This is a genomic window from Streptomyces sp. 3N207 (genome assembly GCF_052246355.1).
GTDB lineage: Bacteria > Actinomycetota > Actinomycetes > Streptomycetales > Streptomycetaceae > Streptomyces.
Map to the genome: position 1 here is coordinate 338021 of NZ_JBQQBV010000001.1, position 226709 is coordinate 564729.

General features: G+C 70.6%; 210 protein-coding genes, 1 tRNA gene and 1 pseudogene (1 of these 212 cut by a window edge). 58 read left to right on the forward strand and 154 right to left on the reverse strand.

Going from position 1 to position 226709, the window contains the following annotated elements:
* Nucleotides 1-82 precede the first annotated feature (82 nt).
* The 9 genes from ACTWP9_RS01555 to ACTWP9_RS01595 all read right to left on the reverse strand — a co-directional run bounded on the left by ACTWP9_RS01555 (nt 83) and on the right by ACTWP9_RS01595 (nt 9949).
* On the reverse strand, nt 83-388 hold the full coding sequence (locus ACTWP9_RS01555; protein ID WP_443244087.1) for a Smr/MutS family protein: 306 nt from the start codon (nt 386-388) through the stop codon (nt 83-85).
* Between the two features lie 169 nt (nt 389-557).
* Nucleotides 558-1838: a thymidine phosphorylase gene (locus tag ACTWP9_RS01560; RefSeq protein ID WP_443244088.1), complete on the reverse strand. Its 1281-nt coding sequence runs from the start codon at nt 1836-1838 to the stop codon at nt 558-560.
* Nucleotides 1839-1880: 42 nt separating this feature from the next.
* Nucleotides 1881-2294 carry a cytidine deaminase gene (locus tag ACTWP9_RS01565; RefSeq protein ID WP_443244089.1) on the reverse strand — a complete coding sequence of 138 codons (414 nt, stop codon included), beginning with the start codon at nt 2292-2294 and terminating at the stop codon, nt 1881-1883.
* 4 nt (nt 2295-2298) lie between these two features.
* Nucleotides 2299-3612 carry an ABC transporter permease gene (locus ACTWP9_RS01570; RefSeq protein ID WP_443244090.1) on the reverse strand — a complete coding sequence of 438 codons (1314 nt, stop codon included), beginning with the start codon at nt 3610-3612 and terminating at the stop codon, nt 2299-2301.
* Nucleotides 3609-4763 carry an ABC transporter permease gene (locus ACTWP9_RS01575; protein ID WP_443244091.1) on the reverse strand — a complete coding sequence of 385 codons (1155 nt, stop codon included), beginning with the start codon at nt 4761-4763 and terminating at the stop codon, nt 3609-3611. Before ACTWP9_RS01575 ends, ACTWP9_RS01570 begins: the two co-directional genes overlap by 4 nt.
* Complete coding sequence (locus ACTWP9_RS01580) at nt 4760-6499, reverse strand: ABC transporter ATP-binding protein (protein WP_443244092.1); 1740 nt, start codon at nt 6497-6499, stop codon at nt 4760-4762. The genes ACTWP9_RS01575 and ACTWP9_RS01580 overlap by 4 nt, the downstream gene beginning before the upstream one ends.
* A gap of 157 nt (nt 6500-6656) precedes the next feature.
* On the reverse strand, nt 6657-7688 hold the full coding sequence (locus tag ACTWP9_RS01585; RefSeq protein ID WP_443244093.1) for a BMP family lipoprotein: 1032 nt from the start codon (nt 7686-7688) through the stop codon (nt 6657-6659).
* Nucleotides 7689-8014: 326 nt separating this feature from the next.
* Nucleotides 8015-9436: an amidohydrolase gene (locus ACTWP9_RS01590; protein WP_443244094.1), complete on the reverse strand. Its 1422-nt coding sequence runs from the start codon at nt 9434-9436 to the stop codon at nt 8015-8017.
* A 156-nt stretch (nt 9437-9592) separates the two neighbouring features.
* Nucleotides 9593-9949, reverse strand: a complete 357-nt coding sequence (locus ACTWP9_RS01595; protein WP_443244095.1) for a winged helix-turn-helix transcriptional regulator — start codon at nt 9947-9949, stop codon at nt 9593-9595.
* Nucleotides 9950-10022: 73 nt separating this feature from the next.
* Here ACTWP9_RS01595 and ACTWP9_RS01600 point away from each other — a divergent pair, with 73 nt between their 5' ends.
* Nucleotides 10023-10697 carry an NADPH-dependent F420 reductase gene (locus tag ACTWP9_RS01600; protein ID WP_443244096.1) on the forward strand — a complete coding sequence of 225 codons (675 nt, stop codon included), beginning with the start codon at nt 10023-10025 and terminating at the stop codon, nt 10695-10697.
* Nucleotides 10698-10940: 243 nt separating this feature from the next.
* Here ACTWP9_RS01600 and ACTWP9_RS01605 read toward each other — a convergent pair whose 3' ends face one another.
* The 4 genes from ACTWP9_RS01605 to ACTWP9_RS01620 form a co-directional block, all read right to left on the reverse strand.
* Complete coding sequence (locus tag ACTWP9_RS01605) at nt 10941-11474, reverse strand: HAD domain-containing protein (protein ID WP_443244097.1); 534 nt, start codon at nt 11472-11474, stop codon at nt 10941-10943.
* 20 nt (nt 11475-11494) lie between these two features.
* Nucleotides 11495-12190 (reverse strand): SAM-dependent methyltransferase, encoded by a 696-nt coding sequence (locus tag ACTWP9_RS01610; protein WP_443244098.1) that lies wholly within the window; start codon nt 12188-12190, stop codon nt 11495-11497.
* Nucleotides 12191-12192: 2 nt separating this feature from the next.
* Nucleotides 12193-13107, reverse strand: coding sequence for an aminoglycoside phosphotransferase family protein (locus ACTWP9_RS01615; RefSeq protein ID WP_443244099.1), 915 nt, complete (start codon nt 13105-13107; stop codon nt 12193-12195).
* Between the two features lie 86 nt (nt 13108-13193).
* A complete protein-coding gene (locus tag ACTWP9_RS01620) occupies nt 13194-13952 on the reverse strand; it encodes a hypothetical protein (RefSeq protein WP_443244100.1) in 759 nt (252 codons plus the stop codon).
* Between the two features lie 173 nt (nt 13953-14125).
* On the opposite strand from ACTWP9_RS01620, the gene ACTWP9_RS01625 reads away from it, so the two are divergent.
* Entirely contained in the window at nt 14126-15478 is a 1353-nt protein-coding gene (locus ACTWP9_RS01625) for a tetratricopeptide repeat protein (protein WP_443244101.1), read from the forward strand.
* A 92-nt stretch (nt 15479-15570) separates the two neighbouring features.
* A complete protein-coding gene (locus ACTWP9_RS01630; RefSeq protein WP_443244374.1) occupies nt 15571-16017 on the forward strand; it encodes an NUDIX domain-containing protein in 447 nt (148 codons plus the stop codon).
* A 32-nt stretch (nt 16018-16049) separates the two neighbouring features.
* On the opposite strand, the gene ACTWP9_RS01635 is transcribed toward ACTWP9_RS01630, so the two are convergent.
* From ACTWP9_RS01635 to ACTWP9_RS01650, 4 genes are all read right to left on the reverse strand, one after another.
* The gene (locus ACTWP9_RS01635) at nt 16050-17168 is read right to left on the reverse strand and encodes a hypothetical protein (RefSeq protein WP_443244102.1); all 1119 of its coding nucleotides are present in this window, start codon (nt 17166-17168) and stop codon (nt 16050-16052) included.
* Nucleotides 17169-17281: 113 nt separating this feature from the next.
* A complete protein-coding gene (locus tag ACTWP9_RS01640) occupies nt 17282-18259 on the reverse strand; it encodes an N-acetylneuraminate synthase family protein (protein WP_443244103.1) in 978 nt (325 codons plus the stop codon).
* A gap of 361 nt (nt 18260-18620) precedes the next feature.
* Entirely contained in the window at nt 18621-19832 is a 1212-nt protein-coding gene (locus ACTWP9_RS01645; protein WP_443244104.1) for a cytidylyltransferase domain-containing protein, read from the reverse strand.
* Between the two features lie 101 nt (nt 19833-19933).
* Nucleotides 19934-21292, reverse strand: a complete 1359-nt coding sequence (locus ACTWP9_RS01650; RefSeq protein ID WP_443244375.1) for a DUF6716 putative glycosyltransferase — start codon at nt 21290-21292, stop codon at nt 19934-19936.
* 280 nt (nt 21293-21572) lie between these two features.
* Here ACTWP9_RS01650 and ACTWP9_RS01655 point away from each other — a divergent pair, with 280 nt between their 5' ends.
* Nucleotides 21573-22631: a glycosyltransferase family 2 protein gene (locus tag ACTWP9_RS01655; RefSeq protein WP_443244105.1), complete on the forward strand. Its 1059-nt coding sequence runs from the start codon at nt 21573-21575 to the stop codon at nt 22629-22631.
* The gene (locus ACTWP9_RS01660; RefSeq protein ID WP_443244106.1) at nt 22631-23977 is read left to right on the forward strand and encodes a polysialyltransferase family glycosyltransferase; all 1347 of its coding nucleotides are present in this window, start codon (nt 22631-22633) and stop codon (nt 23975-23977) included. The genes ACTWP9_RS01655 and ACTWP9_RS01660 overlap by 1 nt, the downstream gene beginning before the upstream one ends.
* Before the next feature lie 66 nt (nt 23978-24043).
* On the opposite strand, the gene ACTWP9_RS01665 is transcribed toward ACTWP9_RS01660, so the two are convergent.
* The 4 genes from ACTWP9_RS01665 to ACTWP9_RS01680 form a co-directional block, all read right to left on the reverse strand.
* Nucleotides 24044-24415 (reverse strand): VOC family protein, encoded by a 372-nt coding sequence (locus ACTWP9_RS01665; protein WP_443244107.1) that lies wholly within the window; start codon nt 24413-24415, stop codon nt 24044-24046.
* 48 nt (nt 24416-24463) lie between these two features.
* Nucleotides 24464-25159, reverse strand: a complete 696-nt coding sequence (locus ACTWP9_RS01670) for a hypothetical protein (protein ID WP_443244108.1) — start codon at nt 25157-25159, stop codon at nt 24464-24466.
* Nucleotides 25160-25196: 37 nt separating this feature from the next.
* Nucleotides 25197-26687, reverse strand: a complete 1491-nt coding sequence (locus ACTWP9_RS01675; protein WP_443244109.1) for an amidase — start codon at nt 26685-26687, stop codon at nt 25197-25199.
* A 120-nt stretch (nt 26688-26807) separates the two neighbouring features.
* On the reverse strand, nt 26808-28415 hold the full coding sequence (locus ACTWP9_RS01680) for an acyl-CoA mutase large subunit family protein (RefSeq protein ID WP_443244110.1): 1608 nt from the start codon (nt 28413-28415) through the stop codon (nt 26808-26810).
* Between the two features lie 163 nt (nt 28416-28578).
* Between ACTWP9_RS01680 and ACTWP9_RS01685 the strand changes: the two genes are divergently transcribed.
* Nucleotides 28579-29469 carry a L,D-transpeptidase family protein gene (locus ACTWP9_RS01685; RefSeq protein WP_443244111.1) on the forward strand — a complete coding sequence of 297 codons (891 nt, stop codon included), beginning with the start codon at nt 28579-28581 and terminating at the stop codon, nt 29467-29469.
* Nucleotides 29470-29710: 241 nt separating this feature from the next.
* Here the strand turns inward: ACTWP9_RS01685 and ACTWP9_RS01690 are convergent, their stop codons facing one another.
* On the reverse strand, nt 29711-31129 hold the full coding sequence (locus ACTWP9_RS01690) for a hypothetical protein (RefSeq protein ID WP_443244112.1): 1419 nt from the start codon (nt 31127-31129) through the stop codon (nt 29711-29713).
* The gene (locus tag ACTWP9_RS01695) at nt 31129-31827 is read right to left on the reverse strand and encodes an RNA polymerase sigma factor (protein ID WP_443244376.1); all 699 of its coding nucleotides are present in this window, start codon (nt 31825-31827) and stop codon (nt 31129-31131) included. The genes ACTWP9_RS01690 and ACTWP9_RS01695 overlap by 1 nt, the downstream gene beginning before the upstream one ends.
* A gap of 658 nt (nt 31828-32485) precedes the next feature.
* Between ACTWP9_RS01695 and ACTWP9_RS01700 the strand changes: the two genes are divergently transcribed.
* Nucleotides 32486-33799 carry an SMI1/KNR4 family protein gene (locus ACTWP9_RS01700; RefSeq protein WP_443244113.1) on the forward strand — a complete coding sequence of 438 codons (1314 nt, stop codon included), beginning with the start codon at nt 32486-32488 and terminating at the stop codon, nt 33797-33799.
* 31 nt (nt 33800-33830) lie between these two features.
* On the opposite strand, the gene ACTWP9_RS01705 is transcribed toward ACTWP9_RS01700, so the two are convergent.
* Together ACTWP9_RS01705 and ACTWP9_RS01710 are read right to left on the reverse strand one after the other, a co-directional pair.
* Nucleotides 33831-34079 (reverse strand): SCO4226 family nickel-binding protein, encoded by a 249-nt coding sequence (locus ACTWP9_RS01705; RefSeq protein WP_443244114.1) that lies wholly within the window; start codon nt 34077-34079, stop codon nt 33831-33833.
* Between the two features lie 131 nt (nt 34080-34210).
* Entirely contained in the window at nt 34211-35905 is a 1695-nt protein-coding gene (locus ACTWP9_RS01710; RefSeq protein ID WP_443244115.1) for a beta-N-acetylhexosaminidase, read from the reverse strand.
* Between the two features lie 162 nt (nt 35906-36067).
* Here ACTWP9_RS01710 and ACTWP9_RS01715 point away from each other — a divergent pair, with 162 nt between their 5' ends.
* The 5 genes from ACTWP9_RS01715 to ACTWP9_RS01735 all read left to right on the forward strand — a co-directional run bounded on the left by ACTWP9_RS01715 (nt 36068) and on the right by ACTWP9_RS01735 (nt 40251).
* Nucleotides 36068-36580 (forward strand): 2-oxo-4-hydroxy-4-carboxy-5-ureidoimidazoline decarboxylase, encoded by a 513-nt coding sequence (locus ACTWP9_RS01715; RefSeq protein WP_443244116.1) that lies wholly within the window; start codon nt 36068-36070, stop codon nt 36578-36580.
* Between the two features lie 215 nt (nt 36581-36795).
* Nucleotides 36796-37176, forward strand: coding sequence for a succinate dehydrogenase, cytochrome b556 subunit (sdhC, locus tag ACTWP9_RS01720; RefSeq protein WP_443244117.1), 381 nt, complete (start codon nt 36796-36798; stop codon nt 37174-37176).
* A 6-nt stretch (nt 37177-37182) separates the two neighbouring features.
* The gene (locus tag ACTWP9_RS01725) at nt 37183-37680 is read left to right on the forward strand and encodes a succinate dehydrogenase hydrophobic membrane anchor subunit (RefSeq protein WP_443244118.1); all 498 of its coding nucleotides are present in this window, start codon (nt 37183-37185) and stop codon (nt 37678-37680) included.
* Between the two features lie 31 nt (nt 37681-37711).
* Complete coding sequence (sdhA, locus tag ACTWP9_RS01730) at nt 37712-39475, forward strand: succinate dehydrogenase flavoprotein subunit (protein ID WP_443244119.1); 1764 nt, start codon at nt 37712-37714, stop codon at nt 39473-39475.
* The gene (locus ACTWP9_RS01735; protein ID WP_443244120.1) at nt 39475-40251 is read left to right on the forward strand and encodes a succinate dehydrogenase iron-sulfur subunit; all 777 of its coding nucleotides are present in this window, start codon (nt 39475-39477) and stop codon (nt 40249-40251) included. The genes sdhA and ACTWP9_RS01735 overlap by 1 nt, the downstream gene beginning before the upstream one ends.
* Before the next feature lie 63 nt (nt 40252-40314).
* Here ACTWP9_RS01735 and ACTWP9_RS01740 read toward each other — a convergent pair whose 3' ends face one another.
* On the reverse strand, nt 40315-42171 hold the full coding sequence (locus ACTWP9_RS01740) for a glycoside hydrolase family 35 protein (RefSeq protein WP_443244121.1): 1857 nt from the start codon (nt 42169-42171) through the stop codon (nt 40315-40317).
* A gap of 146 nt (nt 42172-42317) precedes the next feature.
* Nucleotides 42318-43187: an alpha/beta hydrolase fold domain-containing protein gene (locus ACTWP9_RS01745; protein ID WP_443244122.1), complete on the reverse strand. Its 870-nt coding sequence runs from the start codon at nt 43185-43187 to the stop codon at nt 42318-42320.
* Between the two features lie 212 nt (nt 43188-43399).
* Here ACTWP9_RS01745 and ACTWP9_RS01750 point away from each other — a divergent pair, with 212 nt between their 5' ends.
* Nucleotides 43400-44659 (forward strand): alpha/beta hydrolase family protein, encoded by a 1260-nt coding sequence (locus ACTWP9_RS01750; protein ID WP_443244123.1) that lies wholly within the window; start codon nt 43400-43402, stop codon nt 44657-44659.
* Between the two features lie 122 nt (nt 44660-44781).
* Here ACTWP9_RS01750 and ACTWP9_RS01755 read toward each other — a convergent pair whose 3' ends face one another.
* Nucleotides 44782-46143 carry a metallophosphoesterase gene (locus ACTWP9_RS01755; protein WP_443244124.1) on the reverse strand — a complete coding sequence of 454 codons (1362 nt, stop codon included), beginning with the start codon at nt 46141-46143 and terminating at the stop codon, nt 44782-44784.
* 55 nt (nt 46144-46198) lie between these two features.
* Nucleotides 46199-46438 carry an SCO4848 family membrane protein gene (locus ACTWP9_RS01760; RefSeq protein WP_443244377.1) on the reverse strand — a complete coding sequence of 80 codons (240 nt, stop codon included), beginning with the start codon at nt 46436-46438 and terminating at the stop codon, nt 46199-46201.
* Between the two features lie 340 nt (nt 46439-46778).
* On the opposite strand from ACTWP9_RS01760, the gene ACTWP9_RS01765 reads away from it, so the two are divergent.
* Nucleotides 46779-48113, forward strand: coding sequence for a D-alanyl-D-alanine carboxypeptidase family protein (locus ACTWP9_RS01765; protein ID WP_443244125.1), 1335 nt, complete (start codon nt 46779-46781; stop codon nt 48111-48113).
* Here the strand turns inward: ACTWP9_RS01765 and ACTWP9_RS01770 are convergent.
* The 3 genes from ACTWP9_RS01770 to trpS all read right to left on the reverse strand — a co-directional run bounded on the left by ACTWP9_RS01770 (nt 48019) and on the right by trpS (nt 50844).
* Nucleotides 48019-49032: a YihY/virulence factor BrkB family protein gene (locus ACTWP9_RS01770; protein ID WP_443244126.1), complete on the reverse strand. Its 1014-nt coding sequence runs from the start codon at nt 49030-49032 to the stop codon at nt 48019-48021. The genes ACTWP9_RS01765 and ACTWP9_RS01770 overlap by 95 nt on opposite strands.
* Nucleotides 49033-49126: 94 nt before the next feature.
* Nucleotides 49127-49819, reverse strand: a complete 693-nt coding sequence (locus ACTWP9_RS01775; protein WP_443244127.1) for a 2'-5' RNA ligase family protein — start codon at nt 49817-49819, stop codon at nt 49127-49129.
* Nucleotides 49820-49830: 11 nt separating this feature from the next.
* A complete protein-coding gene (trpS, locus tag ACTWP9_RS01780; RefSeq protein ID WP_443244128.1) occupies nt 49831-50844 on the reverse strand; it encodes a tryptophan--tRNA ligase in 1014 nt (337 codons plus the stop codon).
* A 227-nt stretch (nt 50845-51071) separates the two neighbouring features.
* Here trpS and rocD point away from each other — a divergent pair, with 227 nt between their 5' ends.
* Complete coding sequence (gene rocD / locus ACTWP9_RS01785) at nt 51072-52289, forward strand: ornithine--oxo-acid transaminase (protein WP_443244129.1); 1218 nt, start codon at nt 51072-51074, stop codon at nt 52287-52289.
* A 248-nt stretch (nt 52290-52537) separates the two neighbouring features.
* Here rocD and ACTWP9_RS01790 read toward each other — a convergent pair whose 3' ends face one another.
* On the reverse strand, nt 52538-52852 hold the full coding sequence (locus tag ACTWP9_RS01790; protein WP_443244130.1) for a hypothetical protein: 315 nt from the start codon (nt 52850-52852) through the stop codon (nt 52538-52540).
* Between the two features lie 142 nt (nt 52853-52994).
* Here ACTWP9_RS01790 and ACTWP9_RS01795 point away from each other — a divergent pair, with 142 nt between their 5' ends.
* Entirely contained in the window at nt 52995-53768 is a 774-nt protein-coding gene (locus ACTWP9_RS01795; RefSeq protein ID WP_443244131.1) for a helix-turn-helix domain-containing protein, read from the forward strand.
* Here ACTWP9_RS01795 and ACTWP9_RS01800 read toward each other — a convergent pair.
* Nucleotides 53747-55189 carry a purine-cytosine permease family protein gene (locus tag ACTWP9_RS01800; RefSeq protein ID WP_443244132.1) on the reverse strand — a complete coding sequence of 481 codons (1443 nt, stop codon included), beginning with the start codon at nt 55187-55189 and terminating at the stop codon, nt 53747-53749. The genes ACTWP9_RS01795 and ACTWP9_RS01800 overlap by 22 nt on opposite strands.
* Before the next feature lie 80 nt (nt 55190-55269).
* The gene (pdxR, locus tag ACTWP9_RS01805; protein ID WP_443244133.1) at nt 55270-56793 is read right to left on the reverse strand and encodes a MocR-like pyridoxine biosynthesis transcription factor PdxR; all 1524 of its coding nucleotides are present in this window, start codon (nt 56791-56793) and stop codon (nt 55270-55272) included.
* A 46-nt stretch (nt 56794-56839) separates the two neighbouring features.
* On the opposite strand from pdxR, the gene ACTWP9_RS01810 reads away from it, so the two are divergent.
* The gene (locus ACTWP9_RS01810; protein ID WP_443244134.1) at nt 56840-57322 is read left to right on the forward strand and encodes a carboxymuconolactone decarboxylase family protein; all 483 of its coding nucleotides are present in this window, start codon (nt 56840-56842) and stop codon (nt 57320-57322) included.
* Nucleotides 57319-58092, forward strand: a complete 774-nt coding sequence (locus tag ACTWP9_RS01815) for an isocitrate lyase/PEP mutase family protein (protein ID WP_443244135.1) — start codon at nt 57319-57321, stop codon at nt 58090-58092. Before ACTWP9_RS01810 ends, ACTWP9_RS01815 begins: the two co-directional genes overlap by 4 nt.
* 184 nt (nt 58093-58276) lie before the next feature.
* Here the strand turns inward: ACTWP9_RS01815 and ACTWP9_RS01820 are convergent, their stop codons facing one another.
* From ACTWP9_RS01820 to ACTWP9_RS01840, 5 genes are all read right to left on the reverse strand, one after another.
* Nucleotides 58277-59239: a glycine betaine ABC transporter substrate-binding protein gene (locus tag ACTWP9_RS01820; RefSeq protein ID WP_443244136.1), complete on the reverse strand. Its 963-nt coding sequence runs from the start codon at nt 59237-59239 to the stop codon at nt 58277-58279.
* A gap of 70 nt (nt 59240-59309) precedes the next feature.
* Nucleotides 59310-61349 carry an ABC transporter permease gene (locus ACTWP9_RS01825; protein ID WP_443244137.1) on the reverse strand — a complete coding sequence of 680 codons (2040 nt, stop codon included), beginning with the start codon at nt 61347-61349 and terminating at the stop codon, nt 59310-59312.
* Between the two features lie 73 nt (nt 61350-61422).
* Nucleotides 61423-62559 (reverse strand): quaternary amine ABC transporter ATP-binding protein, encoded by a 1137-nt coding sequence (locus ACTWP9_RS01830; protein ID WP_443244138.1) that lies wholly within the window; start codon nt 62557-62559, stop codon nt 61423-61425.
* Nucleotides 62559-64130, reverse strand: a complete 1572-nt coding sequence (locus ACTWP9_RS01835) for a GMC family oxidoreductase (RefSeq protein ID WP_443244139.1) — start codon at nt 64128-64130, stop codon at nt 62559-62561. Before ACTWP9_RS01835 ends, ACTWP9_RS01830 begins: the two co-directional genes overlap by 1 nt.
* A 119-nt stretch (nt 64131-64249) precedes the next feature.
* Complete coding sequence (locus ACTWP9_RS01840; RefSeq protein WP_443244140.1) at nt 64250-65752, reverse strand: aldehyde dehydrogenase family protein; 1503 nt, start codon at nt 65750-65752, stop codon at nt 64250-64252.
* A 277-nt stretch (nt 65753-66029) separates the two neighbouring features.
* Between ACTWP9_RS01840 and ACTWP9_RS01845 the strand changes: the two genes are divergently transcribed.
* Nucleotides 66030-66830: a hypothetical protein gene (locus ACTWP9_RS01845; protein WP_443244141.1), complete on the forward strand. Its 801-nt coding sequence runs from the start codon at nt 66030-66032 to the stop codon at nt 66828-66830.
* Nucleotides 66831-66999: 169 nt separating this feature from the next.
* Here the strand turns inward: ACTWP9_RS01845 and ACTWP9_RS01850 are convergent, their stop codons facing one another.
* Nucleotides 67000-67938 carry a LysR family transcriptional regulator gene (locus ACTWP9_RS01850; protein ID WP_443244142.1) on the reverse strand — a complete coding sequence of 313 codons (939 nt, stop codon included), beginning with the start codon at nt 67936-67938 and terminating at the stop codon, nt 67000-67002.
* A gap of 387 nt (nt 67939-68325) precedes the next feature.
* Here ACTWP9_RS01850 and ACTWP9_RS01855 point away from each other — a divergent pair, with 387 nt between their 5' ends.
* The gene (locus ACTWP9_RS01855; RefSeq protein ID WP_443244143.1) at nt 68326-69732 is read left to right on the forward strand and encodes an MFS transporter; all 1407 of its coding nucleotides are present in this window, start codon (nt 68326-68328) and stop codon (nt 69730-69732) included.
* Here ACTWP9_RS01855 and ACTWP9_RS01860 read toward each other — a convergent pair.
* Both ACTWP9_RS01860 and ACTWP9_RS01865 read right to left on the reverse strand, forming a co-directional pair.
* Nucleotides 69684-70148, reverse strand: a complete 465-nt coding sequence (locus ACTWP9_RS01860; RefSeq protein ID WP_443244144.1) for a nuclear transport factor 2 family protein — start codon at nt 70146-70148, stop codon at nt 69684-69686. The genes ACTWP9_RS01855 and ACTWP9_RS01860 overlap by 49 nt on opposite strands.
* A gap of 674 nt (nt 70149-70822) precedes the next feature.
* Nucleotides 70823-71866, reverse strand: coding sequence for an ArsR/SmtB family transcription factor (locus ACTWP9_RS01865; RefSeq protein ID WP_443244145.1), 1044 nt, complete (start codon nt 71864-71866; stop codon nt 70823-70825).
* A 611-nt stretch (nt 71867-72477) separates the two neighbouring features.
* Here ACTWP9_RS01865 and ACTWP9_RS01870 point away from each other — a divergent pair.
* Nucleotides 72478-73785: an MFS transporter gene (locus tag ACTWP9_RS01870; RefSeq protein WP_443244146.1), complete on the forward strand. Its 1308-nt coding sequence runs from the start codon at nt 72478-72480 to the stop codon at nt 73783-73785.
* Here the strand turns inward: ACTWP9_RS01870 and ACTWP9_RS01875 are convergent.
* The gene (locus tag ACTWP9_RS01875; protein ID WP_443244147.1) at nt 73676-74068 is read right to left on the reverse strand and encodes a tautomerase family protein; all 393 of its coding nucleotides are present in this window, start codon (nt 74066-74068) and stop codon (nt 73676-73678) included. The genes ACTWP9_RS01870 and ACTWP9_RS01875 overlap by 110 nt on opposite strands.
* A gap of 241 nt (nt 74069-74309) precedes the next feature.
* Here ACTWP9_RS01875 and ACTWP9_RS01880 point away from each other — a divergent pair, with 241 nt between their 5' ends.
* Nucleotides 74310-74726 carry a MarR family winged helix-turn-helix transcriptional regulator gene (locus ACTWP9_RS01880; RefSeq protein WP_443244378.1) on the forward strand — a complete coding sequence of 139 codons (417 nt, stop codon included), beginning with the start codon at nt 74310-74312 and terminating at the stop codon, nt 74724-74726.
* 278 nt (nt 74727-75004) lie between these two features.
* Here the strand turns inward: ACTWP9_RS01880 and ACTWP9_RS01885 are convergent, their stop codons facing one another.
* From ACTWP9_RS01885 to ACTWP9_RS01900, 4 genes are all read right to left on the reverse strand, one after another.
* Nucleotides 75005-76003 (reverse strand): malate dehydrogenase, encoded by a 999-nt coding sequence (locus ACTWP9_RS01885; protein ID WP_443244148.1) that lies wholly within the window; start codon nt 76001-76003, stop codon nt 75005-75007.
* 112 nt (nt 76004-76115) lie between these two features.
* Entirely contained in the window at nt 76116-77579 is a 1464-nt protein-coding gene (locus tag ACTWP9_RS01890) for a helix-turn-helix domain-containing protein (protein ID WP_443244149.1), read from the reverse strand.
* Between the two features lie 454 nt (nt 77580-78033).
* Nucleotides 78034-78552, reverse strand: a complete 519-nt coding sequence (locus ACTWP9_RS01895) for a DUF3017 domain-containing protein (RefSeq protein ID WP_443244150.1) — start codon at nt 78550-78552, stop codon at nt 78034-78036.
* Between the two features lie 23 nt (nt 78553-78575).
* A complete protein-coding gene (locus ACTWP9_RS01900) occupies nt 78576-79430 on the reverse strand; it encodes a bifunctional methylenetetrahydrofolate dehydrogenase/methenyltetrahydrofolate cyclohydrolase (RefSeq protein ID WP_443244151.1) in 855 nt (284 codons plus the stop codon).
* A 298-nt stretch (nt 79431-79728) separates the two neighbouring features.
* Here ACTWP9_RS01900 and ACTWP9_RS01905 point away from each other — a divergent pair, with 298 nt between their 5' ends.
* Together ACTWP9_RS01905 and ACTWP9_RS01910 are read left to right on the forward strand one after the other, a co-directional pair.
* A complete protein-coding gene (locus ACTWP9_RS01905; protein WP_443244152.1) occupies nt 79729-80538 on the forward strand; it encodes a hypothetical protein in 810 nt (269 codons plus the stop codon).
* A 256-nt stretch (nt 80539-80794) separates the two neighbouring features.
* Nucleotides 80795-81421, forward strand: a complete 627-nt coding sequence (locus ACTWP9_RS01910) for a hypothetical protein (RefSeq protein ID WP_443244153.1) — start codon at nt 80795-80797, stop codon at nt 81419-81421.
* A gap of 97 nt (nt 81422-81518) precedes the next feature.
* Here ACTWP9_RS01910 and purH read toward each other — a convergent pair whose 3' ends face one another.
* Together purH and purN are read right to left on the reverse strand one after the other, a co-directional pair.
* The gene (gene purH, locus ACTWP9_RS01915) at nt 81519-83132 is read right to left on the reverse strand and encodes a bifunctional phosphoribosylaminoimidazolecarboxamide formyltransferase/IMP cyclohydrolase (protein WP_443244154.1); all 1614 of its coding nucleotides are present in this window, start codon (nt 83130-83132) and stop codon (nt 81519-81521) included.
* Nucleotides 83125-83787 (reverse strand): phosphoribosylglycinamide formyltransferase, encoded by a 663-nt coding sequence (purN, locus tag ACTWP9_RS01920; RefSeq protein ID WP_443244155.1) that lies wholly within the window; start codon nt 83785-83787, stop codon nt 83125-83127. Before purN ends, purH begins: the two co-directional genes overlap by 8 nt.
* A 730-nt stretch (nt 83788-84517) precedes the next feature.
* Between purN and ACTWP9_RS01925 the strand changes: the two genes are divergently transcribed.
* Entirely contained in the window at nt 84518-85081 is a 564-nt protein-coding gene (locus ACTWP9_RS01925) for a hypothetical protein (protein WP_443244156.1), read from the forward strand.
* A 28-nt stretch (nt 85082-85109) separates the two neighbouring features.
* Here the strand turns inward: ACTWP9_RS01925 and ACTWP9_RS01930 are convergent, their stop codons facing one another.
* Entirely contained in the window at nt 85110-86795 is a 1686-nt protein-coding gene (locus ACTWP9_RS01930) for a cell division protein PerM (RefSeq protein ID WP_443244157.1), read from the reverse strand.
* 1018 nt (nt 86796-87813) lie between these two features.
* On the opposite strand from ACTWP9_RS01930, the gene ACTWP9_RS01935 reads away from it, so the two are divergent.
* Nucleotides 87814-88977 (forward strand): RNA polymerase sigma factor, encoded by a 1164-nt coding sequence (locus ACTWP9_RS01935; protein ID WP_443244158.1) that lies wholly within the window; start codon nt 87814-87816, stop codon nt 88975-88977.
* 74 nt (nt 88978-89051) lie between these two features.
* Here ACTWP9_RS01935 and sucD read toward each other — a convergent pair whose 3' ends face one another.
* The 5 genes from sucD to ACTWP9_RS01960 form a co-directional block, all read right to left on the reverse strand.
* A complete protein-coding gene (sucD, locus tag ACTWP9_RS01940) occupies nt 89052-89936 on the reverse strand; it encodes a succinate--CoA ligase subunit alpha (RefSeq protein ID WP_443244159.1) in 885 nt (294 codons plus the stop codon).
* Between the two features lie 35 nt (nt 89937-89971).
* On the reverse strand, nt 89972-91144 hold the full coding sequence (gene sucC / locus ACTWP9_RS01945) for an ADP-forming succinate--CoA ligase subunit beta (RefSeq protein WP_443244160.1): 1173 nt from the start codon (nt 91142-91144) through the stop codon (nt 89972-89974).
* 331 nt (nt 91145-91475) lie between these two features.
* Nucleotides 91476-92735: a VWA domain-containing protein gene (locus ACTWP9_RS01950; RefSeq protein ID WP_443244161.1), complete on the reverse strand. Its 1260-nt coding sequence runs from the start codon at nt 92733-92735 to the stop codon at nt 91476-91478.
* Nucleotides 92732-95338: a DUF5682 family protein gene (locus tag ACTWP9_RS01955; protein ID WP_443244162.1), complete on the reverse strand. Its 2607-nt coding sequence runs from the start codon at nt 95336-95338 to the stop codon at nt 92732-92734. Before ACTWP9_RS01955 ends, ACTWP9_RS01950 begins: the two co-directional genes overlap by 4 nt.
* Nucleotides 95335-96444, reverse strand: coding sequence for an ATP-binding protein (locus tag ACTWP9_RS01960; RefSeq protein WP_443244379.1), 1110 nt, complete (start codon nt 96442-96444; stop codon nt 95335-95337). The genes ACTWP9_RS01955 and ACTWP9_RS01960 overlap by 4 nt, the downstream gene beginning before the upstream one ends.
* Before the next feature lie 238 nt (nt 96445-96682).
* Here ACTWP9_RS01960 and ACTWP9_RS01965 point away from each other — a divergent pair, with 238 nt between their 5' ends.
* Both ACTWP9_RS01965 and ACTWP9_RS01970 read left to right on the forward strand, forming a co-directional pair.
* Complete coding sequence (locus ACTWP9_RS01965; protein WP_443244163.1) at nt 96683-98209, forward strand: SWIM zinc finger family protein; 1527 nt, start codon at nt 96683-96685, stop codon at nt 98207-98209.
* Nucleotides 98210-98329: 120 nt separating this feature from the next.
* The gene (locus ACTWP9_RS01970) at nt 98330-100105 is read left to right on the forward strand and encodes a DUF5691 domain-containing protein (RefSeq protein WP_443244164.1); all 1776 of its coding nucleotides are present in this window, start codon (nt 98330-98332) and stop codon (nt 100103-100105) included.
* Between the two features lie 90 nt (nt 100106-100195).
* Here the strand turns inward: ACTWP9_RS01970 and ACTWP9_RS01975 are convergent, their stop codons facing one another.
* Nucleotides 100196-100606 (reverse strand): cobalamin B12-binding domain-containing protein, encoded by a 411-nt coding sequence (locus ACTWP9_RS01975; protein ID WP_443244165.1) that lies wholly within the window; start codon nt 100604-100606, stop codon nt 100196-100198.
* A gap of 968 nt (nt 100607-101574) precedes the next feature.
* Here ACTWP9_RS01975 and ACTWP9_RS01980 point away from each other — a divergent pair.
* Nucleotides 101575-103419 carry a M23 family metallopeptidase gene (locus ACTWP9_RS01980; protein ID WP_443244166.1) on the forward strand — a complete coding sequence of 615 codons (1845 nt, stop codon included), beginning with the start codon at nt 101575-101577 and terminating at the stop codon, nt 103417-103419.
* A gap of 93 nt (nt 103420-103512) precedes the next feature.
* Here ACTWP9_RS01980 and pcrA read toward each other — a convergent pair whose 3' ends face one another.
* Both pcrA and ACTWP9_RS01990 read right to left on the reverse strand, forming a co-directional pair.
* Nucleotides 103513-106023, reverse strand: coding sequence for a DNA helicase PcrA (pcrA, locus tag ACTWP9_RS01985; protein ID WP_443244167.1), 2511 nt, complete (start codon nt 106021-106023; stop codon nt 103513-103515).
* Between the two features lie 91 nt (nt 106024-106114).
* A complete protein-coding gene (locus tag ACTWP9_RS01990) occupies nt 106115-106468 on the reverse strand; it encodes a hypothetical protein (protein WP_443244168.1) in 354 nt (117 codons plus the stop codon).
* A gap of 384 nt (nt 106469-106852) precedes the next feature.
* Between ACTWP9_RS01990 and ACTWP9_RS01995 the strand changes: the two are divergent.
* From ACTWP9_RS01995 to ACTWP9_RS02010, 4 genes and pseudogenes are all read left to right on the forward strand, one after another.
* Nucleotides 106853-106939: pseudogene (locus ACTWP9_RS01995) on the forward strand (class II aldolase/adducin family protein); the annotation flags it as partial.
* Nucleotides 106940-107003: 64 nt separating this feature from the next.
* The gene (locus tag ACTWP9_RS02000) at nt 107004-107312 is read left to right on the forward strand and encodes a class II aldolase/adducin family protein (RefSeq protein WP_443244169.1); all 309 of its coding nucleotides are present in this window, start codon (nt 107004-107006) and stop codon (nt 107310-107312) included.
* 549 nt (nt 107313-107861) lie between these two features.
* Complete coding sequence (locus tag ACTWP9_RS02005; protein WP_443244380.1) at nt 107862-109034, forward strand: hypothetical protein; 1173 nt, start codon at nt 107862-107864, stop codon at nt 109032-109034.
* 113 nt (nt 109035-109147) lie between these two features.
* The gene (locus ACTWP9_RS02010; RefSeq protein WP_443244170.1) at nt 109148-109717 is read left to right on the forward strand and encodes a DoxX family protein; all 570 of its coding nucleotides are present in this window, start codon (nt 109148-109150) and stop codon (nt 109715-109717) included.
* A 15-nt stretch (nt 109718-109732) separates the two neighbouring features.
* Here ACTWP9_RS02010 and ACTWP9_RS02015 read toward each other — a convergent pair whose 3' ends face one another.
* Nucleotides 109733-109948, reverse strand: coding sequence for a hypothetical protein (locus ACTWP9_RS02015; protein ID WP_443244171.1), 216 nt, complete (start codon nt 109946-109948; stop codon nt 109733-109735).
* Complete coding sequence (locus ACTWP9_RS02020; protein WP_443244172.1) at nt 109945-111732, reverse strand: PspC domain-containing protein; 1788 nt, start codon at nt 111730-111732, stop codon at nt 109945-109947. Before ACTWP9_RS02020 ends, ACTWP9_RS02015 begins: the two co-directional genes overlap by 4 nt.
* 151 nt (nt 111733-111883) lie before the next feature.
* Between ACTWP9_RS02020 and ACTWP9_RS02025 the strand changes: the two genes are divergently transcribed.
* Nucleotides 111884-113239 (forward strand): PspC domain-containing protein, encoded by a 1356-nt coding sequence (locus tag ACTWP9_RS02025; protein ID WP_443244173.1) that lies wholly within the window; start codon nt 111884-111886, stop codon nt 113237-113239.
* Nucleotides 113236-113991, forward strand: a complete 756-nt coding sequence (locus ACTWP9_RS02030; RefSeq protein ID WP_443244174.1) for a LuxR C-terminal-related transcriptional regulator — start codon at nt 113236-113238, stop codon at nt 113989-113991. Before ACTWP9_RS02025 ends, ACTWP9_RS02030 begins: the two co-directional genes overlap by 4 nt.
* A gap of 156 nt (nt 113992-114147) precedes the next feature.
* Here the strand turns inward: ACTWP9_RS02030 and ACTWP9_RS02035 are convergent, their stop codons facing one another.
* From ACTWP9_RS02035 to ACTWP9_RS02050, 4 genes are all read right to left on the reverse strand, one after another.
* Nucleotides 114148-114777, reverse strand: a complete 630-nt coding sequence (locus tag ACTWP9_RS02035; RefSeq protein ID WP_443244175.1) for a polysaccharide deacetylase family protein — start codon at nt 114775-114777, stop codon at nt 114148-114150.
* Between the two features lie 420 nt (nt 114778-115197).
* A complete protein-coding gene (locus ACTWP9_RS02040; protein WP_443244176.1) occupies nt 115198-115749 on the reverse strand; it encodes a hypothetical protein in 552 nt (183 codons plus the stop codon).
* Nucleotides 115746-116042: a helix-turn-helix transcriptional regulator gene (locus ACTWP9_RS02045; protein WP_443244177.1), complete on the reverse strand. Its 297-nt coding sequence runs from the start codon at nt 116040-116042 to the stop codon at nt 115746-115748. Before ACTWP9_RS02045 ends, ACTWP9_RS02040 begins: the two co-directional genes overlap by 4 nt.
* Nucleotides 116043-116122: 80 nt before the next feature.
* Nucleotides 116123-117058, reverse strand: a complete 936-nt coding sequence (locus ACTWP9_RS02050) for an NADP-dependent oxidoreductase (RefSeq protein WP_443244178.1) — start codon at nt 117056-117058, stop codon at nt 116123-116125.
* 163 nt (nt 117059-117221) lie between these two features.
* Between ACTWP9_RS02050 and ACTWP9_RS02055 the strand changes: the two genes are divergently transcribed.
* Both ACTWP9_RS02055 and ACTWP9_RS02060 read left to right on the forward strand, forming a co-directional pair.
* The gene (locus ACTWP9_RS02055; protein ID WP_443244179.1) at nt 117222-118520 is read left to right on the forward strand and encodes a LuxR C-terminal-related transcriptional regulator; all 1299 of its coding nucleotides are present in this window, start codon (nt 117222-117224) and stop codon (nt 118518-118520) included.
* 104 nt (nt 118521-118624) lie between these two features.
* The gene (locus ACTWP9_RS02060; protein WP_443244180.1) at nt 118625-119803 is read left to right on the forward strand and encodes a hypothetical protein; all 1179 of its coding nucleotides are present in this window, start codon (nt 118625-118627) and stop codon (nt 119801-119803) included.
* 12 nt (nt 119804-119815) lie between these two features.
* On the opposite strand, the gene ACTWP9_RS02065 is transcribed toward ACTWP9_RS02060, so the two are convergent.
* Nucleotides 119816-121009, reverse strand: coding sequence for a hypothetical protein (locus tag ACTWP9_RS02065; RefSeq protein ID WP_443244181.1), 1194 nt, complete (start codon nt 121007-121009; stop codon nt 119816-119818).
* 120 nt (nt 121010-121129) lie between these two features.
* The gene (gene guaA / locus ACTWP9_RS02070) at nt 121130-122716 is read right to left on the reverse strand and encodes a glutamine-hydrolyzing GMP synthase (protein WP_443244182.1); all 1587 of its coding nucleotides are present in this window, start codon (nt 122714-122716) and stop codon (nt 121130-121132) included.
* 234 nt (nt 122717-122950) lie between these two features.
* Here guaA and ACTWP9_RS02075 point away from each other — a divergent pair, with 234 nt between their 5' ends.
* A complete protein-coding gene (locus ACTWP9_RS02075) occupies nt 122951-123292 on the forward strand; it encodes a chorismate mutase (protein ID WP_443244183.1) in 342 nt (113 codons plus the stop codon).
* Nucleotides 123293-123966: 674 nt separating this feature from the next.
* On the opposite strand, the gene ACTWP9_RS02080 is transcribed toward ACTWP9_RS02075, so the two are convergent.
* The 6 genes from ACTWP9_RS02080 to ACTWP9_RS02105 form a co-directional block, all read right to left on the reverse strand.
* Entirely contained in the window at nt 123967-125832 is a 1866-nt protein-coding gene (locus ACTWP9_RS02080) for a GMC oxidoreductase (protein ID WP_443244184.1), read from the reverse strand.
* A gap of 124 nt (nt 125833-125956) precedes the next feature.
* On the reverse strand, nt 125957-127558 hold the full coding sequence (locus ACTWP9_RS02085) for a succinic semialdehyde dehydrogenase (protein WP_443244185.1): 1602 nt from the start codon (nt 127556-127558) through the stop codon (nt 125957-125959).
* Nucleotides 127559-127663: 105 nt separating this feature from the next.
* On the reverse strand, nt 127664-129313 hold the full coding sequence (locus ACTWP9_RS02090; protein WP_443244186.1) for a serine/threonine-protein kinase: 1650 nt from the start codon (nt 129311-129313) through the stop codon (nt 127664-127666).
* A gap of 58 nt (nt 129314-129371) precedes the next feature.
* Nucleotides 129372-132389 carry a protein kinase gene (locus ACTWP9_RS02095; protein ID WP_443244187.1) on the reverse strand — a complete coding sequence of 1006 codons (3018 nt, stop codon included), beginning with the start codon at nt 132387-132389 and terminating at the stop codon, nt 129372-129374.
* Between the two features lie 224 nt (nt 132390-132613).
* Nucleotides 132614-135010, reverse strand: coding sequence for a serine/threonine-protein kinase (locus tag ACTWP9_RS02100; RefSeq protein WP_443244188.1), 2397 nt, complete (start codon nt 135008-135010; stop codon nt 132614-132616).
* Between the two features lie 233 nt (nt 135011-135243).
* Nucleotides 135244-136950 carry a glycerol-3-phosphate dehydrogenase/oxidase gene (locus ACTWP9_RS02105; protein WP_443244189.1) on the reverse strand — a complete coding sequence of 569 codons (1707 nt, stop codon included), beginning with the start codon at nt 136948-136950 and terminating at the stop codon, nt 135244-135246.
* A 270-nt stretch (nt 136951-137220) separates the two neighbouring features.
* On the opposite strand from ACTWP9_RS02105, the gene ACTWP9_RS02110 reads away from it, so the two are divergent.
* Nucleotides 137221-138480: a nucleotide sugar dehydrogenase gene (locus ACTWP9_RS02110; RefSeq protein ID WP_443244190.1), complete on the forward strand. Its 1260-nt coding sequence runs from the start codon at nt 137221-137223 to the stop codon at nt 138478-138480.
* 18 nt (nt 138481-138498) lie between these two features.
* On the opposite strand, the gene ACTWP9_RS02115 is transcribed toward ACTWP9_RS02110, so the two are convergent.
* The 4 genes from ACTWP9_RS02115 to ACTWP9_RS02130 all read right to left on the reverse strand — a co-directional run bounded on the left by ACTWP9_RS02115 (nt 138499) and on the right by ACTWP9_RS02130 (nt 142908).
* Nucleotides 138499-139614, reverse strand: coding sequence for a GuaB3 family IMP dehydrogenase-related protein (locus ACTWP9_RS02115; protein WP_443244191.1), 1116 nt, complete (start codon nt 139612-139614; stop codon nt 138499-138501).
* Between the two features lie 70 nt (nt 139615-139684).
* Nucleotides 139685-141190 carry an IMP dehydrogenase gene (guaB, locus tag ACTWP9_RS02120; protein WP_443244192.1) on the reverse strand — a complete coding sequence of 502 codons (1506 nt, stop codon included), beginning with the start codon at nt 141188-141190 and terminating at the stop codon, nt 139685-139687.
* A gap of 139 nt (nt 141191-141329) precedes the next feature.
* On the reverse strand, nt 141330-141944 hold the full coding sequence (locus ACTWP9_RS02125) for a sigma-70 family RNA polymerase sigma factor (RefSeq protein ID WP_443244193.1): 615 nt from the start codon (nt 141942-141944) through the stop codon (nt 141330-141332).
* Between the two features lie 352 nt (nt 141945-142296).
* Nucleotides 142297-142908 carry a response regulator transcription factor gene (locus ACTWP9_RS02130; protein ID WP_003948568.1) on the reverse strand — a complete coding sequence of 204 codons (612 nt, stop codon included), beginning with the start codon at nt 142906-142908 and terminating at the stop codon, nt 142297-142299.
* 368 nt (nt 142909-143276) lie between these two features.
* On the opposite strand from ACTWP9_RS02130, the gene ACTWP9_RS02135 reads away from it, so the two are divergent.
* Nucleotides 143277-143645, forward strand: coding sequence for a WhiB family transcriptional regulator (locus ACTWP9_RS02135; RefSeq protein ID WP_443244194.1), 369 nt, complete (start codon nt 143277-143279; stop codon nt 143643-143645).
* Between the two features lie 25 nt (nt 143646-143670).
* On the opposite strand, the gene ACTWP9_RS02140 is transcribed toward ACTWP9_RS02135, so the two are convergent.
* On the reverse strand, nt 143671-144558 hold the full coding sequence (locus ACTWP9_RS02140; protein WP_443244195.1) for a LysR family transcriptional regulator: 888 nt from the start codon (nt 144556-144558) through the stop codon (nt 143671-143673).
* Between the two features lie 92 nt (nt 144559-144650).
* Between ACTWP9_RS02140 and ACTWP9_RS02145 the strand changes: the two genes are divergently transcribed.
* Complete coding sequence (locus tag ACTWP9_RS02145) at nt 144651-145319, forward strand: MOSC domain-containing protein (protein ID WP_443244196.1); 669 nt, start codon at nt 144651-144653, stop codon at nt 145317-145319.
* Nucleotides 145320-145413: 94 nt separating this feature from the next.
* Nucleotides 145414-146187, forward strand: coding sequence for an SDR family NAD(P)-dependent oxidoreductase (locus tag ACTWP9_RS02150; protein ID WP_443244197.1), 774 nt, complete (start codon nt 145414-145416; stop codon nt 146185-146187).
* 153 nt (nt 146188-146340) lie between these two features.
* Here ACTWP9_RS02150 and groL read toward each other — a convergent pair whose 3' ends face one another.
* Nucleotides 146341-147969 (reverse strand): chaperonin GroEL, encoded by a 1629-nt coding sequence (groL, locus tag ACTWP9_RS02155; protein ID WP_443244198.1) that lies wholly within the window; start codon nt 147967-147969, stop codon nt 146341-146343.
* Between the two features lie 181 nt (nt 147970-148150).
* Nucleotides 148151-148459 (reverse strand): co-chaperone GroES, encoded by a 309-nt coding sequence (gene groES, locus ACTWP9_RS02160; RefSeq protein ID WP_443244199.1) that lies wholly within the window; start codon nt 148457-148459, stop codon nt 148151-148153.
* Between the two features lie 378 nt (nt 148460-148837).
* Here groES and ACTWP9_RS02165 point away from each other — a divergent pair, with 378 nt between their 5' ends.
* Entirely contained in the window at nt 148838-150019 is a 1182-nt protein-coding gene (locus tag ACTWP9_RS02165; RefSeq protein ID WP_443244200.1) for a class I SAM-dependent methyltransferase, read from the forward strand.
* 118 nt (nt 150020-150137) lie between these two features.
* On the opposite strand, the gene ACTWP9_RS02170 is transcribed toward ACTWP9_RS02165, so the two are convergent.
* The 7 genes from ACTWP9_RS02170 to ACTWP9_RS02200 form a co-directional block, all read right to left on the reverse strand.
* Nucleotides 150138-151490, reverse strand: a complete 1353-nt coding sequence (locus ACTWP9_RS02170) for a hypothetical protein (protein WP_443244201.1) — start codon at nt 151488-151490, stop codon at nt 150138-150140.
* Nucleotides 151480-153627, reverse strand: a complete 2148-nt coding sequence (locus ACTWP9_RS02175; RefSeq protein ID WP_443244202.1) for a hypothetical protein — start codon at nt 153625-153627, stop codon at nt 151480-151482. Before ACTWP9_RS02175 ends, ACTWP9_RS02170 begins: the two co-directional genes overlap by 11 nt.
* Before the next feature lie 81 nt (nt 153628-153708).
* Nucleotides 153709-153969: a hypothetical protein gene (locus ACTWP9_RS02180; protein WP_443244203.1), complete on the reverse strand. Its 261-nt coding sequence runs from the start codon at nt 153967-153969 to the stop codon at nt 153709-153711.
* Nucleotides 153969-155111, reverse strand: coding sequence for a tRNA (adenosine(37)-N6)-threonylcarbamoyltransferase complex transferase subunit TsaD (tsaD, locus tag ACTWP9_RS02185; RefSeq protein ID WP_443244204.1), 1143 nt, complete (start codon nt 155109-155111; stop codon nt 153969-153971). The genes ACTWP9_RS02180 and tsaD overlap by 1 nt, the downstream gene beginning before the upstream one ends.
* The gene (gene rimI, locus ACTWP9_RS02190) at nt 155104-155628 is read right to left on the reverse strand and encodes a ribosomal protein S18-alanine N-acetyltransferase (protein ID WP_443244381.1); all 525 of its coding nucleotides are present in this window, start codon (nt 155626-155628) and stop codon (nt 155104-155106) included. Before rimI ends, tsaD begins: the two co-directional genes overlap by 8 nt.
* Nucleotides 155629-155696: 68 nt before the next feature.
* Nucleotides 155697-156371 carry a tRNA (adenosine(37)-N6)-threonylcarbamoyltransferase complex dimerization subunit type 1 TsaB gene (tsaB, locus tag ACTWP9_RS02195; protein ID WP_443244205.1) on the reverse strand — a complete coding sequence of 225 codons (675 nt, stop codon included), beginning with the start codon at nt 156369-156371 and terminating at the stop codon, nt 155697-155699.
* 102 nt (nt 156372-156473) lie between these two features.
* On the reverse strand, nt 156474-157868 hold the full coding sequence (locus ACTWP9_RS02200) for an LmeA family phospholipid-binding protein (RefSeq protein ID WP_443244206.1): 1395 nt from the start codon (nt 157866-157868) through the stop codon (nt 156474-156476).
* A 192-nt stretch (nt 157869-158060) separates the two neighbouring features.
* Here ACTWP9_RS02200 and ACTWP9_RS02205 point away from each other — a divergent pair, with 192 nt between their 5' ends.
* A complete protein-coding gene (locus tag ACTWP9_RS02205) occupies nt 158061-158636 on the forward strand; it encodes a L,D-transpeptidase (RefSeq protein WP_443244207.1) in 576 nt (191 codons plus the stop codon).
* 188 nt (nt 158637-158824) lie between these two features.
* On the opposite strand, the gene ACTWP9_RS02210 is transcribed toward ACTWP9_RS02205, so the two are convergent.
* The 5 genes from ACTWP9_RS02210 to ACTWP9_RS02230 all read right to left on the reverse strand — a co-directional run bounded on the left by ACTWP9_RS02210 (nt 158825) and on the right by ACTWP9_RS02230 (nt 163145).
* Complete coding sequence (locus tag ACTWP9_RS02210; RefSeq protein ID WP_443244208.1) at nt 158825-159028, reverse strand: hypothetical protein; 204 nt, start codon at nt 159026-159028, stop codon at nt 158825-158827.
* 153 nt (nt 159029-159181) lie between these two features.
* Nucleotides 159182-159793 (reverse strand): tRNA (adenosine(37)-N6)-threonylcarbamoyltransferase complex ATPase subunit type 1 TsaE, encoded by a 612-nt coding sequence (gene tsaE, locus ACTWP9_RS02215; RefSeq protein WP_443244209.1) that lies wholly within the window; start codon nt 159791-159793, stop codon nt 159182-159184.
* Nucleotides 159723-161291, reverse strand: a complete 1569-nt coding sequence (locus ACTWP9_RS02220; protein WP_443244210.1) for an alpha/beta fold hydrolase — start codon at nt 161289-161291, stop codon at nt 159723-159725. The genes tsaE and ACTWP9_RS02220 overlap by 71 nt, the downstream gene beginning before the upstream one ends.
* Before the next feature lie 53 nt (nt 161292-161344).
* Entirely contained in the window at nt 161345-162529 is a 1185-nt protein-coding gene (gene alr, locus ACTWP9_RS02225) for an alanine racemase (RefSeq protein WP_443244211.1), read from the reverse strand.
* Between the two features lie 58 nt (nt 162530-162587).
* Nucleotides 162588-163145 carry a DinB family protein gene (locus ACTWP9_RS02230; RefSeq protein WP_443244212.1) on the reverse strand — a complete coding sequence of 186 codons (558 nt, stop codon included), beginning with the start codon at nt 163143-163145 and terminating at the stop codon, nt 162588-162590.
* A 69-nt stretch (nt 163146-163214) separates the two neighbouring features.
* Between ACTWP9_RS02230 and ACTWP9_RS02235 the strand changes: the two genes are divergently transcribed.
* Nucleotides 163215-163742, forward strand: coding sequence for a GNAT family N-acetyltransferase (locus ACTWP9_RS02235; RefSeq protein WP_443244213.1), 528 nt, complete (start codon nt 163215-163217; stop codon nt 163740-163742).
* Nucleotides 163743-163831: 89 nt separating this feature from the next.
* On the opposite strand, the gene ACTWP9_RS02240 is transcribed toward ACTWP9_RS02235, so the two are convergent.
* The 3 genes from ACTWP9_RS02240 to ACTWP9_RS02250 all read right to left on the reverse strand — a co-directional run bounded on the left by ACTWP9_RS02240 (nt 163832) and on the right by ACTWP9_RS02250 (nt 166097).
* On the reverse strand, nt 163832-165319 hold the full coding sequence (locus ACTWP9_RS02240) for an NAD(P)H-hydrate dehydratase (RefSeq protein WP_443244214.1): 1488 nt from the start codon (nt 165317-165319) through the stop codon (nt 163832-163834).
* Between the two features lie 58 nt (nt 165320-165377).
* Nucleotides 165378-165746, reverse strand: a complete 369-nt coding sequence (locus ACTWP9_RS02245; protein WP_443244215.1) for a holo-ACP synthase — start codon at nt 165744-165746, stop codon at nt 165378-165380.
* Nucleotides 165747-165851: 105 nt separating this feature from the next.
* Complete coding sequence (locus ACTWP9_RS02250; RefSeq protein ID WP_443244216.1) at nt 165852-166097, reverse strand: hypothetical protein; 246 nt, start codon at nt 166095-166097, stop codon at nt 165852-165854.
* 170 nt (nt 166098-166267) lie between these two features.
* On the opposite strand from ACTWP9_RS02250, the gene coaA reads away from it, so the two are divergent.
* Nucleotides 166268-167227, forward strand: a complete 960-nt coding sequence (gene coaA / locus ACTWP9_RS02255; protein ID WP_443244217.1) for a type I pantothenate kinase — start codon at nt 166268-166270, stop codon at nt 167225-167227.
* 68 nt (nt 167228-167295) lie between these two features.
* Here the strand turns inward: coaA and glmM are convergent, their stop codons facing one another.
* From glmM to ACTWP9_RS02275, 4 genes are all read right to left on the reverse strand, one after another.
* The gene (glmM, locus tag ACTWP9_RS02260; protein ID WP_443244218.1) at nt 167296-168684 is read right to left on the reverse strand and encodes a phosphoglucosamine mutase; all 1389 of its coding nucleotides are present in this window, start codon (nt 168682-168684) and stop codon (nt 167296-167298) included.
* 239 nt (nt 168685-168923) lie between these two features.
* Nucleotides 168924-169427 carry a 30S ribosomal protein S9 gene (gene rpsI / locus ACTWP9_RS02265; RefSeq protein ID WP_099883495.1) on the reverse strand — a complete coding sequence of 168 codons (504 nt, stop codon included), beginning with the start codon at nt 169425-169427 and terminating at the stop codon, nt 168924-168926.
* 42 nt (nt 169428-169469) lie between these two features.
* A complete protein-coding gene (rplM, locus tag ACTWP9_RS02270; RefSeq protein ID WP_209243302.1) occupies nt 169470-169913 on the reverse strand; it encodes a 50S ribosomal protein L13 in 444 nt (147 codons plus the stop codon).
* A 221-nt stretch (nt 169914-170134) separates the two neighbouring features.
* Nucleotides 170135-171754, reverse strand: coding sequence for an ABC-F family ATP-binding cassette domain-containing protein (locus tag ACTWP9_RS02275; RefSeq protein WP_443244219.1), 1620 nt, complete (start codon nt 171752-171754; stop codon nt 170135-170137).
* A 66-nt stretch (nt 171755-171820) separates the two neighbouring features.
* Between ACTWP9_RS02275 and ACTWP9_RS02280 the strand changes: the two genes are divergently transcribed.
* Nucleotides 171821-172711: a hypothetical protein gene (locus ACTWP9_RS02280; protein WP_443244220.1), complete on the forward strand. Its 891-nt coding sequence runs from the start codon at nt 171821-171823 to the stop codon at nt 172709-172711.
* 36 nt (nt 172712-172747) lie between these two features.
* Here the strand turns inward: ACTWP9_RS02280 and truA are convergent, their stop codons facing one another.
* The 32 genes from truA to rpsJ all read right to left on the reverse strand — a co-directional run bounded on the left by truA (nt 172748) and on the right by rpsJ (nt 190758).
* Nucleotides 172748-173578 (reverse strand): tRNA pseudouridine(38-40) synthase TruA, encoded by an 831-nt coding sequence (gene truA, locus ACTWP9_RS02285; RefSeq protein ID WP_443244221.1) that lies wholly within the window; start codon nt 173576-173578, stop codon nt 172748-172750.
* A gap of 78 nt (nt 173579-173656) precedes the next feature.
* Entirely contained in the window at nt 173657-174163 is a 507-nt protein-coding gene (rplQ, locus tag ACTWP9_RS02290) for a 50S ribosomal protein L17 (RefSeq protein WP_443244222.1), read from the reverse strand.
* Between the two features lie 119 nt (nt 174164-174282).
* Nucleotides 174283-175305, reverse strand: a complete 1023-nt coding sequence (locus tag ACTWP9_RS02295; protein ID WP_443244223.1) for a DNA-directed RNA polymerase subunit alpha — start codon at nt 175303-175305, stop codon at nt 174283-174285.
* A 115-nt stretch (nt 175306-175420) separates the two neighbouring features.
* Nucleotides 175421-176047 (reverse strand): 30S ribosomal protein S4, encoded by a 627-nt coding sequence (gene rpsD, locus ACTWP9_RS02300; protein WP_443244224.1) that lies wholly within the window; start codon nt 176045-176047, stop codon nt 175421-175423.
* Between the two features lie 25 nt (nt 176048-176072).
* On the reverse strand, nt 176073-176477 hold the full coding sequence (gene rpsK, locus ACTWP9_RS02305) for a 30S ribosomal protein S11 (protein WP_016473404.1): 405 nt from the start codon (nt 176475-176477) through the stop codon (nt 176073-176075).
* Nucleotides 176478-176544: 67 nt separating this feature from the next.
* Entirely contained in the window at nt 176545-176925 is a 381-nt protein-coding gene (rpsM, locus tag ACTWP9_RS02310) for a 30S ribosomal protein S13 (RefSeq protein ID WP_443244225.1), read from the reverse strand.
* Nucleotides 176926-177127: 202 nt separating this feature from the next.
* Entirely contained in the window at nt 177128-177241 is a 114-nt protein-coding gene (rpmJ, locus tag ACTWP9_RS02315; RefSeq protein WP_009740505.1) for a 50S ribosomal protein L36, read from the reverse strand.
* 65 nt (nt 177242-177306) lie between these two features.
* On the reverse strand, nt 177307-177528 hold the full coding sequence (gene infA, locus ACTWP9_RS02320; protein ID WP_003948620.1) for a translation initiation factor IF-1: 222 nt from the start codon (nt 177526-177528) through the stop codon (nt 177307-177309).
* Between the two features lie 176 nt (nt 177529-177704).
* Nucleotides 177705-178541 (reverse strand): type I methionyl aminopeptidase, encoded by an 837-nt coding sequence (gene map, locus ACTWP9_RS02325; RefSeq protein WP_443244382.1) that lies wholly within the window; start codon nt 178539-178541, stop codon nt 177705-177707.
* A 277-nt stretch (nt 178542-178818) separates the two neighbouring features.
* On the reverse strand, nt 178819-179469 hold the full coding sequence (locus ACTWP9_RS02330) for an adenylate kinase (protein WP_443244226.1): 651 nt from the start codon (nt 179467-179469) through the stop codon (nt 178819-178821).
* A complete protein-coding gene (gene secY, locus ACTWP9_RS02335) occupies nt 179469-180782 on the reverse strand; it encodes a preprotein translocase subunit SecY (RefSeq protein WP_443244227.1) in 1314 nt (437 codons plus the stop codon). Before secY ends, ACTWP9_RS02330 begins: the two co-directional genes overlap by 1 nt.
* Nucleotides 180783-180966: 184 nt before the next feature.
* Nucleotides 180967-181431: a 50S ribosomal protein L15 gene (gene rplO / locus ACTWP9_RS02340; RefSeq protein WP_209239894.1), complete on the reverse strand. Its 465-nt coding sequence runs from the start codon at nt 181429-181431 to the stop codon at nt 180967-180969.
* A 1-nt stretch (nt 181432) separates the two neighbouring features.
* A complete protein-coding gene (gene rpmD, locus ACTWP9_RS02345; RefSeq protein WP_433100616.1) occupies nt 181433-181615 on the reverse strand; it encodes a 50S ribosomal protein L30 in 183 nt (60 codons plus the stop codon).
* On the reverse strand, nt 181615-182217 hold the full coding sequence (gene rpsE, locus ACTWP9_RS02350; protein WP_055485893.1) for a 30S ribosomal protein S5: 603 nt from the start codon (nt 182215-182217) through the stop codon (nt 181615-181617). Before rpsE ends, rpmD begins: the two co-directional genes overlap by 1 nt.
* A gap of 44 nt (nt 182218-182261) precedes the next feature.
* Nucleotides 182262-182645 carry a 50S ribosomal protein L18 gene (rplR, locus tag ACTWP9_RS02355; protein WP_443244228.1) on the reverse strand — a complete coding sequence of 128 codons (384 nt, stop codon included), beginning with the start codon at nt 182643-182645 and terminating at the stop codon, nt 182262-182264.
* Nucleotides 182646-182648: 3 nt separating this feature from the next.
* Nucleotides 182649-183188 (reverse strand): 50S ribosomal protein L6, encoded by a 540-nt coding sequence (rplF, locus tag ACTWP9_RS02360; RefSeq protein WP_443244229.1) that lies wholly within the window; start codon nt 183186-183188, stop codon nt 182649-182651.
* 23 nt (nt 183189-183211) lie between these two features.
* Nucleotides 183212-183610, reverse strand: coding sequence for a 30S ribosomal protein S8 (rpsH, locus tag ACTWP9_RS02365; protein WP_209239898.1), 399 nt, complete (start codon nt 183608-183610; stop codon nt 183212-183214).
* A 164-nt stretch (nt 183611-183774) separates the two neighbouring features.
* Nucleotides 183775-183960: a type Z 30S ribosomal protein S14 gene (locus ACTWP9_RS02370; protein ID WP_027738922.1), complete on the reverse strand. Its 186-nt coding sequence runs from the start codon at nt 183958-183960 to the stop codon at nt 183775-183777.
* 2 nt (nt 183961-183962) lie between these two features.
* Entirely contained in the window at nt 183963-184526 is a 564-nt protein-coding gene (gene rplE, locus ACTWP9_RS02375) for a 50S ribosomal protein L5 (protein WP_443244230.1), read from the reverse strand.
* A complete protein-coding gene (rplX, locus tag ACTWP9_RS02380; RefSeq protein WP_443244231.1) occupies nt 184526-184849 on the reverse strand; it encodes a 50S ribosomal protein L24 in 324 nt (107 codons plus the stop codon). Before rplX ends, rplE begins: the two co-directional genes overlap by 1 nt.
* 2 nt (nt 184850-184851) lie before the next feature.
* On the reverse strand, nt 184852-185220 hold the full coding sequence (gene rplN, locus ACTWP9_RS02385) for a 50S ribosomal protein L14 (RefSeq protein ID WP_019354942.1): 369 nt from the start codon (nt 185218-185220) through the stop codon (nt 184852-184854).
* Nucleotides 185221-185349: 129 nt separating this feature from the next.
* Nucleotides 185350-185658, reverse strand: a complete 309-nt coding sequence (gene rpsQ / locus ACTWP9_RS02390) for a 30S ribosomal protein S17 (RefSeq protein ID WP_443244232.1) — start codon at nt 185656-185658, stop codon at nt 185350-185352.
* A complete protein-coding gene (gene rpmC / locus ACTWP9_RS02395; protein WP_016473420.1) occupies nt 185658-185882 on the reverse strand; it encodes a 50S ribosomal protein L29 in 225 nt (74 codons plus the stop codon). The genes rpsQ and rpmC overlap by 1 nt, the downstream gene beginning before the upstream one ends.
* On the reverse strand, nt 185882-186301 hold the full coding sequence (gene rplP, locus ACTWP9_RS02400; RefSeq protein ID WP_019354945.1) for a 50S ribosomal protein L16: 420 nt from the start codon (nt 186299-186301) through the stop codon (nt 185882-185884). The genes rpmC and rplP overlap by 1 nt, the downstream gene beginning before the upstream one ends.
* 3 nt (nt 186302-186304) lie before the next feature.
* Nucleotides 186305-187144 (reverse strand): 30S ribosomal protein S3, encoded by an 840-nt coding sequence (gene rpsC, locus ACTWP9_RS02405; RefSeq protein WP_443244233.1) that lies wholly within the window; start codon nt 187142-187144, stop codon nt 186305-186307.
* Nucleotides 187144-187491: a 50S ribosomal protein L22 gene (gene rplV / locus ACTWP9_RS02410; RefSeq protein ID WP_443244383.1), complete on the reverse strand. Its 348-nt coding sequence runs from the start codon at nt 187489-187491 to the stop codon at nt 187144-187146. The genes rpsC and rplV overlap by 1 nt, the downstream gene beginning before the upstream one ends.
* Nucleotides 187492-187534: 43 nt before the next feature.
* On the reverse strand, nt 187535-187816 hold the full coding sequence (gene rpsS / locus ACTWP9_RS02415) for a 30S ribosomal protein S19 (RefSeq protein WP_027738915.1): 282 nt from the start codon (nt 187814-187816) through the stop codon (nt 187535-187537).
* A gap of 13 nt (nt 187817-187829) precedes the next feature.
* Nucleotides 187830-188666 carry a 50S ribosomal protein L2 gene (gene rplB / locus ACTWP9_RS02420; protein ID WP_443244234.1) on the reverse strand — a complete coding sequence of 279 codons (837 nt, stop codon included), beginning with the start codon at nt 188664-188666 and terminating at the stop codon, nt 187830-187832.
* A 47-nt stretch (nt 188667-188713) separates the two neighbouring features.
* The gene (gene rplW / locus ACTWP9_RS02425; RefSeq protein ID WP_443244235.1) at nt 188714-189136 is read right to left on the reverse strand and encodes a 50S ribosomal protein L23; all 423 of its coding nucleotides are present in this window, start codon (nt 189134-189136) and stop codon (nt 188714-188716) included.
* The gene (rplD, locus tag ACTWP9_RS02430; protein WP_443244236.1) at nt 189136-189783 is read right to left on the reverse strand and encodes a 50S ribosomal protein L4; all 648 of its coding nucleotides are present in this window, start codon (nt 189781-189783) and stop codon (nt 189136-189138) included. The genes rplW and rplD overlap by 1 nt, the downstream gene beginning before the upstream one ends.
* Before the next feature lie 7 nt (nt 189784-189790).
* Nucleotides 189791-190435, reverse strand: coding sequence for a 50S ribosomal protein L3 (rplC, locus tag ACTWP9_RS02435; RefSeq protein WP_443244237.1), 645 nt, complete (start codon nt 190433-190435; stop codon nt 189791-189793).
* A gap of 14 nt (nt 190436-190449) precedes the next feature.
* Nucleotides 190450-190758, reverse strand: a complete 309-nt coding sequence (rpsJ, locus tag ACTWP9_RS02440; RefSeq protein ID WP_016473429.1) for a 30S ribosomal protein S10 — start codon at nt 190756-190758, stop codon at nt 190450-190452.
* A 559-nt stretch (nt 190759-191317) separates the two neighbouring features.
* Between rpsJ and ACTWP9_RS02445 the strand changes: the two genes are divergently transcribed.
* From ACTWP9_RS02445 to ACTWP9_RS02465, 5 genes are all read left to right on the forward strand, one after another.
* Complete coding sequence (locus tag ACTWP9_RS02445) at nt 191318-191728, forward strand: hypothetical protein (protein ID WP_443244238.1); 411 nt, start codon at nt 191318-191320, stop codon at nt 191726-191728.
* Nucleotides 191728-192384 (forward strand): hypothetical protein, encoded by a 657-nt coding sequence (locus ACTWP9_RS02450; protein WP_443244239.1) that lies wholly within the window; start codon nt 191728-191730, stop codon nt 192382-192384. Before ACTWP9_RS02445 ends, ACTWP9_RS02450 begins: the two co-directional genes overlap by 1 nt.
* Complete coding sequence (locus ACTWP9_RS02455) at nt 192384-196940, forward strand: putative T7SS-secreted protein (protein ID WP_443244240.1); 4557 nt, start codon at nt 192384-192386, stop codon at nt 196938-196940. Before ACTWP9_RS02450 ends, ACTWP9_RS02455 begins: the two co-directional genes overlap by 1 nt.
* A 2-nt stretch (nt 196941-196942) precedes the next feature.
* Nucleotides 196943-197353, forward strand: coding sequence for a hypothetical protein (locus ACTWP9_RS02460; protein WP_443244241.1), 411 nt, complete (start codon nt 196943-196945; stop codon nt 197351-197353).
* Nucleotides 197354-197557: 204 nt separating this feature from the next.
* Complete coding sequence (locus ACTWP9_RS02465) at nt 197558-197812, forward strand: hypothetical protein (RefSeq protein WP_443244242.1); 255 nt, start codon at nt 197558-197560, stop codon at nt 197810-197812.
* Nucleotides 197813-197894: 82 nt separating this feature from the next.
* On the opposite strand, the gene ACTWP9_RS02470 is transcribed toward ACTWP9_RS02465, so the two are convergent.
* A complete protein-coding gene (locus ACTWP9_RS02470; protein ID WP_443244243.1) occupies nt 197895-198101 on the reverse strand; it encodes a DUF397 domain-containing protein in 207 nt (68 codons plus the stop codon).
* Nucleotides 198098-198937, reverse strand: a complete 840-nt coding sequence (locus tag ACTWP9_RS02475; RefSeq protein WP_443244244.1) for a helix-turn-helix domain-containing protein — start codon at nt 198935-198937, stop codon at nt 198098-198100. Before ACTWP9_RS02475 ends, ACTWP9_RS02470 begins: the two co-directional genes overlap by 4 nt.
* Nucleotides 198938-199127: 190 nt before the next feature.
* Here ACTWP9_RS02475 and ACTWP9_RS02480 point away from each other — a divergent pair, with 190 nt between their 5' ends.
* The 3 genes from ACTWP9_RS02480 to ACTWP9_RS02490 all read left to right on the forward strand — a co-directional run bounded on the left by ACTWP9_RS02480 (nt 199128) and on the right by ACTWP9_RS02490 (nt 200873).
* Entirely contained in the window at nt 199128-199634 is a 507-nt protein-coding gene (locus ACTWP9_RS02480) for an ATP-binding protein (RefSeq protein ID WP_443244245.1), read from the forward strand.
* 154 nt (nt 199635-199788) lie between these two features.
* Entirely contained in the window at nt 199789-200379 is a 591-nt protein-coding gene (locus ACTWP9_RS02485) for a Uma2 family endonuclease (RefSeq protein WP_443244246.1), read from the forward strand.
* A gap of 65 nt (nt 200380-200444) precedes the next feature.
* Nucleotides 200445-200873 (forward strand): hypothetical protein, encoded by a 429-nt coding sequence (locus ACTWP9_RS02490; RefSeq protein ID WP_443244247.1) that lies wholly within the window; start codon nt 200445-200447, stop codon nt 200871-200873.
* Here ACTWP9_RS02490 and panD read toward each other — a convergent pair whose 3' ends face one another.
* From panD to ACTWP9_RS02570, 16 genes are all read right to left on the reverse strand, one after another.
* Entirely contained in the window at nt 200874-201296 is a 423-nt protein-coding gene (gene panD / locus ACTWP9_RS02495; protein ID WP_443244248.1) for an aspartate 1-decarboxylase, read from the reverse strand.
* A gap of 166 nt (nt 201297-201462) precedes the next feature.
* The gene (tuf, locus tag ACTWP9_RS02500; protein WP_443244249.1) at nt 201463-202656 is read right to left on the reverse strand and encodes an elongation factor Tu; all 1194 of its coding nucleotides are present in this window, start codon (nt 202654-202656) and stop codon (nt 201463-201465) included.
* Nucleotides 202657-202929: 273 nt separating this feature from the next.
* Nucleotides 202930-205053: an elongation factor G gene (gene fusA, locus ACTWP9_RS02505; RefSeq protein ID WP_443244250.1), complete on the reverse strand. Its 2124-nt coding sequence runs from the start codon at nt 205051-205053 to the stop codon at nt 202930-202932.
* 39 nt (nt 205054-205092) lie between these two features.
* Nucleotides 205093-205563, reverse strand: coding sequence for a 30S ribosomal protein S7 (gene rpsG, locus ACTWP9_RS02510; RefSeq protein WP_019354980.1), 471 nt, complete (start codon nt 205561-205563; stop codon nt 205093-205095).
* 2 nt (nt 205564-205565) lie between these two features.
* Nucleotides 205566-205937 (reverse strand): 30S ribosomal protein S12, encoded by a 372-nt coding sequence (gene rpsL, locus ACTWP9_RS02515; protein ID WP_003948652.1) that lies wholly within the window; start codon nt 205935-205937, stop codon nt 205566-205568.
* Between the two features lie 341 nt (nt 205938-206278).
* The gene (locus ACTWP9_RS02520) at nt 206279-206740 is read right to left on the reverse strand and encodes a DUF1707 and DUF4190 domain-containing protein (RefSeq protein ID WP_443244251.1); all 462 of its coding nucleotides are present in this window, start codon (nt 206738-206740) and stop codon (nt 206279-206281) included.
* Between the two features lie 286 nt (nt 206741-207026).
* Nucleotides 207027-210926, reverse strand: a complete 3900-nt coding sequence (locus tag ACTWP9_RS02525) for a DNA-directed RNA polymerase subunit beta' (RefSeq protein ID WP_443244252.1) — start codon at nt 210924-210926, stop codon at nt 207027-207029.
* Nucleotides 210927-211017: 91 nt separating this feature from the next.
* Entirely contained in the window at nt 211018-214500 is a 3483-nt protein-coding gene (rpoB, locus tag ACTWP9_RS02530; RefSeq protein ID WP_443244253.1) for a DNA-directed RNA polymerase subunit beta, read from the reverse strand.
* Nucleotides 214501-215030: 530 nt separating this feature from the next.
* Nucleotides 215031-215417, reverse strand: a complete 387-nt coding sequence (rplL, locus tag ACTWP9_RS02535) for a 50S ribosomal protein L7/L12 (protein WP_443244254.1) — start codon at nt 215415-215417, stop codon at nt 215031-215033.
* Nucleotides 215418-215551: 134 nt separating this feature from the next.
* The gene (gene rplJ / locus ACTWP9_RS02540) at nt 215552-216124 is read right to left on the reverse strand and encodes a 50S ribosomal protein L10 (protein WP_443244255.1); all 573 of its coding nucleotides are present in this window, start codon (nt 216122-216124) and stop codon (nt 215552-215554) included.
* A 289-nt stretch (nt 216125-216413) separates the two neighbouring features.
* A complete protein-coding gene (locus ACTWP9_RS02545; protein ID WP_443244256.1) occupies nt 216414-217292 on the reverse strand; it encodes a hypothetical protein in 879 nt (292 codons plus the stop codon).
* A 236-nt stretch (nt 217293-217528) separates the two neighbouring features.
* A complete protein-coding gene (rplA, locus tag ACTWP9_RS02550) occupies nt 217529-218251 on the reverse strand; it encodes a 50S ribosomal protein L1 (RefSeq protein WP_443244257.1) in 723 nt (240 codons plus the stop codon).
* An 83-nt stretch (nt 218252-218334) separates the two neighbouring features.
* The gene (gene rplK / locus ACTWP9_RS02555) at nt 218335-218769 is read right to left on the reverse strand and encodes a 50S ribosomal protein L11 (RefSeq protein WP_433100669.1); all 435 of its coding nucleotides are present in this window, start codon (nt 218767-218769) and stop codon (nt 218335-218337) included.
* 179 nt (nt 218770-218948) lie between these two features.
* Nucleotides 218949-219824, reverse strand: a complete 876-nt coding sequence (gene nusG / locus ACTWP9_RS02560; RefSeq protein ID WP_443244258.1) for a transcription termination/antitermination protein NusG — start codon at nt 219822-219824, stop codon at nt 218949-218951.
* A gap of 73 nt (nt 219825-219897) precedes the next feature.
* Entirely contained in the window at nt 219898-220179 is a 282-nt protein-coding gene (gene secE, locus ACTWP9_RS02565; protein WP_443244259.1) for a preprotein translocase subunit SecE, read from the reverse strand.
* Between the two features lie 112 nt (nt 220180-220291).
* Nucleotides 220292-220364 (reverse strand) — tRNA-Trp (locus tag ACTWP9_RS02570).
* Nucleotides 220365-220578: 214 nt separating this feature from the next.
* Between ACTWP9_RS02570 and ACTWP9_RS02575 the strand changes: the two genes are divergently transcribed.
* A complete protein-coding gene (locus tag ACTWP9_RS02575; RefSeq protein ID WP_443244260.1) occupies nt 220579-221817 on the forward strand; it encodes a pyridoxal phosphate-dependent aminotransferase in 1239 nt (412 codons plus the stop codon).
* Nucleotides 221818-221942: 125 nt separating this feature from the next.
* Complete coding sequence (locus ACTWP9_RS02580; RefSeq protein ID WP_443244261.1) at nt 221943-222998, forward strand: adenosine deaminase; 1056 nt, start codon at nt 221943-221945, stop codon at nt 222996-222998.
* Here the strand turns inward: ACTWP9_RS02580 and ACTWP9_RS02585 are convergent.
* Nucleotides 222995-223642 (reverse strand): TetR/AcrR family transcriptional regulator, encoded by a 648-nt coding sequence (locus ACTWP9_RS02585; protein ID WP_443244262.1) that lies wholly within the window; start codon nt 223640-223642, stop codon nt 222995-222997. The genes ACTWP9_RS02580 and ACTWP9_RS02585 overlap by 4 nt on opposite strands.
* A gap of 76 nt (nt 223643-223718) precedes the next feature.
* On the opposite strand from ACTWP9_RS02585, the gene ACTWP9_RS02590 reads away from it, so the two are divergent.
* Nucleotides 223719-224354 carry an NAD(P)-dependent oxidoreductase gene (locus ACTWP9_RS02590; RefSeq protein WP_443244263.1) on the forward strand — a complete coding sequence of 212 codons (636 nt, stop codon included), beginning with the start codon at nt 223719-223721 and terminating at the stop codon, nt 224352-224354.
* A gap of 38 nt (nt 224355-224392) precedes the next feature.
* Here ACTWP9_RS02590 and ACTWP9_RS02595 read toward each other — a convergent pair whose 3' ends face one another.
* The 4 genes from ACTWP9_RS02595 to rpmG all read right to left on the reverse strand — a co-directional run.
* Nucleotides 224393-225466 (reverse strand): UDP-N-acetylmuramate dehydrogenase, encoded by a 1074-nt coding sequence (locus ACTWP9_RS02595; protein WP_443244264.1) that lies wholly within the window; start codon nt 225464-225466, stop codon nt 224393-224395.
* Between the two features lie 127 nt (nt 225467-225593).
* Nucleotides 225594-226028 (reverse strand): MaoC family dehydratase, encoded by a 435-nt coding sequence (locus ACTWP9_RS02600; RefSeq protein WP_443244265.1) that lies wholly within the window; start codon nt 226026-226028, stop codon nt 225594-225596.
* 5 nt (nt 226029-226033) lie between these two features.
* Nucleotides 226034-226495: an FAS1-like dehydratase domain-containing protein gene (locus tag ACTWP9_RS02605; protein WP_443244266.1), complete on the reverse strand. Its 462-nt coding sequence runs from the start codon at nt 226493-226495 to the stop codon at nt 226034-226036.
* 192 nt (nt 226496-226687) lie between these two features.
* On the reverse strand, nt 226688-226709 hold the final stretch of the coding sequence (rpmG, locus tag ACTWP9_RS02610) for a 50S ribosomal protein L33 (protein ID WP_019354206.1). Its footprint extends 143 nt past the window's final position; 22 of the gene's 165 nt are visible here — the last part of the coding sequence; its start codon lies beyond the right edge, outside the window; its stop codon occupies nt 226688-226690.

Below are 226709 nucleotides of genomic sequence, written 5' to 3' on the forward strand. Positions count from 1 at the left end.
GCGCGGGCCCGCTGACAGCCCTGGGTGAGGCCGCAGCCCCGATGCAGGGGCTGCGTGGCCTCACTGTTTGCCAGCTCCCCTATTACATGCCCCAGTCATGGTCTTCCTCGTCGTCCACAGGGGCAGCGGAGCGTGACCCGGGAGGAGCTATGCGAACGATGACCCGGCCGCTGTTGCCTGGAAGGGTTTCAACAGCGTGGTACAGCTTCTTGATGTGCTTCTGCGCGAGGAACGTCAGTACCCGCTGCTTAAGCTGCCCCGATCCTTTACCCGGAATGAACTGAACGGCATCCTCGCCCGTATGCACCGCTTTGAAGATTGTCTGTCGCAGCGTCAGCTCGATATCACGGTTGTTCTTGAAAATCGGATGCAGATCTACGGTGATCACTCTTATCTGTCTCCCTGGACCAGGTTTGAGGGCCCATCATCCACCGCCAGGGAAGACGGGACGATCGCGGCCGCGGTTCGAACCACCGCACGCCAACTTACCGTGACCAGCAACCCTTTGTGCCGCTCACCAGCGGCCGAACTCTCCTCACGGATTCCTGGCTCCGCGACTATCCGATACGGTCCAGGATCAGCGGAGTCGGTGCGAACGAGACCGAGTCCGCCGGGCTGATGTCGATGGCTCCCTCCAGTGCCGCCTCCGCGTAGGCGAACGCTTCCGGGGTGTCCGTGTGGAGGGTGAGGAGGGGGGCGCCCGCCGTTACGGGGTCGCCCGGGCGGGCGTGCAACTCGACGCCCGCTCCCGCCTGGACGGAGTCCTCCTTGCGGGCGCGGCCCGCGCCGAGGCGCCAGGCGGCGAGGCCGATGGCGTAGGCGTCCAGGCGGGTCAGGACGCCGGACACCGGCGCCGTCAGCACATGGCGCTCCCTCGCCGTGGGCAGCTCCGCGTCAGCGTCACCGCCTTGGGCGGTGACCATGCGGCGCCAGACGTCCATGGCGGAGCCGTCGGCGAGGGCCTTGGCCGGGTCGGCGTCCGGCAGGCCCGCCGCGTCGAGCATTTCGCGGGCCAGGGCGACGGTGAGTTCCACGACATCCGCGGGGCCGCCGCCCGCCAGGACCTCGATCGACTCGCGGACTTCGAGCGCGTTGCCCGCCGTCAGGCCCAGCGGGGTGTTCATGTCGGTGAGGAGGGCGACTGTCCGTACGCCGTGGTCATGGCCCAGTTCGACCATCGTGGCGGCCAGTTCGCGGGCGTCGTCGACGTTCTTCATGAACGCGCCGGAGCCCGCCTTGACGTCCAGGACAAGGGCGCCGGTCCCCTCGGCGATCTTCTTGGACATGATGGACGAGGCGATCAGGGGGAGGGATTCCACCGTGCCCGTCACATCGCGCAGGGCGTACAACCGCTTGTCGGCGGGGGCCAGTCCGTCGCCCGCCGCGCAGATGACGGAGCCGACGTCCTGGAGGACGTTCATCATCTCGGCGTTGGTCAGCGAGGCCCGCCAGCCGGGGATGGACTCCAGTTTGTCGAGGGTGCCGCCGGTGTGGCCGAGGCCGCGGCCGGAGAGCTGGGGGACGGCCGCGCCGCAGGCGGCCACCAAGGGGGCGAGCGGCAGGGTGATTTTGTCGCCGACGCCGCCCGTGGAGTGCTTGTCCGCGGTGGGGCGGTCCAGGGCGCCGAAGTCCATCCGCTCACCGGAGGCGATCATCGCCGCCGTCCAGCGGGAGATTTCCGTACGGGTCATGCCGTTGAGGTAGACGGCCATGGCGAGGGCCGACATCTGTTCGTCGGCCACCACTGAGCGCGTATAGGCGTCGATGACCCAGTCGATCTGCTCGCCGGTCAGCTCCTGGCGGTCGCGCTTCGCGCGGATGACGGAGATGGCGTCCATGGCCATGAATGTCTACCTGTTCCTTTCGACGACCGGTGCCGGTCAGTGGGCCAGATCGTCCGGCCCGAAGGCGTCCACCAGCAGTTCGGAGAGTGGCCGCACCCCCGAGGGTGCCTCGACGAGCAGGGCGCCGCCGCCGTGCTCCCACAGCAGCTGGCGGCAGCGTCCGCAGGGCGCGACGACCCTGCCGTCGGCACCGCCCACGCAGGCGAACGCCACCAGGCGGCCCCCGCCCGTGGCGAACAGCTCGCTCACCAGGCCGCATTCCGCGCACAGTCCGACACCGTACGAGGCGTTCTCGACGTTGCAGCCGGTGACGGTGCGGCCGTCGTCCACCAGGGCTGCGGCGCCCACGGGGAAGCCCGAGTAGGGGGCGTAGGCCCGGGCCATCGCTGCCCGGGCCCGCTCCCGCAGGGCTTCCCAGTCGACCTTGTGGATGTCGGGCGCATCGTGCACGGCTCTACGTTCCCTCGCCTCGGCGGTACGACTTGCCGATCGCGCGTGGCGCACGTAGCCGCTGGGCCGCGAGGGAGAGCACCAGCAGCGTCGTGACGTATGGGGTCATCTCGACGAACTCCAGTGCCACGGTGTCGGTCAGCGCGTACCACAGCACGAGCAGCACGGCGATAACGAGGCTGACGGCGGCCTGGATACGGGCGCCGCGCAGGCCCGAGCGCAGCTTCCAGACGGCGAGTCCCACCAGCAGGACGGCCATCAGCAGCAGCATGGCGTGCACCGTGGTGCCGCCGCCGACGACGCGCAGCGCGTCCATGAAGCCGAACAGTCCGGCTCCCATGGCAACGCCGCCGGGGCGCCAGTTGCCGAAGATCATGGTGGCGAGGCCGATGTAGCCGCGGCCACCGGTCTGGTTCTCCTGGTAGATGTGCACGCCGACGGCGAGGAACGCGCCGCCGAGCCCGGCCAGCGCGCCGGAGATGGCCAGCGCCGCGTACTTGTAGGTGTAGACGTTCACACCCAGCGACTCGGCGGCCACCGGGTTCTCACCGCAGGAGCGCAGCCGCAGTCCGAAGGAGGAGCGCCACAGGACGTAGAAGCTGCCGACGAACAGCAGCACGGTCAGCACCGTCACCCAGGAGACGTCGTCGACCAGGGCGCGCAGGATGCCCGCCAGGTCGGAGACGAGGAACCAGTGGTGCTTCTCGATGCTGCCCAACCCGTCGGCCAGCCCGGGGACGGTGAAGTCGGGCATGCTGTCCATCGGCGGGGACTGCTTGTCGTTGCCGCCCGCCTGGGCGGCCTCGCTGCCGGGCGCTCCGAACCACAGCTTGGCCAGATAGCGGACGAGGCCGAGCGCGAGGATGTTGAGGGCGACACCGGAGACGATGTGGTCGACGCCGAAGGTGACGGTGGCCAGCGCGTGCAGCAGTCCGCCCAGGGCGCCGCCGACGATCCCGGCGAGGATCGCCATCCACGGCCCGTGCTGCCAGCCGATCCAGCCGGCGGCGAAGGTGCCGAGCATCATCATGCCTTCGAGGCCGATGTTGATGACGCCGGCGCGTTCGGCCCACAGCCCGCCGAGTCCGGCCAGTCCGATGGGCACGGCGGCGCTCAGCGCGGAGGAGAACTGGTCGCTGTTGCTGAGCTGCTCGTCGCCGGTGACGACACGGATCAGGGAGAGCAGCAGCAGTCCGCCCGCGATGAGCAGCAGGACGAGCGGGTAGGAGAGCTTGCGCTTGCCGCTCGGGGCCGCGGGCCCCGCGGACGCGTTCTTCGGTGCGGAGGACGCGGACGAGGAGGGCGTGGTGGTGCTCATGCGGTGGTCCCCGCCTTCTTAGCCTGGGTGCTCTCTGCGCTCTCGGGGTCTGCTGCGCCCTGAGCGCTGCGGGCGCTCAGCTCGGCGCCGACCTCGCTCTGCTGCCTGCGCAGCACGACGCGGCGGACGATCTCGTACGCGATGACCACACACAGCACGATGATCCCCTGCATGACGCCGACGATCTCCTGGGCGTATCCCTCGAACTCCAGCTGGAGGCCGGTGCGTTCGAGAAAGCCCCACAGCAGCGCGGCCAGTGCCATGCCGATGGGGTGGTTGCGGCCCAGCAGGGCGATGGCGATGCCGGTGAAGCCGACGCCGGTGGGGAAGTCGGTGCCGTAGCTGAAGGACTTGTTCAGCAGCGTCGGGATGCCGACCAGGCCCGCGACGGCGCCGGAGAGCACCATGCTGGTGACGACCATCCGGCGGACGCTGACGCCGCTGGCGGAGGCCGCCGACTCGCTGCGTCCCACCGCGCGCAGGTCGAAGCCGAAGCGGGTGCGGCCCAGCACGAACCAGTAGGCGAGCCCGATGAGGACGGCGATGATCACGGTGCCGTAGATCGGGTCGGGCGTGGTCGGGATGAGGAAGAAGTGACTGGAGGCGGGGATGTCCGGCGTATGGAAGAGGTTGCCGTCCTTGACCGCCAGCTTGTCCTCGGCGAGGAAGTAGCCGATCAGCGAACCCGCGATGGAGTTCAGCATGATCGTGGTGATGACCTCGCTGACCCCGCGGGTCGTCTTGAGCACGCCTGCGATGCCGGCCCACAGCGCCCCGACGGCCATCGCGACGAGGATGATCAGCGGGATCTGGAGCGCGCCGGGCAGCGCGAGCGCCCCGCCGACCACCGCGGCGAAGAACGCGGCCACCCGGTACTGCCCGTCCACCCCGATGTTGAAGAGGTTCATCCGGAAGCCGATGGCCACGGCCGCCGCCGAGAGGTAGTACGGGATCGCCTTGTTGATGATCCAGACCTGGCTGTCGCTCTTCGAGCCGAAGTCGATCATGACGAAGAAGGCGTGGAACGGGTCCTTGCCGGTCACCGCGATGACGGCGGAGGAGAGCACGAACGCTGCGAGGAGGGCGAGCGCCGGCGCGGCCAGTGCCTGTAGGACGGCCTGGGCGCTGAACTTGTCCTTGAGACGGCTCACTTGTCGCCTCCCCTCTCGGAGTCGGTGCTGTCGGCATCCTGCGGTGCGTCCGCGTCCTGCGGATCGTCCGCGCCGTCCGGCTCTGCGTCCTGCGGATCGTCCGCGCCGTCCGGCTCCGCGTCGTCCTCCCGGTGCTCCAGGTGGCCGGTGGCCGCGCCGGTCATCGCCGAGCCCAGCTCCTCCGGGGTGACGGTCGCCGGGTCGGCGTCCGCCACCAGCCGGCCCCGGTACATCACCCGCAGGGTGTCCGAGAGGCCGATCAGTTCGTCCAGGTCGGCGGAGATCAGCAGCACGGCCAGGCCCTCGCGGCGGGCCGTGCGTATCTGGTCCCAGATCTGCGCCTGTGCGCCGACGTCCACACCCCGGGTGGGGTGCGCGGCGATCAGGAGCTTGGGTTCATGGCTCATCTCGCGGCCGACGATGAACTTCTGCTGGTTGCCGCCGGAGAGGCTGGCGGCGGTCACCTCGATGCCGGGGGTGCGTACGTCGTACTCGGCGACGATCCGCTCCGCGTCGGCCCGCGCCTCCTTGAGGGCCAGCAGCTGGGGCGCGCCGGGGATACCGAGCGCCGGGCCCTTGGCGTTGGGCTTCTCGGTGACGTGCCCCAGAATGCGGTTCTCCCACAGCGGGGCCTCCAGCAGCAGCCCGTGCCGGTGGCGGTCCTCGGGGATGTAGCCGATGCCGCTCTCGCGCCGGATGCGGGTGGAGGCGTGCGAGATGTCCCGGCCGTCGAGGGTGACGGTGCCGTCGTCCGGGTCGCTCATGCCCATGATGGCCTCGACCAGTTCGGCCTGCCCGTTGCCCTCCACACCGGCGACGCCGAGCACTTCGCCCTTGTGGATGGTGAGGGAGATCCCGTCCAGCACGGTGCGCCGGCCGCCGTCGGGGTCGGTCGCCGACAGGTGCAGGCCCTTCACGCACAGCATCGGCTCGTCGGTGACCGTCGACTCGCGGGTCTCGGCCGACGGCAGCTCGCTGCCCACCATCAGCTCCGCGAGTTGCTTGGGTGTCGTCTCCTCGGGCCGTACGGACGCCACCGTCGTACCGCGCCGGATGACGGTGATCGCGTCGGCGACGGACAGCACCTCGCCCAGCTTGTGCGAGATGAACAGCACCGTCAGGCCCTCGGCCTTGAGTTCGCGCAGGTTGGCGAAGAGCGCGTCGACCTCCTGCGGGACCAGTACGGCGGTCGGCTCGTCGAGGATGAGGATGCGGGCGCCGCGGTAGAGGGCCTTGAGGATCTCCACCCGCTGCCGGTCGGCCACGCCGAGCTCCTCGACGAGGACGTCCGGGCGGATGCCGAGCTGATAGGCGTCGGACAGCTCTCTGACCTTCTTACGGGCACGGGAGCCGATGCCGTGCAGCTTCTCCGCGCCCAGAACGGTGTTCTCCAGCACGGTGAGGTTGTCGGCCAGCATGAAGTGCTGGTGCACCATGCCGATACCGCGGGCGATGGCGTCCGCCGGACTGTGCAGGCTGACGTACTCGCCATCGACGCTGATGGTGCCCTCGTCCGGCCGCTGCATGCCGTAGAGGATCTTCATCAGGGTGGACTTGCCCGCGCCGTTCTCGCCCACGAGGGCGTGCACGGTGCCAGGGTCGACCCGGATGTCGATATCGCGGTTGGCGACGACGCCGGGGAACCTTTTGGTGATGCCGCGCAGTTCGACGGCCGCCGCGGGCCCCTGGCCCGCCCCGGACGGCGCGCCGCTGCTGCCGCTGGACTCGCTGGACACTTGACTGACGCGCTCCCTTGCTGGCGCTGGGGCCACACCGGGCTACCTGGGGGACTAACAGGGACTACGAGGGCCTACGGGACGACGGGGGACCAAGGGCGGCACCGTACGCGCCGCGGTGGTGCGCCGCGCAGCGTACGGTGCCGTCCCCGCCAGGTCACGGCTTGGCCGGGACCTTGACCTTGCCGGAGGTGATGTCCTCGCCGGCCTTGTCGATGTCGCCCTTGATGTCGTCGATGAAGCCGCCGGACGTGGCGACGGAGACACCCTTCTCCTTGAGGGAGAAGGTCTGGTTGCCGGTGAGCGGCTTCTTGTCCTTGACGCTCTTGATCAGTTCGTAGACGGCGACGTCGACGTTCTTGACCGACGAGGTCAGGATGGCGTCCTTGTACTTCTCCAGGCCCTTCTGCCGGTACTGGTCGGAGTCGACCCCGATGGCCCAGGCGCCCTTCTTCTTGCTGACCTCTTCGATGGATCCCGCGCCGGACTGGCCGGCCGCCGTGTAGATCACGTCGTTGCCGCGGGCGAGCATGCCCTTGGCCATGCTCTTGGCGCGCGCGGGGTCGTTGAAGCCCTTGTCCGACTCCTTGTAGAGGTAGTCGACCTCGACCTTGATCTTGGGGTTGGTGTCCTTGACGCCCTTGACGTAGCCCGCCTCGAACTTCTGGATGAGCGCGTTGTCCACACCGCCGATGAAGGAGACCTTGTTGCTCTTGGTCTTCTTGGCCGCGGCCACGCCGACCAGGTAGGAGGCTTCGTTCTCGGCGAAGGTCATCCCGACGACGTTCTTGGCGTGGGACTGCTCGTCCACCACGCCGAACGTGGTGTCGGGGAAGTCCTTGGCCACCTTGTTGACGGACTTGCCGTAGTTGAAGCCGACGCCGATGACCGGGTTGTAGCCCGCCTTCGCGAGGGAGGAGAGGCGCTGCTCGCGGGTCTCCTCCGTCTCGTTGTTGCCGGCGGTCATCTCCTTGGTCTTGACGCCGAGTTCCTTCTCGGCCTTGTCGGTACCGCGGGCCGCCGCCTCGTTGAACGAGTGGTCGTCCCGGCCGCCGACGTCGAAAGCGAGTCCGACGCCCTTGTTCTTCTTGCCACCCGACTCCGTAGAGCTCTCACCGCACGCGGTGGCCGTCAGTGCGAGAGCCGCAGCGGCGGTGACCGCGGCAGCCAGCTTTGTTACCCGACGCAACAGAGTCCCCTTCGAGTCGTGGAGCACAGGTTCCGGCACCGCAGGAGGGTTCCGGCCCTTGAGACGGCCACAGATTAACGCGCGTAGATTTCCAGCAGAAGAAAACGGGAACCGCTGTTATCGGATCGTCGCGAACGGCGGCGACTTCCACGGAGCTGCCCCTTTTATCCCCGTCTTGTTATCCCCGCTTACCCCCGTCTTGTCGCCGCCGGGGGGCTTTCTCGTCGACGCGGGCACAGGGAGTGGAGGAAAAGGAGCTACCGCGGAGGGGGCCCAGTTCGGCCGGGCCCTCCCCAAAGGTCCGCGGGGCGCGGGGGTGCGCACCGTCAGGAACGGTGCAGCAGCGCGGCGGCCGTGAAAAGTTCGACGCCGGTGGTGATCGCGGCCTCGTCCGCGTCGAAATCGCCCTGGTGCAGATCGCGGGTCCGGCGGTCGCCCACGGGCCGCACCCCCAGCCGGGCCATCGCCCCCGGCACATGCTCCAGATACCAGGAGAAGTCCTCGCCGCCCAGGCTCTGCTCCGTCGTCTCCACGGAGGCCGCACCGGAACGCGCTGCCATCGCCTCGCGCAGCAGCGCCGTCGCCGACGGCTCGTTGACCACGGGCGGCACCCCGCGTACGTAGGTCAGCTCGCACTTGGCCCGGTGCAGCGTCGCCAGCTCGTCGATGGCCGCGTGCACCAGGTCGGGGGCCTCGCGCCAGGTCGGCAGGTCCAGGCAGCGCAGCGTGCCGGACAGCTCGGCGCGCTGCGGGATCACGTTCGGCGCGTGCCCGGACTCGATCCGGCCCCAGGTCAGCGACAGCCCGGAGCGCGCGTCCACCCGGCGGGCCAGCAGCGCAGGCGCCTCGGTGACCAGCTTTGCGGCGGCCGTGACCAGGTCGGTCGTCAGATGCGGCCGCGCGGTGTGCCCGCCGGCACCGCTGAGCACGACCTCCAGCCGGTCGCAGGCCGAGGTGATCGGCCCCGCGCGCAGCCCGATGCGGCCCACGTCCACCCGCGGATCACAGTGCACGGCGAGGATCGCGCCCACTCCGTCCAGCACCCCGCAGTCCACCGCGTCGGCAGCGCCGCCCGGCAGCACCTCCTCGGCGGGCTGGAACAGCAGCCGTACGGGACGGTGCAGCGCACCCGCGCGCGCCAGCTCGGCCAGCACCAGGCCGGCACCGAGCACGACGGTGGTGTGTACGTCGTGCCCGCACGCGTGCGCCCGGCCCGGGACCGTCGAGCGGTACGGCACGTCCTTGGTGTCCGGGATGGGCAGCGCGTCGATGTCGGCGCGGAGAGCCAGCATCGGCGGCGGGGCGGTGTGCGGGGTCGGGGGCTGAGGGGGGACGGAGCCCTCCGGGGCACCCTGGGCGACGGTGCGGTGGTCGGCGGCGCCTGGGGCGACGGTGCGGTGGTCGGCGGCGCCCTGATCGGCGGCGCCCTGATCGACGGCGCCCTGGTGGGCGGCGCCCGATTCGTCCCCTGCCCCCTCCCCCGCCACCGTCGGGTGGATGTCGCAGATGAGCCCGGTGCCCATGGCCAGCACCCGGGGACGCAGCCCCGCCCGCTCCAGCCTGGTCTTGAGGGCGGTGGTCGTGCGGAACTCCTGGTTACCCAGCTCTGGGTGCATATGGAGGTCGCGACGGAAAGCGATGAGCTCGCGGCGGAGGGATTCGGTCAGCCGGCCGGGCAGCTCGGGAAGTACGCCGGCGGCCCCGCGTGCGTCTACCTCCGGTGCTGCAGGGGACAGGAGTTCGTTCATGGTCCGAAGAGTAGGCCCCTTGACACCGCAACTCACTAGAGATCCACCAAAGTTCAATCCTCCAGGGGAAGAAAATTTCGGTGGCGCGGCGGTTATGTCCAGATGCGGCTGGGTATACCTACGCGCTTTGCGCGCGGCCCGTGGACAGCCGCGGGGTCACTGGAGCCCGGTTGCCCGGTCCTGGGCTGCCATCACCTCGTCGCCGTGTGCGAAGGCCCAGGCACCGATGGTGTCGATGGGGGCGAGCAGGGTGCGGCCGAGGGGCGTGAGTTCGTATTCCACGCGGGGCGGGGCTTCCGCGTAGGCGTGCCGTTCCACCAGGCCGTTGAACTCCAGGCGCCGCACCGTTTCGGTGAGGACCTTCGAGCTGATGCCGCCGATCCGTTCGCGCAGCTCCCCATGGCGGCAGGGGCCGTCGCGCAGCGCCCAGAGGACCACGGCGTTCCAGGTGTTGGAGAGCAGATCGAAGGCGAGGCGGGCCCGGCAGTCGGCGAGGAAGGCATCGGTCGTCACGTACCGAATGGTGCCTGACCGGCTCCCTAGTGTCCTTCCGAAAGCACTTGAACCGCGCAGAGAGGAGCCTTTGATGCGGATCGGCGTACTGGGAACGGGCAATATGGCGGACGCGCTCGCGACGCACTGGGTGCGGGCCGGGCACGAGGTGATCGTCGGAGGACGGGACGAGGCGAAGGCGCGGCGGCTCGCGGCGCGTATCGGCGATGCTGGCGACGTTGCCGACGGAGGCGGCGTGCGGCACGGGAGCCTGCCCGCGGCGGCCGGGTTCGGCGAGGTGGTGCTGGCCGCGTTGCCGTACGGCGTGGGGCAGGAGGTGGCGGGTGAGCTGCGAGAACTCCTGGACGGGAAGGTGCTGGTCGACTGCTCCAACCCGGTGGGGCCCGGTTTTCGGCTGCTGACCGGAGACGGCCCCTCGGCAGCGCAGCAGCTGGCCGCGGCGGCCCCCGGCGCGCGGGTCGTCAAGGCGTTCAACCTCTGCCATGAGGACGTGTGGCGCATGAACCCGCCGGTCTTCGACGACCGTCCACTGGCGGTCCCGGTCTGCGGCGACGACACGGCGGCCCTCGCGCTCGTCGGTGAGCTGGTGCGGGATGCCGGCTGCGAGCCGGTGGCCGGAGGCGGACTCGAACGTGCCGGGCTGCTGGAGGCGACCGCCGCGCTCTTCATCGGGCTGTGGGTCGGAGAGGGGGCGGATGCGCAGGCGATAGCACCGCCGCTGGCGTATGCGGCGGGGGCGGGGTTGTGAGCGAGGGCCGGCCCCCAGGCTGGAACAGGCCGTGGCCACACCTATGGCCGAAGGTCCCCACCCTCCTCACACGCCAACTGATCGGCCTGATCCAGCAAACGACAGGCAGCGGCAGCCATGTGCAGGCGTAGTACCCCGGACGCTGCAGGCACGCGTGAACACTGCGTCAGTAGACACGACCGCTGCCGCCTCGCCCATGGCTGTCCAGGGAGAGCGACATCGCCGGCGCAGCCGGTGGGGGCCTTACGCCGCCAAGCGCGGGAAAGCGACCCATTCACGAACAGCGGCCAAGTGGTCGGCCTCCAGGCCACGATATGGGTCGGGCTGCACGAGGAGCGTCGGAATTCGACGCTGCTCTCGCTGCTCGCCCCATTCGTGGTCCGAGTCGGTGAAGTCATCATCGATCCAGATGACAGGCGCTTCCCCGAGCCACTCCGAAACGTAGTCGCGCTTCCACAGGTAGCCGTTGGGGTGGCTAGTGGTGATGTTGGGACGGGGCAACTCTAAATGTGGGAGCTCAGGCAGGCCGAGGATCGGCGCGATCAATGCCGAGGCGTCGGCTCGCCAACTGGTGCACCAGTGAATGGCGACGATTTCTTCGGCTAGCAGCGCTTTGATCATCCTGCCGTGGGCCGGGTCGAGCCATACGTCAACTGGGGCGGCACGACCTGTCGGGGTGACGCTGTGACGGGTGTGCGAGGACGGAACCGACCCGTCGGCGTCCGGAAAAGGGATGAGTACGCCGTCGATGTCAAGGAGCAGGTAAGGCTTGCGCATGAGGGCCTCCGAGAGGGGCGTCAGAACCTGCGTGCTGTGATGAGGAGCGTCGTGGGACTGCCGCTCTCTGTGGGATGGGCGAATTCCAATGCGCCCGTCAGGGTGAGACCAGCCCGGTGAAGTTGCTGGGCCCACCGGTCTACGTCGAACTCCCATCGCGCGATGGGCAGTCGATTGTGGTCAGGCAGGAGCACGAAGTCGTGCGCTGGGCCGTCATGTATCGCGGGAGGCCATCCACTGCGGCGGGGATGGGGCACGGAGAAGGCCAGCAGGCCGTGCGGAAGGAGACGCTCGTGAATCGCGGGGAGGAGCAGGCCCGGCGAAACGATGCCCACGGCACCAAAGACGGAGTAGACGACATCGAAGCGCTCTTGGGTGGCCTGGAGATAGTGCAGTGCGTGGCCGGCCGCGAAAGTGAGCTTGTCGATATGGCCGTAGTGACTGCGGGCACGGCGGATCTGAAGGCCGACGAGGTCCACGCCAGTGCCCTTGACGCACTGGTGGGCTGCCAGGTGAGCGATGTTGTGTCCAGGTCCGCATCCCAGCTCTACAACCCGACGCCCGGGGGTCCCAGGCCCCAGAATTTCGGAGCCCGGTCCATGGCCAGGATGTGGGGTCCACTCCATCCGAGGGGGCGGTAACAGCGCCCTTGCAGGTCCCTCTGCCAGCCGCTGAACAGCATGTGCGTGCCAAGGGGAGGGATGCGCAAGCCGCATCGCTAGACCTCCAGCAACTCGACAGCATCCGCGAGATGGCGGCGTACGACGGAGAGGTAGGCCGGATCGGTGGCCGGATCGTTGATCCATCGGATGGCCTGCTCCATGAACCACTCCACAGCCCACACCCGATGCCAGCCCAGCGCCCACCGCTCGGCGGCCAGACCACCCCGCTCGGCGAGTGCATCCGAGGTTCCGCCCGCGGCAACGTATGTGTCCATGAGCGCGCGGAGCCGCTGCGGGTCGGGCGCCTCGACCGTGCCGTGCCAGGAGGCCAGGTCGAGCAATCCGGGGCCGGTGAATGCCCGCGCGAAGTCCAGCAGGCGCCAACCATTTGCGTTGATGTGGAGGCTGGTCGGGTGGAACTCGGAGTGCACCCAGCCGAACGGTGCGAGAGTGGCTCCCTGCGCCCTCAGCCGGGCGGCCTGGGCAAGACGGTCCAGCAGATGTTCCACATCTTCGGCATCGGCCCAGCGTTCGGCCTTCCGCAGCTCGCCGAGGTGATCGAGCGCACGGGTCGGCAGGGCAGCAAGGCGTGACTCGTCCAGGAGCGACAGGACCGTGGCCGGCCGGGCGGCGTGCAGGACCACTGCGGCGGCAGCACCGTCGAGGTCATCGGCCTCACGCTCGGGGGCGCCGAGGTCGTCCATGAACATGCCCAGCCAGCCCTCCCGCACAGCGGACGTGTGAAGCCGGGGCACTGGGACGCCACGCGTGCGCGCCATGCGAAGCGCCTGATCCTCGCCATCGAAGGGCCTTCGCGCGTACTTGAAGATGCATGTCGTGTCGTCGGGGAAGGTCAGCCGCTCGACGCCCGACATCGACCACACGCGCATCTCCTCACGTTGCGGGATCGGACGGCTGGCAAGCGTGCACAGGTCCGAGATGAGTTCGTCCGCGGCGTGTTGCTGGTCCATCGGTAGTGCTCCTGAAGTGAGGGGTGGTGCTGTGGGGCGAGCGCCAAGGGCCTCCGCTCGCCCCACAGCGGTACGGGGGGCGCTGGTCAGGCTGCCGTAGTCGGCTGCGGCTGGCGGTAGGCGTAAACCTGGGCGATCCAGTCGGCCTTCAGCGCGGAGAGCTCCTCGCGGAAGGTGGACAAGGATGCGCCGTAGGGAGCGACGACGCCGCCGGTCTGGTCGGGCACCGACTGGCAGCCGTGCACCAGGCGACCGCCAAGGGCGGCGTGCGCCTTGACCGACTCGATGCGGCGGTACTCGTTGAACCAGCCGCCGTGGTACACCTCGTCCAGCAGTCCGCCCATTTCGTTGTCCAGGTCGAAGACCACAGAGGTGGCGGCGGGGAAGAACCAGCACGGGCCGACGTTGGAGATGTGGCCGTCCAGCTCGACTTTGTTGAGTGCCATCAGCGTCGCCGCCTGGCGGAGCATTCGCAGGTGGTCCTCCGTGATCTGGGGCAGGCCGAGGCTCGGCAAGTGTTCCGCGCGGAACAGATAGGCGTACACCTCGTACGCAGTCGCGAGGACCCGGGCCGCGTCCGTGGTCGGTGAGGCATGGGCTTTCACGAACTCCAGCGCCATCTGCTCCACCGATTGCTCTGTGCTCTCCTGCGCTGGCAGCAGTTCGACCTTGACCTGCTCCCAGTCGGCAAGCAGCCAGCTGTGGGATTCGAAGCGGAAGAAGTACTCGGCCGGGTCCAGGCTGAGGCGGTGCCCGTCTACGCTGACGCCGGGCAGGCGGTTCCAGCTTGGATCGAACGCCTCGGGGAGTTCGACCGAGATGGTCGTGGTGTCGAGGGTGGTCATGGATGGCCTCCGTCTCTCGCACGGTTAGGAGGGCCGCCCGGGCTCGGGGAGCGGATGGGTGCCGCTTCCCGGGCGGCCTGCACTCAGTGAACCCACAAGTGCTCACAGCCGGTACGGTGTTGTGCACGCAAGGTGGTATACGCGGTTTACAGCCCGGCTCCGGGGAGAAGCCTGTGGCACCCAGACACCAGCCCAATGAACGTCTCCGCGACGTCATCGCTGAGGCGCAGTACACGTATGACGCTCTAGCCCGCGCCGTGCGACAGGTGGCGGCAGAGAACGGCGAACTGCTTCAGACCAACAAGTCGGCTGTCTCACACTGGGCCAACGGCACGAGACGGCCAACCGGGCGTGTACCGCGATACCTCGCGGAGGTGCTGTCCCGCCGGCTCGGCCGTACGGTCACCGCCCGCGAGCTCGGGTACGAGGACACGTCCGAGCCGCCGACCAGCGAAGATCCCGTGGCAACCGCCACTGACTTGGGCCGCGCGGACGTTGAACGCCGCCGCTTCCTGGCAGTCGCCGCGTTCACCACAGCCGGGGTGGCAATGCCGCTGGGCTACGACCACGAAGCCACCTCCCGCCTGCTTCAGGCCCGCTCCGGACAGATGCTGGTGGGCGAGGACGACGTGGAGGTCGTACGGCACATCACCACCGCCTTCAGCGATGCCGACGAACGCCTCGGCGGCGGCCACGGCCTCACTACCGTCACTGCCTATCTCGCTGACACGGCCGCGCCGATGCTCCGGGCCAGCTTTCCCAGCGAACACGTCCGCCGCCAAGCGTTCGGCGCGGTTGCCGAACTCGCATACCTGGCAGGCTGGAAACAGCACGACCTCGGCCAAGAAGGCGCCGCCCAGCGGTACTACCAGGTTGGGTACCAGCTCGCCTGCGAGGCCGATCCGAACGCACACGCCGCATGGATGATGCGCGCCCTCGCCCACCAGGCCCTCAGCCTCAAGCAGCCCCACCACTGCGTCGATCTCGTAGAAGGCGCTCTTGCCCGAGGTCTCGGCCACGTCGATGGCCAGACCGAAGCCATGCTCCACATCACTCACGCCCGCGCCTACGCGGCCGTCGGCGAGAAGCCCGCCGCTGCCCGCGCTCTACTCGCCGCCGAAGATGCGCTGCTACGCGACGACCGGCCGCAACCCAGCTACTCGCTCGTCTCCGGACCGGCCGCCGGCACCGTAGCCAGCCACACCGCCCGAACTCTTACGGACCTCGCCGACCACCCCGGCACCGAGATCCAGCACCGCGCGGCCCTCACCCGCTGGGACCGGGCCAAGTACAAACGCGTCCACGCCCTCACCCACGCAGACCTCGGCGACAGCCTCGCCGCCCAGGCCCGTGCCGACGAGGCCGTAGCGGCCTGGACCTCAGCCCTCGACCTCATGGACGGCATGACCTCGGACCGCACCCGCAAGGCAATCACCAGCATCCGGCCGACCCTGGCCATCTACCAACGGCGAGGCGTTCCCGGTGCCGCCGAACTCGCCCGCCGCGCCCGCGAGGCTCTCCTCTAGCATCACGACCACCACCGGCGAACGAAGGGAACCACCCCGTGGCTCACCCGCGGACCGACCAGCCCGCCGCTCTCCCGCCCGCCCTGGACTCCATGACGCTGCTCGTCGCCGCCGTCATCGTCCACGACAAAGCCACGGACCGCGTCCTGCTCCTCCAGCGCGGGCCCAACGCGAAGTTCGCTCAGGGTCAGTGGGATCTCCCGGTCGGCAAGAGCGATCCCGGCGAGCCCATCACCGCCACGGCGGTCCGCGAGCTGTACGAGGAGACCGGCGTCACTGTGCGGCCGGAAGACCTCCGTGTCGCCCATATCATCCACAGCGCCTGGGGCGTCGAGGCCCCCAACGGCTTTCTGACCGTGGTCTTCGTCGCCCACGAATGGTCCGGCGAACCGGAGAACCGCGAGCCCCGCAAGCATGCCCAGGTCCGTTGGGTCGGGGCTGACGCGATCCCCAAGGAATTCGTCAACACGACTGCCAACGCTCTGCACGGTTATCTCGCGGAGGGGCCACAGGTTTCCCTCGATGGCTGGGCCGACTGAGACCGCGACGGTCCGTCCTTTGTGAGATACGGCTAGGCGCTCTGGCCCGGTGGGGAGGGGAGGGCTGAGGGGAGGCGGCGGGCGCCGCGGGCTGTGCCGGTGACGCCGGCGAGGAAGCCCTGGGCGCGGGGTGAGGCGTTGCGGGTCAGCCAGGCGGGGTCGACGTCGCATACGGCCACGGTCACGGCGGTGCCCGCGAGGGCCAGCGGCAGGGTGTGGACGACGGTGGAGGGGAAGCTGAGGATCGTGCGGCCGACGGGGCCACGGCGCGCGACCAGTTCGAGCGGCAGGTCCGGGCGGACGATCTCCAGCCCGGTGGCGGCACTGACCTGCTGGAGCTTCTCGTTGCTCTCGCGGCGGTGGGCGAAATAGCGGGTGGCGCCGTAGTCGCGGGCCAGCGAGGCGACCGCCTCCAGATAGCGCTCGGTGTCCACCACGCCCGTCTCCACGAGAGAAGTGCCCACCAGGTCGGCACCCTTGGTGAGGCGGGGCGGTCCGAACCTGGAGCGGGTCCAGGCGAATTCGTTGGCCGTCACGATCACGTTCTCGGGCGGCTCCACCGGCATGGAGCTGAAGACCTCCACGGGACGCCTGCCGTCCGGGCGGGGGGTGAGGCAGTGGCGTGCGCGGCGGGAGATCGGCGCGAAGAGCAGTCCGCGCGCTCCTCCCCGTACGCCGCGCCGGTGCCAGCGTACGAACCGTTCGCCACTGGCGAGTTGGGCGACGAACTCCATGGTGGCGGTGCCGTCGTCCACCACGGTGATCCGCCGTTCGGCGCGGGCGGGGGTGAGGGCGAGCAGCAACTGGACGTAGCGCGAGAAGGGATCGCCGATCACCAGAGTGCGGGCCCGGCGCAGCCTGCGCGCGAGGGCCAGCACGCCCGTCACGGCACCCCCGATCCCGTCGCGGGCCTCCTGCCAGCGCACGGTGATCCCCTCGTCGCGGGCCAGCTCCGCCATCCGGCGCAACTGGCCGCGGGTCATGGGGTCGTGCGGGGGCAGCACGACGAGTGTGAGGGGGGTCGCGGTGTCGGGCGCGGGGTGGTTGTGCGCCCATTCGAGGACGTTGAGGAGCTGGACGGGGCTCTCGACAAATGCGAGAGCCCCGTCCCGCGCTCCCGTCCCGGGGTCGGCCCCGCCCTCTCGACTCATCGCTCCTTGTGCGGAGCGGCTACGGGACATGTGCGCATACGCTCCGTTCCGCTGTGGGGGGTTGTGCGCGGTGTTGTGGTGCGGGTGGTACTGGACGGTGGGCAGTGCCCCCGTCAGACCGTGACCGGCTCGCGGGTCTCGGTGGCGTCGGCCTCCTCGGCCACGACGCCCTTGACGCGGCGCAGCTTGCGCATGGGCGCCAGCTCGCTGTCGTACACCTTCTTGACGCCGTCGCCGAGGGACTCCTCGATGGTGCGGATGTCCCGCACCAGGCGCTGCAGGCCCTGCGGCTCGACGGAGGCGGCCTGGTCCGAGCCCCACATGGCGCGGTCGAGGGTGATGTGCCGCTCCACGAAGACGGCGCCGAGCGCGACGGCGGCCAGGGTGGTCTGGAGGCCGGTCTCGTGGCCGCTGTAGCCGATCGGAACGTTGGGGAACTCGTCCTGGAGGGTGTGGATCATCCGCAGGTTCAGTTCCTCGGCCTTGGCCGGGTAGGTGGAGGTCGCGTGGCAGAGCACGATGTTCTCGCTGCCCAGCACCTCGACCGCATGCCGGATCTGCTTGGGGGTGGACATGCCGGTGGAGAGGATGATCGTGCGGCCGGTGGCGCGCAGGGCACGCAGCAGGTCGTCGTCGGTGAGCGAGGCGGAGGCCACCTTGTGCGCGGGCACGTCGAACTTCTCCAGGAAGGCGACGGCTTCCTCGTCCCACGGGGAGGCGAACCAGTCTATGCCGCGCTTGGCGCAGTGCTCGCTGATGGCGCGGTAGTCGTCCTCGCCGAACTCGACGCGGTGCCGGTAGTCGATGTAGGTCATACGGCCCCAGGGAGTGTCGCGCTCCAGGTCCCACTGGTCGCGCGGGGTGCAGATCTCGGGGGTCCGCTTCTGGAACTTGACCGCGTCGCAGCCGGCCTCGGCGGCGGCGTCGATGAGGGCGAACGCGTTGTCGAGGTCACCGTTGTGGTTGATGCCGATCTCGCCGGTGACGTAGACGGGGTGGCCAGGGCCGACGGTCTTGGCGCCGAGGGTGCGGACGCGGGGGGTGGCGTGGGCGATGCCGTGGCCGTTGGTGTGCTGGGCGTTGCTGGACATGTTCACCATTTCCGGGGGTTTCGTTCTTGCGTGGGTGCAGAAGGTCAGTGGGTGGTTTTGGGGGCGGTTTTCGGGGTGGTGGGTAGTGCGGGCGGGGTAGGTTTTGTGCTGGTCAGGAGGCGGCGGCGGGTGGGGGCGTCGGGGGGCTCCGGCGGGCTTCCTTTGTGGGTGGGCCCAACCAAAGCGCTGAGCCTGCGCCCCTCCAGTTGCCGCCCCACCCCCTCCCACCGCGACCCCGCCCCACCGCGCCCCGGGGCTCCCCCCTCCGGGGCCCCGAAGCTCCGGCCCTCCGGGGCCCCGACGCTCCACCCCTCCAAGGCCCCGAAGCTCCGCCCCTCCCGCGGGCCGACGCGCCGCCCCCTCACAGCTCCGCCCCCACCAGCCACCCCGCGATCTCGCGGACGGCCCCCGCTCCGCCGCCCCGCGTGGTGACCGCCCGGGCGGCGGCCCGCACCACGTCGTGGGCGTCGGCGACGGCGACGGGCCAGCCCGCCAGCGCGAAGCACGGCAGGTCGTTCGCGTCGTTGCCGGCGTAGAGCACGCGCTCCGGCGCGATGCCCTTCTCCTCGCACCACTGCTTGAGCGCGAGGTCCTTACGGTCGATGCCGTGCAGCACCGGCAGCTTCAACTTCGCCGCGCGGGCCGCCACGACCGGGTTGGTCTCCGTGGAGAGGATCAGCACCTCCAGGCCGGAGCGGCGCAGCGCGGCGATGCCGAGTCCGTCACCGCGGTGCACGGAGACGATCTCCCGCCCCTCCGAGTCGATGTAGACCCGGTCGTCGGTCTGGGTGCCGTCGAAGTCCAGTACGACCGCGTCCACGTCCTCCCGCGTCGGCAGAGCGCCCGGACCGTCGCGTCGGGCGTCCAGCAGGGGCGCCAGCGCGCGGGCGCGGGCGAGGTCGTGCGGGTCGTCGATCTCCAGTACGCGGGCGGGGTCGGTACGGACGACAGCCGTGCGCCCGAAGAACCGGTGCCCCGACTCCCGGAATCCCATGGCGTCCATGGCATAGGCGGCGCCGGTCTCCAGCAGGTCCTCGGGCCGGTCCTGCCGCCGGGGGCGTACGGCACGGTCGTGATTGACGCCGTACGCACTGTGCGCCGCGTCCGAACCGTCCTCAGAGGCACCGTCCCGCCATACGAAGCCGTGGAACGGGGCCACCGTCAGCGCGCTGTCCGCATCGTCCTCGATGACGGCCGCCGCCACCTGCTCGACGTCCTCCCGTACGAGGAAGGGGCTGGTGCACTGCACGAGCAGCACGGTTTGCAGCGGTCGGCGGTGCCGCTTCTCGTACACGTCCATGGCGTGCAGCACGGCAGCCTCGCTGGTGGCCAGGTCACCGGCGATGTCGGCGGGCCGTTCGACCACTTCGGCGCCGGCGGAGCGGGCTGCCTCGGCGATGGCCGTGTCGTCGGTGGAGACGACCACGTCGGTGACGTTCCGCGCGGCCAGGCACTCGCGTGCGGCGCGGGCGACGAGCGGAACGCCCGCGACCGGGGCGAGGTTCTTGGCGGCCACGCCCTTCGACCCGCCCCGGGCCGGTATCACCGCGAGCACGGCGGGGGTTGGGGACATGCTGGCTCCTGAGTGAGACAAGGACTCGGACAGAGCAGAGGAACGAAGCTTGGGCGCGGCCGACGAGGCCGACGGGGACGGGAGGGCGTCCGGGTGTGGCATCACAGTTCGCCCGCCTTCCGGATCAGCGGTGCGACCCGCTGGACGCCGTGCCGGTAGGCGCCCCGCGCGGCTTCGCGGACGACGCGCCGTACGACACCGCGCCCGGCCGCACCGAGACCGTCGGCGGATTCGTCGCTCACGCCGCCCGCCGGCGATCCGTCCGGTTCGAGCCCGTAGCGGCGCAGGATGCCGGGCAGATAGCCGGGCGCTGTCCGGACGGTGTAGTACGGCGCGAGGGGCGGCAGTCCGTCACCGGTCGAGCAGGTGACGAGTTCGGCGACCCGTTCGCGGGCGGCTGCGAAGCCGTCGCCGCCGCGCACGCCCTGCCGCAGCACCCACTTCTCGTCGGCTTCCGGCAGCAGGCCGTCGTCGAGCTCGTCCCAGGAGGCGAGGCAGCCCGAACCGGTGAAGTAGTGGTTGCCCAGGGCCTCGCGGACGCCGAGGTCGGTGAGGACGGCGGTGGGGATGGACCGGTGCAGGGACTCCAGGGCCGCGGTCGAGCTGACCGTCACCAGCAGCCCGCCGGTGTGCTGCGCCCGGTCGAGGATCTCCCCCATGTTCCCGTAGACGAGGCGGCAGTTGGGCGGCAGTCCACCGCTCGCGCCGTCCCGTCCGCCGGGCAGCTTGCGGACCAGTTTCTGGTACGGGAGTTCCTCGATGTGCGTGGTGTGCTCGCCGGGCTTGCTGCGCAGTTTGATCAGTACGTCGCGCTCGGGGTGCCGCAGCGCGTGGCCGACGGCCCGGCGCAGCAGATAGGCACGGTCGGCGCGGCCGGCGGGCACGGAGGGCTGTACGGCGAAGACGACGGTGAACGGACCGCCCGGCGCCTCCTCCGCGGTGGCCTCACCCGTTCCCTCCAGGAACGGCAGCGCGCACTCCACCACGCTTCCGCCATCGGCGCCCACGCCCTCGTACACGGCGCGGAACCGGTCGGCGTCGTAGCGGGAGTTGGCGAGGACGACATCGGCGCCGTGCCGCAGCAGCAGCCCGTCGGCGAGCTTCTCGTAGACGACACCGACGTACCCGGTGACGACCACCGGACGGCGCGCATGCCCGCTCTCGCCGGCTTCCCCGGCAACGGCTCGTCCCAGCCCGTGCAGCATGGCCTGTACGGCGCCGCCTACGCAGCCGAGGACGATCACGTCGTAGGCGCCGGGCGCGGTGGCCGCGCGGAGGAACTCGGCGGTGGTGACCTCACGCAGCGTGTCGACGCTGACGCCGACCTCGGCGAGCTGGCGCGGTGTGGGCGTGGCGCGACCGCGCAGCAGGAGTCCGTCGATGGCGGCCTCGGGCGCCAGCCTGCGAGCGGTCAGTACACCCCATTTCCAGCGGGTGTCGGAATCCGCCAGGACGGCCACCCGGCGCGGTGCCGGCCGCTCGTTCGGGACGAGTTCGGTCGCGGCAGCCGGCGCATTCGCGGCAGAAGCTGAGAGGATTTCTCGGGAGGGCACGTCGTCGACGCTAGAAAGGGATTCCGGAAGGCGGCCCAACGTAAAGGCAACAGCCGGTTAACAGCACACCGACGAATACCCAACCCGCCCGCGCCGCCGCCCCGTTCACCATCCCGCCACGCGCCGTTCACCCCTGGGCCCGCCGCAGGTCAAGACGGGGCGGGGCATGGACCCTAAGGTCCCTCGGGTGGTCAAGCTCTCCGTCATCGTGCCGTTTTACAACGTGCAGTCATACGCCCCGGAAACGCTTCGCAGTCTCCGAGCGAACGCCCGCCAGGATTTCGAGTTCATTCTGGTGGACGACGCTTCCAAGGACGAGACGCCGGAGATTCTGGAACGCGCCGAAAACGATCTTAAGGACGTTGCGCAGGTGATCCGGACCCGGCATGCGCGCAACGGCGGTCTGGCGACCGCGCGCAACACCGGACTGGACCGGGCGAACGGCGAATACGTCACGTTCCTGGACGGTGACGACTGGCTGGCGCCCGGGTACTACGAGCAGCTGGTCGCCTGCATCGAGCGGCTGGGCTGCGATTTCGTCCGTACCGATCACGTCCAGTGCACGGCGCGCTCCCGCACCCTGGCGCGGGTGCCGCACGGCCGGCGAGGCGCGGTGGACGACCCGCGCGCGGCGATCCTGCCCGCCACCCGCAGTACGTCCGTGGACTACGCCTACGCCTGGGCGGGGATCTACCACCGCAGACTGCTGGACGAGGGGCTGCTGCACTTCACCGACGGGCTGCGCACCGCGGAGGACCGGCCGTGGATCTGGCGGCTGCACCGTGAGGCCCGCTCGTTCGCCGCCGTCGGCCTGCTGGGCGTCTTCTACCGGCGCGGGGTGGCCTCCTCGCTCACCCAGATCGGTGACGTACGGCAGCTGGACTTCATCCGCGCCTTCGACCAGGTCATCGACGAGACCGCGCGGGACCGGGATGCGCAGCAGCTGCTGCCCAAGGCGATCCGCACATACTGCGCGATCATCTCGCATCACCTCACCAGCGGCAGGTTCGAGCCGCAGGTGGCCCGCAAGCTGCGGGCGATGAGCGCGGCGGCGCTCAAGCGGCTCCCGGCGGATCTGCTCTCCGAGGCACTGGACTCGATGGACAGCGAACGGGCCTCCCGGCTCCGTCGGCTCCGCAGGCGTCCGGGCCATAACGAACCCGCGGCCGGTACGGCGGGCAGCGCCCCCGGCGACGCCGCGGCCGGCGCCACCGCAGGTGCGCGTGACACGGAGGTGGCGGCCTGATGCGTACGCAGCTGTTCTTCGCTTCCACCCTCTACGGTGCCGCCACCCTCGCGGCGGCCATCGACGCGGACCACTTCGAACCCGCCGACCAGCGGCTGCTGTTGGTGAGCAACAACGCCGCCAACCCGGAGACCGCGCCCTCGCTCGATGTCATGCCGGGCTTCGAACGGCTGCGTGGCCGCTTCGACCGGGTGCTGTCGTGGAACGAGACGATCCGCCCCTTCCACCCGGGCGGCTGGTCGCCGCGCACGGACGACGCCCCGCTGTGGGAACGCCATCTGCGGCTGCTGTGGGGCCTGGGGGACGGCCCGGATGACGAGGTCGCGCTCGTCCTGGAGTCGATCCAGGTCGATCCCGCGCTGGCGGTGGCGCGGCTGTTCCCGGACGCGCCGATCGAGGTGTATGCGGACGGGCTGATGAGCTACGGCCCCACCCGCAACAAGCTGGACCCGCTGGTGGGCGCCCGGGTGCGGCGGCTGCTCCATCTGGACCTGGTGCCCGGACTGACACCGCTGCTGCTCTCGGAGTTCGGGGTCGAGCCCGAGGTCGTCCCCACGGACGCGTTCCGCGCAGTGCTGGCCGAGGTGGCGCAGGACGTGCCGCCGTCGGTGACGGAAGCACCGCTCGGCGGGGCGCTGCTGCTGGGCCAGTATCTGTCCGCGCTGGACATCCTCTCCACCGACGAGGAGGAGCGGCTGCATCTGCGCATGCTGCGCGGCGCCGCGGCGCGCGGCCACCGTGAGGTGGTCTTCAAACCGCACCCGGTGGCTCCGGCCCGCCACTCCCGAGCCTTGGAGAAGGAGGCGGGCGAGCTGGGCATCAGCCTGACGGTGCTGGACGCACCGGTGCTGGCGGAGGTGCTGTACGAGCGGATGCGCCCGGCGCTGGTGGTGGGCTGCTTCTCGACGGCGCTGCTGACGGCGTCCGCGTTCTACGGACTGCCGGTGGCCCGTACCGGCACCGAGCTGCTGCTGGAGCGGGTGACGCCGTACCAGAACAGCAACCGGGTGCCCGTGACGCTGGTGGACTCCTTGCTGCCCGACCTGGACGACGCTGCCGCGGGCGACGGCTTCACCCCGCCGACGGGCCGCGAGCTGACAGGGCTGATCCGCGCCGTCGGCTTCTGCATGCAGTCGCAGATCTATCCGGAGCTGCGTCCCGAGGCGGAGCACTATCTGGCCACCCGGCTGTCCCCCAAGACCCGCCGCTACTTCAAGCGCCGCCGGCTGACCGCGCTGGGCCTCCCCGGCGCCGTGCCCCGCCAGTTCGCGTTCGTCCCCCGCAACCGCACGGTGCGCCGCGTCGCCCGCCGCGCCCGCGCCCTCAAGCGCGCGGCCCTGGGCTGAACCTCCTTACCGGCTCCCCGCGCACGTGCGGACCCACGCGATCCGCCCGGCCGACGGCGCTCCCGTTCAGACCTTGGCGACGTAGGTGCCGAAGGACCACAGATTGCCTTCCGGGTCCTTGGCGGCGTACTCACGGGAGCCGTAGTCCTGGTCCGTGAGGGGCAGCACGATCTCGGCGCCCGCCTCCGCGGCCCGGGCGTGGTGGGCGTCCGGGTCCTGCACGGCCACATAGACGGCGCCGGGGCCCAGGCCGCCCATCACGCCGCTGTTCCGGGCGGTGCCGAGCATGACGATCCCGTCACCGAACCGCAGCTCCGCATGGGCGACCGAGCCGTCGTCGGCCTCGTAGACGTGGACGGGCTCGAAGCCGAAAGCCTTCTGCAGGAAGTCGAGGGCGGCACGGGGATCGCGGTAGGTGAGTACGGGGTTGAGCGGCATGGTGACCTCCTTGGGCTCTGTGCGTCTTGCCGTAACGCGTCCTCGACGTTAGGCACCGGCCAGGTCCGCGTCTTGGACGAATGGGAAGGCCCCCGGCTCCCCCTCGGCGAGGGCGGCCAGATAGCCGGTCGCCAGCTCCCCCACGGTCGTACGGCCGCCGGTACGGGTCAGCAGTTCGGCGGCGTGGGCCACCTGGGGGGACATGGCCGGTCCGTCGGCTGTCAGCCGGCCCAGCGTCCGGTCGACCAGGTCGAACCGGGCCTCCCATGAGGGGGCCTCGGCCAGCTGCTCCGGCAGCCCCGCAAGGGTGCGGGCCACGCTGCTGCCGTGCCGTGTCGAGCGGGCCAACTCCTCGACGGGCACCACTTGGTTCGCATACTCACCGGTCGGTATGCCGAAGACGGTGCAGGCACCGGCCGGGCTGAGCTGGGCCTCCAGCCCGTGCTGCGTCCCGGCGTGCTCCGTGGTGACGGGTCTGTCGAACAGTCCGGCGACAAAGCTCTCGTACGGCACGGGCGGTGCGGGCGTGCCCCCGTCCACCCGTGGGGTGACGGAGATCCGGTCGCCGAAGCTGAGGATCAGCGTCACGCCGCACCAGGGCAGCTCGGCCCGGCGCAGCGCCGCGTCCCGCTGCTCCCGGTAGCCCTGATAGGGAGCGGCCACCGCGTGCCCGAGCGGCGGCGCAGGGTCACGCGCCCACATCTGCCAGCCGTCGCCACCGGCCGTGCGCACCGTGCCGTCCATCTCTCCACCGTGGCAGAGGCCACTGACATCGGCGCGTTCACACCAGCGGCGGCCACCGCTCGTGCCAGCGCCGGTCGGCCTCCAGCTGGGCCGCGAGGGAGATCAGCAGGGGTTCGCTGCAGGCGGGGCCGAGGAGTTGCGCGCCCAGGGGCAGATGATCCGGCTCGGTGATCGCGGCGGGGACGTTGATGCCGGGCCAGCCGAGCACGTTCCACGGCCAGGCGTACGGGCAGTGGGCGATCATCCTGCGGTCCGTCTGCCAGCCGGAGAGCCGTGCCAGGTCACCGATCCGGGGCGGCGGGGTGGCGGTGGTGGGGGTGAGAACGACGTCGTAGCGGCGGAAGATCCGGCCGACGTGGCGGCGCAGCGGTCCCTCGGCGGCCCGCGCGGCACGCAGTACCGGGCCGCCCAGCAGCCGCCCGGTGCGGGCAGCGGCCCGGGTACGCGGATCCAGCAGCCCGGGCTCGGGAGTGCGCTGCGCCCAGGTGCGGATACCGGCGGTGGCGCGGGGGACGAACGTCAGGCCGATGGGACCGTAGTGCGGGTCCGCCTCCTCCACCTCGTGCCCCAGCGCGGCAAGCCGCTCGGCGAGGGCGCGCACGGCAGCGTCCACGCGCGGGTCCAGCCGTTTCGGTGTGGCCGTGAACGCCCACCGGGTGGACAGCGCGATCCGCAGCCTCCCGGGGTCCCGGCCCACGGCAGCCCGCACGTCCACCGGCGGCGGCCGGTGCAGATCGCCCTCCCGGTTGCCCGCGGCGACATCGAGCAACAGCGCCGCGTCCTCGACGGTGCGCGCCAGCGGCCCGAAAACCGTTATGCCGTTGAACGCCTCCGGGTCCGGCCAGGTCGAGATCCGCCCGCGCTGCGGCTTGATGCCGACCAGATGCGTCCACGCCGCGGGGATGCGCACCGACCCTGCCCCGTCCGAGCCCAGCGCGGCGGGCACCAGCCCGGCCGCGACGGCCGCGGCGGCGCCACCGGAGGAGCCGCCGGGAGTGTGCGCCGTGTCCCAGGGGTTGCGGGTGTCACCGAAGGCGCTGCCCTCGGTGAACGGCCACTGTCCCAGCTCCGGGCTGTTGGTCTTGCCGACGATGACCGCACCGGCGGCCCGCAGCCTGCGCACCACCTCGGCGTCGGCCGTCTTGAGCGGGAAGGTTCCGGCGCAGCCGAACGCGGTGGGCTCCCCGCACACATCGGTGTCGTCCTTGACCGCCACCGGCACGCCCAGCAGCGGCAGCCGCTCGCCACGGGCCAGCGCCCGGTCCGCGGCGTCCGCCTCGGCCGTCGCCGCCTCGGTACGCAGCAGGCGGAACGCGTTCAGCGTGGGCTGCGTCGCCTCGATCCGGGCCAGCGCCCGCTCGGTCAGCGCCCGGGAGGTCGTCTCACCGGCCGCCAGCGCCGCTGCTGCGCGGGCGAGACCCGGCAGCGGCTCCGACTCCCTGTGACCGCCTGCCCGGGGCTGTCGCGCAGGGCGGCGGGGCCCAGGCTGCGGCTGTTCGGCGGACCCGGTCCCGGTACCGGTCGACATGGACACCTCGCAGGCTGCTCGTCGGTCGTCGGTCACGCCTGCGCCTACTGTCCCCGATCCCCGCCCTCTTTGAAACCCGTCAGTAACAACTCTGCTCGTGCGAGCTCCACCCGGAGGGCGTCACAGCGCGTCCCGCGGTTCGTAGGCGCCCCACACCTCGCGCAGCGCGTCGCACACCTCGCCCAGCGTCGCGCGGGCGCGCAGCGCCTCCCTCATCGGGTACAGCACGTTCTCCTCGTCCCGCCCGGCCGCCGTACGCAGGACATCCAGCGCGGACCGTACGGCAGCGGCGTCGCGCCCGGCGCGCAGCCGCTCCAGCCGCTCCGCCTGGGCCCCCTCCAGACCGGGGTCGACGGTGAGCGGGACATACGGCTTCTCGTCCTGGCCCTCGGTGCGGAAGCGGTTGACGCCGACGACGACGCGGTCCCCGCTCTCGATCTCCTGCGCGACGGTGTAGGCGCTGCGCTCGATCTCGCTCTTCTGGAAGCCCTGTTCGACGGCGGCCACCGCGCCGCCCCGGTCCTCGATCCGCCGCATCAGGTCGAGCGCCGCCTCCTCCACGCCGTCGGTCAGCGACTCGACGGCGTAGGAACCGGCGAACGGATCCACCGTCGCGGTCACGTCCGTCTCGTGTGCCAGCACCTGCTGGGTTCGCAGCGCCAGCCGGGCCGCCGATTCCGAGGGCAGGGCCAGCGCCTCGTCGTAGGAGTTGGTGTGCAGCGACTGCGTACCGCCCAGCACCGCGGCCAGCGCCTGCACGGTGACGCGCGCGACGTTCACCTCGGGCTGCTGTGCGGTCAGTTGGACCCCGGCCGTCTGGGTGTGGAAGCGCAGCATCTGCGACTTGGGGTTGCGTGCGCCGAACTCCTCGCGCATCACCCGCGCCCAGATCCGGCGCGCCGCCCGGAACTTGGCGACCTCCTCCAGCAGCGTCGTACGCGCCACGAAGAAGAACGACAGCCGGGGCGCGAACGCGTCCACGTCCATGCCGGCCGCGACGGCCGCCCGTACGTACGCGATCCCGTTGGCCAGCGTGAACGCGATCTCCTGCACGGGCGTCGCCCCCGCTTCGGCCATGTGGTAGCCGGAGATGGAGATGGTGTTCCAGCGGGGCAGTTCGGCGCCGCAGTAGCGGAAGATGTCCGCGGTCAGCCGCAGCGAGGGCTGCGGCGGGAAGATGTAGGTGCCGCGGGCGATGTACTCCTTGAGCACGTCGTTCTGCACGGTGCCGGTCAGCGCCGCGGGAGCCACCCCCTGTTCCTCGGCGACGAGCTGATAGAGCAACAGCAGCAGTGCGGCGGGCGCGTTGATGGTCATGGAGGTGGAGACCTCGCCCAGCGGGATGCCGTCGAAGAGGGCCCGCATGTCCTCCACGGAGTCGATCGCCACCCCCACCTTGCCGACCTCGCCGGCGGCCTGCGGGGCGTCGCTGTCGTAGCCCATCTGGGTCGGCAGGTCGAAGGCGACGGACAGGCCCGTGGTGCCGTGCTCGATCAACTGCCGGTAACGCGCGTTGGACTCCGCCGCCGTCCCGAAACCCGCGTACTGCCGCACCGTCCACGGCCGCCCGGTGTACATCGTCGGGTAGACGCCCCGCGTGAACGGATAGCCGCCCGGTTCCCCCAGCCGAACGGCGGGATCCCAGTCCGCCGGCGCATCCGGTCCGTAGACCGGCTCCACGGGCAGTCCCGACTCGGACAGCCGGCCGGAATCGGTGGGACGTGTCATCGCAATGCCTCCTGGAAAACCCCGCACCCAGGGGCGCGCGGGCGCTCGGCGGGCGTCGTCCCACCCAGCATCACCCGGGGCGCCGCAGGTTCGCGAGGACGGCGCGCTGGGCAGTGATGGACCCGTACATCCGTTGAACCGTCCGGGGGTGGGGATGCTCGGGATGCACAGGAGGGGAGAGGCGGCCTGGCGCGGTGTCGCGGCCTCGGCGGCGGTGCTGCTGTCGGCGGGCGCACTCGCCGGATGCCAGGTCAAGGACGGGGCGGCCGGTCCGGCTGTACGCGTCTCCAAGGCGCCGCAGCAGGTACCGCAGAAGCCACCGTCCGAACCGTCCACGGCGCCCGCACGCGCGAACGCGGCGCCGAGACCGGTGAAGCCCGCTCAGCCGCCGCCCAAGCCCGAGGCGGCGCAACCGATCGCACAGACCGTACGGATGGCACCGGGCGCACGCGGCGCCCACGTACGCGAACTCCAGGCGCGGCTGCGGCAGCTGGGGCTCTTCCACCGGAACCCGACCGGCTACTACGGGCCGATCACGGCCGGATCGGTCACCGCGTTCCAGAAGCAGCGCGATATGTCACGCACCGGCAAGGTCACCGACGCGGTGCTGAGCGCCCTGCGTGCCCGTACCCACGAGCCCACCCGCAGCGAGCTGTACCCGCCCACCAGCCGCCCGCCGGCCAAGCCCGATCCGCGCTGTCTGACGGGACGCGTGCTGTGCGTCAGCAAGGCGAGCCGCACAGCGTTGTGGATGGTCGACGGGAAGGTGCGCACGGCCATGGACGTACGGTTCGGGTCGGCCTACACACCGACCCGGGAAGGCCAGTTCAAGGTCAACTTCAAGAGCCGGCACCACCATTCGACCCTCTACGACACCCCGATGCCGTACGCGATGTTCTTCAGCCGCGGCCAAGCAATGCACTACTCGGCCGACTTCGCCGCCCGCGGCTACGCCGGAGCCTCCCACGGATGCGTCAACGTCCGCGACAAGCGGAAGATCGCCAAGGTCTTCACCGAGATCCGCCCAGGCGACAAGGTCATCGTCTACAGGTGAGCCGGGTCGCGCCCCGAAGGGGGCGGGACTCCAACCTTCCGGGGGACAACCCCCGAACCCCCGGCCGGAGAGGAGACCCCCGAAAAAAAGGGGGCGCGGGTGGGACCGGGGGAACGTGTCCCACCCGCGCCATCGCGCGAACCCAGAGGTACGGGGGGAACCTCGGGCTTACCGCGCCGCCGATGACCAGTCGGCTCACTCTCTTCAGCGCCGTACGCGGCGAAAGTGTCACACCACCGGTTCAAGCCGCTGGTGTGGTGCCTGTCACCGTCGCGCTCGGCGCAGGCTGCGCCGAGGTGGACGGCGTGCTGCCACCCGTCGCACCGGAGCCGCCGGTGGCCGAGCCGCCCGGGTCACCCGGGGCCGGGGGGTCGCCCTCACCGCCCGTCGAGCCGCCGTCTCCCCCGCCGCTGCCGTTTCCCCCGTCGGCCCCCTCGCTCCCGCCGTCGCTCCCGCCGCCGCTCTGGCCGGAGCCGGAAGAATCGCCGCCGGAGCCACCGTTGCCGTGCTCCGCGCAGAACTTCGACACCACGGACCGGCCGCCCGCCGCGCGCTCCAGCTTTCTGCGGTCGTCGGCTTCGATCTTGTTCGTCGCGTACCCCTTGCACAGGGCCGCGGCGATGGCTTCCTTCTGGGAGTCGTCGAGCTGCTTGCCGGTGCCGGGGAGCTTGCCGTCCGGCGTGCCGTTGCCCTTGTCCTTGTCCTCGCCGTTCTTGTCGCCTCCGGCACCTCCGGAGTCGGCGAGGTCCCGGGATTCTTTCCCGTTCCCCTTGTCGCCGTCCGTGGCCCCGGGGCCGTCGGACCGGCCGCGGCCGCCGTGCCGGCCGTCCGCGGTGTCGCGGCCCGGAGTCTCCTCGGCGCTGCTGCCGTCCTCGGAGCCGCCGTCACTGGGGCTGACGGCCGGGGAGACGGTGGGCGCGGGGGCCTCGCCGCTGTGGAAGGGAGTGGGCAGCACACCTGTTCCGGCCGCGACCGCGACGCCGCCGAGCGCGCAGCCCGCGAGGGCTACAGCGAATCCGGCGCGCAGGGGCCTGCCCGTCAGCAGGTGGCGGGCACGGCTGCGGGCACCGCCCGGTGCTCCGCCGCCGCCGGGCGCGGCCGAGGCGGCACCGGGCGCGCCACCGCGCGCCGCACCGACCCGGGCGGCACGGAAGGCGTCCAGCGCCGCGGCCTCGCCGGGAAGTTCGACCGGGGTGGTGCCGGGGGTGGTGGGAGGGGGCGTGCTGTAGGTGGCGGACAGCTCGTCCAGCGCGGCGGCAAGCCGGGCGACCGTACGGCGGTCGGCTTCACGGAACCAGGCGTGGGAGGGCACGTCGAGACGGCCCTCGGCTCTTCGTCCTGGTCGTCCGGCCTGTTCGCGCCGTCCGGGCTGTTCGGAACGTCCCGGCTGTTCGGGCCGTCCCGGCGGTTCGGAATGTCCCGGCTGTTCCGGCCGTACGGACCGGCCGGCCACGGCTGCCTCCGGATGCTCCTCCGGCGCGGGGCCGTTCGACGCGGGGCCGTTCGACGCGGCGGCGTCCGATGTGGTGGCGGATTCGTGCGAGGGCTCGTGCTCCGAGCCCGCACCGGGGTCGTCGCCGTTGCAGGCGTCGACCGGCAGCCCGCGCAGCAAACGCTCCGCAGTCTCTTCATCCAGCCAGTTGTACCGGTCGTCCGCCATCACGTTTCCCTCAGCGTTCGTGTGGCTTTATGCGTCACACCGCGGGCCATGCCGCGTGCCCTGCCCTTGGCCACACCCCCGCCCGGCCTGGGCCCGTCGGTCACCGGCCCGCCCACGCCGTCGGCCGCGCCGCCGGAAGGTCCCGGCGCTCCCTCTTCCAGCAACTCCGCGAGTTTACGCAGTCCGCGGTGGGCCGCCGTCCGTACGGCACCCGACCGCTTGCCGAGCACCTGTGCGGCGCTCTTGGCGTCCAGCCCGACCACCACCCGCAGCACCACGGCCTCGGCCTGGTCGCGCGGGAGTTGGGATATCAGCGCCATCGTGTCGCTCGTCCCCAGCGCCTCCAGCGCCTCGTCCGCCGTATCGGCGCCCGCGGGCAGGCTGGTCAGTTCGCTCTCGTCGCCGCCCACGGCCGGGCGGCGGCCCCGCATCCGCAGATGGTCCAGTGCCCGATTGCGGGCTATCCGCGCCGCCCAGCCACGGAACCGGTCCGCGTCGCCCTTGAAGCGCGGCAGATCGCGAGCGATCTGCAGCCACGCCTCGGAAGCCACGTCCTCGGCATCCGCGTCCGCCACCAATGTGCGGACGTAGCCGAGCAGGCGCGGATGCACGGAGCGGTAGACGGTGCGGAAGGCGGGCTCGTCCCCCTCCTGCGCCGCGGCTACCGCAGCGGTCAGCTCCGCGTCGTCCCCCTGCACGCTCGTGTCTCGCCCCACTCCGCGAAGGTGTCTGTGCCACGCGCCGCTGCCGGGAGTCGGCGTCCCGACTACCAGGTTCGCGTCCCGACTGCCAGGAACGGTCAACCTGGCGCGGCGCGAGGAGCACGCTAAGGCCAAGTGTGCACGCTCGTCCATGCCGGAGGGAGGGGCGGGGCGACACTGCGCTGTGTGTGAGGGCGTCGTCGCCCCCCGTCAGCAACCTGTACGCGGGTGACAAGTCCGCACCTGTTGCGGGCCTGAGACACGGGCGCGTACGGGCACAAGCGCGCGGGGCCGTGACACCTGTGCGCGGTGATGCGGCGTGACGGCGTAACACATTGCGCGGCAGTGACGCTGAGGGGAGTACGGGCAAGCCGCTGGCGTAGTGAGCCCGTGTCCGACGGCGACCGGGGTCTCTCCTGTGGGGGGTGGCGACCCCGGTCGTCTTCGGCTTTTTCGGATCGGGGGCATGCGGCGCTCGCCCGCTCGCACGCGCCCCTCGCACGCCTCCGGCAGTGCTGCCCGTCCGGTCGTACGCGTCCGGCAGTGCCCGTCGGGCCTGCCCGTCCGGTCGTTCGCCTCCGACCGCGCTCGTCCGGCTAACGCGGTGCGGCCCTGGCGTCCCTGCCCGCGGGTGGCCGTGCCACGATGCGTCGGCATGAACCGTCCCACGCCGTCCCGGCCCTCCCGCCTCGACGGGTTGACCCGGCACTTCGCGCTGCCCGACGCCGAAGCGGGCACCACCCCGCCGTCGGCTCCCGCACCCGTCCCGGTGGACTGGCCCGCCGTCGAGTCCTGGCTCGGGGTGGCCCTGCCCAGCGACTACAAGGAACTGGTCACCGGCTACGGGCCGCTCGACATCGGCGAGTACGTCTGGGTGCATGCGCCGTGCGTGCAGCAGGGCAGGTTCGACTACGGCGACTGGCTGCGCGACACCCACCGGCAGACTCGTATCAACTCCCGGGATGCCGCCCCCGAGGGACCGCCGCCCTTCCACCCCGCGCCCGGCGGACTGCTGGCCTGGGGCGAGACGCGGGGCAGCGCGGTGCTCTTCTGGGACACCTCGGCCTCCGACGATCCGGACGAATGGCCCGTCGTCCTCTTCGACTGGGGCCCCTTCCCCAGCTCCGACCCGGACGCCACCTCCGAAACCCGCCCCTGGTACCCCCTCGGCGGCACCGCCACCGAAACCCTCACCGCTCTGCTGACCACCGGCATCCCGATGGACGGCGGCGGGCAGTTCGGGCCCCTCCCGGGCACCGCGCGGCGCACCGCTTTCCTTCCCGATGCCGCCCCCTGGACCCCGCCACCGCCCGCGCCCGAGCACGACCCGGCACGCCGCGCCGCGCTGAGCGAGGGCAGCGGGCCGGCAGCCCTGACGACTCTCGTCCCGCCCCCGTCGCAGCCGTATCTGGGCGCCGCGGCGGCGGACGGCTGGGAGCCCCTCTTCGCCGAGCTCGGCACCCGGCTGCCGCACGAGTACGTCACGCTGCTGGAAACGTACGGGGCGGGCTGCTGGTCGGAGTGGCTGCGCTTCCACACGCCGCTGCGCCCGGCTGAGGGCACCCCGCGGTCGCAGTCGCCCAGCGATCGCCGGGAGGGGCCAGGCGGAGGGTTCGTCTGGCACGCGCAGCAGGTCAACGACGCCTACCGGTCGCTGCGCGGCAACTGGGCCGAGGAGTACCAGCTGGCGGTCTGGCCCGAACCTGGTGGCTTCCTGCCGTTCGCCAACTCGATCGACGGCGATGTGCTCGGCTGGCTGACGGAGGACGCCGATCCCGACCGCTGGCCGCTGCTCGTCTGGCCCCGCCACGCCAAGCAGGGACCCCCGCTGGAGGACTCCCTCACGGAGGTCCTTCTCGCGTGGCTGCGGGGTCGCTTCGCCGCGCCGGGCTTCGCCGAGCTCGACGAGGACGACGACCCGCTGGACTTCATCGGCTTCGAGCCGTGGTCGGACCGCGCCTACTGGTAACGGGCTCGACAGCGGGGCCCCGGTGGTGGGCTCACACCATCAGGGGCACCGGGTGGATCTCGTCCGCCGGGTGTCCGGCGCGGTCGTGCACGCGCTGGACGGCCTCGGCCGAGGGTGCCTCGGAGAGGCAGTAGACGATCCCCGACTCGGGATCCGCCCACGCCCGCTCGAAGCGCACGCCTTCCTCGCCCTCGATCTCCTGGTCCGCCCGGTGGGCGGCCATGAGCTGACCGGCCGTGATCCCGGTCATTCCGTGATGTACGTCCATGAACCGTGTCATCGTGCTCTCCTCGGGTGGACGCTCCTTACCTCCATGGTCCTCCTGCCACCTTCGTGCCGCATGTCGCGGCCCGCGCGGCGGACCGGGCCCGCCGCTGGGAAACCGCGGGCCCGGGGAATCGGCGCGCCGGGTCAGTCCACCTGGTCCGCCAGCTTCACGAAGTCGCTCCAGGAGCGCTTGGGCTGCCGGGGGTCCCACAGCTTCTGGGCCGTCGCGGCGAGCGGCAACCGGACACCTTGCGCCACCTGCTCGGTGGTCTGCGCGCCCGCGAGGTCTCCCCAGACGGCGAACCGGCCACCGAGGATGTGCTCCCGCCCGGCCCACTTCGCGGGCACCGGCTCGGTACCGCGCACCACTGCCGGGGTCCAGTGCTCGTAGATGCGGCGGCCCGTCGGGTAGATGAAGTTGTTGGGCTGGCCGAGGACGTAGTACAGGTACTCGTCGTTGAGGTTGACGACCTGCCAGCCCTCCTTCAGATACTCCGCGGGCTGCCGCTCGCCCTCCTCCCGCCCGGTCCAGTAGGCGACCTCGCGGGGTTTGTCCGGCTTGACGACCCCGCCGCGGTGCATGCCGTCGTTCCACACCTGCGGGGTCTTGTCATGTTTGCGGAGCGTCGCTGCGCGGTCGTTGAGCCAGGCGGTCGCCAGGTCCTGGACCTTTGCCTGGTCCCCGAACTTCTCCCGCGCCTTTTCCGCGAGGCCCGGATAGGTCAGCTCGGGGCTCTGCGTCATCAGCGCCTGGTACTCGTCGCCGCCCGCGTGTGCGTACTTGCCGGGGAACAGATCGGCGAACTCGGCCAGCAGGTCGTCCACGAGCTTCGCCGCCGCGGGCTTGCCGATGTCGATGGCGCCGCGCGGCGTACGGCCGGTGACGCTGCGCAGCTGGAGCTCGGGGTGGGCCCTCAGCACGGCGCCGAGGTGGCCGGGTGAGTCGATCTCGGGGATGACGGTGATGTGCCGGGACGCAGCGAGCTCGATGATGTCGCGGACCTGCGCCTTGGTCAGATGCGGGTCGGAGACGATCTCGGGGTGGGTGTCGCTCTCGACGCGGAACGCCTGGTCGTCGGAGAGGTGCAGCTGGAGCTGGTTGAGCTTCAGATCGCCCATCTCCCGGATCCGGGCCTTGATCCAGTCGGCGCTGAAGTGCTTGCGCGCGATGTCGAGGGAGAAGCCGCGCTGCGGGCGGTCCGGCGCGTCCCGGGCGGTGCCCTCGGCGAACCGGCCCTGCACACGGTGGGTCTGGAGCAGGGTGCGGGTGCCGTAGAAGACCCCGGCGTCGTCGTCGCCGGTGATGGTGACCTTGCCGTCGCGGCTGACCAGCCGATAGCTCTCCGGCCCGCTGCCCGGCTCACCGCTCTTGCCGCCCTTGCTGCTCTTGCTGCTCTTGCTGCTCTTGCTGCTCTTGTCGCGCTTGAGCTCGATGTCGCCCGTACGGGCCGGACCCTTGGCCACGTCCACCTTCAACTCGTCGGCGAGCAGCTTCGCCTCGTCGCGGAGCGAGTCCGTGCCGGTGACGACGCGGGTGTGCTCCGTGCGCTGCCAGCCGGGGCCGCGCACGGCTTTCCATTCGCGTACGGAGGGAACGGCGGAGGGAGCCGGACCGAGCCGGTCGGGGCCCTTGGGCGGCTGCTGGGACCCGCGGTGGCGCTCGGCGGCGGAGGACGTGGGCGAGTCGCGGTCGACGCCTCCTTCGCCGTTGCCGGAGCAGCCGGTCAGGCCCGTCAGCCCCGCCAGACCGGCGGCGAGGGTGAGTGCCAGCACCGCGCCGGGGCGGCCGGCTGCCCAGACGGCAGCCCCCTCGGACTTCTTCCACCAGTTTCGTCCCATGCAGATACGGTATTTCCCCTTTCCAACCCTTCCCTGTCAGCTATGCGCTCCAGCGCGTTCCCTTCCGGGTGAAAAACAGGGTCAGGTCGGCCGATCTTTCCTGCTCCCGGCTACGGTGACGACTCCTGCCGACATCGGGATCCTTCGGACTTTACGGAGCGCATGAGCCTTCCCACCCCTTCGCAGTCGCAGACGCGGATGCCTCTGGACCGGCTCAACACCGCGGCCGTGGACACGGTCGAATCCCTCCTTCTGCGCTGCTGCGGCAGCCGCCGCTGGGCACGGCGGATCGTGGCACACCGGCCGTACCCCGACGTGGAGGCGCTGCTGGCGGCGGCCGACGAGGCGAGCTACGACCTGACCTCCGCGGACCTGCGGGAGGCGCTGGTCTGCGAGTCGGCCGCACACCCGCTGGAAGGGGAGCCGCAGCTGGGCGTGCTCGCCGCGCACACCGCCCTGCGGGCGGCCCACGGCGCATACGAGCGCAAGTTCGGACACGCGTTCCTGTGCTGTCTGGACGGTTTCGCGGTGGCGGAGCGGCTGGACCAGGTGCTGGCGGGGATTCGGTTGCGGTTGGAGAACGATGCGGACGAGGAATGGGCCGTGACGGCGGAGGAGCTGCGGCGGCTTGCTCGGGGCCGGCTGGGGCGGCTGGCGGCGTCGGGGACCATGTGAAGCCCGTGCCCGAAGGGGCGCGGGGCACATCGATGTGGCGGCCCTCACACGCAGGTAGGCCGTCCGTGCCTGATTGATCACACCTGCATACCCCTGCGCGAACGTGCCGACAGCCCGTCGCTACGATGACCGAGGCCGGTGGACCGTACCCGGCCGGGCCCGCCCGACCTACCGAAGCCGGCAGGCCCCAATATCCGCTCCCGGAGGGTTTTTCCGTGCCGGCTGGAACGCTGTACCGCGGCCGGGAAGGAATGTGGTCCTGGGTGGCTCATCGAGTCACCGGCGTCCTCATCTTCTTCTTCCTGTTCGTGCACGTCCTCGACACCGCGCTCGTGCGCGTCTCGCCCGAGGCGTACGACGACACTGTCGCGATCTACAAGACTCCGCTCGTCAACCTGATGGAGTACGGCCTGGTGGCCGCCATCCTGTTCCACGCGCTGAACGGCCTGCGGGTCATCCTCGTGGACTTCTGGTCGAAGGGCGCGAAGTACCAGAAGCAGATGCTCTGGACCGTGCTGGGCGTGTGGACCGTCCTCATGGCGGGTGCCTTCTACCCGGTGCTCCAGCACACGCTGCGCGAACTGTTCGGGAGCTGATGCGTGATGTCGACGACCGAGACGACTGAGCAGCCGAAGAACGACGGCGCCGGTGAGCCCACCGACGAGGTCACGCTGTTCGACGTGGACCACCCCGCCCCCGTGATCGAGCCGCCGCGCAAGCGGACCGGGAAGACGCCGAAGGCGTCCCGCGGCAACTTCGAGATGCAGGCGTGGCTGTTCATGCGGCTGTCGGGCATCGTGCTGGTGGTGCTCGTCCTGGGCCATCTGCTGATCCAGCTGGTGCTGGACGGCGGCGTGAGCAAGATCGGGTTCGCGTTCGTCGCGGGCCGCTGGGCCTCGCCGTTCTGGCAGACGTGGGACCTGCTGATGCTGTGGCTGGCGATGCTGCACGGCGCCAACGGGCTGCGCACGGTGATCAACGACTACGCCGAGCGCGACAACACCCGCTTCTGGCTGAAGATGCTGCTGTACACGGCCACCGTCTTCACCGTCCTGCTGGGCACGCTGGTGATCTTCACCTTCGACCCGAACATCCGCTGACGTACCGGGGCTGAAGGCTGAGGTTTTCCCGATGAACAACGTCAAGATCCACAAGTACGACACCGTCATCGTCGGCGCGGGCGGCGCCGGTATGCGCGCGGCCATCGAGGCCACCAAGCGCAGCCGCACCGCGGTGCTGACCAAGCTCTACCCCACCCGCTCCCACACCGGCGCTGCGCAGGGCGGAATGGCCGCGGCCCTCGCCAACGTCGAGGAGGACAACTGGGAGTGGCACACCTTCGACACGATCAAGGGCGGCGACTACCTGGTCGACCAGGACGCCGCCGAGATCCTGGCGAAGGAGGCCATCGACTCCGTCCTCGACCTGGAGAAGATGGGCCTGCCCTTCAACCGCACCCCGAACGGCACCATCGACCAGCGGCGGTTCGGCGGGCACTCGCGCAACCACGGCGAGGCCCCGGTGCGCCGCTCCTGCTACGCGGCGGACCGCACAGGCCACATGATCCTCCAGACGCTGTACCAGAACTGCGTCAAGGAGGGTGTGGAGTTCTTCAACGAGTTCTACGTCCTGGACCTGCTGCTCAACGAGGACGAGGGCGTCAAGAAGACCTCCGGCGTCGTCGCCTACGAGCTGGCCACCGGTGACGTGCATGTCTTCCAGGCCAAGGCCGTGGTCTTCGCCTCGGGCGGCAACGGCAAGTTCTTCAAGGTGACCTCCAACGCGCACACCCTCACCGGCGACGGCCAGGCCGCCGCGTTCCGGCGCGGGCTGCCGCTGGAGGACATGGAGTTCTTCCAGTTCCACCCGACCGGCATCTGGAAGATGGGCATCCTGCTCACGGAGGGCGCCCGCGGTGAGGGCGGCATCCTGCGCAACAAGGACGGCGAGCGCTTCATGGAGAAGTACGCGCCCGTCATGAAGGACCTGGCCTCCCGTGACGTCGTCTCCCGCGCGATCTACACCGAGATCCGCGAGGGCCGTGGCTGCGGCCCCGAGGGCGACCACGTCTTCCTGGACCTCACCCACCTGCCGCCGGAGCAGCTGGACGCCAAGCTGCCGGACATCACCGAGTTCGCCCGTACGTACCTGGGCATCGAGCCGTACACCGACCCGGTGCCGATCCAGCCGACCGCGCACTACGCGATGGGCGGCATCCCCACCAACGTGCGGGGCGAGGTGCTGGCCGACAACTCCACGCCGGTCCCCGGTCTGTACGCGGCGGGCGAGGTGGCCTGCGTCTCCGTGCACGGCGCCAACCGGCTGGGCACCAACTCGCTGCTGGACATCAACGTCTTCGGCCGCCGGGCCGGGATCGCCGCCGCCGAGTACTCGGCGACCGCCGACTACGTCGAACTGCCCGAGGAGCCCGCGAAGTTCGTTCTCGACGAGATCGGGAACCTGCGGGACGCCACCGGCAGCGAGCGCGTGGTCGAGATCCGCAAGGCGCTCCAGGAGTGCATGGACAAGAACGTCATGGTCTTCCGTACGGAGCAGACGCTGAAGGAGGCCGTCGAGGAGATCGGCGCCCTGCGCAAGCGCTTCCGTGACATCAGCGTCCAGGACAAGGGCAAGCGCTTCAACACCGACCTGCTGGAGGCTCTCGAGCTGGGCAACCTGCTCGATCTGGCCGAGGTCACGGCGGTCTCCGCGCTCGCCCGCAAGGAGTCGCGCGGCGGCCACTACCGCGAGGACTTCCCCAACCGCGACGACGTCAACTTCATGCGGCACACCATGGCGTACCGCGAGGTGGGCGACGACGGCACCGAGTCGATCCGGCTGGACTACAAGCCGGTCGTGCAGACCCGCTACCAGCCGATGGAGCGTAAGTACTGATGAGCACCGCAACGCTGGACAAGAACGACTCCGCGGGGCCCGATGACTCCGCGGGTGCCGCTGCGCATCTGATCACCGTCACGCTGCGGATCCGCCGGTTCAACCCGGAGGTCTCCGACGAGCCGCAGTGGCAGGACTTCACGCTGGAGATCGACCCGAAGGAGCGCGTCCTGGACGCGCTGCACAAGATCAAGTGGGAGCTGGACGGGACGCTGACGTTCCGCCGGTCCTGCGCGCACGGCATCTGCGGTTCGGACGCCATGCGGATCAACGGGCGTAACCGGCTTGCCTGCAAGACGCTGCTGAAGGACATTTCGCCGGAGAAGCCGATCACCGTTGAGGCCATCAAGGGGCTGACGGTGCTGAAGGATCTCGTCGTGGACATGGATCCGTTCTTCCAGGCTTACCGCGATGTGATGCCGTTCTTGGTGACGACGGGCAACGAGCCGACCCGTGAGCGGTATCAGTCCGCGGAGGACCGGGAGCGGTTCGACGACACCACCAAGTGCATTCTTTGCGCGGCGTGCACGTCGTCGTGTCCTGTCTTCTGGAACGACGGGCAGTATTTCGGTCCGGCCGCCATTGTCAATGCGCACCGGTTCATCTTCGACTCGCGGGACGAGGCCGGGGAGCAGCGGTTGGAGATCCTCAACGACCGGGACGGGGTCTGGCGCTGCCGGACGACGTTCAACTGCACCGATGCTTGCCCGCGGGGTATCGAGGTGACGAAGGCGATTCAGGAAGTCAAGCGGGCGCTTATTACTCGTCGCTTCTGAGGGCCCGCGCCCTCCCCCGCCCATCCGCCTCCGCCAAGGGACGGGTGGGCGGGGTCTTTCGTCTCAGCCCAGATCCGGTTCGGAGCGCAGCTCGATGCGGTCCCCCGCCCGCTCCATCTCCAGGGCGACGATCTCGTTGCTTCCCTCGCGCCACAGGTGGCCGGGGGCGTACAGGGTGACCTGGGGCCCCAGGGACCAGTAGCGGCCCAGCGCGAAGCCGTTGAGCCAGACCATGCCCTTGTCCCAGCCGGGGAAGGCGAGGAACCCGTCGGCGGGGGTGTCCACCCGCATCGTCGCCCGGTGGAAGGCGGGGCGTCCGGCGGGGGCGGCACCCGGACGGAAGCGGCAGCCGTTCAGGTCGTCGAGGGGCAGCGAGCGGATCTCCCAGTCCCGTAGCTCCTCGTCCCCGAGCAGGGCCTTGCCGCTGATGCCCTTGGGGTCGTTGATGCCGTGGCCGAAGTTGATCCGGCCCGTGGGGTCGACCAGCAGGTCCAGGGTGCCGGCGGCGCCGTCGACGGTGAGATCCACGGTGGCCCCGGGCTGGTTGCGGTCGAAGGTGCCCACCCGCTCGCCGTCGAGGAAGACCAGGGCACGGTCGCCGAGCCCACTGACGCTGAGCTTCGCCGTCCCGCGTGGCCCCGGCACCTTCGTGCGGTAGTGGATGAGGCCGTACGCCTGCCCGAGCGCTTCCATGTGGACGGGGCCGGGGCTGCGGTGTACGGGGCTGCTCAGCGCGTCGAGGCAGTCGAGCAGGTCCGCCGAGGAGGTGGGGGCCACCGTCTGCGCGGGCATCCGGCGTGGGGTGGCGGGCAGCGGCTCATCGGGCAGCTCGGCGTACTGGCCGATCACCTCGCGGATCTTGTGGAACTTCGCGGTGAGTTCGCCCGCCTCGCCGATCGGGGCGTCGTAGTCGTAGCTGGTGATGGTGGGCTGGTAGTGGTCGCCGTCCAGATTGGCGCCCGCGTACCAGCCGAAGTTGGTGCCGCCCACCGCCATGTAGAAGTTGACGGACGCGCCCGCCTTGAGCATCTTCGCCACATTGCCGGCCGTCTCCGCCGGGTCGGTGGTGTGGTGGGTCTCGCCCCAGTGGTCGAACCATCCGTCCCAGAACTCGGTGCAGAACAGCGGCCCTTCGGGCTGGTACTTCCGCAGCTCGGCGAACGGCCCGATGGGGTCGCCCGCGAAGTTGACGGTGGCCAGCAGGTCGGGGAGGTTGCCCGCCTCCAGCATCTCCTGGGAGGCGCCGTTGGAGCAGAACAGCAGGCTGTCGACGCCGCGGGAGCGCATGCTGTTCTTCAGGTGCTCCAGGTGGGCGTGGTCGTCGTCGTAGCTGCCGTACTCGTTCTCGACCTGCATCGCGATGACGGGCCCGCCCCGGGTGGCCTGCAGGTCGACGAGCTGGGGCAGGAGGTCGTCGAACCAGCCGTCGACCGCGCGCTCGTAGGCGGGGTCGGAGCGGCGCAGCGGCATGTCCTTGTCCTTGAGGAGCCAGGCAGGCAGGCCGCCGAAGTCCCATTCGGCGCAGATGTAGGGGCCGGGCCGCACGATCACCTTGAGCCCCGCCTTGTCGGCCTGCCGGACGAAGGCGGCGATGTCCCGCCAGCCGGTGAAGTCCGTCTCGCCCTTGTGGGGTTCGTGGAAGTTCCAGGCGATGTAGGTCTCCACCGTGTTGAGGCCCATGCCCCGCAGCCGGGTCAGCCGGTCGCGCCAGTCGTCGGGGTGGGTCCGGTAGTAGTGGAAGGCGCCGGACAGGATCTGGAACGGCTTCCCGTCCAGCAGGAACTCGTCGCCCCGCACGGTCAGTCCGGAGGGGTGTGCCGACTGGGCGAGGACCGTACGGCTGCCGCCGAGGACCGTGCCCAGGGACGCCGCTGACACGGTGGCCGCGCCGAGAAACCTTCGCCGACTGAACTCCGCCATGCGCACTCCCGGTTGGACTGGCATCACTGATCGGTCGCGTTCGGTGTTGTTTCTTCGTGCGCGTCCGAGTCTGCGGCACTCCACAAAAGAGAACAAGAGGGCCGACGACGCGGCACCGCCGATGGCTTGGTCCGTCCGCCGTCAGCTCACGAGGTCACGAGGCACCTGGCGAAATCCAGGGACGCGGTGAACACATCGTGCACCTCCTGTTCCGCCGCCCCGTACCAGCCGTGGTCGGCGCCGGGGACGAGCCTCAGTTCCGCCGCCGCGCCCGCGTCCCGCAACGCCGCCGCCAAGTCCGCGCTGTGCGTACGGCAGACCATCGTGTCCTCCTCCCCGTGGGCGAGGAAGAACGGCGGGGCCGCGGCGTGCACTTGGGCGAGCGGGCTGGCGGCTCGGGCCCGGTCGGGGACCTCGGCCGGGGCAGCACCCAGGAGCAGGGCCTCGGGGGTACGGGGATCGTGCGGACGGAAGCCGCCCCGAGGGGCCGTCAGATCGCTGGGCGCGTACCAGAGGACGGCGCCCGCGAGGTGCGGCTCGGACAGCGCGAGGAGCGCGGCCAGCTGCCCGCCGGCCGACTCGCCCCACACCACCGTCCGCCGGGGATCGATGCCCAGCTCACCGGAGCGCCGCGTCAGCCACCGCAGGGCGGTACGCACATCGTCCAGCGGGGCCGGGAAGAGCGCCTCGCCGCTGAGGCGGTAGTCGACGCAGGCGACCGCGAGGCCCGCGGCGGCGAGCCGGTGGAAGGGGCCGGGGTCCCAGTCGCGGGTGCGCATCCCCAGGTCGTCGCGGCGTCCGCGCCGCCACGCGCCGCCGTGGACGTACAGCACCAGGGGAGCCGGTCCTTCGGGGAGCCACAGGTCCAGTTCGAGCGGACGGCTGCCGTCGGGAACCGCGTAGGGCACTCCGCGCAGCAGCCGGATGCCGCCAAGTGACGCCGCGGGTGGGAGGGGTGCCTCGTCCGGGTGCGGGGCGGGGATCTGTTTCAGCAGGTCCGGGTCCGGAACGGTCACCGCTTCCTCCTCTGGTGGTCGGGCAGAAAGCGTACGTCGTACCGCGCGGGCACGGTGCCGAACTGTGAGGGCGCTCCGTCCGGTTGGCGTGCCGCAGTCCTTGGGGACAGAGCCGAAGTCACCAGGGGTGAGGGGCGGTCCGGAGTGCTCCCCCTCGGTGGGCACCGGCCCCTCTTGGAGGGCGGTGCGATGCGGTGCGTATCGTGCGGCCGATGGGACGGATGCGGATCGTAGGGACGGTGACGGCGGCCCTCGCCCTGACGCTCGCTGCGGGCTGCGCGGGCGGCGACGGCGCGGAGCAGGGCGGCCCCGCCAAGCCCTCGGGGCAGCACGGGGTGCGCTTCGAGGCGGACCGCCCGGTCGCACGTGCGGATGCGCCCGTGAACGTACGGCTCAAGGGGCCGGCGCCCCGTACCCGGGTGAAGATCACCGCCCAGGCCGAGGACCGCCGCGGCGGGCGCTGGGCGGCCACCGTGACGCGCACGGCCGACAGCAAGGGCACCGTTCAGCTGGGCGAGAAGGGCACCGCGCGGCTGCTGGAGAGCATGCTGCCGACCGGCGGACCGGCCGCGAAGCTGATCGGCAGCGGCAAGGCGTTCTCGTACCACCCGGGTCCGCCCGGAAAGCAGCGCTCGTACACGGTGCGGTTCGATGCGACGGCCCTGTCGGGCAAGGACAAGGGCGAGCGGGTCGCCCGCCGGGACCTGGTCCGCCAGTGGCTGACCAAGGGCACGACGCACCGCAGGCTCACCGTCGCCGAGGACAAGGTCGCGGGCGATCTGTATCTGCCGGCGAAGGGCGGCGGCAAGAAGGCACCCGTGCTGGTGTTCGGCGGCTCGGAAGGCGGCAACGCCGGTACGTACGCAGCGGCGCTGCTCGCCTCGCACGGGCACCCCGCGATGTCGGTGTGCTACTTCCGGTGCGGCTCCGGCTCCGGACGTCCCGACGGCATCGACGACATCGATCTGGACTACTTCACCAGGGCCGGGGAGCTGCTGCGTAAGCAGGAGGGTGCCGATCCGGACCGGCTGGCCGTCATGGGCAACTCGCGCGGCAGCGAGGCGGCGCAGTTGCTGGGGCAGCGCCGCCCGGACGTCTTCCGCGACGTCATCGCGTACGCGCCCTCGTCCAATGTCAACGGTCCCTATCCGAGCGGTACCACCGCCTGGGCCGACCGCGGCAAGCCGGTCCCGACCGGCCCCATCCCCCTCGACCACGTACGCGGCACAGTGCTCGCCGTCGCGGGCGGCAACGACAGGATGTGGGGCTCGGCGGACTCGGCTGCCGCCATGGCCCGACAGGGGGCGAAGAAGTTGGTGTACCCGGATGCCGGGCACCATGTGAACTGGTTCCCGCTCGGGCAGCCGGGCCAGGAGGGCGGCCGCAATGGTGCCGTGACCAGCACTTCGCGGGCCGACCAGGCCGCCCGGGCCGACTCCTGGCGAAGGGCCTTGCGACTACTGGAGGGCTGACAGCTTCTGGGTGGGGGGTGCCCCTTCCTGAGGGCCGCAGGCTGCGGGTGCGTGGTGGCTTGGCGCGCCCACGCGGCGGAGCCGCCTATGTCTCTGTCCCGCGCCCCTTCGGGGCACGTCCCTCAGGCGTTCTTCGCGGCCAGCTTGACGATGGTGACGTCCGAGTCGGCGCCCACCCTCACGGGCGGGCCCCAGGCGCCGGCGCCGCGGGTGACGTACAGCTGGGTGTCGCCGTAGCGCTCCAGCCCGGCGACGGTCGGGTTGGCCAGCGCCGCGAGGTGGTTGCCGGGCCACAGCTGGCCGCCGTGGGTGTGGCCGGAGAGCTGGAGGTCGACGTCGTGGTCGACGGCCTCGTGGATCTGCACCGGCTGATGCGCCATCAGTACGCAGGCACGTGAGGTGTCCCGGTCACGGAGCGCCTTGCCGTAGTCGGGCCCCTCACCCTGCTCCTCACCGGCGAGGTCGTTGACGCCGGCGAGGTCGAAGCCCGGCAGCTCGCGCCGGGCGTTCTCCAGCGGGTGGACGTCCAGCTCGCGCAGGTGGTCGATCCACTCGCGGGCGTTGCCGAAGTACTCGTGGTTTCCCGTCACGAAGTACGACCCGTGCCGGGACCGCAGCTCGCGCAGCGGCTCCGCCGCGGGGCCGAGATCGGCGACGGTGCCGTCGACCAGGTCGCCGACTATCGTCACCAGGTCCGGCTGCGCCCTGTTGATGGTGTCGACGATCCGCCGGGTGTGGGCACGGCCGAGGATCGGCCCGAGGTGGATGTCGCTGACCACCGCGACCCGGTAGCCGTGCGCACGCCGGCCCAGCTTGGCCAGCGGGACGGTGACGTGCTTGAGCGTCGGCCCGTTCAGCACGCTGTAGCCCCCGGCCGCCGTCGTGCCGAGGCCGGCCACTGCGGCTGTGCCGGCGAGGGTGCGGGCGAGGAAGACCCGACGGGTGGGGACGGGGGCGGTGAGGGGGACGGTGTGTGGGCTGGTGCGCGAGGGGGCGCCGGGCTCGGTGGCGACGCCGCCGCCGGTACCGCCCGCCGCCTCCGCCGCCACAGCTGCGGGCTCCGCCACGACTGCGGGTTCCGCCACAGCTGCCGGTTCCGCCGCAGCTGCGGGCTCTGCCGTGACGGGGGCCGGTTCCGTCGCGAGGGTCCCGGCCGCCCGCTCCCTCCCCCATGCCGTGCGCCGCAGTACGAACCGCACCAGTTCCCCGGCGAGCAGCGCCAGCGTCAAATACAGCAGGCAGGCCAGCCACAGATAGCCGGGCCAGGCCAGTACCCGCTCCAGCGCGAAGGGCGCGCCCGCACGGCCTGAGACAAGCCCGCCGAACGTGGTGACGGGCAGCACCACCGCCAGCACCGTGCCCAGCCGGCGCCACCAGCTCCGTGGCGCGGACACATCGCGTACGAAGCGCCGCCACAGATAGACGTGCGTGCCGGCCAGCAGGCTCAGCACGACGAGTCCGATCAGTACGCCTACGACCACCATGAAGGCCGCTCCTCCCCCTCGCTCTCCCCCGCTCCCGGACCTGCCCCGGGCGGCATCAGGTGCGCCGGGCCGCCCGCAGTCCGCGAAGACCGATCAGACCGATCGCCGTTCCCAGCAGGAACGAGGTGATCGCCAGCAGCAGATGGACCCAAAAATAACCCGTCGGATCGCCGGCGTCGTCGAAAGCCAGCCCGCTGCTGTCCTTCCAGAGGTTCTTGACGAACGTGATCCAGACGAACCAGGACCAGACCCCGAAGGCCAGCAGGAACCAGGAGACCCGCCGGGAGAGCACCAGCCCCGTCCGCCGCATTGCCGAGGGCTCCGCCGCCGGCTGCGGCTCGGGCTCCGTGGCGGGGGGTGTGGTGGAGGTGTCGCGCATGATGTCCAGTATGGCCGCCACGCCCTCCTCCGCCGCCCGGCGGGGTACCGGACCGTCAGCCGGCGGGGCCCCGGGCCGTCGCCCGGAGGGGGTCCGGGACCGTCGCCCGGAGGGGGTCCGGGGCCGTCGTCCGGCGGGGGCGTGCTGCGGCACCCGCCCCCATTGGCCTACGGAACTGCGCGAGTTGGGCGATCCGAATCCGCCCATGGAGGGGCTCGACGTCCCCAACGCGCCTATGGGCCTGTACGTTCGCAGGGTGCCCATTTCTTCGCATTATTCAGACCGCGCCGCGCGCCCGCACCCGCGCGGCGGCTCGCGCAAACGCCGCACGACCACGTTCGCCGGCCTTGCCTCCACCGGCCTCGTCCTCTCTGTGCTCTCCCTGCTGACCGCCACGGGAGCCCAGCCCTCTTACGCCGACGAGAACGAGCCGGCCGGCAAGAAGGCCGAGCCCAAGCCGCCCGCGCAGATGTCGACCATCGGCGGCGAGCGGCTCGGCCGCCCCGGTACCCAGGTGAACCTGAAGAAGGGCGCCCCCAAGGTGCCCACCAAGCTCTCGGCGCGCTCCTGGATCGTCACGGACGCCGAGTCGGGCAAGGTGCTGGCCTCCCACAACGCGCACTGGCGGCTGCCTCCGGCCAGCACGCTGAAGATGCTCTTCGCCGACACGGTGCTGCCCAAGCTGCCGAAGAACCGCAGCCACAAGGTCGTCCGCTCCGACCTGGCGGGGATGGGCGAGGGCAGCAGCCTCGTCGGCGTCAAGGAGGGCGAGTCCTACACCGTGCACGACCTGTGGCTCGGTGTCTTCCTGCGCTCCGGCAACGACGCGGTGCATGTGCTGGCGGCCATGAACGGCGGCAAGGCGAAGACGGTCAAGGAGATGAACGAGCGGGCCCGGACCCTGCACGCCAACGACACCAAGGTGGTCAGCCCGGACGGCTACGACCACAAGGGCCAGGTCTCCTCGGCGTACGACCTGACGCTGTTCGCCCGCTCCGGCCTCCAGAACAAGGACTTCCGCGAGTACGCGGCCACCGCCGACGCGAAGTTCCCCGGTGAGACGAAGAAGGACAAGAAGACCGGCAAGAAGAAGCGCGAGAGCTTCCAGATCCAGAACACCAACCGGCTGCTGACCGGTGACGTCGGCATCAAGCCCTACCCGGGCATCGCCGGCGTCAAGAACGGCTCGACGACCAACGCGGGCAACACCTTCACCGGCGTGGCCCAGCGCGGAAACCGGGTGCTGCTGGTGACGGTGATGCATCCGGAGGCGACCGAGGCACACGGCGTCTACAAGGAGACCGCCAAGCTGCTGGACTGGGGCTTCGCCGCCGACGGCAAGGTCGAGCCGGTGGGCGAGCTGGCGGCACCGGGCGGCGGCGCCAGCGGCGGGGGTGCACCGGCGGGCAAGGGCGGCGAGGCGGGCGGCTCGGACGCCCGCGCGGCGGCGCACACCGATGGCAAGCCCTCGGGCGGCGCCGGGACGGCGCTCGGAATCACGGGCGGTGTTCTGGTCGCCCTGGCTCTGGTGGCGTACGTGGTGCACCGTCGCTGGCCGCTTCCGGAGCTGGCGCGTCGCCGTCGCCGGTGAGGTCCTTGACGGGCTGCTGGGCGTCGGGGCCCTCGCCGGGGGCGGGGGCCGTGGCCGTCCAGGCGGCGCAGTAGAGCAGCAGCTTGGTCATGAAGCTGATCCACAGCAGCAGTGCGATGGGTACGCCGAAGGCGCCGTAGATGTTCTTCGCGGCCACCTGCTGGAGGTAGCCGCCGAGCAGCAGCTTCAGCAGTTCGAAGCCGACCGCGCCCTGGAGGGCCGCCGCCAGGGTCGCGCGGCGCGGCGGCTGCACGCGGGGCAGCAGGGTGAGCACGTACCACAGCAGTACGAAGTCGGCGGCGACGGCGGCGGTGTAGCCCGCGGCGCGCAGCAGCACCGTCCCCGCCCCGCCCTCGGCCAGTCCGAGCTGCTCGGCGACCCATCTGGCGGCGGTCACGGCGAACGCGGAGCCGCCGAAGGAGACCAGCCCGACGACGCCGAGGCCCAGCAGGATGCCCACGTCCACGGCGCGGCGGACGACGAGGTTGCCGGGGTCCTCCTCCAGGTCCCACACGGCGCGCAGGCTCTCGCGCAGGGTGCCGACCCAGCGCCCGCCGGTGAGCAGCAGCGCTACGCCCGCGATACCGCCGACGGTGCCCGCGTTGTCCACCAGCGACTGGAGTTCGAGCTGGTCGGAGATGCCGGGCACCTGGTCGGTGAGGGTCTCCTGGAGCCGGTTCGTCTGCTCGTGGGAGAGCAGCGCGGCGGCGACGGCGACGCCGACGGCGAGCATCGGGAACAGCGCCAGGAAGCTGATGAAGGTGATGGCGGCGGCCAGCCGCGTCCACTTCCGGTCTTCCAGGTGCTGGTAGATCCGCCAGATCCGCGTGGCGCGCAGCCGGGCGAGCACGGTGCGGAACCATGCCGACAGCGGTCCGAGGAGCGGGCCCACGAGCGGCAGCTTCTTCAGTCTCTCCACACCAGCCACCTGCCCAGCTCAGCGGTCTCCAACGGTCTCCGGCCGCTACTGGACGTTACCGTCCGTTACGGAGCCTTGCCGGTTCCGTCGCCGTTCAGAGCGTCGCGGGCGGGCGCAGCGCCGAGCGGCGCTGGTGCGGCGGGCGGCAGGACGCGGCCGGGACGGTGACCTCGAACGGCGACGCGGCAGCCGGCCCCGGACCCTGCGGATAGCCGGGGCCTGTGGCAGGGGCCGGGCCGGTGTCCGGGCTGGGTGCCTGCGCGAAGGGAAACTCCTGCTTCAGCCGCCACACCTGGTCGGCGCCCTGCTCGTAGAGGGCGAACCCGCCGGCCGTCCAGGCGCACTCGAAGTCGGACAGCTCCTCGTAGGCCCGGTCCATGGCCGGCTCCGCGATGCCGTGCGCGACCGTCACATGCGGGTGGTACGGGAAATACAGCTCGCGGGCGAGCGGGCCCTCCGGGTCGCGGACCCGCTCCTGGAGCCGGGAGCAGGCCGTGGCACCCTCCACGACCTGGACGAACACCACCGGCGACAGCGGCCGGAACGTGCCCGTACCCGCCAGCCGCACCGGGAAGGCGCGCCCGGCCAGGGCCACGCCCGCCAGATGCGCCTCGATAGCCGGCCGCGCCGAGGCCGGGACCTCGGTGGGCGGCAGCAGCGTGATGTGGGTGGGGATGCCATGGGCGGCGGCGTCGCCGAAGGAGGCCCGCCGCTCCTGGAGCAGTGTGCCGTACGGCTCCGGGACGGCGAGCGATACGCCGAGGGTGACGGTCGCTCCCGCGCCCATAGGTTCTCCCTTCACCGCCTGCCGGGCACGAGGCCCACCTTGTCGTACACGGTCCGCAGCGTCTCGCTCGCCACGGCCCTGGCCTTCTCCGCACCGTCGAACAGGATCTTGTCCAGCGCAGCCGGGTCGTCCATGAACTCCCGGGTCCGGTCACGGAACGGCGTCACCCAGTCCGTGACGATCTCCGCGAGATCCGTCTTCAGCGCACCGTAGCCCTTGCCCGCGTACTTATCTTCCAGTTCCTCGATTCCCGCACCGGTGAGCGTCGAGTAGATCGTCAGCAGATTGCTGATCCCGGGCTTCTTGTCCCGGTCGAAGCGGATGACGGTGTCGGTGTCGGTGACCGCGCTCTTGATCTTCTTGGCGGTGGTCTTCGGCTCGTCCAGCAGCTCGATGATCCCCTTGGGTGCCGAGGCGGACTTGCTCATCTTGACCGCCGGGTCCTGGAGATCGTAGATCTTCGCCGTCTCCTTGGGGATGTACGCGTCCGGGACGGGGAACGTGGCGCCGTACCGCCCGTTGAACCGCTCGGCGATGGTGCGGGTCAGCTCCAGGTGCTGGCGCTGGTCCTCGCCGACCGGGACCTGGTGCGCCTGGTAGACGAGGATGTCGGCGACCATCAGCGCGGGGTAGGTGAACAGCCCGACGCTGGTGTGGTCGGTGCCCTGCTTGGCGGACTTGTCCTTGAACTGCGTCATGCGCGCTGCCTCGCCGAAACCGGTGAGGCACTCCACGATCCAGCTCAGCTGGGTGTGCTCGGGCACATGGCTCTGGAGGAAGAGCGTGCAGCGCTCCGGGTCCAGCCCGGCGGCCAGCAGCTGGGCAGCGGCCATCCGCGAGTTGTCGCGCAGGTCGGCCGGGTCCTTGGGGATCGTCATGGCGTGCAGGTCGACGACCATGTAGTACGCGTCGTGGGTCTCCTGGAGCGCCACCCACTGGCGCACGGCACCGAGGTAGTTGCCGAGGTGGAACGAACCGGCAGTGGGCTGGATTCCGGACAGCACACGAGGACGATCATTGACCATGCGGCCATTCTCTCAGGTGTCCGGACCCGCCTGCGCCCGAGTTCCGGGTGAGCTGGGGCACGGGGCCCGGCCCGTGGGAGCACGCGGACCGGGCCGGGGGCGCAGGGAAACGAGCCGGGCTCCCTCGCACACGCCGGGCAGGGGAGACGGACGGCGCCGACAGAAGATAGAAAGGTGCGGCCCCACCGGGCAGGCACGCCGGTATGTACAGAGGAACGGAGACGACGATGTCCACCCTCTCGAGCCCTTCGAGCGCGCAGAGCATCGCTACAGCGGAAGCTCACAGTGCGCACAACTACCACCCGCTCCCCGTCGTCATCGCCACCGCGGACGGCGCGTGGGTGACCGACGTCGAGGGGCGCCGCTATCTCGACATGCTGGCCGGTTACTCGGCCCTGAACTTCGGCCACCGCAACCCGCGCCTCATCGAGGCGGCCAAGGCCCAGCTCGACCGGGTCACCCTCACCTCCCGCGCCTTCCACCACGACCGCTTCGCCGACTTCGCCGCGCAGCTCGCCGAACTGTGCGGGATGGAGATGGTGCTGCCGATGAACACCGGCGCGGAGGCGGTGGAGACGGCCGTCAAGACGGCGCGCAAGTGGGGCTACCGGGTCAAGGGGGTGCCCGACGGGCAGGCGAAGATCATCGTCGCGGACAACAACTTCCACGGCCGTACGACGACGATCATCAGCTTCTCCACCGACGAGGAGGCCCGGGCCGATCACGGTCCGTACACGCCGGGTTTCGAGGTCGTCCCGTACGGCGACCTCGCGGCGCTGGAGGCGGCCGTCGACGAGCACACCGTCGCCGTCCTGCTGGAACCCGTGCAGGGTGAGGCGGGCGTCCTGGTGCCCCCGCCCGGCTATCTGGCCGGTGTCCGGGAGCTGACCCGCTCGCGCGGGGTGCTGTTCATCGCCGATGAGATCCAGTCGGGGCTGGGCCGTACCGGAGCCACGTTCGCCTGCGAGCAGGAGGGCGTCGTCCCCGACATGTACGTCCTGGGCAAGGCGCTGGGCGGCGGTGTGGTGCCCGTCTCCGCGGTCGTCTCCTCCCGCGAGGTGCTGGGCGTCCACCGCCCCGGCGAGCACGGCTCCACCTTCGGCGGCAACCCGCTGGCCTGCGCGGTCGCCCTCGAAGTCCTCGACATGCTGCGCGGCGGGGAATTTCAGCAGCGGGCCAAGGAGCTCGGCGAGCATCTGCACCGGGAGCTGAATCTGCTGCCGGACTCGGCCGTCCGCGAGGTGCGGGGGCGGGGGCTGTGGGCCGGCGTCGACATCGCGCCCTCCCACGGCACGGGACGCGAGATCTCGGAACAGCTGCTGTCCCGCGGGGTGCTGGTCAAGGACACCCATGGCTCCACGATCCGGCTCGCGCCGCCGCTGTGCATTTCCAAGGAGGACCTGGACTGGGGGCTGGAGCAGTTGCGGTCGGTGCTGGCGGGTTAGCCGGTGTCTGTGGGCGCCCCCTCCCTCGTGCGGGTGAGGGGGTGCCCCTGCTGGGCGTTCGCAGACTGCGGGTGCGTCTTGGCTGAGCGCGCAGTTCCCCGCGTCCCTGACGGGGCGCGTTCATCCCGCTGCATCGCGGGTGAGGTTCTGACTCCGGGCCACCTCCTCCATGCCGAAGGCGGAGCGGCGAGGGGGCGGTCTCCGATCTGTCTTCCGTACACCGGCCCCCGGAACATCCCGGACAACTGCTAGTCGTCGTCGCAGGCGCCGAGCCGCAAGCCCCGACTGTGCGCGACTCGCAGCACGTCGCCGAGGGCACGGACGGCCGCTGTTAAAGCCAGCCGCAATGCGAGGGCGCCTGCGGCGGGCTGCGCCAGCACCGCCTCGCACTCCCCCAACACCCGTGCCGCGTCCGTGATCTGCCGGTCCTCGGTCGCGTCCGCCAACGCGGAGATCATCCCGCCCTCGGCGCCGGGCGCCAGGTAGCAGGGCTTGCCGGTGTCGGAGGTCCAGGGCAGTAGCCGGAGGTCTTCGTCGAAGAGGGGTTCGTGCTTCTCGGTCACGCTGAGCTCCTTTCCACGGGCACGGCTGATGGTCACTGGTGGCGGGGAGTCAGCGCGACGACGCTGACGGCGTCCGATCGAGGTCACCGAAAGGCGTCAAACCGGTGTCATAGACAGGGGAGTTGGTTCTAGCGTGTCCGGTATGACGACAGCGGAGCAGGTACCGAACGACACGCTGCGAGCCGTCCGCATCGGGCTGCGGCTCAGTCAGGACGACCTGGCTAGGGCGCTACGACGGGCTGGCGAGGAGTCCGGAGAGCCGAACGACGCGAACAAGCGGTTGGTGCAGCGCTGGGAGTCCGGCATCAGCCGCACACCCCGGCCGGTGTATGCGCGGGCGCTCGAGCGGGTCACCGGCCGTCCGGTGGAGTCGCTCGGATTCGCCCTTCCGGTCCCCCGGCTACGGGTCAGCGATGACGGACACGGCGGCCACGATGTGGAGGCCGAGACGATGAGCACGGACGTCCACGCCCAGCAGCAGCCGTCTCCCTCGCCTTCGCCCCACTACGGCGGTATCTGGCTGAGCCGTTACGAGTACTACAGCTCCGGACGCGGCGACACCTTCACGGGGTCCCACTACCTCGTGCTCGTCCAGCACGGCGACCGCCTGACCGGGCAGTCGCTGCCGGGCGCCTCCACCGACCCGGACTCGCCACTCACCCTCGACCTGACCGTGGACCGCAACGTGGTCACCGGCACCTGGACCGAACAGACGGCGTCCGATGGCTACTACGCGGGCGCCCGCTACCACGGCGCTCTCCAACTCCTCGTCGAGCCGACCGGCCGCCGCATGACCGGCAAGTGGATCGGCTTCGGCAAGGACTTCGACATCAACTCCGGCCCCTGGGAGCTGGTCTTCCAGGACAGCTCCACCAGCAAGGCAGCGTTGGAGCGCTACAGCCGGCCCCCCGAGTGAGGGGCGGCCTCCTGCGCGCGTACCCTCCCCCGTTGCGTTACCAGCGTCACAGCGAAGGACAAAGCCAGCGCGGCGAGGAGGCCCAGGTTGGCGGTGGACCAGGGGCCGGTGGGGCCGCCCAGGGCTAGGGGGGAGAGCAGGTAGCCCTGCCAGTTGAGCCAGTCGGCGCCGGTGTTGGTGACCAGGCCCCAGCCGAGCGCGGTGGCCCCCGCCAGGACAGCGAGCGGCAGGAGGCGGATGTCGCCGTAGCGGCCCCGGGGGCGGAAGAGGTCGGCGTCGTCGAAGGGGCGGCTGCGCAGTGCCGTGTCGGCCAGCATGATGCCGCACCAGGCGGCGACGGGTACGCCCAGCGTCGTCAGGAAGGCCATGAACGTGCCGAGGAAGTCGTCGGCGAAGAAGACGAGTGCGATCGTGCCCGCGACCATCAGGGCGCCGTCCACGGCGGCGGCCGCATAGCGCGGCACCCGCACGCCCGCGGCCAGCAGCGCCAGGCCGGAGGAGTAGATGTCGAGGACGGCCCCGCCGACCAGCCCCAGCACGGCGACGAGGGTGAACGGGACGAGGAACCACAGCGGGAGGAGGGTGGTGAGCGCGCCGATCGGGTCGGCGGCCACCGCCTCGTTCAGCCGCGGGGAGGAACCGGCCAGCAGCAGGCCGAAGACGAACAGCAGGAGAGGGGCGAGGGAGGCGCCGAACGTGGTCCAGCCCGCCACCGCCGCGCCCCGCGTTCTCCTGGGCAGGTAGCGGGAGTAGTCGGCTGCCGCGTTCACCCAGCCCAGGCCGAACCCGGTCATCACGAACACCAGGGCGCCCAGCATCTGCTGCGCCGAGCCGTCCGGCAGCGCCGACACCCGCTCCCAGCGGATCTCGTCCGCCACCAGCACCATGTAGCCGACCGTCAGTGCTCCCGTCACCACGGTGATGGCCGTCTGAAGGCGCATGATGAGGTCGAAGCCGGCGATGCCCGCGGCGACCGTCAGCGCGGAGACCACCACCAGGGCTGTCACCTTCGTACCCGTACCGCCGCCCCATCCCAGCCGGTCGAGGACGGTGGCCGTCGCCAGTGTCGCGAGGGTCACCAGGACGGTCTCCCAGCCGACCGTCAGCACCCAGGAGACCGCGGACGGCAGCCGGTTGCCGCGTACTCCGAAGGCGGCCCGGCTCAGCACCATCGTCGGCGCGGAGCCGCGCTTGCCCGCCACCGCCACCAGGCCGCACAGCAGGAACGAGGCGACGATGCCCAGCACGCCCGCGATCAGCGCCTGCCGGAACGACAGGCCGAAGCCCAGCGCGAACGAGCCGTAACTGAGCCCGAGAACCGAGACGTTCGAGCCGAACCACGGCCAGAACAGTTGCGCGGGCCGTCCCTTGCGCTCGGCTTCGGCTATGACGTTGAGGCCGTTCTCCTCGACTGCCGGCATGGCGCCGCACCCCCCGTTTCCGTTTCGCGGACGTTGCTCGGCCCGCGCCGACTCAAGATCAGGGCGACCGGGCCGAATCGTCAAGAGCCGCCCGAACCGCAGCGCGCCAGCGCCCCGCACAACGCGTCCAGTGCTGCCGCGTAGGCGTGTTCGGCGGGGGTGCCGTAGCCGACGACCAGGGACGGGTCCGGCGGCGGGTCATGGGGGGCCGACGGGTGGTGGAAGGCGGAGAGGGGGTCGAGGGCGACGCCGGTGTGGTGCAGGGCACGGAGGGCGGTGGCTTCCGTGACGCCGGGTGGAAGGCGGAGGACGGCGTGCAGGCCGGCGGCGATGCCGGTGGCGCGCGCGGCGGGGACGCGGGCAGCAAGCCGTTCGACCAGGCGGTCGCGGCGCGTACGGTAGCGGTGCCGCATGGCCCGTACGTGCCGGTCGTAGGCGCCGCACTCCAGGAAGTCCGCGAGGGTGAGCTGGTCGAGGGTGCCGGTCGTCCACTCGGCGGGCGTCTTCGCGGCGAGGACCGGCTCCACCAGGTGATCGGGAAGCACCATCCATGCCAGCCGCAGTGCGGGGGCGAGGGCTTTGCTGGCGGTGCCGAGGTAGACGACGCGCTCGGGGTCGAGTCCCTGGAGGGCTCCCACCGGGTTTCTGTCGTAACGGAACTCGCCGTCGTAGTCGTCCTCCAGGACCAGACCGCCGGTCCGGCCCGCCCAGTCGACCACGGCTGCGCGGCGGTCGGGGTGCAGCGGGGTGCCGAGCGGGTACTGGTGTGCGGGGGTGAGCAGCACCGCGCGTACGTCAGCGAAGTGCGGGTCGCTGTCGAGAAGTTGCGTACGGGCGCCCCGCGTATCCACCGGGAGGGGGCGGGTGCGGGCCACCGGCTCCAGCAGCTCGCGGTGGAAGGGCAGACCGTACTCCTCGACGGCGATGTCCCCCGGCACCGCACGCGCCAGCAGCGCGACGCCCTGTGCGAACCCGGCGCAGACCACGATGCGGTCGGGGTCCGCGCGCACGCCGCGCGCCCGGGCCAGATAGCCGGCCAGCGCCTGCCGCAGTTGGACGGCGCCCAGCAGATCACCGTGCGAGAAGGCGTGCGCGGGGGCTGCGGTGAGTGCGCGCCGGGCCGAGGTCAGCCACGCCGAGCGGGGGAACGCCGAGACATCGGGCGTGCCGGTGCGCAGATCGTGGGTGGGGCGCTGCTGCCAGCGCGGGCCGCGGCTGAACGACACCCGGGACGGCCGCACGGCGCCGGCCGGTGACGGGGAGCGCGGGCGGCCCGGGGGCGCCGGTTCGGCGCGGTCCGCCACCCGGGTGCCGGAGCCCTGCCGCGCCGACAGCCACCCTTCCGCGACGAGTTCGGCGTAGGCCCCGGCCACCGTGTTGCGGGCCAGGCCCAGGTCGGCGGCGAGGGTACGGGACGAGGGGAGGCGGGTGCCCGGGGCGAGGCGGCCGGTGCGGATGGCGTCGCGCAGCGCGGCGAGGAGGGCGGCGCGGGGACGGGGCGCGCCGGGACCTGCGGACGGCGGGAGGTCGAGGTGGAGGTCACTGCCGGTGCGGCGCTCCTGGCGGTGCCCTGGCGGACCGGAATTGGCCCATGAATCTGCCATGAAAGTGGACCATACGCGTGGCCCACTCCCGCATAGGCTCGGGGGCATGACGACGACACCGCGTATGGACATCTGGAAGACCGCACCCGCACTGATGAAGGGCATGTACGCCTTCCAGCAGGCCGCCTCGGCGGCAGGGCTCGACCCGGTCGTCGGCGAGCTGGTCAAGATCCGCGCCTCGCAGATCAACCGCTGCGCCTACTGCCTGGACATGCACTTCGCCGACGCCCGCAAGAACGGCGAATCGCAGCTGCGGCTGGACCTGCTCCCGGCCTGGGAGGAGGCCGGCGACCTGTTCACCGAGCGGGAGCGGGCCGCGCTCGCACTGACGGAGGCCGTCACCGAGCTGACGGACGGCTTCGTGCCCGACGAGGTGTACGAGCGGGCCGCCAAGCACTTCGACGCGAGCGAACTCGCAGCGCTGATCGGCCAGATCGTGGCCATCAACGCCTGGAACAGGTTCAACGTGACGGTGCGCGGCCTCCCGCAGAGCCTGCTGGACGGCGCCGCGCAGGACGGCTCTCGATGAGCGGTACCGATCCCGCCGCCCGGCTCCGGGAACTGCACCGCGACCGGGAGCCGGGCGAGGCGCTCGTGCTGCCCGGCGCCTGGGACGCGGCGGGCGCCCGGATCTTCGCCGAGGCGGGGTTCACCGCGCTGGCGACGCCGAGCGCGGGCGTCTCGGCGTCGCTCGGATACGCCGACGGGGAGTGCCCCGCGGAGGAGATGTTCGCCGCCGTCGCCCGGATCGTCCGCGCGGTCGAGGTGCCGGTGAGCGCCGACATCGAGCGGGGGTACGGGCTGCCGCCGCGGGAGATCGCCGAGCGGCTGCGGGACGCGGGAGCCGTCGGCTGCAACCTGGAGGACTCGGTCGCCGACGAGCTGGTCGCCACCGGGGAACAGGCCGCGTTCCTGGCGTCCGTACGCGAGGCACTGGGGCCCGGTCCCTTTGTGAACGCCCGGGTGGACGTCTATCTCCGGGGCGCCGAAAAGCCGTTGGAGGAGGCGCTGGCTCGGGGCCGCGAGTACGTCGAGGCCGGTGCGGACGGGGTGTATCCCATCGGCGCGCCCCTTGATGACCTCACCGTGCTGGCCCGCGAGTTGTCGGTGCCGGTCAATGGGTTGGCCCGCGAGTTGAAGTTGCCCCTCGATGGGCCGGCCCGCACTTCCGGCGGGCCCTCCGTCGCCGAGCTGGCGGCGGCCGGCTGCGCGCGGGTCACCTTCGGCGGTGGGCTCGCGGCCCGCGCATACGAGGGCGTACGCGAGATGGCGGCTCAGCTGCGTGCCGGGTTCCGGTAAGGGGGTGCCCCTGCCTGTCGTCCGCGGACTGCGAGTGTGTTGGGGCTGAGCGCGCCCACGCGGCGGAGCCGCACATCAACACAGCCCCGCGCCCCTTCGGGGCGCATGCCCGCGCCCCCGCGACGGCGGTGTCGCGGGGGCGGGCGGTGGGGGTGGTGGCTTTCTCAGGAAGGAAGGCGCAGCCTTACTTCTTGGGGATCCACTTCTCCCACTTGGACTTGTTCTCCTTGATCCACTTGGCGGCGGCGTCCTCCGGGTCCATCTTCTGCCCGGCGATCATTCCGGCGACCTCGTTCTGGTCCTTGGTGGACCAGTGGAACTTCTTGATGAACTGCGCGGCCTTGCTGTTGCCCTTCGCGAAGTCCGCGTTCATGAACTTCTCGAGCTGGTTGGTCTCATAGCCGCACTTCGCCTTGGAAGCGGGCTCCTCGCAACCCGGGGTGTGCTTGGGCAGCTTCACCTCGACCATGTCGATCTTCTCGTTCATCCACTGCGGCTCCCACCAGTAGGTGAGGAACGGCTTCTTGGCGTCGTACAGCCGCTTCAGCTCCTTGAGCTGAGCCGCCTCCGCGCCGGACGGGATGTGCTTGAACTTCATGCCGAAGTTCTTGATGAGTTCCTTGTCATGCTGCGAGTACGACGGCGCGGCACCGATGAAGTGCCCCAGGTCGCCGCTCTCGGAGGTCTTGAAGTCCTTGTAGTACTTGTTGAGCTTCTTGAAATCCTTGACGGCGTCCGGGTGCTTGTCGGCCCAGTACTTCGGCACGAACCAGCCGATGTGGCCGACCACGCCCAGGTCGCCGCCGGAGACCACGGTCTTCTTCTTGTCGACGTACAGCTTCTGCTTCTTCGGAACGCCGTGCCAGTCCTCAAGAATGGCGTCGGCCTTGCCGCTGTTGAGCGCGTCGAAGGCGACGGGCTCGTCCATCTGCTTGGCCTCGACCTTCACGTCGAGCTCGTCCTCGAGAAGCTTCTTGACAACAGCCGCGTTGGCGGTGGCGCCGACCCACGACGGCTCGGCCAGAACGACCTTGTCGTCGCCGCCGCCGCTCGCCTTGGTGTCGGCGGCGCAGCCGGTCGTGAGGGCGAGGACGCCCAGAATTCCGACGCCGGCGACGCCGATAGTGCTTGCACGCTTGATTCTCATGCGAATTTCTCTTTCGTGAGGGACGGGGTGGGGGGACCCGTCGGGCGGGGGTTTTTCCTCGGGGGGAGCCTCAGTCGCGGACGCGCTTCACGGCCGGCTGGGACAGGCGGTCGAGCATGATGCCGAGGCAGACGATGGCGATACCGGCCGGGAAGCCCTGCGAAAGGTCGCCCTTCGACAGACCCTGCACAACCATGTAGCCGAGCGCGCCGCCGCCGATGAGCCCGGCGATGACGACCATCGAGAGAACCAGCACAACACCCTGGTTGAGCGCGACCAGGATGGACTTCCGCGCCAGCGGCAGCTGCACACCGAACAACTGCTGCTTGCCGGTGGCCCCGAGAGAGGTCGACGCCTCCATCGCGGCCGGGTCGACGTGGCGCAGCCCCTGCGCGGTGATGCGGATGACCGCCGGAGCCGCGTAGATGACCGCGGCGAGGATGCCGCCCGTACGGTTCTGGCCGACCAGCGCGATCACGGGGATCAGGTACACGAACTGCGGCATGGTCTGCATGGTGTCCAGCACCGGCCGCAGCATCCTGTCCACCCGTTCCACGCGGGCGCACAGCACGCCGACCAGCACGCCGACGACGATCGTCAGCACGAGGCCCGCGAGCACCTGCGAGAGCGTGTCCATGGCGACGTCCCACAGCCGCATCCAGCCGACCAGCCCCAGGCAGATCACACCGGTCAGCGCGGCGCGCCAGGTGCCGACGATCCATCCGACGACGGCGACGAGCAGCGCCAGCGCCCACCAGGGGGTGGCCAGCAGACCGTCACGCAGCGGGTTGAGGACGTACTCGGTGAAGCCCTCGGCCCAGGTGATGGTGCCGCCGAGGACGGGGATGCCGGAGCCCAGATGGTCGGTGAACCAGTCGACGGCCGTATCGACGGAGTTGGAGAAGTCGACGACCCAGCCCTCGGGCCACTCGTCTCCGGCGATCGCCGTGCCGACGAACGCGAACACGGCGGTCAGCGCGGCGATCAGGCCCCAGAGGAGCAGCCGCAGCTGTGCCGTCGCGCGGGAGATGCCCGTCTTGACGACGTCGTCGAGCCGCTCGCCGGCCGCGGCCGTCGTCCGGTCCAGCAGCACGGCCAGCAGGACGACCGCGATGCCCGCGACCAGCGCGTCACCGATCTTCAGCGCGCCGAGCGCCTCGTAGACCTCGGACCCCAGGCCGCCGGAGCCGATGAGCGAGGCCAGGACGACCATGGACAGACACATCATGATCGTCTGGTTGAGGCCCAGCATCATCTGTTTACGGGCCAGCGGCAGCCGGGCGGTCAGCAGCCGCTGCCGGGCGTCGGCGCCCAGCGAGGTGGCCGCCTCCAGCGCGGTCGGATCGGCCTGGCGCAGACCGAGCGAGGTGAGCCGGGCCATCGGCGGCGCCGCGTAGATCACCGTCGCGATGAGCGCCGACGGGACGCCGATGTCGAACATCAGCACAAGCGGCAGCAGGTATGCGAAGGCCGGCATGACCTGCATGGTGTCGAAGACGGGCCGCAGGACCTTCTCGAAGCGGTCCGAGAGCCCGGAGGCCAGGCCCAGCAGGGCGCCGAGGAGCGCGGAGAAGACGACCGCGACGATCATCAGCGCCAGCGTCTCCATCGTCGGTTCCCACACGTCCAGCACGCCGCACACCACGAAGACCGCGAGTGCCGTGCCGCCGGTGCGCAGCGCACGCCGGGACAGATCGGCCCCGCCCGCGGCCCAGGCGGTCAGGGTGCCGACGACGATGACGCCGACGTAGCTCATCGACTCCAGCAGGCTCAGCAACATGTCATAGGCGGCCTGCGCGAAGTTGCTGATGTGCAGCAGGAAGTACAGGAAGATCCAGTGCGTGTCGCGGTTGTCGACCAGCCAGTTGTCCAGGTCGTTCAGCGGCGACTTCACGTCGGCGGTCAGCGCGTGCGGCCAGGCGCCCGAGCCGGTGACCAGCGAGCTGACGACGACCACCAGTGCCGCGACGAGCAGCGCGAGGGCCTTCGGGTTCGCCAGGAAGCGGGCGAGCGCCGAGGGCGGGCCCGGCGTCGGCCGCGGCTCGGACGGTCCGCCGGCCGGGGGCGCGGACTTGTCGGCCGCGTCCTTGGTGAGGGTCGGGGAACTCATATCAGCCCCCCGCCGGTATGGGCCGCCTCCGCGGCGCCGTGATGTGCGGTGCTCGTACCGCAGTGTGTGGTGCTCATACCGCGGCCACCTCCCGTCCCTTGCCGCCTTCGTCCGTGGCGTCCTTGTCGAGACCGGCCACGACGGTCAGCAGGCTCGCGTGGTCGACGATGCCGAGCATCCGGCCGTTCTCGACGACGCGGCAGTGTTCGCCGCTGCGCGCGACGGTCGCGATCGCTTCCGAGACGAGCGTGTCGGGGGCGACCTCGGTGCCGGTCTTCGCCTCGGCGGCGTCCGCCGGGCGCATCGCGCGGCGCACCGAGATGACCTGCTCGCGGGGGACATCGCGGACGAAGTCCCGTACGTAGTCGTCGGCCGGGTTGGCGACGATCTCCTCCGGGGTGCCCAGCTGGACGATCTCGCCGTCGCGCATCAGCGCGATGCGGTCGCCCAGGCGCAGTGCCTCGGACAGGTCGTGGGTGATGAAGATCATCGTCCGGCCCTCCTCGTGGTGCAGCCGGATGACCTCCTCCTGCATGTCGCGGCGGATCAGCGGGTCCAGGGCGCTGAACGGCTCGTCGAACAGCATCACTTCCGGGTCGACGGCGAGCGCGCGGGCCAGGCCGACGCGCTGCTGCTGGCCACCGGAGAGCTGTCCCGGGCGGCGCTCCTCCAGGCCCTCGAGGCCGACCTTGGCGACCATCTCGGCGGCGCGTTCGCGGCGTACGGCCTTGGCGAGGCCCTGGATCTCCAGGCCGTAGGCGACGTTGTCCAGCACGGAGCGGTGCGGCAGCAGTCCGAAGTTCTGGAACACCATGGAGGCACGGTGCCTGCGCAGCTGGCGCAGCGCCTCCTTGCCCATGGAGATGACGTCCTCGCCGTTGAACTCCAGCGTGCCCGCGGTGGGTTCGATCAGCCGGGTCAGACAGCGCACCAGGGTGGACTTGCCGGAGCCGGACAGGCCCATGACGACGAAGACCTCGCCCTTGTGCACGTCGAAGGAGACATCGCGGACGGCGGCGGTGCAGCCCGTCCGCTCGCGCAGCTCGCTCTGCGAGAGCTCGGTGACCGACGCGTCGCCCGGTACCCGGTCCGCCTTGGGCCCGAAGACCTTCCACAGGTTGCGTACGGAGAAGACGGGACCCGACCCGCCGTCCTGCACGTTCGCGTTCTCGGTCTCGGTGGTGGCTGTGGCTTCAGCGGTCTCGGACATCACGCAACACCTCCCGGTGCCGTAGTCGCTCGTTGGTCGGTCACAGTGGGTCGGATGAGATCGACCGCCTTCTCGCCGAGCATCAGGACACCGATCATCGGGTTGACGGCGGGCATGGTCGGGAAGACGGAGGCGTCCGCGATGCGGATGCCCGACAGGCCGCGCACGCGCAGCCGTGGGTCGACGACGGCGAGCGCGTCGTCCTCGGCGCCCATCCGGCAGGTGCCCGCCGGGTGGTAGACGGTGTGCGCGGCCTTGCGCACCAGCTCGCTGATCTCCGCGTCGTCCGTCACCTCGGGCCCGGGGAAGACCTCCCGCTTTAGCCACTTGGCGAACGGTTCGGCCTGGGCGACCTTGCGGGCGAGCTTGATGCCGTCCACCAGGGTCCGGCCGTCGTAATCCCCCTCGTCCTCGAAGTACCTGAAGTCGAGCGCGGGCTTGACCTCGGGATCGGCGGAGGTCAGATAGACCCGGCCGCGGCTGCGGGACTTGGGGATGTTGGGGGTCATCGACACGCCGTGCTCGGGGCGCTCGTAGCCCAGTCGCTCGGGGTTGTCGGTGAAGGGGATCTGGTAGAAGTGGAACATCAGGTCGGGGCCCTTGTGGTCCGGGTCCCGCTTGACGAACAGGCCCGCGTCGGAGTCCATCGCGGAGTTGTCCGGGATCGGTCCGTTCGTCTCCCACACGATCACCGACTCCGGGTGGTCGATGAGGTTCTCGCCGACGCCCGGCAGATCGTGCACGACGGGGATGCCCAGCGCCTCCAGGTCCTCCCGCTTGCCGATGCCCGAGTGCAGCAGCAGCCGCGGCGTATCCACGGCACCCGCGCACACCAGCACCTCCCGGCCGGCGGTCAGCAGCTGCTCCTCGCCGACCTTGGTGCGTACGTGGACGCCGGTGACGGTCCTGCCGTCCTCGCCGCCGATTTCCAGCCTGTACGCCCACGTCTCCAGCAGGATGTGCAGGTTGGGGCGGTCGCCGGCCTCGATGTGCGGGTGCAGATAGGCGACGGAGGCAGAGGAGCGCTTGTTGTTCTCCGGGTGGTAGGAGAGGTCGAAGAAGCCGACGCCCTCCTCGAAGGGCCGGTCGTTGAAGCCGACCACCTCGGGGAGGTCGAGGGCTTCCTTGGCGGCGTCGATCCAGTCCTGTGCGATGGCGTTCTGGTCCTTCTTGGCCACGCGCACGATGTTGTTGCGCAGCTTGCCGAAGTACGGCTCCATCTCCTCGGCGCCCCAGCCGGTGGCACCGGCTGCCTCCCACTCGTCCCAGTCGGAGGGCAGCGGCTTGAAGGAGATCAGGGTGTTGTGCGACGAGCAGCCGCCGAGCACCTTGGCGCGGCTGTGCAGGATGTGCGAGTTCCCGCGGGGCTGCTCGGTGGTCGTGTACTCGTAGTCGAGCTCACCACCCAGCAGGCCCAGCCACTTACGGAGGGTGAGCACCTCGGGCCGGTCGATGTCCGAGGGGCCGCCTTCGATGAGGGCGACGGTGACGTCCGGGTCCTCGGCGAGCCGTGAGGCGATCACCGAGCCGGCCGTCCCACCTCCGACGATCACGTAGTCATAGCGGGACATAGAGGTACTGCTCCTTGGGGACATCCGGGAGGGGACTTGCGGTTGGTACGGGTGCGCCCCGGCGGCCCGTGAGGGCGAGCCGCCGTCGCGCTCTGTTCGGGTGTGGGGGTGCGGTGACCTCAGCCGGCGAACCAACGGACCGGGGCGGGGCGCAGGTTTTCGTACACGTGCTTGGTCTCGCGGTATTCGGCCAGACCGTGGGGGCCCAGTTCCCGGCCGACGCCGGACTTGCCGAAGCCTCCCCACTCGGCCTGCGGCAGGTACGGGTGGAAGTCGTTGATCCACACCGTGCCGTGGCGCAGTCGTGCGGCAACCCTGCGCGCACGGGCGGTGTCGCCGGAGAAGACGGCGCCCGCCAGGCCGTACTCGGTGTCGTTGGCAAGCGTTACAGCTTCGTCCTCGGTGCTGAAGCCCTCTACCGTCACGATTGGGCCAAAGGTTTCCTCGCGGACCACCCGCATCGCACGGTGACAGTTGTCCAGCACCGTCGGTGAGTAGAAGTAGCCGCCCTCGGGCCGCACCTCGGACGGCTTCGGGCGCTCTCCGCCGCACCGCAGCTCGGCGCCCTCCTCCAGCGCGGAGGCGACATAGGCTTCGGTCTTCTCCAGCTGCTGCCGGGAGACGAGCGGGCCGCACTCGACGCCCTCCTCGGTGCCGCGGCCGAGCCTGATGCGCTGGGCGCGGGAGGCGAGCTCCGTCACGAAGCGGTCCTTGACGGACTCCTCGATGATCAGCCGGGCTCCGGCGGAGCAGACCTGGCCGCTGTGGATGAACGCGGCGTTCAGGGCCTGGTCGACGGCGGTGTCGAAGCCCTCTTCGGTGGCGCAGGCGTCGGCGAAGACCACGTTGGGGTTCTTGCCGCCGAGCTCCAGCGCGACCTTCTTGACGGAGGGCGCCGCGGCTTGCGCCACCTTGGTGCCGCTGGCCAGCCCGCCGGTGAAGGAGATCAGATCCACGTCGGGGTGCTCGGACAGCCGGGCACCCACCGGGAGCCCGGCGCCGGTGACGAGGTTGGCCACCCCCGCCGGAAGCCCGGCCTCCACCAGCAGCTTCACCAGGTGCACGGTGGACAGCGGGGTGACCTCGCTGGGCTTGATCACAAAAGTGTTGCCCGCGGCCAGTGCCGGGGCAACCTTCCAGCTCGCCTGGAGAAGGGGATAGTTCCAGGGCGTGATCATGGCGCAGACACCGACCGGCTCGTGCACGACGACGCTGTGCACATCCGCGCTGCCCGCGTCCACGACCCGGCCGCCGGACTCGTTCATCACCAGGTCGGCGAAGTAGCGGAACGCGCCTGTGACGTCGTCCACGTCAACCCGGCCCTCTTCGAGGGTCTTGCCGGTGTCGCGGGACTCGATCAGTGCGATCTCCTCGCGGTCGCGCTGGAGGAGGTCGGCGACGCGCCGCAGCAGCGCGGCCCGCTCGGCGGTGGGGGTGTGCGGCCAGGGGCCCTCGTCGAATGCGCGGCGGGCCGCGGCGACGGCCGCGTCGGTGTCCGCTGTGTCGCCCTCGGCGACGACGGCGAGCGTGGTGGCGTCCGCGGGGTCCAGCACCTCCCGCGTACCGCCGGCTGCGGCCGTTCGCCACACGCCGTCACTATGAATGCTCTCCAGAACGGACACCTTCGGTACTGCCTTCCGTTTTCTTACTGCTTTCCCCGGGTGGAGCCCGGTGCCCCGTTGGGGGCTTTTGCCACAGCCTTGGGCAGATGGCAGTCGGGAACCCTGCCCCGATCTCCCGGTCTCATGTCCAAAAACTGATGGCAAGTGGGCTTCATCACTGGCCGAAGTGCGCCACCCCTCGGTGGAACGTACGGTAAGTAGGTCTTTGTCCGTATTTGGCAGTTCGGTGCGCCTCCGCGTAACCGCTGCCTCCCCCACGGCGGATCGGAGCCGTCCCATGCGAAAGCAGCACCGAGTCTCACTGGTCGTAGCCGTATGCGCTGCCGCGACGGCCTCTTCCGGCGGACTCCTGGCCCCGGCTCATGCCACCCCCACGGCCACCCAGCGTGACGGGCCGGATATCGAAGAGTTGTCGGGAGAGGAAATAGCGGCAAAAGCGTCCGCCGAGCTGAATTCCGCGCACTCGGTGCGGGTCAGAATGAAGGCGCCCGACCTCCGGCTCGATCTCGCCCTCGATGAAAAGGCGAACTGTTCCGGAAAAGTAGGGGTTCCCGGCAAAGGTTCCGTACAGCTGGTCAAGCACGGCGACACCATCTGGATCAAGCCAAACGCCGCCTTCTGGAAGGCGCAGCTCGGCCCCGAGCAGGGCGCTGCGGCTGCCGAGAAGTTCAAGGGCCGCTACATCAAGGGCAGCGCCGAGAACGACGACCTCGGCGGCAAGGGCCTGGCCACCGCCTGCGACCTGGACGCCTTCCGCGCCGCCTCCGGGGTGCGCGACACACCAGGACCGCGCTGGAAACGGGGCGACGAGGGGAGCGTGCAGGGCCACCGCTCCATCCCCGTCACCCGCGCCCAGAAGAAGGCCCGCGTCACCATGCACGTCTCCACCGAGGGCAAGCCGTATCCGCTGCGCCTGGAGCGCAAGGCGGGCCGCAACCACGACGAGATCAACCTCGGCCGCTTCGACCGCCCCGTCCCCCGGGCCACCCCGCCCAAGGACCGCACCATCACCGTCGACCAGCTCCGCCGCCACTTCGGGGGCTCCCAGCGGGAGGAACCGCCGTCGGAGTCGGTGTAGCCGACGCGTCGGTGAGGGCGACGGCGAGTACGACGGTGAGCGCGTCGGTGAGGGCGCCGGCGAGCGGGACGGTAGGTGTGTCGGTGAGCTGAGGGCGCGGATCGTGCGGGCGGCGTCAGGGCGCGGATCGCGGGGGCGGCGTCAGGGCGCGCGATCCGCGCCGGCGGTCTCAGGGGGTGGATCGCGCGGGGCCGAGGTCCCGCGCGATCTCCCGTACGCAGCGGCGCAGCCAGCAGTGCGCCGGGTCCTTCTCGTAACGGGGGTGCCACGCCTGGGCGATGGGGAGGGACGGCAGGTCCAGCGGAATCGCGAAGGTGGCCAGCCCCAGCCGCGCCACATGGCCCGCACCCAGCCGCAGCCCGGTACGGCCCACCAGATCGGTCTGCGCCACCATCAGCAGCGTGCTGGTCAGCGTCGGTACGGAGGCCACCACCCGGCGGCGCAGCCCGTGCGCGGCGAGCAACTCGTCGATCGGACCGTGCAGCCTGCCACGGCGCGAGCCCGTCACATGGTCGGCCGCCGCGAACCGTTCCAGGGTGATCTCCCCCTCCAGCAGCGGGTGCCCCTGGCGGACGACGCCGACGTTGGTGTCGGTGAAGAGCTGCTCGACCCGCGTCTCCGGCGCCGGCGCGCTCACCACGCCCAGCTCCAGATCGGCGCTGCCCTCCCGCAGCGCCGTGGACTCCCCGGGCCCCTCCGGGATCAGCCGCAATGAGACGCCCGGCGCCTCCGTACGTACCCGCTCCAGCAGCTGCATCCCGATACCGGTCAGCAGCGCGTCGTCGGCGAGCAGCGTGAACGTACGCTCCAGCGCGCCCGGTTCGAAGGTCCCGTCCGCGCCCGCTCCCGGGGTGAAGACGGCCTCGGCACGCTCCACGATCTCCCGCACCTCCCCGGCCAGCTCCAGCGCGCGGGGCGTCGGCACCATGTGCCGCCCGGCGCGCACCAGCACCGGATCGTCCAGCGCGCGCCGGATCCGGGTCAGGGTCCGGCTCATGGCGGGCGCGGACAGATGCAACCGCTGCGCGGCACCGGTGACGCTGCCCTCGGTGAGCAGGGCGTCGAGCGCTACGAGCAGGTTGAGGTCCAACGACGAGGTGGATTGCATGCAGGGCAACTTTCCCTTGCGAAGGTTGCAATTGAAGTAATCCGGGTGAGCTGCCTACCGTACTGGTGGCTGCGGGACGCCGGGATGGCGGGACTCCGGGGTGGCGGGATTCCGGGACGCCCGGAAGCCTGGATGCCGATGCCGGATGCCGGGACGCCCGGACGCCGGGATGCGGCACCGACGACGCGGAAGCGACCCGCAGACCGGGTGCGTGCGCCCGCACCCGCAGCCGGCCCCGCCCCCACAGCCGCAGCCGCAGCCGCAGCCGCAGAGCCCAACTCTCCTTCTCCTACGCCTTCTCGGGGTACACCCATGCCTGAAAACGCCCTGTCCGCATCCTCTGTCGCTCATTCCGCCCGGGCCCCGCGCCACGGCACCGTGCTCGGTGTGACATCGGCGTGCGTCATGCTCGCCGTCGCGCTGGTGGCCGCCGTCAACCTTGCGTTGCCCAAACTCAGCGCCGGCAGCCTGCATCCCACCCCGGCACAACTGCTGTGGATCGTCGACTCCTACGTCCTCGTCTTCGCCGGACTCCTCATCCCCGCGGGGGCGCTGGGCGACCGGCGCGGTCCCAAGGGCGCCCTGCTGGCCGGTCTCGCCGTCTTCGCCACCGGCTGCCTGCTGGCGGCGCTCGCCCCGAACGTGGCGGTCCTCATCGCCGCCCGGGCGCTCTCCGGTGCGGGCGCTGCGCTGGTGATGCCCGCGACGCTGTCGATCGCCGTACGCTCCGCACCGCCCGAGCGCCGGGCCCACGCCGTCGCCGTCTGGACCGGCGCGACCGGGGCCGCGGGGATGCTGGGGAACCTCGGCGGCGGTCTCATACTCCAATATCTGCCCTGGCAGGGGCTGTTCTGGGCCTCGGCCCCCGCGACGCTGCTCCTGCTGGCGCTGACTGCACGGATGACCCCGCGTACCGCCGGAGCCCCCGCGGGCCCGGCCGACCCCGTGGGCACTGCGCTGCTGGTGCTCGGCTCGTTCGCGCTGCTCACCGCCCTCATCGAGGGCCCCGGCCACGGCTGGGGTTCGCCGCTGGTGCTGGTCTCCTTCGCGCTGGCCGCCCTCCTGCTGGGCGCCTTCGTCGGACACGGGCTGCGTGCGGCACGCCCGCTGGTGGACCCGCGGCTCTTCCGGTCCCGGCCGCTGCGGGCAGGAGTACTGGGGGTGACGGCCACCTTCTTCGGGCTCTTCGCCCTGTTCTTCGTCAACGCCCAGTACCTGCAGTACGCCAAGGGCTACTCCCCCGCCGTCGCCGGGCTCGCCATCGGGCCCCTCGCCATCGGGATGCTGGTCTTCTCCCGCCTCAGCCCCCGGCTCGTGCACCGGTTCGGCCCCCGCTCGATGGTGGCCACCGGACTGGTCTGCCTCACGGCCGGGCTGGGCGCGCTCTCCCTGATCGACGCCGAGACGCCCTACCTCCCCTACGCCGCCGTCCTGATGGTGATGGCCGTCGGCATGGGGCTGTCGATGCCGCCGCTCTCCATGACCGTCCTCAGCTCACTGCCCGCCGACCGCGCGGGCCTGGGCTCCGGACTCAACGGTGCGGCCCGGGAGTTCGGCAGCGCCCTCGGCGTCGCCGCGATGGGCACCGTGATGGCCTCCCACACCGGCGGTTTCACCGACGGAACGGCCGCCGGATTCCGCGTCGCGGCAGGCGTCCTCGCCGTACTCGGCGCGGTGACGGTGCTGTGGCTGCGCCCCGGCCCCCGGCGGAACGGCGGTGAGGCCGACGTCTCCGAGCCGCGCGCTCAGTCCTCCGGGGCGCAGGCAGCCGCCACGGCCAAGCTGTCCTCGTAGAGGTGGTAGCGCGTCACCTCGCCGTTCTCCACCGTGAGCCGCATGGCGAATGGTGAGGTGAGCTCCTTACCCGTCGCCCGTACCCGGCCCGCGATGTTGCCGGTGAGCATCGCCTCGTTCCCCTCGACGACGAGCGCCTCCACCGCCCGCCCGCTGCCCGCCATCGGCTCCACGCCCACAGACAGCTCCCGGAAGTGCGCGGCCACGTCCGCCCGCGTCGAACGGGGCCGCATCCAGAGCGCCGTCGGGTTGGCAGCAATCATCCAGTCGACCTCCTCGGCGAACAGCTCCGCAATCCGCTCGGCATCCCCTTTTCCCACCCGCCCCAGAAACTCCTCCACCCCAGCCCGCGTTGCCCCAGAAGCGGATGCGGGCACAGGGCCTGAATGGCTTCCCTCAACCTCCCTACGAGTCACAATCCTCTCCCTCTCAAGGTCCCAGCCGTCTCGGCCGTCCCAGCCGTCTTAGCCATTTCGGCCGTCTCGGCCGCCCGGCCGTCTCACCAGCCATCCCCGGGCATCCCCCATGCCTGGGGCAGGTCGATCACCAGCGGGGTAAGTGCCCGGGATCCTGGGGGAGTCGGGGATCGTCCGAGCAGGGGGCCGGAGTGGCCAAGGCAGGGGCAGAGCCGACCGGGGAGAGTCGGAGCGGGCAGGACAGGGTGCGGACACAGACGACGCGGGACAGGCCGGGGACGGGACGGGCTCAAGCGGGACAGGCCCGAGCGGGGTCGGCCCGGGCGGGGTCGGCCTGGGCGGGGTCGGCCCGGGCGGGGTCGGCCGGCCCGGGCAGGGAAGGCCGGCCCGGGCAGGGAAGGCCGGCCCGGGCAGGGAAGGCCGGCCCGGGCAGGGAAGGCCGGCCCGGGCAGGGAAGGCCGGCCCGGGCAGGGCAGGACAGGCCCGGGCAGGGCAGGACAGGCCCGGACGGGGCAGGACAGGCCCGGACGGGGCACAGTGGTGGGACTGCGGGCAGGTCCCGGGCCATGGGAAGGTGCTGGGCCATGGGAAGGTCCCGGGCCATGGACAGGCGGAAGGTCGTTCCCAGGCGGAGGCGCGGGTGGTGCGGCTGTTGGAATCGGTGTTCGGTGTGCTCAGGATTGGGCCTGGAGGAGGCAGTCGCCCGCCGCGGTGCGGTAGTAGAGCACCGAGCGTCCTGCCCGTCGCCGTTGGATCAGCCGCGCGTCACGCAGCACCCGCAGATGGCGGCCCACCGAGCCCAGTCCCTGCCCGGTCAGCGCGACGAGTTGGCTGGTGCTCTTCGGGGAGTCGAGCAGCACCAGAACCGTCGCCCGCGCATGTCCGAGCAGGGCCCCCAACGCCTCGGGTACAGGCGCCCCTTCGGCGTCGGCGAGTGCCCCGGAGCACGGATACACCACGGCATAGCGCGGCCCGGCCCGCCCGGCGGGAGATCCAGGTGTACGTGCGGGCCCGTCCTGGGGGCAGTCCGGGGCCGCCTCCCAGGACACCCATCCCGTACGCGGCGTCACTGGCACGAACATCAACCGTGCGCCCGCCAGTTCGCGCGGCGGATAGTCCCGGGAATTGATCTGGAGTCGGCTCCCGCCGAGCCAGCGCATGCCGGGCCGCATGTCGTCGAGCGCCTCGGCCCAGCCGCCCCGGCTCAACTGTGCGGTACGCGCCACCACATCGGCCTCGATGATCCGGCGCCGCCGCGGCCAGTACGGCAGCACCGTCTCCCGCCACACCCACTCCAGGGTGTCCGCCGTACGCTGCGGCAAGTCGTCACGGCGCAGCAGCGCGGGCAGCGGTCCCTTGCTCCCCAACGACACCAGCAGGTCGGCACGCGCCGCGTGCGGAGGTGTCTCCCGCACCCGCGCGACTTCCTGCTCGAAGGTCTCCCCCGCGGGGGCGCCTGAGTCGGGGTCCGGTGTCGGGGTGAGGAAGTCGGCGTTCCAGGTGGGACCGAGCGCAGCGCGTATCAGTTTTTCGGTGACCGGGTCGGCCGCCTGGCGGGCACGGTAGGCGGGCTGATGCGCGTCGAGCCAAGCGCGCTCGCCGGGGTGTGCGGGGCTCCCCCGCTCCAGCACCTTGAGGCTCGCTATCGCCTCCGCGAGCGGCGACACCACGAACCGGCTACCCGCCAACGTGTCGGCGTTGACCTGCCACCACCCCACGGCTCACTCCCCCCGTCGATCCGTCTCCCTGTCGGCGACCGCTCACCCCGCCGCCGAAACCTGTTCGCCCGGCGCCGGCCCGCCGCCGACCGGTCGCCCCGCCGCCTGCCCGCCGGTGACCTGTTAGCCCACCGCCGACCCGCCGTTGGCCCGCCGCCGACCCACCGGCGATCGATCCCCCACCGCTCACCTGTCGCCCCGACCCGCTGGCGTCTGACGCCCCGACCCGCCGGCCTCTGACGCGCCGACGACCCGCCAGCCCGTCGGCGACTCGCCATCCCGTCGGCGGCCTGCCAGCCCGCTGCTCACCGTCGGCCTGCAGCTGACCCGTCAGCCCACTGACCGTCGCCCTTGACCCGCCGCTGACTGACGCCCGGACATCGAGCGGTCTCGCAGCGAACTCGCCGTCAGCCAACGCCGCCCACTCCCCGGCTCGCCCCTGCCACGGCCCACCCATCCGGCATCCCGCCATCCGCGAACCGCGAACCGCAACCGCCAACCGCCAACCGCCAACCCAACGCCCAACGCCCGGGCCCCAACTTCAGCGGCGGACGTTTCGCTCTTCCGCGAAACAGTAACCGGCTGTTCCGATCCGTCCGAGACTCCCGGCCATGCGCACCTACCGCGAGCTCTTCCGGGCGCCCGAGTTCACCCCTCTCTTCCTTGCCAGCACCTTCCAGGTGGCGGGGCACACGGTGAGCGGCCTGGCGCTGGGCACGCTCATCTATGCCGCCACCGGATCCCCGCTGCTGTCCTCCCTCGCCATGTTCGGTCCCTCGCTGGCGCAGCTCATCGGAGCGACGACGCTGCTGTCGGCCGCCGACCGGCTGCGGCCGCGTGCCGCGATGACTGCGCTGCCCCTGGGATTCGCGTTCGGTACCGCTGTCCAGGCCGTGCCAGGGCTGCCCGTCGCGGCGTCGTTCTCCGTACTGCTGGTTCTCGGTGTGCTGGCCTCGTTGGGAGGTGGAGTGCGCTATGGGCTCCTCAACGAGATCCTCTCCAAAGACGGCTACCTCCTCGGTCGCTCGGTGCTCAACATGTCCAACGGCGTCATGCAGATCTGCGGCTACGCGCTCGGCGGTGTGCTTGTCGCTGTTCTCTCCCCGCGCGGCACGCTGCTGGCCGGTGCCGCGCTGTATTTGACGGGTGCCGGCGTTGCCCGGCTCGGTCTGGGGCAGCGCCCGCCCCGCGCCACGGGCCGACCCTCCGTGGCCCAGACCTGGCGGACCAACTCCCTGCTGTGGTCGTCCCCTTCTCGTCGCTTCGTCTACCTGGGGCTGTGGGTGCCCAACGGTCTGGTGGTCGGTTGCGAGTCCCTCTTCGTGCCGTTCGCCCCACGGGAGGCCGGGCTCCTCTTCGCGTGCGCAGCGGTGGGCATGCTGGCCGGGGACACCACCGTCGGCCGCTTTGTGCCCCCTCACCGGCGGAAACGGCTGGCCGTGCCGATGCTTGTGCTGCTGGCCTCCCCCTATCTCCTCTTCGTACTGCACCCTTCGCTGTCCTCGGCGGCGGGGCTGGTGGCGCTGGCTTCCATCGGTTTCGGCGCCAGCCTGCTGCTCCAGGAGCGGTTGATGGAGCTGACGCCGGAGGAGCTGAGCGGTCATGCGCTGGGACTGCACGCGTCCGGGATGCTGGCCATGCAGGGTGTGGGCGCCGCGCTCGCGGGCGCCGTCGCGGAACGCACCTCCCCCGCCACTGCCATGACCGTGATCGCCGGGCTCTCCCTGTTGGTGACTCTCAGCCTCGCCCCTGGCCTCCACCGTGGGGAGCGACCGGGCCTCAACTCCGAGAAGCGCCGGGGCCGCCTGCTCAGGCCAGCTCGCCGCCCACGCCCGAGCGCCCAGCCGGAATCCCCACCAACCGCACCGTCACGCGTTCCTGCACGCTCTCTCCGAGCACAGCGACGACGGCATCGGTGATTGCGGATATCAGCCGGGTGGGCGCTTCCACGAGGTCAGGGTGGTGGAAGAGCCCTTCTCGGGAGCGCAAGGTGACGATCGGCGACAGCTCGTCCGTCACCTTGCCGCCCACGCCCCATCTCCCGCGCGGGACGCCGAAGATCTCGACGCCGACCAGCTCCCGGAACGACTCGGGATACACCGTCAGCGCCGCCTCCGTCAGCTCCTTGACGAGCTGTCCGCTTACGGCGGATTCCTCCCCACCCAGGGCTTCCTCGTGAATCTGCACCTCGAAGTGCGGCATGGCGACTCCCCGATCGGCAAGGTGAACAGCCGGATCGCTACTATCGCGATAGATTCACCTTTGACTACAAAGCATCTTTGACAACAAAGCTAAGGGGAGGCCCGCCGCCATGTCAATGGACGGTCACAGAGAGAGACGGGAGAAAGAGAAGGGGCACTTGGGGACAAAGGAACTGCAGGGAGCCAGGAGTCAGCAGGGGGAGCTGGCCGAGGACGACGCCATACGCGCACTCCTGCTGCTCATGCCGCGCATCGTCGGCCGGGTCAAACGCATCCCCGTACCCGAGGAACTGCAAGCCCTCGCGCTGGCTCCGCGCCATCTGTCCCTGCTCTCGTACCTCCTCTTCGACGGCCCGATGACCGTCAACGATCTGGCCACCCGGCTGGAGGTCGCCCCCACCACGGTCAGCCTGCTGGTGGGCGAGCTGAGCCGGAAGGGCGTGCTGGAGCGGCAGGAGGACGAGAACGACCGGCGCCGCCGCATCGTGAGCATCACCGAGGCGCACCGCCCCACCATCTCGCGCTGGCTGGCCCGCGGCGCCGGCGCCTGGCGCCAGGTGCTGACCGAGCTCTCCCCCGCGGAGCGCGCCCTGATCGTCGCCACCCTGCGCGCATACGAGGACGCGATGGCCGAGGAGGACGGCGGCGACGAGGACTGACGCACCCGACGCCGGCTCCCTGCCGGACCACGCCGGCCCCCGCCGACCCACGGCGCAGCTCCCGGAGCACCCCGAGCATCCGGAGCACCACAGACACCACAGGCACCACGCACCACCGGCACCGGCACCGGCACCGGCACCGGCACCGGCACCGGCACCGGCACCGGCACCGGCAATCCGAAAACACCAACAGCACCGGAAAGCCGAGGGCCCGTACGGATCACCGGATCCGTACGGGCCCTCGGGGCGGAGTGGCTGTGGGGCGGGGCGGGGCGGGCTCAGACCAGGCCGAGACCGCGGACCGCGTCACGCTCGTCGGTCAGCTCCTTGACGGAGGCGTCGATGCGGGTCCGGGAGAACTCGTTGATCTCCAGGCCCTGGACGATCTCGTACTTGCCGTCCTTCGTGGTCACCGGGAAGGAGGAGATGATGCCCTCCGGCACGCCGTAGGACCCGTCCGAGGGAATGCCCATGGAGGTCCAGTCGCCCTCGGGGGTGCCGTTGACCCAGGTGTGCACGTGGTCGATGGCGGCGTTCGCGGCGGAGGCGGCCGAGGAGGCGCCGCGCGCCTCGATGATGGCCGCACCGCGCTTGGCGACGGTCGGGATGAAGTCGTCGGCCAGCCACTTCTCGTCGCCGACGAGCTGCGCGGCGTTCTTGCCGGCGATCTCCGCGTGGAAGATGTCCGGGTACTGCGTGGCGGAGTGGTTGCCCCAGATCGTCAGCTTCTTGATGTCGGCGACGGAGGAGCCGGTCTTCTTCGCGAGCTGGCTGAGCGCGCGGTTATGGTCGAGGCGGGTCATGGCGGTGAACCGCTCGGCCGGTACGTCCGGCGCCGCCGACTGGGCGATCAGGGCGTTGGTGTTGGCCGGGTTGCCGACGACGAGGACCTTGATGTCGTCCGCCGCGTGGTCGTTGATGGCCTTGCCCTGCGGCTTGAAGATGCCGCCGTTGGCCTCCAGCAGGTCGCCGCGCTCCATGCCCTTGGTCCGGGGCCGGGCGCCGACGAGCAGCGCCACGTTGGTGCCGTCGAAGGCGACGTTCGGGTCGTCGGTGATGTCGATGCCCTGGAGCAGCGGGAAGGCGCAGTCGTCCAGCTCCATGGCGGTGCCCTCGGCGGCCTGCAGTGCCGGGGTGATCTCCAGCAGGCGGAGCCTGACCGGTACGTCGGCGCCCAGCAGCTGGCCGGAGGCGATACGGAACAGCAGCGCGTAGCCGATCTGGCCTGCGGCGCCGGTGACGGTGACGTTGACGGGGCTGACGGGAGTGCGGGTCATGGCGTTCTCCGTAGTACCTGACGTGGCTGGCGGGTGGCCGGAAGTCTCTCTACGTCAAGAGACCCATCGGTCAGGCTATCCGACCCCGTGCCCGCCCTACCCCCGGGTCCGCTCACCGCGCCTTCTTCCCCGGAACGGTGCAGCCCTTGCCGCCCGCCGCCAGCGTCGCGCAGGCACGCGCCTCGTTCTGCGTCCCTACGGAGACCATTTCGGTGTAGGCGTCGTTCGTCGTCCGCACCTTGTCGCTCTCCGCCTGGCCGCCCGGTCCGGTGATGCGCAGCGCGTCGCCCGTCCTGGCCCTGGTGATCCGGGCCCAGGACGCCTTGCAGACCTTGCTGTAGCGGACCTCGACGAAGCTGGTGCCGACCCATGCGGAGCTGTTGGTGCCCGCGTGCTTGCCGCCGCAGCCCATGTCCTCCGGGTCCTTGCCCGAACAGCCCTTGCCCGAACACTTCACCCCTGCGGGGAGCTGTGGTGAGCTCTTGCGGCTGGGGCTGGGCTCCGGTCCGGCGGAATCGTCGTTGCCGCCACTGAGGTTGAAGAAGAGAACAGCGCCTGCTGCGACGACCAGCACGGCCACGAGGGACGCCAACAGCACGGTGACCTTGCGACGGCCGCCTGGAGCCTTCGCCGTACGGTCGCTGTCGGAACCTCCGGGGGGCGGCGGTACGGGGACGCCATGCGGGGCTGCGCCGCTGCCCGGAGCAGGTGGAGCAGCCGGGGTCTGCCCGGGGGCGCCCGGTGCACTTGCCACGCCTTGGCCGACTGCTGTACCGGGGTTGCCGGAGGTGGCGGTGCCGTTCGTAGTGGCATCCGTAGTGGCACGGGCGGACGCTCCCCAGTCGGTGGAATCGGACCGGTGGCGTCGTTCGCGCAAGCTCGCGCTGTTGCCCACCGCACGGGAGGCGTCGTTGCCCGCCGCGTCGTTGCCCGCCGTACGGGAGGCGTCCTTGCCCGCCGCACGGATGGCGTCCTTACGCAGGATGGCCGTCCCCACATCCCCGCTCTCCGGGGCGCCTTGGTGCGATGTGCCGCCCTGTGGGGGCACGCCACCGTCGGGGATGCCGGCATCGGGCACACGGGCATCGGGTGCGCCGGAATCGGCGCCGGGCTCGGTTGCACCATCAGCGGGGCCATCAGCGAGCGCACCGCCGACGGGCGTGCCCCCATCGGGTGCGGCACCATCCAGGGCGCTCTTGCTCCTGCGTCGTCTGCGCCCCTTCTCGCGGGCCTCCCCGGGCTCGTTCAGTGCGGCCCGCGCCTGGGCGATCTGAATGGCCTCCAGAGTGGTGTCGTGCCGCATCTCGCTACGGCTCCACGCCCGTTCGGCCAGCTCCCACATGGTGCCGAGGTGACGCACATCGGTACCGGTCACCTCGGCGAGCGCCTGGGTCGCACCGCGCGGCGGCAACAGGCGGCCGTTCAGATAGCGCTCCCAGGACGACTTGCTGTATCCGGTCCGGTCGGCGATGGTGGCGACGCTCAGCCCGCTGCGGTCGACGAGCCGCCGTAGCTGGCTCGCGAACTCCCGGATCTGCGGGTCCAGATCCTCCGGTAGCGACCTCCAACGAGGCATTGCTTCCCCCTTGTCCGCGAGTGCGCTCTCAGCTTTTTTCCTTCCCCCGTGTCGCGCCACGGCCCCGGGTGCTCGTCCGCGCAAACGCCCCCTAGTGTGCCAGCCCGTCCGGACGCCAACCGTTACGTCCCCCATGTAACTGCTCGTCACATGGCAGCCATGCGGCCGTCGCCTCCCCCGAGCCCGCAACGCAGCGCATCCGCACCGGCTCCTCGCTCGTGCAGTGCGCCCCATTCCGTCCCCCTGAGGCGGAAGGAACTGGCCACCCAGCGCCGGGGCTTCGACGACTGCAGCCCTGTCTGCAAACACTGACCCCCGGAAAGCGAAGGCGGCCCGCCCCGGCAAGGGCGGGCCACCGTCAGTTTTCGCAGCACTGTCGCAACGGCGCAGCAGGAGAATGTCAGCAGCGCGGCAACGGCGCGACAGTGGACCTCAGCGCAGGCAGAAGCGCAGGTCAACGAACTGCAAAGTGCACAATGGCGTCCAGGATCGGGATCGAGATCTTCGGGTCGGGCTGGGCCATCAGGGCCAGCAGCACGATGGCGAGGCCGAGTACGCCATAGGTGATCATGTCGGTGAAGCGCGAGCGCACCGCCAGCATGCCGACCGACGGCCTCCACCAGCGCAGCACGGCACCACCCAGCAGCGACAGGCCGACGATGATGGTCCCGGCCCGGAACTCGGCGACCGTCACCAGCAGACCCAGCAGTACCCCGGCACACACGGCCAGCAGCGGCCACTGCCGGTACGGGGCCGGGCGGTGCCCTCCTATGGCGCGTCCGCCGCCCTCGGGCCGTGCGGTGTCCCGGGTGAGAACCGGGAAGCGCCGCGACGCCTTGCGCGGCGGGGCCGTCTCCTCCGCAGCCGTCGCGGAGTCCCCTTTCACGTCACCGCCTCCGTCTCCGTCACCGCCCTTGGCACCGTTCCGGTTGCCGGCGCCGCTGTCCGGGACGGTCCGGTCACCCTCGTCCATGACGGCAGTCCCCCTGACCGCGCTCAGTGGGCCGCCGCCTCGGCTGCCTCCACCACGTTCACCAGCAGCTGCGCCCGGGTCATCGGACCGACGCCGCCCGGGTTGGGCGAGATCCAGCCCGCGACCTCCGCCACGCCCGGGTGCACATCGCCCACGATCTTGCCGTTCTCGTCCCGGCTGACGCCCACGTCCAGCACTGCGGCACCCGGACGTACGTCCTCCGGCTTGATCAGGTGCGGCACCCCGGCAGCCGCGACGACGATGTCCGCCTGCCGCAGCACTCCCGGCAGATCACGGGTGCCGGTGTGGCACTGCGTGACCGTCGCGTTCTCGCTGCGCCGGGTCAGCAGCAGCGGCAGCGGGCGGCCCGCGGTCACGCCGCGTCCGACCACCGCCACATGTGCGCCGTTCAGTTCGACGCCGTAGCGGCGCAGCAGTACGACCATGCCCTGCGGGGTGCACGGCAGCGGTGCGGGCTTGTTGAGGACCAGGCGGCCCAGGTTGGTCGGGTGGAGCCCGTCGGCGTCCTTGGACGGGTCCATCAGCTCCAGCACCCGGTTGACGTCGATGCCCTTAGGGAGCGGCAGCTGGACGATGTAGCCGGTGCAGGCCGGGTCCTCGTTCAGCTCGCGGACGACCGCCTCGATCTCCTCCTGCGTCGCCGTGGCGGGCAGCTCCCGTTGGATGGAGTTGATACCGATCTGCTGGCTGTCGCGGTGCTTGCCGGCGACGTACTTCTGGGAGCCGACGTCCTCGCCGACGAGCAGTGTGCCCAGGCCGGGCGTGACGCCCTTCGCCTTGAGCGCCTCGACTCGCGCGGTGAGGTCGGACTTGATCGCGGCTGCGGTGGCCTTGCCATCGAGAATCTGGGCGGTCATACGCCCATCCTCGCGGATCGGGGCCCTTGCTCTCCACTCAGGTCCGTTCAGGTCCGCCCAGCCGGCCCTCGGTGCTACGGGGCGCTACCGCGCGGCACTGCCCCGGGCGCTGCCACGCGGTGTGGTGCGCAGTGTGCTGCGCGGTGCTGCTGTGCGAGCGTCTCAGCCTGCTGTGCGAGCCCGGGTCACCCGCGTGGCGCCGCCTTGGCAACGGGACGGCAAAGGTCGGTTCATGTGCCTCTCTGCTACCCCTACGCTCCGTTGTGCACAGGCACGGAGAGTCAGTACCGTGCCGGGCGTGTTCAGCGTGATCATCGTCCCGGACGGGTGCCGGGGACCCGAGGAGCAGTACCGGCTGGAGCCGGGCCACACACTGCGCTTCGGCCGCACGGCACCGGCAGGCAACGGCCTGACCATCTCCCACCCCGCCGTCGCATGTGCGGCCGGAGAGATCACGGCGACCGGTGCCTTCTGGATACTGACCAACTTCAGCAGCGACCAGACCTACATCGTCGAGAATCCCGAGGGCGCGGGAGAGCACATCAGGGTCGCGCCCGGGCGGGCCGACGCGCCGGTCCCCTTCGAGTTCGCCCGTGTACGCCTGTGCGCCGGTGAGTCCAGACCCGGCTGCGGCTTCGACGTACTGGCGCCGCGCCATGACTACCTCGCGCCGGGCGCCTCGTCGGCCGGTGGGGCGCTCCTCCACGGGGGCGGTACGGACGAGGCCGCCGTCGAAGGGACGCTCGCCGACGGGGCGCGCGGGGCGGAGGAGTGGAGCTTCGACCCGTTCCCGCGGCCCTACCCCCTCGACCACACCTGTCACTACTTCCTCGTCCTGACAGCGCTGTGCGAGGCGAGTCTGCGCACCGGCGACGCGGCGGCGGCCCCGGTCCCTGGCGTCACGGAGCTGACGGAGAGGCTCCGCCCCGTATGGCCCGATGCCACCCCGGCTGCCGTCGCCTGGAACATCGACTATTTGCGGGTGAAGCTGCGGCTGCGCGCCCCGGACGATCCGGAGAAGGTGCGGGAAGCACTGGTGCGGTTCGCGCTCCGGTTCGACCTCGTACAGGAGGAACATCTCGCCGTGCTGGAGGGCCAGTTGGTGTGAAGGGGTGCGCAACCGCTGGGCCGGAACGGGAGCACAGCAGGCGCTGACCTGGCATTGCGAGTTCGCCACAGCCGGGAAACCTGGCTGGACAGGCCGACAGTCGGACCATCACCATTGGGGAACGGCGTCGGGCAGTGCAGGGAGGGCCGACGGTGCGGCGCCGTACCGGGGGAAGCGACATTGCTGAGGGCAGGCCGTGATTCTCCGGAGTCACTCGGCCCCGTCCGCTCCTCAACACCGTCGGAGGAAACAGCCCATGAGTTACCCCCCGCCCCCCGGCCAGAACCCGAACAACCCGTACTCCACGCCCCAGCAGGGCGCCCCCGGGAGCCCGTACGGCTACCCGCAGCAGGGCGCAGGACAGCCCGGCTACGGCGGCTACCCGGGCGGGATGCCGGCCTACCCGGGCGGTCCCGGCGGCCCCATGCAGCCGGCTGTCAGCATGCCCGGGGTGCTCGTCACCGCGCGCGTACTGCTGTTCGTGGCAGGGGTGCTGTGGGCGCTGTTCGCCTTCACCATGCTCCTCGCCGGTGCGGCGTTCAACGACGCCCTCAACGACGTGCCTGTCGCGGACTCGGTGGGAGGCGCGGCGCTCGGCGGAGCGCTGCTGGGCCTCCTGATCTTCGGCGGCCTGGCAGCACTGCACATCGTGCCCGCCTGCATGTTCGGCAGGGGACGCATCGGCACCCGCGTCACCGCCATCATCGCCGGCTCGCTCAACACGCTGATTCCGCTGCTGGCCGTGTTCGCCGCACTCGGCAACGGCAACTTCGCCGCCGGTTCGCTCTTCATGTGCCTGCTGTGGCTGGCGACCGCCGTACTGACCATCGTCTTCTGCTCGATGGGCGCCGCCGGTCAGTGGTTCAACCGGCCGCAGCACTGAGCACAGACCCCAAGCACACGGGTGCCCCAAGCCATACGGGTCGGGCCCCTCTCCGCGGAGAGGGGCCCGACCCGTACGCGTGTGCCACGCAGCGGAATCAGTGGAAGAAGTGCCGCGTCCCCGTGAGGTACATCGTCATGCCCGCCTTGGTGGCGGCCTCGACGGTCAGCTCGTCGCGGACCGAGCCGCCCGGCTGGACGACGGCGCGCACGCCCGCCTCGGCCAGTACCTCCAGGCCGTCGGGGAAGGGGAAGAACGCGTCGGAGGCCGCGTACGACCCGCGCGCCCGCTCCGCACCGGCCCGCTGGACCGCGAGACGGGCCGAGTCGACGCGGTTGACCTGGCCCATGCCGACGCCCACGGTCGCACGGTCCTTGCCTAGCAGGATCGCGTTGGACTTCACCGCGCGGCAGGCCCGCCAGGCGAAGGCCAGTTCGGCCAGCTCGTCGGCGGAGAGCGGCTCCCCGGCGGCCAGGGTCCAGTTCGCCGGATCGTCGCCCGCCGCCTGGAAGGCGTCCTTGACCTGGGCGAGGCCGCCGCCGTCGATGGGACGGAACTCGGCCGGCGTGGTCGGCGCCTCGGGGCAGCGCAGCACGCGGATGTTCTTCTTGCGGGAGAGGGCCTCCAGCGCCCCGTCCTCGTAGTCGGGGGCGACGATGACCTCGGTGAAGATCTCCGCGACCTGCTCGGCCATCGCCAGGGACACCGGCCGGTTCACGGCGATCACGCCGCCGTACGCGGACTGCGGGTCACAGGCGTGTGCCTTGCGGTGTGTCTCGGCGACGTCCGCGCCGACCGCGACACCGCAGGGGTTGGTGTGCTTGATCACGGCGACGCACGGCTCGGTGTGGTCGTAGGCGGCACGGCGCGCGGCATCGGTGTCGACGTAGTTGTTGTACGACATCTCCTTGCCGTGCAGCTGCTCGGCCTCGGCCAGACCACCGCAGCCGCCTGTGTAGAGCGCGGCGGGCTGGTGCGGGTTCTCGCCGTACCGCAGCACGCTCTTGCGCTCATAGGTGACGCCGAGGAAGGCGGAGAACTGCGACGAGGCGGCCTCTTCCGCGGCCGGGACCTCGGCGTTCTCGGCACTCGCGGCGTTCTCGGCGTAGGTGGCGAACCAGCCCGCCACTGCCACGTCGTAGGAGGCCGTGTGCTGGAACGCCTCGCCTGCCAGCCGCTTGCGCGCCGCCAGGTCGAAGCCGCCCTCCTCGACCGCCTTGAGAACCTCGCCGTAGCGGTCCGGGTTGACGACAACCGCCACGGACGGGTGGTTCTTGGCGGCGGCACGCACCATCGAGGGGCCGCCGATGTCGATCTGCTCCACGCACTCGTCGTCGGAGGCACCGGAGGCGACGGTCTCCGCGAACGGGTAGAGATTGACGACGACCAGCTCGAACGGCTCGACGCCGAGCTCACCCAGTTGTTCGCGGTGCGTCTCCAGTCGCTGGTCGGCGAGGATGCCCGCGTGTACGCGCGGGTGCAGCGTCTTGACCCGCCCGTCCAGGCACTCGGGGAAGCCGGTCAGCTCTTCGACGGGGGTGACCGGAACCCCGGCGTCCGCGATCCGCTTCGCCGTCGAACCGGTCGAGACGAGCTGCACCCCGGCGGCGTGCAGCCCCCGCGCCAGCTCCTCGAGCCCTGTCTTGTCGAACACACTGACCAGCGCGCGGCGGATCGGCCGCTTGGCGCCCAGCGCAGCACTCTCACTCATGACCCAGTCGTACCCTTCTCATGTTCGGCCCCTCGAGGGCGTAGCCGTGGCGGGCGATGCGCACCACGACCTCGACGAGCAGCCGTCGCTCGACTTCCTTGATCCGCTCGTGCAGAGCGGCACCCTCGTCGGTGTAGTCCTCGTCCAGGACCTCGACGGCGCGCTGTGCGATGACGGGTCCGGTGTCGACGCCGTCGTCGACGAAGTGGACGGTGCACCCGGTCACCTTCGCGCCGTACGCGAGCGCGTCACGTACGCCGTGGGCGCCGGGAAAACTGGGGAGCAGTGCGGGGTGGGTGTTGAGGAACCGCCCGCCGAAACGTGCCAGGAAGCGACTGCCGACCACCTTCATGAAACCCGCGGAGACCACCAGGTCCGGTGCGTGCGCCGCGGTGGCCTCGGCGAGCGCGGCATCCCACTCCTCGCGGCTGTCGTGGTCCTTGACCCGGCACACGAACGTCGGGATCCCGGCCCGCTCGGCCCGCGCCAGCCCCTCGATGCCGCTCCGGTCGGCCCCGACGGCGACGATCTCGTACGGGGTGTCGACGGCGGGGTCGGCCGCGGCGTCGATCAGCGCCTGCAGGTTCGTACCGGAACCGGACACCAGGACGACGAGACGCACGGGGGCGACGGGACGGAAGGACTGCGCGTCCACGACGGGGCTCTCTCTCGCAGGGAGACGGAATTGTGTGGTCGTACAAGTACGTGGACCCGATGATTCCGGGGAACTCTACGAAGCGTCCGACCGTCGGCAACGATACCGGCACTCGGAACGGCCCCCACGGGACGGGGGCGCATGCGGAAGGTAGCGTCAGGGACACGGTCTCCTTGGGTTCCCGCGGGGGCTCGGGGCCGTATGGCCGTGGAAGCGACGCGGAAGCGACGAGGAAGACACACACCAGATGACCGACCGACGCCGCCGTGCGGCCGCATCCGACAGCACCTCCCGCGAGGACAACCCCTTCGCGCCGCCGCCGGAGGGGCAGCCGGACCAGCCGTGGGAGCCACGGATGTCCGGGGCGTCGGGATCATCCGGTCCGTCCGGATCCTCCGGCCCGGGAGCCCGGGGTGGAGCCGACGGGGACGGCAACGGTTCGGGAAGCGGGAGTGGTAGCGGGAGCGGGAGCGGCAACGGGTCGGGCGACGGGGAAGGCGCTGATTCCGGTTCCTCGGACGGAGAGCAGCAGCCGTCGGCCTGGGGCAGCCAGTGGAGCAGCCGCCAACCGGGGCGGCAGGGCGGCGGATTCGGTGGCGGACCAGGAGACGCGGGCGGCGGCAACGGAGATGGCGGCCCGAGCGGCGGAGGCCGGCGGACCGGTGGTCCGGGTGGTCCCGGCGGCCCGGGAGGAATGGGCGGTCCGGCCGGTCCCGGTGGCACCCGTGGCATGCGTTGGGACCCCACCGACCCGCTCCAACGGCACGCCCGCTACTCGCTCCACGCCGGTATCTGGGGCCTCTTCTTCGCCCTGTTGAGCGTGCCCCAGGTCGCCCTGCTGCTGGGAGCGCTCTCGATGTACTGGGGCATCAGCGCGCTGCGCGGCAAGTTGCCCAAGTCCGCGAGGGAGAAGCCGGGCAAAGGCGGCAAACGCGGACGCCGTGGAGTGGGCGCGACCGCGGAGGACGTGGCGGGTACGTCGCGCAGCACGGAGCCGGACGAGGCGGATGCCGGGCCTGCCGGTACACGCGGTGCCGGTGGCGGCGCGGGTGGCCGGCCGCCGATCCCTCTCGCCGTGACCCCGGCGCAGGCGGACAAGGCCAAGCGGACAGCGGCGGTGAGTGGCCTGGTCACCGCGAGCCTGACGCTGGCGATCGTGGCCGCGACGTTCGCCTTCCAATTCGTGTACAGCGACTTCTTCGCCTGCCAGAACGACGCCCTCACCCAGTCCTCCCGCGACGAATGCACGCGGCACCTGCCCGAGGAACTGCGGCCGTTCCTGGGGGACCGCTGACCTCCGCTCACTTCTCGCTGTTGCACAGCTAGGTGCCGGCACCGGAGGGATCGGGCTCCGGCTCGGAATCGGGCACGGGTTCCGGGAGGGGTCCGGATCCGGGGGCAGGTCCGGATCCGGGGGCGGCTTCCGGTCCATGTACGGGGCGGGGCCCGGGTGCGGGGTCCCGCAAGTTCGGCCCGGATCGGTCGGAATATGCGCAGTGCGCGTGCTCTCTCGGGTCGCCGGGTTCGAAGTCGGGCATCAGCCCGCCGGAGGCGGCTTTCATCGCGGACCAGCGCTCGCGGCGGGCCTCGTCCGTATGCCAGGCGGCGTCCGGACCGTGCCCCCGGGCGGCCAGCGCCGCCGCCTCAGCCGCCTGTTGCGCGGCGGCTGCCGCCCGGCGCGCGCTGTACCGCGTCCACCACCGCATCCACAGCCCGGTCGGCAGGCCGACGACGATCATCCAGCCGCACGCCGCACCACCTGTCTGCCACCAGTAGGGGCCCAGATGCGCGAGGGCTCGGTTGCCGAGCGGGCCGCTCGCGCATGCCGCCAGCAGCGCCAGGACGGTGCCGGACAGGACCGCGGCAAGGGGCACGGCCACAAGGATGGCCCGCCAGCCGGCGGTCTCACCGTGAGCCCTTCGCGGTGCAGGGCCGACGGCCACATGGGAGCGGCCGACCCACCAGCCGCACATCAGGCCGCCCAGCAGCGGGACGGCGCCCGCCAGACACCACTCCACAAAGCTGCCCGTCCCCTCCCCCGGAACGGCGGACAGCAGCGGGAACGGTGGCAACTCGGGCGGCCCTGTCGTCGCGATCGGGCCGGCGACACTGTCGGCACCCAGCGTGAAGCCGGGCCCCAGGCCGTACGACGTCGCCCACAGCACCCCGTTGGGCAGCAGCGCGACTGTGAGCAACAGCACTGCGAACTGGCCGGAGAAGTCGTCGGTGAGCTGCGAAAAGGCGCCGAAAACGGACTGTACGTTCCAGACGAGGGCGCCCGCGAGCAGCGCCGCGCCTCCGGCGCACACCACCACTGTGGCCGCGCCGCCGGCCTGTACGGCGACCGCTGCGCGCTCGCCGGTGATGTGCCGCAGGAGTCGCTGCATCCGCACCCGGTGGGCTTCCGGCAGCCGGCGGGCGAGGGCCTGCCAGGCCGTCGCGACAGAGGGGCCCTGCGCGAAGTAGGCAGCGCACAGGCCGCTCACCACCACGGCGAACAGGGGCAGCCGCCAGACGGTGCTGACGGGTTCCGCCTCGATCGGACTGCCGGACACGTAGGCGACTGCGGCGGCGGTGACGAGGAGATAGCCCCCCGAGACCCAGCCCGCGACAGCGAGCGCCCCGTACTCGTCGCCGCCGTCGCCGGCCGACAGCCGTGCGTCCAGCCCCTCACGCGTGGCACGCCACAGCAGCCACGCGGGTACCGCCGTCAGCAGCAACGGCGTCACCCCCACGGGTACGGGCAGGCCGGACAGCGTTTCGTGCCGTACGAGATGCGCCCCGTGCGCCAGCAACCACAGGTCGGCCGCCGTACGCAGGGCTCCGTCGGCCCCGCTGTCGGGGAACGGCGAGACGGTCCACAGCAGCAGGACGACGACGGCGAACGCGCCGAGCCCGAGCCCGGCGGCCACGGCGCCGCCCAGCAGCCAGCCGCTGGTGAGGGGCAGGGGGCGGGGGTGGCCACGGCCCGAGGACAACGAGGGACCGCGGTGCGTCACTTGGCTCACAGCGCCATGCTGCCAAGAACACCCGTTTTGCCCTAGTAGCAGGCATTTTGTCGCTGTGTCGCACAAGCTATGGGTTATGCATCCTTCTTCCGCCTCTGCCGATGCGGCCGCGAACACGGCGCAGCGCCGTTCCCCAGGAGCACCTGACGCTCCCTCCACCGAGGCCGCCTCCACCACTGCGGGCGCTGCCGCCACTGCCGCCGCTGCCGCCGCCCCTGCGGCGAAGGCACCGGCAGAGAGCGCGACAGGGAAGAAGAGCGCGAAGCAGGCAACGAGAGGGAAGAAGGGAAAGCCGGGACCGCACGGGAGGCAGGGAAGACAAGCGACGCAGGGAAAGAAGGGGGCATCGGGAGCGCAGGGGAAACAGGCGAAGCAGGGGAAGCAGGGGAAACGCTCCGCCGCGAACCGGGCGAAGGACCGCACCGATTCACCGCCCTCTCACCCGCCGAAGAAGCAGGCCGCCACCGCGAAGCAGTCGTCTCACAAGGCGGCCAAGCCGGCTCTGGTGGAGCCGGTGGAGCGGGTGGAGCCGGGCACCCTCGAAGAGCCTGGTCCTCCCGGGGAAGCTGGAGAGACCGAGGAGCTGGGGTCGGGAGAGGCACCGGAGGCGTCAGAGGCGCCGAAGTCGCCAGAGGTACAAGCGGGCCCGGCGGTTCCAGCGGAGTCAGAGGCGTCAGAGGCGTCAGAGGCGTCAGAGGCGTCAGAAGCGTCAGAAGCGTCAGGGGCGTCAGGGGCGTCAGAAGCACCGGACACGTCAGCACCACCGGCCGCACCAAGGGAACCGGACACGCAGACGGCACCGATCGCACAGACGGCACCGGACGAACAGGCAGCACCGAACGCGCCATCGGCACCGGACGCACAGACGGCACCAGATACCCAAGGGGCACCGGACACACAAGGGACACCAGACGCCCAAACCCCACCGGCCGCACCGGCGGCAACATCGACCCCACCCCCAACTCCCCCGGCGCGAGAAGCACCCCTGGCACCGGAAGAGACCGGGCCCGAGCCCGAGGTGTCGAACGAGTGGGGCGGTGACAGCCGGGCGCTCCTCACGCCGACTCCGCGGAGCGAGCCGCGGCCGGATGAGGTCTCGCCGCCGCGGGTGTCGGCGCCGCGGAGCGAGCCGGAGCCGCGGGTCGAGGTGGTGGCGACGGTGCCCGGCCCGGTGGCGGAGTTCGTACGGTCGGCCAGGCAGCCCCAGGAGTTGCCGGACGATCCGGTGGCGGCGTTCGACGAGCTGTATCTGTGGCAGGCACGGGCACTGACCCGGCAGGCGTTCCTGCTGTGCGGGCACCGCCGGGTAGCCGAACGGGCCGTGCGCTGGGCGTTCCACCAGGCGTGGCAGCACTGGCCGAAGGTGCTGGCAGCGGGCGAACCGACGCGCACGGTGCGGGCGAAGGCGTACGAGTACGCACTCTCCCCCTGGCACCGGCTCCATCCGGGGCGCCGTACGCCCCGGGCGTATCCGGGACCCCCAGCGGACCGGGCGGTGCTGGGGGCGTTTCTGGGGCTGCCGCGCAGCTACCGTGCCGCGCTGTTGCTGCACTACGGGCTCGGACTGACGCTGCCCGAAACGGCTGCCGAGGCCGAGTGCAGCACGGAGGCGGCGGCCGGACGGGTCACGCACGGCCGGGCGGCGCTCGAAGAGGGCTGGCCGCTGCTGGCGCAGACGCCGCGGCGGCAGCGCGGCGCCGTTCTGGCGCGCAGGCTGCGCGAGCTGGCCGCCGCGCAGCCGGTACGCCCTCTGCCGCCCCGACTGGTGCGGCACGACAGTCTCCGTACGACCCGGCTGTGGACCCGCGCCTCGATCGGTCTGACGGCGGCGGTGACGGCGGCGACGGCGTTCACCCTGCTGACGACGGAGACCGGTAGCGGGCCAGCGGAGAAGCCGGTCGTCCGTACACCGCCGCGGACGTTCGCGCCGGTGGCGCTCCCGGGCGGACCGGGCGCGGGTACGGGCCTGGGGGCGGAAACGGGGGCGAGCGCGGGCACGGGCACCACTCGTACGAGTGATGTGCACAAGGCCGAACGCGCTCATCAGGAGCCGGCCGGCGGGGCCGGTCACGCGTACCTTCCGCAGCTCCGCTCCACCAACGAGCGCGTACATCCGCATGACGTCCGACAGCAGGACGCCGACGGGGCCGGGAGAGCCGTCGTGCCAGAGCCGAACAGCTGACGGGCCCGCACCTCGGAAGGTGCGGGCCCGTCGAGCAGCCGGTCGAGCGACCAGCCGAGCGATCAGTTGCGCAGTCAGGCGCTGAGGCGCTCCCGCGCGAGCCGGGCGGTCTCGGACGGGGTCTTGCCGACCTTCACGCCCGCGGCCTCGAGGGCCTCCTGCTTCGCCTGCGCCGTACCGGAGGAGCCGGAGACGATGGCGCCCGCGTGGCCCATGGTCTTGCCCTCCGGAGCGGTGAAGCCCGCGACGTAACCGACGACCGGCTTGGTCACGTTCTCCTTGATGAAGTCGGCCGCGCGCTCCTCCGCGTCACCGCCGATCTCACCGATCATGACGATCAGGTCGGTGTCCGGGTCGGCCTCGAACGCCTTGAGGGCGTCGATGTGGGTGGTGCCGATGACCGGGTCACCGCCGATCCCGACGCAGGTCGAGAAGCCGATGTCCCGCAGCTCGTACATCATCTGGTACGTCAGCGTGCCCGACTTGGAGACCAGACCGATGCGGCCCGGCTTGGTGATGTCGGCCGGGATGATGCCGGCGTTGGACTGACCGGGGGTGATCAGACCCGGGCAGTTCGGGCCGACGATCCGCGTCTTGTTGCCCTTCTGGGTGGCGTAGTCCCAGAAGTAGGCGGTGTCGTGGACGGCGATGCCCTCGGTGATCACGACGGCGAGGCCGATGCCCGCGTCGATCGCCTCGATGACGGCGTCCTTGGTGAACTTCGGCGGGACGAAGATCACGGTGACGTCGGCGCCGGTGGCCTCCATGGCCTCCTTGACGCCGCCGAAGACGGGCACCTCGGTGCCGTCGAAGTCAACGGTCGTGCCCGCCTTGCGGGGGTTCACACCGCCGACGATGTTGGTGCCGGAGGCAAGCATTCGCTTGGTGTGCTTCTGGCCCTCCGAGCCGGTCATCCCCTGGACGATGACCTTGCTCTCCTTGGTGAGGAAGATAGCCATGGTGTGTCGGTGTCCTCGTTCGGTCTCGTCCGGGCTTACTTGGCGGCCAGCTCGGCGGCCTTGTCGGCCGCGCCGTCCATGGTGTCCACCTGCTGCACGAGCGGGTGCGCTGCGTCGGTCAGGATCTTGCGGCCCAGCTCGGCGTTGTTGCCGTCGAGGCGGACGACCAGCGGCTTGTTGACGTCCTCGCCCTTGGACTTGAGCAGCTCCAGCGCCTGCACAATGCCGTTGGCGACCGCGTCGCAGGCGGTGATGCCGCCGAAGACGTTCACGAAGACCGACTTGACGTCGGGGTCACCGAGGATGATCTCCAGGCCGTTGGCCATCACCTCGGCGGAGGCGCCGCCACCGATGTCGAGGAAGTTGGCGGGCTTGACGTTGTTGTGCGCCTCACCCGCGTACGCGACGACGTCGAGCGTGGACATGACCAGGCCCGCGCCGTTGCCGATGATGCCGACCTGGCCGTCCAGCTTCACGTAGTTGAGGTTCTTGGCCTTGGCCGCGGCCTCCAGCGGGTTGGCCGCCGCCTTGTCCTCCAGCGCCTCGTGCTCGGGCTGCCGGAAGTCGGCGTTGGCGTCCAGCGACACCTTGCCGTCCAGCGCGATGACCGTGCCGTCGGCGGTCTTGACCAGCGGGTTGACCTCGACGAGGAGGGCGTCCTCCTTGACGAACACATCCCACAGCTTGACCAGCACATTGCTGATCTGGTCGACCAGCTCGGCCGGGAACTTCGCGGCCTCGGCGATCTCGCGGGCCTTCGCCTCGGTCACACCCTCGATGGCGTCCACCGGGATCTTGGCCAGCGCCTCGGGCTTGGTGGCCGCGACCTCCTCGATCTCCACGCCGCCCTCGACGGAGGCCATGGCCAGGAAGGTGCGGTTGGTGCGGTCGAGGAGGAAGGAGACGTAGTACTCCTCCTGGATGTCCGCGGTCTGGGCGAGCATCACCTTGTGGACCGTGTGGCCCTTGATGTCCATGCCCAGGATCTGGCCGGCCTTCTCCACCGCGTCCGCCGGGTCGGAGGCCAGCTTGACGCCACCGGCCTTGCCGCGGCCGCCGGTCTTGACCTGCGCCTTGACGACCGCCCGGCCGCCGAGCCGCTCGGTCACCTCGCGCGCCGCCTCGGGCGTCTCGATGACTTCACCGGCCAGCACCGGTACGTCATGCTTGGCGAAGATGTCCCTCGCCTGGTACTCGAACAGGTCCACGCGCGTCCGTCCCCTTAATCAGTGGTCTCGCGGTCGTTGTCAGCGTGGGCGTGCCGCAGGGCCGCGGCGTCCACGGGTCGCGCGGCATGTCCGCCTTGCAGGTTAGCCCTGCGTGCGTGCGCTGCCTAAATCGCACCTCACACATAGGCGGTGACAACGGTCACAGCGCGACCGGCCATCTTGTGCGGGTCCCGTCCCCTGTCGCCCGCGCTGGTTCCGGGGAGGCGGTGCCCCTGCCCGGCGTCCGCGGGCTGCGGGTGCTTTGTGGCTGGTCGCGCAGTTCCCCGCGCCCCTGACGGGGCTCGCCTCCCCTGCGCTGTGCTGCCGTGTCCTAGTCCGGGACCGGCAAGGGCCGCCTCTCGATCGCCGCCGCCATCACCTCCGGGAAGTGGTCGGGTGTGCAGGCGAACGCGGGAGCGCCCAGTGCTCCGAGCGCGGCTGCGTGATCGCGGTCGTAGGAGGGCGCGCCCTCGTCGGACAGGGCGAGGAGAGTGACGAACTGAACACCGGCGGCCTTCATGGCGGCGACCCGCTTCAGCATCTCCTGCCGTATCCCGCCCTCGTACAGGTCGCTGATCAGTACGACGACCGTCTCGGCCGGGCGGCTGATCCGGGACTGGCAGTAGGCGAGCGCCCGGTTGATGTCGGTGCCCCCGCCCAGCTGCGTACCGAAGAGCACGTCGACGGGGTCGTCCAGGTCGTCCGTCAGGTCCACCACGCTGGTGTCGAAGACGACGAGCCGGGTGTTCAGCGTCCGCATCGACGCCAGCACCGCGCCGAAGACGGAGGCGTAGACGACGGAGGACGCCATCGAGCCGGACTGGTCGATGCAGAGGATGACGTCCTTCTTGACGGCCTGCGCCGCCCGCCCGTATCCGATCAGCCGCTCGGGAACGATCGTGCCGTGCTCGGGCAGATAGTTCTTGAGGTTGGCGCGGATGGTGCGGTCCCAGTCGATGTCGCGGTGCCGGGGTCGGTTGACCTTCGCCGAGCGGTCGAGCGCACCGGTGAGGGTCGAGCGGGTCCGGGAGGCGAGCCGCTTCTCCAGCTCCGCGACGACTTTGCGCACCACAGCCCGTGCGGTCTCCCTGCTGGTCTCCGGCATCGCCTTGTTGAGCGACAGCAGCGTGCCGACCAGGTGCACGTCCGGCTCGACGGCCTCCAGCATCTCCGGCTCCAGCAGCAGGGCGGAGAGCCCGAGCCGGTCGATGGCGTCGCGCTGCATGACCTGCACCACGGAGCTGGGGAAGTAGGTGCGGATGTCCCCCAGCCAGCGCGACACATGCGGGGCCGAGGCGCCGAGCCCGCCCGAGGCGCCGCCGCCGCTGCCGCCACCGCCCGGTCCGCTGCCGGTGCCACTGCCGCCCGGCCCGCCGCCTGGGCCGTAGACCGCTTCCAGGGTGCGGTCCATGCCGCTGTCGGTGGCGCCCAGCACGCAGCCGGTGCCGTCCGCAGCACCGCCGCCCAGCACCAGCCGCCAGCGCCGCAACCGTTCGGACTCCTCGGCGCCGATGGCGTCGGCGGCGCCGGCCTCCTCGGCGCCGGTGGCCGCCGCGCCGGTGGCCGCCGTATCTTCCGCCTGGACCGTCATACGCGTACCTCCTCCCTCTCGCCGCTCTCGTCTCTCACCGCGCTGCCGTCTCCCCCGTGGGCACCGCCCAGCAGCAGCCGCACCGTCTCCAGCACGGCATCGGCCCGCGCCGCATCCAGCCCGGCTCCGAACCCGGGCAGTCCCTCCGCGGCCCCGTCCGCCCGCCGGTCACCGTCGCCCACCGGGCCGCGCCGTACCAGCTCCCCGAGGGTGCGGCGCACTCCCGCCTCGTACTCCGCGAACGTCCGCCGCAGCAGCGGCAGCACATCCGTGAACGCGTCGCCGGGGACGCCCGTCAGCCAGCGGTCGACGAGCGCGAGCAGCCGTTCGTCGTGGATCAGCAGCATCCCGCCGCCCGAGAGAAAGCCCTCGACCCACGCTGCGGCCTCCGCGGGCGGCGTGCCCGGTGACAGCGCCAGGCTCATCAGCCGCTGCGCCTCCTCGTCCGCCAACTGGCCGTCGTCCAGCAGCAGTCGGGTGCAACGGCCACGCAGCAGACCAGGTATCCGCTCCCGCCCGGCGAGCGTGCGCAACACCCCGCGCCATCTGCCCAGCAGTCCCCCGACGGTCCGGCCCTCCGTATCCGGGGACGGCTCGGTGCCGGTGGCGTCCGGCCCCTCGCGGGCGAGCAGGTTCACCGCCTGGTGCGCGGCGTCCAGGTGGCCGCGCATGTCGCGGGCACCCTCGTCGTCGAGCCCTGCGCAGGCGGGCGGGAGGCCGACGCAGACCCGCTCGGCCATGCCCCCGGCGACCTTTTCCAGCGCGCCCGCGTCGGTGCCCCGCACATCGCCGTAGCGCAGCGTGCGCACCAGCGCGGGGAGGGCCTGCGCCAGGTGCCCGACATCCGACTCCAGTGCCGCCCGGTCGGCCAGCACCCGCATCACGACCGGCAGCGCGTCCGGCAGCTGGGCCAGCAGACACAGCTCGGCCAGCGCCGTGACGTCGGCGAGCGTGCTGCCGCCCTCCTCCGTCGCCTGGGACCGTGCCTTGGCGGTGGCCGCCTCGTAAACGGTTGTGCCCCAGATACCGGCCTCGGCCACCCGTACGGACAGCTCGGGCTCCCAGCGCAGCCGCCAGCTCTCGCGGAAGGTGCCGGTGCTGCCACTCCGGGAGCGGGCGGGCTCGCCCCAGCCGATGCCGAGTAGCCGCAGCCGGTGCAGCAGGCGGCTGCGTGCCGCGTCGGTCTCCTTGCGCAGGTCCAGATCCAGCTCGCGTTCGGCAGCGGCCGGCTTCAGCCGCACGGCACGCTGCTGACGTGCCAGGTCGCGCTGGAGGGGGACGGCCGGAGCCCCCTCGGGCACCTCGCCCAGCACATCGCCGACCACGAGTTGGTCCCGGATCAGCTCCAGCGGCACATCCGAGCCTTCGCACAGCACGGCCCGTACCGCGTCGGTGGTCTCGGTCAGCCCGGCCAGCGGGCGTCCGCGCATCGCGGCCAGCGTCTCGGCCAGCCGCACGGCCTCGATGAGATGAGCGGACGAGACCGAGTGGTCCTGCTCCCGCAGCAGGCCCGCCACCTTGGTCATCCACCGCTCCACGGGCCGGTCCGGGGCGGAGAAGAGGTGGCCGTACCACCCGGGGGAGGCGATGCCCGCCCCGTATCCGGACTGGCGCGCCAGGCGCCGGTGCGTCCAGGGCACCCAGGTGATCTCGGCCTTCACCTTGGGCAGCCCTTTGAGCGCCTGCCGGTCGGCGGTGACCGTGGTGGCCTCGGTGAGCGCGGGTACGTGCCAGGCACCGCAGATCACCGCCGTCGCCGCGTCCCCGAACTCCTTGCGGGCCTCGCGCAGCCGCAGCCGCATATGGGCCTCCCGGACGAGGTCCCGCTCATGGCCGCCCTCCCCGTGCACAGCGCGCAGCTCGGCCATGGCCTCGCCGAGCGCAGCGAACGGCTCGTAGGGGTCGGCGGCCTGGGTGCCGCGCCCGCCGCCCCGGTGTTCGACCGCGTCCTCCCACCAGCGCTCCGGATCGTCGTATCCGGCGGCCTCCGCGAGCGCCGCCAGCGGGTCCAGCCGTACGCCGTCCGCGCGCTCCGGCGCCGATGTGGTGCCGGTGTCGGGGCCGGGGTTGGCGCCATTGCCGGTGTTCGCGTCGGACTTGGCGTCAGTGTCGGCGTCGGCTTCGGTGTCCCCGGCAGCACCACCCCCGTCGGTGCCGCCGGGGACGGTCTTGTCCCCCTCTTTCCCCGGCTTGTCCTCCCCGTCGCTCATCGCGAGCGTGTGCGCTGCGGGGAGGTCGATGAAGCGGACCGGGACGCCGCGCCGTACCGCCCAGCGGATCGCCACCCACTCCGGCGAGAACTCCGCCAGCGGCCAGAACGCCGCCTTGCCCGGCTCGTTGACGGCGTGCGCCAGCAGCGCTACCGGTGGGACCATGCCCTCGTCCCCGGCCAGCTCGGCCACCGCGTCGCCCTCGGGCGGGCCCTCGATCAGGACGACACGCGGCTCGTACGCCTCCAGCACGGCACCTACCGCGCGGGCCGAGCCGGGACCGTGATGCCGCACCCCCATCAGCAACGGTCCTGGCGCGCCCTCTCGGGCGCCGGAGTCCCCCGTGTCCTCTCGGAAGCGGGGATCCGCCGAGCCCTCGTGAACAGCCGTCATGCGGACACCTCTCGGCAGGCGCGGTAGAAGTCCTTCCAGCCCTCGCGCTCGCGCACGACCGCCTCGAGATACTCCTGCCACACCACCTGGTCCGAGGACGGGTCGCGGACGACGGCACCGAGGATCCCTGCGGCCACGTCGCCCGCGCGCAGCATCCCGTCCCCGAAGTGCGCCGCCAGCGCGAGGCCGCCGGTGACGACCGAGATGGCCTCGGCCGTCGAGAGTGTGCCGGACGGCGACTTGAGCTTGGTGCGGCCGTCGTCGGTGACGCCCTCCCGCAGCTCGCGGAAGACGGTGACGACCCTGCGGATCTCGTCGAACCCCTCGGGCGCGGGCGGCAGATCGAGGGAGCGGCCGAGCTGCCCGACCCGGCGTGCCACGATCTCCACCTCCGCCTCCGCCGTCTCGGGCAGCGGCAGCACCACGGTGTTGAAGCGGCGGCGCAGCGCGCTGGACAGCTCGTTGACCCCCCGGTCCCGGTCGTTGGCCGTCGCGATCAGGTTGAAGCCGCTGACCGCCTGCACCTCCTCGCCCAGTTCGGGGATCGGCAGGGTCTTCTCCGACAGCACGGTGATCAGCGTGTCCTGCACATCGGCGGGGATACGGGTCAGCTCCTCGACCCGGGCCGTCATCCCCTCGGCCATCGCGCGCATCACCGGGCTCGGCACCAGGGCCTCGCGGCTCGGGCCCTGGGCGAGCAGCTGTGCGTAGTTCCACCCGTAGCGGATCGCCTCCTCCGCAGTGCCGGCCGTGCCCTGGACCAGCAGCGTCGAGTCCCCGCTGACGGCCGCGGCCAGATGCTCCGACACCCAGGTCTTGGCCGTGCCGGGCACGCCGAGCAGCAGCAGCGCCCGGTCCGTGGCCAGCGTGCTGATCGCGACCTCCACGATGCGGCGCGGACCCACGTACTTGGGCGTGATGACCTTGCCCCCCGGCAGCTCACCGCCGAGCAGATACGTCGCCACCGCCCACGGCGACAGCCGCCAGCGCGCGGGCCGCGGCCGGTCGTCCGCCTCGGCGAGGGCCGTCAGCTCGTCGGCGAAGGCGTCCTCGGCATGCGGGCGCAGCGCGGTGGCAGGAGCGGCCGCGGCGGCCGGGCCTGGCACCGGCTGTGCTGCGGACTCGGCGGCCCGGTCTGCGACATGGCTCTCGGTCACAACTCCCCCTCAACGCAGGGCTCTCGTACGGAAAAAGACAAGGGGATGGCCAAGGAAGGAACCCCCGCGCCGCAGCGCCTCGGCCGATCCGACAACCACTCTGCACCCCGCCACTGACAATCGCTCTGACCTGCGACGTTGGGCGGTCGGAGCGCGGTTGTCAGTGGCACCGCCTACCGTTTTCGGCATGGGTGGACAGGCGGTCCGCTGGACGGCGGAGCAGGTAATGGCGCTGGCGCCTGACGATGCGTCGCGCCGCGCGGGAAGCAAGCTGTCGGCGCCCGGCCCGTGGACGGAGGCCGGGTCGGGCGGCGGAGCGATCTGGGGGCTGTGCAAGGGCAGCGGAAGCAAGCCGTATCAGACGGTGGTGGACCTGAACGGGGGCCAGGGTCCTGGGTACAAGTGCTCGTGCCCCAGCAGGAAGTTCCCGTGCAAGCACGCGGTCGGACTGCTGCTGCTCTGGGCGGGCGACGAGTCGGCCATCACGGAGGGGGGCGAACCTCCGGAGTGGGCGAACGGCTGGCTGAGCGGCCGCAGACAGCGCGCGGAGAAGAAGGCTGCGGCCAACGGCGGCAAGGCCACAGGCGGGACGAACAGTGCATCCGGTGCGGCGCAGGCCGCCGGGGAGGGGGTGACCTCCGGGGAAGCGGCGGAGGACGACGGGGACGCCCGCTCGCGGGCCGAGGCCGCACGTCGGCGAGCCGAGCAGCGTGCCGCGCGGATCACCGCGGGCGCCGAGGAGTTGGAGCAGCGGCTGGCGGATCTGCTGCGCGGCGGCCTCGCGGGCGCGGAGCGGACGGGGTATGCGCCGTGGGAGGAGATGGCAGCGCGCATGGTCGATGCCCAGGCTCCCGGCCTGGCCACCCGGATACGTGAGCTGGGGGCGATCCCCGGCTCCGGAGCCGGCTGGCCGGAACGGCTGCTGGCCGAGTGCGCGCTGCTCCACCTGCTGGCCCGTGGCTGGATACGGGCCGACGAGCTGCCGGCCCCGCTCGCCGAAACCGTCAGGTCACGGGTGGGCCTGACGGTGGAGGCGGCCGAACTGCTGGCCGACGAGAAGGCGTTGATACGCGACCAGTGGCTGGTGCTGGCCCAGCGGGACACGGACGAGGGGCGCCTGATGGTACGCCGCGTCTGGCTGTACGGGCACGCCACCGGACGGCACGCGCTGCTGCTGTCCTACGGCGCGGGCGGGCGCGCTCCGGAGCTGGCGCTGCCGGTGGGCGCGGTGCTGGACGCGGAGCTGGCCTACTACCCGGGAGCCGGTCCGCTGCGGGCCGCCCTCGGAGAGCGGCACGGGACGCCGCTGCCCGGCTTCCAACCGCCGGGAGGGGGCATCCCGCAGGCCCTGGACGCCTATGCCCTGGCGCTCCGGGGCGATCCATGGCTGGAGGGCTGGCCGTGCGTGCTCCGGGATGTGATCCCCGTTCCGCCGCCCGATGTCGGCCCGGCGAACGGCGGCGCGGGGACGCAACGCGGCGGGGCCGGCCGCGCCGGGGACCGGCACGGGAGCGGAGGCGGCAGCGGCGGATGGCAACTCGCGGCGGCCCAAGAGGAGTCCGCCCTCCCGGTGGCGCCGGGCACCAGCATGGCAGCCCTGTGGAGACTGCTGGCGATCTCCGCCGATGGCCCGGTCACGGTCTTCGGCGAGTGCGGCCACCGCGGCTTCGCCCCGCACACGGTGTGGAGCGGAGGCAAGGCCATCCCCTTGTGACGGCCGGGCGGCGCGGGAAGGGGGCCGTGCCGGGGGCGCGAAGCCTGAGGGGGACGCAGCACGGACCGACGGTGGGAGCAGGACCGAACGCGAAACGGCGGGGCAACAGAAGGGGCGGACGTGACGGTTGAAACGGGCGCGGGTCGGCGCACACCCACAGGCGAGCCATCGGACGGCGGGCCAGGACCGGGGGCTGGACCGAGGGGAGAACCAGGAGCTGGAGCGAGGGGCGAGCCGGGAGCTGGACCGAGGGGAGCACCAGGAGCAGGGCCAGGAGCAGGAAGCACCGGGGGCTGGGCGGAGTTGGTGGCTGCTGCGCTGCTGGGGGCCGAGCGGCGGCGCCCGCCGGGTGGGAGCGTGACGGCGCTGCTGGACGCGGCGGCCACCGAGACCGTCCGCCGTCGCGCAGGCGCGCGGGCCGTCGTACCCGAGCAGCGGCCCGAGCCGGCACCGGCGGACGAGCGTGAACCGCTGCCCACGGCGGCCGAGCGGCGGCTGGCGGCGCTGCTCGCCGACCGGGCGCTGAGCGGGTCGAGCCCGGCGGGCGCGGCGGCCGGGCGGCGCGGTTCGGGCCCGGACCTGGGTGAGCTGCTCCCGCAGTGGCTCGCGGAGGCGAACGCCCAGGGCTACCGCGCCCCAGCCGCGCTGCTGCCCGCCCTGCTCGACGCGGCGCGCGCCCGCACCGATCTGCGGGCCGAGACACTGGCGTTCGCCGGCCCGCGGGCACTGTGGCTGGCGCGGCAGAACGCCGACTGGAAGTTCGCGCTGCGCGACGGTGTCCGGCGCCAGGTGCCCGAGGGGCGCCCGGAGGAAGCCGAACGGCTCTGGCAGGAGGGGTTGTTCGCCGAGCGGGTGGCCCTGCTTGCGGCACTGCGGCAGCGCGATCCGGAGGCGGCGCTGGCCCTGCTGGCCTCCACCTGGCAGACCGAGCGGGCCGAGGACAGGCTGATGTTCCTCGACTCGCTGCGCCAGGGCCTCGGCCCCGCCGACGAGCCGTTTCTGGAGCGGGCGCTGGCCGACCGCAGCCGCACGGTGCGGGCGACCGCCGCCGAGCTGCTGGCCGCACTTCCCGGCTCCGCGCTGGCCTACAGGATGGCGGAGCGCGCCCGCAGCTGTGTGGCGCTCGACCGGATGGGCGGTGGGGGCGCCTCCCGGCCGAACGTCGGGGGCGGGATCGTGGTGGAGGCGCCGCACACCTGCGACGCCGACATGCAGCGCGACGGCGTCATACCCAAACCGCCCACAGGGCGGGGAGAACGGGCCTGGTGGCTGGGCCAGTTGGTGGAGGCGGCACCGCTGGGGGTGTGGAGCGAGCAGCTGGGCGGGCTGTCGCCGGAACAGCTCGTGGCGCTGCCGGTCGCCGACGGCTGGCGGGACGATCTGCACGCGGCATGGTGCGGGGCGGCCGTACGGCAGCGGAACGTCGCATGGGCGCGCGCCCTCATCGGGGAGCCCACCGAGCCGTTCGCCGAAGGCCCGGGTGACCCGGCGAAGCTGCTGTCGGTGCTGCCCGAGGAGGAGCGTGGCGAGTGGGCCGCGCGCTTCGTCGCCGCACACGGGCTGTCGGAGGCGTTCCGCATCCTGGGGGTGTGCGGCGTGCCGTGGCCGCTGCCACTGGGGCGGGCGGTGGTGGACGCGCTGGAGATCGCCCGGGACGCGGGCAGCTACCCGTGGAGCTTCAGCGGGGTGATGGGACTGGCCGAGCGCTGTCTGGACCCGGCCGACGCGGAACGGCTCGCGCCGCTCGCCGCTGTTCCGGACGAGAAGGAGGGGGAGTCACCGGGCGCCGGGGCTTACTGGGCGGAGTCGTTCCAGCGACTGGTCGCCACTCTGCGGCTGCGCTCCGCGATGCTCACGGAGCTGCGGGAGGGGAGGCAGGAGGGGAACCAAGGGTGAAGAGAGGGATAACGCGGGCGGGGCACCGGAGCGCCACCGCGCAGTGAGGGCAACGCAAGAGTTGGGCAACCGCGCCGATGGGGCGATCGCTCAGGCTGCCACCGGGCCCACGTGGGTGCGGATCCAGTCGACGACCTCGCTGGTGCTGGCGCCCGGCGTGAAGATCTCGGCGACGCCCTGCTCCTTCAGCAGCGGGATGTCCGCCTCGGGGATGATGCCGCCGCCGAAAACCTTGATGTCAGTGGCGTCCCGCTCACGCAGCAGCTCCAGCACGCGGGCGAAAAGCGTGTTGTGGGCCCCGGAGAGGATGGAGAGGCCGATGGCGTCCGCGTCTTCCTGAATGGCGGTGTCCACGACCTGTTCCGGGGTCTGGTGCAACCCGGTGTAGATGACCTCCATGCCGGCGTCGCGCAGGGCTCGGGCGATGACCTTGGCGCCCCGGTCGTGGCCGTCGAGGCCCGGCTTCGCTACCACCACGCGGATCGGACCGGACACATCCATCACTGCCTCCCTCTGAACGACCTCCCGGCCGGAACGGGCCACGGGGTGTGAACGCACGTTATCTCCAGCATCCCGCACCCGTCCGTTCCGCGCTCGCAAGCGAGGGGGAAATCACACGCGAAGCCGCGCCGCGCGCCGATCCGCGTCTCGCATACGACGCCGCGCCCCCAACGCAGCCCGCGCGCCCAAGCGAAACGTCCACGGGCGTCCCCACCCCGCGACATAGGCAGGCACCCCACCCCACCCCACCCCGCGACGCAGGCAGGCACCCCGCCCCGCGACGTACACAGGCACCCCACCCCGCGACATCCGCAGGCCCCACGCTTCGGCACGCAGCACGCCCCAGCACAGGCACCGCAGCACGCCGCAGCACGGGCACACGGGCACACGGGCACACGGGCACACAGCACGGGACGCGCGTACGCGCCCGGCGCCCAGATTCTGCGCGCTCCCCGAAAGGTGCCGGACGCCCCCACCCGTGGGCCCGGGAGGGGAAGCCGCGGAGCCGTCCGCTGATCGCAGAGCCGACCGTTCCGGAGACGGACGCCCAAATTTCACCGACCTCACCGGTTTCCCCGAAGCATTGATCTTCGGTCGGAAACCGACCTGGTCGATCATTCCGACCTGTGCGTATCCGCTACCTATAAGCGGGGGATCGGGCATGCGCCGCCGCTGGTGGACTCCAGCGTTTGTGCGTGCGCCCGGGGGGAGTTGGGGCCCGGTGAAGGCCGGAGGCGTTGACCGTCACGTCGGACCCCGGTGCGGCTGACGACGCCGGACGCAGGGCTCATTCTTTCGAACGAATTTCGAACTCAACCTCTGCTACCGGTCCGTAGTCCGCCGAAAGACGGCTGATTGCCCTTTTCCTGCGCCGCTAAAACCTCCCGAAGATTGTCGCCGTCGCATACCGCCGGGTACAGTCACCGCACTGCTCCGCCCCTGTCGCCGAGGCGAAAGAGAAGTTGGTGGTGAACGACCGTCATCCGTCGGGAGTCCCGAGTCCCGACGACCCCGGTTCCGGCTTCTCGTACGGCACCTACGACGCGGACCATGGACCGTCGGCGTACGGCGCGTACAGCGAGAACGCCTATCAGGCCGGCTCGCACGACGGATACTCCACCGGCGCCTACGACACCTCCGGCGCCACCTATGCCGACGGCTCGTACACCTCGTACACGTCCTACGGCGACGACGACCCCCTCTTCGGCACCCTCCCCGGAGCCGCCGGGGCCGACACCGGCAGCTATTCGACCGCGTCCTGGGACGCCAACACCGCGTGGGGCACAGGAAGTTACGGCCCCGACGCCATGGCAGCCCCCGGCATTCCGGCGCAGGCAGGGCCCGAGCAGGCTCCTGGGGGCTTCCCCGCGGCGGAGTTCGGCCACGGTCTGCCCACCGCGGAGGACGGCACCGGCCAGTGGACTTTCGGTGTGCAGGAGACCGGCGGCTGGGACACGACGGCCTGGGGCACCGGCGGCTGGGAGGCGGCCGAACCGGAATCCGGCGGCTGGGCGACAGGCAGCCAGAGTGCTGCGGCGTACGGCTACGAGGGTCACGAGGGCTACACCGGTTACGAGCACACCGGCTACGAAGAGCACGCCGCGTACGGCGACCAGCACGACGGCCTCGGCAGTCACGACAGCCACAGCGGCTATGCCACCTACGAGAGTTACGAGGGCTACGACAGCTACAGAGGTCCGGGCGGGCAGCAGCCGAACGGGCCCGAGCAGCCCGGTTATGGCGCGGAGCCCGGTTACGGCGCGGAGGACGGCTACGCCACAGAGCCCGGTTACGGCGCAGAAAGTGCTTACGGCGCCGAGACCGCGCAGTTCGGGCTCGACCACGGCTACACCGCTCCCGACCAGGGCCAGGACGCCACCGCCCAGTGGGATTTCTCCGGAGTCGCACAGCACGAGCCCGAGCCGTCGTACGAGTACGAGCACCAGCACCAGCACGATTTCGACGCCGCGGCGCCCGACTTCCCCGGATCCCCCGAACCGGACGACGCGCGGGACGGTCACGACGACGCTGCCGCACCCGCCGCACTCGGCAGTGTCGGCGGCCCGCACGGGCGCGGGCGCCGCCGCTCCCCCAAGCCCCGCCCGCGCCGCCGGGCACTGATGACCGTGGCGGTGCCGTCCGTCGCCGTCATGGGTGTCGCGGGCGCCGCGGCGGCGAGCGTGATGGGGGACGACGGCGACAAGGACAGCACCACCGTCGCCGCCCCGGATGCCGCACCCGTGAAGCCGTCGAGCGCCAACAACAAGCTGGACACCCAGCTCCAGGGCCTCTCCGCCGACGCCGACGACTTCGCCGACCGCGCCAGCCGCACCCAGGAGCGCATCGACCTCAAACAGCGCCAGGAGGCGGAGAAGGAGCGGAAGGCGAAGGAGGCGGCGCGCAAGGAGGCCATGCGCCCCAAGTACGTGATCCCGGTCAAGGATCACACCCTCAGCGCGCGTTACGGCCAGGCAGGCGTCAACTGGATGTCGATCCACACCGGGATCGACTTCCCCGTCAGCTACGGCACCCCCGTCATGGCCGCCACCGACGGCACCGTCTCCACGAAGCACGATGTGTCGTACGGGAACATGGCCGTTGTGACGGCGAAGGACGGCACCGAGACCTGGTACTGCCATCTGAGCAGCAACAAGATCCGCTCGGGCCAGGTCAAGGCGGGCGATGTGATCGCCTACTCGGGCAACTCCGGCAATTCCACGGGCCCGCATCTGCACTTCGAGATCCATCCGGGCGGCGGCTCGGCGGTGGACCCGATCCCGTGGCTCCAGGGCAAGGGCCTCAGCATCAGCTGAGGCCGCCGCCCCCACGGGGCCGAGGCGCTACGCCCCGGACGTTGTGCCCCGGGGCCGCCTCTCCTCCTGCCGGGCCCCTGGGCTACTACGGCCTCACAGTTTCTCCACCGGCGCATAGCGCAGCAGCAGCCGCTTGGGCTTCTCGCCGCCGAAGTCGATCGTCGCCTCGGCGTTGTCGCCGCTGCCCTTCACCGACTGCACCGTGCCCAGCCCGAAGCTGTCGTGCGTGACGCGGTCACCGACCTGGAGGGAGACCACCGGCCGGTCACCGGCACGCCGCGTCGCGAAGCCGGACGGCCCCCCGCGCCGGGCCGAGGCGTTCGCGGAGGAGGAGAGGGACGCGCTGATCCCCGAGGCGGCCGAGGCCGCGCCACCCAGGGCACCGGCGCCGCTGCCCGTCCGCTTCCAGTCGAGATACTCGGCGGGGATCTCCTCCAGGAAGCGGGAGGGCGGGTTGTAGGAGGGCTGGCCCCAGGCGCTGCGCATAGCGGCGCGGGTGAGATACAGCCGCTCCTGGGCACGCGTGATGCCGACGTATGCCAGCCGGCGCTCCTCCTCCAGTTCCTTGGTCTGCCCCAGGGCGCGCATATGTGGGAAGACGCCGTCCTCCATGCCCGTCAGGAAGACCACGGGGAATTCGAGGCCCTTGGCGGTGTGCAGAGTCATGAGCGTGACGACGCCCTGGTCCTCGCCCTCCTCCGGAATCTGGTCGGAGTCGGCGACCAGGGCGACCTGTTCGAGGAAGTCGGCGAGTGTGCCTGGGGACTCCTCTTCGCCGCGCTCCTGCTCGAACTCCAGGGCGACAGCGGCCAGTTCCTGCAGGTTCTCGATACGCGTCTCGTCCTGTGGGTCGGTGGACGCCTGGAGCTCGGCCAGATAGCCGGTCTGCTCCAGCACCGCCTCCAGCACCGTGGCCGGGCCGGCGCCGGACTCCACGACGGTACGCAGCTCCTCCATCAGCGCGTTGAACCGCTTGACGGCATTGAGGGAGCGCGCGGCCATGCCGTACGCCTCGTCCACGCGCGCGAGCGCCTGCGGGAAGGTGATCTTCTCGCGCAGCGCCAGCGCCTCGATCATGGCCTCGGCGCGGTCGCCGATGCCGCGCTTGGGTACGTTGAGGATACGGCGCAGCGGCACCGCGTCCTCCGGGTTGGCCAGCACCCGCAGATACGCCAGGATGTCGCGGACCTCCCGGCGCTCGTAGAAGCGCACCCCGCCGACGACCTTGTAGGGCAGGCCGACGCGGATGAAGACCTCTTCGAAGACACGGGACTGGGCGTTGGTGCGGTAGAAGACGGCGATGTCGCCGGGCCGGACCCTGCCCTCGCCTCCCTCGCCCTCTTGCTGCTCCCCGTCGCTGAGTCGGTCGATCTCGTCGGCGACGAACTGTGCCTCGTCGTGCTCGGTGTCGGCGACATAGCCGGTGATCCGGGGGCCCGAGCCCGCCTTGGTCCACAGGTTCTTGGGGCGGCGGTCGGCGTTGCGCTCGATGACGGCGTTGGCGGCGCTGAGGATCGTCTGCGTGGAGCGGTAGTTCTGCTCCAGCAGGATCGTGGTCGCGTTCGGGTAGTCCTCCTCGAACTGGAGGATGTTGCGGATGGTCGCGCCGCGGAAGGCGTAGATCGACTGGTCGGCGTCGCCGACGACGCACAGCTCGGCCTGCTCCTCGGCCGGGCCGACCAGCTCGCGCACCAGCTGGTACTGCGCGTGGTTGGTGTCCTGGTACTCGTCGACGAGGACGTGCCGGAAGCGGCGGCGGTAGTGCTCGGCCACGTCGGGGAACGCCTGGAGCAGATGGACCGTGGTCATGATCAGGTCGTCGAAGTCCAGCGCGTTGGCCTCGCGCAGCCGCGCCTGGTACATCGTGTACGCCTCGGCGAGGGTCTTCTCAAATCCATCAACCGCCTGCCCCGCGAAGTCCTCCTCGTCGATCAGCTCGTTCTTGAGGTTGGAGACCTTGGCACTGAACGCCTTGGGCGGGAAGCGCTTGGGATCCAGATCCAGATCGCGGCAGACCAGGGCCATCAGCCGCTTGGAGTCCGCTGCGTCGTAGATCGAGAACGACGAGGTGAAGCCCAGCTTCTTGCTCTCGCGGCGGAGGATGCGCACGCACGCGCTGTGGAAGGTGGAGACCCACATCGACTGAGCCCGCGGGCCCACCAGCTCGGCGACGCGCTCCTTCATCTCGCCCGCCGCCTTGTTGGTGAAGGTGATGGCGAGGATCTGGCCCGGGTGCACATTGCGGGCGCCCAGCAGATAGGCGATGCGGTGGGTGAGCACCCGCGTCTTGCCGGAGCCCGCACCGGCGACGATGAGCAGCGGGGAGCCCGCATGCAGCACGGCGTCCCGCTGCTGCTCGTTCATCCCCTCCAGCAGCGCGACGGGGTCGACGACGGACCGGGGGGCGCCGTCACGGTGGTACGCATCACGCCCGCCGGTGCCCGCGGCGCCGCCCGCGAAGGTGCCCGCGAAGAGATCGTCCGGGACCTCCTCCGCGGGGCCCGGGTGCCCGGAGCTCTCGGGGTCGGGCGGCGGGGGCGCGTCCGCCTCGGGTGCCATACCGTCGAGGTCCGCCAGGAAGCTGTCGTCGAAGAGGCTGCTCATCGTCGTACGAGTCTAGGCGGCCGCACCGACACCCGGATTGCCCTGTGGAAAAACCGGCGCTTCCGCGACGGCTTCCCGGTGTCCGGGCCGCTCAGACCCAGAGCACGGCGATGAAGATGTTCGCCGTCGTCAGCAGGCCGACAGTGCCGAAGAGGGGAGCGCTGAGCCGCTCCTCGTCCCGCTTCACGTAGGTGATGCCGAGGATCACCACGAGCAGCGCCAGCTTGAGCCCGATCTTGACGTTGTTCACCGAGCTGTCGTCGGCCTGGTTGAGCCCGACCAGAGCCACGCCGGTGACCAGCATGGTCAGCGCACCGTGGAGCATGCTGGGGCTGATCCGGGCCTCGCCCGTGCCGATCGCCTTCATCTGCGTGAAGAAGCCGCCCAGGAGTGCGGCTATGCCGATGATGTGCAGGCCGACGAAGACATTGATGAGTACGTCCATGGGCGCGAGCGTATCCGGGCGTTTTCGGGGCCTTTTGCACACCCCCGGCTTCTCCGGCGCACCCCTGGCTTCTCCGTCGAGGCTCTCGGGGCACCGGTCGGCGACTGCACATGCGCCCCCTGCATTGCGCCGCCAAGCGGACCGGCCTGAGCAGCTTTACGGCGAAAAGGTTCACTTGCGGTCATCCCCGTGCCAGGCCGCCGCCGTCCGCATAGCGTCCTGTCCAGGTGGCCGCGCCCTGCCGGTCGGCGCGGCCACCCCGGCCGCCGGGACAGCTGTGACGTACACGACACCGAGTGCCTGCATTTGGGAGGAGAGGGCGCCGGAACCGAGCCGCCCTCCCGCGACCACGTCAACCAGGCGCCGTCTCCTGTTCACTCACAGGTGCACGGCGCGCGGCCGGACGTTGTCGCCGTCGCTCACAGCCGTACGCCGTATTGCCGTGCCCTCGCGGCCCTCGGCGAGCCGCTGGAGTCGATCACCAGGGCGGGTGCCCCTGCTGCAGGGACCATGCGCTGCCCGACCGCTGCACCGCGTGACGGTGGACACCGGAGAGGGGGCACGCACAGCGGCAGTACTGGGGTCGCACAAGGGCGTCCTCCTGCGCAATCACGGCTTGTTGACGGTCGGGGACCAGGTGGGCGCAGCGGCCCGGTGGCGCCTTCGGATGGAGCTCGCGTGCCGGATACAGCTCGCCGTGCGGGCGGCCGGAAAGCCGGTCCCGACCGACCAGGAGAGCGCTGTCGCGACCCGCAGCCGACCCGGCGGTGATATCGCCGCATGGCACAACTATCAACCTCTCTACACCAGGATCACCCCGGACGAGTGCGGCCTGCTGAGCTGACACCGACTCACGTAAGGCACAATCCCCTTCCATCCCACGGAAGTTGAGAGGCGGGGTTGCGCAGTGGCCGTGGACACGGCTCAGGACGGCTCGAAGGGCCCGGGCGACGAGGACGGGCAGGGCAGCGGCGCGCAGAGCGCGAGCGGCCTCCCCAGCACGGGCCGGGCGGCCGGTACGGGCCCCGACGCGGGAAAGGACGCCACCACCACCGGGAAAAGCCCCACCACGGGCAAGGGGCCCGCCACCCGGAAGGGGCCCGCCGCGGAGCAGGGCCCCGCCACGGGGACGGCCGCCACCCCCGGCACAGGCACAGCCCGCGTACCCGGAGCCCCCTCCCCCAGGCGCGCCTCGCGGTACCCGGATCCGGCCACCACCCCCTCCACCTCCTCTGCCGCCACCTCTCCCTCCCGTCCCTCCCGCCCCAGCTCCCCTGCCCCGGCCACGCCGGGCCGCTCCGCCGGCGAGCCCCCTCCCACCAGCAGCGACACCAAGCCGCCGTGCCACTGCGACAACTGTCCGCACAGCGCCCGCGAGGGCTACCGCAAGGCGCTGGCCGCCTTCGTACGGCGCCGGGACGAGCTGGCCGGAGGCGAGGGCGTCCCCGTGGGGCTGGCGCACTCGGCGGGGGCCTCCCGCCAGTGGGTCTCGGACGAGCTGACCGAGGCCGCGCGTGCTGTCGCCGACCGGAGCCGCGAGGAGGGCGAGGCGTGGCTGGTCCGGCTGTGGCGGCGCACCGTGCTCGGCGTATGGGCCGCTGTCGGCGTGCTGCTGCTGGTGGAGTTGCTGCTGGCGCTCGCCGGTGGCTGGTCGGCCGGACGGACGGCCGGACTGGTGGCCGCTTTCGTCTCGGCGTCGCTGCTGTCCGTCGCCGCCTGGCTGCACCGGGCGCGCGGCGGCGTTCTGGCACCCGTCATCGGCGAGGACAACCGGCTCTCCACCTCCCGCACGGTGGCTGCCGGCTGGGTACTGCTGTCCGTGTTCTCCGTGCTGGTCCTGGCCGTCGAACTGGCCGTGGCCCCCGGCCCCGACGAGCGCCGTGCACTGCTGGCCGGCCTGGATCTGTCGCGGGGCGCGGGGGTGGTGACGGTGCTCGCGCTGACCTGCGCGGTGGCCGTCGTGGTGCGCCGTACGGTGGCCGTACGGGTGCAGGGCAGGCGGTTGCAGAAGGCACGGGCCGACCGGCCGCGCGCTGCCGATCTGCTCACGGACGACGCGGGCCGTGGCGCCTTCTCCGATGTGCAGTACGTCCTCATCAGCGCGGTCGCGGTGGTCTTCGCCACGGTCCGGCTGGCCCGCCAGCCCGATCAACTGCCCGACCTGCCCTGGGGACTGGCCCTGCTGGTCGTCGTCTCGGCTGCGACGTATCTGGCCGGTAAGTACGCCGAGGGGGGCCGCCCCGTCGTGCTCTCGGTCGTCCGGGCACGCGAGATGGGCGATCTGCACTCCCCCATCCGCACCGGCGACGACATCGAGATCCGCGGCGCGGGCTTCGTCCCTCCGGGCGCCACCGCTCCCGACCGACTGGCCCGTATGGTCGTCCGGATCGGCGCCGTCCATGTGCACGCGCCCCTCATCCCCGTCCCCGGCGGTTTCAGCAGCCCCGCCGACACCGCGCTGACGGTGCCGGTCCCGGTCGAGGTCGAACCGGGCCGGGTGGAGGTCCAAGTCGTCACGGCAGCAGGCGTGGAGACGAACCGTTATCCCATCGACGTGGTCGAATGACGGGTGCAACCGGCATCCCGGTCAGGACCGACGGGCACTTGCGAGCCGGGTAGGCACAGGGGGAAGAATCGCCTCCGCACACCGAACGCGTTTGCGGAAGGCGGGAGCGACGGATGTCTGTGACAGGGCCGGTGGGTGGCGGCACCAACGACAGGGCCAAGACCGTCAGCGCCTATCCGGGGCCGGTCGCCGGACCGCCCGTCGGGATACGCGGTACCGCCGCGAAGTACGCGCTGCTCCCGCTGCGCCTCTTCCTCGGCATCACCTTTCTCTACGCCGGGATCGACAAGCTGATCGACCCCCAGTTCCTCACCGGTGACGGACCGGATTCGCTCGCCGGGACGCTGTCGGCCGTGCACGACTCCGCGGCCGCCACATGGCTGGTCGAACTGGCGCAGCAGAGCCCGCGGGGTTTCGGTACTGCCGTCGCCGCAGGGGAGATAGCCGTCGGGCTCGGCACGCTGTGCGGACTGTGGGCAAGAGTGGCGGCGGCCGGCGGGGCGCTGCTCTCCCTCTCCCTGTGGCTGACGATGAGCTGGGACAGCGATCCGTACTACTACGGCAACGACCTGCCCTACCTCATAGCGTGGCTGCCCCTGCTGATGGCGGGAGCGCCGATGTTCTCGCTGGATTCACTGCTGGCAGTACGCAAGCGGCGCAAGGGGCAGCAGATCTTCGGCTAGCGCGCTGCGGGGCGCTCATTCGCGCAGCTCCCGCCGCCGGGAGACCGAGCGCCGGACCAGGAACGTCGCCAGCGCCGTGAGGCCCGCCAGCACCAGCGAGACCGGAACCACCACCAGCAGCGCCCAGAACGGGACCTCAACCTCGCCTGCGGCGTCCAGCAGACAGACCACGGCGACCGCGCACATGGCGAGTCCGAGCAGCAGCCGGGAGGGTTCGAAGCGGTGCCTCATCGGGTTCCTCCCGCCGGGGGCTCGCTCGGTGCCGTCGGCGAGGGCGCACTCGGTCTCGGCGAGGGCTCACTCGGTCTCGGCGAGGGCGCGCTCGGTCTCGGCGTGGGCGCGCTCGGTGCCGTCGGGGGCGCACTCGGTCCGGTCGGGGGGTCCGACAGCGGCTGGTTGTCGGTACGCACGCCCGAAGGCAGCTCCCGGACGATCTCGGCGCGGCCTACGCCGACGCTCAGCTTCAGCACGACCGTGCCCTTCGCCTTCTTGCTGCCGAGCGGATGCAGGGTCAGCTTCCGCTCCGCCCCCAGGCCGCTCGCGCTGTCGGAGACCACCTCGCCGTTGCTGTCCAGGGCCCGGGGAAACTCGGCTTCCCCCACGTCGACGTCCGCACTCACCTCGACCACCGCGTCTTTCGGTACGACCACCTTCATCTCGCCCAGCCCGACCCGCGCCTCGGTCCGCAGCGTCTGGCCCGCCTTCAGACCCGTACCGCGCAGGTCGAGTTCGCCGGAACCGGAGCCGAGTGCGTAGCGCGGCTTGACCTCATTGGTCGCCGAGGGCACCCAGCGGGTCTCGCGGAAGTGCGTCGTGATGTCGTCCGGCAGCGCTGCCGCGGCTGCCAGCAGTCCGGCCGTCAGGACGATGCAGACGATGGTGCCCGGTCCCGTGCGGCCGACGAACGCGCTGACGGCCAGTCCGAGACCGAAGACGCCCAGCGCGCAGCTCAGACCGATGGTGAGGGTGGTGGCGAGGGGATAGCCGTTCCAGGAGGCGGCCGTGGAGACGCCGCCAGCCAGCAGGGCCAACAGAAAGGTGAGCCCACCCAGCGAGAATCCCGCGCCCTGGCGGGGCTCGGCGGGCGGCCCTCCGCCGGGTGCTCCGGCGACTGCGGGGCCCCTGGGAGGCGCCCCTGGACGCTCGTGGGCGCTGGGCGGCGCTGCGTACTGCAGGGCGTCCTCGGGGCCCCACAGATAGCCGGTGGCTGCTCCGGCCCGACCCCAGACGGGGCCGGACCCTTTGGTGGCCCCGGCCTCCTTGGTGAGGGGCTCGCGCCACCAGGAGGCGGGCGCCGGCACGGGCGGTGCCTGTGCCTCGGGGGGCGCGTCGGCGACGGCGTGCGCTGTCGCCGGATCGATCTGTGCGCCCTCGGCCCCTGCTGCCTCGACCTGACGCCGGTGCTGCGACCAGTACGCCGCGCCCGCCACCACGCCGATCAGCAGCACCGAGAAGGGCACGCTGCGGTTGCCGAGCGAGGCGAGGAAGAGGCCGCAGCCGACGAGCGCCACCAGGATCGCCGACAGCGAGCTGCCCTCCACCCGGCCGGACAGCAGCCGCCGCCCCTCGTTCTGCGTCTCCCCCTCGGCGGGGATGAGCAGCCAGGCGAACCCGTAGAAGATGAGTCCGAGCCCCCCGAGGACGGACAGCACGACCAGCGGCACCCTGAAGAGCACCGGATCGAGGTCGAAGTACCGCCCCATGCCGCCGCACACGCCCCCCGCGACCTTGTGCGCACGGCTCCGCCGCAGCTTGCCGTGCCGGGGCTGAGGCACCGGATTGTGCGCCCCCCAGGAACCGCCCCCGCCGGCACCCCTTGCCCCTCCCCCGGACCGGGCGCCCCCGGGCCGGGAGTCGCCCGCACCCGCGCCAGCAGCACCCGCACCGGCCGCACCGGAACCCCCGTCGGCCGCCCCCGTGTCGGCCGCGCCGGGACCCGCGTCGGGACCGGTCCCCTGCCGTGCCCGGCCGACGCCCTCGGCGTGTTCCGCCGTGTGCTGCTCCTCCTCGCTCATAGCCCTATGGTCGCGCCCCGGGCACGCGGAGGCATCGGGGGCCTACCCCGAGCGATCCCTGAGATCGGCCGCAGGGCTTCGGAACCGGTTCGGGGATGGCTCAGGGCCGAACCCTGATGTCCGGCCGCGCCCGGCGTGTGACGATCGGGACATGACAGCGCCCGCCTCGCCCGCCCCCGAGGCGGCCTCGCAGGGACCCGGACCCGGAGCCGTGTCCTCGGAGCCGCCGGCAGAAGAACCGCCCCTGCGCAAGCTCTACCGCAGTGCGGAGGGCCGGATGCTCGGCGGGGTGGCGCGCGGACTCGCGGGGCACCTGGGGCTGCCCGTCTCCTGGGTGCGGATCGTCTTCATCGCGCTGAGCCTCGCCAACGGCCTCGGAGTGTTGCTGTACGCGGCGTTCTGGTTCGTGGTGCCGCTCGGTACGGGCGGCGTCGGTGCCGGGCACCGCACCGGAGCGGCAGGGCTGTCCGAGGCCGTCACCGACCGCGACGGGCTGCGCCGCCGCATCCTCCGTAAGCCCGACAAGGGCCAGCTCATCGCCGTCCTGGCGCTGATCGTCGCGATCTTCATCACCGCGGACAACCTCCAGTTCGGCGCCGCCAACACCTATCTGTGGCCCGTCGTCCTCATCGGCATCGGTGTCGCACTGGTGTGGCGCCAGGCCGACAACTCCCGCCGCGCCCACTGGGCGGCGGTCAGCCGCCGTACGCGACTGCTGCCGATCGCGCGCAGCGCGGCCGGTGTCGCGCTGGTCGCCGTGGGGGTGACCGGCATCGTCGTCGTCCAGGGCTCGGTCAGCCATCTGGGTTCGGTCCTCCAGGCCGCGCTCGCCGTGCTGGTCGGCATCGCGCTGATGGCGGGCCCGTATCTCGTACGGATGATGCAGGACCTGTCCGAGGAACGGCTGATGCGCATCCGGGCGCAGGAGCGGGCCGAAGTGGCCGCGCACGTCCACGACTCGGTGCTGCACACCCTCACCCTGATCCAGCGCAACGCCGACAAGCCCCGCGAAGTGGCCCGGCTCGCCCGCGCCCAGGAGCGGGAGCTGCGTGCCTGGCTCTACAAGCCCGCCGACGCCTCCGGTGCGGCGGCCGAGGAGGAGGACGAGCCCAAGACTCTCGCCGAGGGCGTCAAGGCCACGGCCGCCGAGGTCGAGGACCACCACGGGGTGCCCGTGGAGGTGGTCTGCGTCGGCGACTGCCCCCTCGACGAGGCGCTGGGCGCCCAGCTTCAGGCCGCACGCGAGGCGATGGTCAACGCCGCCAAGTACGGTGGCGAGGGCGGCGCCGTACAGGTCTTCGCCGAGGTGGAGGGGCGTACCGTCTTCATCTCCGTACGGGACCGCGGGCCGGGCTTCGATCCGGACGCCGTCCCGGAGGACAGGATGGGCGTACGCGAGTCCATCGTCGGCCGGATGCGGCGCAACGGCGGCACGGCGCGGCTGCGCACCGCACCGGGCGAGGGGACAGAGGTCGAGCTGGAGATGGAGAGGGCGGCGGATTCGTGACCAATGAGGCGACGGGCAACGAGCAGCAGGGCGACGGCGGCAGCGGCCCGCAGAGTGGCGTCACCCCTCAGGGCGGTGACGACTCCGGCGGCCGCCGGGTCCGGGTCGTCCTGGTGGACGACCACCGCATGTTCCGCGCGGGCGTACAGGCGGAGATCGGCCGCACCGAAGAGACGGGCGTGGACGTGGTCGGCGAGGCGGGCGACGTCGACCAGGCGATGACGGTCATCGAGGCGACCCGCCCCGATGTCGTCCTGCTGGACGTCCATCTCCCCGGCGGCGGCGGGGTGGAGGTGCTGCGCCGCAGCACCCCGCTGATGGGCGATGCCGAACAGCCCGTGCGCTTTCTCGCGCTGTCCGTCTCGGACGCCGCCGAGGACGTCATCGGCGTCATCCGCGGCGGCGCACGCGGCTACGTCACCAAGACGATCACCGGCGGCGACCTGGTCGGCGCCATCTTCCGGGTCGCGGACGGCGACGCCGTCTTCTCCCCCCGCCTGGCGGGCTTCGTCCTGGACGCCTTCGCCTCCACGGACGCCCCACCGGTCGACGAGGACCTCGACCGCCTCACCCAGCGCGAACGCGAGGTCCTGCGCCTCATCGCCCGCGGCTACGCCTACAAGGAAGTCGCCAAGCAGCTCTTCATCTCCGTCAAGACCGTCGAGTCCCACGTCTCGGCCGTCCTGCGCAAGCTCCAGCTGTCGAACCGTCACGAGCTGACGCGCTGGGCGACGGCCCGGCGGCTGGTGTAAGGGCGAACGCACGACGGGGGAAGTATGACCGAGGCCGAGCGGGCCTACCTCGACGAGGCAGTACGGATACTCGCCGACAATGCGCCCGACGGGTGGGCGAAGCTCGAATACACCATGTGGTCCACGACCGGCTGGCCGGGCCGGGCGGCGGCCGGTTCACAACTGGGGGCGGACGCAGGTGTAGCCGTGGGCGCGGAGGAGCGGCAGGTAGCGGTCGACGGCGGCGACCGTCTGGTGGCGGGGGCCGCCGCCGTCGTGTTGGAGGACGATGGCGCCGGGGGTGGCCCGGTCGGTCACGGCGCGGACGATGCGGGCGGCGCCCGGACGGGTCCAGTCTCGGGTGTCCACGGACCAGCCCATCGGTTCCATGCCCAGGTCGGCGCAGACCTTGAGCGAGTGCGGGTGCCAGGCTCCGAAGGGGGCACGACACCAGCGGGGCGGGGTACCGACGACCCGGTCGATCAGTTCACTGGTGCGGCCCAGGTCGTCGCGTACGTCGGCCGGATGCATCCGGGTCAGGGATCGGTGGGCCCAGGAGTGGTTGCCCACCACGTGGCCGTCGGCCGCGATGGCGTTCAGCAGGCCGGGGAAGGCGGCGGCGTTCTCACCGACGACGAAAAAGGTGGCCTGTACGTCATGACGGCGCAGTACTTCGAGCAGCCGCGGAGTGTGCTCGGGGTGCGGTCCGTCGTCGAACGTGAGGGCCAGAACGCGCCCGCCTGCGGCTGCGGGAAGGGTTGATTCCGCCCGGGTGTGGACCGGGGGGTGGGCTGCCGGTTCGCCCATGGAGGTCTCGCCCGCGAGGGGGCGGAGGCGGTAGCTGTCGGGGGCTGCTCGGGCGAGGTGCGGTGCGCTGCCTGCTGTGCGCGTGCCCGTTCGCGAGCCCGTTCGCGAGCCCGTTCGCGTGCCTGTTTTCGTGCCGGGTTTCGTACCTGTCCGCGCGCCGGGTGCCGGGCCTCCGGGATCCGGCGCCCTGGCGGCACGGCCACCGCCCCCGGCGTCTTCGCCGGTGAGTGCGGTGAGGCCGACGCCCACGATGCCCGCCGTACCGACGCCGAGACCGACGCACAGCAGGGCCCTGCGCGAAACAATATGACTATCGGATCGCATGACCCCTGGTTAGCACCGGCACCAGGCGGACCCCGGGAGCCGCACGCGGCGATTCCCGGAGTCCCCTCGAACGGCCCAGCTGTCCCGCGCCGCCGTTCAGGCCGGCTCCGCCACCTCGTCGTCCTCCGGCTCGTCCGGCACCCGCAGGGCCGCGATCCACAGCGGCAGCAGTCGGTGCAGCGCCCAGACGACCAACCCGGTGGCAGCGAGCGGGACGGCGAGGTCGGCCAGGGAGGTGTCGGCGAGCCAGGCGACGTAGAAGCCGAGCAGCGCGGCCGTCATCACCCAGGAGTTGATCCGGTACGCCTTCGCGTGCACCTCGCCGCGCTCGGCCACCTGGCGCTCGTCCAGCACGCGTTTCCGCAGCTCCAGCAGCCCGCGGGTCATGGAGTTGAGGAAGCCGGTGAGCGGGATCCAGGCGAGCAGCGCGACCAGCAGCGCGACCAGGGGCCACGGTGATGCCCAGGCGTAGGCGCCCACCATGCCCGCCAGTCCGACCGCTGTCGTCACCACGTGTGCCACCACGATGCGGCGCCGCGCCCCGCTGGTGGCGTGATAGCGCTTGACGCGGGCGTCGTTCATCGTCTTGAGCAGCCATTTGTCGTAGGGCGTCGCAGGTGTGCGCGATGCGGGAGCGCTGACGCTCATGTGGTGGTCCTCCCCGTGGTGCGTTCGGTGGTGCCGGCTGTGTCCGGGGCGCTGCCCGTGCCGTACACCTCGTCCGTGAGCGGGCGGAACGGCTCCAGGGAGAACAGGGCCTCCACCGGCAGCCGGAAGTAGGCGGCGATGCGCAGCGCCAGGTCGAGGCTCGGGTTGTACTGCCCGCGTTCGATGTAGCCGATCGTCTGGTAGTGCGCGCCCACCGCTTCGGCCAGCACTTGGCGGGACACCTTCCGTTCCGCCCGAACGACCGCCAGCCTGTTGTGTACGTGCTCGCTCATGTATAAGAAGTACTACATCTGGGAGCACATCCGCAACACCGCCATGTCATACCGCCGACTGCCGAGAAGCTGTCCGCCGGTCACTGCACGACCAGCACCAACTTCCCCCGGACATGACCCCGTTCGCTCTCCCGCATCGCCTCGGCGGCCTCCGCGAGCGGGTAGAGACGGTGCACCGGCAGCCGCAGTCCGTCGGCGGCATGCAGCGCGGTCGCCTCGGCCAGCGCCCCCGCGAGGTCGAGGCTCTCGCCGCCCTCCGCGAAGCGCACCCCGTGCCGGGCGGCCTCGGCGGGATGCGTGATGGTGACGACCCGCTCGGTGCCGCCCGTCAGCTCGATGGACGCCTCGATGGCTCCCCCTCGCCCCGCGCCGTCGAGCGCCGCGTCCACCCCCTGCGGCGCGACGGCCCGCACCCGTTCGGCCAGCCCCTCCCCGTAGCTGACGGGAACGCCGCCCAACTCGCGGATGTAGGCGTGGTTGCGCTCGTCGGCGGTGCCGATCACCCGGATCCCGCGGGCCGCCGCCAGTTGGAGGGCGAGCGTGCCGACGCCCCCGGCCGCCGCGTGCACCAGCAGGGTCTCGCCCGGCTTGAGGTCCAGCAGCGCGAAGCAGCGCAGCGCCGTCTCCGCTGCGGAGGGCACCGCCGCGGCCTCGGCCCAGCCGAGTTGGTGCGGACGGCGGACCAGGTTGCCGGCCTCGGCCAGCGCGTGCCGGGCATAGCTGCCGGTCAGCGTCCAGCCGAACACCTCGTCGCCGACGGCCAGTTCACCGGCGTCCGGCCCGACCGCCTCGACGATCCCGGCCCCCTCCAGCCCGGGCACATGCGGCAGCGGCAGCGGGAACAGCTCCTGCATCTCCCCTCTGCGGATCTTGCAGTCCAGCGGATTGACCGCGGCTGTCCTCACAGCCAGGCGGACCTGGCCGGGCCCTGGCTCGGGCAGCTCGACCTCCCGCGGGGCGAGGACGTCGGCGGCGCCGAAGCGGTCGAAGGCCATGGCGTGGGTGGTGAATGGCATGCGGAAGGTGCTCCCTCGTCGTACGAAGAGTGGTGCACCGTCGGGCGGACGGCGCCGCACCACTGTGTGCCCGGCAGCGCCGCCGCCGGACCCGTCGTACGGCCGGTCGGCACCTCCCCCGACGACCAGGCACGCCCGCGCGGCACCGCCGTACGGTGGGCGGGTGGAACGCCGCTGGACGAGTACCGAGGACGCGCTGGCCCGGGTGACGGAGATCGTGGCCGCGCCGCTGCCTCAACTGTTGCAGCGCACCTCGCAGGTGCTGCGCGGGCTGGTACCGCACACCGCCGCGGCGCAGCTGAGCGAGGTGTGCGCGTACGCGCCGAGGCAGGCCGTCGGCACGGACAGCGCGCTTGCCGGCCGGATCACCGCAGGGGAACTGGGACAGTTCGCGGTCCAGGTGCCCGTCGGCACGCCCTGGCAGGGCGAGGCGGTGCTGGCCGGCGCGCCCCGTGCCGTGCTCGGCGTCGCCTCGGCCCCGCGCGGAAAGGGCGGCGCGCTGCTGGCCCTCACCGGCCTCGGCGCCGAACCGGCCCCCGTACCCGCCGACGTGCTCCGCACCGTCCAGCGCGTCTGGGACCTCGTGACCGTCTACACCTACCAGCTCAGCGCCGAGGCGTACCCGGAGCGCACCGCCGTCTCCCGTGCCGCGTCCGCAGCGCGGGCCACAGCCCTTGCGGAGCTGGCCGACGCCCACGGTGCGGCACTCACCGGCGTCCTCGCAGCGCTGCGGGCGCCCGCGCTCGACGACGCGGCAGCCCGTGCCACGGCCACCGAACTGGCCGTCGAAGCGCTGGCCGCCCTGCGGCGGGCGCCGTACTGGAACCGCGAGCTGAGCGAGGAGCCGGCTGACGACGCCTTCCACCGCGCGGCCCGCGAGCTGCGTCCGCTCTTCCGCCACCACACGGCGCGGCTGGTGCTGCGGGCGCCGGACGGTACGCGGTCCGTCCCGTCCGACGCGGCGCACACCGCACGCGCCGCCGTACGGGCCGCCACGCTGGCCCTGCTGGAGCAGGAGGGGGTGCGGCGGGTGCACGTGGGGTGGTGGCTGGAGAACGAGGAACTGCGGGCCGCCGTACGGGACGACGGCCCGGGGCGGCTGCGCGTCGAGGAGGCCGTCACCACGAACGTCACCGAACGCGTCGCGGCGCTCGGCGGCACCGTGCAGGTGGACGCGGTACCGGACTGGGGGACGACGGTCACGGTCACCCTCCCGCTGGCGCCCTCCACGCCGTCGCCCCGGCGCACTGCCGACGACGCTCCGCAGGGCCTGGACGCACTCCATCCGCGCGAGGTGCACGTACTGGAACACCTCGCCCTCGGGCGCCGCAACCGCGAGATCGCCGAAGCGCTCGGCATCAGCGAGTCGACGGTGAAGTTCCACGTCTCCAACATCCTGGCCAAGCTGGGCGTGACCACCCGGGGCGAGGCCGCCGCGCTGACCCGCACCTGGGGGCACTGAGCCGGGCGCCCCGCACCAGACGGCTCGGCCTCGCACCAGACGGCCCCGCCCCGCACCAGACGGCCCCGCTCCGCTTACGACAGCCGCCCGGGTAGTCTCGCCCGGTGTCTCTCCTCGGCCGGATACGCGGCGCCGTCCCACGGCGCGTTCTGTTGCTCATCGTGGGCGGCGTGCTGACGCTCGCCCTCGTCGCCGTTCTCGTGCCTCTGCTGGTACTCGACGAGGACGATGCGGAAGCGTGCCGTCAGGCGCCGGTTTCCGCCCGCGCGCAGGCCCGCGACCCCGAGCGGGCCGCGAAGGCGCTGGACCCTGGTCCGGGCATCACCCGTACGGGACCGCTCAAGCGTCTGCTGCACACCACCGGCGCCCCGCTGTGCGAGGGCGCGGACGGTACGGAGCTCGCGGGCCGCGCGCTCGTCGCGGCGACGACCGGCCGCACCGCAGACGACCAGCACAAGCCCGCCCGGCCGCACACCGAGCGGGCCGCCCGGGTCGCGCACGCTGCCGTGCTGCTGCTCAGCGAGGGCCGGAAGCAGTATCTGCCCGACTTCCCTCTCGGCCTGAACCCCTACCTCGCCCAGATGTTCGCCGCCTACATCCAGGACACCAGCAGATCGGTGGCGTACGGAGCACCCCACGACTGGCAGCACCCCACCGCCACCGACGAGGAAGCCGAATTCGGGGACGGCAGCGGCAACTGGGCCACGCCCTTCCCCCACGGGCACGACGTGCATGTCGCCTTCCCGGAGTACGAGAGGGCGCAGAAAGTGGTACGCCGGGTGGCCGCTTCGCCGCGCGCGTTCGCCATGCTGTACGACGCCGAACGGGCCCGGTTCGCCTGGTATCTGGAGCGGCTGACCGACGACGCGCAGGAGCCCGGCGACAAGCCCAAGGACGGCGTGCTGTCCACCGAGATGGAGCTCGGAGCGAGCGCCACCCTCGTCGCCGAACTCATGGCCGCCCGCACGTTCGCCGTCAAGGAAGGACTCGCGCCCCCTCTCGCCCAGTTCGACCGCGCGGTGCTGCGGCACACCCGCGGCCTCTACCACCCCGCCGACCACCAGGTACGGAGCCGGCCCTCGGCCGCCACCCTCGCGCAGCGCCGCCCCGACGCGTCGGCGGGCAGCGGCAAGCGGGCCGTCCAACGGCTGATGGACGGCAGGGTTCAGCTCTTCGCGGTGTTCGACGCGTGGGCGCGGGAGCGCGGCGTACCCCCGGGCCGGGCCGAACGCCTCCGCATCCGGATGGACACGCGGTACGCCAACTCCCTCAACCTGCCGTAGCCCGGCGCCGGATCAGTCCGCGGCGGGCAGCCGAAGCTTCGTGCAGCCGCGCTTCGCGCTCTCCTTCTCGGCGAAGGACGCGAGCACCGCCCGCATGGCATCGCGGTCCAGCTGCTTGCGGCTCAGCGTCTGCTGTCCGTCCGACTCGTCGTCCGGGCGGCTGACGGCGAGCTGGAAGCCCGCCGGCCGGCCGCCGCACCGCGCCGTGGCCCAGCCGTTGTCGTCGGTGAGCCACGGCCGGGTCCGCGACTCGTCCGTGCGCATGCCGCTGCGTCCGGCCTGGCCGAACATCACCCGCTGCGACCACTCCCCGTACAGGCCGTAGAGCGTGATCACCGGGCTGTGCGATTCGCCGTCCTCGTCGCTGCCGGACGGCCGCACCACACAACTGGTCATCGGGGCCCGGCCCTTGGGGATCCGCAGGTCGACGGACCAGCCCGCGCCCTTGAAGGGGCCGCGGGCGAGCGCCGCACACGTCGTGCCCGCCGCGCGCCCGGTCGGTACGCCCTTGGGCTCGGCCTTCTCGGTGTCCTTCGCCGGGACGGGCAGCGGGTCGGTGTCGCAACCGAGCTTTTCGGCCGCCTTGTTGGCGACCGCCGCGCCCGCACGGACCAACTGGTGCGGCTCGGAGCGGTATCCGGCCAGCACATCGACCAGGAGCCGCCCCGGGTGCCCGGCGGCGTCCTTGCCGCGCCCGGGGCACTCGGGCATCAGCGTCACACCGGCCAGCCGCGACTCGAAGCCCGGCAGCCCGCCGGGGAGCGCCGCGGCCGGGAGTACTCCGTCGTCCCGGAACTCGCGGACCAGCTCGCTGTCGATGTCGTCCCGACGGCTGTAGACGCGGACTTCGAGGATCCGCTCGCCTTCCTCGTTCGCCACCTCGCAGCTGTAGCGCCCGAGCCCGCTGTCGGTCTCGCTTTCGGACGTGGACAGATGCGCGTCGGCGTGGGTCGTGAGGGCACGCAGGGTGTCCACGCTGCCGTCGGGCAGCGCTCCGTCGCAGGCGCCCGACGCGATCACCTTGTCCTTGACCGTGGGTGTGACGCCCCACCCCACACCACCGAGCACCAGCACGCCGAGGCCGCACCATACGGCGATCCTCGTACGGCGGCGACGCCGGTCCGCGCGCTCCTGGAGGGCGCGCCACCGCTCACGTCGCTCGTCCTCGGTCTCGTCCCGCTGTTGTTGCTCCTCCGCACCCGACACCCCGGCACCGTATCCCAGCCCGGCTCACGGTCCGAACACACGTGTGCCCCGCGACTCCTGGAGAGGCTCCAGGAGTCGCGGGGCACACGGCGGACTGCTCAGCGCGAGCTCAACGCGGGCTCACTCCCACTCGATGGTCCCCGGCGGCTTGCTGGTGACGTCCAGCGTGACGCGGTTGACCTCGGCGACCTCGTTGGTGATCCGCGTCGAGATGCGGGCCAGCACGTCGTAGGGCAGCCGCGACCAGTCGGCCGTCATGGCGTCCTCCGACGAGACCGGACGCAGCACCACCGGGTGACCGTAGGTGCGGGCGTCGCCCTGGACGCCGACGCTGCGGACCTCCGCGAGCAGCACCACCGGGCACTGCCAGATGTCCCGGTCCAGACCCGCGGCCGTCAACTCCTCGCGGGCGATGGCGTCCGCCTCCCGCAGCAGGTCCAGCCGCTCGCGGGTGACCTCGCCGACGATACGGATGCCCAGGCCCGGGCCCGGGAACGGCTGCCGCTGGACGATCTCGTCCGGCAGCCCGAGCTCCTGCCCGACCATCCGCACCTCGTCCTTGAACAGCTTGCGCAGCGGCTCCACCAGCTCGAACTCGAGGTCCTCGGGGAGGCCGCCCACATTGTGGTGCGACTTGATGTTGGCCGCGCCCGTGCCGCCGCCGGACTCCACCACGTCCGGGTAGAGCGTGCCCTGGACCAGGAACGCCACCGGCTCGTCGCTGGGCGCCTCGGCGACGATCTCCGCCTGCGCCTGCTCGAAGACCCGGATGAACTCCCGGCCGATGATCTTGCGCTTCTGCTCCGGGTCGGAGACCCCGGCCAGCGCGTCGATGAAGCGGTCGGCGGCGTCCACGACCTTCAGCTGGACGCCCGTCGCCGCGACGAAGTCCTTCTCGACCTGCTCGGTCTCGCCCTTGCGCATCAGTCCGTGATCGACGTACACGCAGGTCAGCTGGTCACCGATGGCCCGCTGGACCAGCGCTGCGGCCACCGCCGAGTCCACGCCGCCGGACAGCCCGCAGATGGCGCGCCTGCTGCCGACCTGGGCGCGGATCGCCGTCACCTGCTCGTCGACGATGCTCTCCGTGGTCCACGACGGGGACAACCCCGCACCGCGGTACAGGAAGTGCTCCAGCACCTGCTGGCCGTAGGTGGAGTGCATCACCTCGGGGTGGTGCTGGATGCCGTACAGCCTCCGCCCGTCGTCCTCGAACGCCGCCACCGGGACCAGGTCCGTGGACGCCGTGACGGTGAAGCCCTCCGGCGCCGCCGAGCAGGCGTCACCGTGCGACATCCACACCTGCTGCTCGCCCGGGGTGCCCTCGAACAGCGTCGAGGACGCCTTGGCGACGGTCAGCTGGGTACGGCCGTACTCCCGGCTGCCGGTGTTGTCGACCGTGCCGCCCAGCGTCGTCGCCATCAGCTGGAAGCCGTAGCAGATGCCCAGGACGGGGACGCCCGCCTCGAAGAGCTCGCGCTCGATCGAGGGCGCACCCTCCGCGTACACGGACGAGGGGCCGCCGGAGAGGATGATCGCCTTCGGGTCCTTGGCGAGCATCTCGGCGGCCGGCATGGTCGACGGCACGATCTCGCTGTACACCCGCGCCTCGCGCACGCGGCGCGCGATGAGCTGGGCGTACTGCGCGCCGAAGTCGACGACGAGAACGGTGTCCGGAACAGTGCTCTCGGACGGGTTGGAAGCCACGAAGCTGATGCCTTTCGGCGGTGAGCGGGGGTTCACCACCGATGATAACGGTGCCCCTGGGTGGCCGAACCTGCCGCTGGAGGGGTGGCATACTGGGCGCATGCTCATACAGAACACGTGGTTTAGCTATGGCACCGGCCCGGCCGGCTGCCATGGTCGTCGTTCTGTGTGAGAGAAGCCACATACGAACTTCCCCCAGGCGCCCCGGGCCGGTCAGGCCCGGGGCGCCTGTGTGTGTCCGCCCGGGCCGCCGCAACCCGCGGGCTCCGTGAGCCGAGGAGCACACAGCAGATGAGTACGACGAGCACCAGCACCAGCACCGAGGCGGCGCCCGCGCCGGAGGCGTTGATCGCCGCCGAGCGCGCCCGTATCGACGCGCTCGACGCCCGGCTGATCGCACTCGTACGCGACCGTATGGAGATCTCCGAGACCATCCAGCAGACCCGGATCGAGTCGGGCGGGCGGCGGGTGCATCTGTCCCGCGAGATGCAGATCCTCGACCACTACAGCGCCGAGCTCGGAGCCCCGGGCCGCGAGCTGGCCCGCACACTGCTGCGGCTGTGCCGGGGGCACTAGGCCGGTGGGGCTGCGCCCCGTCAGGGGCGCGGGGAACGGCGCGACCAGCCACAACCGGGCCGCAGCCCGCGAACGACGGGCAGGGGCAACCCATGCCCGGCACCGCAAAGGGGCCCTCACCCGTACGGCGCGTGACCGCCCCGAAGGGGCTTCGTTGGACCCGGTGTCCCTGATCTCCGCCGGGCGCCCGGCGGCGAGCGGGGCGGCGTCACCGGAGCGATGAGACACCCGTCCTCCCCGGGAGGGGAGACGCCGGGTGTCGTGGGACCTCGCTCCGGTGCTGTGACCGGACGGCAGGGGACAGCAGCCCGGTCACGACAGCGGCCGGTCCCGGGGACGCTCTGGGCCGGCCGCTCCGCGGCTCTCCAACCCTTTGCGGTCCTCCAGGTGCGGCGCACCGGCCCCGGGGTCTTTGCCAGAACCTGAAACTCCCTCTCCGTCGAAATGGTTGCGCGGGGCGCGGCGTATCCACCACGATGCAGAGAGTCGACGAGCAAACCACCTGACCACAAGGCCAGTTGGTGGACCGTGGCAGAGTTCTGCCATTGGTTCGACCAATCCGGCGGCGCTTCCCCCCGGCGCCGCCCTCAGCACAGGCGCTGCCCTGACGCCGGTGCTGACCCGAGGGCCCCGCGGCTGCCGCCACCCACCCGGTCGGCGCCCGGGGCCCTTCGTCACGCCCTCTCCTCCTCCGACACGGGCGCCCTCTCGTCCGCCTGCACCGTCGCCCGCTCGCCGTCCGATTCCGCCGCCCTCGCCCGCTCGCCGTGCGACACCGCCACGACCGGTAGCCGCAGCGCCCCGAAGGCCCGTTCAGGCACCGCGGGCCGGGCCGGAGCGACGGGCTTCAGCCGCTGGTAGCCCGCGTCCTGTGCAGGGCGCGGGTCCTCCTCGCCGTTGTTCGGCCAGAACGACATGGCGCGCTCGGCCTGCGCTGTGATGGTGAGGGACGGATTGACGCCGAGGTTGGCGGAGACCGCGGAGCCGTCGACGACGGAGATGCCGGGGTGTCCGTACAGCCGGTGGTAGGGGTCGATGACACCGCGTTCGGGGCTGTCGCCGATGGGGCAGCCGCCGAGGAAGTGGGCGGTGAGGGGGGTGCCCATCAGCTCGCCGACATTGGTGCCCGGGAAGCCGTTGATCTCCTCGGCGAGCGCGCTCGCGGCCTCGGCGCTCTCGGGGATGTGCACGGGGTTGGGCGCACCGTGTCCCTGCCGTGCGGTGAGCATGCCCTTGCCGAGGCCCTTGTCCTTCCGGTAGGTGGTCAGCGAGTTGTCGAGGGTCTGCATGACCAGCCCGATGATGATGCGCTCCGACCACTTGCGTGCGGACAGCGAGCGCACGAAGAGCGCCGGGTGGCGCAGGCAGGTGACGACATGGGCGAGCGCGCGCGGCAGCAGGGTGTTCTGCCGTACCTGGAGCGTGGTCAGGGCGCTCATGGAGTTGGAACCCTTGCCGTAGCGCACGGGCTCGATATGGGTGTTGGCGTCGGGGTGTACCGAGGAGGTGATGGCGACGCCCTTGGTGAAGTCGAGCTCGGCGTCCTTGCCCCATTTGTTGCGGTATCGGCGCGGCACCGTCTGCGCGCCGACCAGCGCTTCGGAGTTGGTGCGGGTCAGCTCGCCCAGCCGCGGCGAGAGCCGTGGGAGGGTGCCGGCGTCCTTCACGCGGTGCAGCAGCTTCTGGGTGCCGTAGGTGCCGGCGGCCAGTACGACGCGGCGGGCGCGCAGGATGCGGGGCTTCCCGCGCCGCTTGTCGGTGCGGACGGTCAGCACTTCGTAGCCTTCCGCGTCGGTGCCCGGGGTGCGCTCCCGGAGGCCGACGACGGTGGTCAGGGGGCGGATCTCGGCGCCGGCCCGCTCGGCGAGGTGCAAATAGTTCTCGTTGAGCGTGTTCTTGGCGCCCCTGCGGCAGCCGGTCATGCACTCGCCGCACTCCACACAGGCGGTGCGCTCGGGGCCCGCGCCGCCGAAGTACGGGTCGGGGACGCTCTCGCCCGCGGCTGCCCGTACCGTGCCGTCGGCGTCCTCGCCGTCGCCGAAGAAGACGCCCACGGGTGCGAGGTGGAAGGTGTCGCCGTAGCCCAGCCGGTCGGCTGCGGCCTTCAGGTGGACGTCGGAGGGGGTGGTGGTGGGGTTGAGGCGGACGCCGAGCATGCGCTTGGCCTGGTCGTAGTAGGGCGCGAGTTCGGCCTGCCAGTCGGTGATGTGACCCCACTGGCGGTCCTCGAAGAACTGCTTGGGGGGCACGTAGAGGGTGTTGGCGTAGTTCAGCGAGCCGCCGCCCACCCCGGCGCCTGCCAGGATCATGACATTGGCGAGCAGATGGATGCGCTGGATGCCGTAGAGGCCGAGCGAGGGCGCCCACAGGAAGTTCTTCAGGTCCCAGGAGTTCTTGGGCAACTCCTCGCGGGTGAAGCGCCGCCCGGCCTCCAGTACGCACACCCGGTAGCCCTTCTCGGCCAGCCGCAGCGCCGAGACCGCGCCGCCGAAGCCGGAGCCGACGACGAGGACGTCGTAGTCGAAACGTTCTTGGGACACGAATACCTCCGGTTCTGCGGGGTGACGCCAACGGGTATGGGAGCGCCCCCGTAGGGGGCGCGGGGAACTGCGCGAGAAACCACAACCGGCCCGCAGCCCGCGAACAACAGCCAGGGGCACCCCCTCACCGGAAGCGAAGCGCCTTCAGCGCCTTGAGGGAGCGGGACATGAACGCGGCGTACGCCTCGTCGCTCATGCCGAACGAGGGCGCCATCGGCAGCACCCGCTGGTGCGCCACCGTCTGCGGCTCGGTGTACTTGAGGATGCCCTCCGAGCCGTGCCGGCGGCCGAGTCCGGAGTCCCCCATGCCGCCCATGGGAGCCTGGGCGCTGCCGTAGGCGGAGGCGTACACCTCGTTGACGTTGACGGTGCCGGTACGCAGCCGGGCGGCGAGGTCGCGGGCCCGGCGTCCGTTGCCGCTCCACACGCTGGAGTTGAGCCCGTAGGAGGTCGCGTTGGCGAGTTCGACGGCCTCTTCCACGTCCGAGAAGCGGTAGACGGAGACGACGGGACCGAAGGTCTCCTCGCCGCACACCGTCATCGCCGGCTCGACGCCCTCCAGCACGGTGGGCTCGTAGAACAGCGGACCGATGTCGGGGCGCGCCCTGCCGCCCGTCAGCACGGTGGCGCCCTTGGCGACGGCGTCCTCGACGTGCTGCTCGACGGTCTCCAGCTGCCGCTCGGAGACAAGGGAGCCCATATCGGCGCCGTACGCCAGCGACGCGCCCAGCCGCATGGCCCGGGTGCGGGCCACGAAGCGCTCCAGGAAGGCGTCGGCGACCGACTCGTGGACGTACAGCCGCTCGATGGAGATGCACAGCTGCCCGGCGGAGGAGAAGGCACCGCGCACCGCGCCCGCCGCGGCCTTGTCGAGGTCGGCGTCCTCCAGGACGAGCATCGCGTTCTTGCCGCCCAGCTCCAGGGAGCAGCCCACCAGGCGCGCCGCGGCCCGCCGGGCGACCTCCCGCCCGGTGCGGGTGGAGCCGGTGAAGGAGACGTAGTCGCCGCGGTCGGCGACCTCGGGGCCGACCACCGGGCCCTCACCGAGGACGACCTGCCACACATCGGCGGGCAGCCCCGCCTCCACGAGCAGGTCACGGGCCCACAGCGCGGTCAGCGCGGTCTGGGTGTCGGGCTTCATCACGACGGCGTTGCCCGCGACGAAGGCGGGCAGCGCGTCGCCGACCGACAGCTCGAAGGGGTAGTTCCAGGGCGCTATCTGTCCGACGACGCCGCGCGGGTGGCGCAGTTCGGTGACCTTGGTCAGCGTGGGTATCGCGCCGGTGTGCCGCTTGGGGCGCAGATACGAGGCGGCCTTGCGCCCGTAGTGCCGGGCGGCGACGGCGACCGCCTGCACCTCCTCGTGCGCATGCAACCGCGCCTTGCCGGTCTCCAGCTGGATGAGGTCCAGCACCTCCGACTGGCGGGCCAGCACAAGGTCGTGGAAGCGCAGCAGCACCGCGGCACGCTGCCGCACCGGGGTGGCGGCCCAATCACGCTGCGCCGCGCGGGCCTTCTCGAAGGCGGTGGCCACATCCTCAGGAGTGGACTCGGGCAGCTCGGCAAGCACCTCCCCGGTGAACGGGGAGGTGCTGCTGGTCTTGCCGCTGCCCACCACGCCCCGACTCAGCGCGGCGACGAGGGCGGGGGTGACCACGTCGGCCGCCGTCCTGGCACGCTCGACGGCGGGGGCGACCGGATTGCTGCTGTCCTTCGGGTCCGTCATGCGAGTGAGCGTACGACCGCGGACGCGGGCTCGTATACCCAGCGGTAACCGCTTTTCACGGAATCTGCCAGTGATTACTGGCAGAACGCTCCGGGAAGCGCCGGTCTACAGATCGTTGATCTTGAGGGACTTCTTCGCCTCCTGGTACACGGCCTCGCCGTCCTTGCGGGACTTGCCCGCTGCGGGCATGTCCGCGTACAGCCGCCAGCGCTCGCCGTCCTCGTTGACGAAGACCAGCTCGTGCCGGAACTTCTTGGGCTCCTCCGGCTCCCCGGCATCGGCCTCGGGCCGGTAGGTGGTGGAGACCTCGGCCGCATCCTTGCCCTGCTGCTTCGCCTCGGTGACCCGGGAGACGACCTCCGCCATCGTGGGGACGTAGGACTCCTCGGCCCCGTCCTCGTAGAAGCTCTTCCAGGAGTTGGCCTCGACCAGGGAGTTCTCCTTGACGTCCTGGTTGCTGCGGCTCAGCTTGAGGGAGACGACGTTCCCGGGGTCGGTGTAGGTCACCTCGTCCTCGTTCGCGCTGCGCTTGTAGTCCTCCGGCACTGCGAGGGACGCCCGCACCCGCGCGTCCTCGTTCCGCGTCTTGTAGCCCTCCGGTGCCTGGTCGGCGGTGTAGACGAAGAACAGCGCCGGCGCCACGGCGATCGCGACCACCACTCCGCCCGTGCCGAACTGCCACCCGCGGCTGGTCCGCAGCTTGCCGCCGAACCCGCGCAGCACGCGGACGAGGGCGTTGCCGCCGTCCGGGCCCGGCACCGACCGGGGGGACTGCTGCGGCGGGCGGGCCACTTCGGCGAGGGTCTGCCGGATCTCCGCCGCGTCGGGACGCAGCCCGGGCTCCTTGCTCAGCAGCCGGGTGAGCAGCATCCCGAAAGCGCCGGAGCCGCTCAACGCGCGTGCCGGCCGCTGCGGTTCGGAAGAGAGCACCGCCTGCAGGGTGGCGGGGCTGTTGGAGCGGCGGAACGGCGAGACCCCCTCGACCGCCGCGTACAGCACAACTCCCAGCGACCACAGGTCCGACTCCGGGCCCGGCCGCTGTCCCAGCACCCGCTCCGGCGCCACGAACTCCGGGGAGCCGACGAACGCGCCGGTCTCCGTGAGCCCCTGCTCGCCCTGGACCTTGGCGATCCCGAAGTCGGTGAGCACGACCCTGTCGTAACGGCCCAGCAGCACGTTGTCCGGCTTCACATCGCGGTGCAGCACGCCCTTCTCGTGCGCGGCGTCCAGCGCCCCCGCGACGGCGAGCCCGATCCGGGCGGCCTCGCGGACGTCGATGGTGCCCTCGTCGAGCACATCGGCCAGCGAACGCCCCTGGACCAGTTCCATGACGATCCACGGCTGCTCGTCCTCCACCACCACGTCGTGGATGGTGACGACGGAGGGGTGGTCGATCTGCGCTGCGGTACGCGCCTCACGCCGCATCCGCGTGTACATCGTCTCGCGCTCGCGCGCGGAGAGATGGCCGGGCAGCCGCGGCTCCTTGACGGCCACGTCCCGGTCCACCACCTCGTCGTGCGCCCGCCACACGGTGCCCATACCGCCGTGCCCCAGCCGGCCCGTGAGGCGGTACCGGCCGCCGATCAGACGTCCGGCGCCCGGGTCGCCACCGGCCGCGCCCGACGGGGACGCCGCGACCTCGGTGGGCTCGTACGAACGGGGAGCGGGGGCCTGCGGTTCGGGCGGGCCGGGCTGTCGTGGTGGCTGCAACCCGTAGCTGGTCGACTCGTCCAACCGGTCCCCCTCGTTCATCATGCGCCCACCTTTACCCGCCGGGCAGCGCGGTCGCCAGCAGGTTCATACAGCTGTGACGTCAGGGCGCACGGGTGACGCGGTAGGTGTCGGCGACCGCCTCGAAGTGCCGGTCGATGTCCGCCTTCTGGCTCTTGGAGCCGAGCACGAGCAGCACGTGATAGCGACCGCCCAGGATCATCGCCCGGTTACGCGCGTACACCTGACGGCCGCCGTCCTCACGCCAGCTGAAGGTGCCCTCGGCCATCGCCGTGTCCCCCACGTCGATACGCCGCAGCCCGCCGGTGCTCGCCCAGTCGGAGGCACGGTAGGCGGACAGCTCCGGCTCGTCCTCGCTCTGGTAGGCCATCGGGTCCTTGCCGAACTTGCCGGTGCTGTCCCGCCCGTTGACGACGACCATCTCGACCTCGCCGCCGTTATAGCGCACCTGGCCGCGCCCGTTGGCGGAGCGGCGGTCCCAGCCCTTCGGCACAGCGATCCGGAACCCGGCGGGATCGTGGCTGATCCGGTAGCCCTTGGGGGCCTTCACGGACTCGTCGCCGCGGCCGTTGCCGTCGCCCTCGTCGCCGGGCTTGCTGTCGTTCTTGTCGGCAGGCTTGTCGTCGCCGGACTTGCCGTCATCCGTCGGCTCCGGCGCCGGTTCGGACTTCTGCTCCTCGGGCACCACCACCGAGCCCTTCTGGGCGCCTTTCCCTCCCCCGTTGTCCGGCAGGAACAACGCGACGAACGCCACCGCAGCCGCCATGCCGAGCAGTATCAGCGCCAGAACCAGCAGCCCCAGCCGCCGCGGGCCGCCGCGCTTCGGGCCACGGTGCCGCTGCACCGGCTCCGCGACCGGCTCGGCCTGCGGCTGCTCCCGCTGGCGGCGCGGGGGATGGTCGGCCGCCGCCGCCCGTCTGGCCCGTCGGCGCCTGCGCACCAGTTCGCCGCGCCGCCGGACGATCGGCAGCCGGCGGGGGTCGGCCGGGCCACCGGGTTCCAGGGTGAGCGGCGCCGTGACCGTATGCAGCCCGACGTCCGGCTCCGGCGCCGAGCGGATGATCGACCGCAGCCAGCCCCGCAGCTCCTCGAAGTCCGGCCGCTCGGTGGGGTCCTGCCGCATCAGCGACTCCACCACCGGGCGCAGCGGCCCGCAGTCCTCCGCGAACGCGGGCGGCTCCGCGCACACCATCTGCACCAACTCGGCCGCGCTGTCCTCGGGATAGGGGGCGTGACCCTGCACAGCGCGGAAGAGCAGCACGCCCAGCGCCCACAGATCGACGGCCGGGCCCACGGGCGGGGCCAGCCGCCAGTTGTCGTACACGGGCCCCGCCTGCTCCGGTGCCCAGCGCTCGGTGACCGGTCCGACGACCGTCATCCGGGCGTGCCGTGCCCGCTCCGCCGCTAGCGCCGTCGCCGGTCCGCGGTAGCGGCCCGCGGAAACATCCGCACCGCCCCAGGGCACGCCGTCCTCCGGACCGGACGCCTCCCACTCGGCGGACGCCTCCCGCTCGGCGGACGCTTCGGTGCCGGTGCCGGTGCCGGTGCCGGTCCCCGGGCCGTACGCAGTGGTGGGCTGCCCCGCGGGCTGCTCGTCGCGGTGAGGCTCGCCGTGGTCGGTCGTCCAGGGAGCGGGGGCGCTGTGGTCACCGGGGGACCGGGCGCCGGGCAACGCCGGGGGCCCGTCGGCGGTTCCGGGTCTGTGTCCGCCGGCCGTGTCAGTGCCGCGTTCCGCGCCGGGCCGGCCGTACGGCGGGGGCGTGCCGTAGGGGCCCGCCGCGTTCGGGCCGTAGATCTCGTCACGCTCGACCTCGCGCACACTGCCGTCGGTCAGCGTGCCGGGCAGCACCTCGTCCTCGTCGGACGGCAGCCAGCGCACATCGTCGTCGAGGGCGTGCGTGGGACCGGCGCCGCCTTCCTCCTCGGCGTCCTGCCCCGCCGGACCGCCGCCCGGTGCGGTGGCCCACCAGTCGGCCGCGGGCGGACGCCGGGCACCCTCGTCCCCGTCCTGGGGGCGCCGCCCGGCGTCCCGGGCGTCAGCGGCGGCGCGCTGGGCGCCCTCGCGGTACGCGGCGATCGCGCCACGCCGCGCGGCCCGTGCGGAGAGGTCGTCGGTCGGGCCCTCGCGGCCGGGGAGGCCCTGCCCGCGGGGTCCGCGTACGTCCTCCTCCGGCTCGATGCCCTCGAAGCCGAAGATGCCCCTGCGGCGCTCCTCCCCGCCGTACGGGCGGGGCCCGAGGCCGTCCCCCTCGCCGCGTCGCGCCTCGTACGAGCCGCTGTCGCGCGGGGTGAAGCCCTCGGGCAGCCGGTGACCGGTCCAGGTCGCGGGTGCCGGTCCGCCGCGCCCCGGCCGGTGCGGCGCGTCCGGATGCGCGGGATCGCCGACGCCCTCGGCCTCCCGACGGGACCGGGGGGCGAGGCCGGCTGCGGAACCGGCCGCCTGTCCCGGCCCGGCGGCGGTCTCGGGGCCGTCCGGCAGCGGCGGGGGCAGCGGGTCATAGCCGCACAGCGCCTCCTCGGCGGCCCCCACCGCGAGGCCGGTCAGCAGCGCCCGCCCGTCCTCGCAGATGAGTACGGTTCGGGCGGTCACATTGCGGTGCACCCAGCCGTGCGCATGCACGATGCGCAGGGCGGCGAGCAGATCGGCGGCGATCTCGGCGGCGCGGTGTGCGCCCAGCGGCCGGTCGGCCAGCAGTGCGGCGAGGGGCCTGGCCGGCACCGACTCGCTCACTATCCACAGCCCGTCGTCCTCGACGAAGACGTCGAAGACCTGGTCGAGCCGCGGATGGTCGGGCAGCTGTGCCGCGGCGACGGCAGCCTCCATGGCCCTGCGCACCGCGGGGTCCGCCGGGTGCCGGGTCGGCTGCCCGCCTTGCCCGCGCGGGCCGCCGTCCGGAGCCCGGCCGGGAGTGCCGTAGCCGTCGTCGACCATCTCTGCCTCGACGACCTCGGGCAACGGCACCTGGCGGACGAGGACTTCCTGTCCGCTGGCGGTGTCCCAGGCCAGGGACTCGGCGAGTTCGTCCGCGTCGTCAGGCGGCAGGGGCAGGCGGTAGCGACCGGCCAGCAGCCGACCCACGTATCCCGCGTTCTCCTCCACGACGCCCTCCCCACCGCGCACGAGACCGCCAATTCCGTTCTGTTTCTGTCTTCTTGCGGATAGCTACGATCCGCGTCCTTCACGATACGTCCGGGAACCGCCCGCGTCACCGCGCGGCGGCTGCCGCGGTGGCCCGTGCCGGGGCGCGCCGCATCGTCGCGGTGGAAAAGCGGTGGAAAAGAGGGGGCGAGACCGGCGCCGGGGCTGGGAGGCGCTACGAGCGGTCAGGCGTGCGGCTTGAACGACTTGAACGCGGCCTTCCGGAGCGTCGCACACGGCTTGTCCTGCCAGCCGTCGGCCCTGCAGGTGATGAGGATGGCGTAACCGTTCTTGCCGTCGACCTTGAAGCCACGGTTGAGGGCGTGGACCTTCTTGCCGTTCTCCTTGCGGAGGAACTGCCAGTCGGCGACGGTCGGATAGCCGCGCCACCCGACCTTCTTGACGCCGAGCGACTTGTAGCCGGGGCTGGAGCCCTTGACCGCGGGCTCCAGCTTGCGCCAGGCGGCGACAGCGTCGGCGCCTGGACTGCTGGTGTGGTCGATCTGGATCCGCGGGTAACCGCCACCGGGCGGGGCGTACTTGCGGCCCGAGTTCTGGCCCGCTATCCCGGCAGGCTTCCAGTTGTCCGGCAGGGCGACGGAGAAGTGGAACCGGCCGTCCTTGACCGTGGTGTAGCCGTCGGGCAGCGCGGGGTCGTCCTTGCCTTCGTCCGGCTTCCCGCCGTCGTCCGCCTTGTCGTTCTGTTCGCCCTCGGGCTTGTCGTCGGACTGCCCTGCCGTACCGGCGACGGCCTGCTCGGCTTCTCTGGTGCCGCCCCCGCCGTTCGACTCGCTGGTGTCGGCGGAGCCGCCCTTGGACGCGTTGTTGTCCCCGCCGCCCGCGGCGTTCACCGCGATCAGCACGATGACGAGGATGACGACGGCCAGGGCCGCCGCCGCGATGGCCAGCGTGCGGCGCGAGACGCCCTTCCGCAGCTCGGGCAGCTCCCGCAGGTCGCGCAGCGAGGTGATCGCATCGCTGCCGCCACTCTCGGGGGGCAGCGCCCTGCCGCCGCTTCCGGCGCCCGCCAGCGGAGCGCCGCCGGGGCCGCCGTTGCCGGAGCCCGAGCCGGGCGCCGCCTCGGCCCTGTCGGATCCACCGGCTCCCTGCCGACCGCCGCCGGCGGAACCCGCGCCGCTGCCGGCCGCTGCCGCGCCCGTCGTACGAGCGCTCTGGCCGCCGCCGTGCTTGGCCCCGCCGTCGCTCTTCCTGCCCGAGTGCCGGCCCGGCGAAGAGACGGGCGGCGTCGAGGGGCGCGGCGGACCGGGGGGCGCCGAGGGCGGCGGGCCCGCAGGTGCCGTCGGCGTGGCCGAGGAGCGCGCAGCGGAGGGGGTTGCGCCGCCGGCGGAGTTGCCGCCGTGCTTGGGCCCCGAGCGCGTACCGCCGGACGCCGCGCCGCCGGAGCCGGTGCCCTGCGTCGGGGAGGAGGACCGGGAGCCGGAGCCGGTGCCCGTACGGCCCGGGGAACCGGCCGTGCCCGCACCTGCCGAACCGGCGCCGGCGCCGCCCGCCGCATTGCGGACGGACTTGAAAGCGCCGCGCAGCCGCTCGCCCGAACTGCTGCCCTCCGAGCGCCGCTTGCGCCTGCCACCGGTCGTACCGGCGCTGTAGGCGGGGCCGCCGCTCTTGCCGGACGAGGGGGCCGAGGGTGCCGAGGGAGACGAGGAAGCGGACGCGGAGGGCCCGTCCGGTACCGGCGGCAGTATCGACGTACGTTCCGCGGGGCCGTCCACGGGACCCGATGCCGACGGGCTCTTGTGGCCGGAGGCGACCGGCTCCAGCAGCAGCCGTGCGCCGTTCACATCGAGCCGCTTCTCCGGGTCCTTGACCAGCAGTCCGGAGATGACCTCGCGCAGCTCGCCCGCGTGCTCGGGGTAGGGGACGGGCTCGGTCATCACGGCCGTCAGCGTCGAGATGGCGGAGCCCTTGTCGTACGGCGGGCGGCCCTCGACGGCGGCGAACAGCAGGCCGCCCAGCGACCACAGGTCGGCCGGCGGGCCCGGGGGCTTGCCGCGCGCCCGCTCGGGCGAGATGTAGGAGGGCGCACCGACGAGCATGCCGGTGGAGGTGACGGAGGGGTCGCCCTCGACCTTGGCGATGCCGAAGTCGGTGAGGACCACGCGGCCTGTGCCGTCCTCCAACAGCACGTTGGAGGGCTTCACATCGCGGTGCAGAATGCCTTCGCGGTGGGCGGCACGGAGCACGTCGAGGATGGCGAGGCCGACCTCGGCCGCGCGCTGCGGATCCAGCGGGCCGTCGGTCTTGATCTTGTCGGCGAGGGAGCGGCCCTCGACCAGCTCCATCACGATCCAGGGCCGGCTGTCCTCGTTGACGACATCGAAGACGGTGATGGCGCTGCCGCTGCGGATCCTCGCGATGGCCTTGGCCTCACGCAGGGTGCGGGTGATGAGCCGCTGCTTCTCCTCCTCGTCGACGCTGGAGGGGAACCGAAGCTCCTTCACCGCGACACGGCGGCCCAGGACTTCGTCCTCGCCGCGCCAGACGGTGCCCATACCGCCACGCCCGAGGACTCCCCCGAGCCGATAGCGCCCACCTACCAGCCGTCCCGCGTCCTCGCTCATGAATCCCCTTGTGTCCCCTCTGCGTGAGAGCCCGCCCCCGGCAGAGCCTTATTGTGAACCATTGCTCCGACAAGACGTGTACGGGGGCGGCACAGTTACACCACAGCCCCACCACTTCTCACCCGGGTTCACACCCCCAACAGACCTTGCGGAGAGGACCAGTCCAACGGGGGACCCGCGGCGGGGTCCCCCGGACTGCCCGGGCTCCACCAGTGTGTGCCACAGATGTGCTGCTACACCGGCACGATGTCGGGAGCCCCCAGCCGTGCGGCGTCCGCCGTCTGGTCGTCGGGCTGCAGCTGGGACTCCCGTTCGGCCTCGACGCGCTTCTCGTAGTGCTCGACCTCCCTGTCCACCTGGTCCGAGTCCCAGCCCAGCACCGGCGCCATCAGCTCGGCACACTCACGGGCGCTCCGTGCGCCCCGGTCGAAGGTCTCGATGGAGATCCGTGTACGGCGCGTCAGGACGTCGTCCAGATGGCGGGCGCCCTCGTGCGTGCAGGCGTAGACGATCTCCGCCTTCAGATAGTCGTCGGCCGCGGGCAGCGGCTCGCCCAGTTCGGGGTCCTTCTCGACCAGATCGAGCACTTCTTCGGTCATCGAGCCGTAGCGGCCCAGCAGATGCTCCACCCGCGCCACATGCAGCCCGGCCCGCTGGGCGAGACGCGCACGCCCGTTCCACAGCGCGTGGTAGCCCTCGGCGCCCGCCAGCCGCACCTGTTCGGTGACGCAGTCGGCAACCCGGTGGTCGAGCGCGTGCACCGCCTCGTCCACCGCGTCCTTGGCCATCACCCGGTACGTCGTGTACTTGCCGCCCGCGATGACGACGAGGCCCGGCACCGGGTGGGCGACGGTGTGCTCGCGGGACAGTTTGCTCGTCGCCTCCGACTCGCCCGCCAGCAGCGGGCGGAGCCCCGCGTAGACGCCCTCCACGTCGTCGCGGGTCAGCGGAACGGCCAGCACCGAGTTGACGTGGTCGAGCAGATAGTCGATGTCGGCGCTGGAGGCGGCCGGATGGGCCTTGTGCAGGTCCCAGTCGGTGTCCGTGGTGCCGATGATCCAGTGCCGCCCCCACGGGATGACGAACAGCACGCTCTTCTCCGTGCGGAGGATGAGCCCCGTCGTGGAGTTGATGCGGTCCTTCGGCACGACCAGGTGGATGCCCTTGGAGGCGCGGACGTGGAACTGACCGCGCTCGGCGATCAGCCCCTGGGTGTCGTCCGTCCACACCCCGGTCGCGTTGACGACCTGACGGGCCCGCACCTCGAACTCCCCGCCCTGCTCCAGGTCCTCGATACGCGCCCCGACAACCCGCTCACCCTCCCGGAGGAAGCCGACGACCCGCGCACGGTTGGCGGCGAACGCACCGTACTCCGCCGCCGTGCGCACCAGCGTGGCGACGAACCGCGCGTCGTCCACCTGCGCGTCGTAGTACTGCAACGCACCCACCAGCGCTTCCTTCTTCAACGCGGGAGCCACCTGAAGCGCGTGACGGCGGGACAGGTGACGGTGCCTCGGCAGTCCGCGGCCGTGCCCGGAGGAGACGGACATCGCGTCGTACATCGCCACGCCCGCGCCCGCGTACAGCCGCTCCCAGGCGCGGTGCTGCAACGGATAGAGGAACGGCACCGGCTTGACCAGGTGCGGCGCCAGCCGCTCCAGCAGCAGTCCGCGTTCCTTGAGTGCTTCGCGCACCAGTGCGAAATCCAGCATCTCCAGATAGCGCAGTCCGCCATGGATGAGCTTGCTGGAACGACTGGAGGTGCCCGAGGCCCAGTCGCGCGCCTCGACGATACCGGTGGACAGACCGCGGGTGACCGCGTCCAGCGCCGTGCCCGCGCCGACGATGCCGCCGCCGACCACCAGCACGTCCAGTTCGGTCTCGGCCATCCTCGCCAGCGCCTCCGCGCGCTGTTCCGGTCCCAGTGCCGCTGTCCTCACTGCTGCCTCCCAAGCTCCTCGACTGGTGCTCGACTGGTGCTCGACTGGTGCTCGTCGTCGGGTTGTCGTCAGTTCTCGGACACCGCCCCCGTGTGGTCCCCCTGACGATGGTCCCCCATTCCCGCGACTTTGGCCGAGCGTCGGCCCTGCTGAGCGCGCAATCCGACTTGTCTGTCATATGGGCTCTTAACCTTAATGCGCGCCGCTCGCCACTCCCGGTGCTGCCCGGGGACGGAACCGGGACGATAAGGGGAAGGGAAGACCGCTGTCATGCCCGCAGATCTCGCCGTGCTGGGACTCGCCCATTCGGGGCTGCCGCTCGCCCAGGCAGCCACGGCGAACGGAATCAGCACCATCGGGTACGACCCCGACCATGCGACCGTCGCCGAGATCGGAGCGGGCCGCCCGTCGGGGGACGCGCCGCTGACCGCCGCCGAGGTACGACGGATGCTCGCCAAGGGGTTCCGCGCCAGCAGCGACCCCGCCGTCCTCGGCCGCGTCCGTACGGCCGTGATCTGCGCGCCCACCTCGCTCGGCCCCAGCAGGGCGCCCGACATGAGCGCGGTCCGCTCGGCGGCCCGCACCCTGGCCGCACGGCTGCGACCGCGCACCATCGTCATCGTCGAGTCGAGCGTCTACCCCGGCTGCACGGAGGACGTCGTACGGCCGCTGCTGGAGGAGGGCTCCGGGCTGCGCGCCGGGCGCGATTTCCATCTCGCCTACTCACCCACCCGGGTCGACCCGGGCAACCGCAGCCACGACTACGCCACCATCCCCAAGGTCATCGGCGGCCTCACCCCCGCCTGCACAGAGGCGGCCGCGGCGTTCTACGGGCGGCTCACCAAGGTCGTCCGGGCCCGCGGGCCGCGCGAGGCCGAGACCACCAAGCTGCTGGAGACCAACTACCGGCACATCAACATCGCCCTCATGAACGAGATGGCCGTCTTCTGCCACGATCTCGGCATCGACCTGTGGGACGTCGTACGGTGCGCGGAGACCAAGCCCTTCGGCTTCCAGTCCTTCCGCCCCGGCCCCGGCGTCGGCGGCCCCGGTATCCCCGTGGACCCCAACTACCTCTCGTACCACAGCCGTTCGCTGGGCTATCCGCTCCGGATGGTGGAGCTCGCGCAGGAGGTCAACGAGCGCATGCCGCGCTATGTCTCACAGCGCGCGGCTGTGCTGCTCAATGAACACGGCAAGTCCGCACGCGGGGCCCGCATTCTGCTGCTGGGGGTCACCTACAAGCCCGACCTCGCCAGTCAGGAGGGGGCACCGGCCCGCGAAGTCGCCGGCCGCCTCAAGGAACTGGGCGCCCAGCTGAGCTACCACGACCCGTACGTCCCCCAGTGGCGCGTCGCGGGCCAGCCCGTCCCCCGCGCCGACGCGCTCTACGAAGCCGCCGCCGACGCGGACCTCACGCTGCTGCTGCAGAACCATCGGGTGTACGACCTTCAAGGGCTCGCCGCCAAGGCCCAGTTGCTGCTGGACACCCGCGGCGCCAGCCCCACCGGCGCCGCCCACCGGCTGTAAGGGGCCGCCCGGGGTGGCTCAGCGGGAGCGCGCGACAGTCACCTCGACACGCTGGAACTCCTTCAGCTCGGAGTACCCCGTCGTCGCCATCGCCCTCCGCAACGCGCCGAAGATGTTCATCGACCCGTCGGGGGTGTGGGAGGGCCCGAGCAGGACCTCCTCCATGGTGCCGACCGCACCGAGGTCGACCCGGCGGCCACGCGGCACATCGGCGTGCACGGCCTCCATGCCCCAGTGGTGCCCCTTGCCCGGCGCATCGGTGGCCCGGGCCAGCGGCGAGCCCATCATCACGGCGTCGGCGCCGCAGGCAATGGCCTTGGGCAGGTCCCCGGACCAGCCCACGCCACCGTCCGCGATGACGTGGACGTAACGACCGCCGGACTCGTCCATGTAGTCCCGCCGGGCAGCGGCGACATCGGCGACGGCGGTCGCCATCGGCACCTGGATACCGAGCACGTTCCGCGTCGTATGCGCGGCACCTCCGCCGAATCCGACCAGCACCCCGGCCGCACCGGTACGCATCAGATGCAGCGCGGCGGTGTACGTGGCGCAGCCGCCGACGATGACCGGCACATCCAGCTCGTAGATGAACTGCTTCAGATTCAGCGGCTCGGCCGCGCCGGACACGTGCTCGGCCGACACCGTCGTCCCGCGGATCACGAACAGATCCACGCCCGCGTCCACCACGGCCTTGGAGAACTGCGCCGTACGCTGCGGCGACAGCGCGGCGGCCGTCACCACGCCCGAGTCACGGACCTCCTTGATCCGCTGCCCGATCAGTTCTTCCTTGATCGGCTCGTCGTAGATCTCCTGCATCCGGCGGTTGGCCGTGGCCTCGTCGAGCTCGGCGATCTCCGCCAGCAGCGGCTCCGGGTCCTCGTACCGGGTCCACAGTCCCTCCAGGTTGAGGACGCCGAGGCCACCGAGCTCACCGATCCGGATGGCGGTGCGCGGCGAGACGACCGAGTCCATGGGGGCGGCGAGGAACGGCAGCTCGAAGCGGTAGGCGTCGATCTGCCACGCGATCGAGACCTCCTTCGGGTCACGGGTGCGCCTGCTGGGCACCACGGCGATGTCGTCGAAGGCGTACGCCTTCCGCCCGCGCTTGCCGCGCCCGATCTCGATCTCAGTCACGTCCACTGCCTCTCACTCTGATGTGCCGCGACCCAGTATCACCGACACAGCGCCGTCCTCCCCGCGAGGGTCAGCGCCTCGAATAGTTCGGGGCCTCGGTCGTCATCTGCACATCGTGCGGGTGGCTTTCCTTGAGCCCCGCCGCGGTGATGCGGACGAACCGGCCGCGGGCTTTCAGCTCGGGGACGGTACGGCCGCCGACGTAGAACATCGACTGCCGCAGGCCGCCGACGAGCTGGTGCACGACGGCGGAGAGCGGACCGCGGTAGGCGACCTGCCCCTCGACGCCCTCGGGGATCAGCTTGTCGTCACCGCTGATGCTCTCCTGGAAGTAGCGGTCCTTGGAGTAGGACCTGGCATCGCCGCGGGTCTGCATCGCGCCGAGCGAGCCCATGCCGCGGTAGGACTTGAACTGCTTGCCGTTGATGAACAGCAGCTCGCCCGGCGACTCCTCGCAGCCCGCCAGCAGGCTGCCCAGCATCACCGTGTCGGCGCCTGCCACCAGGGCCTTGGCGATGTCGCCGCTGTACTGGAGGCCGCCGTCGCCGATGACGGGGACGCCCGCCTCCTGCGCGGCCAGCGACGCCTCGTAGATGGCGGTGACCTGCGGGACGCCGATGCCGGCGACGACGCGGGTGGTGCAGATGGAGCCCGGCCCCACGCCGACCTTCACACCGTCGACACCGGCGTCGATCAGCGCCTTGGCGCCGTCGCGGGTGGCGACGTTGCCGCCGACGACGTCGACGCCCGGGTGATTCGACTTGATCTTGGCGACCATGTCGCCGACCAGCCGCGAGTGGCCGTGCGCCGTGTCGACGACGATGAAGTCGACGCCCGCCTCGATCAGTGCCTGCGCCCGCTCGTACGCATCACCCGCCACACCGACGGCGGCGCCGACGACCAGCCGGCCCTCGGCGTCCTTGGAAGCGTTGGGGTACTGCTCGGCCTTGACGAAGTCCTTGACGGTGATGAGGCCCTTGAGCGTGCCGACACCGTCCACCAGCGGCAGCTTCTCGATCTTGTGACGGCGCAGCAGCTCCATCGCCGCGTCGCGTGAGATGCCGACCTCGCCGGTGACCAGCGGCATCGGCGTCATGACATCCCGCACCTGACGGCTGCGGTCCAGCTCGAAAGCCATGTCGCGGTTGGTGACGATGCCGAGCAGCTTGCCCGCGGGGTCGGTGACCGGGACGCCGCTGATCCGGAACCGGCCGCACAGCGCGTCGGCCTCCTGGAGCGTGGCGTCCGGGCGGATGGTGATGGGATCGGTGACCATGCCGGACTCGGACCGCTTGACCTGGTCGACCTGGTTGGCCTGGTCCTCGACGGACAGATTGCGGTGCAGCACACCCACGCCGCCCTGCCGGGCCATGGCGATGGCCATGCGCCCTTCGGTGACCTTGTCCATGGCGGCGGACAGCAGCGGCACATTGACGCGTACGTTGCGCGAGACGTACGACGCGGTGTCGATGTCCTGCGGGGCCATCTCCGACTCGCCTGGCAGGAGCAGTACGTCGTCGTATGTCAGGCCCAGAGTGGCGAATTTTGCGGGCACTCCGTCGACGTTCTCAGTCATGACACCTTTCCCATGCGGTCCACCCCGACTCACGCGGGGAACCACTGCTTGCCCCGGCCGGATGTCCATGCTATCGGCCCGGAGAGGGTGACCGGACCGCCTGTGGACAACCCCCACGGGCAGACCCGGCGCCGGAAAACTACTGCTCGGCCAGCGCCCGCAGTCTGCTGAGCGCCCGATGCTGGGCAACGCGGACGGCACCGGGTGACATTCCCAGCATCTGTCCGGTCTCCTCGGCCGTCAGCCCCACGGCCACCCGCAGCAGCACCAGCTCGCGCTGGTGTTCGGGCAGATTGGCGAGCAGCTTCTTGGCCCACTCCGCGTCGCTGGACAACAGCGCCCGCTCCTCCGGGCCGAGGGAGTCGTCGGGCCGCTCGGGCATCTCGTCCGAGGGCACGGCGGTCGAGCCGGGCCCTCGCATCGCGGCCCGCTGAAGGTCGGCGACCTTGTGCTGGGCGATGGCGACGACGAACGCCTCGAACGGCTTTCCGGTGTCCCGGTAGCGCGGCAGCGCGCAGAGCACCGCGATGCAGACCTCTTGGGCGAGGTCGTCGACGAAGTGACGCGCGTCACCGGGCAGTCGCGTCAGCCGGGTACGGCAGTAGCGCAGGGCCAGTGGGTGTACATGGGCGAGCAGATCGTGCGTGGCCTGGCGGTCGCCCTCGACCGCGCGTTGGACGAGCTTGCTGACTTTCGCGACCTCGGCCGCGTCCGCGGCCCCGGGCGGCGGCGGCCCGTTCTCCTCGTCGCGCATCGGTCCATGGTGCACCGATGCCGCGCGGTTCGCCGCACCGCGCTCGTAGATGTGAGCCGAAGCGTTATGAGCAGGCGCACTGGCCCTCATGTCCACGCCCTCCCCTCACGCCTCACCGACCGGTCCCCGAGGAACTCCATACAACAAGCATGCGGCACGCGCGAGATTTCCCGGCTGCCGCGGGGGAATCCGCGGGGACCCCGACCCGGGCGAGGGCCGCCGTCCCACCCGTCTGCGACCGGCGCCGGGCGCGGACGAGCGGGCGGACGAGCGGGAATCGTTCGAGGCCGGCGGGGTGTTCTCCGCCGGCCATCGGCCGGGAGGTGTCCCCAGGCCGACGCCCGGCATCTGGTCAGCGGACGAGGCCCCAGCGGAAACCGAGCGCCACCGCGTGCGCGCGGTCCGAGGCGCCGAGCTTCTTGAAGAGCCGCCTGGCGTGCGTCTTGACGGTGTCCTCGGAGAGAAACAACTCACGTCCGATCTCCGCGTTGGAGCGGCCGTGGCTCATGCCTTCCAGTACCTGGATCTCGCGCGCCGTGAGCGTCGGCGCGGCACCCATCTCGGCCGAGCGCAGCCGCCGGGGGGCGAGCCGCCAGGTCGGGTCGGCCAGCGCCTGGGTGACGGTCGCGCGCAGCTCGGCGCGGGACGCGTCCTTGTGCAGATAGCCGCGTGCACCGGCCGCGACCGCCAGTGCCACACCGTCGAGGTCCTCGGCCACGGTCAGCATGATGATGCGGGCGCCGGGGTCGGCGGAGAGCAGCCGGCGTACGGTCTCCACTCCGCCCAGACCGGGCATCCTCACGTCCATCAGGATCAGGTCGGACCTGTCGGCGCCCCAGCGGCGGAGGACTTCCTCGCCGTTGGCCGCCGTCGTCACACGCTCGACGCCGGGCACGGTCGCGACCGCGCGGCGCAGGGCCTCTCGGGCGAGCGGGGAGTCGTCGCATACGAGGACGGATGTCATGGCCGCCCTCCGCTGCTGATGCGCATCACCTTGAGCCTCCAGGCTGCTTGAGAATCGTCACCTGCACGATTGACGGCCTCGGACGTGCATGCCCCGGCCGGTTCTGAGCCAATCGCTTTCGCTCTCTCAACGACGGTCACCCGAAAGAGTTACGGCTTCCGGCTACCGACATCAGCACTCTACGTGAGCGTCCGTACACAGAGCAGCAACATCCGGGCATTGCAGCAGTCGACGCACCTTCCGCCCGGAAGTGCCCTATTCAGATGCATTTCTCGGGTTTTGCGCAATTGCTGGCTGGATTCGCGAAAGAGTCATATTTACGCACGAGTGATAGGTCACACCCTCCAGCAACACTCAGGAGAGACGCGATGGCAGACTTCTCCCGCCTTCCTGGCCCCAACGCGGATCTGTGGGACTGGCAGCTTCTGGCCGCCTGCCGGGGGGTGGACAGCTCGCTGTTCTTCCACCCCGAGGGGGAACGCGGCGCCGCCCGCAGTGCGCGGGAGGCGTCCGCGAAGGAGGTGTGTATGCGCTGCCCCGTGCGCGCCGAGTGCGCGGCGCACGCCCTCCAGGTGCGCGAGCCCTACGGAGTGTGGGGCGGGCTCACCGAGGACGAGCGCGAGGAGCTGCTGGGACGGGCGCGCAACCGACTGGTGACGACGCACCTCTCCGCCGAGGGCGGTCCCTCTCCCGCGTCTTCCGCCGAGAGCACCACCGAGCCGGCCGGCGAGGCTTAGCCCCGCAAGGCCCCGGCCGGAGCGGTCAGCGGCGTGCTGCCGCCGCCAGCCGGTCCAGCATCCCCGCGACGGCAGGCACCTGCGCCAAGTCGGGCAAGGTGAGGGCAACCACCTCGCGCTGCACCGCCGGGCTCACCCGCACCGCGCGCGTCCCCCGTGGGCGTACGGACTCCACGGCCAGCTCCGGCAGGACCGCGACCCCCAGGCCCGCGCCGACCAGGCCGACCACCGCCGGGTAGTCGTCGGTCGCGAAGTCGATCCGCGGTGTGAACCCCGCCGCCTCGCAGACCTGGACGAGATGTCTGCGGCAGCGCGGGCAGCCCGCGATCCACGGCTCCTCGGCGAGGGTGCCGATGCCCACCTCCTCGGCGTCCGCGAACGGATGCCCCTCGGGCACCAGACCTACCAACCGGTCGGTCAGCAGCGGTCGTACGACCAGGTCCTCCCACTCGGGCGCCACCTCGTAGCGGAACGCCAGGGCGATCTCGCAGTCCCCCGCCCGCAGCATCTCCACCGAGCGCGGCGGCTCGGCCTCCACCAGCGACACCCGGGTGCCGGGGTGATCGGCCCGCATCGCCGCCACGGCCGTCGGCACCAGCGTGGAGCTGCCGCTGGGGAAGGAGACCAGCCGCACCCGGCCTGCGCGCAGCCCGGCCAGCGCCGCGACCTCCTCCTCGGCCGCTGCCAGCCCCGCCAGAATGCCCGTCGCGTGCCGTACCAGCGCCTCGCCCGCCTCCGTCAGCCGCATCTCGCGGCCCGCCCGCACCAGCAGCGGGGTGCCCGCGGCGCCTTCCAGCGCCTTCATCTGCTGGCTGACGGCAGGCTGGGTACAGCCCAGCTCGCGGGCCGCCGCGGAGAACGAACCGGTGCTGGCGACCGCGCGCAGGACGCGCAGATGACGGGCCTCGATCATGGGCCCGAGCATAGGCGAGCATAAGGCTTCCTTGGAGGGACGCCGGGAAAACCGGCTCGCGGCTTGGAGACGTACGCCGATAGCCTCTGGCCATGCAGCTGCTTTCCGTGAACCTCGCCAAGCCCCACCGTTCGGAGCACACCGACGCCGAGGGCCAGTTGACCGGCATCGACAAACAGCCCGTCGAGGGCGCCGTCACCGTCACAGCGCCCGGCCCGCGCGGCACCGGCGGCAGCGGTCTGGCCGGCGACACCATCGGCGACCTGCGCCACCACGGCGGCGAGGAACAGGCCGTCTACGCCTTCACCCGCGAAGAGCTCGACTTCTGGGAGCGCGAGCTGGGCCGGAAGCTGCCCAACGGCGTCTTCGGCGAGAACCTCACCACCCGCGACCTCCCCGTCGACGACGCCCGCATCGGCGAACGCTGGCAGTTCGGCACACCCGGCACCGGGCCGCTGCTGGAGGTCTGCTCCATGCGGATCCCCTGCCGTACGTTCGCGGGCTGGCTGGGCGAACAGGGCTGGATCAAGCAGTTCATGAACCGGCGGATGCCCGGCGCCTATCTACGGGTCATCGAGCCCGGCGAGGTGCGCGCGGGCGACCCCGTCACCATCGTCCACCGCCCCGACCACGAGGTGTCGGTCAGCTTCGTGTTCCGCTCCCTGACCCTGGAGCCCGAACTGCTGCCGCGCATCCTGGCGGCCGGCGAGGCGCTGGATCCGGAGGCGCGGGAGAAGGCGCTGCGGCGGACGCAGAGCTGACGGGGCGCGCTGTCTGACGCGTCGCCACACCCAGGGTGGGCCGCGGCGGTTGCGCGGCGGCCGGGGCCGGAGTGCGTGCCGATAGCGTGGCCGTATGACGACTGCACTCATTACGGGAGCCACCGCCGGTATCGGCGCCGCCTTCGCCCGGCGGCTCGCGAGCCGCGGCTACCATCTCGTGCTCGCCGCGCGGAACACGGACCGGCTCTGGCGCGAGGCGACCGAACTGCACGACCGGCACGGCGTGGAGGCCGACGTCATCACCGCCGACCTGGCGACGGAGAAGGGCATCACCGCTGTCGAGGACCGGCTCCGGGACCGCGAGCACTCCGTCGATCTGCTGGTCAACAACGCGGGGTTCGGCAACAAGGGCCGCTATCTCGAAGTGCCCGTCGCCGACGAGCTGAAGATGCTCAAGGTGCACTGCGAAGCGGTGCTGCGGCTGACGTCCGCCGCCGCAGAGTCCATGTGCGAACGGGGGCGCGGCGGCGTCATCAACGTCGCCTCCGTCGCCGCGTTCTTCCCGCGGGGGACGTACGGCGCCTCCAAGGCGTGGGTCACCCAGTTCACCCAGGGCGCGGCCAAGGACCTCGCCGGTCAGGGCGTGCGGCTGCTGGCGCTGTGCCCGGGATTCGTCCGTACGGAGTTCCATGAGCGGGCCGGGATGGACTCCAAGGATATCCCCAAGTGGATGTGGCTGGATGCCGATCAGGTGGTCGAGACGGCCCTGCGGGACCTGGCGCGAGGGCGCGTGCTGTCCGTGCCGGATCCGCGTTACAAGGCGTTGCTGGGGGCGTCCCGGCTGCTTCCGCGCGGGGTGTTGGCGCGGGCGTCGTCGACGACGGGGCGCAAGTACGGGCCCAAGTAGCCTCGGGCCGCCGCTCGTCCGGCTGTGCGTTGCCGGGTGCCGGTTGTTCGTGGCTGCCGGGCGCCGGTTCTTTGCGGCTGAGCGCGCAGTTCCCCGCGCCCCTTCGGGGCGCCCCCCTCGGGCGCGGGGAGCCGCGCGTCGTTCAGGTGCCCGTCAGTGGGCGTGACCGTGGCCGTGGCCGTGGCCCGCGGCCTCTTCCTCCTCCGCCGGCTTCTCGACGACCAGCGTCTCGGTCGTCAGCAGCAGCGAGGCGATCGAGGCGGCGTTCTCCAGCGCGGAGCGGGTCACCTTCACCGGGTCGATGACACCGGCCTTGATCAGGTCGCCGTACTCGCTGGTGGCGGCGTTGAAGCCCTGGCCGGCCTCCATCTCCGCGACCTTGGCCGTGATGACGTAGCCCTCCAGGCCCGCGTTCTCGGCGATCCAGCGCAGCGGCTCGACCGCGGCGCGGCGGACGGTGGCGACACCGGTCGCCTCGTCGCCCTCCTTGCCGAGGCTGCCGTCCAGTACCTTGGCCGCGTGCACGAGCGCGGAGCCGCCGCCGGAGACGATGCCCTCCTCGACCGCCGCACGGGTCGCGGAGATCGCGTCCTCCAGGCGGTGCTTCTTCTCCTTCAGCTCCACCTCGGTGGCGGCGCCGACGCGGATGACGCACACGCCGCCGGCCAGCTTGGCGAGGCGCTCCTGGAGCTTCTCGCGATCCCAGTCGGAGTCGGTCGTCTCGATCTCGGCCTTGATCTGGGCGACGCGGCCCTGCACGTCCTCGGCCTTGCCGGCGCCGTCGACGATCGTGGTGTCGTCCTTGGTGACGGTGATGCGGCGGGCCGAGCCCAGCACGTCGAGGCCGGCCTGGTCGAGCTTGAGGCCGACCTCCTCGGCGATGACGGTGGCGCCGGTCAGCGTCGCCATGTCGCCGAGCATGGCCTTGCGGCGGTCACCGAAGCCGGGCGCCTTGACGGCGACGGCGTTGAAGGTGCCGCGGATCTTGTTGACGACGAGGGTGGAGAGGGCCTCGCCCTCCACGTCCTCGGCGATGATCAGCAGCGGCCTGGAGCCGCCCGCCTGCATGATCTTCTCCAGCAGCGGCAGCAGGTCCTGGATGGAGCTGATCTTGCCCTGGTGGATCAGGATGTACGGGTCGTCGAGGACGGCCTCCATACGCTCCTGGTCGGTGACGAAGTACGGCGAGAGGTAGCCCTTGTCGAAGGCCATACCCTCGGTGAAGTCCAGCTCCAGACCGAAGGTCTGGGACTCCTCGACGGTGATGACGCCGTCCTTGCCGACCTTGTCCATCGCCTCGGCGATCAGCTCGCCGACCTGCTTGTCCTGCGCGGAGAGGGCGGCGACGGAGGCGATGTCCTCCTTGGAGTCGATCGGGCGGGCCGTCTTGACCAGCTCGTCCGAGACCGCGCCGACCGCGGCGTCGATGCCCTTCTTCAGGGCGGCCGGGGAGGCACCGGCGGCCACGTTGCGCAGGCCCTCGCGGACCAGCGCCTGGGCCAGCACCGTGGCGGTGGTGGTGCCGTCACCCGCGATGTCGTTGGTCTTGGTCGCCACCTCCTTGAGGAGCTGGGCGCCCAGGTTCTCGTACGGGTCCTCGACCTCGACCTCACGGGCGATCGTGACACCGTCGTTGGTGATGGTGGGGGCGCCGAACTTCTTGTCGATGACGACATTGCGGCCCTTGGGACCGATGGTCACCTTCACGGTGTCGGCGAGGCTGTTGACGCCGCGCTCAAGGGCGCGACGGGCGTCCTCGTCGAACTTCAGGATCTTCGCCATGGAAGCTGTTGTGTCCTCTCACACGTTCTCGCACGTCTCGTACGCGCACGTTTCGGCCCGTACGAGCCGCGCCCTGGTCCCTGCTACCTCGCACGAGGAGCGGGCACCAGGGCGCGTTTCGACTGCACGCTGCTGCTGCGGAGAGCGGCTGCGTCCGTAGTCAGTAGTACTTCTCGCCGTATTACTTCTCGACGATCGCGAGAACGTCGCGGGCCGAGAGAACGAGGTACTCGTCGCCGTTGTACTTCACCTCGGTGCCGCCGTACTTGCTGTACAGCACGACGTCGCCGACCTTTACGTCGAGCGGCAGGCGGTCGCCGTTCTCGAAGCGGCCCGGGCCGACGGCCAGGACAGCGCCCTCCTGGGGCTTCTCCTTGGCAGTGTCCGGAATGACCAGGCCCGAGGCCGTGGTCTCTTCGGCTTCGAGCGGCTGGACCACAATGCGGTCCTCGAGCGGCTTGATGGCAACCTTGGAGCTGGCGGTCGTCACGATCCGACCTCCCCCTTCGGAGATCTCAAAACGGGGTCTTATGTCTGGGGTGGCGACCTGGTAGATCCGTCGTCGCGGGTGCCGGATCTGCCCGTCGCGTACTGCTGGCACTCCCACGGGGAGAGTGCCAAGGTCGAGATTATGCCTGGCTTAGCACTCGGTCAAGCGGAGTGCTAGCCGCACCGGCTCGCGCCGACCTGAGGGGGCACCCCCTCTCCCGCTTTCCGGGGAGACTCGCCGTGGGACCGAGGCCGTCTGCCGGGTGCGGCGCCGTTGTGGTCGCTCGCGCAGTTCCCCGCGCCCCTTACGGGGCGCGCCCCGGCCCTACCACCCCGGCCCGGGCGCCGGCACGGCACCGCGGCACGGGACAATGGCCGGGTGGATCGTGAGGTGTTCGCGGAGTTGCTCTCCGAGGAGGGGCAGGAGCTGCTGCGTCAGGTGCGGGGCGTCGAGCCCGCGCGGGAGCTGGCCGTGGCCACGCGGCTGCGGCAGCGGTACGAGCCCGCGCTCGTCTCGGCGGCGCTGGCGCAGGGCCGGCTGCGCAGCCGCGCGGAGGCGAAGTTCGGCCAGGACCAGGCGCACGCCCTCTACTTCACCCCGGACGGTCTCGAACAGGCCACCCGCGCCCCTGTGGCGGCGCACCGGGCCCGGCGGATGCGGGAGCTCGGCGTCCGTTCCGCGGTGGACCTGTGCTGCGGCATCGGCGCCGACGCGCTCGCCCTCGCCCGGGAGGGCATCCGCGTACTGGCGGTGGACCGCTCGCCGCTGACGTGTGCGGTGGCCCGTGCCAACGCCGAGGCGCTGAGGCTGGCGGACCTCGTGGAGGTGCGCTGCGCCGATGTCACCGAGGTGGCCACCGACGGCTACGACGCGCTCTTCGCCGACCCGGCGCGCCGCACGGGCCGCGGTCGCGTCTTCGATCCCGAGGCGTACTCCCCGCCGCTCAGCTGGGCCGTGGAGACGGCCCGCGCGGCGCCGCTGGCCGCGTTGAAGGTGGCGCCAGGTATCCCGCACGAGGCGGTGCCGCCGGAGGCGGAGGCCGAGTGGGTCTCGTACGGCGGGGACGTCAAGGAAGCGGTGCTGTGGTTCGGCGCGCGGAAGCCGGGTGGGGTGCGGGCGACGCTGCTGCCCGCCGGTGACACGCTGGCCGGACGCGGGCTGCCCGACCCGGAGGTGGGGCCGGTGGGCCGGTACCTCTACGAGCCGGACGGTGCGGTCATCCGCGCCCACCTGGTCGCCGAGCTGGCGGAGCAGGTGGCGGGGCGGCTGATCGACGCCACGATCGCGTACGTGACGACGGACGCGGAGCACCCGACGCCGTACGCGTCCGGGTACGAGCTCACCGACGTACTGCCGTTCAACGTCAAGAAGCTCCGGGCGCTTCTGCGGGAACGCGGCGTCGGTGTCGTCACCGTCAAGAAGCGTGGCTCCGCGGTCGAACCGGAAGAGCTGCGCCGGAAGCTGAAGCTGGACCCGAAGTCGGCCGCCGGCTCCTGCACCGTCTTCCTGACCCGCGTCGCCGGTGCCCCGAGCATGCTGCTGGGCCACCCGCTGCGGTGACACCGGCATGGAGGGACGCGCCCCGCAGGGGCGCGGGGAACTGCGCGACAAGCCACGACGCAACCCGCAGCCCGCGAGCGTCGGTCAGGAGCAGCCCCGCACCGGACCAACGGGGGCCCTACCGGGTACGGGTGAAGTCCCCGCGGAGGACGCGTTCGGTCAGGGTGTCCTCGGTGAGGGAGCCGTAGCCGGTGGCGGCCCACAGGCTGTGCTCGGGCGGGACCTCGAAGTACGGGATCCGGCGGTCCTCGTGGGCCTGGGTGAGGACTTCCGGTGCGCGACGCGCTGCCACAGCGGCGGCACAGTCCCCGCAGGCCGCGACGTCCAGCGACTCGCGGCGGCCCAGCGGGCGCCAGCGGACGCGCTCCGCAGCGGGCCCGTGCAGCGGGTGGAAGAAGCACAGCGGCAGCGCTGCGGCGGCGCCGTCGGCGGACTCGGAGCGCCGCAGCGCCTCCCGGCCCTCGTGGAGGAGCGCGAGAACGCCCGCGAGGTCGGGTATGTCCCGCGCGTTGTCCAGCACCGTGCCGGCGGCGGAGTAGGCGTCGAGGGAGAGCTGGAGCAGGTCGGTGTCGGCGGCCTCGTCACCGTCGGCGGCGGAGTCGCCGGGCTCGTGGGCGAGCAGTTCCTCGTTGTACGCGAGGAGTTCGCGCTGGGCGCGCTTGCGCAGATCGCGTACGCCCGCCTTGCGCGCCGTCGCGAAGACGGAACGCGGTGAGGTGAACGGCACCCGGACGGAGGTGCGCGAGCGGCGGGCCCGTATGGTCAGCACGGCGACGACGAGTACGGCCAGCGCCGGGACGATCAGCGCCGCGAGCAGCAGCGGGGAGGGGCCGCCCTCGCCGTCCTCGCCGTCCTCGTCCGCCGACGGGCGGTCGCTGCCCTTTGAGTCCTTGATGGCCTCCTCGTACTGCTTGTTTCCGTCGCCCGACTTCACGATCTCCAGCGCGCGGGAGAACTTGGCGTAGAGGCTCTTGTCCGCCATGTCCTCCTGGTAGCCGACGGCCGACACGCCCGAGGACGCCTGGTGCTTACCGTCGCGCGGGAACTCGTAGCCGTTCAGGAAGCCCTCTGTACTGCTGAGGGTCATATAGACGGCTTCCTTGTGCAGGCTCTCCCCGAGCCGGTCGCGTACGACGTCGACCATCTTCTCCGGCTCGCCGCCCCAGGCGTCCCCGGAGATGAACGGGACCACGATGACCCGGACCGGGATGCCCGACGCCTTGATCTTCTTCGCCAGCCGGCGCTGTTGGTCGGCCGGGAACGCCTGCCGGTACGACGGGTCGACGTAGACCGGTGACTTGCGGAGCCCGTCGGCGATCCGCTCGCCGGGCCTGTCCTCGGCGGCACCGGCCGGACCTGCCGTACCGAGCACCAGCAGCACCGCACCGAGCAGTGCCGCGAGTACGGCTGCGCGGAGCCGGGCGGGGCGGGCAGAGGGGGCGCCGGGTGCGGCGCTCGGTTCAGTGGACACCTAGCTGCTCCCGTACTCGGCGGACGATCTGTTCGGCGGTCGGACCCTGGCCCCGGCCGGTGCCCTGCGTGGCATCGAGTGGGCCCGGGACCCGGTGGTAAGGCTCGTACGGCGCGGAGCGGCCGGCGCCGGGGGCGCGCAGACACAGCAGCCGCTCGGCGACGACACCCGCTGTCCGGGCCGTCCGCGCGGACCGGGCCGTCCGTGAGCCGGAGAACGCGGACGACGCCTCCCCGTGTCCGTCGAGCGCGGCACGGCACTCGGCGCACACCGGTCGGGACCTCGCCCCACCGCCTTCGCCGGGAAGCGTCAGCTTTCTGGAGGCGGCCCAGGGCCCGTGCAGCGGGTTGAGGGTGCACAGCCGGAGCTGCGCTGCGGTGGCTGTGGCCCGGTCGGCGAGCACCGCGCGGCCGGTACGGATCAGCGCGAGCCCGGCCGCGAGCGTGGGCGCGTCGGCGTCGGCGTCCACCCGGTTGTCGCCCTCCTGGTCGAGGAGCAGGGTCGCGGCGTCCAGGCAGTCCCAGGCACGGGTGCGTACGGCGTCCGGCAGCTCGGTGGACAGCCGCTCGAACTCGTCGTTCAGCTCGTCCAGTTCGCGCCGTGCCGTCCTGCGCAGCCAGCCGGCCGAGGGACGGGCGGGGGCCTGCGGAGCCGTGTCGTCCGAGGAGGCGGCGGACCGGCGGGCGGCGGACCCGCGGGCGGTGGCCTGCGGAGCGCCGAGACCTGCGCGCCGCGCGGCACCCAGCCCGGCCGCCGTCACCCCGAGCGCTGCCAGTGCGCCCACAGCGCCCAGCAGCGCTCCGGGTCCGAAGTCCCCGGAGTAGAGGGAGGGCAACTTGTCCTCCGCCACCGGGTCCTCGGCGGCGAGCGGGTCCAGATAGGGGCCGCTGCGCGGGCCGGAGGGCGCCCGGTCGATGATCCGCAGGGCTTCGTCCAGCCGGGGATACAGCCCTTCGTCGTCCTTGCCCGCCCTGTCCTCGCCGAAGCGCAGGTCTTCCGTCGCGTCGTACAGCTTTGCGCTGTCCACCTTGGCGCCGTAGTTGACGACCTCCAGCTCGCCGTCCTCGGCGGCGTCCGCGACCACGTAGATGCCGTCGCCTCCGGATCCCAGCCGGCTGTGCAGCCGCTTGGCGAGGAGTTCGCCGTCGCCGCCCGACTCGTCCGTCGTATCGAGGGGGACGACCACAACGTGCACCGGCACGTCCAGCCGCTCCGCGTGCTTCCGCAGCCGGGCCAGCTCGGCACGGCTCAGCAGCCCCGCCGCGAGCGGGTCGGCGTAGACCGGCTCGGAGCGCAGCCCGTGGGCGACCCGGACGGTCCTGGCCTTCATATCGGCGGCGGTGGGCACCGGATCGCCGTCCGAGCGGGTGTCGTCGAAGACGAGCGGCGCACCGACGCCGATGGTGAGCGCCACCCCGGCGGCGACGGGCACCAGCAGCCGGAGCCCCGGCCCCTTCCCGCCCCGCCACCGGCGCACGTACCAGCCGACGGCGACGATGAGCACCGGCACTCCGGTCAGCAGGATGCCGGTGAGGAAGCCCTGGTTCTCGCGGTCGGTGCTGCTGGTGTACAGGTTGTCCGGCTCCTCGCCGGCCCGGCTGGCGTCCGCCCCCTTCTCGGCGCGCTGGGCCGCATCGCCGGATCGCAGCACGTCCACGAAGTGCCGGAAGGTGACCAGCGTGCCCGCGTCGTAGGGCAGTTCGAAGGTGGTCGCCATGGCGGCGTCCCGGGCCGGGACGTCCACGCCGAACGTCCCCACCTCCGGGCTCCCGCCGTCCCCGCCGAACAGCAGGTACAGCCCGTCCTTCCCGAGCCGGTCGTGCACCGCCGCCAGCAGCCCGTCCCCGTCCACGGTTCCGGTCCCGGGCAGCACCAGCACATAGGTCGGCACGCCAGTCCGTTTCGCCTCCTTGACGACGGCGGGCCGGGCGGAGAGGGGGTTGGTGCGCGGAAGCTGGTCGGAAAGATAGACGGGACTCCTACGCAGCTGCTCCGCCAGATACGCGGCGGGCGTCGCCGGTGTGTCCTCGGCCGCCGCAGCGGACCCCGCAGCTCCGCCGAGCCCCAGCACGCCGACGAGCAGCACCGCCCCGGCCCGCGCCCACCACCGCGCGCCTCCCGCAACCCTCCTGCGCATACCGGCCCCCAGCGACAGCCAACCTTCCCGACCCCGCCCATCCTGCCGCGTAACTCACCGTGAACATACCCAGCTCACTCGTTACACCCGCTCGAACCGCCACCTGTGCACCGGCCGGGCCGTCAACTCCTCGGGCGGGTCGGGGAGTTCGGGCACGTCGGCGTCGTAACCGCCCGGCCACCAGGTGATGACCAGTACCCGGTCGCCCGGTGCGGTGAAGTGTTCGCGGCGCTCGCAGGGGACGCCGGAGGGGGGCAAGGTCTGGGCGCGGGCCCAGGCGAGGAGGTCGGGGGCGCGGCCCGGGGTGGCCTTGGCCTCCCACATGAGGGCGACGGTCGGCATCAGCTGTAGAGGTTCTTCCTGCTCAGCTCGTGGACGTGGTCGTGGGAGTGGGCGTGGTCATGCGAGTGGGAGTCGCCGGGCGCGACCGCGACCGCCGACGGGTCCGGTACATGCGGCTCCGTCACCGGGAGCGAGGAGTCGGCGGGCAGGTCCCAGGCGGAGGTGGTGCGGTTGCGGGCGACCATCTCGGCGCCGAGCGCCGCCACCATCGCGCCGTTGTCGGTGCACAGCTTGGGGCGGGGCACCCGCAGGGTGATGCCCGCGGCGGTGCAGCGCTCCTCGGCCATGGCACGCAGCCGCGAGTTGGCGGCGACTCCGCCGCCGATCATCAGGTGGTCGACGCCCTCGTCGCGGCAGGCCCGGACGGCCTTGCGGGTGAGCACATCGGTGACGGCTTCCTGGAAGGAGGCGGCGACATGGGCGACGGGCACCTCCTCGCCCGCGTTCCGCTTCGCCTCGATCCAGCGGGCCACGGCGGTCTTGAGGCCGGAGAAGGAGAAGTCGTACGGCGCGTCACGCGGACCGGTCAGGCCGCGCGGGAAGGCGATGGCGTCCGGGTCGCCCTCCCTGGCGTACTTGTCGATGACCGGTCCGCCGGGGAAGCCCAGGTTGAGCACGCGCGCGACCTTGTCGAACGCCTCGCCCGCCGCGTCGTCGATGGTTGAGCCCAGCGGCCGTACGTCGGAGGTGATGTCGGGCGCCAGCAGCAGCGAGGAGTGACCGCCGGAGACCAGGAGCGCCATCGTCGGCTCGGGCAGCGCCCCGTGTTCGAGCTGGTCGACGCAGATGTGCGAGGCGAGGTGGTTGACGCCGTAGAGCGGCTTGCCCAGCGCGTACGCGTACGCCTTCGCCGCCGAGACGCCGACGAGCAGCGCCCCGGCGAGCCCCGGGCCCGCGGTGACGGCGATGCCGTCGAGGTCGGTGGCGGCGATCCCGGCCTCTTTCAGCGCGCGCTCGATCGTCGGGACCATCGCCTCCAGATGCGCCCGGCTGGCGATCTCCGGCACGACGCCGCCGAACCGTGCGTGGGTGTCCACGCTGGAGGCGACGGCGTCGGCCAGCAGCGTGTGCCCGCGCACGATCCCGACGCCGGTCTCGTCGCAGGAGGTCTCGATGCCGAGAACGAGCGGTTCGTCAGCCATGGCTCTTCGATCCTTGGTGCGTGTTCGGAAGGGTGTTCGCGGGGGTGTCCCCGGGGGTGTCGGCGGCGTACGCCGCCGGGTCGGCCAGCCGCATCACCAGCGCGTCGACGTTCGCGGGCTGGTAGTAGCCGCGCCGTATGCCGATGGGCTCGAAGCCGAAGCGCTCGTAGAGGCGCTGCGCCGGTGCGTTGTCCACCCGCACCTCCAGCAGCACCTCCGCGCACTCGAAGTCGGTCGCTGCCCGCAGCAGCGCGCGCAGCAGCCGGGAGCCGAGCCCGGTGCCCCGGTGGGTGGGCAGGACGCCGATGGTCTGGATGTCGCCGGTGCCGCCGATCGCCGCCAGTCCGCCGTACCCGACGAGGGAGCCGTCCGGCTCTTCGGCGACCAGATAGCGGCGGGTAGCGTCCGGTCCGCGGGCGTGCGCCAACTCCGACCAGAACATCCCCGCCGACCAGGCGTCCTCGGGGAAGAGCTGCTGTTCGAGGGCGAGCACCGGCTCGATGTCCCACCAGCGCATCTCGCGCAGCGTGACCCCCGTCGGTCTGCTGACCGGGTCGTACGCGTCCCCGGCCGGCTCTGCCGCGCTCACCTCGGCGTGACCACCTTGTAGCCCGCGGGCACCTGCGCGTCCGGCCGCCGCAGATACAGCGGGCGGGGCGGCAGCAGCTCCTCGCCGCGCGCCAGCCGTTCGGCCGCGAGCCGGGCGAGTGCCGATGCCGACTGGTCGGTCGGCAGATCGCGTCGTACGCCGCGGAAGACGGACTCGTACAGCACCGCTCCCGCGCCGACGGCCGGCAGCTCGCCGATCTGCTGGTCGGCGGCCTCGATGTCGGCGGCCCTGGCCACGGCCGGGTCGGTCACCCGGGTACGCGCATCGGCGTACCGCGCCCAGTAGACCTCCTTGCGGCGCGCGTCCGTCGCGACGACGAACGGCTCCGTCAGCCCGGAGGCGTACGCGATGCCGTCCAGCGTGCACACCCCGTGCACCCGCTGGCCCAGCGCCGCGGCGAACGCCTCGGCCGTCGCCAGGCCGACCCGCAGCCCGGTGTAGGGCCCGGGGCCGACGCCGACGACCACGTCCGTGACCTCGGCGAGTTTCCGGCCCGCCGCACTGAGCACCGCATCGACACAGGGCAGCAGCAGTTCGCCGTGGCGGCGGGCGTCGACCTTGTGGGCGGTGGCGAGCGTGCGGTCGCCCTCGGCGTCGTGGAGCGCGACGGCGACAGCGGGTGTGGCGGTATCCAGCGCGAGCATCAACACCCGACCAGCCTACGGCGCCCACGCGGCACACCCTCACCCGTGCGGGCCCGCTGCCCCTTTCGTGTGGCTGCACGCGCCGCTGCCCGGTGAGCTGTACGGCCGCTACTTGCCCTCGTTCGTGGCTGCCTTGCCGAACGGCACGTTGACGCCGGTCAGCTCCGCGCGGATGCCCTCCTTGGCGACGGAAACGCCGCGCAGCCGGACATCGCCGGGCAGCTTGGGCAGCTTGAGGTGGAGGGCGAGCTTGTCGGCGAGCTTCGGCTCCTCGATCTTCTTGAGGGCCTCGATCAGCGCCGGGTCGATCCCCATCTTCTTCAGCAGCTGCGGGTGCTGGACGACGACGTCGAGCAGGTTGAGCCGCATCACCTTGTCCGTGAACCGCGGCGAACCCGTCACCCGGTGCAGCTGCCGGTCGCTGTGCCGCACCTGCCGGGCACGTTCCGGCGTCATACCGAACCGCTTGGCGATCGAGCGCACTCCGAACAGCGCCCGCGCCTTCTCCCGGTCGTGCTGGATGCGCTCGGCAAGTGGGCGGGACAGCCGCAGGCCCGCCTGCTTGCCGGTGCCGGGCGTGAAGCTGAACATCTTGGGGACGACCAGCCGCATCTCGTCCACCGTGGTGCCCACGCCGTGGTCGCCGGTCCGTTCCACGCGGGCGCGGGCATGCACCTTGACCTCGGAACCCGCGACGGGCAGCTCCCCCGCGGCCAGTACGGTGCGCTTGCCGGCCGGGGTGAACTTCACATGGGAGGTGCCCAGCTCGCGGTCCAGGTCGTCGAAGTCGAGCAGGACATCGCCCTTCATCCGGCCGAGCACCGCGCCCCGCACGGAGGACGGCGCATCGCCGATGATCTTCACATCGTTGACGGTTCCGCTGACCTGTGCGACCGACACCCGGCCCGCGGGTACATCGGGGATTGCCACTTCCACCTGGTCCAGTCGGCCCCGCGCGACCTGGGTGAGGAAGGGGAAGCCGTTGATGTGCACCTCCGGGCGGGCGTGCAGATGCAGCGAGTCCTGCACCTTCTCGGCCGCCTTGCCCTCGGCGTAGAGCGCGGCCCAGCGGTCACCGATCCCGAGAAAGGCCAGCAGCGCGCAGCAGGCGATGCCCAGCTTGACGGTGCGCGAGAAGCGGGAGCGGCGGCGCCGGCGGACGGCACGCAGATACGGCATCCGGTCCTCGTACGCGGGCTCGTCGTAGTCGGAGCGCAGGCCGAAACCGCGCAGTCCGCCCTCGTACGGGTCGTCGGAGTCCCCGTGCGTGCCGTCCCCGCCGTCCGCCAGCGCCTCGTACGGGTTCGGGGTGGGCCCGCCCATGGGCGCTGTGTCGGCCGGCGGGGCCAGCGCGGCCAGCTCGTCGTACGGGTTGGCCGGACGGTGAGCGTCGCCCTGATGACCCGGGTGGCCCCCGTAGCCCTCGGGAACCTGATGGGCCTGAGGTTCGGGGATTTTCGGTATGGAGGTTGTGGAGTTTGTCGAGGAACCGTGGGGGGTCATCGCCTTATGCGAACACAGGCACGGCTGTTACTCCAAGTTCTCCCCTCAGCCGCCCCCCGGCCACCCGCCCCGGCTACTCCCCTGGCCTGGGGGTACTCCGGGCCGACCGGGCGTATCGAGCCGTACGCGGTACGCCTGCTGCTACCGTCAATCACCGGTCAGGCACGCAGGCACGAGAGGTGGCAGCGCACGGTGGCACGCAGCAGCAGCGGCAGCGCCGGAGTGATCGTGGCCGGGCTGACGGCAGTGGCCCTCGCCGTGATCGGTTTCTTCGCGTACCAGGCGTCGGCCGCCCAGGAGCGGGCCGGAAAGCCGTCCGACGCCAACACGGCCAAGCCCTCGCCCGGCGCCTCCGACGGGAAGGGCCGCGCGCCCGCGCGGAAGGACACCGCGCTGCCCGCCGCCAGCGGACAGGGCCACCGGGTCGTCTACGCGCTCAAGCAGCAGCGGGTGTGGCTGGTCGGCAAGAACGGCAAGGTCACCAGGACCTACGGGGTCTCCCCCAGCACCGTCAGCCCGCCACCGGGCACCTACAAGGTCACCTCGCGCGCCTCCCATGTGACGGGCTCGGACGGGGTCCCGGTCGAGAACGTCGTACGGTTCGCCAGCGTCGACGGCGTCACGATCGGTTTCAGCGCGGCACTGCACGGCTCGACGCCGACTCCGGACACCGCCCGCAAGACCGGCGGCATCCGCGAGAAGCGCGAGGACGGCGAAGCGCTCTGGCTCCACGCGCCCATCGGCACCCGCGTGGTGGTGCTCCGCTAGGCACGGGGTGCCCCTGCTCGCGGTCCGCAGGCTGCGGGTGCGTTGTGGCTGGTCGCGCAGTTCCCCGCGCCCCTTCGGGGCGCACCTCCCCTGCTGTGCTTGGGAGGTCTGCGCCTGGGGGTACCCCCTGCTCGAAGAGCTTGGGGGAGCAGGGCTGGCAAGCGCAGCGCCCACGCGGGGTACGCAAGCTAACGCTCGGAGTCGGACTCCTCCGCGTCGGACGGAGGTCTGGACACGGCGGCCGCGGCCGCGCAGGACGCGAGCAGCTCACTCATGGGCGGGGTGGTGCCGTGCGGAGCACGGTCGGTGCTTCCATCCGCGGACGCCGCCTCGTCCCGCGCGGGCACACGCGGCCGCGTATGCGGCGCTCGCTCCGGCTTCTGTGCGGTCATGGCTCCTCCAGGGGCGTCGGCACGGCGGCACTTAGGCATACCTAACCGCGCTCTCACCTCCCATGGGACCATGGCCCGCACAGAACGCGCAACATCTTGCCGACACCATGTCGGAACAGCGGAGCAGCGAACGGCACCCCGCGCCGTGCCTGCCTACGCCAGAGCCGCCAGGTCCTCCTCCGCCCAGCGCTCCCCCACGCCCACAAAGGTGACGGTCCGCGAATCGTCGGCACCCTCCTGCGAGCTCTCCCCCAACGCGCGGGAGATGACGACGTGCAGCCTCTCCTCCGTCAGCTCCTCCACCTTGCCCTCGCCCCACTCCACGACGACCACCGACTCGGGCAACGAGACGTCCAGGTCGAGGTCCTCCATCTCCTCCAGGCCGCCGCCGAGCCGGTAGGCGTCCACATGGACGAGCGGCGGGCCGTCCGTCAGCGAGGGATGGACACGGGCGATGACGAAGGTGGGCGAGGTCACGGCGCCGCGCACGCCCAGCCCCTCGCCCAGGCCGCGCGCCAACGTCGTCTTCCCGGCGCCGAGTTCACCCGTCAGCAGGACAAGGTCCCCGGCCCGCAGCAGCCGGGCGAGCCGTACGCCGAGCTCGCGCATCGCCTCGGCTGTGCGCACGGTGACGGTGACCTCGTGCCGGGTGCCGGAACCGGTGCTGCCTGCGGGATCGACCGGGAGGCCGCCGTCACCGCCGGAAGGGCCGTCGGACGGAGCCTGTGGAGGCGGGACAGGATGCTGGTGGTGCGGTGCTTCCATGCGTCCGGATGGTACGCGCCAGCAACCGGGCCAAGTGCTCGTTGACCGGCTCGGGACGCTCCAGCATGGCCAGGTGACCGGTCGCCTCCAGAATCACGAACGCGGCGTCCGGAAGCGCCGCCGCGATCTGCTCGCTGTGCTCGCTCGGCGTCATCAGATCGCGGTCGCCGGCCAGCACCAGCACGGACCGCCCGTCGAAGGCGGCCAGCGCGGTGGTCTTCTCGTGCTCCGCGAAAGCCGGATAGAACTCCGCGACGACGTCTACCGGCACCGACTCGATCAGGCGCTCCGCGAACCGCGCCACCCCCGGGTCCACCTCGCGCGGGCTGCCGAAGGAGTACCGCTTCACCACCCCCGCGAACAGATCGGCGGTCGCCCGGCGCCCACGCTCGACCAGTTCTGACTGCCCGGCCAGCGCCCGCAGCACCCCGGGCACCACCCGCCGCACGGCCCGCACCCCGGCGGCAGGAAGGCCGTAGGTCACCTCTGCGAGGCCGCCCGCGCTGGTGCCGAGGAGCGCCACGCCCGCGACGCGCTCGGCCACGTACTCCGGAAACTGCTCGGCCAGCGCCATCACCGTCATGCCGCCCATCGAATGCCCCACCAGCACCACAGGGCCCTCGGGTGCTGCGGCGTCGAGCACGGCCTTCAGATCGCGGCCCAGCAGATCGATGGAGACCGGCTCCCCGGCGGGCGCCCGCGCCGAGCGGCCGTGGCTGCGCTGATCCCAGTACACGCACCGCACCGCACCGCGCAGCGCGGCCCGCTGGAAGTGCCACACGTCCTGGCTGAGGCAGTAGCCGTGCGAGAACACCACGGTGAGCGGCGCCGCGGCGCTCCGGCTCCGCCCGCGCAGCAGCCCCAGCAGCCGCGCCCAGTACCCGGCCATCGGGCCGGGGCCCCCGGCTTCCGCGCCGTCGCCGTCCGTGCCGTCGCCCGCCTCGGACAACGGTTCGGTGAGGGGTACGGGGCTCACCTCGGGACCGCCCAGGCCGTCGCCGGAGCCGGTGACTGCCGCCGCGGCGTCGGCCGATGCGGGTGGCAGCGGGAAGTCGGCGGGTTCGTCGATCTCGTAGTACAGCTCCGTGCCGTCCTCAGCGAGGGCCCGGCCGGGGGTGCCGCGCAGCGTGCCGTAGGGACCCGCGGCATCCAGCGCCAGCCGGGCCTTACGGCGTACGGCGCGGTGGACCGTGAGCCGTTCGAGGGCGACACCGGCCGCGACGACGCCGAGGGCCGCACCCGCGACGCCCGCCCGGCGCGTCCAGTCCGCACCACCGGCAGCCCGCGAGGACTGCGGGGATCGGGAGGACAGATCCGCAGCGCCCTCGGCGGCTGCTGCTGCCGTACGCCAGGCGCTGCGGGCGGTCTGCACGGCGCCGACGGCCTGCAGCGCCTGCTGCGCGCGTTGCGCCGACTGCGGTGCCTGCTGTGCGGGTGGTGACTGCTGTGCGGGTTGTGCGCGTTGCGTGTGCCTCTGGACCTTGCTGTCGTCGCTCATGACCGCCCCCGTCCGTCCCGTTCGCCCGGTCCCGTACCACCTACCGGTCGCGGCTACCGGTCGGCCTGCTCATTGGCGTATACCCGGGGCACCCGGGCGCTGATCCGGGTGACGATCTCGTAGGAGATGGTGCCTGCCGCGCGGGCCCAGTCCTCGGCAGTGGGTTCGCCCAGGTCTCCGGGGCCGAAGAGGACGACACGGTCGCCCGCCGCCGCGTGGTCGCCGCCGAGGTCGACGACGAACTGGTCCATGGCCACCCGGCCGGCCACCGTCCGCCACTTGCCCGCCACCAGCACCGGACCGGCGCCGGACGCATGCCGGGGAAGGCCGTCGCCGTAACCGACCGGCACCAGCCCGAGGGTCGTCTCCCCGGGAGTGGTGTAGGCGTGCCCGTAGCTGACTCCATGGCCGCCGGGCACCCGCTTGACCAGCGCGAGCGAGGCACTGAGCGTCATCGCCGGGCGCAGTCCGAGGCTGTCCGCCGTGCCGACCTCGGGGGACGGGGAGAGGCCGTAGACGGAGACGCCGGGTCGTACGAGGTCGAAGTGGGACTCGGGCAGAGTGAGCGTCGCCGGCGAGTTCGCCTGGTGCCGCACCTCGGGGTCGAGCCCGGCGCGCTCGGCGACGGCGACGGCCTCCCGGAAGGCGTCGAGCTGCGCGGCATTGGCCGGGTGGCCCGGTTCGTCGGCGCAGGCGAAGTGCGACCAGATGCCGGTGACCTTCAGCGCGCCCTCCGCCTCCGCGGCGCGCGCGGCGGCCACCAGCTGCGACCAGTCGGCGGGCTGGCAGCCGTTGCGGCCCAGCCCGGTGTCGGCCTTCAGATGCACGCGCGCGGGGCGCCCGGCGGCGCGCGCTGCCGTCACGATCTCGTCCAGCGCCCAGTTGCCGCTCGCCGAGACATCGATGTCCCGCTCGATCGCCTCCCGCCACGGGCCGCCCGGCGTCCACAGCCAGCACAGAAGGCGGCCCCGGTCCCCGGCGTCCCGCAGCGCGATCGCCTCCTCGGGGGTGGCGGTGCCCAGCCAGCCGGCCCCCGCCTGCCGCGCCGCGCGGGCGCACGGCACGGCCCCGTGTCCGTATCCGTCCGACTTGACGACGGCCATCAGCTCGGCCCGCGGCGCATACCCGCGCAGCGTCCGTACGTTGTCCCGCAGAGCGCCGAGATCGATCTTTGCCTGGGCCCTGCCGAAGTCTTCGGCCTGGATGTCGCCGCCAGGGTGCTGGTACACGTCGTTCACCGGTTCAGTGTCGCAGGTGCCGGATCCGATGCGGCCCCTCAAGTGGTCCCTCGCGCTCTCAGTGGCCCGTCGCCCCGTCTATCCGCTCGCGCATCAGATCGGCGTGACCGCAGTGCTGGGCGTACTCCGCGATCATGTGGATCAGCGCCCGGCGCAGCGAGAAGGGGCGGCCGGTGCGGGCGTGCGTCCCCGTCGCGTCCAGCTCCGCGGCAGCCACGATCTCGCGGGAGCGCTCGCACTCGGCGCGCCATACGGTCAGCGCCTCGGCGGGGTCACCGTCCAGTGCGTCGAAGTCCTGGTCGGGATCGTCGTCCGAGTAGTACAGCAGCGGCAGTTCCTCCCCCGCGAACTGGATGCGGAACCACCAGCGCTCCACCCCCGCCAAATGCCGCAGCAGCCCGTGCAGGCTCATACCGGACGGCGGGACCGTACGCTCCGAGAGCGCTTCGGGCGGCACACCTGTGCACTTGAGCAGCAGCGTCTCGCGGTACCAGTCGATATAGCGGGTCAGCAGTTCGCGCTCGTCCCCCACCAGGGGCAGCGGCTCCCGAGTGTCGTCCGCCCATTGCGCGGCGAAGGCGACCGGTGCGCCGTCCACAGCGTGTTCGTCAGCCATGCGAGGAGTGTGACACCGGCCACTGACAGCGCCCCGAAAACCGGTTGCCCGCACTCGCACAATGGCGCTGTGACCTGGACCATCAAACCCGAGCCTGTGACCGCCCCGGACTCCGTCGCCACCATCCGCGCCTATCTGGACGAGATCGTCGGCCGCTACTACGAGCGCCCCGCGACCGAGCAGGAGATCGATGCCGCGCTGGTCGCGGAGCCGGATGACGGACTCGTCCCGCCCAAGGGTGCGTTCCTGCTGGCCCGCGCCCACGCCGACGGCGCCGTCGCCGGCTGCACCGCCGTCCTCATGGTGGCGGAGACGACCGCCGAGATACGCCGCGTCTGGGTGGCCCCGCACGCCCGCAAAGGCGGCCTCGGCGGACTGCTGATCCGCACCGCCGAGTGCGCCGCGCTCGACATGGGCGCGAGGTCCGTGCGGCTGGACACCCGGCGCGATCTGGTGGAGGCCAGGCGGCTGTACGCACGGCACGGGTACGAGGAGATCGCACCGTTCAACGACTCGCCCTACGCCGATCACTGGTTCGGCAAGCCGCTGCGCCCGGTGCTCGCCCCCCTCCAGGAGCGGAAACCCGTGAGCGAGTAGGCCACCGGGGTCCTCCGGCTTCCGGGCAGCGCCCGGCGATGAGTTCCGCCCGCGCCGCCGGACCCGGCTGGAGCACGCCCCCGGAGTGCTCAGGTGCCCCGGAGCACGTCCTGCCATGCCGTGGCCAGCGCCGCAGCGACGTCCGTTGCGGCGGGCGGGTCGGTGGCGAGGCGGCCGGCGAAACCGTGCAGATAGGCGGCGGCCGAGGCCGCGTCGCGCGCGGACAGGCCCGCCGCCAGCAACCCGCCCGCCAGCCCGGTCAGTACGTCGCCGCTGCCCGCCGTCGCCAGCCATCCGGTCCCGGTGGCGTTCACCCGTACGGGGGAAGGCGGGGAGCCGGCCCGTGGCGGCTCGGCGACCAGTGTCGTGGAGCCCTTGAGCAGCACGGTGGCCCCGGTCTGCTCCGTCAGCCGCCGTACCGCCACCAGCCGCCCGGACTCCACCTCCTCGCGTGCCACCCCGAGCAGCGCCGCGGCCTCACCGGCGTGCGGGGTCAGCAGGGTGGGCGCGGTCCGGGTGCGTACGGCGTCCATGTCCATCAGCCGCAGCCCGTCCGCGTCCACGAGCACCGGTACGTCGGAGTCCAGCACCTCGTCGACGGCATGCCGCGCCGCCGGTTCGTCGCCCAGGCCCGGACCGACGGCCCACGCCTGGACCCGGCCGGCATGACCGGGCGGGCCCTCGGAGACGAGCGTCTCCGGGTAACGGCCGACGACCGCCTCAGCGCCGGGCCCCACATAGCGCACGGCGCCCGCGCCGCTGCGCAGCGCGCCGGAGACGGCCAGCACCGCGGCCCCCGGATAGCGCCCGGAGCCTGCGACGACACCGACGACACCGCGCCGGTACTTGTCGCTCTCCGCCTGCGGCCTGGGCAGCAGCCGGGCCACGTCGGCGTGCTGGAGGGCCTCCACCTCAGGGGTCCCGGGCAGATACGGGCCGAGACCGATGTCGACCAGCCGGACGGCACCCGCGCACTCCCTCGCCGGGTCGATCAGCAGCCCCGGCTTGTACGCGCCGAAGGTGACCGTCGCCTGTGCCGCCAGCGCCGGGCCCGGGACCTCGCCCGTGTCGGCGTCCACCCCGCTGGGCAGATCGACGGCGACGACCGGCACCCCGGCCTCCCGTACCAGATCGGCCAACTCCACTGCCGCAGGCCGCAGTCCGCCCTTGCCGCCGATCCCGACGATGCCGTCCACCACAAGGTCGGCGCCCGCGATAACATCGCCGACCGGCTCCGCGACGCCCTCCACCACGGCGCCCGGCGCCACCCGCACCCGTCCCCCGGCAGCCCGCAGCGCGGCCAGCCCGCCCTCGTGCACACGTTCGGGCGCCAGCAGCACGGCGGTCACCCCGGCGCCGCGCCGCGCCAGCCGGGCGCCCGCGTACAGCGCGTCCCCACCGTTGTCGCCGCTGCCGACGAGGAGCACCACCCGCACCCCGTACGTCCGGCCCAGCAGCCGTCCGCACGCCGCCGCCAGCCCGGCCGCGGCCTGCCGCATCAGCGCGCCCTCGGGCAGCCGTGCCATCAGCGCCTGCTCGGCGGCACGCACGGTCTCCACGCCGTAACCAGTCCTCATGCCCCCAGTGTGGCGTCCGCCTCACCCGGCCGCGCCCCGGGGCCGGGGCCGTGGCGGATCAGCTCTCCGCGACGACGACGGCCGAGGCCACCCCCGCATCGTGCGAGAGGGACACATGCCAGCCGCGTACGCCCAGTTCGGCGGCGCGCTCGGCCACCGTGCCGCGTACGCGCAGATACGGCTGGCCCGAGTCGGCCGTGCACACCTCGGCGTCGGTCCAGCGCAGCCCACTGGGCGCGCCCAACGCCTTGGCCAGCGCCTCCTTCGCGGCGAACCGGGCCGCGAGCGAGGCGATCCCGCGCCGCTCCCCGCTGGGCAGCCACAGCTCCCGGTCGACGAAGAGCCGGTCCGCCATGCTGGGCGTACGCGCCAGGGAGGTGGCGAAGCGGTCGATCTCCGCGACGTCGATCCCCACCCCGATGATCATGGCTGTCTCACTTCCGCACACCTCGTCCGCCGTCTCGTCGCCGGCACGTCACCGACGAGGTGAGAGTACGCGGAACGTCAGCGCAGGAATCCGGCTCCCGCCGGATCACTCACCCTGCGCCATCCGCTCTATGGCCTCCTGCATCAGCTCCAGATACTCCGACTCCTCGCACCGCGGCTTGCTGCCCATCACGTACAGCTCCAGCGAGTCGGTCAGGTCCTCGGTCAGATCCTCGTCCGGGAGCCCGTCGGCCAGATCGCTGTAGATGTGACCTGCATGGCCCGCCAACGGGTCGACCCGGAAGGTTCGCCGGATGCGGGGGCGACGTATGCGACTAAGGGGGTACGACATGGGCGGAACATAGCCCCAATCGGCACACCACGTACACCTTTTGTTCGCAGATTGTCCGACCGGTCGACAAAGGGGGGCACCATCAGGCAGGCTCACCGCCCCGTCCCGGGTTACCGGGGGTCAGCCGCCCCGGAGGTGAGCGCCCCGCGCCGCCCGCGCAGAATGGCACCGTGTCCACGAAGCCCTACGTCGATCTCAGCCGCTCGGAGTGGAGCGCCCTGCGCGAGCGCACCCCGCTCCCCCTGACCGCCGCCGAGGTCGAGGCGCTGCGCGGGCTCGGCGACGTCATCGACCTCGACGAGGTGCGGGACATCTACCTGCCGCTCTCCCGGCTGCTCAACCTGTACGTCGGAGCCACCCACGAGCTGCGCAGGACGCTCAACACCTTCCTCGACGATCCGAGCCGCCCGGGTCGGCACGCCCCGCAGCGCGGCATCCCGTTCGTGATCGGCGTCGCGGGCAGCGTCGCCGTCGGCAAGTCCACGGTCTCCCGGCTGCTCCAGGCGCTGCTCGCCCGCTGGCCGGAGCACCCGCGTGTGGAGCGCGTGACCACGGACGGTTTCCTGCTGCCCAAGGCCGAGCTGGAGCGGCGCGGCCTGATGTCCCGCAAGGGCTTCCCCGAGTCGTACGACCGCCGCGCGCTGACCCGCTTCGTCGCCGACATCAAGGCGGGCAAACCGGAGGTGACGGCCCCGGTCTACTCACACCTGGTCTACGACATCGTCCCGGGCGAGCGGCTGACCGTGCACCGGCCGGACATCCTCATCGTCGAGGGCCTCAACGTCCTCCAGCCCGCGCTGCCCGGCAAGGACGGCCGCACCCGGCTGGCCGTCGCCGACTACTTCGACTTCTCCGTCTACGTGGACGCCCGTACCGCCGACATCGAGCGCTGGTACCTGGAGCGGTTCCGCAAGCTGCGCGAGACCGCGTTCCAGGACCCGCGCTCGTACTTCCACCGCTTCACATCGGTCTCCGAGGAAGAAGCCCTCGACTACGCGCGCAACACCTGGCGCACCATCAACGAGCCCAACCTCCGCCAGAACATCGCCCCCACCCGTGGCCGGGCCACCCTCCAACTCCACAAGGGCCCCGACCACAAGGTGCAGCGGCTGTCACTCAGAAAGCTGTAGGCGCCCCCACCCCGTCAGGCCCGCGCAGCCACGCGCGCCCCGGCCGGCGAGGGCGCTCGGCACCGGCGTCACCCCAGCGCGCGCTTCACCACATCCGCGAGCCGCCCCGCAACCGCCTGCGCATGCTCGATGTCCGCGGCCTCCACCATCACCCGCACCAGCGGCTCCGTCCCGGAGGGCCGCAGCAGCACGCGCCCGGTCTCCCCCAGCTCCCGTTCCGCCTCCGCGACGGCGGAGACCAGCTCGGGCGCGGTCCCCACCCGCGACCTGTCCACGTCCGGCACGTTCACCAGCACCTGCGGCAGCCGCTCCATCACTCCGGCCAGCTCCCCCAGCGGCTTGCCCGTCGCGGCGACCCGCGCCGCCAGCATCAGACCGGTCAGGGTCCCGTCGCCCGTGGTGGCGTGGTCGAGCACGATCACATGCCCGGACTGCTCGCCACCGAGCGAGAATCCGCCGCGCTTCATCTCCTCCAGCACATAACGGTCCCCGACCGCGGTCTGCACCAGGCCGACGCCTGCCCGCTCCATGGCGAGAGTGAAGCCGAGATTGGACATCACCGTCGCGACAACGGTGTCCTTGCGCAGCTGCCCGGCCTCCTTCATGGCGAGCGCGAGGACGGCGAGAATCTGGTCGCCGTCGACCTCGCGGCCGTCCGCGTCGACGGCCAGGCACCGGTCGGCGTCGCCGTCGTGCGCGACCCCGAGATCCGCACCGTGCCGTACGACGGCGTCCCGCAGGCCGTCGAGATGGGTGGAGCCGCAGTCGTCGTTGATGTTGAGGCCGTCGGGGTCGGTACCGATGGTGATCACGTCGGCACCCGCCCGGGCGAACGCCTCGGGCGAGACACGGGCCGCCGCGCCGTGTGCCCCGTCGATGACGATCTTCAGCCCGTCGAGCCGGTTCGGCAGCACGCCGACCAGGTGGGCGACATAGTTGTCGAAGCCCTCGTCGTAGTCCCTGACCCGGCCGACCCCGGCCCCGGTGGGCCGCGCCCACGGCTCGCCGGCGGTGTGCTCGCGGTGGAGGGCCTCGATACGGTCCTCCAGCTCGTCGGCGAGCTTGTGGCCGCCGCGCGCGAAGAACTTGATGCCGTTGTCGGGCATCGGGTTGTGGCTGGCCGACAGCATCACGCCCAGGTCGGCACCGAGGGACCCGGTCAGATAGGCGACGGCGGGCGTCGGCAGCACGCCGACCCGCAGCACGTCGACCCCCGCACTGGCCAGCCCGGCCACGACAGCGGCCTCCAGGAACTCGCCGGAGGCCCGCGGATCCCGCCCGACGACGGCGACCGGCCGTGAGCCGCCGGGAGCGCTCGCCTCCGCCTCCACGTCCGCTCCCGCCTTCGCCTCGGTCAGCACGTGTGCCGCCGCGACCGACAGACCGAGCGCCAGCTCGGCCGTCAGCCCCTCGTTGGCGACACCACGTACGCCGTCGGTACCGAAGAGTCGTGCCACAGTCGTTCCTCCGAGTTCTGGGGGCGTTCTCCGGGCATTCACCGGGCGGGCCTGGGAAAGCCCGGCACACCAGGTATACGCCCCGTTGTCAGCGTGACGGCATGTGCGCCGCCGTCACAAGACCGGGTGTCGGGCCGGACGCCGCACGGCGGCCCGAACGACCGATGCCCCGCCGGCACCGAGGTGAGGTGCCGACGGGGCATCCGGGCTGCAGTCTTTCCGCTCCAGTGAGCGCCAGATCAGCGCTTGCTGTACTGCGTGCCCTTACGGGCCTTCTTCAGACCGGCCTTCTTGCGCTCGACCGCACGGGCGTCACGCGTGAGGAAACCGGCCTTCTTGAGCGGGCCGCGGTTGTTGTCCACGTCCGCCTCGTTCAGCGCGCGGGCCACGCCGAGGCGCAGGGCACCGGCCTGACCCGAGATGCCGCCGCCGGAGATACGGGCGACCACGTCGTAGCGGTCGTCCAGCTCCAGGACCTTGAACGGCTCGTTGACTTCCTGCTGGTGCACCTTGTTCGGGAAGTAGCCCTCGAGGGTGCGACCGTTGATCTTCCACTGACCCGAGCCGGGGATGATCCGGACGCGGGCGATGGCGTTCTTACGGCGACCGGTGCCGGCGGCCGGCTGCGGGTCGCCGAAACGGGAGGCGAGGGACTCGGAGGTGTACTCCTCCGGGGCCTCGGGGGTCTCGGTCGTGTACTCCTCGACACCCTCGACGGGGGTCTCAGCGGTGGTCTCGGCCACGATTCTCCTCAGCTTCTCTTCAGTCGTAGGGGGTGGCCGGACTTACTGCGCGACCTGGCTGATCTCGAACGGCACGGGCTGCTGAGCACCGTGAGGGTGCTGGTCGCCCGCGTAGACCTTCAGCTTCGAGAGCATCTGACGGCCCAGGGTGTTCTTGGGGAGCATGCCCTTGACGGCCTTCTCCACGGCCTTCTCCGGGTTCTTCTCCAGCAGCTCGTCGTAGCGGACGGACCGCAGGCCACCCGGGTAGCCGGAGTGGCGGTACGCCATCTTCTGGGTCCGCTTGTTGCCCGAGAGGTGCACCTTGTCGGCGTTGATGATGATGACGAAGTCACCAGTGTCGACGTGAGGCGCGTACACGGGCTTGTGCTTACCCCGCAGGAGGGTGGCGGCCTGGGAGGCCAGACGGCCGAGGACGACGTCCTGGGCGTCGATGACGTGCCACTGGCGCTGAATGTCGCCAGGCTTGGGGCTGTACGTACGCACGGTCGTAGCCTTCGCTTCTTCAGTGATTGGGTCCTGACAGGGCCAACCAGGCAGATCACGACAGGCAAGATCGCATGCGGTGACGCATCCGCATGCTGATCGCTGGTCATCGACCGGTAGGCCGGTGTAGTAGCCCCCCACGTGAGAACAGGCAAGCCAATACACACAACGAACCAGCAGGATACCGACACTCACCCGCAAGGGTCAAAACGGCCCTCCCCTCACCGAGCCCGCACCACCCGCCCCTCACCCCACACCGGCTCCGCAACCTCCCGCACCCGCCCATCAGCACCGAACACCAGAAAACGATCAAAGGCACGGGCAAACCAGCGATCATGCGTCACCGCCAGCACCGTCCCCTCGAACGCCTCCAACCCCTCCTGCAGCGCCTCCGCCGACTCGAGATCCAGGTTGTCCGTCGGCTCGTCCAGCAAAAGCGCCGTCGCCCCGGCCAGCTCCAGCAACAGGATCTGGAAGCGGGCCTGTTGGCCGCCGGACAGGCGGTCGAAGGGGAGCTGGGCCTGGCGGGTGAGCTCGTAACGCCGTAGGGCGGACATCGCGGCGCCGCGGTCGTGGGCGTGCTCCTTCCAGAGGATGTCCAGGAGGCTGCGGCCCTCCAGCTCGGGGTGGGAATGGGTCTGGGCGAAGTGCCCGGGCACCACACGGGCGCCCAGCTTCCAGCCACCCGTATGAGCGACCTCGCCACCCGCCAGCAGCCGCAGGAAGTGGGACTTGCCGGAGCCGTTGGAGCCGAGCACCGCGACCCGCTCCCCGTAGAAGACCTCCAGGTCGAAGGGGCGCATCAGCCCCGTCAGCTCCAGCCCCTCGCAGGTGATCGCGCGTACCCCCGTACGGCCGCCCCGCAGCCGCATCCGGATGTCCTGCTCGCGCGGCGGTTCCAGCGGCGGGCCCGCCTCCTCGAACTTCTGCAGCCGGGTGCGGGCCGCCTGCAGGCGGGAGGCCATGTCGGAGTTGAAGGCGGCCTTCTGCTTGTACATGGCGACCAGCCGTTTGAGCTTCGCGTGCTCCTCGTCCCAGCGCCGCCGCAGCTCCTCGAACCGCGCGAACCGTTCCTGACGCGCCTCGTGGTACGTCGCGAAACCGCCCCCGTGCACCCATACGTCGCTGCCCGCTGCCCCCGGCTCCACGCTGACGATCCGGTCAGCGGCACGGGCCAGCAGCTCGCGGTCGTGGGAGATGAACAGCACCGTCTTGTTCGTCTCGCGCAGCCGCTCCTCCAGCCACCGCTTGCCGGGGACGTCCAGATAGTTGTCCGGCTCGTCCAGCAGCAGCACCTCGTCGGTGCCGCGCAGCAGCGACTCCAGTACGAGCCGCTTCTGCTCGCCACCCGAAAGGGTGCGCACCTGCCGCCACTGCGCCTTCTCGTACGGGACGCCCAGCGCGGCGACCGTACACATGTCCCACAGCGTCTCCGCCTCGTACCCGCGCGCCTCCGCCCAGTCGGCGAGCGCCTGCGCGTACTGGAGCTGCGCCGCCTCGTCGTCGACGGTCATGACCGCGTGCTCGGCATCGTCCACGGCCCGCGCCGCCGAACGGATCCGCGGATGCGCCACCGAGACCAGCAGGTCCCGCACCGTGCTCCCGTCCCGCACGCTCCCCACGAACTGCGGCATCACCCCCAGTCCGCCGCTGACCGTCACCGTTCCGGCGTCCGGTTTCAGCTCCCCCGCGATCAGCCGCAGCAGCGTCGTCTTGCCCGCCCCGTTCGCCCCCACCAGCGCCACCGAGGCGCCCTCGCCCACCCGCAGCGACGCATCGTCGAAGAGCGCTCTTCCGTCGGGCAGGTAGAACTCCAGATGCGCGACTTCGACATGTCCCATGCCCGCAATCGTCACGTTCCGACGACGCCTGAGCCAAGCGAATATCGGGCGCAATAAGATGCGCTCATGAGCTTTGGGCAGGGGGGACCCGGTTGGGGTTCCCAAGGCGGACCCGACTGGAACTCCGGCGGGAACCCCGGGGGCTGGAACCCCGGGGGCCCTGAGGGCTCCGGACCCGACTGGGCAGCACTCGCGGAGCAGGCCGAACGCAGCCGTGCCCGGCGTCGACGCTGGCTGATGGCGGGCGGCGGAGCACTGGCCACCGCCGCCATTGCAGGCATCGTCGCGGTGGCCGTCGTCAACGAGGACGGCTCGCAGGGTGCTTCCGACAAACCCTCGGACTCCTTGCCCCCCGCCAAGGAGGTGTCGCCCACGGACGACCCGCCGAAGCCCACCTTCAAGGACGAGCCGCCGCCCCCGCCGCCGCCCCGGGACTTCATCTCGGACGCCAAGCGGGACAAGGCGCCGCTCAGCGCGAAGACGCTGTACCCCACCAAGCGCGTCACCATCAACGGCCACCCCTACAAGCTGGCCAAGACCGGTACGAGCAAGAACTGCGCAGACGCGGCCCACGCGGGCCTAGGCCCGGTGCTGACCCGTAACAACTGCACCGCTGTCTACCGCGCCACCTACACCCACGACGGCCTCGCCGTCACCGTGGGCATCGCGGTCTTCAAGGACACCAAGACCGCCGAGAAGGTCAAGAAGGAGTACCAGCCCAACCTGGTCGCCCTCCCCGGCGGCGGCGTCCCCGACTTCTGCCGCACCGTCACCTGCCGCACCACGGCCAACTCCCTCGGCCGCTACGCCTACTTCACCATCGCCGGCCGCACCAACGGCGAGCCCTCCGACGCAGGCGACAAGAAAGCCCAGCAGGCCGCCCTCGACGGCTCCAACTACGCCTATGCCCGCGTACTCAAACGCGGCAAGGACCAGTCGGAGGCAGCTGCGAAGTAGGAGGAGGACCCCAACGGCCGACCCACGGCGGCTCGGTCAGCAGCAGCCCGGCAGCGTCGGCAGCGTCCGCTTGTTGCGGGAGGCCAGATTGCGGGCCTCCAACTCGTGGTCCGCCGGGTAGGCGACCTCTTCCAGAGTGAGGCCGTGGGGGCGTACGACGTGGACGGCCGAGTCCCGGACGCCCGCGGCCAGCACCTTCGCGGGCCACTCCGGCGGGCGGTGGCCGTCCCCCACGAAGAGCATGGCGCCCACCAGGGAGCGGACCATGTTGTGGCAGAACGCGTCCGCCTGCACAGTCGCCTCCAGCACGCCGTCCGGGCGGCGCACCCACTCCAGCCGCTGGAGCCTGCGGATCGTCGTCGCACCCTCGCGCTTCTTGCAGTACGCGGCGAAGTCGTGCTCACCCAGCAGCCCCCGCGCCGCCTCGTTCATCGCATCGACGTCCAGCGCCCAGTTGTGCCACAGCACATGGCCACGCAGCAGCGGATCGACCCCGCCGGGGTGATCGGTGACGCGGTACGCGTAGCGACGCCAGACCGCCGAGAAGCGCGCGTCGAAGTGCGCGGGCGCCTCGGACAGGCGCCACACCCGTACGTCCATCGGGAGCCGCCCCGCCAGGCGGCGCAGCAGGTGCTCGCCGTGCTCGGCCCACACCTCAGCCGGCAGATCCACATGGGCGACCTGCCCCCGCGCGTGCACCCCCGCGTCGGTACGCCCCGCGACGGTCAGCTCCGGCGTCTCCTCCCGCCGCAGCACCACCCGCAGCGCGTCCTCGATCTCGCCCTGGACCGTCCGCTGCCCGCGCTGCCGCGCCCACCCGGAAAACTCCCGCCCGTCATAGGCCAGGTCCAACCGAATCCGCACCACGGCGACATCCTCCACTCGAACGGAACGGGCCCGCCCCCTCAGGGAACGGACCCGCTCACATGTCTCCGACGTCAGGCGTCAGGCTTCCTTGGACTCGCCCTCGGCGTCCTCGGCGGACTCCTCGGCCGACTCCTTCTTCAGCTCGGCGGCAGCCTCGTCACCAGCGGCATCCTTGGCGGTGCGCTTGGTCGCGGCCTCGGCCTCGCCGACGGCCTGCTGCTGCACCGTCAGCGGCTCCACCAGCTCGATGACCGCCATCGGGGCGTTGTCGCCACGACGCGGGCCGATCTTGGTGATGCGGGTGTAGCCACCGGGACGGTTCTCGTACCGGGGACCGATCTCGGTGAAGAGCGTGTGGACGACGCTCTTGTCCAGGATCGTGCGCATGACCTGGCGGCGGTTGTGAAGGTCGCCCTTCTTCGCCTTGGTGATCAGACGCTCGGCGACCGGACGCAGGCGGCGGGCCTTCGCCTCGGTCGTCGTGATGCGGCCGTGCTCGAACAGCGCGGTCGCCAGGTTGCCCAGCATCGCCTTCTGGTGCGCGGCGCTGCCGCCCAGACGGGGACCCTTGGTGGGCTTCGGCATGGTGTCTCTCCTTCGTTGTCACTGCACCGGCCGTATCAGGCACCGGCGGCAGTCCCGGCCGTATCAGGTACCGGGGCTTACGGGGGCCCCGGGCGGAGCCCCCGTCGATCAGTACGGACTCAGTACTGCTCGGTCTCGACGAACCCGGCGTCCGCGTCGTCATCCGCGCCGAAGGCGTCCGCCGCAGCGGTCGGGTCGAATCCGGGCGGGCTGTCCTTGAGGGCCAGGCCCATGCCGGCCAGCTTCGCCTTGACCTCGTCGATGGACTTCGCACCGAAGTTGCGGATGTCCAGCAGGTCCGCCTCGGAGCGGGCCACCAGCTCGCCCACCGAGTGGATGCCCTCGCGCTTGAGGCAGTTGTAGGAGCGGACCGTCAGCTCCAGCTCCTCGATCGGCAGCGCCAGATCGGCCGCGAGCGCAGCGTCCGTCGGCGACGGGCCCATGTCGATGCCCTCGGCGTCGACGTTGAGCTCGCGCGCCAGGCCGAACAGCTCGACCAGCGTCTTACCCGCGGACGCCATGGCGTCACGGGGCCGCATGGCCTGCTTGGTCTCGACGTCGACGATCAGCTTGTCGAAGTCGGTGCGCTGCTCGACACGGGTCGCCTCGACCTTGTAGGTGACCTTGAGAACCGGCGAGTAGATGGAGTCGACCGGGACCCGGCCGATCTCCTGGCCCACCTGCTTGTTCTGCACGGCGGAGACGTAGCCGCGACCGCGCTCGACGGTCAGCTCCATCTCCAGCTTGCCCTTGCCGTTCAGGGTGGCGAGGACCAGGTCCGGGTTGTGCACCTCGACACCGGCCGGCGGCGCGATGTCCGCGGCGGTGACCAGGCCCGGGCCCTGCTTGCGCAGGTACATCACGACCGGCTCGTCGTGCTCCGAGGAGACGACGAGGGACTTGATGTTGAGGATCAGGTCGGTGACGTCTTCCTTGACGCCCGGCACGGTCGAGAACTCGTGCAGGACACCGTCGATCCGGATGCTGGTCACAGCAGCGCCGGGGATCGAGGAGAGGAGCGTACGACGCAGGGAGTTACCGAGGGTGTAGCCGAACCCCGGCTCCAGCGGTTCGATCACGAACCGGGAGCGGAACTCGTCGACGACCTCTTCGGTCAGGGAAGGGCGCTGAGCGATCAGCATGAGAGGTTTCCTCCAGTCTTCGGCAACCGCTATTTGATGCCGGTACTGCAAGGGTACGGGCGGCCCGGCCGAAACACAGCCGAGACCGCCCCACCCTTCTGCAAGCCGAACCCGACTACTTCGAGTACAGCTCCACAATCAGCTGCTCCTGCACCTGGGTGTCGATCACCTGGCGCTCGGGCATCGAGTGGACGAGGATCCGCAGCTTCGACGGGATGGCCTCCAGCCACGCCGGAACGGTCTTCTCGCCGGCCTCCGCAGCAGCCACCTGGAAGGGGGTCATGTTACGGGAGGACTCGCGGACCTCGATGATGTCGTTGACGGACACCCGCGCCGAAGGGATGTCGGTCTTGCGACCGTTCAGCGCGATGTGGCCGTGCTTGACCAGCTGACGTGCGTGGTCACGGGACTTGGCGAAGCCGGCCCGGTACACGACGTTGTCCAGACGGGTTTCAAGAATGCGCAGCAGGTTTTCACCCGTCTTGCCCTGCTGGCGGTTGGCCTCGTTGAAGTACCCGCGGAACTGCTTCTCCAGCACGCCGTAGATACGGGCGGCCTTCTGCTTCTCACGCTTCTGCAGCAGGTACTCGGAGTCCTTGGTGCGCCCGCGCCCGTGCTCACCCGGGGGGTAAGGACGGATCTCGATCGGGCACTTCGCGCTCTCGCACTTAGCTCCCTTGAGGAAGAGCTTCTGCTTCTCCCGACGGCAACGCTTGCAGTCGGCCCCGGTGTAACGCGCCATGTGTGGTGATCTCCTACTTCAGTTCTCAGACCCGGCGACGCTTCGGCGGGCGGCAGCCGTTGTGCGGGGTGGGGGTGACGTCCTGGATGGAGCCGACCTCGAGGCCGGTGGCCTGGAGGGAGCGGATCGCGGTCTCACGGCCGGAGCCGGGACCCTTGACGAAGACGTCCACCTTCCGCATGCCGTGCTCCTGCGCGCGGCGCGCCGCGTTCTCGGCGGCCATCTGCGCGGCGAACGGCGTCGACTTCCGCGAGCCCTTGAAGCCGACGTGGCCGGCGGAGGCCCAGGAGATCACGTTGCCGGTGGGGTCAGTGATCGAGACGATGGTGTTGTTGAACGTGCTCTTGATGTGAGCGTGCCCGTGGGCGACGTTCTTCTTCTCCTTGCGGCGCACCTTCTTGGCGCCGGCCGTACGGCCCTTCGGAGGCATATAGAGATAACTCCCGTGAGGTGGTCGGTCCTACAACGCGGACCGCTTGCAGCGTGTCCGGTGTGGACTACTTCTTGCCCGGCTTCTTCTTGCCGGCGATGGCGCGACGCGGGCCCTTACGGGTGCGGGCGTTGGTCTTGGTGCGCTGGCCGTGGACCGGGAGACCGCGCCGGTGGCGCAGACCCTCGTAGCAGCCGATCTCCACCTTGCGGCGGATGTCGGCCTGAATCTCACGGCGGAGGTCACCCTCTACCCGAAGGTTGTTGTCCACGTACTCGCGGAGCTTGACCAGCTCCTCCTCGCCCAGTTCCCGCACGCGGGTGTCCGGGTTGACCCCGGTCTCGCGCAGGGTCTGCTGGGCAAGGGTGCGGCCGATGCCGAAGACGTAGGTGAGGGCGACCTCGACGCGCTTCTCGCGCGGGAGGTCGACGCCAGCGAGGCGTGCCATGGATGTGGCTCCTGATGATTCCGTCGGAGGTCTGAAGCAGTGCCGTTCCCATTCCCCCGTGGGGGTACCCCCTGCTCGAAGAGCTCGGGGGAGGGTCCCCGGCCTCCGACCGGGGGTGTCGACACCGTCAGCGGTGTCGGGCCCTGCTTATGCAACTGTTGCTCGCGTCGCGCGAAGGAACTGCGAAAGGCAGGTCGTTAAGTCAGCCCTGGCGCTGCTTGTGGCGCAGGTTCTCGCAAATGACCATGACCCGGCCGTGGCGGCGGATCACCTTGCACTTGTCGCAGATCTTCTTGACGCTCGGCTTGACCTTCATGGTGTGAGGTTCTCCGGGTCTGGCCATCTCCCCACGGGAGCGGGAAGCCGGCACGATCTGTCGATCTACTTGTAGCGGTAGACGATCCGTCCGCGCGTCAGGTCGTAAGGAGACAGCTCCACCACGACCCGGTCGTCGGGAAGGATACGGATGTAGTGCATCCGCATCTTGCCGCTGATATGCGCGAGGACCTGGTGCCCGTTCTGGAGCTCAACCTTGAACATCGCGTTCGGGAGAGACTCGACGACGGTGCCCTCGATCTCGATGGCCCCTTGTTTTTTGGCCATGCTTGAGCGCTTCACCTTCCGGGATCGGCTACCTGGGAGGCCCGAGGCATACGGGTACACCTGGGCCGACGAGCCAGTCTACGACACCGCTCCCGAATAGACGAATCGGGGAGTCTCCCCGTCCGGCGACGGGGTTAATCCGCCGAGCCCGGATCGAAGCCGGAACGGGGACGAATTCAGCCCAGCGGGTCCGGTGCGGCCTCGATACCGAGCTCCGCGAGCTTGGCGCGGCCACCGTCACGCGCGGTCAGCACCAGCGGACCCTGCTCGGTCAGCGCGACGGAGTGCTCCCAGTGCGACGACCAGGTGCCGTCGTTCGTCTTGACCGTCCAGTCATCCGACAGCACGTGCGTACGAGGCGTGCCCAGGCTCACCATGGGCTCAATGGCCAGGCACATCCCCGGCACCAGCTTCGGCCCCTTGCCCCGCCGCCGCTCGACGTAGTTCAGCAGGTGGGGGTCCATGTGCATCTGGGAGCCGATCCCGTGGCCGCCGTAGTCCTCGATGATCCCGTACTTACCGCCCGCCGGGCGCGGCTGTCGCCGGATGTAGCTCTCGATGGCCTTGGAGATGTCGACCAGCCGGTTGCCCTTGCGCATGGCGGCGATCCCGGCCCACATCGACTCCTGAGTCACCCGGCTGAGCTCGTGCAGCTCAGCGGAGTGGCCTTCGCCCACGAAGACGGTCAGCGCGGCGTCCCCGTGCCAGCCGTCGATGATCGCTCCGGCGTCGATGGACAGCAGGTCACCGGCCTTGAGGACGGTGTCCTTGCTGGGGATGCCGTGGACGACGACATCGTTCACCGAGGTGCAGATGTTGCCGGGGAAGCCGCCGTAGCCGAGGAAGTTCGGCTTCGCCCCATGGTCGGCCAGTACCTTCGCGGCGACCTCGTCCAGGTCCTTGGTCGTCGCGCCCGGCACCGCGGCCTCGGCGCATGCCTCGTGCATGGCGGCGACGACCAGCCCTGCCTCGCGCATCTTCGCGATCTGCTCCGGGGTCTTGATCTCGACCATGCCGACGTCCGCCTCTCCGCTGGCCGCTCGGGCCTCCCGCTGACTGAGTACTCCCACCAGTCTGCCAGCCCCTGCGGGGCGCCCCGACCGCGAGGGCAGCCCTCCCGGCCGGAGGCTGGGGGAGCAGTTCCCCGCGTCCCTTAGGAGTGCGGGGACGCGTGGAGGGGCCGGGCGTCAGCCCGACCCCTCCACAAGCTATGACCGGCCGCGACGGCGGTCAGCCACCGCGCCCCAGGGTCCGGGCCGCATCACAAGGCGCCCGCGCCCCGACGCTCGGTTACTCCCTCTCGAGCGCCTGCATGGCGCGCTCCGTCACCTCGCTGACCGCACCCAGCGCGGAGATCGTGGTCACGAGCCCCTGCGCCTTGTAGTGGTCGATGATCGGCTCGGTCTCGCTGTGGTAGACCTCGAGCCGCTTGCGCACGGTTTCCTCGCGGTCGTCCTCGCGCTGGTAGAGCTCGCCGCCACACACGTCGCAGACGCCCTCGGTCTTGGCCGGGCTGTACTCGACGTGGAAGACATGGCTGCTGTCGTTGCGGCAGATGCGCCGTCCGGCGATCCGCTTGACGACCTCGTCCTCGGGGACCTCCAGGTCCAGCACCGCGTCCAGCTTCTGGCCGGTCTCGTCCAGATAGCCGTCCAGCGCCTGGGCCTGGGCGATGTTCCGCGGGAAGCCGTCGAGCAGGAATCCGGCCGCAGCGTCCGGCTCCTCCATCCGGCTCCTGGCCATCCCGATGGTGACCTCGTCGGGTACCAGCTGGCCGGCCCGCATGTACTCCTGCGCCTTCTGCCCGAGCGGGGTGCCCTGGCTGATGTTGGCGCGGAAGAGGTCGCCGGTGGCGATGTGGGGGATCGCGAGGTTCTTGGCGAGGAACGCCGCCTGTGTTCCCTTGCCCGCACCAGGCGGCCCGACGAGGACGATACGCATCAGCGGAGGAACCCTTCGTAATGGCGCTGCTGAAGCTGGCTCTCGATCTGCTTCACGGTTTCCAGACCGACGCCCACGATGATCAGGATGCTCGTTCCGCCGAACGGGAAGTTCTGGTTGGCGTTGAACAAGATCAGCGCGACGGTCGGCACCAGTGCGATCAGGCCCAGGTACAGAGAGCCGGGCCACGTGATGCGGTTCAGCACGTAGCTCAGATACTCCGCGGTGGGACGACCAGCCCGGATGCCCGGGATGAAGCCACCATACTTCTTCATGTTGTCGGCAACTTCTTCGGGGTTGAAGGAGATAGCCACGTAGAAGAAGGCGAAGAAGACAATCAGCAGGAAGTAGGTCGCAATGTAAAGGGGGTGATCACCCTTCACGAAGTGGGCCTGAATCCACTGCGCCCAGCCCGCCTGGGAGCCACTGAACTGAACAATCAGGGCAGGAATGTAGAGCAGCGACGAGGCGAAGATGACGGGAATCACACCGGCCTGATTGACCTTGAGCGGAATGTAGGTCGACGTTCCGCCGTAACTCCGCCGGCCGATCATCCGCTTCGCGTACTGCACCGGAATACGGCGCTGCGCCTGCTCGACGAAGACCACGAGGGCGACCATCGCCAGACCGCAGAGGATGACGGCGCCGAACTCGATCCAGCCGTCCGCCAGCTTGCCCTGCTTCTTGATGGCCCACAGGGCGCCGGGGAAACCGGCCGCGATGGAGACGAACATCAGGATCGACATGCCGTTGCCGATTCCGCGGTCGGTGATCAGCTCACCCAGCCACATGATCAGGCCACAGCCGGCCGTCATCGTGATGACCATCACGATAGTGGTGAAGATCGACTGGTCGGGGATGATCTGGCTGCCGACGCTGCAGTTCTGGAACAGGCTGCCACTGCGTGCGGTGGCGACCAGGCCGGTGGCCTGAAGGATGGCGAGGGCGACGGTCAGATAACGCGTGTACTGCGTGATCTTCCCCTGTCCGGCCTGCCCTTCCTTCTTCAGCGCCTCCAGCCGCGGAATGACCACGACCAGCAGTTGCAGGATGATGCTCGCCGTGATGTACGGCATGATCCCGAGCGCGAAGATGGTGATCTGCAGCAGCGCGCCACCGCTGAACATATTGACCAGGCCGAACAGGCCCTGCGCGCCCTTGGCCTCGTCCATACAGGCTTGGACGTTCTCATAGCTGACGCCCGGCACGGGAACGTGCGCTCCGATTCGGAAGAGCACCATGATGCCGAGCGTGAAGAGCAGCTTCTTGCGCAGGTCGGGCGTCTGGAACGCCCGGGCGAACGCGGTGAGCACGGTGCCTCCTGCGCCCCCCGCGATCTACTGGCGCGAGAGGTGACGGTCTTGAGGATCGACAGTTATCAACGTGGTGCCACCTTACCGGCCGGTGCACCACCGAGAAACGACCAGCTGTGCAAACGACCAACCGGGGATGTCCCGTTGGGACATCCCCGGCCTGTCGTTCACCTGGTCAACGAACTCAGAGGAGTTCGGTGACGGTGCCGCCGGCAGCGGTGATTTTCTCCTTGGCGGAGCCGGAGACCTTGTCGACGGTCACCGTCAGCGCCACCGAGATGTCGCCATCGCCGAGCACCTTGACCAGCTCGTTCTTGCGCACAGCGCCCTTGGCGACCAGATCGGCCACCGTGACCTCGCCACCCTCGGGGTAGAGCGCAGCCAGCTTCTCCAGGTTCACCACCTGGAACTGCTTGTGGGCGGGGTTGTTGAAGCCCTTGAGCTTGGGCAGCCGCATGTGCAGCGGCATCTGCCCACCCTCGAAGCGCTCCGGAACCTGGTACCGGGCCTTGGTGCCCTTGGTGCCACGACCCGCGGTCTTGCCCTTGGACGCCTCACCACGACCCACGCGGGTCTTGGCGGTCTTGGCACCCGGGGCAGGACGGAGGTTGTGGACCTTCAGCGGGTTTTCGCCCTGAGAGTCAGCCATCTCAGTCGACCTCCTCGACCGTCACGAGGTGGCGCACGGTGTGCACCTGACCGCGCACGACGGCGCTGTCCTCGCGGACGGCCACATCGTTGACGCGCTTGAGACCGAGGGTCCGCAGCGTGTCACGGTGGTTCTGCTTGGTCCCGATAACGGAACGGGTCTGCGTGATCTTCAGGCGAGCCATTACGCGCTCACCCCTGCACGCGCCCGCAGCAGAGCGGCGGGTGCCACGTCCTCGAGCGGCAGACCACGACGGGCGGCGATCTCCTCGGGACGCTGAAGCCCCTGCAGAGCCGCACGCGTGGCGTGCACGATGTTGATCGGGTTGGACGAGCCGAGCGACTTGCTCAGCACGTCGTGGATGCCCGCGCACTCCAGCACGGCACGCACCGGGCCACCGGCGATAACACCGGTACCGGGCGAAGCCGGCTTGAGCAGCACGACACCCGCTGCCTCCTCACCCTGGATCGGGTGCGGAATGGTGCCCTGGATACGCGGGACCTTGAAGAAGTGCTTCTTGGCCTCTTCAACGCCCTTGGCGATGGCGGCCGGCACCTCCTTGGCCTTGCCGTATCCGACACCCACGGTGCCGTCACCGTCGCCCACCACGACCAGCGCGGTGAAGCTGAAGCGACGACCACCCTTCACAACCTTGGCGACGCGGTTGATCGCGACAACGCGCTCAACGTACGCGGTCTTCTCGGCGGCAGCGCCGCCGTCCCGGCCCTTACGGTCCCGCCGCTCGCCGCCACCGGCGCCACCACCGCGGCGCTGGGGTCCAGCCATTGGAATTACCTCTCTCTTTGTCCGCTAGCTCACGGAACCGGGGCTCAGAACTTGAGCCCGGCCTCGCGGGCGGCGTCAGCCAGAGCGGCAATCCGCCCTGCGTACCTGTTGCCACCGCGGTCGAACACGACGGCCTCGATGCCCGCGGCCTTGGCGCGCTCGGCGACCAGTGCGCCGACCTGCTTGGCCTGCGCGCTCTTGTCACCCTCACCACCGCGGACCGAGCTGTCCAGGTGCGACGCCGAGGCCAGCGTGTGGCCCGCGATGTCGTCGATCACCTGAGCGGTGATACCACGGTTGGTGCGCGTCACCACAAGGCGGGGGCGCTCGGGGGTTCCCGAGACCTTCTTGCGGATGCGGATGTGACGACGCTTGGCAGCGGCACGCTTGTAGGCGTCGCCCTTGGCGATCTTCACGCCGTATGCCATGGCTTACTTACCAGCCTTTCCGACCTTGCGGCGGATGACCTCGCCCGCGTACTTCACGCCCTTGGCCTTGTAGGGGTCGGGCTTCCGCAGCTTGCGGATCTTCGCGGCGACCTCGCCGACCCGCTGCTTGTCGATGCCCTCGACCGTGAACTTGGTCGGAGACTCGACCTTGAAGGAGATCCCCTCGGGGGCCTCCACCAGGATCGGGTGGCTGTAGCCCAGCGAGAACTCCAGGTTGGAGCCCTTGGCCTGGACGCGGTAGCCGACGCCGCTGATCTCGAGGTCCTTGGTGAACCCCTGGGTCACGCCAGTGATCATGTTCGCCACCAGCGTGCGGGACAGACCGTGCAGGGCCCTGTTCCGGCTCTCGTCGTTCGGACGGGTGACGACGAGCGCGCCGTCCTCGCCCTTGGCGATCTCGATGGGCGCGGCAACGGTGTGCGCGAGGGAGCCCTTCGGGCCCTTCACCGCGACCGTCTGGCCATCGATGGTGACGTCCACACCGGCGGGAACCTGGATGGGGAGCTTGCCGATACGCGACATTGCTTTACCTCCGTTCCCTTCCGTTACCAGACGTAGGCGAGGACTTCCCCACCCACGCCCTTCTTCTGTGCCTGCTTGTCGGTCAGCAGACCGTGCGACGTGGAGATGATCGCCACGCCCAGGCCGCCGAGCACCTTCGGCAGGTTGGTGGACTTTGCGTAGACCCGCAGACCCGGCTTCGAGATCCGCTTGATGCCGGCGATCGAGCGCTCGCGGTTCGGGCCGAACTTCAGCTCGAGAACGAGGTTCTTGCCGACCTTGGCGTCCTCGGTCTTCCAGCCGGTGATGTAGCCCTCCTGCTGGAGGATCTCCGCGATGTGCGACTTGATCTTGCTGTGCGGCATCTCCACGGTGTCGTGGTACGCCGAGTTCGCGTTACGCAGACGCGTCAGCATGTCTGCGATGGGATCGGTCATGGTCATGTGATGGCCTTCGGCCTCTCTCGCCGGGGTTTCCCTGTATGCGTCGTCCTTCTCCCCGTCCGCCGGCCTTGCGGCCGACGACGGGACGGGTGCGTCGCGGGGGACCTACGGCGTAGTAAGCGACTTTTCAGCTTACCGAGAGTCCTGGCTGATCCCCGAAGGGACTACCAGGAGCTCTTGGTCACGCCCGGCAGCTCGCCACGGTGCGCCATCTGGCGAAGGCACACGCGGCACAGGCCGAACTTGCGGTAGACGGAGTGCGGACGACCGCAGCGCTGGCAGCGTGTGTAGGCACGCACCGAGAACTTCGGCTTGCGGCTGGCCTTCGAGATCAGAGCCTTCTTCGCCATGATCAGTTCTCCTTGAACGGGAAGCCGAGGTGACGAAGCAGGGCACGACCCTCGTCGTCGTTGGTCGCCGTGGTGACCACGGTGATGTCCATGCCCCGGACCCGGTCGATCTTGTCCTGGTCGATCTCGTGGAACATGGCCTGTTCCGTGAGACCGAAGGTGTAGTTGCCCCTGCCGTCGAACTGCTTGGGCGACAGACCGCGGAAGTCGCGGATGCGCGGCAGTGCGAGGGACAGCAGGCGGTCCAGGAACTCCCACATCCGGTCGCCGCGCAGCGTCACGTGAGCGCCGATCGGCTGCCCCTCACGCAGCTTGAACTGCGCGATGGACTTGCGGGCCTTGGTGACGGCGGGCTTCTGGCCGGTGATCGTGGCGAGGTCCTTGATGGCACCCTCGATCAGCTTGGAGTCGCGGGCGGCGTCGCCCACACCCATGTTGACCACGATCTTGGTCAGCCCGGGGATCCGCATGACGTTGTCGTAGGAGAACTCGTCCTGCAGCTTGCCCTGGATCTCGGCGCGGTAGCGCTGCTTGAGGCGCGGGGCCTCGGTGGTGGTGGCAGTCATCAGATGTCCTCACCGGTCCGCTTGGCAACGCGGATCTTGTTGCCTTCGTCGTCGAAGCGGTACCCGACGCGGGTCACGACCTTCTTGCCGTCCTTCTCCACGATCAGCTGAACGTTGCTGACGTGGATCGGGGCCTCGGTCGTCACGATGCCGCCGGTCTTCGAACCGCGGGCCGTCTGACCGGCCTTGGTGTGCTTCTTGACCCGGTTGACACCCTCGACCAGGACCCGGTCCTCGCGCGGGTAGGCCACGATGACCTTGCCCTGCTTGCCCTTGTCCTTGCCGGTGATGACCTGAACCAGGTCGCCCTTCTTGATCTTCATGGTCACAGCACCTCCGGCGCGAGCGAGATGATCTTCATGAACTTCTTCTCGCGCAGCTCACGGCCCACAGGACCGAAGATGCGGGTGCCGCGAGGGTCGCCGTCGTTCTTGAGAATGACGGCGGCGTTCTCGTCGAACCGGATGTACGAGCCGTCCGGGCGGCGGCGCTCCTTGACGGTGCGCACGATGACGGCCTTGACGATGTCGCCCTTCTTCACGTTCCCGCCGGGGATCGCGTCCTTGACGGTAGCGACGACGACGTCACCGATGCCCGCGTAGCGCCGGCCCGAGCCGCCGAGTACACGGATGGTGAGAATCTCCTTCGCACCCGTGTTGTCGGCGACGCGAAGCCGGGACTCCTGCTGGATCACGTCTATCTCCTGTATGTCTGCCGGTTCCCGGCAGGGATCTCACGATCCCTGCCGAGCCTGGCGGAACGAACCTGAGAGCCCAGGACGGGCTCCAGGCAGCATTTCCTGGAATCCCCTTGCGGGAATTGCCTACTTGGCCTTCTCGAGGATTTCGACGATGCGCCAGCGCTTGGTGGCGGACAGCGGCCGGGTCTCCATCAGGAGGACGCGGTCGCCGACGCCGGCAGCGTTCTGCTCGTCGTGTGCCTTGAGCTTGTTGGTACGGCGGATGACCTTGCCGTACAGCGCGTGCGTGACGCGGTCCTCGACGGCGACGACGACGGTCTTGTCCATCTTGTCGCTGACGACAAGACCCTGTCGGGTCTTGCGGAAGCCGCGCTCCTGCTTGTCCGCGGCGGAGCCGCTCTTATTTGCAGTAGTCACATTCGTCTCGCTCATCAGGCGCTCTCCACCGTCTCGATGCCCAGCTCGCGCTCACGCATCAGGGTGTAGATCCGGGCGATGTCCTTGCGGACGGCCTTGAGCCGGCCGTGGTTCTCAAGCTGTCCGGTCGCCGCCTGGAAGCGGAGGTTGAACAGCTCTTCCTTGGCTTCGCGGAGCTTGGAGACAAGCTCCTCGTCACCCAGCTCGCGCAGCTCGGACGCCTTGGTTCCGGCCGCCATCACGCGTCACCTGCCTCGCGCCGCACGATGCGGCACTTCATCGGAAGCTTGTGAGCAGCGCGGGTGAGCGCCTCACGAGCAATCTTCTCGTTCGGGTAGGACAGCTCGAACATCACGCGCCCCGGCTTGACGTTCGCGATCCACCACTCCGGCGAACCCTTACCGGAACCCATGCGGGTCTCGGCAGGCTTCTTGGTCAGCGGACGGTCCGGGTAGATGTTGATCCACACCTTGCCGCCACGCTTGATGTGACGAGTCATGGAGATACGAGCGGCCTCGATCTGCCGGTTCGTCACGTAGGCACCGGTCACAGCCTGGATGCCGTACTCACCGAACGCGACCTCGGTACCGCCCTTGGCCATACCCGTGCGCTTCGGGTGGTGCTGCTTGCGGTGCTTGACCCTGCGCGGGATCAGCATGGGTCAGCTCTCCTTTCCTGAAGCGCTCGGCTCGGCAGCGGCACCGGCGGGCGCGGCGGACTCCGGCTTGGGAGTCTCGGCGCCACCCTGGCCCTGCTGCTGCGGCTTACGGCCGCGGCGCTCGCCGCCCCGACCACGGGGACGGTCGTTGCCGCCACCGCCACGCGACGGGCGGTTGCCCGCGCGGGCCGCGGCGTTCTCGGCACGCACCTCGGCGATGTTCTTGACGTCGCCCTTGTAGATCCACACCTTCACACCGATGCGGCCGAAGGTCGTACGGGCCTCGAAGAAGCCGTAGTCGACGTTGGCGCGCAGCGTGTGCAGCGGAACCCGGCCCTCGCGGTAGAACTCCGAGCGCGACATCTCGGCACCGCCGAGACGGCCGCCGCACTGGATCTTGATGCCCTTGGCACCGGCCTTCATCGCCGTCTGCATGCTCTTGCGCATGGCGCGGCGGAAGGAGACCCGGGAGGACAGCTGCTCGGCGACCGCCTGGGCGACGAGCTGCGCATCCGTCTCGGGGTTCTTCACCTCGAGGATGTTGAACTGGATCTGCTTGCCGGTGAGCTTCTCCAGGTTGCCGCGCAGCCGGTCGGCCTCGGCGCCGCGGCGGCCGATGACGATGCCCGGGCGGGCGGTGTGGACGTCGACGCGGACGCGGTCACGCGTGCGCTCGATCTCCACCTTGGAGATGCCCGCCCGCTCCATGCCCTGGGTGAGCATGCGGCGGATCGAGACGTCTTCCTTGACGTAGTCCTTGTAGAGCTTGTCGGCGTACCACCGCGACTTGAAGTCGGTGGTGACGCCGAGCCGGAACCCGTGCGGGTTTACCTTCTGGCCCATTACCGGGTTCCTTCCTTGCTGCTCACGACCACGGTGATGTGGCTCGTCCGCTTACGGATCCGGTAGGCGCGGCCCTGGGCGCGCGGCCGGAACCGCTTCAGGGTCGGGCCCTCGTCGACGTAAGCCTCGGAGATGTAGAGGCTGTCGACGTCCGAGTGGTCGTAGTTGTGCGCGGCGTTGGCGATGGCGCTGTCGAGCACCTTGCCCACCGGCACGCTCGCGGCCTGCGGGGCGAAACGCAGGACCGCCTGAGCCTCCGTGGCGTTCATGCCACGAACAAGGTCCACCACCCGGCGGGCCTTCATGGGCGTGACGCGCACGTAGCGCGCTGAGGCCCTGGCTTCCATGGTTGTCCCTTCGGTGTCAGTCATAGTCTTCGCACCCAGCCGTTCAGCGACGACGCGACTTGCGGTCGTCCTTCACGTGGCCGCGGAAGGTGCGGGTCGGCGCGAACTCGCCGAGCTTGTGGCCGACCATCGACTCGGTGACGAACACCGGGACGTGCTTGCGGCCGTCGTGCACCGCGATCGTGTGGCCCAGCATGGCCGGGACGATCATCGAGCGGCGAGACCAGGTCTTGATGACGTTCTTGGTGCCCGCGTCGTTCTGGACGTCCACCTTCTTGGCGAGGTGGTCGTCGACGAAGGGCCCCTTCTTGAGACTGCGCGGCATCTAAACCCGCCTCCTAGCGCTTCTTGTTCGTCTTGCGGCGGCGGACGATGTACTTGTTGCTGGCCTTCTTCGGCGAGCGCGTACGCCCCTCCTTCTGACCCCACGGCGAGACCGGGTGGCGGCCACCGGAGGTACGCCCCTCACCACCACCGTGCGGGTGGTCGATCGGGTTCATGACCACACCGCGGACGGTCGGGCGGACGCCCTTCCAGCGCATACGGCCGGCCTTGCCCCAGTTGATGTTCGACTGCTCGGCGTTGCCGACCTCGCCGACAGTGGCGCGGCAGCGGACGTCGACCAGCCGGATCTCACCGGACGGCATACGAAGGTGGGCCATCCGGCCCTCCTTCGCCAGCAGCTGCACCGAAGCACCGGCGGAGCGGGCGAACTTGGCGCCGCCGCCCGGCTTCAGCTCGATCGCGTGGATCGTGGTACCGACCGGGATGTAGCGCAGCGGCAGGTTGTTGCCCGGCTTGATGTCGGCGCCCTGGCCGTTCTCGACGCGGTCGCCCTGCTGGATGCCGCGGGGGGCGAGGATGTAACGCTTCTCGCCGTCCACGTAGTGCAGCAGCGCGATGCGCGCGGTGCGGTTCGGGTCGTACTCGATGTGCGCGACCTTGGCCGGCACGCCGTCCTTGTCGTGCCGACGGAAGTCGATCACGCGGTAGGCGCGCTTGTGGCCACCGCCCTGGTGGCGTGCTGTCACACGACCGGCGTTGTTACGGCCGCCCTTGCTGTGCAGCGGGCGGACCAGCGACTTCTCCGGCGTGGACCGCGTGATCTCGACGAAGTCGGCGACGGATGAGCCGCGACGGCCCGGAGTCGTCGGCTTGTACTTGCGGATTCCCATTTCTCAGTCCTCGGAAGATTCAGGACTTCTGAACGACCTGGCCCCCGTCAGGAGGCCGGGCCGCCGAAGATGTCGATACGGTCGCCCTCGACAAGGGTCACGATGGCGCGCTTGGTGTCGGCGCGCTTGCCGTAACCGGTGCGGGTGCGCTTGCGCTTGCCCTGGCGGTTGATCGTGTTGACCCCGGCGACCTTGACCGAGAAGACCTCTTCGACGGCCTGCTTGATCTGGGTCTTGTTCGCACGCGGGTCGACGATGAACGTGTACTTGTTCTCGTCCAGCAGCGCGTAGCTCTTCTCCGAGACGACCGGCCGCAGCAGCAGGTCACGCGGGTCGGAGAAGATCTTGCTCGGGTCGGCCGGCGCGACCGGGCCCGGACCGTCGGCCGCCCGGCGGGCGGCCTTGGCGACGCGGGCGGCCTTCGCTGCCTTCGCTGCCTTGGAGGCAATGCTCGGGTGTCGCGTAGCCATCAGGCGTCGCTCCCTTCGGTGTGGGCCTGCGGGCCAGCAACGAAGGACTCGAGCGCGGCCTGGGTGAAGACCACGTCGTCCGAGACGAGCACGTCGTAGGTGTTGAGCTGGCCCGGCTCCAGGATGTGCACCTGGGGCAGGTTGCGGGCGGACAGCCAGGCGGCCTCGTCGGTGCGCTCGGCGACCAGCAGCAGGTTCTTGCGCTCGCTGATCTTGCCGAACAGGGTCTTCGCGGCCTTGGTCGAGACGTCACCCTCGACCACGCCGGAGACGACGTGGACGCGGCCGTGGCGGGCCCGGTCGGAGAGGGCACCGCGCAGGGCGGCGGCCTTCATCTTCTTCGGGGTCCGCTGCGAGTAGTCGCGCGGCACGGGGCCGTGCACGACGCCACCGCCGGCGAACTGCGGCGCACGGGTCGAGCCCTGACGGGCGCGCCCGGTGCCCTTCTGGCGGTACGGCTTCTTGCCGCCGCCGCGGACCTCGCCGCGGGTCTTGGTCTTGTGCGTGCCCTGTCGGGCAGCGGCCAGCTGGGCGACGACGACCTGGTGGATCAGCGGAACGCTGACCTGCGTGTCGAAGATCTCCGCAGGGAGCTCGACGGTCCCGGTCTTGTCGCCGGCCGGCGAAAGGATGTCAATGGTGCTCATCGGTTCCTCAGGCCCCCTTGGCCGCGGTACGGACCAGGACGAGGCCGCCGTTCGGACCGGGGACTGCGCCCTTGATGAGCAGCAGGCCCTTCTCCGCGTCAACGGCGTGGACGGTCAGGTTCTGGGTGGTGACCCGCTCGTTGCCCATCCGGCCGGCCATGCGGGTGCCCTTGAAGACACGGCCCGGGGTGGCGCAGCCACCGATGGCGCCCGGCTTGCGGTGCACGCGGTGGGCACCGTGCGAAGCCTTGCCGCCGTGGAAGCCATGGCGCTTCATACCGCCGGCGAAGCCCTTGCCCTTCGACTTGCCGGTCACATCCACCTTGACGCCGGCCTCGAAGGTGTCCGCGTTCAGCTCCTGGCCGAGCGTGTACTCGGACGCGTCGGAGGTGCGGATCTCCACCAGGTGGCGGCGGGGGGTGACATCGGCCTTGGAGAAGTGGCCCTTGAGGGGCTTGTTCACCTTGCGCGGGTCGATCTCGCCGAAGGCGATCTGGACGGCCTCGTAGCCGTCCTTGTCTGCGGTGCGGACCTGGGTCACGACGTTCGGCCCGGCCTTGACGACGGTCACGGGGACAACGCGGTTGTTGTCGTCCCAGACCTGGGTCATGCCGAGCTTCTCGCCCAGGACGCCCTTGATCTGCTTAGCCATCTCTACGACACCCCTCAGAGCTTGATCTCGATGTCGACGCCGGCCGGGAGGTCCAGGCGCATCAGCGAGTCAACGGTCTTGGGGGTCGGGTCGAGGATGTCGATCAGACGCTTGTGGGTGCGCATCTCGAAGTGCTCGCGCGAGTCCTTGTACTTGTGCGGCGACTTGATGACGCAGTACACGTTCTTCTCTGTGGGCAGCGGCACCGGGCCGGCGACCGACGCGCCAGTACGCGTCACCGTCTCGACGATCTTCTTCGCCGAGTTGTCGATGACCTCGTGGTCGTAGGCCTTGAGCCTGATGCGGATCTTCTGTCCCGCCATGGCTACTTCGTAGTCCTGTCTCTCGTAACGCTCTGGACCCCGTTGATTTCGCAGCCCCCAACCTTTCGCTCGACCCACGCGGTCGGGCGTGTCGGCTTCCTTCTCGTACGGATCCGCATGAGCACGCCCCTGGGGGCCGTAGCGAACCCGGAGGCTCGCGGACCTCAGGGGTTCCGTGAGAGGAGGAGCCGGGGGAGGAAACCCACCGGGTGCCTGGCTGGAAGCCCCTCCTACGCTTCCCGGAAGATTCCCGTACTTCCGCCCCTGATGAGGGGCGACGAATACCTGGGACTCGCTTCCGGTCCTCCCGGCGGGAGGCGCGCAGCATCGGCACTCAACCGAGCAACCTGGACAGTGTGCCATAGAGGTGAGAGCGGTCGCCAATCGGGCCACTAGCACACTCGCGGCTGGTGCGCACGGACCGGCCCTCTGTCGGCCACACCCCCGGTGACGTGCAGCAATGTCCGGACGATCACTAACCGGTGCCCTGAGGTGGCATTGCGTGACGGTGCCGTACCTGTTTGAGTGAAGGACCGGTCGCAAAAAGGGGGGACCGGAGATGGAGCTTCCGGAAGAGATTGCCGCGATGCGTGCCGGGACCGGGGACCCCGGCACGTTGCTGGGCGAGTTCCGGCGTGCAGCGGTGCTGGTGCCGACCCTGGGCCCGAACGCCGATCAGCTGCTGACGCGCAGCTTCGGCGGGGTGCGCTGGATCCTCGCGTTCACGGACGAGGCGGCGCTGGCGCGGTTCGCCCGGGAGAGCGGTGGGGGCGCAGCGGGTGAGCCCTGGGAGTACACGTCCGTTCTGGGCGCCCGGCTGCTGGACGCCGTCGTGCCCGAGCTCGACGGGCCGACGGGTGTCGCCGTCGACATCGCGGATGAGGACGGCTCCATGCTCTTTCCGCCCGTGCCCGGGATCGTGCCGGACGAGGTGGCCGTAGGTGGTGCCGACAAGGGGGAGGGCGCCTGATGGGTGACGACAAGGGCGACGGCGTCAAGTGGAACAAAGAGTCTCTCGACCTGATCGAGAAGGGACTCAAAGGCGCCATCGACGAACTGAAGCAGTCCGGTAGCTCGGCAACGTCGTCGTTACAGGGCGCAGGCTTCGAGGAGCTGTCCCTGACCGGGATGGAGATGGGCCACCCCGGGCTGGCGACGGATTTCGAGGACTTCTGCGAGAAGTGGGAGTGGGGCGTACGCGCCCTGGTGCAGAACGCCAACGCGCTGGCCCAGAAGCTCGGCCTGTCCGCGGGGATGGCACACGAGGAGGACCAGTACCGGGCGGGAACGCTCAAGGTCGCCCTGAACTCGGTCTCGTACACCGGCAATCCGCACGCCACCGAGGAGGAGGTCGCCAAGCAGGGCTACGGCGACATCCTCACGCCGGACGCGCCGGACTGGAGCGGAGAGTCCTGGGAGAAGGCGGGCCAGGACATCAAACAGGACTGGCAGGACACCGGCCGGGAGCTGACCACCAAGGGCCGGGGCGGCATGTACATGGACATGGCGCAGGACGCCACCGGTGTCAGCGACGAACAGGTGGAAGCGAAGCGGGACGAGTACTTCGGCCCCTCCCCTGAGGAGCGGGCGGCAGCACAGCAGCAACAGCAGGGGGGTCAGGGCTGATGGGCTGGCGGGATTTCGTACCCGACTCCATCGAGGAGAAGGGCGAGGACCTGGTCGAGGGCGCCGGTGACGCCGTCGAGGGCGCCGGCAACTGGAGCGCCGACCGGCTGGACGACGTCGGCTGGGAGAGCGGCGGGGACTGGGTACGGGACAAGTCCCGCTCGGCGGCGAACGCCATGGGCGCCGAGACGTCCGAGTTCCAGCTGGACGAGACCGAGGACCCGAAGAAGCTGATCTTCGGCAGCCCGGGCAGGATCCGTTCGACGGCCAAGCATCTGAAGGACTTCCAGACCGCGTTCGACAACGTCGCCAACGGCCTGAAAAAGCTGCCCAAGGGGACGTTGAAGGGGAAGGCGGCGGACGCCTTCTGGGAGAAGGTCGGCCTGGAGCCGGCCAAGTGGGCCAAGGCCGCCGACGCGTGCGAGAAGGCCGCCGGAGCACTGGAGGACTTCGCCCACACCGTCGAACGCGCCCAGTCCCAGGCCCGCGAGGCCGTCGCCAAATACAAGGACGACAAGAAGGACGAGGCCGAAGAGCAGCTCTCCAGGGCCCGCTCCCAGCGCAACACGGCTGCCGGCATCGCGCAGACCGCCGTCAAGGCAGCCCGCGATGCAGCCCCGCCCAAACCCGACTACTGGGACCAGGCCGGCGACGGCCTCCAAGGGCTCCAGCTGGACGCCACCCACCTCACCGGCGGCGTCGTCAAGGGCCTGGCGGGCCTCAACAACTTCGTACGGGGCATCAACCCGCTCGACCCCTACAACGTCACGCACCCGGCGGAGTACGTCACCAACCTCAACTCCACCGTCACCGGCATCGCCCGCGTCGCCAACGACCCCGTCGGCACCGGCAAACAAATGTGGGAGACCTTCAAAAAGGACCCCTCCGAGGGCATCGGCCGCCTCCTCCCCGAACTGATCGGCACCAAAGGCATCGGCATGGCCACCAAGGCCGGCCGGGCCGGAAAGCTGGCGAAAGAGGCGACGGAAGCACGGAGGGTGCTCGACGAGAAGGGCCCGAGCCAGGCCGCCAGGCACGGCGACGAGATTCCCTCCGGCAAGACCGACCCGGTCGACCTCGCCACGGGGAAGATGTACGTCCCCCAGACCGACCTGTCCCTGCCCGGTTCCCTGCCGCTGACCTTCACCCGCCGCGTCGAGTCCGGCTACCGGCTGGGCCACTGGTTCGGTCCCTCGTGGTCGTCGACGGTGGACCAGCGACTCGAGATCGACGCCGAGGGCGTCGTCTTCGTCGCCGAGGACGGCCGCCTGCTGTCCTATCCGCATCCAGCTCCCGGCGTCCCCACCCTCCCGTCAGCGGGCTCATCCCGCATGCCGCTGGAGCGCACACCGGACGGCGGCTACACGCTGACGGAGCGGTCGGGGTGGGTACGGCACTTCGCACCCCCGCAGAGCGGCGCTTCGGACGACGGGACCGCCCGGCTCGAACAGATCACCGACCGCAACGGCCACAGCACCACCTTCGAGTACGACGAGCAGACGGGCGTCCCCACGCGCTTGGTCCACAGCGGCGGCTACGTGGTGAAGCTGACCGTCGAGGACAACCGCGTCACGGCGCTGACCCTCGCAGGAGCGGACGCCGACACGACGGTGATGCGCTACGGCTACACGGACGGCAACCTGACGGAGGTCACCAACTCCTCCGGCCTGCCTTTGCGCTTCGAATACGACGACGAGCAGCGGGTGGTGTCCTGGACCGACACCAACGACCGCCGCTACGACTACGTCTACGACAACCTCCACCGCGTCATCGCCGAGGGCGGCACGGCCGGTCATATGCAGGTCCGTATCGACTACGACGGCATCGACGAGGCGACCGGCCACAAGGTCACGACACTGACGTCAGCCGCGGGCCACACAACCCGAACCCTGTTCGACGACCAAGGCCTCGTCGTCGGGGAGATCGACCCCCTGGGCCACCGCACCCGCACCGAACGAGACCCGTACAACCGCCCGCTCTCCCACACCGACGCCCTGGGCCGGCGCACAACGTTCACGTACGACGAAGCGAGCCGTCTGGCGAGCGTCACCCGCCCCGACGGCACGAACACCACCATCGAACGCAACGGCTCCGGCTTCCCCGTCATGACGAGGGACCCCGGCGGCGCGATCTGGCGGCAGGAGTGGGACGAGCACGGCAACCGCACCAGCCTCACCGACCCCGCAGGCCACACAACTCGCTATACCTACGACGGCCGCGGCCACCTGGCGACGGTGACGGACGCGCTCGGCGCGACGACGCGGGTCCGTTGCGACACGTCCGGTCTCCCGGTGGAGATCACCGACCCGCTGGGCGGCACGACCCGCTACGAGCGCGATGCATTCGGCCGCCCGGTCCGGGTGGTGGACCCGCTTGGCGCGCAGACGGAGTTGACCTGGACGACCGAGGGCCGTTTGGCCTCCAGCTCCAGGCCGGATGGTGCAACTGAGCACTGGGAGTGGGACGGCGAGGGCAACTGCACCCGCCACATCGACGCAGCCGGCGGCGAAACACGCTACGAATACACCCACTTCGACATGCTCGAAGCCCGAACCGGCCCGGACGGAGTGCGCTACGAATTCGCGTACGACCCCGAACTGCATTTGACCCGCGTCACCAACCCGCAGGGTCTGACCTGGGACTACACCTACGACCCTGCGGGGCGACTGATCGCGGAGACGGACTTCGACGACCGTACGCAGCGGTATGAGCTGGACGCGGCCGGCCAGTTGTCGCGGCGCGTGACGCCCCTGGACGAGGAGATCACGTACGAGCGCGACGCACTGGGCCGCACCGTACGCAAGGACGCGGCGGGCAAGGCAACGACATACGCCTACGACCCAGCAGGGCGCCTGCTGGAAGCAGTCGGCCCCGACGCCGAACTCCGCTACCAACGCGACAAGCTCGGCCGCATCAAAACGGAACTGGTCAACGGCCGCGCAGTCACACACACCTACGACGCACTGGGCCGCCGCACCCGACGCGTCACCCCCACCGGCGCCGTATCCACCAGCACCTACGACGAGGCGGGCAACCGCACGAGCCTGACGGCCTCCGGCCACACACTCGACTTCACCCACGACGCGGCAGGCCGCGAAACGGAACGCCACATAGGCGACGGTGGACTCACCCTGGCGCAGGTATGGGACCCGGCGGGCCGCCTGCAAACACAGTCGCTGTCCAATCAGTCGACAATCCAGCGCAGGGAGTACGAGTACCGCCCGGACGGCTACCTCACAGCCATGGAGGACCTGCTCTCCGGCCGGGCCACCTTCGACCTGGACGCGACCGGCCGAGTCACAGCAGTCCACGCCCGAAGGTGGACCGAGCGCTACGCCTACGACGAAGCGGGCAACCAGACCGAGGCCGTCTGGCCGACAAAGCACGCCGCTCCGGAGGCGATAGGCCCTCGGACCTACGCCGGCACGAGGATCACGTCAGCGGGCAAAGTCCGCTACGAACACGACGAAGCGGGCCGCACCACTCTCCGCCAAAAGTCCCGCCTGACGAAAAAGCCGGACACCTGGTACTACACCTGGGACGCAGAAGACCGCCTCACCCAGGTCGTCACCCCGGACAGCACGACCTGGCGCTACGAGTACGACCCCTTGGGCCGCCGCACGGCGAAGCATCGTATGGCAGGCCAGGAAAAGGCCGAAACCGTCACCTTCACCTGGGACGGCCCCACCCTCATGGAAGAGACCACGACCGCCGGCAGTCTCTCCCACCCGGTGACTCTCACGTGGGAGCACGAGGGGGTCGTGCCGCTCGCCCAGACCGAGCGCATACTGGACGATGTGACGCAGCGGGAGCTTCATTCCCGTTTCTACGCGATAGTCACCGACCTGGTGGGAACTCCGACCGAGCTCGTCGATGAACAAGGCGACATAGGCTGGCACACCCGATCCACCCTTTGGGGAACCACCACCTGGCACAGTGACAGCACCTCTTACACGCCGCTGCGGTTCCCCGGCCAGTATTACGACCCAGAAACCGGCCTGCATTACAACTACTTCCGGTATTACGACCCTGCAGCCGCGCGTTATCTGACGACCGACCCCCTCGGTCTCAGCCCCTCACCGAACCCGACGTCCTACGTCCACAACCCGTACTCAGTATCCGATCCGCTGGGGCTGGCGCCCATAGACTGCCCCCCTGGTGGGGATCTGCCGGACGACCCGAGAATCGAAAACATCGAGAAAACCAACAGGCAAGATTTCTCCTGGTCGAACTACGACAGAGCAATCGAGGCTGCCCGGCGGCATGCGGGCGGGGACCTGGGGCCGGATTCCCTGAAGATGTACGACTACAACCCAAAGACCGGTGAGGGCACTGGCACTTTGATCGGGGAACAGAGTGCAGACAAAATGCGTGGATGGCGGATCGACAACACTGACCATCACGTGAACTATTGGGATTGGTCGACAGGGAAGAAGGGCAAGGGAGGAGTCTTCGGCCATGACTGGTTCCCCGAAGACGTATCGACGCCTGGTTCCCGCCACATCGGATGGGCCCCTTGGCAGGATTCACACGGAAACATAGTAGAAGGAAATTAGGAATGCCTCCCAGACTCAAGGAAACCCTGGCAGAAATCGGCACTTCGCCAAGTCGATCAGCCTTTGAGGAAGCAGTTCACCTCCTCGGTGACGACCTTGCGCGAGTACCAGAGATTCAACAGAACGCCGAAGTCAGCGCAGACGCATCCCATTTCCTTGCGGAGGATCTACAGAGCTGGCTCCTTGCGCAAAACGTGGACATTGACGCCGAAGTTCTGGGCGTGTGGCTGTCGGACGGTCTCGCCGCCCGCGCTTCCTACGGGAAATTCGTCGAAGTGATCGATGACCTTTGGTATCCGTCGTCGGACGACGTGGCCATCATCGCTCTGAATCCCAACGGCATGGACGTGATCATTATTGACCACGAGGAGAAAATCTCCCTGACACGCATGAAGGCACCAGGCCATTCATAAGCAGCCGATCGCTGTGGTGTGCTCGACAAGCTGCCCGGGATCTCCCAATACCTCGATCGGGACAACGCCACGCATTGCCCTGCGGAGTGGGACCACAGGCCTGTACGCACCCCGCCTGGAGTTCGAGATACCCGTGGACAAACTCGACAGGTTCAACGAGCTGACTCAAGAGCGTAATTGGATATCCATTTTCGGGGAACCCTCATGACTTTCCACAACCATCAGGAACTCGTGGTGACGGTCGTCGGAGTGGCCCCCGTCGGTGCGAAGGTCACGGTGGACGGCGCCACCGGTTTCATCGACCCGGTGAAGCACCCCTCCTGGTGGGACCAGAACGCCGCCCCGCCCCAGGTAGGCGACACACTCCACGTCGTGGTCCTGGACGCCGACCGCGAACCTCCCCGGCTCAGCGCACTCCAAGGGGACATCGACAACGCGCGGCGCCTGCGTGGAACTTGAGAGTCACCGCCCAGGGCGGTGACTCTTGGGGGCAGCCCTGTGCCCCCCACCTCGGCGAGACGGGGGCACGGCGGGGTCGGCATCAGCGATCGGCGGCGTACGACACGAAGTCGGCCCAGGTGGAGGCGGTGACAGCGAGCTGAGGGCCCTGCTTGTCCTTCGAGTCGCGGATGTGGACGGTGCCGGGCGTGGCAGCCACCTCGACGCACTGTGGGCCGTCGTTGCTGCTGTAGCTGCTCTTGGTCCACTCCAGGGTGACATCGTCTCCGGTGGACAGCTTCAGGGTCATGTCTCTCCCAGCACTTTTTCGATGAAGGCCAACGACTCACGCGGCGCGAGCGCCTGGGAACGGATAATCCCATAGCGCGTCTCCAGCACCTGGACCTCCTTCGGCGCCGAGACCAGGCGGTTGTACAAGTGGGCTTCCCAGTGCGCCAACGTCTCCCCTGAGCTGAGCTTCAGGACCTCGAACTGACCACCCATGCTGCCGTGGTCTTCACACTGAGTCGGCATCACCTGCAGCACCACGTGACGCAACTGACCGACCTCAAGCAGGTGTTCGAGCTGTTGCCGCAGCACCATTCTGCCGCCAAGCGGCCTTCGTAGCGTCACCTCTTCCAAGACAAACGTCATGGTGGGTGCAGGGCGCCGCTCGAAGATCTCCTGGCGAGCCATCCGAGCGACCACGAGGCGCTCGATCTCGTCCTCGCTGAAGGCCGGGCGACGCATGCCGTACAAAGCGCGGGCGTACCCCTCCGTCTGCAGCAAGCCCTCAACGTTGTGATTGCTATAGGCACCCACCTCCACCGCCTTGGCCTCCAACTTGGCCAAATCCCGCACCTTCTTCGGGTACCGGGCCTGCTTCACGTCCTCCTTCATCGCGGAGATCTTGCCGCCCGCACCAAGGACCTCATCCGAGTTGTCCAGGAACTCCGGCTTGGGTAGGCGCTTTCCGCGTTCCACCGCGGAGACCATCTCGTCGCCGTATCCAATGGCAGCGCCCAGTTCGGGCTGGGTCATCCCGGCTGCCTCGCGCCAGAGCTTGATCTGGCGACTGACAGCCCGGAGTACGGCGCTGGAATCGTCCTCCAGCCCCGCCTCCCATTCGTCGTCGTGTTCAACCATGCATACCGCCTCCGTCCGCATTCGGTACGCATACCGTAGGAATGACCGGCCATGGTTTGTCACAGAATTCATAAAACTGCTCCGGTTACGGCGTACAAGCCGTACTATCCCGTCCGCGCTCCCGGACAGCCTCCGCCCGTGCGCTCGGAGGACCTGTCCAGTGCGCGCACGGGCGGCCACGCTGGGTGAGGTGACCAACGAGACCAGCACTGCTCAGCCGACCCATCTCCCAGGCGCCGCACTGGACTTCACCGTTCTGCTGTCCTCCACCCGGCGCGGGGCGCGCCTCGCGCGGCTACTGACCGTCGCCGAGCTCGGCTCGCGTGGGCTGCCGACGGAGACCGCCGCGCACGTCGTCGCCGAACTGGCCGCGAATGCGGCACTGCACGGACGGGTGCCGGGACGGAGTTTCCGGCTCAGGGTCCGTACGGCGGAGGACCCCGGCGCACTCCGTATCGAGGTGACGGACACCCGCAGAGAGCGTGCTCCGGACACCGCACCGCCGCAACCTCCGCCCGCCGACGCGGAGTCGGGGCGCGGGCTGGTGCTCGTCGAGGCGCTGGCCGATCGGTGGGGCGTGGCGCACGGACCATCGCCCTGCAAGACCGTCTGGGCGGAAATCTCCCTCATGCCCGCTACCGCGCTCACCGGATCGCGGCACACCGGGCCCCGGCGCCCCACGACATCAGTCCCTTGAAAGAACCCGCGAAGCACCGGACCAAGCCCCACCAGCCTCCCTTCATCCACACGGGCGAAGGGCGGAAGGCCACAACAGTCACGGGCTGCGGTCGCCGGTGCGCGGCTAGCATGAGTGGCCTGGCCTCCGGTCATCGCAGAAGGGAGCGAGCGCCGTGACGATCACTCCACACCATGCGGGGCACGACGCCGTCCAGTATCAGGCGATGCGGGACATCGTCGAGCGCATGCAGAGCAGTGTGCCCGGCAAGCTGGAGATCACCAGGGAAGGCATCGTTCACGACATGATGTCGCCGGGGGGACCACACGAACTGACGGCGGCGCGCGTCAGCCGTCGCCTGGAGAAGGTGATGCCGGACGGGCTGCTCGCCCATACCGGCACACCTGACGTGGAGGACGCACAGCACGGCGTCGTGCGTCATCCGGACATCATGGTGATCTCCGAGGACGACATGGAGGTCGAGGGGCCATTCGACCCGCGTACCCTCGTCGCCGCCATCGAAGTCGTCTCCCGCTCCAACCCGGACAACGACTGGACGGGCAAGATGCGTGACTATCCGCTGCTGGGGGTCCCGGTCTACGTGGTCTTCGATCCCCGTACCGGCGAAGGCGCCGTCCTCTCCGACATTCACCCCACCCCCGCCGGCCCTCGCTATGCCACCCGTAAGGACTTCGTCTACGGCGAGGACGTCACCATCGGCGACTGGACCATCTCCACCGAGGGCCTGCCCCGCTACGCCTCCTAGCGTCGTGCCCCGCACAGGCGCGCCCGTATCGCACCCGTACCACTTCCGGGCACCGTCGATTGACCTTGTCGCAGCGACAACGTTTCTCCTGGCGGCATGCGGACGGAGAGCTCGCCGAGAAGGAGCTGGCCCAGGTGCTCGCCGAACTGGACGCGGATCTGGCACGCCAGGAGGAGGCCATCCGGCAGCGGCGCACCCGCCTGGCGCAGCTGCTGCACCAGGCGGAGGAAAGCGGCAGGCTGCCTGCCGAAGCGCCGGTCTCGCCCGAACTCGCCGCGCTGTTCCACGACATGGCACGCTTCTCCACCCGGCTGCCCGGTCCCGAGCCCGCGATGGCGGCGAAGGAGCGCGAGCTGCTGGCCCTGCTGGGCTCCAGCCTCGACAGCAGTGCCCGGGGCTGGCTGCACGGAATGATGCACGCGCTCAGCTCCGGCCCTCAGGCCATGGCGCGGGCGTACACGGTCTACGCGGCCCTCGACCGGGACAGCAACTGATCAGCGCGCCGCCACAGCCTGCGGGCTCCGCGCCGTGTCCGAGCCCGGCACCGGCTGCCCCGCGTCGGCCCCCAGCCCCACGATGCGGTTCTCCGCGTCCACGTGCACCACGCGCGGCTTCATCGAACGTGCCTCCGCGTCGTCCACCTGTGCGTAGCTGATCAGGATCACCAGGTCCCCGGGGTGGACGAGATGCGCCGCCGCGCCGTTGATGCCGATGACGCCGGAGCCCGGCTCACCCTCGATGACGTAGGTCTCCAGCCGGGCCCCGTTGGTGATGTCGACGATGTGGACCAGCTCGCCCGGCAGCAGATCCGCTCCCGCCATCAGCTCGGCGTCGATCGTCACCGAGCCGACGTAGTGCAGATCGGCCTGGGTGACAGTGGCCCGGTGGATCTTGGACTTGAACATGGTGCGCAGCACAGTTCACTCCGTACGGGAAAGAAGGGTCGCGCCCCCACCGCAGCGAGGTGCGCGCCGACCCGTCCATGGTAGGACCCCGAACGGCACACGAAAGAGGGCCCGCACGGCATCACAGCCGTACGGGCCCTCTTCTCAGCCGAAGCTGAAGAGCGCTGGACGCGCTAGGTCACTTGATGATCTTGGTGACCTGGCCGGCGCCCACGGTCCGGCCACCCTCACGGATGGCGAACTTGAGGCCCTCTTCCATGGCGACGGGCTGGATGAGCTGGACGCTCATCTCGGTGTTGTCGCCCGGCATGACCATCTCGGTGCCCTCGGGGAGGGTCACCACGCCGGTCACGTCGGTGGTACGGAAGTAGAACTGCGGGCGGTAGTTGTTGAAGAACGGGGTGTGGCGGCCACCCTCGTCCTTCGACAGGATGTACGCCTGCGCCTCGAACTCCGTGTGCGGGGTGACCGAGCCCGGCTTGATGATGACCTGGCCGCGCTCGACGTCCTCGCGCTTGATGCCGCGGAGCAGCAGACCGACGTTCTCACCGGCCTGGCCCTCGTCAAGGAGCTTGCGGAACATCTCGATACCGGTGACGGTGGTCGAGGTCTTCTCTTCCTTGATGCCGATGATGTCGACGTTCTCGTTGACCTTCAGAACACCGCGCTCGATACGGCCGGTGACGACCGTACCGCGACCGGTGATCGTGAAGACGTCCTCGATCGGCATGAGGAACGGCTTCTCGACGTCGCGCTCCGGCTGCGGGATCGCGTCGTCGACAGCCTGCATCAGCTTGACGACGGAGTCGCCCCACTCCTTGTCGCCCTCGAGGGCCTTGAGCGCGGAGACCTTGACGACCGGAACCTCGTCGCCCGGGAACTCGTACTCGGAGAGCAGCTCACGGACCTCGAGCTCGACGAGCTCCATGATCTCCTCGTCGTCCACCATGTCGGCCTTGTTCAGGGCGACGACGATGTACGGAACACCGACCTGGCGGGCCAGGAGCACGTGCTCCTTGGTCTGCGGCATCGGGCCGTCGGTGGCGGCGACCACGAGGATGGCGCCGTCCATCTGCGCCGCACCGGTGATCATGTTCTTGATGTAGTCCGCGTGACCCGGGCAGTCAACGTGGGCGTAGTGACGGTTCTCCGTCTGGTACTCGACGTGCGCGATGGAGATGGTGATACCGCGCTGGCGCTCCTCGGGAGCCTTGTCGATGTTTTCGAACGCCGAAGCCTCGTTCAGGTCCGGGTACGCGTCGTGCAGCACCTTGGTGATCGCCGCGGTAAGAGTGGTCTTGCCGTGGTCGATGTGACCGATGGTGCCGATGTTGACGTGCGGCTTAGTCCGCTCGAACTTCGCCTTCGCCACTGGGGTCCTCCTGTGGACTGGTGCTGTACACCCTCCACATTTTGCGGAGGGGTTCAGGTGGTCGTACCGAACCGGCCAGGACCCCGAGGGGGATGCCCTTGACCTGTTCGCTTGGGTGGGCCGGCGGCCGAGGCGCCCCCGGCACAGTCCGCATCGATGACCGAGCGATCTGTGCCGGAGTGCCCCGAATGCCTTTGCTCCAGCCTAAGGGGTGAGCACGAATGTCCTACTCGCCCCTGAGCGAGTACTGCGACTCGCCCCTGGACGAGTGGATTACTCGCCCCTGGCCTTCGCGATGACCTCCTCGGCGACGTTCCGGGGAACCTCACCGTAGGAGTCGAACTGCATGGAGTACGTGGCACGGCCGGAGGTCTTGCTGCGCAGGTCCCCGACGTAGCCGAACATCTCCGACAGCGGTACCAGGCCGGTGACGAGCTTCGCGTTGCCGCGGTCGTCCATCGACTGGACCTGGCCGCGCCGCGAGTTGATGTCGCCGATCACGTCGCCCATGTAGTCCTCGGGCGTCGTCACCTCGACCTTCATCAGCGGCTCCAGCAGGGCCGGGTTCGCCCTCCGGGCGGCCTCCTTGAACGCCATGGAACCGGCGATCTTGAACGCCATCTCGGAGGAGTCGACGTCGTGGTAGGCACCGTCGAGCAGCGTCACACGGACGCCGGTCAGCGGGTAGCCCGCCAGCACACCGAACTCCATGGCCTCCTGGCAGCCCGCGTCCACGGACGGGATGTACTCCCGCGGGATACGGCCACCGGTGACCTGGTTGACGAACTCGTAGCCGTCGCCCTCGAGCGGCTCGACGTCGATCTGCACCTTCGCGAACTGACCGGAACCACCGGTCTGCTTCTTGTGGGTGTAGTCGACCTTCTCGACCTTCTTGCGGAGCGACTCGCGGTAGGCCACCTGCGGCTTACCGACGTTGGCCTCGACCTTGAACTCGCGCTTCATACGGTCGACCAGCACGTCCAGGTGCAGCTCGCCCATGCCCGCGATGATCGTCTGGCCGGTGTCCTCGTTCGTCTTGACCTGGAAGGACGGGTCCTCCTCGGCCAGCCGCTGGATCGCGACGCCCAGCTTCTCCTGGTCGCCCTTCGACTTGGGCTCGATGGCGACCTCGATGACCGGGGCCGGGAAGTCCATCGACTCCAGGATCACCGGGTTGCCCGCGTCACAGAGGGTCTCACCGGTGGTGGTCTGCTTCAGACCCATGACGGCGACGATGTCGCCGGCACCCACCGAGTCGATCTCCTCACGCTTGTTCGCGTGCATCCGGTAGATCTTGCCGATGCGCTCCTTGCGGCCCTTCACCGAGTTCAGCACCTGGGTGCCGGTGTTCAGGCGGCCCGAGTAGACGCGCAGGAAGGTCAGCTTGCCGAGGTGCGGGTCGCTGGCAATCTTGAACGCCAGCGCCGACATCGGCTCTTCCTCGGTCGGACGACGCGTGATGATCTCCTCGGCGTCCTTCGGGGACTGGCCCTCGACGGCCTCGACATCGATCGGGGCCGGCAGGTAGCGGGCAATCGCGTCGAGCAGGGGCTGCACGCCCTTGTTCTTGAACGCGGTGCCGCAGAACACCGGGGTCACCGTGATGGTGCCCTCGGCGCCCGTGGAGGCCAGCGTGACCCGGCGGATCGCCGCGATGAGCTGCTCCTCGGTGGGCTCCTGGCCCTCCAGGTACAGCTCCATCATCTCTTCGTCGTTCTCCGCGACGGCTTCGAGCAGCTTGCCGCGCCACTCCTCGGCCGCCTCGGCGTGGGTGTCCGGGATGTCGACGGTGTCGTACATCTCGCCCATCTTGGCCTCGGGCGACCAGACGAGGGCCTTCATCGACACCAGGTCGACGACGCCCTTGAAGTCCGCCTCGGTGCCGATCGGCAGCTGCATGACCAGCGGGATCGCACCCAGGCGGTCGCTGATCATGTCGACGCAGCGGTGGAACTCCGCACCGGTACGGTCGAGCTTGTTGACGAAGCAGATGCGCGGAACGCCGTAGCGGTCGGCCTGCCGCCACACCGTTTCGGACTGCGGCTCCACACCGGCGACACCGTCGAACACCGTCACGGCACCGTCGAGCACGCGCAGCGCACGCTCCACCTCGACGGTGAAGTCGACGTGGCCCGGGGTGTCGATGATGTTGATGGTGTAGTCGACGCCGTTGAGCGGCCAGTGAGTGGTCGTCGCGGCGGACGTGATCGTGATGCCGCGCTCCTGCTCCTGCTCCATCCAGTCCATCGTGGCAGCGCCGTCGTGGACCTCACCGATCTTGTAGCTGCGACCGGTGTAGAAGAGGATCCGCTCGGTGGTCGTCGTCTTGCCCGCGTCGATGTGCGCCATGATCCCGATGTTGCGGACCTTGGCAAGGTCAAGTGAAGTGGTAGCCATAAGGCTTCAGTCTTCTCTCGGTCTCGATGGGGGTAGCGACTACCAGCGGTAGTGCGCGAAGGCCTTGTTGGACTCGGCCATCTTGTGCGTGTCCTCGCGCTTCTTCACGGCGGCGCCGAGCCCGTTGGAGGCATCGAGCAGCTCGTTCATCAGACGCTCGGTCATGGTCTTCTCGCGGCGGGCGCGGGAGTACCCCACGATCCAGCGCAGCGCGAGAGTGGAGGAACGGCCGGGGCGGACCTCGACCGGAACCTGGTAGGTGGCGCCACCGACGCGGCGGGAGCGGACCTCGAGGGTCGGCTTGACGTTCTCGAGCGCGCGCTTGAGCGTGATGACCGGGTCGTTGCCGGTCTTCTCGCGCAGCCCCTCCATGGCGCCGTAGACGATGCGCTCGGCGGTGGAGCGCTTACCGTTCAGCAGCACCTTGTTGATGAGGGAGGTCACCAGAGGAGAGCCGTAGACCGGGTCGATGATGACCGGGCGCTTCGGGGCAGGGCCCTTACGAGGCATTCTTACTTCTCCTTCTTGGCGCCGTAGCGGCTGCGAGCCTGCTTGCGGTTCTTGACGCCCTGCGTGTCGAGGGAGCCGCGGATGATCTTGTAGCGAACACCCGGCAGGTCCTTCACACGGCCACCGCGCACGAGCACGATGGAGTGCTCCTGCAGGTTGTGACCCTCACCCGGAATGTAGGCGGTCACCTCGATCCCGCTGGTCAGGCGCACACGGGCGACCTTGCGCAGGGCCGAGTTCGGCTTCTTCGGGGTGGTCGTGAACACGCGCGTGCAGACGCCTCGGCGCTGGGGCGAACCCTCAAGTGCGGGCGTCTTGTTCTTCTCGACCTTGTCCTGCCGGCCCTTGCGGACCAGCTGCTGGATCGTAGGCACCGTTTCTCCGGTTTCTGTGTGCCAGTCTCGATAAAGCTAACCTGGGCCATCCCCGACCCACGAGGTCGGGTGTGTCGAAGACTGCGGTCCCCTCCGGGAGAAATCCATTGAGAGATCTCCGCAGAGGCGGAAGCTTCTCCATGGTGAGAAGCAGCAGAGTCCGGTGTCTCCGGCTGCGCGTAGGCCCGCAATCGCGGGCGGGAACAGCGCAGGGGACACCCCAGGCACAGAGACTGAGGGTACCTACCTCATCGGCTGGGGTCAAAACAAATGGACCGGCCACCATAGCGCCCCCGACCTGCGAGAAACAGGGCGCCGACGGAGGCCGCCGACGGGCGGCGTCAGCTCGATGCCACGATCACTCCGAAGATGATCGCCAGGATGGTGCCGATGGCCAGCCAGCCCAGCACCAGCCCTGCCATGGCCAGTCCCTCGCCCTGCTCTCCCGACCGCCGGATCTCCGCCTTCGCCTTGTGCCCCAGAATCACCGCGGGGATCGCCGTCAGCCCGTACATCGGCGTCAGGACCCCGCAGACCAGCGCCCCGATCGCCGAGCCGTTGGTACGCGGCGGAGGCGTGGGCAGAAACGTGCGCGGCACCTGCGGATAGGCGGGCTGCGGCGCCGGAACCGGCACCGGCCCCTGCGGCAGATCCGCGATGAGCATGCTCAGCTCCGCGTACGTCTGCGCCTGCGAGGCGCGCGCCAGCCGCTGCTCGTACTCGTCCTGGCCCAGCCGGCCCTCACTGAAGCCGGCCTTCAGCACGTCGATCGCCCGCTCCCGGTCGGTATGCGAGGCACGCATCGAACCGACCTGCTGACTCTGGATCGGAACTGCGCCAGGCTTCTGCTGCCCCTGGCTCGGGACAAGACCAGGGCTGTGTCCCTGGTCCGGGGCACCTCCAGGATTCCACGGTCCGAACGCCACCGGCCCCCACCTCCCAGCTCGCTTGCCGTTCCCTCCATCATCCATGACGCGGGCACTCCGTGGCTGGTTCACCCCCGCACGGATCCATCGCGATTCCGAGCCCCGATACGACCGCGGGGCGGCCACCCGTAGTGGGTGACCGCCCCGTGGCGTTGGATCGGACTCAGGCGTTGTAGGGCCCGTAGTCGTAGTCCTCAAGCGGAACTGCCTGGCCGGAGCCGGTGCCGAAGGGCGAGTAGTCGATGTCGTCGTAACCGACGGCCGAGTACATCGCGGCCTTCGCCTCCTCGGTGGGCTCGACCCGGATGTTGCGGTAGCGGGACAGGCCCGTACCGGCCGGGATGAGCTTACCGATGATGACGTTCTCCTTGAGGCCGATCAGGGAGTCCGACTTGGCGTTGATCGCCGCGTCGGTCAGGACCCTGGTCGTCTCCTGGAAGGACGCCGCCGACAGCCACGACTCGGTGGCCAGCGACGCCTTGGTGATGCCCATCAGCTGCGGACGGCCGGAGGCCGGGTGGCCGCCCTCCTGCACCACACGCCGGTTCTCACCCTCGAACTTGGTGCGCTCCACCAGCTCGCCCGGCAGCAGCTCGGCGTCGCCGGACTCGATGATCGTCACACGGCGCAGCATCTGCCGGATGATGATCTCGATGTGCTTGTCGTGGATCGACACACCCTGCGAGTTGTAGACCTTCTGGACCTCGCCCACCAGGTGCACCTGAACCGCGCGCTGGCCGAGGATACGGAGCACGTCGTGCGGGTTCTCCGTACCGACGGTCAGCCGCTGGCCGACGGCGACGTGTTCGCCCTCGCCCACCAGCAGCCGGGCGCGCTTGGAGACGCTGTAGGAGGTCTCGTCCGAGCCGTCGTCGGGGGTGACGATGACCTTCTTGGTCTTCTCCGTCTCCTCGATCCGGACCCGGCCCGCCGACTCCGAGATCGGCGCGACGCCCTTGGGCGTACGGGCCTCGAACAGCTCGACCACACGCGGCAGACCCTGGGTGATGTCGTCACCGGCCACACCACCGGTGTGGAAGGTACGCATCGTCAGCTGAGTGCCGGGCTCACCGATCGACTGGGCGGCGATGATGCCGACGGCCTCACCGATGTCGACCAGCTTGCCGGTGGCCAGCGAGCGGCCGTAGCACATGGCGCAAGTGCCCACGTGCGACTCACAGGTGAGGATGGACCGCGTCTTGACGATCTCCACACCGTGCCGGACCAGCTCGTCGATGAGCACGTCGCCCAGGTCGGTACCGGCTGGGGCCAGCACCATGCCGTCCACGACGATGTCCTCGGCGAGGCAGCGCGCGTACACGCTGGTCTCGACGTCCTCCGCCTTGCGCAGCACGCCGTCCTCGCCCTTGGAGGCGATCCGCAGCTTGAGGCCGCGCTCGGTGCCGCAGTCCTCCTCGCGGATGATCACATCCTGCGAGACGTCGACCAGACGACGGGTCAGGTAGCCCGAGTCCGCGGTACGCAGGGCGGTGTCGGCGAGACCCTTACGGGCACCGTGCGTGGAGATGAAGTACTCCAGCACGGAGAGACCCTCACGGAACGACGCCTTGATGGGCCGCGGGATGGTCTCGTTCTTCGCGTTCGACACCAGACCGCGCATACCGGCGATCTGACGCATCTGCATCATGTTCCCTCGGGCGCCCGAGTCCACCATCATGAAGATCGGGTTCGTCTTCGGGAAGTTCTCGTTCATCGCCTCGGAGACCTCGTTGGTCGCCTTGGTCCAAATGGCGATGAGCTCCTGCGTGCGCTCGTCCTTGGTGATCAGTCCGCGCTCGTACTGCTTCTGGACCTTCTCGTCCTGCGCCTCGTAACCGGCGATGATCTGCGGCTTGGCGTCCGGGACGACAACGTCCGTGATCGCGATGGTCACACCCGAGCGGGTCGCCCAGAAGTAACCGGCCGACTTCAGGTTGTCGAGCGCCGCGGCGACGACGACCTTGGGGTAGCGCTCGGCCAGGTCGTTGACGATCTGGGAGAGCTGCTTCTTGCCCACCGTGTAGTCGACGAACGGGTACTCCTCGGGCAGCAGCTCGTTGAAGAGCGCCCGGCCCAGCGAGGTGTGCAGTCGGAACGGGTCGCCCGGCTGCCACTCCGGCTCGCCCTCCTCCGGCGCCGGCGGGGTCCAGCCCAGCGGCGGGGTGGTACCGGCCGGGAAGCGGATGTCGATCTTCGCCTGGAGCGACAGCTCCCCGGCGTCGAACGCCATGATCGCTTCCGCGGTGGAGTTGAACGAGCGGCCGTCGCCCTTGGTGACGCGCTGCTCCTCGTCCGTGGTGAGGAAGAACAGACCCAGGACCATGTCCTGCGTCGGCATCGTCACCGGCCGGCCGTCGGCCGGCTTGAGGATGTTGTTCGAGGACAGCATCAGGATGCGGGCCTCGGCCTGCGCCTCCGCGGACAGCGGCAGGTGCACGGCCATCTGGTCACCGTCGAAGTCCGCGTTGAACGCGGTGCACACGAGCGGGTGGATCTGAATGGCCTTGCCCTCGACCAGCTGCGGCTCGAACGCCTGGATGCCGAGACGGTGCAGCGTCGGTGCCCGGTTGAGCAGCACCGGGTGCTCCGCGATGACCTCTTCCAGCACGTCGTAGACGACCGTGCGGCCGCGCTCGACCATGCGCTTGGCGCTCTTGATGTTCTGCGCGTGGTTGAGGTCCACCAGCCGCTTCATCACGAACGGCTTGAACAGCTCCAGCGCCATCGCCTTGGGCAGACCGCACTGGTGCAGCTTGAGCTGCGGACCGACGACGATGACGGAACGGGCCGAGTAGTCGACGCGCTTACCCAGCAGGTTCTGCCGGAAGCGGCCCTGCTTGCCCTTGAGCATGTCGCTGAGGGACTTCAGCGGACGGTTGCCCGGACCGGTGACCGGACGGCCACGGCGGCCGTTGTCGAACAGCGCGTCGACGGCCTCCTGGAGCATCCGCTTCTCGTTGTTGACGATGATCTCGGGCGCGCCGAGGTCGAGAAGCCGCTTCAGGCGGTTGTTGCGGTTGATGACACGGCGGTACAGGTCGTTCAAGTCGGAGGTCGCGAAGCGGCCACCGTCCAGCTGCACCATCGGACGCAGGTCCGGCGGGATGACCGGCACGCAGTCCAGCACCATGCCCTTGGGGCTGTTGCTGGTCTGCAGGAACGCGGAGACGACCTTGAGCCGCTTCAGCGCACGGGTCTTCTTCTGGCCCTTGCCGGTGCGGATGATCTCGCGGAGCCGCTCGGCCTCCTCCTCCAGATCGAAGGTCTCCAGGCGCTTCTGCAGCGCGGCAGCGCCCATGGAGCCGTCGAAGTAGGTCCCGAAGCGGTCGCGCAGCTCGCGGTAGAGCAGCTCGTCGCCCTCCAGGTCCTGCACCTTGAGGTTCTTGAAGCGGCTCCAGACCTCGTCCAGCCGGTCCAGCTCACGCTGGGCGCGGTCGCGGATCTGCTTCATCTCACGCTCGGCGCCCTCGCGCACCTTGCGGCGCACGTCCGCCTTGGCGCCCTCGGCCTCCAGCTCGGCCAGGTCGCTCTCCTGCTTCTTGGCGCGGGCCTCGAGGTCGGCGTCACGGCGCTGCTCGATCTGCTGGCGCTCCACGCCGACATGCGCCTCCAGGGAGGGCAGGTCGCGGGTGCGGCGCTCCTCGTCGACGTACGTGATCATGTACGCCGCGAAGTAGATGACCTTCTCCAGGTCCTTGGGCGCCAGGTCGAGCAGGTAGCCCAGGCGGGAGGGAACACCCTTGAAGTACCAGATGTGGGTCACGGGAGCGGCAAGCTCGATGTGGCCCATCCGCTCACGGCGCACCTTGGCGCGGGTCACCTCGACGCCGCAGCGCTCACAGATGATGCCCTTGAAGCGGACGCGCTTGTACTTGCCGCAGTAGCACTCCCAGTCCCGGGTCGGACCGAAGATCTTCTCGCAGAAGAGTCCGTCCTTCTCGGGCTTGAGGGTGCGGTAGTTGATGGTCTCCGGCTTCTTGACCTCGCCGTGCGACCACTGACGGATGTCGTCAGCGGTGGCAAGGCCAATTCGCAGTTCGTCGAAGAAGTTGACGTCGAGCACTCTCGTCAATCCCTCTCAGGGTCGTATGTCAATGGTCTGAACGGGTCGCGGGGAGGGCCGGGACGCGGGGCGCGCGCCCCGGCCGACTCCGTCAGACCTCTTCGACGCTGCTCGGCTCGCGCCGGGACAGGTCGATTCCGAGCTCCTCCGCCGCGCGGAAGACGTCCTCGTCGGTGTCGCGCATCTCGATCGACATGCCGTCCGAGGACAGCACCTCGACGTTGAGACAGAGCGACTGCATCTCCTTGATGAGCACCTTGAAGGACTCGGGGATGCCCGGCTCCGGGATGTTCTCGCCCTTGACGATGGCCTCGTAGACCTTCACGCGGCCGGTGACGTCGTCGGACTTGATGGTCAGCAGCTCCTGCAGCGCGTACGCGGCGCCGTACGCCTCCAGGGCCCACACCTCCATCTCACCGAAGCGCTGGCCACCGAACTGGGCCTTACCACCCAGCGGCTGCTGGGTGATCATGGAGTACGGGCCGGTCGAGCGAGCGTGCAGCTTGTCGTCGACCAGGTGGTGCAGCTTGAGGATGTACATGTACCCGACCGAGATCGGGTCCGGGAACGGCTCGCCGGAGCGGCCGTCGAACAGGTGGGCCTTGCCGGACGGCTGGACCATCCGGTCGCCGTCGCGGTTCGGGAGCGTGGACTCGAAGAGACCCGCGATCTCGTCCTCGCGGGCACCGTCGAAGACCGGCGTCGCCACGTTGGTCTTCGGCGCCACATCGTCCGCACCGATCGCCTGGAGGCGCTGCATCCACTCCTCGGAGCCCTCGACCTTCCAGCCCTGGGAGGCCAGCCAGCCCAGGTGGATCTCCAGGACCTGACCGGGGTTCATCCGGGAGGGGACACCCAGCGGGTTGAGGATCACATCGACCGGGGTGCCGTCCTCCAGGAACGGCATGTCCTCGACCGGCAGGATCTTCGAGATGACGCCCTTGTTGCCGTGCCGGCCAGCGAGCTTGTCACCGTCGGTGATCTTGCGCTTCTGTGCGACGTAGACGCGCACCAGCTGGTTGACGCCCGGAGGCAGCTCGTCGCCCTCCTCGCGGTCGAAGACGCGGACGCCGATGACCTTGCCGGTCTCGCCGTGCGGCACCTTCAGCGAGGTGTCACGGACCTCGCGCGCCTTCTCACCGAAGATCGCGCGCAGCAGCCGCTCCTCGGGGGTCAGCTCGGTCTCACCCTTCGGGGTGACCTTGCCGACGAGGATGTCGCCCGCCTCGACCTCGGCGCCGATGCGGATGATGCCGCGCTCGTCGAGGTCGGCCAGGACCTCCTCGGAGACGTTCGGGATGTCCCGGGTGATCTCCTCGGGGCCGAGCTTGGTGTCACGGGCGTCAACCTCGTGCTCCTCGATGTGGATCGAGGAGAGGACGTCGTCCTGCACCAGCCGCTGGCTGAGGATGATCGCGTCCTCGTAGTTGTAGCCCTCCCACGGCATGAAGGCCACGAGCAGGTTCTTGCCGAGCGCCATCTCACCTTCGTCGGTGGACGGACCGTCGGCCAGCACCTGGCCCTCGATGACACGGGAGCCCTCGTCCACGAGCACCTTCTGGTTGAAGGAGGTGCCCTGGTTGGAGCGGGTGAACTTGGCGACGCGGTAGGTGGTGTACGTACCGTCGTCGTTGGCCACCGTGATGTAGTCCGCGGAGACCTCCTGGACAACACCGTCCTTCTCGGCCTTGATGACATCCCCGGCGTCGACCGCGCAGCGGTACTCCATGCCGGTGCCGACCAGCGGCGCCTCGGCCTTGATGAGCGGCACGGCCTGCCGCATCATGTTCGACCCCATCAGCGCGCGGTTGGCGTCGTCGTGCTCGAGGAAGGGGATCATGGCCGTCGCGACCGACACCATCTGGCGCGGCGAGACGTCCATGTAGTCCACGTCGTCACCCGGGATCAGGTCGACCTCGCCGCCACGGCGGCGGACCAGCACCCGGTCCTCGGCGAACCGCATCTCCTCGGTGAGGGGCGCGTTCGCCTGGGCGATCACGAAGCGGTCTTCCTCGTCTGCCGTGAGGTAGTGCACCTCGTCGGTGACGACTCCGTCGACCACCTTCCGGTACGGCGTCTCGACGAAGCCGAAGGGGTTCACGCGGCCGTACGAGGCGAGCGAACCGATCAGACCGATGTTCGGTCCTTCCGGCGTCTCGATCGGGCACATCCGGCCGTAGTGCGAGGGGTGCACGTCACGGACCTCGAAGCCCGCCCGCTCACGGCTCAGACCACCCGGGCCGAGCGCGTTGAGACGGCGCTTGTGGGTGAGCCCGGAGATCGGGTTCGTCTGGTCCATGAACTGGGACAGCTGGCTGGTGCCGAAGAACTCCTTGATGGAGGCGACGACCGGCCGGATGTTGATCAGCGTCTGCGGCGTGATCGCCTCGACGTCCTGCGTGGTCATCCGCTCACGGACGACGCGCTCCATACGGGCGAGACCCGTACGGACCTGGTTCTGGATCAGCTCGCCCACGTTGCGCAGCCGGCGGTTGCCGAAGTGGTCGATGTCGTCGGTCTCGATGACGATCGTGTCGCCCTCGGCGGACTGCGACTCGGTCTCGCCCGCGTGCAGCTTCACCAGGTACTTGATCGTGGCGATGATGTCGGCCGTGGTGAGCACGCCGGAGTCCAGCGGCTCGTCACCGCCGAGCTTCTTGTTGACCTTGTACCGGCCGACCTTGGCCAGGTCGTACCGCTTCGGGTTGAAGTAGAGGTTCTCCAGCAGCGTCTGCGCAGCCTCACGGGTCGGGGGCTCACCCGGACGCAGCTTGCGGTAGATGTCGAGCAGCGCGTCGTCCTGACCCTGGGTGTGGTCCTTCTCCAGGGTGGCGCGCATGGACTCGTACTGGCCGAACTCCTCGAGGATCTGCTCGGTGGTCCAGCCGAGCGCCTTGAGCAGAACGGTCACGGACTGCTTACGCTTACGGTCGATACGGACACCGACCATGTCGCGCTTGTCGATCTCCATCTCCAGCCAGGCACCGCGGGACGGGATGATCTTGGCGGAGTAGATGTCCTTGTCGGAGGTCTTGTCGATGGAGGAGTCGAAGTAGACACCCGGGGACCGGACGAGCTGGGTGACGACGACACGCTCGGTGCCGTTGATCACGAAGGTGCCCTTGTTGGTCATGAGCGGGAAGTCGCCCATGAAGACCGTCTGGGACTTGATCTCACCGGTCTCGTTGTTGGTGAACTCGGCCGTGACGAAGAGCGGAGCCGCGTACGTGAAGTCGCGCTCCTTGCACTCGTCGATCGAGTTCTTGGGGGGCTCGAAGCGGTGATCGCGGAAGGTCAGCGACATCGACCCGGAGAAGTCCTCGATCGGGGAGATCTCCTCGAAGATCTCTTCCAGACCGGACTTGGTGGGGACGTCCTGTCCACTGTCCAGCGCGGCCTCGACGCGAGCCTTCCAGGCGTCATTGCCGAGCAGCCAGTCAAAGCTCTCGGTCTGGAGCGCGAGAAGGTTCGGAACCTCGAGGGGCTCCTTGATCTTCGCAAAAGAGATACGCAGCGGGGCAGTGCTGGCGCCGTTGTTCGAATTGGCAGTCGAGGCAGTGCGCGAGGCGGCCAAGAGGGGGTCCTTCCGAGGGCTCGGACTCTCTACACGCATACCGGTGCCCCTGGTGACGGGCAGGGGGCAGCTAATAGGCAGCGCAAAGGGTCAGTGTAGCCACAAGGCCCACTGATGTCCAGAAAGGATTACGGGAAACCGGCTCACGCCCCGGTCTCCACCTCCTGCGGTTGTTCTTCTCGTTCCGCCCCCGTCCCCGGCGGCCTCGATACGCCGGGGCGGACGTGCTCTGCTGCGGTTCGTCGTGCCTGCCGCAACACTTCCCGCTTCGCCGTCGATCCATGCCTCGGAGTTCGGATCGATGTGACGACGCGTCCCGAGAATTGCGCGCTGCGTGCCGTTCGTCAAGGCCCCCAGGAGCAACGAAGATCACCATACCCGCCGTCGTCCACCCAGGGCGCGACCGTCCAGCAACGGCGAAGGGCGACCACCCGTCTGGGTGATCGCCCTGCGCTGCACAGCTACCCACGTGAGGTAGCCCGCGGTCTACCGCGATGACTCCGCGAGCCGGTGGCTCATCGGGGTCGGCGTCACTTGACCTCGACGGAGGCGCCTGCGCCCTCGAGGGACTCCTTGGCCTTGTCGGCGGCGTCCTTGGCGACCTTCTCGAGGACCGGCTTCGGGGTGCCGTCCACGAGCTCCTTGGCCTCCTTCAGACCCAGCGAGGTCAGCTCACGCACGACCTTGATGACCTGGATCTTCTTGTCGCCGGCGCCGGTCAGGACGACGTCGAACTCGTCCTGCTCGGGCTCGGCCTCGGCGGCAACCGGGCCACCCGGGGCGGCGACGACGGCGGCGGCCGGGGCGGCGGCCTCGACGTCGAACTTCTCCTCGAACTTCTTCACGAAGTCCGACAGCTCGATGAGGGTCATCTCCTCGAACTGGGCAAGCAGTTCGTCCTGGCTGAGCTTCGCCATGGTTGGTGGTCCTTCCACTTCAGTCGGCTGGTGCCGGATCAATATGTCGGCGGGCTTACGGCCCGCTGTGACCGAGTTCGGCCGGTCACCGGTTACGGCCGGTCACCCGCTGTCGCGGGCACCGACTGCGCCGGTTACTCGGACTCGGCCTCGGCGGGAGCCGTGGTGTCGGCACCGCCCTGCTCTTCGACCTTGCTACGAAGCGCGTCCGCGGTGCGGACGAACTTCGAGAGCGGGGCCTGGAAGGTCGCCGCGGCCTTGGCCATGGACGCCTTCATGCCACCGGCCAGCTTGGCGAGCAGCACCTCACGGGACTCGAGGTCCGCGAGCTTCTTGAGGTCGTCGGCGCCGTACAGCGCGCCGTCGACGATGCCGCCCTTGATCACGAGGGCGGGGTTGTCCTTGGCGAAGTCACGGAGACCCTTCGCCGCCTCGACCGGGTCACCGGTCACGAAGGCGACAGCCGAGGAGCCCGTCAGGAACTCGTCGAGCTCGTTGATCCCGGCCTCGTTGGCCGCGATCTTGGTCAGCGTGTTCTTCACCACTCGGTACTGAGCGTTGTCACCGAGCGCACGGCGCAGCTCCTTGAGCTGGGCCACGGAGAGTCCGGTGTACGCGGTGACCACAGCGGCGTTGGAGCCACGGAACTTGTCCGTGATCTCGTTGACGGCTGCGATCTTGTCGGGAGCGACCTGTTCCCTCGCCATGGGCCTCGGCCTCCTTCCGGGTGATGAGGACCGCTCGGAAGGGGCTGAACACGACAAACGCCCCAGCGCAGGCGCATGGGGCGTCGACTCGACCGAAGCGCTTACAGCGCCTCGGGAGTTCTTCCTCAGTCACCTGCGCGGGTCGTCCGCAGCGAGCGGATCCTTCGGCCGTCGGCACTCTGTGCGCGCACGACGACGACCAGCGGTCTTTGGCTTCGTATGGAGACTACGCGAACGGGCCCGGGACCGGCAAATCCGGTCCCGGGCCCGCTGAGAGTGCACCGCGGGGTCAGCTGAGGCCGCCGCCGCTCTTCATCAGCTCCGCGGCGTCCGATGTCTCGCCGGCGGGCGGAGCGGTCACGTTCACGGGGGTGCCGTAGTCCGTGTAGTAGTTGGTGGCGTCGATGCCCGTGGCGCCGTCGGTGCTCTTGGCGACCTCGTGCTTCTTGACCAGCAGGTCGTTCTCATCGACCCACAGATCGATCTTCTCCTTCTTCAGCCCCTGCTGCTTGAACTGCTGCTCCAGCGCCTGAAGGTCTTTCTCCGAGAGATCCTTCGACTGCATCCGGGTCAGCTCGGAGACGGAGATCGTGCCGGAGTAGTGCGTGGTCTTCTTGCCACGCACCGTCTCGGAACCGAGCGCCTTGACCTTGCCCGAGGCCAGGACGAGCTGTACCGAGCGCGCCGGGTTGTTGTTCTGCATCTGGTCCTTGAGCATGGCGCCCGAGGCGCCGCCCTGCTTGGCCAGCGCGTCGTAGTCGTACTTCATCCACTTCTTGCCGCCGGGGGCGCCGCCGGTGGAGGGGTGGACGTACATCGCGTCGGGCAGGTAGCGGGCCTCGGCGGACTGGGCGCCGCCGGCCATGGTGAGGTCGGCCTCGCCCTTCATGCCGCCGCCGGACCAGTCGAAGGCGCCTTCCATGCTGGTTTCCATGGTCTTGCCCTGGGACGTCTGCTTGTTGACGCCTTCGACCTTGGCGGAGTTCTGCTTGTCGGTGGCCGTCGATGCCTTCTTCAGGGCCGTCATGGCGTTCTGGGCGGTCGAGCCGCCGCCCTTGGAGTCGCCGCCCCCACTGCCACCGCCGTCCGCCTTCTCGCTGCCGCACGCCGTCAGGCTCGCCATCAGCGCGATGCCCGCGGCAGCTGCCGCCATCCTGGTCCTCCGCATGGACTCCCCCTCGTTGTGGGCGGGCCCGACGGGCCCCCGTTCATCGGCTTATCCGCACCTTATGCAACGGGGGAGACGACGTACGCACCGGGACGGGTTCCACGGCCGCACAGAGCCGTCGGAGCCGAAGACGCCTGGGCCGGTGGAGCTGTGGCCCGGAAAGACGGCGAAGGCCGGTGCCCACCCCCGTCAGGGAGCGGGCACCGGCCTTCGGCCGGCTGCGCGCCGGTCGCGGATCAGACCGCGGCCGGGTCCTCCTCGACGAGGAGGTTGCGGGTGCGGTTCGGGTCGACCGGGATGCCGGGGCCCATCGTGGTGGCGACGGAAGCCTTCTTGATGTACCGGCCCTTCGCCGCCGCGGGCTTCAGCCTGGTGATCTCCTCAAGGGCTGCGGCGTAGTTCTCGACGAGCTGCTGCTCGTCGAAGGACGCCTTGCCGATGATGAAGTGCAGGTTGGAGTGCTTGTCGACGCGGAACTCGATCTTGCCGCCCTTGATGTCGCCCACGGCCTTGGCCACGTCGGGGGTGACGGTACCGGTCTTCGGGTTCGGCATCAGACCACGCGGACCGAGCACGCGGCCGAGGCGGCCGACCTTGCCCATCAGGTCCGGGGTGGCGACGACAGCGTCGAAGTCGAGACGGCCGCCTGCGACCTCCTCGATGAGCTCGTCGGAGCCGACGATGTCGGCCCCCGCGGCCTCCGCCGCCGCAGCACGGTCGCCGGTCGCGAAGACCAGGACCCGGGCGGTCTTACCGGTGCCGTGCGGGAGGTTGACGGTGCCGCGGACCATCTGGTCGGCCTTGCGCGGGTCGACGCCCAGGCGCATGGCGACCTCGACGGTCGCGTCGAAGTTCTTCGTGGAGGTCTCCTTGGCGAGACGGACGGCCTCCAGAGGCGCGTACTGACGCGTCCTGTCGATCTTCGCGTCCGCTTCGCGGAGAGTCTTGCTGCGCTTCACTGCTGCTCCTGACGGTATGGAGTCGTGGTACGGGCCAGCGCTTGGCCCTGCCACGGGGATGGGGAGGTGCCGGTGCCGGGGGCTCAGCCCTCGACGGTCACACCCATGGAACGGGCGGTACCGGCGATGATCTTCTCCGCCTGGTCCAGGTCGTTGGCGTTGAGGTCGGGCATCTTGGTCGTGGCGATCTCGCGCACCTGGTCGCGGGTGATCTTGGCGACCTTGTTGGTGTGCGGGGTGCCGGAGCCCTTCTCCACGCCGGCGGCCTTGAGGATCATCTTCGAGGCCGGCGGCGTCTTGGTGATGAAGGTGAAGGAGCGGTCCTCGTAGACCGTGATCTCCACCGGGATCACCCAGCCACGCTGCGACTCGGTCGCCGCGTTGTACGCCTTGCAGAACTCCATGATGTTGACGCCGTGCTGACCCAGCGCCGGACCGACCGGCGGAGCCGGGTTGGCTGCACCGGCCTGGATCTGGAGCTTGATCAGCCCCGCGACCTTCTTCTTCTTGGGAGGCATGTTCTCTCCGGGTCCTGGTGAGAGGTGATTCGCCCTCCGCCCGTCACCCGGGCGGAGGCATACCGCACAACGATAGCCCGTACCGTTACGCGGCTTGAAACCGAGCAGGTCAGGAAGGGCGCAAGCGCCTTCCTGACCTGTCCGGAAGCGGGGTACTGCCCGGCCGAAGGCCGGGACAGTCAGTTCTTCTGGATCTGGTCGAAGCTCAGCTCGACCGGGGTCTCGCGGCCGAAGATCTCGACAAGGCCCTTGACCTTCTTCGAGTCGGCGTTGATCTCGTTGATGGTCGCCTGGAGGGTGGCGAACGGGCCGTCGGTGACGGTGACCGAGTCGCCGACCTCGAAGTCGAGGACCTGGACCTCGACCTTGCGGCCCGGGCCGCCCGCAGGCTTCCCCTCCTCGTCGGCCGCAGCGGCCTTGGCGGCCTTCTCCTCGGCCTCCGGGGCGAGCATCTTGACGATCTCGTCGAGGGTCAGCGGGTACGGGTCGTAGGCGTTGCCGACGAAGCCGGTGACGCCCGGGGTGTTACGGACGACGCCCCACGACTCGTTGGTCAGATCCATCCGGACCAGCACATAGCCGGGCAGCTTGTTCTGCCGCACGGTACGGCGGTCGCCGTTCTTGATCTGGACGACCTCCTCCTGCGGCACCTCGGCCTGGAAGATGAAGTCCTCGACGTTGAGCGAGACGGCGCGCTGCTCCAGGTTGGTCTTCACGCGGTTCTCGTAGCCGGCGTAGGTGTGGATCACGTACCACTCGCCGGGCAGATGGCGCAGCTCGTCGCGGAGCTGGGCGACGGGGTCGACCTGCTCCTCCTCGGCCTCTTCGCCCTCAGCAGCCTCTTCGGCCTCGGCCTGCGCCTCGTCGGCAGACTCGGCGGTCTCGGCTGCGGGCTCGCCTTCCTCGTGGACGGCGGCCTCCTCGGCGGGCTCACCGGCAGCGGCCTCGGCGGCTTCCGCCCGGTCGACGCTGCTGTCCGCCGCCTCGACGATGTCGCGCGCCGTGTCATCACCCTCTGCGGGCTCGACGGCATCGTTCATGTTCGGCTCAGACACGGTGGCTGCTTCTTCCTGGCTTCAAGGGGTCGAACATGCGGAAAGCCCCGCGGAGGGGGCTCTGCGCGGAGGGTCAGCCGAAGACGTGTTTCATGACTTCGGCCAGCCCATAGTCAATCACGAACACCAAAGCGATGATGATGATGACAAAGACGATCACCACGCTCGTGTACGTGGAGAGCTGCTGCCGCGTCGGCCAGACGACCTTCCGAAGCTCCGCGACGATCTGGCGGTAGAAAAGCGCGAGCCTGGCCATCGGCCCCTTCTTCGCCCGCTTTCCGCCCTTTCGGGGCTTCTTGCCTTCGGACGACCCTCCGGGCTCGGGGACCTCGGTGGTGTCCGTGATCTCCGTCACTCGTCCTCACCTGATCCGGGTCGTTGCCCTGCGGCGTCCGGCCCGGCCGCACGGCGGTGCAATTCAGTGCATTCTACGTACGCAAGCACACACCTTGGCGACGTGTGTGTAGCAGGGCCGGAGGGACTCGAACCCCCAACCGCTGGTTTTGGAGACCAGTGCTCTACCAATTGAGCTACGACCCTTTGTATCTCCCTCAACCTACCGCATCCACGCCACTGCATGGAGTGCGCGCCAAGAGCACGCTGTGAGTGACGGTTGAAGGCCAACGACGTGAGAGTGTACGTGCTCCACGGCCGGGCGTCGAACAGGATCCGCCCCGCCCGCCATCGCGGAGTGTGATCCGGTCGCCGCCAAACCCCGGTGCCCCGCGAGTGCCGGGTCTGGGAACATGCCTGTATGACCGCAGCGACTCCCCCTGCACAGTCCCCGTCCGAGCGACGTCTGTCGGCCCGTATCAGCGCGATCTCCGAGTCCGCGACGCTGGCCGTGGATGCCAAGGCCAAGGCGCTGAAGGCCGCCGGGCGCCCCGTGATCGGGTTCGGCGCCGGCGAGCCCGACTTCCCGACCCCCGACTACATCGTCGAGGCGGCCGTGAAGGCGGCGCGCGACCCGAAGAACCACCGCTACTCCCCCGCGGGTGGACTCCCCGAACTCAAGTCCGCCCTCGTCGACAAGACGCTCCGCGACTCCGGCTACGAGATCGACGCTTCCCAGGTCCTCGTCACCAACGGCGGTAAGCAGGCGATCTACGAGGCGTTCGCCGCGCTGCTCGACCCGGGCGACGAGGTCATCGTGCCCGCGCCCTACTGGACCACCTACCCCGAGTCCATCCGGCTCGCGGGCGGCGTCCCAGTCGAGGTCGTGGCGGACGAGACGACCGGGTACCGGGTCTCGGTCGAGCAGTTGGAGGCCGCACGCACCGAGAAGACCAAGGTGCTGCTGTTCGTCTCGCCCTCCAACCCGACCGGCGCCGTCTACCCGCGCGCACAGGTCGAGGAGATCGGCCGCTGGGCGCTGGAGCAGGGGCTGTGGGTGCTCACCGACGAGATCTACGAGCACCTGGTCTACGGCGACGCCGAGTTCACCTCGCTGCCGGCTGTCGTGCCCGAGCTGCGCGACAAGTGCGTGGTCGTCAACGGCGTGGCCAAGACCTACGCCATGACCGGCTGGCGCGTGGGGTGGCTGATCGGCCCGCAGGACGTGATCAAGGGCGCGACGAACCTCCAGTCACACGCCACGTCCAACGTCAGCAATGTCTCGCAGGCCGCCGCGCTGGCCGCCGTCTCCGGCGATCTGGTAGCCGTGGCGGAGATGCGCAAGGCATTCGACCGGCGCCGCGGCACCATCGTGAAGATGCTCAACGACATCGACGGCGTGCTCTGCCCGGAGCCCGAGGGCGCTTTCTACGCCTACCCGTCGGTCAAGGCGCTGCTGGGCAAGGAGATCCGCGGCAAGCGGCCCGCCACCACGGTCGAGCTGGCCGCGCTGATCCTGGAGGAGGTCGAGGTCGCCGTCGTACCGGGTGAAGCCTTCGGCACCCCCGGCTATCTGCGACTGTCCTACGCACTGGGCGACGAGGACCTGGTGGAGGGCATCTCGCGGATCCAGAAGCTGCTCGCCGAGGCACGGGACTGACGCGGCCGCTACTACGGAGCGAACGAAGCGGGCTCGAGGGCACTGCCCCCGGGCCCGCTCGCGTTTTCGGGACGTCCCCTGACGGGAACCGGCTTCCAGCAACCGGCTACCTCTCCGGCGCCCGGATGCGGCAGGATCTTGGGATGTTGCACTCTTCCGGGGAGCGGGACCTGCGTACGCTGCCGAAAGCTCATCTGCACCTGCACTTCACCGGGTCGATGCGCCCCTCCACCCTGCTCGAACTGGCCGACAAGTACGGCGTGCATCTGCCGGACGCGCTGGGCGGGGGCGAGCCTCCGAAGCTGCGGGCGACCGACGAGCGCGGCTGGTTCCGGTTCCAGCGGCTGTATGACATCGCACGGTCCTGTCTGCGCGAGCCGGAAGACATTCAGCGACTGGTACGGGAGGCGGCGCAGGAGGACGTACGGGACGGTTCGCGCTGGCTGGAGATCCAGGTCGACCCCACCTCGTACGCGCCACGGCTCGGCGGGCTCACACCCGCTCTGGAGATCATCCTGGACGCGGTGGAGACGGCTTCCCGGCAGACCGGTCTCGGCATCCGCGTACTGGTGGCGGCGAACCGGATGAAGCACCCGCTGGACGCCCGCACGCTGGCCCGGCTGGCGGTGCGCTTCCGGGACCGCGGCGTCGTCGGATTCGGGCTCTCCAACGACGAACGGCGCGGCTTCGCCCGGGATTTCGACCGCGCCTTCACCATTGCGCGGGAGGGTGGCCTGCTTGCGGCGCCGCACGGGGGCGAGCTGTCGGGACCGAGCAGCGTGCGGGACTGCCTGGACGATCTGCGCGCCACCCGGGTCGGCCACGGCGTGCGCGCCGCCGAGGACCCCTGGCTGCTGGCGCGGCTGGCCGAACGGCAGGTCACCTGCGAGGTCTGCCCCAGCTCCAACGTGGCGCTGGGCGTGTACGACAAGGCGGAGGACGTGCCGGTACGGACGCTGTGGGACGCCGGCGTGCCGATGGCACTCGGCGCCGACGACCCGCTGCTGTTCGGCTCCCGGCTGGTGGCGCAGTACGAACTGGTGCGCCGTAAGCACGGATTCTCCGACGCGGAGCTGGCGGAACTGGCCCGGCAGTCGGTGCGGGGCGCCTCGATGCCGCAGGACGTACGGGACGAGATGCTGGCCGATATCGACGCCTGGCTGGCGGCCGATCCGGCCTAACGCGCTTCTGGAAGGTCTGTACCGGCCGGGGCCAGACCGTGCAGCAGGGTGCGGACAAGACTGCGTACGAAGTCGCCCAGTAGCTGCTCTGGGCGATCTCCTGCGGCGAAGTCGTACAGGAAGGCGCGCTGCGAGCAGGCACCCAGCAGCAGCGCGGCAGCGGCGTCGACGTCGGCATCGGGCCGTACTGCGCCTCGTTTCTGCTCGGCGCGCAGGTAGGCGGCGAGGGTGGTCAGCGGCGTGCGGGGGCCGACACCGAGCTCGCGTACGCCTTCGAAGTGACGCCGCTTGAGGGCCGGTTCGGCGAAGAGGGACGCCGCGATGGGGACGCTCTGCTCGTAGAAGAGGGCGGCGTGCTCGGCGATCTCGGTGAGGTTGGACTCCAGGCCGCGCCGCCCCGCCTCCTGGGCGAGCTCGTTCAGCAGCGGATTGAGGCGCGGCAGCCGGTCGTGCAGGACGCGGACGAAGATCTCCTCCTTGCCGGAAAAGTGCTTGTAGAGCGCGGCTTCCGAGCAGCCCGCCTCACGGGCGATCTCTTTCGTGGTCGTACGGGCGAGGCCGATGGTGCGCAGCAGATGCTCAGCAGCGTCGATGATGCGTTCACGGGTGGGCCGGACCTGCTGGGTTGACTTGTGAGTGGGCATTCACCCACTGTATCGGTGAGTGAGTACTCACCCACCTCACTTCCTCGGTGGACCTTTCGACGAGAGGCACAGCGGCATGCGTTACACAGTCTTCGGCGCGACCGGCGGCACCGGACAGCAACTCGTACAGCAGGCCCTGGAAGCGGGCCACAAGGTGACGGCCGTGGTGCGCGACCCCGACCGGCTGCCGGTACGGCATGAACTGCTGGAGATCGCCACCGCCGACGTCACGGACACTGAGGCGCTGCGTCCCCTGGTCGCCGGTGCCGACGCTGCGCTGTCCGGGCTCGGCGCCCCCTCCAACAAGGCCGCGGGCATCGCCTCGACCGGGACCCGCGCCATTCTGCGTGCCCTGGAGGCGGAGGGAGTGGAGCGCTACCTGGCGGTCAGCGCGGCTCCGGTCGGCACCCAGCCGCGCGACGAAAGCCGCCTCCACCGCGCGGTCGTGCTGCCCTTGGTGCGGCGCGCGTTCAGGAACATCTACGCGGACCTGGCCCTGATGGAGGACGAGATCCGTAACAGCGCGCTCCTGTGGACCGTCGTACGCCCACCGCAGCTCACGGACCGGCCCGGCACCGGCGAATGGCAGCGGCGCGAGGGTACGGCCGTACCGCGGCGGCTGCGCATCACACGCACCGATCTGGCGGCCGCGATGCTGGGCATGGTGGACGACCCGGCCACCGAGCGGAAGGTCTTCGGGATCGCGAACTGAGCTCTGGCGTGCACCAACGTGCGCCAGGACAGGCTGTCCTACAGCGCGCAGCCCACCATCACCGGCTCGTTGACGAGGGTGACGCCGAAGGCGGCGTGCACTCCCTCACGCACCTCCCGGGCGAGCGCGAGCAGGTCGGCGGTGGTGGCGGAGCCCCGGTTGGTGAGCGCCAGGGTGTGCTTGGTGGAGATGCGGGCCGGACCCTGGCCGTACCCCTTGGTGAAGCCCGCCTTGTCGATGAGCCAGGCCGCCGAGGTCTTGGTCCTCCCCTCCCCCGCAGGGAAGGCCGGGGGCGCCACCTCGGGCCCGAGCCGGTCCCGGACCCGGTCGACGAAGGCGGCGAACTCCGCGTCGTCCAGGATCGGATTGGTGAAGAAGGACCCGGCCGACCAGGTGTCGTGGTCGTCGGGGTCGAGCACCATGCCCTTCCCTGCACGCAGCCGCAGCACGGCCTTGCGTGCGGTGGCGGCCGGCACCCGGTCGCCCGCCTCGACGCCGAGGATTCGGGCCGTCTCCCCGTACTTGATCGGCGCGGAGAGGCCCTCCGCGTCCTCCAGCGCGAAGCGCACCCGCAGCACGACATGGCGCGCGGGGTCGGCCTTGAAGCGGCTGTGCCGATAGGAGAAGCCGCACTCGGCGTTGGTGAGGGTGACCGTCTCGCCGGTCTGCCGGTCGTAGGCGACGACCTCGGTGAGCGTGCTGGAGACCTCCTGGCCGTACGCGCCCACGTTCTGGATCGGCGTGGCGCCCGCGGAGCCCGGGATACCGGCCAGGCACTCGATACCCGCCAGCCCCGCCTCGACGGTACGGGCCACGGCGTTGGACCAGTTCTCCCCCGCCGCCAGCTCCAAGCCGGTGCCGGAGAGCGAGAAACCGCTGGTCGCGATGTGCAGGACCGTTCCCTCGAAGCCCTTGTCGGCGATGACGAGATTGCTGCCGCCCGCGATGATCAGCAGCGGAGTGCCGCTGGCGTCGGCCTCGCGGACCGCCGCGATCACCTCGTCGTCGGTGGTCGCTGTGACCAGCCGCTGGGCGGGCCCACCGAGGCGCAGCGTCGTCAGCGGGGCGAGCGAGACCAGAGGGACACCGGAGTCAACGTAGAGTTCCTGCACGCGCTCCAGAGTACGGGGGAAGCGCACGCCGCTCTGCCGGAGGCCGGACGGGAGGCTCTCAGCCGCTCCCCTGCCCAGGCGGTGTCCGCCGGCCGGCCGGGCGGGCGCCCGAAGGCGGTCGGCGGGGTCAGGCGAGCTTGACCACCGCGCGGGACATGCCCAGCACCTTGGTGCCCGCACTGGTGACCGTCAGATCGACCTGGACCGTACGGGCCTCGTCGTCCAGCTTCTTGGCGACCTTCGCCGCCACCTCGATGACCGCGCCCTTGTCGTCGTCCGGGACGACAACCGGCTTGGTGAAGCGCACGCCGTACTGCAGCAGCGCACCGGGGTCGCCCGTCCAGTCGGTGATCACCCGGGCGGCCTCGGCCATGGTGAACATGCCGTGTGCGATGACGTCGGGCAGGCCGACGTCCTTGGCGAAACTCTCATTCCAGTGAATGGGATTGAAGTCCCCGGACGCCCCGGCGTAACGGACCAGCCGGGCACGGTCCACGGGGAAGCTGCGGGAAGGCAGCTCAGTGCCCACTTCCACGTCCGCGTAGGCGACCTGCGCTGTCATTTCCGTCACTCCCCTTCGACCGCTTCGACCGCACGCGCCACCAGCTTGGTGTGCACGGTCACCACCGGCTGCCCCGCCGCGTCCTGGACCTCGCCGCGGACGTCGAGGACCTCGTTGCCGGCCAGGGACTTGATGGACTCGATCGTGGACGTGACCGAGAGCAGGTCCCCGGCGCGGACGGGGCGGTGGTAGGCGAACCGCTGGTCCCCATGCACCACCCGCGAGTAGTCCAGGCCCAGCTTCGGGTCCCGCACCACGCCGGCCGCCTCCTGGAAGGTGACGGAGAAGACGAAGGTGGGTGGCGCGATCACGTCCGGGTAGCCGAGCGCCCTGGCCGCCTCGACGTCCGTGTAGGCGGGATTGTCGTCACCGATGGCCTCCGCGAACTCGCGGATCTTCTCCCTGCCGACCTCGTACGGCCTGCTGGGCGGGTACGTCCGTCCCACGAAGGACTGATCGAGTGCCATCGGCGGCGCCTCCTGCGGCAGTGTGGCGGTTTCACGGCGGGTACGGCTTCGCGGGCGTCCGGCTCTGGAGCCAGGCGATGTCCGGCTCCCTGAAGCCGGGCCACGTCCGGTTTCCCGGAGCCGGTCAGGGGAGCCGGACACAGCACGAGGCCGACCCCGACTGGCGGGGACGGCCTCAGAGCATGAGAGGAATCAGCGCGTCTCGCGGTGCACG

Bases quoted from the DNA above. Each gene is read 5' to 3' on its own strand.
- ACTWP9_RS02100 (WP_443244188.1), bottom strand. From the start codon at position 135,010: ATGAGCGAGGACGCGGGACGGCTGGTAGGTGGGCGCTATCGGCTCGGG.
- pdxR (WP_443244133.1), bottom strand. From the start codon at position 56,793: ATGGCAGATTCATGGGCCAATTCCGGTCCGCCAGGGCACCGCCAGGAG.
- guaB (WP_443244192.1), bottom strand. From the start codon at position 141,190: ATGACTGAGAACGTCGACGGAGTGCCCGCAAAATTCGCCACTCTGGGC.
- ACTWP9_RS02590 (WP_443244263.1), top strand. From the start codon at position 223,719: ATGCGTTACACAGTCTTCGGCGCGACCGGCGGCACCGGACAGCAACTC.
- ACTWP9_RS01740 (WP_443244121.1), bottom strand. From the start codon at position 42,171: ATGGCGGAGTTCAGTCGGCGAAGGTTTCTCGGCGCGGCCACCGTGTCA.
- rpsS (WP_027738915.1), bottom strand. From the start codon at position 187,816: ATGCCGCGCAGTCTCAAGAAGGGGCCCTTCGTCGACGACCACCTCGCC.
- ACTWP9_RS02025 (WP_443244173.1), top strand. From the start codon at position 111,884: ATGACAGCGCCCGCCTCGCCCGCCCCCGAGGCGGCCTCGCAGGGACCC.
- rpmJ (WP_009740505.1), bottom strand. From the start codon at position 177,241: ATGAAGGTCAAGCCGAGCGTCAAGAAGATCTGCGACAAGTGCAAGGTG.
- rplJ (WP_443244255.1), bottom strand. From the start codon at position 216,124: ATGGCGAGGGAACAGGTCGCTCCCGACAAGATCGCAGCCGTCAACGAG.
- ACTWP9_RS02475 (WP_443244244.1), bottom strand. From the start codon at position 198,937: ATGGTTGAACACGACGACGAATGGGAGGCGGGGCTGGAGGACGATTCC.
- ACTWP9_RS02465 (WP_443244242.1), top strand. From the start codon at position 197,558: ATGACTTTCCACAACCATCAGGAACTCGTGGTGACGGTCGTCGGAGTG.
- rpsK (WP_016473404.1), bottom strand. From the start codon at position 176,477: ATGCCTCCGAAGGGCCGTACGGCCGGCGCCAAGAAGGTGCGCCGCAAG.
- rpsE (WP_055485893.1), bottom strand. From the start codon at position 182,217: ATGGCTGGACCCCAGCGCCGCGGTGGTGGCGCCGGTGGCGGCGAGCGG.
- ACTWP9_RS01755 (WP_443244124.1), bottom strand. From the start codon at position 46,143: ATGGTGGTCGTAGGCGTACTGATCGGACTCGTCGTGCTGAGCCTGCTG.
- ACTWP9_RS02035 (WP_443244175.1), bottom strand. From the start codon at position 114,777: ATGGGCGAACCGGCAGCCCACCCCCCGGTCCACACCCGGGCGGAATCA.
- ACTWP9_RS01950 (WP_443244161.1), bottom strand. From the start codon at position 92,735: ATGACGGTCCAGGCGGAAGATACGGCGGCCACCGGCGCGGCGGCCACC.
- ACTWP9_RS02445 (WP_443244238.1), top strand. From the start codon at position 191,318: ATGGAGCTTCCGGAAGAGATTGCCGCGATGCGTGCCGGGACCGGGGAC.
- ACTWP9_RS01795 (WP_443244131.1), top strand. From the start codon at position 52,995: ATGACGACAGCGGAGCAGGTACCGAACGACACGCTGCGAGCCGTCCGC.
- ACTWP9_RS01850 (WP_443244142.1), bottom strand. From the start codon at position 67,938: ATGCAATCCACCTCGTCGTTGGACCTCAACCTGCTCGTAGCGCTCGAC.
- rplW (WP_443244235.1), bottom strand. From the start codon at position 189,136: ATGGCTACGCGACACCCGAGCATTGCCTCCAAGGCAGCGAAGGCAGCG.
- ACTWP9_RS01800 (WP_443244132.1), bottom strand. From the start codon at position 55,189: ATGCCGGCAGTCGAGGAGAACGGCCTCAACGTCATAGCCGAAGCCGAG.
- sdhA (WP_443244119.1), top strand. From the start codon at position 37,712: ATGAACAACGTCAAGATCCACAAGTACGACACCGTCATCGTCGGCGCG.
- ACTWP9_RS01880 (WP_443244378.1), top strand. From the start codon at position 74,310: ATGCCGCGCATCGTCGGCCGGGTCAAACGCATCCCCGTACCCGAGGAA.
- tsaE (WP_443244209.1), bottom strand. From the start codon at position 159,793: ATGGAAGCACCGCACCACCAGCATCCTGTCCCGCCTCCACAGGCTCCG.
- groL (WP_443244198.1), bottom strand. From the start codon at position 147,969: ATGGCGAAGATCCTGAAGTTCGACGAGGACGCCCGTCGCGCCCTTGAG.
- fusA (WP_443244250.1), bottom strand. From the start codon at position 205,053: ATGGCTACCACTTCACTTGACCTTGCCAAGGTCCGCAACATCGGGATC.
- rpsG (WP_019354980.1), bottom strand. From the start codon at position 205,563: ATGCCTCGTAAGGGCCCTGCCCCGAAGCGCCCGGTCATCATCGACCCG.
- ACTWP9_RS01620 (WP_443244100.1), bottom strand. From the start codon at position 13,952: ATGACCACCCTCGACACCACGACCATCTCGGTCGAACTCCCCGAGGCG.
- rplP (WP_019354945.1), bottom strand. From the start codon at position 186,301: ATGCTGATCCCGCGCAGGGTCAAGCACCGCAAGCAGCACCACCCGAAG.
- rplL (WP_443244254.1), bottom strand. From the start codon at position 215,417: ATGGCGAAGCTCAGCCAGGACGAACTGCTTGCCCAGTTCGAGGAGATG.
- ACTWP9_RS01635 (WP_443244102.1), bottom strand. From the start codon at position 17,168: ATGAGTCGAGAGGGCGGGGCCGACCCCGGGACGGGAGCGCGGGACGGG.
- ACTWP9_RS01895 (WP_443244150.1), bottom strand. From the start codon at position 78,552: ATGGACGAGGGTGACCGGACCGTCCCGGACAGCGGCGCCGGCAACCGG.
- ACTWP9_RS01690 (WP_443244112.1), bottom strand. From the start codon at position 31,129: ATGGCGGACGACCGGTACAACTGGCTGGATGAAGAGACTGCGGAGCGT.
- rplF (WP_443244229.1), bottom strand. From the start codon at position 183,188: ATGTCGCGTATCGGCAAGCTCCCCATCCAGGTTCCCGCCGGTGTGGAC.
- ACTWP9_RS01710 (WP_443244115.1), bottom strand. From the start codon at position 35,905: ATGGGACGAAACTGGTGGAAGAAGTCCGAGGGGGCTGCCGTCTGGGCA.
- rplV (WP_443244383.1), bottom strand. From the start codon at position 187,491: ATGGAAGCCAGGGCCTCAGCGCGCTACGTGCGCGTCACGCCCATGAAG.
- ACTWP9_RS02125 (WP_443244193.1), bottom strand. From the start codon at position 141,944: ATGCGCGACGAGGAGAACGGGCCGCCGCCGCCCGGGGCCGCGGACGCG.
- rpmD (WP_433100616.1), bottom strand. From the start codon at position 181,615: ATGGCTCGCCTGAAGATCACGCAGACCCGTTCCGTTATCGGGACCAAG.
- ACTWP9_RS01825 (WP_443244137.1), bottom strand. From the start codon at position 61,349: ATGAGTTCCCCGACCCTCACCAAGGACGCGGCCGACAAGTCCGCGCCC.
- rocD (WP_443244129.1), top strand. From the start codon at position 51,072: ATGTCCACCCTCTCGAGCCCTTCGAGCGCGCAGAGCATCGCTACAGCG.
- ACTWP9_RS01645 (WP_443244104.1), bottom strand. From the start codon at position 19,832: ATGTCCCCAACCCCCGCCGTGCTCGCGGTGATACCGGCCCGGGGCGGG.
- trpS (WP_443244128.1), bottom strand. From the start codon at position 50,844: ATGGTCAATGATCGTCCTCGTGTGCTGTCCGGAATCCAGCCCACTGCC.
- ACTWP9_RS01640 (WP_443244103.1), bottom strand. From the start codon at position 18,259: ATGTCCAGCAACGCCCAGCACACCAACGGCCACGGCATCGCCCACGCC.
- ACTWP9_RS02010 (WP_443244170.1), top strand. From the start codon at position 109,148: ATGTCTGTGACAGGGCCGGTGGGTGGCGGCACCAACGACAGGGCCAAG.
- ACTWP9_RS01890 (WP_443244149.1), bottom strand. From the start codon at position 77,579: ATGCCTCGTTGGAGGTCGCTACCGGAGGATCTGGACCCGCAGATCCGG.
- ACTWP9_RS02045 (WP_443244177.1), bottom strand. From the start codon at position 116,042: ATGAGCGAGCACGTACACAACAGGCTGGCGGTCGTTCGGGCGGAACGG.
- ACTWP9_RS01810 (WP_443244134.1), top strand. From the start codon at position 56,840: ATGACGACGACACCGCGTATGGACATCTGGAAGACCGCACCCGCACTG.
- ACTWP9_RS02015 (WP_443244171.1), bottom strand. From the start codon at position 109,948: ATGAGGCACCGCTTCGAACCCTCCCGGCTGCTGCTCGGACTCGCCATG.
- pcrA (WP_443244167.1), bottom strand. From the start codon at position 106,023: ATGAGCAGCCTCTTCGACGACAGCTTCCTGGCGGACCTCGACGGTATG.
- ACTWP9_RS01845 (WP_443244141.1), top strand. From the start codon at position 66,030: ATGCGAAAGCAGCACCGAGTCTCACTGGTCGTAGCCGTATGCGCTGCC.
- ACTWP9_RS02210 (WP_443244208.1), bottom strand. From the start codon at position 159,028: ATGACCGCACAGAAGCCGGAGCGAGCGCCGCATACGCGGCCGCGTGTG.
- ACTWP9_RS02245 (WP_443244215.1), bottom strand. From the start codon at position 165,746: ATGATCATCGGGGTGGGGATCGACGTCGCGGAGATCGACCGCTTCGCC.
- ACTWP9_RS02130 (WP_003948568.1), bottom strand. From the start codon at position 142,908: ATGACATCCGTCCTCGTATGCGACGACTCCCCGCTCGCCCGAGAGGCC.
- ACTWP9_RS02460 (WP_443244241.1), top strand. From the start codon at position 196,943: ATGCCTCCCAGACTCAAGGAAACCCTGGCAGAAATCGGCACTTCGCCA.
- ACTWP9_RS02470 (WP_443244243.1), bottom strand. From the start codon at position 198,101: ATGACCCTGAAGCTGTCCACCGGAGACGATGTCACCCTGGAGTGGACC.
- ACTWP9_RS01975 (WP_443244165.1), bottom strand. From the start codon at position 100,606: ATGGATGTGTCCGGTCCGATCCGCGTGGTGGTAGCGAAGCCGGGCCTC.
- ACTWP9_RS02450 (WP_443244239.1), top strand. From the start codon at position 191,728: ATGGGTGACGACAAGGGCGACGGCGTCAAGTGGAACAAAGAGTCTCTC.
- ACTWP9_RS02455 (WP_443244240.1), top strand. From the start codon at position 192,384: ATGGGCTGGCGGGATTTCGTACCCGACTCCATCGAGGAGAAGGGCGAG.
- rpsC (WP_443244233.1), bottom strand. From the start codon at position 187,144: ATGGGCCAGAAGGTAAACCCGCACGGGTTCCGGCTCGGCGTCACCACC.
- ACTWP9_RS02135 (WP_443244194.1), top strand. From the start codon at position 143,277: ATGGCAGACTTCTCCCGCCTTCCTGGCCCCAACGCGGATCTGTGGGAC.
- ACTWP9_RS01570 (WP_443244090.1), bottom strand. From the start codon at position 3,612: ATGAGCACCACCACGCCCTCCTCGTCCGCGTCCTCCGCACCGAAGAAC.
- ACTWP9_RS01885 (WP_443244148.1), bottom strand. From the start codon at position 76,003: ATGACCCGCACTCCCGTCAGCCCCGTCAACGTCACCGTCACCGGCGCC.
- rplR (WP_443244228.1), bottom strand. From the start codon at position 182,645: ATGGCATACGGCGTGAAGATCGCCAAGGGCGACGCCTACAAGCGTGCC.
- ACTWP9_RS01605 (WP_443244097.1), bottom strand. From the start codon at position 11,474: ATGCGCAAGCCTTACCTGCTCCTTGACATCGACGGCGTACTCATCCCT.
- rplQ (WP_443244222.1), bottom strand. From the start codon at position 174,163: ATGCCGAAGCCCACCAAGGGTCCCCGTCTGGGCGGCAGCGCCGCGCAC.
- ACTWP9_RS02275 (WP_443244219.1), bottom strand. From the start codon at position 171,754: ATGGGACATGTCGAAGTCGCGCATCTGGAGTTCTACCTGCCCGACGGA.
- ACTWP9_RS01675 (WP_443244109.1), bottom strand. From the start codon at position 26,687: ATGTCGACCGGTACCGGGACCGGGTCCGCCGAACAGCCGCAGCCTGGG.
- ACTWP9_RS01715 (WP_443244116.1), top strand. From the start codon at position 36,068: ATGAGCCTTCCCACCCCTTCGCAGTCGCAGACGCGGATGCCTCTGGAC.
- ACTWP9_RS01725 (WP_443244118.1), top strand. From the start codon at position 37,183: ATGTCGACGACCGAGACGACTGAGCAGCCGAAGAACGACGGCGCCGGT.
- ACTWP9_RS02605 (WP_443244266.1), bottom strand. From the start codon at position 226,495: ATGGCACTCGATCAGTCCTTCGTGGGACGGACGTACCCGCCCAGCAGG.
- ACTWP9_RS02240 (WP_443244214.1), bottom strand. From the start codon at position 165,319: ATGAGGACTGGTTACGGCGTGGAGACCGTGCGTGCCGCCGAGCAGGCG.
- ACTWP9_RS01900 (WP_443244151.1), bottom strand. From the start codon at position 79,430: ATGACCGCCCAGATTCTCGATGGCAAGGCCACCGCAGCCGCGATCAAG.
- ACTWP9_RS02110 (WP_443244190.1), top strand. From the start codon at position 137,221: ATGCCCGCAGATCTCGCCGTGCTGGGACTCGCCCATTCGGGGCTGCCG.
- ACTWP9_RS02090 (WP_443244186.1), bottom strand. From the start codon at position 129,313: ATGATGAACGAGGGGGACCGGTTGGACGAGTCGACCAGCTACGGGTTG.
- ACTWP9_RS02295 (WP_443244223.1), bottom strand. From the start codon at position 175,305: ATGCTGATCGCTCAGCGCCCTTCCCTGACCGAAGAGGTCGTCGACGAG.
- ACTWP9_RS02020 (WP_443244172.1), bottom strand. From the start codon at position 111,732: ATGAGCGAGGAGGAGCAGCACACGGCGGAACACGCCGAGGGCGTCGGC.
- rpsH (WP_209239898.1), bottom strand. From the start codon at position 183,610: ATGACCATGACCGATCCCATCGCAGACATGCTGACGCGTCTGCGTAAC.
- rplE (WP_443244230.1), bottom strand. From the start codon at position 184,526: ATGACTGCCACCACCACCGAGGCCCCGCGCCTCAAGCAGCGCTACCGC.
- ACTWP9_RS01735 (WP_443244120.1), top strand. From the start codon at position 39,475: ATGAGCACCGCAACGCTGGACAAGAACGACTCCGCGGGGCCCGATGAC.
- ACTWP9_RS02200 (WP_443244206.1), bottom strand. From the start codon at position 157,868: ATGACCCCCCACGGTTCCTCGACAAACTCCACAACCTCCATACCGAAA.
- rplB (WP_443244234.1), bottom strand. From the start codon at position 188,666: ATGGGAATCCGCAAGTACAAGCCGACGACTCCGGGCCGTCGCGGCTCA.
- ACTWP9_RS02580 (WP_443244261.1), top strand. From the start codon at position 221,943: ATGCGGCAGGATCTTGGGATGTTGCACTCTTCCGGGGAGCGGGACCTG.
- rpsD (WP_443244224.1), bottom strand. From the start codon at position 176,047: ATGGCGCGTTACACCGGGGCCGACTGCAAGCGTTGCCGTCGGGAGAAG.
- ACTWP9_RS02180 (WP_443244203.1), bottom strand. From the start codon at position 153,969: ATGCCGACCGTCGCCCTCATGTGGGAGGCCAAGGCCACCCCGGGCCGC.
- ACTWP9_RS02085 (WP_443244185.1), bottom strand. From the start codon at position 127,558: ATGACGGACCCGAAGGACAGCAGCAATCCGGTCGCCCCCGCCGTCGAG.
- ACTWP9_RS02150 (WP_443244197.1), top strand. From the start codon at position 145,414: ATGACGACTGCACTCATTACGGGAGCCACCGCCGGTATCGGCGCCGCC.
- ACTWP9_RS01830 (WP_443244138.1), bottom strand. From the start codon at position 62,559: ATGTCCGAGACCGCTGAAGCCACAGCCACCACCGAGACCGAGAACGCG.
- rplD (WP_443244236.1), bottom strand. From the start codon at position 189,783: ATGAGCACCATTGACATCCTTTCGCCGGCCGGCGACAAGACCGGGACC.
- ACTWP9_RS01875 (WP_443244147.1), bottom strand. From the start codon at position 74,068: ATGCCGCACTTCGAGGTGCAGATTCACGAGGAAGCCCTGGGTGGGGAG.
- ACTWP9_RS01610 (WP_443244098.1), bottom strand. From the start codon at position 12,190: ATGCGGCTTGCGCATCCCTCCCCTTGGCACGCACATGCTGTTCAGCGG.
- ACTWP9_RS01590 (WP_443244094.1), bottom strand. From the start codon at position 9,436: ATGAACGAACTCCTGTCCCCTGCAGCACCGGAGGTAGACGCACGCGGG.
- ACTWP9_RS01965 (WP_443244163.1), top strand. From the start codon at position 96,683: ATGGGTGGACAGGCGGTCCGCTGGACGGCGGAGCAGGTAATGGCGCTG.
- ACTWP9_RS01775 (WP_443244127.1), bottom strand. From the start codon at position 49,819: ATGGGCGCGGGAGCGACCGTCACCCTCGGCGTATCGCTCGCCGTCCCG.
- tsaD (WP_443244204.1), bottom strand. From the start codon at position 155,111: ATGGCTGACGAACCGCTCGTTCTCGGCATCGAGACCTCCTGCGACGAG.
- ACTWP9_RS02330 (WP_443244226.1), bottom strand. From the start codon at position 179,469: ATGCGTATCGTCCTCGTCGGGCCGCCTGGTGCGGGCAAGGGAACACAG.
- rpmC (WP_016473420.1), bottom strand. From the start codon at position 185,882: ATGGCGGCCGGAACCAAGGCGTCCGAGCTGCGCGAGCTGGGTGACGAG.
- ACTWP9_RS02280 (WP_443244220.1), top strand. From the start codon at position 171,821: ATGAGCTTTGGGCAGGGGGGACCCGGTTGGGGTTCCCAAGGCGGACCC.
- ACTWP9_RS02585 (WP_443244262.1), bottom strand. From the start codon at position 223,642: ATGCCCACTCACAAGTCAACCCAGCAGGTCCGGCCCACCCGTGAACGC.
- purH (WP_443244154.1), bottom strand. From the start codon at position 83,132: ATGAGTGAGAGTGCTGCGCTGGGCGCCAAGCGGCCGATCCGCCGCGCG.
- ACTWP9_RS01990 (WP_443244168.1), bottom strand. From the start codon at position 106,468: ATGGACGTACTCATCAATGTCTTCGTCGGCCTGCACATCATCGGCATA.
- rplC (WP_443244237.1), bottom strand. From the start codon at position 190,435: ATGGCTAAGCAGATCAAGGGCGTCCTGGGCGAGAAGCTCGGCATGACC.
- ACTWP9_RS02175 (WP_443244202.1), bottom strand. From the start codon at position 153,627: ATGCGCAGGAGGGTTGCGGGAGGCGCGCGGTGGTGGGCGCGGGCCGGG.
- ACTWP9_RS01750 (WP_443244123.1), top strand. From the start codon at position 43,400: ATGGGACGGATGCGGATCGTAGGGACGGTGACGGCGGCCCTCGCCCTG.
- rpsJ (WP_016473429.1), bottom strand. From the start codon at position 190,758: ATGGCGGGACAGAAGATCCGCATCAGGCTCAAGGCCTACGACCACGAG.
- rimI (WP_443244381.1), bottom strand. From the start codon at position 155,628: ATGCGCTGGTGGGACATCGAGCCGGTGCTCGCCCTCGAACAGCAGCTC.
- ACTWP9_RS02600 (WP_443244265.1), bottom strand. From the start codon at position 226,028: ATGACAGCGCAGGTCGCCTACGCGGACGTGGAAGTGGGCACTGAGCTG.
- ACTWP9_RS01665 (WP_443244107.1), bottom strand. From the start codon at position 24,415: ATGCCGCTCAACCCCGTACTCACCTACCGCGATCCCCGTGCCGCCCTC.
- ACTWP9_RS02220 (WP_443244210.1), bottom strand. From the start codon at position 161,291: ATGAGCGACGACAGCAAGGTCCAGAGGCACACGCAACGCGCACAACCC.
- ACTWP9_RS01700 (WP_443244113.1), top strand. From the start codon at position 32,486: ATGAACCGTCCCACGCCGTCCCGGCCCTCCCGCCTCGACGGGTTGACC.
- ACTWP9_RS01680 (WP_443244110.1), bottom strand. From the start codon at position 28,415: ATGACACGTCCCACCGATTCCGGCCGGCTGTCCGAGTCGGGACTGCCC.
- ACTWP9_RS01955 (WP_443244162.1), bottom strand. From the start codon at position 95,338: ATGACGGCTGTTCACGAGGGCTCGGCGGATCCCCGCTTCCGAGAGGAC.
- rpsQ (WP_443244232.1), bottom strand. From the start codon at position 185,658: ATGAGCGAGACGAATGTGACTACTGCAAATAAGAGCGGCTCCGCCGCG.
- ACTWP9_RS01670 (WP_443244108.1), bottom strand. From the start codon at position 25,159: ATGGACGGCACGGTGCGCACGGCCGGTGGCGACGGCTGGCAGATGTGG.
- ACTWP9_RS02040 (WP_443244176.1), bottom strand. From the start codon at position 115,749: ATGAGCGTCAGCGCTCCCGCATCGCGCACACCTGCGACGCCCTACGAC.
- ACTWP9_RS01925 (WP_443244156.1), top strand. From the start codon at position 84,518: ATGCGTTGGGACCCCACCGACCCGCTCCAACGGCACGCCCGCTACTCG.
- ACTWP9_RS01660 (WP_443244106.1), top strand. From the start codon at position 22,631: ATGCGTACGCAGCTGTTCTTCGCTTCCACCCTCTACGGTGCCGCCACC.
- ACTWP9_RS01600 (WP_443244096.1), top strand. From the start codon at position 10,023: ATGCGGATCGGCGTACTGGGAACGGGCAATATGGCGGACGCGCTCGCG.
- ACTWP9_RS01615 (WP_443244099.1), bottom strand. From the start codon at position 13,107: ATGGACCAGCAACACGCCGCGGACGAACTCATCTCGGACCTGTGCACG.
- ACTWP9_RS02575 (WP_443244260.1), top strand. From the start codon at position 220,579: ATGACCGCAGCGACTCCCCCTGCACAGTCCCCGTCCGAGCGACGTCTG.
- ACTWP9_RS02050 (WP_443244178.1), bottom strand. From the start codon at position 117,058: ATGCCATTCACCACCCACGCCATGGCCTTCGACCGCTTCGGCGCCGCC.
- rplK (WP_433100669.1), bottom strand. From the start codon at position 218,769: ATGCCTCCCAAGAAGAAGAAGGTCGCGGGGCTGATCAAGCTCCAGATC.
- ACTWP9_RS02230 (WP_443244212.1), bottom strand. From the start codon at position 163,145: ATGGCTGACGAACACGCTGTGGACGGCGCACCGGTCGCCTTCGCCGCG.
- ACTWP9_RS02145 (WP_443244196.1), top strand. From the start codon at position 144,651: ATGCAGCTGCTTTCCGTGAACCTCGCCAAGCCCCACCGTTCGGAGCAC.
- ACTWP9_RS02370 (WP_027738922.1), bottom strand. From the start codon at position 183,960: ATGGCGAAGAAGGCTCTGATCTCGAAGGCCAGCCGCAAGCCGAAGTTC.
- ACTWP9_RS01630 (WP_443244374.1), top strand. From the start codon at position 15,571: ATGACGCTGCTCGTCGCCGCCGTCATCGTCCACGACAAAGCCACGGAC.
- rplX (WP_443244231.1), bottom strand. From the start codon at position 184,849: ATGAAGATCAAGAAGGGCGACCTGGTTCAGGTCATCACCGGCAAGGAC.
- ACTWP9_RS01685 (WP_443244111.1), top strand. From the start codon at position 28,579: ATGCACAGGAGGGGAGAGGCGGCCTGGCGCGGTGTCGCGGCCTCGGCG.
- rplO (WP_209239894.1), bottom strand. From the start codon at position 181,431: ATGGCTGACTCTCAGGGCGAAAACCCGCTGAAGGTCCACAACCTCCGT.
- ACTWP9_RS01815 (WP_443244135.1), top strand. From the start codon at position 57,319: ATGAGCGGTACCGATCCCGCCGCCCGGCTCCGGGAACTGCACCGCGAC.
- ACTWP9_RS01820 (WP_443244136.1), bottom strand. From the start codon at position 59,239: ATGAGAATCAAGCGTGCAAGCACTATCGGCGTCGCCGGCGTCGGAATT.
- ACTWP9_RS01910 (WP_443244153.1), top strand. From the start codon at position 80,795: ATGAGTTACCCCCCGCCCCCCGGCCAGAACCCGAACAACCCGTACTCC.
- ACTWP9_RS02140 (WP_443244195.1), bottom strand. From the start codon at position 144,558: ATGATCGAGGCCCGTCATCTGCGCGTCCTGCGCGCGGTCGCCAGCACC.
- ACTWP9_RS01560 (WP_443244088.1), bottom strand. From the start codon at position 1,838: ATGGACGCCATCTCCGTCATCCGCGCGAAGCGCGACCGCCAGGAGCTG.
- infA (WP_003948620.1), bottom strand. From the start codon at position 177,528: ATGGCCAAAAAACAAGGGGCCATCGAGATCGAGGGCACCGTCGTCGAG.
- ACTWP9_RS01835 (WP_443244139.1), bottom strand. From the start codon at position 64,130: ATGTCCCGCTATGACTACGTGATCGTCGGAGGTGGGACGGCCGGCTCG.
- ACTWP9_RS02520 (WP_443244251.1), bottom strand. From the start codon at position 206,740: ATGCGTGCCTCGCATACCGACCGGGAGCGGGCGATCGACGTGCTGAAG.
- map (WP_443244382.1), bottom strand. From the start codon at position 178,541: ATGGTCGAGATCAAGACCCCGGAGCAGATCGCGAAGATGCGCGAGGCA.
- ACTWP9_RS01705 (WP_443244114.1), bottom strand. From the start codon at position 34,079: ATGACACGGTTCATGGACGTACATCACGGAATGACCGGGATCACGGCC.
- ACTWP9_RS01870 (WP_443244146.1), top strand. From the start codon at position 72,478: ATGCGCACCTACCGCGAGCTCTTCCGGGCGCCCGAGTTCACCCCTCTC.
- ACTWP9_RS02250 (WP_443244216.1), bottom strand. From the start codon at position 166,097: ATGTCGTACCCCCTTAGTCGCATACGTCGCCCCCGCATCCGGCGAACC.
- ACTWP9_RS02545 (WP_443244256.1), bottom strand. From the start codon at position 217,292: ATGCGGAGGACCAGGATGGCGGCAGCTGCCGCGGGCATCGCGCTGATG.
- rpsM (WP_443244225.1), bottom strand. From the start codon at position 176,925: ATGGCACGCCTCGCTGGCGTCGACCTCCCGCGCGAGAAGCGCGTCGAG.
- sucD (WP_443244159.1), bottom strand. From the start codon at position 89,936: ATGGCTATCTTCCTCACCAAGGAGAGCAAGGTCATCGTCCAGGGGATG.